The organism is Allobosea sp. P2_B12, assembly GCF_056404835.1.
In genome coordinates this window covers 1-222,388 of the sequence record NZ_JBFUDG010000001.1, presented here as the reverse complement: position 1 = coordinate 222,388, position 222,388 = coordinate 1, and the positions used below count along the sequence as shown (strand labels likewise).

Here is a 222,388-nt window from a genome sequence, read left to right as displayed (position 1 = left end):
GCCGACGTCCTGTCGACCGGCGCCAGCAACCTGGTGAATGCCGACGCCAACGAGGAAGCCGCCAACCTGCTCTCCCTGCAGACCCGCCAGCAGCTGTCGCAGACCGCTCTGTCGCTGTCCTCGCAGTCCGACCAGGCCGTCCTGCGTCTGTTCTGATCCTTCGTCCGCAGAAGCGGGCAAGCCCACAGAATGTGGGCCGAAGACAAGAAGGCGGCGGAGCGCAAGCTCCGCCGCCTTTCTCTTATTCAGACCCTGCCGTCATTCCGGACAAGCCGCGAAGCGGCGCCGATCCGGAATCCATGCCGGAGCACCAGCCCTATGAGGCTCCGGCATGGATTCCGGGTCTCCGCTACGCTGCGCCCGGAATGACGGCGGCGGGTGAAGCCGAAACGATCAATCCAGATGGACAGTGCCATAGTGATCGCCCCAGTTCGGGTTGCTTTTCTCGATCAGCGCAATCTTCCACGCTCTACGCCAGCCTTTGATCCGTGTTTCCTGATCGATCGCTTCATCTGCCCGCTCAAATGCCTCGGCATAGACAAGGCGCCCGACACCATAGCGCTTGGCGAACGCTGAGCCTCTCCCCTCGCGGTGTTCCGTCACGCGTCTGGCGAGGCTGTTGGTCACACCGATATAGAGCGTCCCGTTCTTTTGACTGGCCATGATGTACACCCACATCGACCCTCGTCCCGTCTTCCGGCCATGCCGCTGGGCCGGGGTTACTCCAAGCCATCCGCCATTAACCAATTGTTATCCTTAACAAGGGATTATCGGTCCAGATCAATCCGGACAGGCGTGCGAATCGCACTTCCAGGGGACCGAAGATGGCCAACACAATTCTCTCGAGCGGTGTCCGTAACAACCTGCTGACCTTGCAGCAGACTTCCGCTCAGCAGAGCGTGATCCAGAACCGGCTGGCGACGGGCAAGCGGGTCAATTCGGCAATCGACAACCCGGTCAATTTCTTCACCTCGCAGTCGTTGAACGACCGCTCGAGCCAGCTCACCGGCCTGCTCGACGGCATCTCGAACGGCATCCAGACCATTCAGGCCGCGTCCAAGGGCATCGACGGCATCACCAAGCTGGTGCAGTCGCTCCAGTCCACGGTGAAGCAGGCCCAGGCCGACGCCGCCCAGAACCGCCCGACCAAGGCCGGGACGGCGCTTGCCACCGCGACCGAGGCGGCGGTGACCAGCAAGAGCCTCAAGGACATCGCCCTCGACAAGCGCATTCGGGATACGGCTGGCGTCGACGTGCTCGACGACGGCATCGCAAACGCGGCGACCGCTTCCAGCCCAGGTGACTTGGGTATCGTTGAGGCCCAGACCTTCCTCGGTCTCTCGATAACGGCGGGTACGACGACCTATACCGCCTCGTTCGCCAGCGCCAACGCCACCGTTCGCGACGTCGTCAACGAGATCAACAAATCGGGCATCGCCACCGCCTTCATCGACGAGAAGGGTCAGCTCAACGTCAAGGGCACCGGCTCCGAGACGGTTGCCTTCGGCTTCGGCTCTTCCACCACTGGTCCGCTCGCGATCGCTGATGCTGGTGCTGTCGGCACCAACGACAACACCGCGCTCGGCTTTCTCGCCAATGACGGCGCCGTCGGCACCTCGGCTCTGACCTCGTCGAACGTCACTTCCGCTGTCCGCTCCAACCTCATCCAGCAGTTCAACGACATCCGCGATCAGATCGACAAGCTCGCCAAGGATTCGAGCTTCAACGGCATCAACCTGCTGCAAGGCGACCGCCTCTCGATCATCTTCAACGAGAAGACGGGCACCAACCAGACCAAGCTCGACATCCAGGGCTCGACCCTGACCTCGGACAATCTCGGCGTCGTCCAGGCGACGAACACGCAGCTCGCCGGCTTCTTCAACTTCCAGAACGATCTCGATCTGGACAAGGCGACCGCAGCGTTGACCGGCTCGCTGACCTCGCTCAAGTCCCTCGCCTCTACCCTCGGCTCGAACCTGTCGGTCGCGCAGACCCGTCAGGATTTCACCAAGGAACTGGCCAACGTCCTGACCAGCGGCGCCGACAACCTCGTGCTCGCCGATCCGAACGCCGAAGGCGCCAGCCTGCTCGCACTCAACACCCGCCAGCAGCTCTCGCAGACTGCGCTGTCGCTGGCCAACCAGGCCGATCAGGGCGTGCTCAGGCTCTTCGGCTGATCCCGCCGAAGACGACGCGCCCCCTCCCCCAGCCAGAAGGCCCAGACGAACATGGCTCTCAAGGTCGAGCTCAAGCCCAAGGAACGCATCATCATCGGCAAGGTGGTGATCCGCAACGACGAGCAGCGGACGCGCTTCTTCATCGAGGGCGACGCCCCGATCCTGCGCGAAAAGGACATCCTGACCGCCGCCACCGCCGACAGCCCGGCCAAGAAGATCTACCTCGCCATCCAGCTGATGTATCTGGCCGAAGACCCGATGCATCAGCACGAGGTCTATTTCGAGCTGGTGCGAGACTTCGTCCAGGCGGCGCCGAGCGCTCTGCCGCATATTCACGAGATTAATAACCGCATCTTAAGCAGCGATCTCTACAAAGCCCTCAAGGCAGCAAAAAAGCTGATCGCTTACGAAGCGGAACTCATCGAGAATGCAACACGGGTTTAACGCGTACGCCTCTGCCGCCAGAGCCAACCAGCAGGTCGACTCTCCCCGCGAACTCGAAGCCTCCCTGCTGATCAAGGCCGCCGTACGGCTGCAGGCGATTTGCGACGACTGGTCCCTGGCCGATCGTGGCCTGGACGAGGCGCTGAACTACAACCGCAAGCTCTGGACGCTGCTTGTCTCGGCCGTGGTCGCAGAGGACAATCCCCTGCCCGTCGGCATCAAGACCAACATGCTCAGCCTCGCCAATTTCATCTTCAACCAGACCTTCAAGATCTCCGCGAGCCCCGCTCCCGAGCCCCTGCGCGTCCTGATCGGCATCAATCGCGACATCGCGGCCGGCCTGCGCAGCCGCTGAAACCCTTCCGGTTCTCCTTCAAAACGAAAAGGGCCTCACCGTGAAACGGTGAGGCCCTTTTCGTTTCAGCGCGGCGATCTCAGAGATAGTTCGTCAGCGACAGCTTCGAGAGAATGGCGGTCGTCTGGTAGCTCGCCTGGAGCTGCGTCTGAAGCGCCAGGATCTGGACCGCGACCTCCTCTGTCGTGACGTTCTGGACGCTGTCGAGCGCCGTCGCCAGATAGTCCTTCGTGCTCTGATGGCGTTCCTTGGCGCGTGCCAAGGAGGTCTGCGACGAGCCGAACTCCGTGATGATCTCTGCCGGCTTCTGGACGCTGCCGCCGAAGCCGAGCTTCTCGCTGACGCGCGACGTCATCGCCTCGTAGCGGGTCTGCGAGTTCGGATCGGCAGCGGGAAAGGTCTCGATCGCCATCACAGCGAACTGCGCCAGACCGACGCGGAAGGCTTCCTCATTCGCCCGCGCACCGGTACCGACGAGCTGTCCCTTATCGACCTGGACGGTCGCGGTGCTTCGCGCCGGGTCGGAGTCGTCATCGCCCTGGTACCAGATCACGGTGTTGGCCGCGGTCCCGGCCGCGGGCGCGGCCGTCGCGGTGTTGTAGGGAGGCCCGGGCACGCGCAGCGGCGGGCTGCTGACGCTGCCGGCGAAAAAGTTCGCCGCCGCGACCTGCGAGGACGCCGCCGACAACGTCGTCGCCGCTCCCTTGGTCAGCGCCGCGGTGATCGAGCTGCGCAGATTGGCAGCGGTCGTGTTGACGTCCGCACCGATCTCGAAGCTGTCGCTGGCCGAACCGTTGGTATTCGGCGCGCGCGCCGTCAGGACGATCTCCTCCTGGGTGCCGTCCGGCAGGTTGAGCTTGATGCGCAGCGTGTCGCCCGCCGTCGGCAGGCTGGCCACGGTGACGGCGATGTCGGCCGGCGGGCCGGCGGTATAGACCGGCGTCATCGCGGCCGAGCTGCTGGACGCTCCGGCGAGCTTGAAACCATAGCTGTGCGCCGGCGCCTCGTCGGCGATGGTCGCCGTCGCGGCCGCACCACCCGTCGTCAGGCGGCCGAGCCCCGAGACGCCGAGATCGGCCTGCCTGCGCTCGGAGATCAGCTGCCTCAGGCCGGCACGCCCTGCCCCGTCGCCCTCGATCATCTCCGAGTAGCTGACGGTGGGCTGAACGTCCGAGGTCTTTCCCGAGAACAGGTAGCGGCCGTTGACGCTGGTGTTGAGCAGGTCGAGCGTCTGCTTGAACTTCTCCTCCGCCAGCACCTGCGGCGCGGAACGGCCCGTCGAACTCGCGACATAGCTGTTCGAGCGCGTGTCGTTGACCGTCTCGTTGGTCAGCTTGGCGAAGCTCTCCACGGCCTGGGACGAGAGCTTGAGGTTGACGTCAGCGAGAGCGATGCCGCCAAGCCAGGAATCGATGCTCGAAACCTTGGCGTTGAGGTCGAGGCTCGTGCGCCGGTCCATGCCGAGATCGCCATAGCTCTCGGCCCGCTCCTTCGTCGCCAGCTGACGCTCGAGATCGGCGAGCTGGCCGCGGGTGGAGACGAAGCTGTTGCCTGTTGCGGAACGGTAGGCTCCGGTGCCGTAGGAGGTGATGGTCATGGTGCGCTCACACTCTCATCAGAACGTCCATCATCTCTTTCACGGTCGAGATGATGCGGGCGTTGGCGGCATAGGCGGTCTGGAGCTCGATCAGCGTTGACATCTCTTGGTCGACATTGACCTGGGAGGTCTCCTGGAAGCGGCTCTGGATCGCGGCGAGAGCGACTTTCTGGCCCTCGTCGAGCCGCTGGGCGGTCGCGACCGCCTGGCCCTGCGAGGACACCACGCGTTGCACGAAGCTCGAGACGGTCGAGTTCGTCGTCGCGGTCGAGCCGTCGAGGCCCGTGCTGTTGGTGAAGGCGCGCTGGCTCTGGGTCAGCCGGTCCAGCATCAGTTTCGGCCGCGTCGCGTCGCCCTGCGCCGTCGTCGTGTCGAAGGTCACCAGCTTCGACCGGTCCGCGATCAGCGCCGAGTTGATCCCGATCCGGCCGGCAAAGCCCACAGCCTGCGAGCCGTTCTCATAGGAACCCGTGTAGAGGCTGCCGCCGTTGCCGGCGTCGACGAACAGCGGCAACTCGGCAGTGCCACCGGCCGAGGACAGGCTGGTCGCTGTCGGCCTGGCGGTCAGCGCCTTGACGTCGCGCGTACCGGCGGCGCCGTCATCGACGATCCGCAGCACCGAGCCGGTGTTGGAGACGGTAAAGCCGCCGCCGATCGCCGCCTGCATCTGCGTCGCGACCGAAGCCGGGCCGCCCGAAAAATCGATTCCGATGACGCGGTTGTTGGCATCGCCGCTGGCCGAGGCCGGCAAAGGCAGCGACGCGCCCGATTCGACGCGCACGAAGGTGAAGCGCTGCGTCGCCCCGCCGGGCGTCACGGCATAGTCGAGCGTGACACTGTTGCCGGACTGCAGCCCGGTGAGATCGACATCGAAACCCGTCGCCGCGCCCGCCGTCACGGGCGTGCCGGCAATCACCTTGTCCGACAGCGCGCTGGAGAGCTGCGCCGCGATCTCGTCGAGCTGGGCCTGCGCCTGGACGAGCGTCTTGTCGCGCATCTCGACCAGCGCTGCGATCTCGCCGGACCGGAACGTCTTGTTGGCGATGGCGTCCATCACGCCACCGGAACTGGTGGTCATGGTGATCGTGCCGACACCGCGCTGCGCGGGGTTGCTGCTCCACTGATCGTCGGGACCGAGGCTCGAATGCGCGTCGAAACCGAAGGTCACCGCGGGGCGGCCATCGAAGATCTGCGTGCCGGCACCGGTCGTGATGCTGATCGAGCCGCGCGCATCCTCGCTGGTCTTGATGTCGATGTACTGCGACAGCTCCGACAGGATCAGGTCGCGCTGGTCCTTGAGGTTGGCTGTCGCGGGGTCGTTGGGAGTCCCGACGATCCGGGCGTTCACCTTCGTCAGCGCGCCCAGCAGGTCGTTGACCTGCGTGACGGCGCTGGCGATGCCGCTTTCAGCCTGGCCCCGCAGCGCCTGTACGCCGTCGGACAGCGTGTTCAGCCGGGTCGCGAGCTGCGTCGCGGAATCGAGCACGCCCGTCCGCAGGCTGTAGGACGACGGGTCGTTCTGCAGCGCCTGCAGCGCGCTGGTGAAACCGTTATAGACCGTGTCGAGCGCGGTCGTGCTGCCCGGCGCGCCATAGAGCTTGTCGATGCTGGAGAGCATATCCGCGCGCGTCGAGGTGTAGGCGGCGCCCGAGGATTCCTGCCAGAGCTGGTGCTGGACGATCCGGTCGAGCAGGCGCTGGACCTGCGTGCTCTGCGTCCCGACCGTCTGGCCGCTGAGGCTGTCGGCGGTCGAGACGGTGCGCCGGATATAGCCCGTCGTCCCGGCATTGGCGACGTTCTGCGAGACGACGCCGATGCCGACCTGCGTGGCGTTCAGCCCCGCGATCGCGGTATTGAGGGACGTGCTGAGACCCATTGCCAGCTCCTGTCGCTACCAGCGGTCCTTCTGGACCGCGCCAAACCCGGCTTCGAAGACTGCCTCGAAGACCTGCCTCAAAGACCTCAGCGGATGATGCTGAAGACGTCGCGCAGCATCTCCTGCGCCGTGGTGATCACCTTGGTGTTGGCCGAGTAGGCCTGCTGGGTGACAATCATCTTCGAGAATTCGTCGGCGATGTCGGTGTTGGACTGCTCGATATTGCCGCCGATGAGCTGCGAGGTGCCGAGCCCGATGATCGGCGGGCCGGATTCGATCGTCTCCTCGAAAGCGCCGCCATCGAGCCGCTTCAGGGCGTTGTCGGCGTTGAAGCGGGCGACCGAGAGCTGGGCCAGCGCCACGACCTGGCCGTTGCTGAAGGTGCCGATGACCTGGCCGTCGGCCGAGACCGAGGTGCGGTCGAGCGTGCCGGCGGTGTAACCATCCTGCCGGATCGAGCGGGCGTCGATCTGCCCGCTGACGTCGCCGTTCTGGGTCAGCCCGTTGCCGCCGGTCGTGACCTGGATGCCGGTGATCGTCGTGCCGGCAATGGTCATCGTCGGCAGCGTGATGTTGCCGCTCGCCGGCGCCGTCAGCTGCCCCGTCGTTCCGAAGGTGATGCTGGTATTGGTATTGCGGTAGGCGACGGCGGCACCCGTCGCACTGGTGTTCTCGGCGACGAACAGGTTCCAGGTGTCGGCGGCGGCCGGGCCGGGAACAGGCGGGGCATAGTTCGTCGTCTTGGCCCAGCGCAGCTCGACGCTGGTCGCCTTGCCGAGCGAGTCGTAGACCGTGACAGAGCCGCCGGGGATCGACTGGTTGAGGAAGCTGGTGATCTCGCTGCCGATGACGATGCCGGTGCCGCCCTGCGTGGTCGAGAGCGGGTTGCTGGTGAAGCCGGTCGGGCTCAGCAGCTCCGAGCCGGGGGTCGCCACATTGGCATTGTTGGTGCCCGGAAAGGCGGGGATGTTGGCGCGGTACTCGATCGAGGTCGTGGCCTTCGCCGGGAACTGCTCCTTGGTGATGCGCAGCACCTCCGGCTGGGTGCCGATCAGCGAGCCCGTCACCGTGTCGATCTTCAGCCCCTTGAGGTAGTAGCCGGCACCGTTGACGAGATAGCCGTTGGCGTCGAAATCGAAATCGCCGCGGCGCGTGTAGAGATTGCTGTTGGAGAACTGCATGTTGGTGCCGACGCCGTTGAGGCGCTGGTCGACCACGAAGAAGCCGTCGCCGTTGATCGCCGCATTGGTGTCGATCCGCGTCGCGGTCAGATCACCTTGGATCGAGTTCGTGGCCTGGCTGTAGGCCGCCACCGAACCCGAGATCTGCCGGTTCAACGCCGAATCCGGCACGAGGTCGGAGAAGGTCGTATCGACCCTCTTGAAACCGGCCGTGCGGGAATTGGCGATGTTGCCGGAGATGTTCTCAAGCGCATAGGACTGCGCCTGCATCCCGGAAACCGCTGTCGTCAATGCGCTGAAGACACCCATGAAACCCTCACCTCGACCGGCGCCCCCAAAGGGCTGCCCTCAACTTCGAGGCGATAACTGCACGCGCCATGCCATGCCTGAACGCATGATATTTCAAGGGCTTGCATGGTTTCCAAGGTGTTTCGCGGCGGTTTCAGCCGGGCAGAATCCGCCAGCCTCGGCAAAATCTGCCGCGCGCTTGTCAGGGTGAACCCTGTTCGGGTGCGCCGCGCCACGAGGTCAGGTCGCCCGCGACGTCGCCCAGCGTCGGTGGCGTCGCCTCGACGAAGGGCAGCGGCCGGCACACCGCCAGCGCCGCCAGGCCGATGCGCGCCGTCAGCAGCCCGTTCAGCACGCCCTCCCCGAGTTTGGCCGAGAGACGCGCCGCCAGCCCCTGCCCGACCACCTGCTGGATCACCGCATCGCCCGCCGCAATGCCGCCGGTGACGACGAGATGGCCCAGCACCTGCCGCCCGAGCCGGATCAGCCCGAGCGTACCCGGCCTGCCGGCATAGATGCCGGCGATCGTCCGCAGCAGCCGCGCACAGGCGACCAGCACGAAGACGACGTCGATCAGCGCACGCGGGCTGACCGCCGTCACCAACGAGACGCGCCGCGCCGCCTGTGCGATCTGCGCCTGCGCCTGAGCGTCGAGCGGCGCCATCAGGCTGCGCTCGGCCACCGTCAGAACGTCGCGCGCGGCAAAGAGTTGGGGCAGGCTGTCGGCGAACAGCGCCCGCCCCTTTGCCGTATCTGCTCGTGATGCGTAGAGGCGGTTCAAGTCCTCCGCCACGGCCTGAGCCTCCGTCAGGCTGCTGCCCGCTAGAGCAGCCGTGGCGCGCAGGCGCAGCGCCTCGACCTTGCGTTCGCGCAGGATGTCTCTGAGCACGCGGACGAGCATGACGAGCAGCGCCAGGGCGGCGAGCGCAGCAAAGGCCAGCGCCGCATAGCCCAGCACCGGGCTCTCATTCATCAGCGAGACGATGGTGCGCTCGGCCCAGACACCGATCGAGAGCGTCAGGAAACCCGACAGCCCAGCGACGAAGAGACCACCCCAGGACCAGCGCCGCCGCGCGACGGCAACGACAGCAGGCTCGACGGCGTCGATCGGCTCGCTTTCCGGCAGGATCGCGACGCCGTGCTCGCGAAACGACGACCCGGCATCCGGCTCGATCCCTGCTGCATCGAGACGCACGGCGCGCGGTGCCTTGCTCATGACCTGTTCTCCCAACACCGCGCCTTCTTCTCGATGCCATTTCTTCACGACAGCCTGTCCCCGATCAGGAACTCGAGCGCGCGGTCGAGGCGGATCTGCGGCGGTGGCCGGGTGCGACCGCCCGCATCGGCCTCGACCAGCGGTGGCCGAAAGCGCGGCGCCCGGATCTGCCAATGCGATCCCGGATCGAAGATCGCAGCCGCATGTTCAGGGAGTTCGCCGGGGAAGATCGCGACCTCGCCCAGCCCGTCGAAGACTTCGCCATCGACGGTCTCTCCCGCCTCCGGCACGCCGGCAATGGCGGGCAGGTCGTCGCGGCCATGCTTCATCCGAACCTCGCGCGTCGCCCGCACCGCGGCGAGCGCCATGGACTCGACCCTCGCACCCGCCCCTTGCGCCCGCGCGGCGGCACGGGCGACGAGATGCGACATCACCGCCGCCAGCCGGTCATGGCTGGTGTGGTGGACATGGTCGGCCTTGGTCGCGGCAAAAAGCACCCGCTCGATGCGCGGCGCAAACAGGCTCGACAGCCAGGAATTGCGCCCGACCTGGAAGGCTGCCAGCGCCTGGCCGAGCGCGGTCTCGAGATCAGCCAGCGCCGGCGCCCCGGCATCGAGCGCGGCCAGCACGTCGACCAGCACGATCTGCCGGTCGAGCCGGGCAAAATGGTCGCGGAAGAACGGCGCCACCACGACGCGCTTATAGGCCTCGAAACGCCCGGCCATCAGCCCGGCGAGCGTGCCGGCCTGCGGCTCGGAATCATGGCGCAGATCGAGCGGCGCGAAAGTCAGGGCCGGCGAGCCTTCGAGATCGCCCGGCATCAGGAAGCGCCCCGGCGGCGTCACCGCCACCGCCTCTGGATCGGCTCTGAGCCTGGCGAGATAGGCCTTGAACAGATCGCTCGCGGCTTCAGCCGCCAGTTCGTCGGGCGGCCCGGCCGGATCGCGCCGCGGCAGATCGGCAAGCCAGTCGGAGGCGGCCGCCTGCCGGTGCGCCTTGCGCGCATCGCCGACCGCCTGGCGCGACCAAGTCTTGTAGTCCTGTCCGATCAGCGCGAGGTCGAGCAGCCATTCGCCGGGATAATCGACGATGTCGAGCGTCAGCGTCGCCGGCCCCTTGAACCAGCCGGCAGCGCGCTCATAGTCGATCTCGACGCGCAGCTCCGAAATCCGGCGGGTCGATTCCGGCCAGCGCCGCGCCTCGCCGGTGAGCGATGCGCGGTGCGCCTCATAGGGAAAGCGCGGAATCTCGGGGTCCGGCTGCGGCACGAGGCGCACACGCGAAATCCGCCCCTCGGTCACGGCCTTGAGCACCGGCAGCTTCGCACCCTCGATCAGGTTCTGGATCAACGCGGTGGTGAAGACGGTCTTGCCCGAGCGCGACAGGCCGGTGACACCCAGCCGCAGGCGCGGCCGCGCCATCCCGAGCAGGCTGTCACCGAACGCCAGCGCAGCATTGCGCGCCTCGTCGAGATAGGAGTTTTGGCTCACGAGGCGGCCGCCTTGCGACTTGCGGCCTTCCTCACTCGTCGGGCCCTTCGCCAAGCGTGGCTGGCGTGACGAAACGATCCAGGCGGCCGCCGCGCGGAGCAAGATCGCGCCAGTCCTCGATCGCGAAATCCAGCACGGCGAGGCCGCAGGTCGGATATTTCTGGGTCATGCGCGCCGAGGCGTAGCGGTCGCCATGGCCGGTCAGAAGCGCCGCGAGCTCCTCGAAACCGGGATTGTGGCCGATCATCAGCAGCGTCTTCACCGCCGGCTCGGTCTCGCGCAAGACATGCATCAGGCGCTCGGTCTTCGCCTCGTAGATGCGCGGCTCGACATGGCTGCCGGGCTTTTCCGGCAGCATGACCCGGACCATCTCCCAGGTCTCCGCCGTACGCCTGGCCGGCGAGATCAGCACGAGATCGGGCAGCAACAATTCGTCGGCGAGATAGCGGCCCATGACGGGCGCAGCCTCGCGGCCGCGCGCGGCGAGCGGGCGGTCCCGGTCAGCCACGCCTTCGGGCCAGTTCGATTTCGCGTGGCGGAGCAGCATGAGACGTCGCATCCGCGCAACCTAATGGTGCCGGCAGTATTTTGCGAGAGTGTCGACGAGCTTGGCCAAGCCTGAGGATACCAGTGCCGACGGATGTCAGTTGCCCCGGCTGGTGTCGACCATCGGCGGCGGCTGGATCACGGGGATATTGGTGAGTTCGTCCGGCAATGGCCGGCTGGAGCAGGCCAGGTGCAGATCCCGGCTGAACTGCCTGCGCTTGATGTTCCGCTGGTTCGTCACATTGATGGTCGCCAAGGTCCCCGATGGGCTGATCGCGTGCATCAGGAACTCCGATTTGAAGCGGTCGCTCTCCTCCTGCTCATAGCCCCCGGCCCGCTGCCTCATCGCCTTGCAGGCCGCACTCTGCCATTTCGGATCGCTCGTTCCCAGCCCTTCGGCGTAGGTCTGAGGCTGCGTGGCGCAGCCCGCACAGACCAAACCCATTGCGACTGCTGCCTGCCATTTCATTGAACCACCGCTCCGGTTTTGCGCGGCCATCGAGAATGAGGCAGCCGACACCCAACCCTGACCGGGTCGAGCGGTTCCATGGCCGTGAAGGTTCGGCTGGATGAGCGGTGCTTCGGAAGCGAGGTTGACAGGCTTGAGTGCGGCTCAGTCGAGCCGCAGGCCGCCGCGAAGGCTGCTTCCGTGAGGCATCACCGCAGCGAGGCGGGCATCGCTCTTCGACGGCGCGACGAAGGCGCGCATGGCCTTCTTGGGCAGATCGAGATCGAGCGGCCGGCCGGGCGGCAGCGGTGCCGTGATGAGCACAGCCAAAGCCGTACTTGCGGGGGCAGCGGCTGCGGGCGCGGCCGGTGCGAAGGCCAGCGGCGCGGCGGCGAAGGACGTCGGCGCCGCAGACGAGGCGGTCGTGGCCAGAGGCGCAGGCTCGGACACGGCTGCGAGCTGATAGCTCGGCTCCTCGATACGGCGACGCTCGGGCCGTTCGCCCTTCACATAGAAGGCGTTGCCGCCCGCCACCGTCACGTAATGCATGTTCGCGTAGGAGAAGCGCATCCCGGCCATGTGAAAGTGCTTGGCGTTGCCCACCGCCTCGGCGCGCTTGCCATCCAGGATCGCCTCGGCGGCCGCCTCGACCCTCGGCAGGTCGCGCGCCGCCATGGAGCGCGTCAGCACGCCCGGGGCGAACTGACGCGGCGCGCCGACGACGCCGCAGATCGTCTCGGGATAGCGCGGCGATTCCACCCGGTTCAACACGACCGTGCCGACGCTGAGCAGGCCCGTGTCGCTCGACCGATTCGATTCGAAATACATCGCGCGGACGAGGCATTCCTTCTCGCGCGGATCGGCTTTGGCCAGGGCGATAGCGCGTTTGCGAGCTTCCTGGGGCGATTTGGCGACTGGTGCGGCGGTTGTCGAAGCGGTCTCGACAGGCGACATGCTGCAGGCGCCGAGCGCCGGCGCAGCCAGTGAAATCAGCAGCGGGATCGCTTTGCGGCTGTAGCGGGTCATCCCCGAGAAACGGACAGCATCGGCAGCGATCACGGCGCGCTTCATGCGGCAGCCTCCTGATTGGGGATCTGGGCTGCCGCGGGCGGCGGGCCGTCGTCACCGGAAGGAACGCTGAAACCCTTAACAGAAAGTTAATCCCGGACGGAAGAGGCAAGAGAGCGCAGCGGCGGAGCGGCCCCGTTTGCGGGCTTTGATCCATCAGCCCTCATCCTGAGGAGCGCTCGGCACGAGCGCGTCTCGAAGGATGCTCCAGATGGTTCCGGAGCCTCATGGAGCATCCTTCGAGACGCCGCTGCGCGGCTCCTCAGGATGAGGGCTCGCGAGGGTGATGCGGTCTACCGCCCTTCCCGCCTGACCATGAAGGCCAGCTTCTCGAACAGGCTGACGTCCTGCTCGTTCTTCAGCAGCGCGCCATGCAGCGGCGGGATCAGCTTGCGCGGATCGCGCTCGCGCAGCACCTCGGGGCCTATATCCTCGGCGACGAGGAGCTTCAGCCAATCGAGCAGCTCGGAGGTCGAGGGCTTCTTCTTGATGCCCGGCACCTCGCGCACCTCGAAGAACAGCTTCAGCGCCTCCTCCATCAGCCGCTTCTTGATGCCCGGGAAATGGACCTCGACGATTCGCTGCATCGTCTCCGTGTCGGGAAAGCGGATGTAGTGGAAGAAGCAGCGCCGCAGGAAGGCGTCGGGCAGCTCCTTCTCGTTGTTGGAGGTGATGATCATCACCGGCCGGCGCGCGGCCCTGATCGTCTCGCCGGTCTCGTAGACATGGAACTCCATGCGGTCGAGTTCGAGCAGCAGGTCGTTGGGGAACTCGATATCGGCCTTGTCGATCTCGTCGATCAGCAGCACCGGGCGCTCGGCCGAGACAAAGGCGTCCCAGAGCTTGCCGCGCTTGATGTAGTTGCCGATCTCGGAGACGCGCGGGTCGCCGAGCTGGCTGTCACGCAGGCGGCTGACCGCGTCGTATTCGTAGAGCCCCTGCTGCGCCTTGGTGGTCGATTTGATGTGCCAGGTGATCAGCGGCGCGCCCAGGGCCGCCGCGATTTCCTCGGCCAGCACGGTCTTGCCGGTGCCGGGTTCGCCCTTGACCAGCAGCGGCCGCTCCAGCCGGATCGCGGCATTCACCGCAACCGTCAGATCCTCGGTGGCGACGTAGTTCTCGGTGCCGGAAAAACGCATGCAGGAAGCCTTCTGAGCGATGTCAGACAAGGCTAGCCCAGGATGCACGCGACAGGAAACCTCCGATCGATCACGCTCCGCGCAAGCTGCCTGCGCTAAGGCCAAAGGCGGAAAGGCGAATTTCGGCGGCAGCCAAGTGACGATGATGTCGCGGCGGTTGTGTTGCCACGCCCCAGACCGCACAGTTCGCGGGCTTCCTCATCGCTCGAATCGCAAGGCGCCGCCGTGGCCGGAACCGTCGATCCTTCCGTCTACAAGGACGCCATCGTCGTGCTCGCGACGGCCGGCGTGATCGTGCCTTTCGCCAAGAGCCTGAAGATCAATTCGATCGTCGCCTTCATGGCCTGCGGCGCCCTGCTCGGCCCTTTCGGGCTCGGCGGCTTTTCCGCAACGGTCCCCTTCCTCGACGCGATCACCGTCTCCAGCCCTGAGGCGCTGGCAGGTCCCGCCGAACTGGGCGTCGCCTTCCTGCTCTTCGTGATCGGGCTGGAGCTCTCCTTCGAGCGCCTGGTGACGATGCGGCGGCTGGTCTTCGGGCTGGGGCTCGGACAGGTCGCGCTATCGGCCGGCGCCATCGGCGCGGTCGCCTATGCCCTGGGCCAGCCGGCGGCGGCCTCGCTCATCATCGGATTCGGCCTCGCGCTGTCCTCGACCGCGATGGTGGTCGAACTGCTCTCGGCCAGGAAGCGCATGACCTCATCGGCCGGCCGCGCGAGCTTTGCCGTGCTGCTCTGCCAGGACATCGCCGTCATCCCGCTGCTCTTCCTCGTCAGCGTGCTCGGCGCGCAGAACGGCGGCGGCTCGCTGCTGGCGGGCCTTGCCCAGGCGCTGCTCCAGGCCTTTGCCGCCATCGCGACGATCGTGCTCGTCGGGCGGCGGGGCCTGCGCCCGCTCTTCCGCCTCGTCGCCTCGACCGATTCCTCCGAGAGCTTCATGGCAGCCACGCTGCTGGTCGCGCTCGGCACCGGAATGATCGCCGCCGCCGCCGGGCTGTCGATGGGGCTTGGCGCCTTCATCGCCGGGCTCTTGCTGGCGGAGACGGAGTATCGCCGCGCCATCGAGGTCACCATCGAGCCGTTCAAGTCGCTGCTGATCGGCGTCTTCTTCCTCACCGTCGGCATGGGCGTGAATCCGGCCGAACTCGCCGCCCATCCCCTCGCCATCCTGGGAATCGCGGTCGGCCTCTTCGCCACGAAATCGCTGCTGGTCTTCGGGCTCGCCCGTGTCTTCAAGCTGTCGAAGGCGACCGCGCTCGAAGCCGCGATCATGATCGGCCCCGGTGGCGAATTCGCCTTCGTCCTGCTCAACGGCGCGGTTGCCGCCAAGCTTCTCGGACAGGAGCCGGCGAGCCTGGTGCTGGCCGGCGTCTCCCTGACCATGATCGCGCTGCCGCTGCTGGCACGCCTCGCCCGCGCGCTGTCGCTGAAGCTCGCCGCGCCGGTCATGCTGCCCGACGAGGCCAAGGTGCTGCCGCCCGACGACCATTCCGCCCGCGCGATCGTCGTCGGTGGCGGCCGCGTCGGCCAGCTCGTCGGCAGCATGCTCGAGGAGCACCGCAAGCCCTATATCGTGATCGATTCGGACGCCTCGCTGATCGCGGCCCAGCGTCGTGCAGGGCGGCCGGCCTTCTACGGTGACGCCACCAAGCCGGACTTCCTGCGGCTCTGCGGGCTCGACGAAGCCACCGCGCTGATCGTGACGATCGACTCGCCGCGCGCCGTCGATGCCACCGTGCTGGCGGCGCGCGCATTGCGGCCCGAACTCGTCATCGTCGCCCGCGCCCGCGACGCGGCCCATGCCCGCCATCTCTACGAAATCGGCGTCAACGACGCCGTGCCGGAGACGATCGAGGCCAGCCTGCAATTGTCGGAGGCCGCGCTTGTCGGGCTGGGCGTGCCGATGGGCCTTGTCATCGCATCCGTGCATGAACGGCGCGACGACTTCCGCGCCCAGCTCAAGCCGTCAGATGCGTCGGCCCCAGCTCTTCCGCGAGACGCGCGCTCGCGAAGGCTGTAACGCCCGGGGCCGGGGCGACAGCCGCGCCATTGCGCGGAATCCGGCCAGCATGCTCGCTGACGACCTGCCGGATATGGCCGTAGAACTGCGCCGCGCTGCGCTGCCAGCTATGGCTGGCGGCGAGTTCGAGACAGGTCTCCGTCGGGATGCGCAGCGCCTGCAACGCCGCCGAGCGCAGATCCTCGTTCAGAACCGCGGCCCCGCTGCCGGCGAAGACGTCGCTCGGCCCCTGCACCGGAAAGGCGGCGACTGGCAGCCCGCTGGCCGCTGCCTCCAGCAGGACGATGCCGAAGGTGTCGGTCAGACTCGGGAAGACGAAGACGTCGCAGGAGGCGTAGATCGCCGCCAGATCCTCGCCCTCGCGCGTGCCCAGGAAGGTCGCATCCGGATAGGCACGCTGCAGGTCGGCGCGGGCCGGCCCGTCGCCGACCACGACCTTGCTGCCGGGCAGCCGCAGCGACAGGAAGGCGTCCAGGTTCTTCTCGACCGCGACGCGCCCGACGCTGAGGAAGATCGGGCGCGGCAGGTCGAGCACGCTCTGCAGGCGCGGATGGAACAGGGACAGATCGACACCTCGCCCCCAGCGCACGATCTTCTCGAAACCGTGCTGGCGCAGTTCCGTTTCCACGGATGCGGTCGAAACCATGACGGCCGCGGCCGGGCCATGAAAGCGGCGCAGGAAGCGGTAGCTCCAGCTTTCGGGGATCGGCCAGCGCGCCGCGACATATTGCGGAAAGCGGGTGTGGTAGCTCGTCGTGAACGGCCGCTTCTGCGCCATGCAGACCGCCCGCGTCAGCCAGCCGATCGGCCCCTCGGTCGCAATGTGGATATGATCGGGCGCGAAATCCTCGATCCGCTCCGCCAACGCCCGCCGCGTCGCCAGCGCGATGCGGATATCGGGATAGCTCGGCAAGCCGATCTGGCGGAAGCCCTCGGGCGTCAGCATCTTCGGCGTCACCCCGAAATCGGGTCCGGCCTCCGCCATCCGCTCCAGCGAGCGGACGACGCCATTGATCTGCGGACGCCAGGCATCCGTCGCGATCATGACGCGCATCAGGCCGCCTCGACCAGCGCCGGCACCGGTGTCGGCCGCGCCGGCACCACGACCGGCACGGGCGCCTCACCCCTGAGACGGCCTTGCGGCCAGCGGATCATCTCGAAGCGCCCGTCATGATGCTCGATGAAGGCGGTGCAGCTTTCGACCCAGTCGCCGGTGTTGATGTAGGTCAGGCCGTCGATCTCGCGGTAGGCGGCGTGGTGGATATGGCCGCAGACGACGCCGTCGGCATGATGCCGGCGCGCTTCGGCGGCCAGGCAGGTCTCGAACTCGCCGATATAATTGACCGCGTTCTTGACCTTGTTCTTGGCCCAGGCCGAGAGCGACCAGTGCGGCAGCGCAAACCAGCGCCTGATCTTGTTGACCACCGTATTGGACGCCAGCGCGATCGTGTAGGCCCAGTCGCCCAGCAGGGCGAGCCATTTGGCATTGCGCACCACGAGGTCGAACAGGTCACCATGGATGACCAGCAGGCGCTTGCCGTCGGCGGTCTCGTGGATGACCTCGTCGACGAGCGTGATGCCACCGAACTGCAAGCCGGTGAAATCCCGCAGGAAATCGTCGTGGTTGCCGGTGACGTAGATCAACTTCGAGCCCTTGCGGACCTTGCGCAAAAGCTTCTGGATCACGTCGTTATGCGACTGCGGAAAATACCAGCCGCTCTTCAGCCGCCAGCCATCGATGATGTCGCCGACCAGATAGATCTGCGGCGCGTCATAGGCACGCAGGAATTCCAGGACCAGATCGGCCTGCGCCCCGCGCGTGCCGAGGTGCAGATCCGAAATGAAGATGCTGCGAACCTGCTTCGCGTCGTCCTCGTCGCCCATGCCACCCGGCCCATCTTGTTGCGATGCGTCCGGCATGTGTCTGATTTGCATTGCGCTTTGATGACGGAACCAGCGATCCGTGGTCTGTCTGCGGTTCAGGGTACGAAGCCTTCGGAGCAATGAGATGGATCTTGGAATTTCCGGCCGCACGGCCATCGTCTGCGCCTCCAGCAAAGGTCTCGGTCGCGCCTGCGCGCAGGCACTGGCCGAAGCCGGCTGCACCATCGTCGTCAATGGCCGCGACGCGGCCACGCTCGAAGCCACCGCGAGCCAGATTCGTGCCAGCACCGGCGCGACCGTCATCGCCGTCGTCGCCGACGTTTCGAGCCGTGCCGGTCAGGACGCCCTGCTCGCGGCGGCCCCCGATCCCGACATCCTGATCAACAACAATGGCGGCCCCCCGCCGAAACCGTTTCGCGATGTGTCCCGCGAGGCGCTTCTGGAAGGCGTCGTCCAGAACATGGCGACGCCACTCGAACTGGTGCAGCGTGTCGTCGACGGCATGATCGCCAGGCGCTTCGGGCGAATCGTCAACATCACCTCGGCCAGCGTGCTGACCCCGCTGACCGGGCTCGACGTCTCCTCGGCGGCACGGGCCGGGCTCACCGCCTTCCTCGCTGGCGTCGCCCGCGAGGTCGCCCATGCCAATGTCACGATCAACAACGTCCTGCCGGGCAGCTTCGATACCGACCGGCTGAAAAGCGGGCTGACGAAGATGGCCGCGATCAAGGGCCTGAGCGTCGACGAATTCGCCGAGCAGCGCCGGAAGGACGTGCCCGCCGGGCGTTTCGGCGAGGCCGACGAATTCGGCAAGCTCTGCGCTTTCCTCGCCAGCGCCCATGCCGGCTACATCACGGGCCAGAACTTTCTGATCGACGGCGGAGCCTTCAGGGGCAGCTTCTGAGAGTTTATGGGCACCTCAGCCCTCATCCTGAGGAGCCGCGAAGCGGCGTCTCGAAGGATGATCCAGATATCTCCGGAGCCTCGGCGAGCATCCTTCGAGACGCCAATCCGATCGGAATGGCTCCTCAGGATGAGGGCTGAGGTTGGTCCGGGCGACGTCGAAATTTGCACCGATAGGCGGCAGGCTGCCCGCCCGCCGCCTATCGGGGTTGCAGGCTTAACGCTTTGAAGCCCCGGCTGCGCGTGTTCTAACGGCGCGCACCTTCGCGGCGTTCGCCGCCGCCTTGCCCTCCCACTGCGCCGGTCCGTTGTCCCCTCTCCTCGGCATCAGCCTCAAGCTCATCTCGGCATTGGCCTTCACGCTGATGTCGGCCGGCATCAAGTCGATCGCCGCGCGCTATCCGACGGGCGAACTCGTCTTCTTCCGCTCCTTCTTCGCGCTGATTCCCCTGCTGGTCTGGCTGGCCTGGCGCTCTGAACTGCCGGCCGCGCTCAAGACGAGCAATCTGCGCGGCCATATGAAGCGCGGCGTCATCGGCTCGACCGGCATGTTCTGCGGCTTCGCCGCCCTCCAGTTCCTGCCGCTCTCGGATGCGGTGGCGCTCGGCTATGCCGCCCCCCTCGCGGTGGTGGTGCTGGCCGCCGTCGTGCTCAAGGAACGCGTCCGGATCTATCGCTGGAGCGCCGTGACGATCGGCTTCGTTGGCGTCCTGATCATGCTCTCGCCGCATCTGACCGGCGGCACGCTCTCGCAGGGGCTGCAGGGCGGCCCGGCGCTGGGCGCTGCGCTTGGCCTGGCCGGCGCCTGCTGCTCGGCCTTCGCCTCGATCGAGGTGCGCCTGCTGACCAAGACCGAGCAGACCGGCGCGATCGTCTTCTACTTCATGCTGCTGACCAGCGCGCTCGGCCTTACGACCCTGGCGTTCGGCTGGCGCATGCCCGATCTCACGGATGCCGTCCTGATGGTGGCGATCGGCATCCTGGGCGGCCTCGGCCAGATCCTGCTCGTGCAGGCCTATCGCTTCGGCGACGCCTCGCTCATCGCGCCGTTCGAATATTCGACGATGATCTGGGCGGTCATCATCGGCTGGTTCCTGTTCGGCGAATGGCCGGCGGGCACGATCCTGACCGGCGCCGCGATCGTCATCGCCTCTGGCATCTACGTCATCCTGCGTGAACAGCAGCTCGGCCTGCTGAAGCGCGAGCAGCGCGAGATCGGTTCGACCCGCTCGACCTGAGCTGCGTCCAGAGGGAAACCCTCCCGAGAGGCGGCTTGCCCGCCGCGTCCGGAACGGGCATTGTCCGCTCAGACAAACGATCGTTCGCTTGCGCAAACGATCCAGCATGCGAGTCAGGCTAGGACAGGATGGGTATCGAGACGAAAGAGCGTGGCGGACGCGAGTTCGAATCCGGGGCTCATGTCATCTCGGGCCAGCTCGGCAAGACGATCCAGCGCCTCCGCAAGGCCTACAACTTCTCGCTCTCGGAGCTCGCCGAGCAATCCGGCGTGGCGAAGTCGATCATCAGCCAGATCGAGCGCAACGAAACCAATCCGACCCTGGCGACGATCTGGCGGCTCTCCCAGGCGCTCGACATCTCGATCGAGCGCGTGCTGTCCAGCGGCGAGGAAGAGCCCTTCATCGAGAAGACGGCCCGCGCCGACACGCCGATCCTGGTCTCGGAGGACGGCAAGCTCAAGCTCGCCATCATCGGCTGGATCAAGACGGTCGAATGGCTGCAATGGTATGATGTCCAGTCGGAACCGGGTGGCGAGCTCGATTCCGAAGGCCACCAGCGCGGCTCGATCGAATCCCTCTCCGTCAGCTCGGGCGAGTTCGAGGTCGAGGTCGGCGACATCATCCAGCGCGCCAAGGCGGGCGAGACCCTGCGCTACCGCTGCGACCGCCGCCACGTTGTCCGCTGCGTCGGCAGCGAGCCGGGAACGGCGATGATGGTGTGTATCCTCAAAGCGGCGGTGATGGAGTAGGCGGCACGCTGTCCAACTCCCCGTTGAGCTCTGCCGCACTGCTGCATCTGCGATCTGTCATCGCCTGCGGCTCGATCTTGAAGCGGATGCGCTTCGGGCGCATATTGATCACAGATTGATCAACCACTGCAGGATTTGCGACATGTCCGCTGCCTTCGAGCTGACGGCGACGGCCTTTAGGGAAAGCGGCCAACCCTATCTCTCGGCGCGGCGCGTCTCCGAGAAGCTCGGCCTCCCCCTTACCGAACTGGCCGCGATGATCGGCGTCGCGCGTACAACGCTGACCGCCAAATCCGGTTTGCGCAAAGTCGACAGCGCGCTGAGCCCGCTCGTGCGCATCATCGCCATGGCCGCCGAGATGGCCGGCGACGAGGGACGCGCCGCGATCTGGTTCAAGCATCAGCCCTTGCCGGGCTGGGGCGGCAAGACGGCGCTCGATCTGGTGCGGGACGGAAAAAGCGACCGGGTCCTAGACTATCTCGAATCGGTGCGCGCGGGTGTCTATTCCTGAACCCGGCCCGGGATCCGACCTGATCCTGTGGCGGGCTTATGTGCCGCGCTGGTCCTATCGTCCACTGTCTGGCGAGGGTGCGGCGCGCTATGGCGGCCGCTGGAACTCAATCGGGCAGCCATGCCTTTATGCCGCCTGCGAGCTTTCGACGGCCTGGGCCGAATACAATCAGGGTTTCGTGCAGCATCCCGCCTTGATCGCGCAGCTCCAGGTGGAGAGGGCCCGCCTCTTCGATCTGACCCGGCCTGACAATCTGGACATGGCAGGCGTGACGATGGACATCCATCATGTCGCATGGCGCGCCGAACTCGACGCGGGCGTCAAACCGGCGACCCATCTGCTGGCTGAGCGGCTTCTTTCAGCGGGCTGGAACGGTCTGCTCTACCCCTCCTTCATGTCGCGGGGCGGGGCTTGCGTTGCGCTGTGGGATTGGAACGCCGGGGATGGCGGCCCGAAGGTCACCGTGATTGATCCCGAGCAGCGCCTCCCGAGAACGAGCCGTTCCTGGTCATGACACGCGCGTTGTCCTGAGCCGAGTTTCGCGGTTTCGCAACATCACCCGCCCGGCCTGACCGGTCCCTGCACCGCCGGCAGTGACTTCAGATACTCCGCCATCGCCAGCCGGTCGGCATCGGGCAGTTGCGCGATGTTGCGCACCACCGCCGCCATCTCGCCGCCGACGCTGTCGAAGCTCGGCGTGAAGCCGGTCTTGAGCAGCTCGGCGATCTCCCCCTTCGACCATTTTCCGAGCGCGTCGGGATGCTGGGTGATATTAGGCACACGGCCCTCGCCGGTCGGGTTCGGCCCGCCGGCGAAGCGTGTCGCCTGGATGATGGCGCCGAGCGCATTGCGGCTGGAATGGCATTCGGCGCAATGGCCGGGCCCGTTCACCAGATAGGCGCCGCGATTCCACGCCTCGCTTCTGGCCGGATCGGGCTTGAACGCCGCACCCTCGAAGAACAGCAGTTTCCAGCCGCCGACGACGCGGCGGATGTTGAAGGGGAAGCGCAGGTCATGCCCCGCCGCCCGGCCCTCGACGGGCGCGAGCGTGCGGATATAGGCGAAGAGATCGGCCAGCGCCTTCGGCGGCATCAGCCGGTAGGAGGTGTAGGGGAAGGCCGGGTAATAGTGCTGCCCGGCTGGCGAGACGCCCGTCGCCATCGCGTCGACGAAGTCCTTCACCCCCCAGTTGCCGATGCCGTCGCGCGTATGCGGCGAGATGTTGGGCACATGGAAGGTTCCGAACGTCGATGCGAGGGTCAGTCCGCCCCCGAGCCGTAGCTTGTCGTCCTGGTTCGGCGTCGCATGACAGGAGGCGCAGCCACCCGCGGCGAACAAAAGCTTGCCGTTGTCCAGATCGGGCGCCGGCAGCGTGCCGATCTCCGGCGACGGCGACACGATGCGGGGATCGGTCAGGACATAGAACCCCCCGAACCCGACCGCCGCCAGCAAAACGAGCGTGACCAGCAGACGGCGCAGACGCAGCATGTCGGTTCTCTCCCAAAGCGCCGATCAGGCGCGGACACGCCGCGCGAGGATATGTCGATAACGCGAAGCGCGCCGGAAAGCTCCCCACGCGCAAGCGAGCGGACGGAGGGTCCGCTCGCCATCATGCCTGAGCGCGGCTTGCGCCACAGTCCTCACTTCTTGATGCGATAGGTCTCGTGGCAAGTGCCGCAGTTCTTGGTGACGTTGCCGAAAGCCGTGCGGAAGCCGCCGACATCGGCCACGGCAGCACCCGCCGCCGCATCCGTCTCGAACTTGGCGAATGCCGCCTTGAAGCCGGCTTGGTCCTCCCAGATCTTCGGCGACGCCGTGGTGTCGCCGCCGGTCTTGGCGCTGTCCGGGAACAGGCCGGGCATTTTCTTCGACGCATCGGCATAGACCTTGAAGACGGCCTGTGCCTTGGCAGCGTCGAACGGGACCTCGCCCTTGGCGATCGCCGCGCCGTCGCGCGTGGCGGCGCCAACACCCTTCATCGTGTTGCGGCGCTCGGTGGTGGGATCGGACTGGGCGACCACGGCGGTCAGGCCAATCCCGAACACGCCAACTCCGAGGACGGCTGCGACAAAAGCGGTACGGATCATGGAGGCTTATCCCTGAAGGCTGGCGGCACCGGAATGGCGCCGTTTGGAACCATTCCAGATCAGCCTATTAAGCCGCAGCCGCCAAGTCTCTTTCGCGTGAGCGGTTTTTGCGAAACAGCAAGACCGCTCACGCGTCAGGCGGCGTAGCCGGCCTCCTTGAGCGCATTGAACACCTTCAGCGGCGTCGCCGGCATGTCGATCGCCTTGATGCCGGCAGCCCGGTCGAGCGCATCGACCATCGCGTTCATCACCGCCGGACAGGCGCCGATCGCGCCGGCCTCACCCGCGCCCTTCACGCCCAGCGCATTGGTGACGCAGCGGACGTTGCGCGTCTCGAAATGGAAGTTCGGGATATCGACGGCGCGCGGCAGCGCGTAGTCCATGAAGGTCGCCGTCAGCATCTGCCCCGACGAGTCGAACCTGATCTCCTCCATCAGCGCCTGGCCGATGCCTTGGCCGGCGCCGCCATGGACCTGGCCCTGCAGCATGATCGGGTTCAGGGTCATGCCGAAATCATCGACCACGACATAGTTGACGATCTCGGTCGCGCCCGTCTGCGGATCGACCTCGAGCTCGCAGATATGCGTCCCGTTCGGGAAGGTCGCCGCCGGCGGCTCCCAGCTCTGATGGACCCTGAGCATGGCGGGCGTCGCTCCCGGCAGCGCCGCGATGGCTGCAAGGTCGAGCGCCTTGTCGGTACCGACGACGCGGACCGCGCCATCGACGATCTCGAGGTCGCCGACACCGGCCTCCAGCTTTTCGGAAGCGAGCTGCTTCAGATTGTCCGAGAGGATCGTGGTCGCCTTGTCGAGTGCGGCCCCTCCGACCGGGATCGAGCGCGAGCCGCCGGTGCCGGCGCCGGTCTCGACCTTGTCGGTATCGCCCTGGATCACGCGGATGCGGTCCATCGTGATGTCGAGATGCTGCGAGACGAGCTGCGAATAGGCGGTCTCATGGCCCTGCCCGTTCGACTGGGTGCCGATCAGCACGGTGACCATGCCGTCCTTTTCGAGGATCACGGTCGAGCTCTCGGGACCGCCGCCGCCGCAGGCCTCGATATAGCTCGCCATGCCGATGCCGCGAATCTTGCCGGCCTTGTTGGCGGCCTTGAGCCGGGCCTTGAAGCCCTGCCAGTCGGAGACCTCCATGGCGCGGCGCATATGTCCCTCGAACTCACCGGAATCATAGACCGGGCCGGTCTGCGTCGCGTGCGGCATCTCGCTCGGCTTGACGAAGTTCAGCGCGCGCACGGCGTCGGGCGTCTTGCCCGTCTCGCGCGCGATCGCATCGACCAGCCGCTCGATCAGATAGGCAGCCTCCGGCCGCCCGGCGCCGCGATAGGCATCGACCGCCATGGTGTTGGTCAGGATGCCGCGGAAGCGCACATGCACGGCCGGGATGTTGTAGCAGCCGGGCGTCATCGTCGTGCCGACCCAGGGGATGAAGGGCCCATATTGCGAGAGATAGGCGCCCATCTCGGCTGCGAGATCGACCTTCAGCCCGATGAACCTGCCGCGCTTGTCGAGCGCCATCGTCGCGGTCGCGAGGTTGGCGCGGCCATGGGTGTCGGCCAGGAAATGCTCGGTACGATCCGACACCCAACGCACCGGGCGCTTCAGCTTCTCGGCCGCGACCATCGTCAGCGGGTATTCGCGGTACATGAAGATCTTGGTGCCGAAGCCGCCGCCGACATCGGGCGTGACCACGCGGATGCGCGACTCCTCGACCTTGAGGATGTAGTGGGCGAGGATCTCGCGCGTGCCATGGCTGCCCTGGCTGCCGAGCGTCAGGGTCCAGCGCTTGTCGGCCTTGTCGTATTCGGCAATGCAGGCCCGCGTTTCCAGATAGTTTGAAGCAAGCCGGTTGTTGACGATGGTGACGGAGACCGTGCGATCCGCCTTGGCGAAGGCGGCATCCGCCTTGGCCTTGTCACCCTGCTCCGCCTCGAAGGCGACATTGCCCGGCCGGTCGGGCCAGACCTGGTGCGCTTTGGGATCGAGTGCCGCCTCGATGCCGGTAATGGAGGGCAGCGCCGTCCATTCGATGTCGATCGCCTCGGCGGCGTCGCGCGCTTGCGCCAACGTCTCGGCGACGATGAAGGCGACGGCCTCGCCGACATGACGCACCGTATCGGTCGGCAGCACCGGCACCGGCAGCGGCTTCACATCCTCGCCCGACACGGTCTTGATCACGCCCTTGCAAGGCAGGTCGCCGAGATGGGCGACATCCTCCCCGGTCAGGATCAGCTTGACGCCCTTCATGCCGAGCGCGGCCTGCTTGTCACGGATCTTGAAGCTCGCATGGGCATATTGCGAACGCAGCACGAAGGCGTGCAGCGCACCCTCGACGGCCGTGTCATCGGTGTAGCGGCCCGTGCCCGTGGTCAGGCGCTGGTCCTCGACCCGGCGCACCGGCTGTCCGAATCCGAATTTCATGGGGCGCATCGGCGGATATCCTTGAGATCGCTTGAGTGAAAGCAAATCGTTCAAATGAAAGACTGAGGCAGGATGCGTGCCGCGTCAGCCCCGACAGGCGGGGGTGCGGCGATGCGCGCGGCGCAGGGCTAGCGCGGCATGCGCGCAGCGCTCTCCGACAGCGTGACCATCGTATTGTAGGAGCTCACCAGCCAATTGGCGTCGCTGGCTGCGCCCTTGCGCACATCGCCCTTGCTGCGGGCAAGCTTGTCGCGGAAATCCCTGATCTTGCCGAGCCAGGAACTGGCCTGGCTTTCGATCATCGGAACGCCCTTGGCATCGCTCTCCTTGAAACGGTCCATCTCGCGGACCGCCGCGGCGTAGTCCGCCACCGCCCCGTCGAAGGCCTTGAGGTCGACGATGGGCTTCTCGTTGCTCGGCATCAGGTCCATCACGGCCCGCGCATTGATCATGATGTTGCGGATCTGCCAGCGCGCCGAGCGCCCCTCCCGCCGTTCGACCGAGGCGAGCTCACGGGTATCGAGGCTCTTCTTGTAGACCCGCATCTGGGCATCGAGCGTGGCGCGCTCGGCGAGGAAGGTCCTGGCCGCCGGCACCATCGCCGCGTGCAGCGTCCGGCCTTCGGCGGCGTTGTCGTCCCGGTAGTCCTTGCGCTCGTAATAGCGCTCCGCCCGCGTGATCAGCGGCGCCAGGTCCTGATAGGCCTTGATGTAGCGCCTGATCGTCTCGTCGATCCCCGGCAGCGCTGGAGCGCTCGCAGCGGCTTCCTCCGCCTTCCTGATCTCGCCGGCGACGTCGTAGAGGCTGTAGAGCCCGTAGGTGATGTAGCGCTCCTTGCCGGTCGGGCCCTTCGCCATATCCACCCAGCTCGCATAGCGATCCCAGGACTGGATCGCCCGCAGGGTCCGGTTCATCAGCGCGGTATAGGCATTGGACTTGGCGATGGCGGCCTGCAGATCTGCCTCGTCTGCGACGGCAATCGCGGGCGCTGCCGGCGCGGTTTGCGCCGGAACGCTCCCCGGGATCGCGACGAGAATCGTCGCCGCGCAGAGCGCGTGGCGCAGGATGGTGGGAAACGTCATCTGTGGCTCCCGTTCTGCAGTGCCCGAAGCGCGCGATGGCTCCCGGTCCAGATACTCAGTGCTCGACCGGCTCGCCCCGCATCACCCAGTCCTTGAAGCCGCCGAGATAATGGCTGTCGACGTCGAGCCCGGCCGACTGGGCGAATTCCATCGCCCGCAGCGAGCGCACGCCTGCGGCGCAGGACAGCACGATGCGCTTGCCGGGCTCATTGGGCAGGTCCGCGGGGTCGAAGCGCGACAGCGGGCGGGAGACCGAGCCCGGAATATGCCCGGCCTCGAATTCATGCGGTTCGCGGACATCGACCAGGAGGATGCTGCCATCCGCCAGCCCAGTCTTGATGGCGTCGATATCGAGATCGTTCACGGTCACAGGCCAAGGCTCCGGCGTTCTCACTCCAGGAGCTTCACCAGATAGAGCGTGAGGGCGGGAAATGCCACTACGATCCCGAGCCGGATGACGTCGGAGGCAACGAACGGCAGCACACCGCGATAGATCCGCGTCACCGGGACGTCGCGCGCCAGCGAGGCGACGACGAAGACGTTGAGCCCGATCGGCGGGCAGGTCATGCCGATGCCGACGACAATCAGCACGAGGATGCCGAACCAGATCGCGACATCGTCGGCCGGCATGCCGAAATCGAGCGCGGTCACGATCGGAAAAAACACCGGCAGCGTCAGCAGGATCATGGCGAGCTCGTCCATCACGCCGCCGAGCACGATGTAGAACAGCAGGAGCCCGATCAGCACTGTATACGGCGCCCAGCCCGAGGCCGCGATCATCTCGGCGGCCGCAGTCGGAACCTGCGTGAGAGCGAGGAAGGCGTTGAAGATCTCGGCGCCGAGCAGGATGGCGAAGATCATCGCCGAGGTCTCGGCCGTCTGCAGGATCGCCTCGCCGATGGCCGACGGCGAGAGCGTGCCGCGCAGCACGCCGATCAGCAGCATGACGAAGGCGCCGACCGAGGCGCCCTCCGTGGGCGTGAACACGCCGCCATAGATGCCGCCGACGACGATCAGCGCGACCGCCATCGCCGGCACCACGCCGAGCAGCGGCCGCAGCCGGTCTCGCCAGGCGATGCGCGGCTGCGCGGGCCCCAGCGTCGGATTGCACCGGGTCATGATCGCGATGGTGACGCAGTAGAAGGCCGCCGCCATCAGCCCTGGAATCAGCGCCGCTTTGAACAGCTTGGCGATGTTCTGCTCGGTCGAGATCGCATAGACGACGAGGATGACCGAGGGCGGGATGAGAATGCCCAAAGTCCCGCCGACCGCGACGACGCCGCAGGAGAAGCCGGGATCGTAGCGATACCGCCGCAATTCCGGCAGCGCTGCCCGCGCGAAGGTGGCGGTTGTCGCGACAGACGAACCGCAGATCGCCCCAAAGCCGGTGCAGGCTCCGATCACCGCCATGGCGAGACCGCCGCGCCGATGCCCGACGACGGCCGACGCCGCCTTGAACAGGTCGCCGGCAAGGCCGGAGCGCTCCGCGAAGGCGCCCATCAGCACGAAAAGCGGGATCACCGAGAGCGTATAATTCGCGAAGATCTGGTAGGGCGTGGTGCGGATATAGTTCAGGAACGGATCGAGCCCGTTGAGCTGAATGTAGCCGAGCCCGCCGACCAGCATCATCGCGAGCCCGATCGGCAGCCGCAGCGCCATCAGCACCAGCAGGATGCCGAACCCGGTGATGGCGAGCGAAAAGCCGCTCACGCCGGTGTCCTCAGCAGCCGCAAGGCAGTGACCACGGCCGCCGCCGCGACCAGCGCAGCCAGCGCGGAGCACAGCGCGATCGGCAGATAGCTCGGCACCTGCAGAACCATGCTGTTCTCACCCGTCGCAAAGGCCGCGCGCGCACCGACCGCCAGCCGCCAGGCGATGAGCGCCATCACCAGCGCATAGACGATGTCCCAGACCGCATCGACGCGGCGCTGCCAGCGGGCGGGCAGTTTCAGCGTGAAGGTATCGACGAAGATGTTGCCGCGCTTGAGCTGGCACCAGGGCAGGAAGCAGAAGGCGGCGATGGCGGTCGCCATCTGCACGATCTCGAAATCGCCCGGCACGCCGGCCGCGCCGACGAGACCGCTGCGCAGCGTCACGCTGACCACGACGGTCGCCGACAACGCGATCAGCAGGATGCCCCCGACCAGTGCGGTCCCCCGCACCGCCCGGTCGAAACCGGACGGCGCGATATCCTCTCCTCGCCTATCCATCAGGTCCGTCAGGCCGCCGTCGCGTGCTTGGCCAGCGCCGCGCGGGCATTGGCGAGCAGCTTCTCGCCGTCGAGGCCCTTCTCCTTGGCCGTCTTGAGCCAGCCCTCGATCACCGGTTCGGTCGTCTTGCGCCAGCGCGCGGCCTCCGCCTCCTCGATCACGGTGATGGTGTTGCCGCGCTTGCGGACCATGTCGGAGACGACGATCGCCTGCTCGTCCCAGACCTTGCCGGCCATGGCGGCCGCCGTCGCACCCGAGTTCTTGTCGATGATCGCCTTGAGGTCGGCCGGCAGCGCCGCATACTTCGCCTTGTTCATCGCCAGCACGAAGGTCGCCGAATAGAAGGTCGGCGAGCCCGGAATCTCGGTGTGATACTTGACCAGTTCCTGCACCTTGATCGACGGCACCACCTCCCAGGGCACGACGCAGCCATCAATGACGCGCTGCGCCAGCGATTCCGGCACCTGCGGCACCGGCATGCCGATGGCGTTGGCGCCGAGCGCGCGCAGCGCCTCGCCGGCAAGACGCGTCGGGAAGCGCAATTTCAGACCCTTCAGGTCCTCCATCGTCTTCACCTGCCTGTTGGCATGGATCAGGCCATGGTCATGCGCCCAAAGGCAGATCGGCTGGACGTCCTTGTACTCGTCCTGCAGGCTCTGCTGGGCGTATTCGGTCAGGGCGAGCGAGTTCGCCAGCGCCCGCTTGTTGGCGGTGAAGGGCAGTTCGAACGCCTCGGTGCCGGTGAAGCGCCCCGGCGTATAGCCCGGCAGCGTCCAGACGAGATCGGCGACGCCGTCGCGCGCCTGGTCGAAGAGCTGCGGCGGCGTGCCGCCAAGCTGCATCGACGGGAAGATGTCGATCTTGATGCGCCCGTTCGATTCCGCCGCGACGGTGTCGGCCCAGGGCTTCAGGAACTTGGAATGGGCGACCGAGACCGGCGGCAGGAAGTGATGCATCCTCAGCGTCACCTCCTGGGCGTCCGCGCGGGTCGCGCGCAGCACGGCCGGCATGGCGACGGCCGAACCGGCCGCTATCAGGAATCGGCGGCGATCGAATGTCATGGCTTCCCTCCCCAGGGATCGTGAGTAGGCGATCTTGTTTGCGCAGGCTTTTCGCGGCACGGCGCCCATCCGGACGGCCATTCCACAGCTCTTGAACGATAGCATGACCGGCAATGGATTCCCGACGCAAACGCCGCGTCCGGCCTATCTTTAGCGATCGAAGCAGATAGTTGCCGAGGCAACCAATTTCGTCAAGAGCCGGCGGACTCTGATCGCCGGCAAGGATTCGCTCGCGGGGCGGAAGCCGGGACAGAAAAAGGCCGCGCTTCCGAGGGAAACGCGGCCTTTGTCGTGATGTCGTGCCAGCGCGAGCGCTCAAGCCTTGGGCGGAATCCGCAGCACCCAGCCCGGCTGGATCAGGTCGGGGTTCTTGACCGGGGGCGTGTTGGCCTTGACGATCTCGGTGTATTTCGCGCCCTGGCCCTTGCCGTAATGCTCTTCGGCGATCTTCCAGAGCGTGTCGCCTTTCTTCACGGTGTAGAACACCGCGGCAGCGACCTCCTTGGTCACCGCGAGATCGGACTCCACCGAGGCCACGCCGATGGTGTTGCCGAGCGCCAAAATGATCTTCTCGGCCTCCTCCGTGGAGACCGCCTTGCCGGAGACCTTCACCTTGTCGCCGTCGATCGAGATCGCGACGTCGGAGGGCAGGCCGTGACCGGCCAGTTCCTTCTGCAACTCCTCGGCTGTCGCGGCCTTGGCCGAACTCGTGCCGAAGATCTTGGAACCGGCTTCCTTGATGAAACTGAACAGACCCATGGCGTTTCCTCCATCCGTTGGGGCCCCATGAAGCCCAACTGTGATGACATGATCAAGGCGGCTCTCGCAGCCGGAGCTTTTTCGCCGCTCCGCCCAAGCTGGCGGCCTCGCGAAAACGCTTTCCCAGCGAGCCAAGCGCTGTCACAAGCGGCCAAACTGCAACAGGAGCTTCCCCGATGCTGACGCTGGCTCAAGCAAAGACCATCATGTCCACCGCCCTCGCCCATGCCGGGACGGCCGGCTTCAAGCCGCTGGCCATCGCGATCCTCGATTCGCGCGGCGCCCAGAAGCTCTTCGCCGCGCAGGATGGCACCAGCCTCAAGCGCGGTGAGATCGCGCTCGGCAAGGCGCATGGCGCAGTGGCGATGGGCATCGGCTCGCGGGCCTTGCACAAGATGGCAATGGAGCGCCCCTATTTCGTCGAGGCGGCGACCCACGCGGTCGGCGGCTCGCTGGTGCCGGTTCCAGGGGGCGTCCTGATCCGCGACGCAGCGGGCGCGCTTCTCGGCGCGATCGGCATCTCCGGCGACACCTCCGACAATGACGAGGCGGCAGCCGTCGCGGGAATCGCGGCCGCGAGCCTGGTCGCCGACACCGGCGCCTGAGCGGAAGCTGAGCCGCGCAGTCTACGCAAGGACGTTGAAAGGGCGCTAACGGCGCCCTTTCACGCGATTCCGGTCGCTACTGAGCCTGGGCCGACGACATCCCGTCGCGCATCGCACTGATCTGCGGCGGGCCGAGACGCAGCGAATCCCGCGTCGCCTGCGAAGGCCCTGCCAGCATGGAGGGCAGCAGGCCATCGCTGCTCGCGCCGGCGATCAGCGGCTCGTCGCGCAGCGGCGGCAGCGGCAGCGGCGCATCCTCCTCGACAGGTGCCGGGCTGACGCGCTCGCGGAATTCGGCCAGGGCGCCCTCGATCGGATTGAAGCTGAAACGGACCTTGTGCGTACCGGCCGGCACCTGGACGGCGCGGAACAGCACATTGGCCTTGAGAATCTCGGTCTCGACGCCATCGACCTCGGCGCGCCACCACGGATGCCAGGTGTCGTTCAGCACGACGAAACCCGCGGCTGCGGTCGTGACCTCGATCTCGACCTGGGTGTTCTCGTAGCGGCTCAGCCTCAGATTGGCCTTCACCAGAGCAGGCCCCTCGGGCACGGCCAATGGCGGCTCGACCTCGAGCAGCACGGCCTGCTCCGGGTCCGCCTCCGGCCAGCGGCCTCCCTGCTTCATTCCGTCGAAATCGGCCAGTTCCCAGCCGCCGACGAACTGCACGCGCGGCAGCGCATGCGGATTCTCGTAGACATAGCCGTCTTTCGTCCGCGCGATCAGCTTGAGATCGCCCTCGCGCAGCGCGTGGTCGACCTGCTCGATCGGCACCGGCGAGGCGATGTATCGCAGCCCCAGCAGATTGGCGAGGCGGCAGCGATAGGACGGAAACAGCGGCGTGAACTTGCGCTCGGAGGGCGAGGCGATGCCGTCGCGCGTGCCGACCGCTTCCGAAAAATCGGCCAGGCGCAGCGGGTTGTAGCCGAGCGTGTGGTCGAGGCCATGCACCATCGCGGCATTGGGCCATTCGAAGCCCATGCCGAGCAGTTCGACCCGGTCGCGGCGTGGCGAGCCCGTGGGCTGCCGCGTCAACCGCTTCAGCACGGCGATGGTCTCGTTATGCGTCTCGGGGCGCAGCACGTCGTAAAGCTGCGGCGACAGCGCGGTGGATTCGTTGGGGCCGTTATTGACGCCAAGATCGGCCGCGACGACGCCGGTCACGAGCACGGCGGCGGCGACGGGACCGATCGCACCGCGCCAGCGCTGCAAGACCAGGACGATCGCTGCGGCAGCGGCAAACCAGCCGAGCGCCAGCGCGACCGGCTTCCAGGCGTCGCCGAGATGGCCCTCGCCGCGCGACACCACCAGTGCGAGCGCCGCCAGCACCAGCACCGACACGCCGCCGATAGCGAGATCGCGCCGATAGGAGATGCCAGGCGCGGCGGTCAGGAGGCGATGCAGCACATAGCCGGACAGGAGCGCGCCGAGCGCCCCGACGAGGAAGGTCGCATCGGCCGGGCGCCTGAACACCTTGACGCCGGGCAGGTAGTCATAGGCGAGGTCGAAGAGCGGCGTGTAGCGGCCGAGCGCGAACAGCACCATGACGCCGAACAGCACCGTGAGCGGCCGCACGGCCCTGTCGAAGAGCCAGCCGCGCGTCAGGCCGGGCGCGATCATCAACAGCAGCGGCAGCGCGCCGAAATAGACCTGCCCCATGTTCTGCGACAGGAACAGTTCCTTAGCCCAGTTCGGATTGTTATACGGCCCCCAGAAATCGACCTTGGGGTCCTGCGCGCCGAAGAGATCGCCGAAGAAGGCGGTCAACAGCGAGGCCGGATGCAGCGAGCCGCGGCCGGCTTCCACCAGATCGATCGCGGGGCGCGTCGTCGCCTCGGCGAAGAGCCAGGTCCAGAGCAGCGGCATGGCGATGGTGGCGGCGCCCGCGACGCTGGCCACGCCGATCGCCGGCAGGCTGGCGCGCATCGAAGCCCAGCCACCCGAGAACCAGTGCGCAACGACCATGCCGATCAGGATATAGGCGCCGAGCAGCGCGACCTGGTCGGGCTCCAGCACCATCAGCCCGGCGGCGAAACCGGCGAAAGCACCCGTCAGCAGCGAGGAGCGCTGGAGCATGCGGGCCGTCAGCCAGAAGGCGATGGCGAAGAAGGCGAGGCTGGCGATCTGGCCGACATGCTGAACGCGCCAGGCGGCCGAGGCGCCGAAGGCGAAGACGACGGCCGCCATCAGGCCGCCGGCCGGATGCCAGTTGCGGTCGCGGAAAAACATCATCAGCGCGAGCCCGCCCGCCAGCAGATGCGCCAGCACATAGGCATCGACCTCGCGGAAGCTCGGTGAGGGCGAGAGCAGCGCAAGGATGATCGCGGGCGAGAAGATCAGCGACTGCGGATCGGCGACCTGGGGCGAGCCGCCGAAGACGTTATGCGTCCAGAACGGCGACTGCCCCGAGTGCAGCGCCTGCGCCAGGAACTGGATCTGCGCCTGGAAATGCGCCTTGGCGTCGAACGGGATGGTGACCGCGCCCGACAGCCAAGGCCAGCACAGCACTGCCCAGACAACAAGAAATCCCGCGGCCGCCAGCGGATAGCCGGCGCCCTTCTTCAGAAACCTGTTCAAGCGGACCCCCCGGTCCCCTTCAGCCAATGGACGTCTCCGGTGTCGGAGGCAGCCTCCACCCTGTCGTTGACGCGACCATGCCAAGCGTCATGTGAACTGAAACTGAATGACGCGGCGCACGGGACCGCGCTTGAGGAAACAGCGTCAAGGCTTTGTTGCGGGGATCGTCGACCGGCGCGGGCTATCGCGCCTGCGCCAGCCAGGCCGCCAGCACCCGGCGCTCGTCTGCCGTCATGCCCGAGAGATTGTTGGGCGGCATCGCATGCGTCATCACCGCCTGGACCCGGATCGCGCGGGCATGGGCGGAGATCGTCTCCGGCTCGTGCAGCAGCACGCCTTTGGGCGGAATCTGGATGCCGGGCCAGGACGGCTCGGGCGCATGGCACATGGCGCAGCGCCCGGTGACGATGTTGGAGACCTCGACTGGGGGCAGGCTCATCCCCGCGAGCAGGATTGGCTTGGGTGCAGGCAATGGCGCCAGCCCCAGCCGCTCGCGACCGCCCGGCGAAGAGGCCATTGCGACCCAGAAGGCGAGCCACAGCGCCACGATCGCGACCGCCCAGGTCCACCACGGCGATTTCGCGTGATCGGCATGGCGGACATTGAAGAAGTGCCGGATCAGCGCGCCCGCCACGATGATCAGCGCCACCAGCGCCGGGATCACCGCCGAATTGGCATAGGTGACCGGATAGTGGTTCGACAGCATCAGGAACAGCACCGGCAGGGTGATGTAGTTGTTGTGCATCGACCGCTGTTTGGCGGATTTACCGTATTTCGGGTCAGGCTTTTCGCCCGCCGTCAGCGCCGCGATGACCTTCCGCTGCCCCGGCATGATGTTGAAGAAGACATTGGCGGTCATGATCGTCGCCATCAGCGCGCCGGTATGGATCAGCGCGCCGCGCCCAGAAAACACCGAGGCAAAGGCCCAGCTCGCCGCCACGACATAGGAAAAGCCGAGCAGACCCAGCACGACGTCGTTCTTGGCCAGCGGCGAGCGGCAGAGCCAGTCATAGAACAGCCAGCCGAGAACCAGCGCCGCGATGCCGATCGCGCCCGCCGCCAGCGGCGACAGCGCCATCACGGCGGGATCGATCAGATAAAGCTCCGATTGCGCATAATAGACCCAGACCAGCAGGAAGAAGCCGGAGATCCAGGTCCAGTAGGCCTGCCATTTGTGCCAGGTCAGCTCGGCCGGCATCACCGCGGGCGCGACCAGATATTTCCGCATCTCGTAGAAGCCGCCGCCATGGACCTGCCAGGCAAGATACTGGCTGGGAGCTCCGCCCTCGCCCCTCGAAATGTCGGTGGCGGGCCGCAGGCTCGCATCGAGGTGGATGAAGAAGAAGGACGAGCCGATCCAGGCGATCGCCGTGATCACATGCAGCCAGCGCAGCAGCATGCCGCCCCATTCCATCAGATAGGCGTCGAGCATCGCGGGCTCCGGTCGAGCAGGGACGACGGCGGTTGGACTTGGTCGCAAGTTTGCAAGGCAATCCTGCCGGTAGACTTCGCCGCCGGCCAAATTACGGTTGGCGTCACGGAACAGGCAAGCTCCGTTCCGCGACGATGAAAAGGACCGACATGGCGGGTCTCTCGACACATATCCTCGACACCCATGGCGGCGTGCCGGCCGGCGGCGTCACGATTACGCTGCGGCGCATCGTCGATGGCATCGGTGAGACGCTGGTCGAGACCGTGACCAACGCCGACGGGCGCACCGACGCACCGCTGCTGCTCCCGGAGGCGACAAAACCCGGCATCTACGAGATCGACTTCGCCATCGGCCCGTATTTCCGCGCACGCGGCGTCGAGCTGCCGGAGCCCGCCTTCCTCGACGTCGTCACGGTGCGCTTCGGCATCTCGGACACGGCCCGGCACTACCATATCCCGCTCAACTGCTCGCCCTATGGCTACACGACCTATCGCGGGAGTTGATCCCTCCCGTCATTGCTTCGCTCCGCTCGCAATGACGGAAGACGCCTTGCCTTTCAGTTGCTGACCACTCCTGCCTGCATCAATCTGCGAGCGCCGCACGCCATGACCGACACGACCTATCCCCGCGACCTCGCCGGCTATGGCCGCAATCCACCCCACCCGCATTGGCCGGCTAAGGCCCGCATCGCCGTCCAGTTCGTGATCAATTACGAGGAGGGCGGCGAGAACAATATCCTGCATGGCGACGCCGCCTCGGAAGCCTTCCTCTCCGAGATCGTCGGTGCCGCGCCCTGGCCCGGCCAGCGCCACATGAACATGGAGTCGATCTACGAATACGGCTCGCGCGCCGGCTACTGGCGCCTGTGGCGGATGTTCACTGAGCGCAAGATGCCGGTCACCGTCTTCGCGGTGGCGAGCGCGCTGCAGCGCTATCCCGAGATCGCCGCCTCGATGCAGGAGGCCGGCTGGGAGATCGCCAGTCACGGCCTGAAATGGATCGACTATCGCGACGTGCCCGCCGAACGCGAGGCCGCCGACATCGCCGAAGCCGTCCGCATCCAGCACGAATTGACCGGCGAGCGTCCGCTCGGCTTCTACCAGGGCCGCAGCTCCGAGCGCACCACGCCGCTGATGATGGCAGAAGGCGGCTTCCTCTACAGCGCCGACTGCTATGCCGACGAACTGCCCTATTGGCTCGCCGGGCCGAAAGGCCCGCAGCTCAGCGTCCCCTACACGCTTGACGCCAACGACATGCGCTTCGCCACGCCGCAGGGCTTCAACAGCGGCGACCAGTTCTTCGCCTATCTGCGGGACTCGTTTGACATGCTCTATGCCGAAGGCGAGACCGCACCCAAGATGATGTCGATCGGCCTGCATTGCCGCCTCGTCGGGCGCCCGGGCCGGGCGGCGGCGCTGGCGCGCTTTCTCGACCATGTCCAGGCACATGAGAATGTCTGGGTCGCGACCCGGCTCGATATCGCCCGCCACTGGATCAGGCATCATCCCCCGGCGGGCGGTTACCGCCCCTCGGCCGTGCCCAAGGGCCTCTTCGTCGAGGTCTTCGGCCGGATCTGGGAGAACGCGCCCTGGGTCGCGGAAGCGACCTATGATGCCGGGCTCACCGCCGCCCATGACGATGCCGCGACGCTTCACGCCGCCATGGTTAAGGTCATGCGCGCCAACACGCGCGAGCGCCTGCAGGCCCTGCTGCTCGGCCACCCCGATCTCGCCGGCAAGCTCGCGGCGGCGGGCGAGATGACGGAGGAATCGGTTGGCGAGCAGGCCTCGGCCGGGCTCGACCGCCTGACATCGGACGAGCGCGTCCGCTTCACTGCACTGAACGAGGCCTACAAGGCTCGCTTCGGTATCCCCTTCATCATGGCGGTGGCCGGCGCCACCAAGGAGGCGATCCTCGAGGCTTTCGAGACGCGCCTCAAGAGCACGCCGGAGGTCGAGTTCGAAACCGCCCTGGGGCAGGTCGAGACAATCTCGCTGCTGCGGCTGAAGGAGATCATGCGGTAACCCCGCCGCGTGGAACCCCTCTCCTGTAAGGAGAGGGGCAGGGGTGAGGTGTGGACCCCTGGACCAGGGAGGCAAGGACCTCACCGCGGCTGCGGTGAGGTTGCGGCTACAGCGTCAAACGGCCGACCCCTCACCCTGCCCTCTCCCTACGGGAGAGGGTTCCCCGCGCTCTTCCTACAACCCGCTGACCAGATGCCCGCCATCCACCGCCACCACCGCCCCGCTCATGAAGCGCGAGGCGTCGGCGCAGAGCAGCAGGAACGGCCCGTCGAGATCGGTCAGATCGGCCGGCCGCCGCATCGGGATGCGCGCGATCAGCGCCTTGCCGGCGTCGGTGGCGAAGAAGTCGCGGTTGAGGTCGGTGATGACATAGCCGGGCGCCAGCGCGTTGACCCGGACCTTGTGCCGCGCCCATTCCAGCGCCAACGCCTTGGTCATCTGGATCAGCCCGGCCTTGGCGACGGCATAGGGCGCGACCGAGGCAGCGACCCGTTCGCCCAGGATCGAGGCGATGTTGACGATCGTCCCGCCCCCCTCCTGCTGGCTCATGATCCGCGCCGCGCCTTGCGCCGCGAAGAAGCAGCCCTTCAGATTGACGTCGAGATGGGCGTCCCATTGCGCCTCGTCGAGATCGAGCGCACGCACCGTCTCGACAACGCCGGCATTGTTGACCAGCACGTCGAGCCCTCCGAGTGCAGCCCGCGCCTCCTCCAGGCCGGCGCCGATCGCGTCGACCGAGGCGACATCGAGCACCACCGGCGTGACCTTGCCCGGCAGCGCGGAGCAGTCCTCGGCCAGCGCCACCAGCCGATCGTATCGCCGCGCGGCAGCCGCGACATGCGCGCCATGGCCCGCCAGCAGCCGGACGAAATGCGCACCCAGCCCCGAAGACGCGCCGGTGACCAACACGCGCTTGCCTTTCAGATCCTCGAACATGATGCCCTCGCGTGCTTCCGCCGGAAGGGACACTGGCACAGCATGCAGGTCAACCGACCGGCCTGGTGATTGCCGGGACCGTCAGCCGGTGCGGAACATTCCCGTGACGGCCGGCGTTCCCAACCGATACGGATGGAGGGAATCATGTTTCGCATTCTGCTGGTGCTCGCGGTGATCGCGATCGGCTATGACGCCATCGTCCATCAAGGCCTCTACACCCGCAACGTCTGGACCAGCGTCGTCGGATTCACCGATTCCGCCGTGACCGGCGCCAAGCAGCTCGGGCAGAACGCCCGCGAGGAAACCGGGACGGTCAAGCAGTAAAGCCCTGCTGGCGCGAGCCTCGCGCTCGACGTCGCAGCCGAAATCCAGCGCATTGCCGCATTGCGGCAATTTCGTCTGGACTTGCCAAGGCGTTGCCTCGACACTCCGCGTCAGCGAAACAGCCGGGATTTTGCCGCTTGACCGAGACAGCTTCAGGAACCCAGGCCGGTGTCCATTTCGAGCCGGATGATCAGGTCGAGCTTCTCAAGGCCGAGATCGTCAGGAAGCTGACCTATTCGCTCGGCAAGAACCCCTCGGTCGCCCAGCCGCATGACTGGCTGACCGCCGGCATTCTCGCCGCGCGCGACCATATCATCGACGTCTGGCAGCGCTCGACGCGCGACAGCTATCAGACCGGCCGCAAGCGGGTTTATTACCTCTCGCTCGAATTCTTGATCGGCCGCTCGCTCGCTGATGCCCTCAGCAATCTCGGCCTCACTGGCCCGATGGCGCAGGCGATGCGCGAGCTCGGCGTCGATCTCTCCGAAATCGAGACGATCGAGCCCGATGCTGCGCTCGGCAATGGCGGCCTCGGCCGGCTCGCCGCGTGCTATCTGGAGGCGATGGCCTCGACCGGCGTTCCGGCGCTGGGCTACGGCATCCGCTACGATCACGGCCTGTTCAAGCAGCGCATCGACGGTGGCAAGCAGATCGAGGTGCCCGAAGACTGGCTCTCTTTCCGCAACCCCTGGGAGTTCGAGCGTCGCGAGGCCTCCTACAAGATCGGCTTCGGCGGCGCGGTGACCGCGACAGCCAAGCCTGGCGAGGTCTTCTGGGAGCCGGAGGAGACGGTCTTCGCCGTGGCCTACGACACGCCGATCATCGGCTGGCGGGGCCGCGACGCGACGACGCTGCGGCTCTGGCGCGCGCGCGCCATGCACCCGCTCTCGCTCGACGCCTTCAACCAGGGCGACCTCGTCGGCGCCGTTGCCGAGCGCAACCGCGCCGAGGCCATCTCCAAGGTTCTGTACCCGAACGATTCGACGCCGACGGGCCAGGAACTCCGGCTGCGGCAGGAGTTCTTCTTCACCTCCGCCTCGTTGCAGGATTTGGTGCGGCGGCATTACCGGCAGTTCGGCAAGCTCGACAACCTCGCCGACAAGGTTGCGATCCAGCTCAACGACACGCATCCCTCGCTGGCCGTCGCCGAGCTGATGCGGCTCCTGATCGACCAGCACGGTCTCGCCTGGGAAGAGGCGTGGACGATCACGAACGCCACGGTCTCCTACACCAACCACACGCTCCTGCCGGAGGCGCTCGAGACCTGGCCGGTCGCGCTGATGGAGCGGCTGCTGCCGCGCCATATGCAGATCATCTTCGGCATCAATGCCCGCTTCCTCGAAGAGGTCAGGCGCTCAAGCGGCGGCGACACCGTCGATCTCGCGCAGATCTCGCTGATCGACGAATCTCATGGCCGGCGCGTCCGCATGGCCCATCTCGCCTTCGTCGGCTCGCATACGGTCAACGGCGTCTCGGCGCTGCATTCCAAGCTGATGGAGCAGACCGTCTTCGCCCCGCTGCATGCGGTCTTCCCCGGCCGCATCACCAACGTCACCAACGGCATCACGCCGCGGCGCTGGCTGTTCGGCGCCAATCCCGGCCTCACAAAGCTGTTGCAGGAGGTCTGTGGCGACGATCTGACCGATCACATCGGGCAGATCAGCCGACTCGCCGCCCATACCGGCGACAGCGCCCTGCATGGGCGGCTCGCCGCGATCCGCCGCGAGAACAAGCTCAAGCTGGCCAAGATCATCCGGCAGGACACCGGCATCACCGTCGACCCCGACGCCCTGTTCGACGTCCAGATCAAGCGCATCCACGAATACAAGCGGCAACTGCTCAACATCCTGGAGACGATCGCCCTCTATGACGCGATCCGCTCCGAGCCCTATCGCGACTGGGCCCCGCGCGTGAAGATCTTCGCCGGCAAGGCGGCCTCGAACTACGGCACCGCGAAAGCGATCATCAACCTGATCAACGACGTCGCGGTCGTCGTGAACAACGACATCACCACCCGCGACCGGCTGAAAGTGGTGTTCCTGCCGAACTACAATGTCAGCGCCGCCGAGCTCATCATCCCGGCCGCCGACGTCTCGGAGCAGATCTCGACTGCCGGCATGGAGGCGTCGGGCACCGGCAACATGAAGTTCGCACTGAATGGCGCGATCACCATCGGCACGCTCGACGGCGCCAATATCGAGATCGGCGAGCGCGTCGGCGAGGACAATATCGTGATCTTCGGCATGACGGCCGAGGAGGTCGAGGCCGCCAAGCGCAACCCACGCCCGACGGAAGAAGTCATCGCCGCGACACCGCATCTCGAAGGCGTACTCGATGCGGTCGCAAGCGGCGCCTATTCGCCGCGCGAGCGCGACCGCTATCTCGGGCTCGTCAACAGCTTGCGGGCCAATGACTGGTTCATGGTGCTCAATGATTTCGAGAGCTACCGCCAGGCCCAGCGCCGGATCGACGGCCTCTGGGCCGACCAGGACAAATGGTGGCGCATGTCGGTGACCAACACCGCCCATTGCGGCTGGTTCAGCGCCGACCGCGCCATCGGCGAGTATGCGCAGCGCATCTGGAACATCCCGACGCGCGACGCGAAGGCCTGAACGACCTTGGCAGTGCCGCGGCTCTTGCCATGCCCGCTGCCGGCCCGCATGGGCGCGACTGTTGGCGAGGATGGCATCACCTTCGCAGTATTCTCGCGCAACGGCGAGACCGTCCATCTCTGCCTGTTCGACGAGACCGGCGAGCGCGAGACCGCGCGCATGGCCCTGCCCTGCAGAACAGGCGACATCCACCACGGCCTGCTTCCTGGCGCTGTGGCCGGCCTGCGCTATGGCCTGCGCGTCGAAGGCCCCTGGCAACCTGAGCGAGGCCACCGCTTCGACGCAACGAAGCTGCTGATCGACCCCTATGCGACGCTGGTCGATCGCCCTTTCCGCTGGGATGCGCGGATGGCAGAGCGAGGAGTGGACACTGCGGATCTGGTGCCGCGCTGCATCGTGAGCGCAGCTTCAGCTCTCAAGCACGTCACTCCTCTCAGCCCTCATCCTGAGGAGCCGCGAAGCGGCGTCTCGAAGGATGATCCAGATGGTTCAGGTGCCTCGGCGAGCACCCTTCGAGACGCCATTCCTGAGGGAATGGCTCCTCAGGATGAGGGCTCATGGAGTCGAACGCCAGCTTTCATCTACGAACTCGCTGCGAAGTCCTTCTCGATGCGCCATCCGGCGGTGCCCGAACGCCTGCGCGGAACGCTTGCGGCACTCTGCGCGCCCGCCGTGCTGGACCATATCCGCAAGCTCGGAGTCAGCCATGTCGAGCTGATGCCGGTCGCGGCCTGGATGGATGAGCGCCATCTGCCGCCGCTCGGCCTCGCCAATGCCTGGGGCTACAACCCGGTCAACTTCTTCGCGCTCGATCCACGCCTCGCACCGGGCGGCGCGGACGACCTGAGCCGGCTCTGCGCGACCTACGCGGAAGCCAGCATCGGTATCATTCTCGACATCGTGCTGAACCATACCGCCGAGAGCGACGAGCACGGCGCCACCATCAGCCTGCGCGGGCTCGACAACGCGGTCTATTACCGCCATGCGACCGACGATCCCGGCCGCCTGATCAACGACACCGGCTGCGGCCACACGCTGGCGCTCGACCGCGCACCCGTGGTGCGCATGGCGATGGATGCCATGCGGCACTGGCGCAGCCTCGGCGTCTCAGGCTTCCGCTTCGATCTCGGCACGGTGATGGGCCGCTCCGACACCGGCTATTCGCAGGATGCCCCCCTCTTCGCCGCCATCCTGCAGGACCCTGACCTGTCGCGGACGATCCTGATCGCCGAGCCCTGGGACATCGGGCCGGGCGGCTACCGCCTCGGCGAGTTTCCGGCGCCCTTCGCCGAATGGAACGGCCGCTACCGCGACGACCTCCGCCGCTTCTGGCGTGGCGATGCCGGCGCGGCCGGCGTATTGGCGACCCGGCTCGCCGGCTCCGCCGATCTCTTCGCCGGCCGCCATCGCGGTCCTCAGACGAGCATCAACTTCATCGCCGCCCATGACGGCTTCACGCTGGCGGATCTCGTCTCCTATGCCGGCAAGCACAACGAAGCCAATGGCGAGGGCAACCGCGATGGCGACAATGACAGCCATAGCTGGAACAACGGCGCGGAAGGCGAGAGCCGCGACCCGGCTGTCGTCGAAGCCCGCAGCCGCGACCTCCGCGCCATGCTGGCGACGCTGTTTCTGTCTCGGGGAAACCCTATGCTCACCGCCGGCGACGAATTCGGCCGCACGCAGCATGGCAACAACAACGCCTATTGCCAGGACAACGAGGCGTTCTGGCTGGATTGGCAGGGCGCCGACGACGATCTCGCGAGCTTCGTCGCCGAACTCTCGGCGCTACGTCGCGCCCATCCGCTGCTCTCAGCGGAGACCTTCCTGACCGGCAGGGGAACCCCGCCCGACGCGCGCTGGCTCAAGCCGGACGGCACGGCCATCGCAGAACATGAATGGGCCGGGCTCGATGCATTGTGTCTGGAGTTGAATGGGGACGGCGAGAGACTGCTCATCGCGCTCAACCGATCGCGACAGGCGGCGTCACTGACGCTGCCCGGCGATGGCTGGGAGCAGTTGTTTCCGGCAGCGGCCGACCTCACCGGCGAGTTGCCCGCCCGTGGCGTCGGGCTTTGGCGTCAGGGCTGACCATCGCTGTCATTCCGGGGCTTCGCGTAGCGAAGAACCCGGAACCCACGACTGGGTGGAATACGACTGGGTGAAAGCTGCCGCGAACCGGACCAGCCCAGTCGTGGGTTCCGAGTTCATGCCTTCGGCATGCCCCGGAATGACAGCCGTGCCCCTCACATCAAAACGATCAGCGACCTTGGCGACAGCGTCAGCTCCGTATCCGCCTTCAGCCCCTTGCGCCCCTCATCAGAGGCCGGGCCCGTTTCTGTATCCAGTACGACCGACCATGATCCGGCCTTCACCCGCGGCGGAAGCTTGAAGACAACGTCGCCATCGAAGGCATTGAAAAGAATCAGGGCTTCGTCGCCGCCCTGATCGACATCGGGCATATGCATCAGGAGGCCGATCGCCAGCACGCCCTCGTCGTCCCAATGCTCCTCCTGCTGGTCGCCGCCGGCCGGATTGACCCAGCGCAGCAGGCAGCCGTCGCGGAAGGAGGCGCGCCGGAAGATCGGGTGGTCGGCCCGCAGCTTCGTCACGCGCTGGACGAAACCGGTCAGCGCCCGGTCGCGATCGGTTAGTTCCTCCCAGCGCATCCAGGCGATCTCGCTGTCCTGGCAATAGACGTTGTTGTTGCCGTGGTTGGAATGGCCGTGCTCGTCGCCGGCCAGGATCATCGGCGTGCCGTGCGAGAGCAGCAGTGTCGCCAGCAGATTGCGCTTCTGGCGCTCGCGGGCGGCGATGATGCCGGCGTCCTCAGTCGGGCCTTCGGCGCCGAAATTGAACGACAGGTTGTGACCGTGGCCGTCCTTGTTGTCCTCGCCATTCGCCTCGTTGTGCTTCTCGTTGTAGGAAACCAGATCGTTCAGCGTGAAGCCGTCATGGGCGGTGATGAAGTTGACGCCGGCCCAGGGCCGCCGCCCGCGCAGATCGTAGATGTCGCCCGATCCGGTCATGCGCGCGGCGAGGTCGCGGATGATGCCTTGCTCGCCCTTCCAGTAGGCGCGGGTGGTGTCACGGTATTTGTCGTTCCACTCGCCCCAGCCCGGCGGAAAGCCGCCGACTTGGTAGCCGCCCGGGCCGATATCCCAGGGCTCGCCGACGAGCTTCACCTTGCGCAGCACCGGGTCCTGCCCCACCGCGTCGAAGAAGCCGCCGCGCTGGTCGAAGCCATGCGGCTCGCGGCCCAGGATCGTGCCGAGATCGAAGCGGAAGCCGTCGACCTCCATCACCTCGACCCAGTAGCGCAGTGAGTCCAGGATCATCTGCAGCACGCGCGGATGGCTGGTATTGACCGTGTTCCCGGTGCCGGTGTCGTTGATGTAGAAGCGCGGATCGTCCGGCATCGTCCGGTAATAGGCGAAGTTGTCGATGCCCTTGAAGGAGAGCGTCGGCCCCATCTCGTTGCCCTCGGCGGTGTGATTGTAGACCACGTCGAGGATGACCTCGAGCCCAGCGTCGTGGAACTTGCGGACCATGTCGCGGAAGGATTGCAGCCCCGCTTTGCCCTCGTAACGCTGCATCGGCGCGAAGAAACCGATGGTGTTGTAGCCCCAGTAGTTGCGCAGGCCCCTGGACGCGAGGTGATGGTCGTCGAGATAGGCATGCACGGGCAAGAGCTCGACCGAGGTCACGCCGAGGCTCTTGATGTAGTCGATCACGGCCTTCTCGCCGAGCCCGTCGAAGGTGCCGCGCATCTCGTCCGGCACCGCCGGGTGCAGCTTGGTGAAGCCGCGCACATGGGTCTCGTAGAAGATCGTGCGATCCCAGGGCACGCTCGGTTTGCCGGGCGCGTGCGTATCGGCTTTCCAGTCGCAGACGACGCATTTTGGCGTGAAGGGCGCGCTGTCGAGTTCGCTGAACGTCAAATCCTTGTCGCTCTCGGCCCCGACGTCATAGCCGTAATGGGCATCGTTCCAGTCGACCGCGCCGGAATACTCCCTGGCATAGGGGTCGAGCAGCAGCTTGTTGGGGTTGAAGCGATGCCCCTCTTCCGGCGCGAAGCGTCCATGGACGCGATAGCCGTAGCGCTGCCCGGGCTTCACGCCCGGCAGATAGCCGTGCCAGACCTCGTCGGTATATTCGGGCAGGACGATGCGCGCCGTCTCGATCTCGCCGCTCTCGTCGTAGAGGCAGAGTTCGATCCTGTCGGCATGGGCGGAGAAGATCGCGAAATTCGTGCCTTCGCCGTCATGAACGGCGCCAAGTTCCGTCCCCTGCCCGGCTTTGACCTCGAAGCGCATCCCGTTTCCGTCAGCCATGAACGTCCTCGCACGGTTCAGGCTGACCGAACGGGCCCGCACCGTGCGAAACCACTCCTCCGTCAAAAATGATGCCACGACCTGCCGCAGATCGTGCAACGTGAGGAGGGTCCCCGGGGTTCCTGCCGACGGCCTCCAAATTGCATCAATTGTTTCGCAGCGCAGCATGGAACCTTAACCGCGGTGCGGTGTTGTGGTTGCGCAAATGGGGGAGTTCGCCGATGGCCGAGACATCGAAGGACACGGGAACCGACACCACCCCTTCGACATCCGGCCACGCATTGACCTACGCAGCAGCAGTCAAGGACGGCGCAGCCGACGTCCTGACCAAGCTTGCAGACACCACCAAGCTCCTCTTCGTCACCTCAGAAATGGGCGAGTTCATCAAGGCCGGCGGCCTCGGCGAGGTCTCGACCGCGTTGCCGCGCCAGCTGCGCGCACTTTGCGACGTCCGCGTCCTGCTCCCCGGTTTCCGCCAGGTCCGCGCCGCCAAGCCCGCCATGGACATCGTGCGCGAGATGCCGCGTACGGCGAGCCTGCCGCCCTGGTCGCTCGGGCGCTTCAGCACCGCTGACGGGCTGACGATTTATGCCGTGCTCTGCGACGAGCTCTACGACCGCGAGGGCTCGCCCTACGGCCCCTTCGCCGGCGGCGACTTCAGCGACAACGACATCCGCTTCGCCAGGCTCTCGCTCGCGGCTGCCGAAATCGCCGCGGGCGAGGCCGATCCGAACTGGAAGCCCGACATCATCCACGTCAATGATTGGCCGTCCGCGCTGGCGCCGGGCTATCTGCGCTGGAAAGGCCTCAGCACGCCCTCGATCCTGACGATCCACAACCTCGCCTATCAGGGGCTCTACCAGCCTTCGCGCATGAGCGCGCTCGGCATTCCCGACCTCGCCTTCTCGGTCAACGGCGCCGAGTTCCACGGCAAGATCTCGTTCCTGAAGAGCGGCATTTACTACAGCTCGCATGTCACCACGGTGAGCGAGACCTATGCCCGCGAGATCACGACGCCCGAGCATGGCTGCGGGCTCGACGGCCTGCTCAAGACCCGCATGGACGAGGGCCGCCTGACCGGTATCGTCAACGGCATCGACGACAGCTGGACCTCGCCGGCCGGCGCACTGAACACGGCCGCCCAGCGCGTGCGTCAGTGGAAGCGCCAGAGCGCGACCGACATCCGCAAGACCTTCGAACTGCCACCCTCGCGCGGGCCGCTGTTCTCGATCATCTCGCGGCTCGTGCATCAGAAGGGCATCGACCTCTCGATCGAGGCAGCAGAGACGATCGTCGCCAATGGCGGCCAGCTCGTGGTCACCGGGCGCGGCGAGCCGCGTCTCGAGGATGCGATCGAGCGGCTCGCCCGCCAGCATCCCAGGGCGGTCGCCGCGCGCATCGGCTTCGACGACGCAGAGGCGCGCCGCATCTTCGCGGCCAGCGATTTCCTGCTGATGCCCTCGCGCTTCGAGCCCTGCGGCCTGAGCCAGATGTACGCCCAGCGCTTCGGCGCGCTGCCGATCGCCTATCGCACCGGCGGCCTCGTCGACACCATCGAGGACGGGCGGTCGGGCTTCCTGTTCTCGTCGCTGACGGGGGCTGGCCTGGCGTCCGCCGTGACACGTGCGCTCGACGCCTTCCGCTCCAAGGTCGCGTTCCGGCAGATGCGCGAGCATGCGATGGCCAAGCGCTTCGACTGGAGCCGGCCGACACATCGCTATGCCGATGTCTATGCCCGGTCCCTATCGGCTTGAGGCCGAGCAACGTCCAACCGGCCGTCACGATCCTCTCACGTCATTACGAGCGCAGCGAAGCAATCCAGAATCGTAGAGCGCTACGTCCACTGGATTGCTTCGCTGCGCTCGCAATGACGTCGCGGCGATCGGTGCCAGTATCAGGCCTTTTTCTTCGGAGCCGCCTTGGTGGCAGCAGCCTTCGCCGGAGGCTTGGCAGCCGGCACATCCTTGGCGCCAGGCACCGGCCGGCCCTTGGCGGGCGGCTTGGCCTTGGCCTCAACCGTCTCGGTCGCCTTGCCGTCTGCCTTTTTGGCAGCCGCTTTCTTGCTGCCTGTCGTCTTGCCGCCCGCCAGGCTTGCAGCGACGCGGGCTTCGGCCTGCTGCCAATGCGCGGCGTCGCGCCCCTGCGGCTTGCCCTCGGCTTCCCATATCGCATAGGCCACGTCGCGAACGGTCTGCTCCCGGCTCATTACCATTCTCCATCTCAAGCGCCTGCAATGCAGAGCGACAACGACGACGAAGACACTTGGTTCCAGACCGGAACCACGGCGGGCTGCGGCATCGTCACAGCGGAACGCAGGCGGCCTCCGCTGCGTTGCATCATTGTCGATTCCCCGCCATTCGTGGAGTCGGTTTCGCGATGGAGCCCGACCGGATGACGCGCCAGATGCCGCTCAGACTGCCTGCCCTTCCAGGGAGCGACATCGCCCGGTTGGAGGAGGGTCGCCACCCCGATCCGTTCGCGGTGCTCGGTCGCCACACCGTCGATGGCATCGCGCTGGTGCGGGCCTGGCTGCCCGGCGCCAATTATGTCGAGCTGGTTACCGGCGAGGGCGAGGACCGTCGCGCCACGCCGATGGTCGGCAATGGCAGCGGGCTTTATGAGGCGCCTTGCCCGGACAACGCCGCTTACCGCATCCGGACGGCCTGGCCGGGCGGCATCACGGAAACCGCCGACCCCTACAGCTTTGGCCTGCTGCTCTCCGACGACGACATCTATCTCGCCGCGGAAGGCCGGCATTTCGACCTGTCGACGCGGCTCGGAGCCAATCCGCGGAATGTCGACGGAATCGACGGCGTGCTCTTCGCGGTCTGGGCGCCCAACGCGTCGCATGTCGCCGTCGTCGGCGATTTCAACGGCTGGGACGCGCGCCGCTACCCGATGCGCCGCCGCCTCGGCCCCGGCATCTGGGAGCTGTTCATTCCCGGCATCGGCCCCGGTGCGGTCTACAAATATGCCCTGATCGCAGCCTCGGGCGAACGCCTGCCCTGGAAGGCCGATCCGCTCGCGCGCTGCACCGAGATGCCGCCGCGCACCGGATCGGTCGTGGCCGCCCCGCCGGACTTCTCCTGGAGCGATACTGAATGGCTGGCGGCCCGCGAGAAGGCGAACCCGATCGCCGAGCCGATGACGACCTATGAGGTCCATGTCGGCTCCTGGCTCAGGACCGAATGGGGCCAACTCGGCTCATGGGACGAGGCCACCGAGCGACTGATCCCCTATCTCCAGCATATGGGCTTCAGCCATGTCGAGCTCATGCCGATCACCGAGCATCCCTTCGGCGGCTCCTGGGGTTACCAGCCGCTGGCGCTGTTTGCGCCGACGGCGCGGCTCGGGCCGCCCGAGGCCTTCGCCCGCTTCGTCGACCGCTGCCACGCCGCTGGCATCGGCGTCATCCTCGACTGGGTACCGGCGCATTTCCCCTCCGACGAGCACGGTCTTGCCCGCTTCGACGGCACCGCGCTTTACGAGCACGAGGACCCGCGCCAGGGCTTCCACATCGACTGGAACACGCTGATTTACAATGTCGGGCGCCGCGAAGTCCGCGGCTTCCTGATCGCCTCGGCCCTGTTCTGGATCGAGACCTTCCATCTCGACGGGCTTCGCGTCGATGCCGTCGCCTCGATGCTCTACCGCGACTACAGCCGCAAGCCCGGCGAATGGGTGCCCAACCATCTCGGCGGCCGCGAGAACCTGGAAGCCGTCAGCTTCTTCCAGGAACTCAACACGCTGATCGGCGCGCGCGGGCGCGGCGCCGTCACGATCGCCGAGGAATCGACCGCCTGGCCCGGCGTCACCAGCCCCGTCCACCATGGCGGGCTGGGCTTCCATTTCAAATGGAACATGGGCTGGATGCACGACACGCTGCGCTTCTTCGCGCGCGACCCGATCTATCGCGCCCATCACGGCGACGACGTCACCTTCGGGCTGATCTATGCCTTCTCGGAGAATTTCGTGCTGCCGATCTCGCATGACGAGGTCGTCCACGGGAAAGGCTCTCTGCTCTCGCGCATGCCGGGCGACGACTGGCAGCGCTTTGCGAACCTGCGCCTCTATCTCGCTCTGATGTGGGCTCATCCGGGCAAGAAACTGCTCTTCATGGGCTGCGAGTTCGGAGCGGAAGACGAATGGAGCGTCGATGCGCCCTTCCCCTGGCCGCATCCCTATGACGAGCGCCGCCAGGGCGTCTCCCGCCTGGTGCGCGACCTGAACGCGCTCTACCGCGCGACGCCGGCCCTGCATCGGCTCGACCATGCGCCGGAGGGTTTCGGCTGGGTCGTGGCCGATGACGCCGCCAACGCGGTCTTCGCCTTCAGCCGCTCCAGCATGCGCGGTGCAGCGGAAATCATGGTCGTCGCCAACATGACGCCCATGCCGCGCCAGGGCTACCGCATCGGCGTGCCCAGGCCAGGCCTCTGGGGCGAGCGCCTGAACAGCGATGCCGGAATCTATGGCGGTGCCGGCATGGGCAATGGCGGCGAGGTGGCGACGCAGGCCGTGGCCGCCCACGGCCAGGCGCAGAGCCTGTCCCTGACGCTCCCGCCGCTGGGGCTGCTGGTGCTGGAACATGAACCTGAGGCCGGTTGATCCATCGTGCCACACATCCAACACCGCGCCGGCATTCCGGGCGCAGCGAAGCGAAGGCCCGGAATCCATCGTAGAATTTCGCGCCCGGCGATGGATTCCGGATCGGCGCCGCTGACGCGGCTTGTCCGGAATGACGGCGTCGGTTTCATCACCATCGCACCGCCCCTCCGGAGTCCCTCATGAGCGACGACATCCTGCGCCAGCTCGCGACGAGGGCCGGCATCGCGCCGCACTGGACCGACCAGACCGGGACGGCCCGCGAGGTCTCGCCCGACAGCCTGCGCGCCATCCTGCGCGCGCTCGGCCTGCCCGCCGACAGCGACGCGGCCCTGCGCAATTCGCTGGCGCTGGTCGAGAGCGGCTCCGACGCCACGGCAGCCTCGCGCTTCACGACCGCGCGCGTCGGCCGGCAGGTGGGCCTGCCGCTCACGGCACCGGCCGGAACCCGCGTCGAGGTCACGCTCGAAAGCGGCTCGCGCCGCATCCTCATGTCGGAGGAAGGCTTCGGCGGGACGCTGACGCTGCCGGCTTTCGACGAGCCGGGCTATCACAGCGTTCACACCGATGACGGCGATTTCACCGTCGCGACGGCGCCCGAGCGCTGCATCACCTTCGCCGATCTCAATGGCGGCGCGCCCGGCTTCGGCCTCGCCGCCCAGATCTATTCGCTGCGGACGCCGAACGATGGCGGCATCGGCAATTTCGCCGGCGTCTCCGCGCTCGCGCGCGCGGCCGCCGCGCGCGGCGCCGATGCGCTGGCGATCAGCCCCGTCCACGCGCTCTATGGTGCGGCACCCGGTCATTTCAGCCCCTACTCGCCCTCGACGCGGCTGTTCTACAACCCGCTCCACGCCGACCCAGCCGCCGTCCTGCCCGACGAGATGCTGCGGGACGTCATCGCCAAGGCGGGTCTCGGCGAGGAGATGGCCAGGCTGTCGGCGTTGCCGCAGGTGGACTGGCTTGCGGCAACGCCGCTGCGCCAGCGCCTGCTGCGCGCACTCTTCGACGCCCTGTGCGATCCGAATTCTGCGGCCGGCCCGGCCCGAGCCGATTTCGAACGGGCACTGGCCGGGGCCTCGCCGCTGCTGACGTCGCACGCGCTCTTCGAGGTGCTGCACGCCGCGCAGCTGGAGCAGAACCCCGACGCCTGGAGCTGGCGCGACTGGGACGCTGGATACCGCGACCCCGACAGCCCGCAGGTGGCGGCGTTCGCCGCCGCGCATGAGCGGGACGTCGCCTACCAGATTTTCCTGCAATGGCTGACCGGCCGCTCCTATGACGAGGCGCAGCGCGCCTGCCGCGAGGGAGGCATGAAGGTCGGCCTCATCGCCGACCTCGCGATCGGCATGGACGGCTCGGGCAGCCATGCCTGGAGCCGCCAGCACGAGGTGCTGGGCGGGCTCAGTGTCGGCGCGCCTCCCGATTACTACTCCGCCGAGGGGCAGAGCTGGGGGCTGACCACCTTCTCGCCGCGCGGTCTCGCGGCATCGGGCTTTGCGCCCTTCATCGAGACCTTGCGTGCCAGCCTGCGCCATGTCGGCGGCATGCGCATCGACCATGTCATGGGCATGAGCCGGCTCTGGCTGGTGCCGGAGGGCGCGAGCGCGCTCGACGGCGCCTATGTCACCTTCCCGTCGGAGACCCTGTTCCGGCTGGTCGCGCTCGAATCCTGGCGTCACAGGGCGATCGTCATCGGCGAGGATCTCGGCACGCTTCCCGACGGCTTCCGCGATGATCTGCGCCAGCAGGGCGTCGCCGGCCTGCGCGTCCTGCGCTTCGAGAGGACCGAGCACGGCTACATCCCGCCCGAGCACTGGGACGGCGGCGCGGCCGCGCTCACCAGCACCCACGACCTTGTCCCAACGGCCGGCTGGTGGGCCGGCAGCGACATCGAGCCTGCCTATGGCGGCATCGACCAGGAGGGCGTTCGCGCCTGGGAGCGAGGCATCCTCTGGGGGGCCTTCCAGCAGGCGGGCGTCGCGCAAGGCGAGCGCCCTGCCCCGCAGGACACCGCGCCGGTGGTGGATGCCGCGATCCGCTACATCGCGAAGACCCCTTGCACGCTGAAGCTGCTGCCCATCGAGGACGCGCTCGGCATCGAGACCCAGCCCAACGTGCCGGGCACGACGACGGAGAAGCCGAACTGGCGCCACAGGCTGGACGGCGACGCCTCGGCGCTGCTGGACGACGAGGCGGTGCGGAGACGGTTCGGCTATCTCGGCCCGCCGCGAAACGCCGGCGCTTAGTCCCGCCTGGTATGTTTCTCGGAACCATGCCGTCATCCCGGACGCAGCGAAGCGGAGATCCGGGATCCATTCCGGAACGCTGTTCGGTGAGGTTCCGGCATGGATTCCCGGGTCAAGCCCGGGATGACGGCGGTGGTTCAGGCGCGGAAGCGATCAGCCGCGCGTCAGCGCCCACCCCCCGACCGGTACGACAGGAAGCGCGGCGCCGACCACGAGTTCAGCACCCGCCTGCATCTCCGGCCCGATCACCGCCTCTGCCGGACGGAGCCCTTCGGGCAGCGGGACGCGCGTATCGGCCCACCATTCGCGATCCGGCACCAGCGCATCGCCCACACCCATGCCCTCGGCGCAGCAGCGCGCCACGATGACCAGCATGGCCGCATCGCCCTCCCGCCGCAGGAATGCGAGCACGTTCTCGGCTCGCGGGCCCCGGACCTCCAGCGGCTCGTAGCTGCCCTGCGCGAACAGCGCGGGCGCGCTCTGCCGGAAGCGCAGCAGCTTGCGCAGCACCGCCTGCTTGATCCGCCCATCGCGCCAACTTTCCGCGAGAAGATCGAGCGAGAGATGCTGTGCCAGCGCGATCTTCCGTGCAGCGAAATCGACCGGCCGGCGGTTGTCGGGATCGACCAGGCTGAAGTCCCAGAACTCGGTGCCCTGATAGCTGTCGGGCACGCCAGGCGCGGTGCAGCGCAAGGCGAGCTGCACCAGCCCGTTCAGCGCGCCCGCCCGTTCGATCCGCCCGACGAAGGCCGCGACGTCGCGCAGGACATCGCCGCCTTTGGCCGGGTTCAGGGCGTCGGCGGCGAATTGCAGAGCCTGTGCTTCGTAATCCTCGTTCGGCGCAGCCCAGCTCGAACGCAGCTTGGCCTCGCGCAACGCCTTGCGCCACCAGCCCCCGAGACGCGTGGCCAACTGGTCGAGCCCGGCCGCATCATCGGCGGCAAGCCCGAGCGGCCAGGCGCCGGCCAGCATCTGCTGGAACATGTGCTCGTCGGCCGGGTCGAGCCCATCCGGCCGGATCGCGGCCGCAAGCTCGCGCCAGCGCGTGGAGGCCTCGACCCAGGCATCCGGCATCTCGCTCAGCACCGCGAGCCGCGCACGCATATCCTCGCCGCGCTTGTGGTCATGCGTCGCCGTCGCCAGCATCGCGTGCGGCACCTGCTCCGCCCGCTGGCGCATCAGCGCGTGGAAGGTGCCCGGCTCGATCCCGAGCACAGCGGCATCGAAGCCGACATCGTTGCGCGAGAGCAGCCGGCCGTAGCGATAGAAGGCGGTGTCCTCGACCGCCTTGGCGGCGAGCGGCGCGGCAAGCTGGTTGAAGCGCCGGATCGCCGTGATGCGGGCCGGCCGAAAGACCTCCTCGCCTTCCCCCGCGATCACCGAGGCGACGAAACGCAGCGCCGGCGGATCGCTCAGCGGCAGGGCCAGCGCAGCCTGCAACGCTGCCTTGACCGGTTCGCCCGCACCGACGCCGTCGTCGCGGCCAGTCGAATAGCTGCGATAGGCCCGCAGCTGTGCGATCAGGCCGGTCACGGCCCGCCGCAGCGCCGCTCGCGTCAGCCCCTCGGCGTCGCGGCCTCTCGCGCCGGCCTCCTCCAGCGCATCGACCAGCCGCTCGCGCTGACCGTCAAAGCTGCAGGAGAGGATTTCATGGCGCGCCATCTCCTCCTCGTCATGGAAATCGCGCGGTCGCCCGCTCAGGACCGCCCAATGCGCCGACAGTGCATCCGCCGACGAGCGGTCGTGCTGGAGCGCCGAAATCTGATCCATGAAATCGTAGCCAGTCGAGCCGTCGACGTGCCATTCCCCGGGAATCTGCTCGCCGGGCGCCAGGATCTTCTCGACGACGAGCCAGGCACGCCTCTCCCGCAAACCCTCCGGCCGCTGGCGCTGGAGCGTGTCGAGATGACGCCGCAGCTCGCGGCAGTAGCCGGCCGGGTCGGAGAGCCCGTCGACATGGTCGATGCGCAGGCCGTCGATCAGCCCGTCGCGATAGAGCCGCAGCACCACGGCATGCTTGGCCGCGAAAGCGGCCGGCTCCTCCATCCGGATGGCGGCGAGCTGGGTGACGTCGAAGAAGCGACGCCAGTTGATCCGGTCGCCGGCATTGCGCCACCAGTCGAGCACAAAGTTCTGGCGCGAGAGCAGGGCATCGAGCCGGTCGGCATCGCGAAAGGCCTCGACCCCGACAGTCGCGATCTCGGCCTGATCCTCGGGGCGGATCGGGAAAAGATGTTCGCCATAGGAGACGGCGTAGCCGCCATCATGGAGGACCAGCGACAAGGCGCCCGATGCCAGCACCTCCCGATAGGGCTCTCCCAGGAAAGGCGCATGGACCTTGCCGGCAAGCTGCGGATCGGGAGATTCGAAATCGACGTCGAACCAATCAGCATAGGCGCTGTTGCCGCCATGCTTGAGCAGGTCGAGCCAGAGCCTGTTGTCGCTGCCGCCGACCGCCATATGGTTGGGCACGATGTCGAGGATGATGCCGATGCCCTGGGCCCGCAGTGCGGCCGCCATCTCCTCGAACGCAGCTTCCCCGCCGAGTTCGGGATTGATCGCATCGTAGTCGACGACGTCATAGCCGTGCATCGAGCCGGGTCGCGCGGTCAGGATGGGCGAGGCATAGACATGGCTGATGCCGAGTTCGCCGAGGTAGCCCGCGAGATCGCGCCCGGCCGAGAACGGGAAATCCTTGTGGAACTGCAGGCGGTAGGTCGCGCGCGGCACATCGGAGGTGACAGGGGTTTCGAGGCGCTGCGGCGCATCCGGCATTGGTGATCTTTCAGGCTGTCGGCCGCCAGGCGGGCCGAGAGACTGAACCGGGGATGGCAGCGCTTGTTCCCGGTCTCAGGCCGCCGCGCGCGCCTCGACGACCCCAGCGATCGCCTCGAGCATGCGGGTGTCGTCGCCCGCCAACCCCTCCATCGCCGCCATCCGCGCGATCACGGTGCCGGCGACCGCCTCCTCCACCGTGTCCTCCGCATAGGCGTAGAAGATCGTGGCGTGCTGGCCGTCGCGGTGGCAGCGGCCCTCGATCTGCTGGAGCTGGATCGCGCTGTGGCGCATATCGTGGATCACCAGCGAGCGTTCGCGCTCGCCGCCCGGCATCTCGCCGCGATGCAACGAGATCGATTCGGTGACGGTGAAGATCACCGCGTCGAGCTGCCCGGTCTGGAAGGCGACCCGCGTCTCCTCATTGACCGCGCCCGAGCGCTCGCCATTGATCTCGGCCACGCGCCAGCCACGCCCGCGCAGAGCCTCGGCCAGCATGGCGCTGGTTTCGAGGAAGGCGACGGAGACCGCGACCTGCTCGTCATTCCCCAGCAGGTCGTCGCAGAAATCGACCGTGCCGGGAATCCGCAGCAGGCTCGCCTTCTGGCGGAAGCGCAGATCGGCCGCCCAGCCCCGCGGCTTGCGCGTCGAGCCTCCGGCCAGACCGAGCTCCCTGCGGAACTCCCGCCAGGTCGCGTCGTAGAGCTTGCGCGCGGGGGCATCCAGCGCGACAGGAGCCAGCTCGCGCTGGACCTCGGGCCAGCCCGCGATCTCCTCCGGCCGCCGTCGCAACCCGATAGCCTTGGCACCGCGATAGAGCAGATCGGCCATCACCTTGCGGTCGGCCTCGTTGGGCTCCCAGCTCCAGTTCTTCCAGCGCCCCTTGGCCCGCCCGATCCTCAACTGCTTCATCAGCACGCGGAAACCGTCGAGATCGGCGCTCGGCATGCCCGCCGCCCGCGCCAGCAAGGGGCCGAGATAAGACAGCTCGTGCGGCGATTGTCCGGCGGTGGCGCTCATGTAGATCGTGAAATGCGCAGCCGCCGCCATCTGCCGGCAGACCAGACCCTGCTGCGAGTTCGGATTGCGGATGCGGTGCGCCTCGTCGATCACCACCAGGGGCCAGACCCGCTTCGGCGTGCCGAGCTTGGCCAACTCGTTGTTCTTCGCCCGAACCGAGCGCTTTTTCGAATCGGCAGGCGCCGCCAGCAGCGACTTGGTCTTCTCGAAATTCATCAGGGTGACTCGCTTGGCCGGCAGCCCCGACAGCGCCATGGTCCGTCGCCATTGCGGGATCGCGCCCTTGGGGCAGATCACCAGCACCTCCTGTTCCGGCATCGCCGACAGCGCGAGCCAGGCCGAGAGCGTCTTGCCGAGCCCTGTGAGATCGCCGAGCAGGAAGCCCGGGGCACCGGCCGCGCGCGCCGCCAGGATGGCATCGCCAGCCACGCGCTGATGCGCATGCGGCACCATGAGATGCGGATCGTCCGTCATCACGCGCGCATCCCCTGCGCGCCATATCCCGTGGCCGATCCCTGCATGCGCATGCCAGTATCAACGGCAGGCGCGATCGGCAACGATCCCGCCCTCTCCCTGACGCAGACAGATAGCGAGCTTCCATGACCCGCGCCCAGGCCATCGCGCATGCCCAGGACTATTTCGATACCGGCGCTTTGAAGCGCGACCTGGCGCGGCTCATCGCGATGCCGACCGAGAGCCAGAACCCCGAGCGTGCATCGGTGCTCGTCGATTACCTCGAGCGCGAGATGCGCCCGCTCTTCGAGGGGCTCGGCTTCGCATGCCGGATCCTGACCCATCCGAAGGCCAAGGGCCCCTTCCTTTTCGCTGAGCGAATCGAGGACGAAAGCCTGCCGACGATCTTCGGCTACGGCCATGGCGACGTCATTCGTGGGCTGGATGCGCAATGGAGCGAGGGCCTCTCGCCCTGGACCCTGACCGAGCGCGGCGACCGCTGGTATGGCCGCGGAGTGGTCGACAACAAGGGCCAGCATGTCATCAATATCAACGCCTTGCGCGCCGTACTTGAATCACGCGGAAAGCTCGGCTTCAACGCCAAATACCTGATCGAGATGGGCGAGGAATCCGGCTCGCCGGGCCTGCGCGAGCTCTGCGCGGACGAGGCGGAACTGTTCCGCTCAGACGTGCTGATCGCGTCCGACGGCCCGCGCCTCAATGCCGAACGACCGACGGTTTTCCTTGGAGCACGCGGGGTCATCACCTTCGACCTCTCGATCGTCGCCCGCGAGGGCGGGCATCACTCCGGCAACTGGGGCGGCATCCTCTCCGATCCCGCCATCCAGCTCGCCCATGCCATCGCGAGCATCACCTCGCCGACCGGCCAGATCCGCATCCATGAATGGGTGCCGCCGGAGCTGCCGCGGGCCGTGCGCGATGCGGTGGCCGATTGCATCATCGATGGCGGCACCGACGGTCCGCAGATCGATGCCGGCTGGGGCGAGCCCGGCCTGTCGCCGGCCGAACAGGTCTTCGGCTGGTGCTCCTTCGACGTGCTGGCGATGAAGTCGGGCGTTCCGGAAACGCCCGTCAACGCCGTACCGCCGAGCGCCTGGGCCCGTTGCGCGCTGCGCTTCGTCGTCGGCATCGATCCCAGGGACGTTGTCCCGGCGCTGCGCCGCCATCTCGACCGTCACGGCTTTTCCATGGTCGAGATCGTCATGCCCGGCGCCGAACGCTTCGGTGCGACCCGTCTCGATCCGGAGGATCCCTGGGTCGCCTTCACCATGGCTTCGATCGCGCGCAGCACCAACAAGAAGCCGGCCCTGCTTCCCAATCTCGGCGGCTCCCTGCCCAACGACATCTTCGCGGAAATCCTCGGCCTTCGCACGATCTGGGTGCCGCATTCCTATCCCGGCTGCTCGCAGCATGCGCCCGACGAACACCTGCCCATCGCCATCGCCCGCGAGGCGCTGGGATTGATGGCCGGGCTCTACTGGGACATCGGCTCCGGCGAGGCGCCGCCCCTGTAGAGCGCTACTCCAGAGACTGCCGCGGCCCCCTGTTCGGCGGCAGGTCGAAGGGCGTAGCCGGCGGACCCTCTGGCGGCACGTCGGGCGGAAGCTCCGGCGGCGGCCCGACCGGAACGCCCAGCGGCTCCTCGTCCGGCGGCGATTCGACCGGCGGCGCCGGCGGCACCTCCGTCGGCGTCAGCGGCGGGGCTTCCGGCGGCGGGGTCGGCATCGCCGGGGTTCCACCGGGATCGGCCGCATGGATCATGGTTGTCATCAGGCAAGGTCCTCTTTCGAGGACCAACGCGTTCACGCGCCAAAAGGTTCGCCGCACCAAAGCCGCGAGAACCGGTTCGACTGGCTGGACAGAGACAAGCACGCCGGCACGAGGCCGGCGTTCTCATTATCTTATCTCACTTGAAGGTCGGCGGCGCGTTCAGGTCGAAGCCGCCCAATCCGCCGGCGCCGCCCATGCCCGGGATCTGGATCGAGTCGAACTGCTTGTCGATCGCTTTCTGGTCGAGCTGCACGGCGGAAGCCTTGTAATGCATCACCATCTGCGGGAAGGCCACCACCAGCGCCACCATGATGCACTGGATCACCACGAAGGGCACCGCGCCCCAGTAGATCTGGGCGGTGGTCACCGGCTCCATCATGTTACCGGTCACCTTGTCGCGGTAGCGGTCCTTCGGCGCGACCGAGCGCAGGAAGAACAGCGCGAAGCCGAAGGGCGGATGCATGAAGCTGGTCTGCATGTTCACGCCCAGGATGACGCCGAACCAGATCAGGTCGATGCCGAGCTTGTCGGCGGCCGGCCCGAGCAGCGGCACGATGATGAAGGCGAGCTCGAAGAAGTCGAGGAAGAAGGCGAGCAGGAACACCATCACGTTGACGACGATCAGGAAGCCCGTCGCGCCGCCCGGCAGCCCGACCAGCAGATGCTCGACCCAGACATGGCCGTTGACGCCGTAGAAGGTCAGCGAGAACACGCGCGCGCCGACCAGGATGAACAGCACGAAGGCAGAGAGCTTGGCGGTCGACTCCGTCGCCTGCTTGAGCAGGTCGAAGGTCATGCGCTTCTTGCCATAGGCCAGCAGGATCGCGCCGGCCGCGCCCATGGCGCCGCCCTCGGTCGGCGTCGCGACGCCGATGAAAATCGTGCCAAGCACGAGGAAGATCAGCGCCAGCGGCGGCACCATCACGAACACGACCTGCTCGGCCATGCGCGAGAGCAGCTTGAGGCCGAGCACCTTGTTGGCGATGGCGATCACGAAGGAGACGCCGACAGCGATCGACATCGTCAGGATGACGAAATCCGCCCCGGCCTTCACGCTCGTGAACAGCTTCAGGCAGGCATAGGCGATCCCGAAGGAGATGATCGTGATCACCAGCAGCGAAAGCCGCCGCGTCTGGCCATCGGGATCGCGCAGTGTCTGCGCGTCCGGCGGCAGGCCCGGCGCCCGCTTCGGATAGATCATCGTCACCAGGAAGACGTAGCCGGCATACATCCCCGCCAGCACTAGGCCGGGAATGAAGGCGCCCTCATACATGTCGCCGACGGAACGGCCGAGCTGGTCGGCGAGCACGATCAGGACGAGCGAAGGCGGGATGATCTGCGCCAGCGTGCCCGAGGCCGCGATGACGCCCGATGCGAGGCGTCGGTCATAGCCGTAGCGCAGCATGATCGGCAGCGAGATCAGGCCCATCGAAATCACCGAGGCCGCGACGACGCCGGTGGTGGCCGCGAGCAGCGCGCCGACGAAGATCACAGCATAGGCAAGACCGCCGCGGACGGGGCCGAAGAGCTGGCCGATCGTATCCAGCAGGTCCTCTGCCATGCCCGAGCGCTCGAGGATGAGGCCCATGAAGGTGAAGAACGGGATCGCCAGCAGGACGTCGTTGTTCATCGTGCCGTAGATGCGCTCCGGCAGGGCCTGCAGGAAGTTCTCCTGGAACAGTCCGAGCTCGATGCCGACGATGGCGAAGAGCAGGCCGTTGGCAGCCAGCGCGAAGGCGACGGGATAGCCCAGCAGCAGGAACAGGACGAGGGCTGCAAACATCACCGGCGCCATGTTGACGCGCAGGAAGTCGCCGAAACCGGCGGCGTGGGCGTCTCCGGTATGGAACCCGAAGAAGGCGATCAGGGTCAGCGCGAGCAGGAGGCCGGCGACGCGAGGCAGGCGGGTGGCGGTCATGATGGTGGGTGTCCGGGCGTCTTTGGAGTTGCTCACGGGGCCAGTCCCTGCTGCTTGGCGACGTCGAGCAGTCGCTGTGCTTCGGCCTCGGCAGCGGCAGCATGGCCGCGCAGCGTCTCGTCATCCTCGAGATGCCCGCGCATGATCGCGATCTGCTTGATGATCTCGGAAACGCCCTGGAACGCCAGCATGATGAAGCCGATGATGACGAGGCCCTTGGCCGGCCATTGCGGCAGGCCGCCGGCCGACAGCGACTGCTCGTTGATGACATAGGAGCGGGTGAAGAACGGCCAGGAATGGTAGATCATCAGCAGGCAGAGCGGCATCAGGAACAGCGTGTGGCCGATCAGGTCGATCCAGTGCTGCACGCGCTTGGGCAGCAGGCCGTTCACGATGTCGATGCGGATATGCTCCTTCACCTTCAGCGTCCAGGCTGCGCACATCAGGAACACGGCGCCAAACAGCATCCACTGCAATTCGAGCCAGGCATTCGACGAGACGTTGAAGACCTTGCGGATGATCGCGTTCACGGTCGCGACAATCACTGCCAGCAAGATCAGCCAGGCGACCTTCTTGCCGATCTGCTCATTGATCGTGTCAATGACACGGCTGACCCCGAGTAATCCCTGCACGCCAGTGCTCCCCAAATCCCGTGCGGCGCCTTGTTCTGGAAGCAGGCCCCGTCCGCGTTTCGGTTATAGGAAGGCTATGCCGCGCACAAGCGCCCGAGCCCCTTATCCAAAAGGCGGGGTGCCGGGATTTTCGGCAGGGAGCGCGCAGCGAATGAAGTCGTCACCATGGCCGGAGCCGGGACTGCGGCAATAGCCCGCAGGAGCGGCTTCTCCGCAGGGCCATATCGACGATGTCGCTAAGAAAGATCCGTGGTGGGTGATGTAGGGCTCGAACCTACGACCCGCTGATTAAGAGTTATCGGACCTTCACAATTACTCAATGACTTACAGTCAAGCGCCGTGCGAATAGCGTCATGCGACGGCATATCGCGGAACGCGACTTCGCACGACTTGCCAGCCTTGTCGATGGGCGGCAGGTCAGGTTTTCCACTCCGTCACCGGGAGAAGGGTCGCTAGATACGCCTCGCCCGCGCTGGCGACGTGGATGCCGTCAGCCGTCATGGCCACAGGGCCAGGGAGAACCCGGAACTTGTCCGCCACAGTTTCATCCTCTGCCATCTTCGAGATGTCGATCACGCCGGCAGTCTTGAGGCTGGCGCGGATGGAGGTGTTGAGCGTGAGGCGGGTGGCGTTGCTGGCGTCGACGGTTTGGCCATCGACGGTGAGCCACGTTCCGGAAGTCACGGTTTCGAGCGTGCATTGCCAGACGCGCAGTGGCGCTGGGAAGTTGGCGTTGATCGTCTCCAGGCGGGCAAAGGCCGTGGCCGCACTCGCCGGCGAGCCACCGCGGATGTCGTTGATGCCGTACCCGTTGATGATGTCCGTGGCGTAAAGGGCAGCCAGCGCGGTGCGGCGGGATCCCGCGGTAATGTAGTCTGCCGCCTTCTCGGAGGCTCTGCCGAAGTTCGTGAACGGGATGCCCGCGTCCATCAGCGCCCGCTCGTAGCGGCCATAGGGCTCGCGGTAATCCACCCTGCTGTAGATGTCGCCCTGGTCCCCCGAGATGCGGCTGTCCCCGATCAGGGCGAGGCCGCGCTGGCGGGTCGGAGCGACGATGGCGGCAGGCCAGAAACCAAGGTGCGGCGAAGAACCATCGCCCGAGTAGGCGCCGCCGGCCGTGTTGTCCGAGAGAACCGTGCTCTTGTAATCGAAGGTATCGTTCCTGGGCGTTCCAGTGGGGGCGCCAAACGCGGGATGGCAGATGCGATAGACCATGCCGCTGGCGAAATGCGCCCAATAGCGAAGCGCGTACCAAGTGCCGCGCTTGTAGCTGCCGGGGATGGTGATGCTGAGGTTGGCGCCCGCAGCGCACGAGCCGGCCACACTTGAAGTGATGACGCCGGCGGCCGTCTCGATGGCCGCCGTCATGTCCAAGGCCCCAGAGCCAGCGACCTCGCCGCCCGTCGTGGGGACGTACCAGTTGCCCCAAATGAAGGTCGGGTTGATCACGTCGGCGGTGAACTGGAACCACATGCGGCCCCGGCACCATTGCTCGGCCACCAGCACGCGATCAGCCATGCGGCCCCGATTGGCGACGAGGCCGGTTCGGATGGGCAAAAGCCCGGCGGGTGCGGTCGTGACATCGCGGACAGCCATCAGATCGGCTCCATCAGGTATGCGCCATCGGCGTCGGTGAGATAGGCCCCGTCGCTGTCGACGAGGAAGACGAAGCCGGCGGGCGGGAACAAGCCACCCGGGCTATGGGTGCCAAGCACGCCGATCGAGCCGAGGCTTGAGATATTGTTCACGACTTGATCCAGAGCTTGTCGGTTGCGGCGAAGCCGACCGTGCGCTCGACGCCGGCGAGGATCTGCGCCCCGACCTCGCCGCCGCCCGGCTCGGCCGGGGCCACGGCGTAGCGCAGCGCCACATCGGTCGAGATGTGCAGCACCCGCTCACGCGTCTGGTTGGCGTTGCTGTTCTCGGGGATCGTGAAGGGCACCTCGACCCACGCACCCGTCGGGGCCTGGTCGACGACGTCGAGCCAGGCGCCGGCCATGATCGGCACGGAGCCGCGCGAGACGGTGTTGATCATGAAGTTGGCGGCCATGCGAGGATCCTTTTCAGGGCTTGCGAAAGAGTTTCAGCAGGAGGTCGAAGCGCTCGAAGGCCCAGAGCAGCGCGACGACGATCGGCGTGCCCCAGAGTGCGAGCCGGCGCAGAATGCGGGCGAAGCCCATGCCGTCGCGGATGATCTTGGTGTCGGCCTTGAGGGCGACGACGCTGCCCTGCAGCGCCGTCATCGACTGCTGGACATTGGCGACCGCGTGCGACCGCTCATTGGCGAGATCGAGCAGGCGATCGAGCTTGACCTGCATCTGCGTGATGTCGACCTGCATTGTGTCCATGCGATCCTCGACCACAGCCAAACGCTCGGGAGGCGAGATCGCCCGCCTACGCGGCGTCATCGCGACGGCCTCGCCCAGCAGCCGGCGGCGACGCCGCCCTCGAAGATTTCATCGACGGCCGCGCCGGTCGCGGTCGCCAGCTCATTGCCGAGTGACCGGCACTGCGGCGCCACATTGGCCGGTCGCACGGTTCCACACCCGGCCAGACTCAGCGCAAGCACGCACGCGCTGGCGAGCTTCGGCAATCGCATCGGCGGCATCGCGCCCCTCCTGGTTGATGGATTCGACAGCCTTGACGACGCGCGCGGCCGAGACGAGATCGACGACTTTCCAGATGGCAAAGCCGCCGCCGGCGAGCGCGGCGAGGATCAGCGCCAGGCGCAGGTTCGCGGTCATGCCGCGGCCTTGCTGCGGTTGATGGTGAGGCGACCGCTGACGACGAGCCAGCCGCCGATGCCGCCCGCGATCAGCAGGAACAGCAGCAGCAGGGCGAAGGCGGCGAGCGCCCATTGATTGGAGATGCCGGTCACGGCGGCCGTGGCGACGCCGCCAGCGGCCGTGGCGACGCCGCCCGCCGTGACGACCGCGATCGTGCCGGCGCTGCCGCTGGCGGCCACCGGGACGTCGTCGGGCTCGGCATCGGCGGCGACGACGTCGGTCGGCTGCGGCGTCGCCAGATCGGCCGCCTCCAGCGCGTCCAGGAAGGCGCGCCAGTGGCCGGCGATCAGCTTGGCCTTGTCGCGGCCGCCATTGACGATCGCGCGGGCCTCCTGCGGCAGGGCGAACTGCGGCGTGAAGTAATCCGCCAAGCGCTCCGGCCGCCTCTGGGCGGCGCTGTAGCGGAACAGCCCGTCACGCATGCCCACGACGGCGATGCGGGCGCTCGTCGCCGGATCGAGCGCCAGCGCCGGATTGGCGACCAGGTCGACGCCGATGGCGTTGCCGAGCTTGCGATAATTGGCCTCATGCGTGATCTGGATATCGCCGCGGCCGAACCAGCCCTTGCGCCAATAGGGCTCCTTCACCTTGCCGAGCTTGCCGGCCTTCCACGCCTTGTCGAGTGCCGCGATCGCGCCGGCGTCGCCGCTCGCGAAAGCCTCGCGCACCGGCTGCATCCGCGCGCCGGTCTCGTGAAACACGCTGGCGAGGACATAGGCGACCTGCCTGAGATCGAGCACGCGCTCGGCCCGGCAGGTCGCGAGAATGCGCTTGCAGCCCTCGACCTGCGCCGTCGAGAGCGAGCCGCCGAAAGGCGCCCGGCGGGCATAGGCGAAGAAGGTTTGCAGGTTGAGCGTCATGACGGCCTCAGGGTTGCGGAATCCAGAGGCCGAGCGTCGCGTCGTACCCCATGGTGATGGCGCCAAATTGCGGGATCGCGACATTGGCGCCGGCCGGCAGGCCGAAACGGTTGCCGATGACCGAGCCCTGGTTGTGCAGCAGCGTGACGGTGTTCGCGGCGATGTTCTGCAGCGTCACCTCCTGGCCGTCCTCGCAGCCGTCATGGAACAGGCCGGACAGGTTGGCCGGGCCGAGCGCCGACATGCGCACGCGGTTGCTCTCGCGCATGATCCGGCCGCCGGTCGCGGCATCGACCGGGTGCCAGTCATGGGTGGTGGCGAGCGACAGCGCGACCGGCGTGATCGCGGCGCCACGCCGGCGCGGCGACAGGCCATTCGTGATGCCGGCGACGCCGACGAAGGTGCCGAACAGGTCGCCCGGGTTTGGGTCCTGCAGGCCATAGCACTGGGTTTCGGACATCGCGCCGTCGCGCCGCCACGCCTTGCCGGTGACGCTGGCGCCGCCGCCGAGCTGGAAGGCGCCGCCGATAGGCGGGCCGCCCGGATCATTGGTCAGGACGAAGCTGCCGTTGAGCACATAAGCCGTCGCGATCGCGTAGACGATCGCGCCGGAGGCGGTGAAGGTGACATCGGTGGCGTTGGCCGTGTTGCGGTACTGCCCGCCATGCGACGCCTGGATCAGCGCGCCGCCGCCGCCGGTGACGACGTTACGGCCGAAGGAGGTCATCTGCCCGCCCCGCGTCGCCCAGATCTGCGAGCCGTTGACCGGACCGACCGCGCCGAAGTCGATCGAGGAGAAGTTGAGCACGGCGCCCTGCTGCCAGGCGACGAGGCCATTGCCGGCGGTGTTCTTGACCTTGAAGCCGCGCGCATGCAGGCGCGCCCCGCCATCGGCAATCAGCGCCTGCGAGGACAGGGCCGGGTCGACATCGACATCGTCCCAGGTCGAGGGCGTGTTGAGGTCGACGCCGTAGCCCTGCACATAGGCTTGCGTGAAACCGGTCAGGCCGCCGAAACACACGCCCGGCTTGTTGTTGAGGCCGACCCAGTTGAAGCGCACCTGCTGGCCGCGCCCGTCGAGCCGGTCGCGCACGGCGGCCCAGGCGGCGTCGATCGTCTGGAAGGGCTGGCCCAGCGACGTTCCGGGATTGGCGTCGCTGCCGGCAGCGGCAACGAACAGGTCAAGCGCCGCATAGATCGGCGTGCGGATCACGTCGACGGCGACCTTGTCGAGCGTGACGCTGCCCGGCGCCAGCGAGGCCGAGACGACGCTGCCCGGCGCCGGCACGTTGATGACGAGCGGCGTCGGGTCGATGAAGGTCAGGCCGCCATCGCCATTGCCGATCGGCACCTTGCCCAGGCGCTCGGCGGCCGAGGGGAAATCGAAGCCGGCTTCCGGCTCCGGCGCCAGCAGCACGCGCGTCTGCAGGTCGGACATGTCGCGGCGCAGCTCCTGCAGCACCGTCGACATCTTGTCGAGCTCGCGCTCCATCGCCGGCGTCACCAGAGCACTGCCGCGCGTTACGTCGGTGATGCGCGCATGGGTCCGCGCGCCCTCGATGCGGATGTGCCGGCCGGCAACCTGGCCCACAGCGAAGGTGGCGGATGCGAAGCCGGCCGGCGAGGCCGAGAGCGAGACCGTGAAGCCGCTCGTCAGCGTAACCCAGCGCTGGCCGACGCCGGAGCGCGCCCGCACGCGGACATCGTCGAGGTCGAAGGCGAGCCACGGGACCGGGCCGAAGACGCTTTGACCATCGGTCGCGACGAAGTCGGTCTGACGGATCGAGCGCGGCAGAGGATACTGGACGGACATGGGCGGCCCTCGCGAGAGAGGCCACCATGGCGGCTGCGCGGATGCGTCAACCGGTCAGCGCAGAAAGCTTTCAAACCCGGGCATGCGCGACGGCGCGGCCTCGCCCGGCTGCCACCAGAAGCTTGCCCCGGTCTCGCGCTCATAGCGCCGGCGCTGCTCGCCGAAGCTCTTATGCGCGTCGGGATCGGTCAGATACTGCAGCTGGTCGAGCAGGACGCGGTTATAGGAGGCGCGCACCGGCCAGAGTGAGGACAGGACCGGCGTGTTCCGGCGCAGGAGCTGCGTCGCCTCGCGGCCGAAATGCGTCTCCTTGCCGAGCGCCAGCTCCTGCAGGTTGCCGGCCGTCAGCTTGATGCCGGCCCCGATCAGCGAGAGGGTCGGGCCGGCGATCGTCTCGGTGAAGCCGCCACCATGGCGGTTGACGTCGGAGAACATGAAATCGCCGAACAGGCCGAAGCCGCCGCCGCGCTGAATCGCGGCGAGGATGAACTTCGGATCGTTCACCGGCTGGGCATCCCGCCCTTGCGTGATGTTGCCGAGCTGGATCGCCATGCCGCCGCCGAGCGTCAGCCCGATCGCCAGCGCCGAGGCATAGGCCGCCCCGCTCCATTTGCCCTGCGCCAGCTCGCCCTGCAGGGCCTGCAGCTGCAGCGTCGTGAAGGACAGGCCGAAGGACTTGAACTGCAGCATGCTCTCCAGCACCTCGCCGGCGACCGAGCCGCGATCGCGACCGGCGAGCACGAGCGACCGCGAGCGCAGCGTGCCGGCCGGCACCGCCCGCTCGGTCTCGCCATAGATCAGGCCGAGCAGCTTCTCGGCGAGCTGCGGTTCGGTCGCGGCGACGTCGCTCGGCCGCAGCAGCCCGGCCGAGCCCTCGCCGGGCGCATGCGCCGCGATCTTGCCGAGACGCTGCCAGTCGGACGCCGAGACGCCATAGGCCTCCAGCCGCGCCCGCAGGCGATCCGGGACCTGGTCGAAGGGCAGGTCTTTATGGTCGGCGAGCGCCCCCATCCATTCCAGCGCGAAGACATGCTTGCGCGCCTGCGTCATCGGCGACAGTCCGGACCAGGTCATCGTGCGGTCGGCCAGCCATTTCGACCATTCGGCCGCCCCCGTCGAGATCGTGGTGTAGCGGGCCTCGTCGCGGGTGATGTGCAGGAAGTCGTCGAGGATGATGCCGGCGCGCACCGCCTGCTCGCGCGGCACCGACCGGAAGGTGTCGATGATCGCGGTGAAGGCCGGCCAGATCGGCAGGCCGGCGACATGGCGCGACAGCGCGTCGATGAACGGATCGGTCACGGCGGCCGTCAGCGAGGCGGCGCCGAGATAGGCCGAGGTCAGCCCGTTGCGCACCGTACCGAAGCCGGCGGCGACGCCGGGCGAGACGGTCTCGCGGCCGCGCGAATATTGCCAGACGCTGTCGATCCGGCTGGCGAGATAGGCCGGATTGCCGAACAGCTCCTGCGCCTTGTTGCCCTCGCGGTAGAGCGAGGGCTTGCCGGCGATATGCTTGCCGACCTCGTTCATGTTGACCTGTTTCAGCCACTCGACCATGGCGCCCGGGTTCGGCCCGAGCAATTCCATCGCGGCGATGTCGCGGGCCATGCCGTTGATGTGGTTGAACACCGACACGATCGGGTCGCCGGTGCCGAACTGCTTGTCATAGGTGAGCCAGGAATCGGCATCCTTGAAGACGAGGAAGCGATGCTCCTGGCGCTGGCTCGCCAGCTTGCCCTGGCCGAAGCGCTGCATCGCCGGCTCGCGATTGGCCCAGCCACCAGACACGATATTGGCATAGGCGCCCGCAAGCACCTGGTCGAGCCGCGCCGGCGACAGCGCCTCTCCGGTCAACGGGTCCTTCATCCGGGCGGGATCGAGCAGCGGCTTGATGAAGGCCGCCCAGGCCGGCTGCTTGGCCTTGAGCACGGCCGCGCCGTCATGGCTGTGGGGCAGGCCCCAGCCGTCGAGCTTCTGCACGGCGCCGCCGGCGGCGTTGAAGCGCTGGCGCAGGCTCTCGAAGACGTCGTCGATCGCGCGGGCCATGGTGAAGGCCTCGGCCGAGCCGGTGCCCTCGCCTTTCAGCTCTCGCACGATGTCGTCGGCCATCGGCCGATTCATCCGCCGGCCTGAGATCGCCGTGCGCCGAAAGGTCTGCAGCGTGTCGGTCAACTGACTGTGCGCCAAGCCGACGATACTCTCGACGCGCCCGCGCAGGCCGACCGTGCCGCCGCCGAAATTCTCGAACAGGTTGAGCGTCGCCTCGAAGATGTCGGCCTTGCCGTCGGGCGTGCGAAAGCCGGTGATGTAGGAGGCGACGTTCTGCTTCGCGGCGGCCGTCAGCAGCACCTGGCGCTTCTGCTCGGCCGCCTCGATCCGCAGCGTCTTCTCCAGCGCTTCCTTGGCGGCGGCGTCGGCCGGACCATCGCCCAGCTCGAGTCGCTTCTGCGCGCGGATTTCCTCGAAGCGCCGGCCGAGATCGCCGGCCTCGTCTTTCGAGATGGCGCCCTGCTCGACAGCCGAGGCGAGGCATTCGTTGAATGTCGGCATCGCCCTAAGCTCCCGCCTTGCAGGCCGCGACCAGGTCGGCATGGAATCCGGTCTGGTCGGCTTCCGCAAGGGCTTCCTCGCGCGTGATCATGCGCGTCCCCATCGGATCGTCGCGCGACGCAACCGGCACGGTGTCGCCGAACATGTCGATCGTCGCATCGTCGCGCAGCTCGACGCGCTCGGCCACTGCGAGCGCCTGCGGCGTCCCGGGCTCGACCGCGTCGACCGGGCGCAGGGCCGGCTCCGACATCAGGCGCGGCAGCCCGTCCCGGTCGATCGTGGCGGCGACCTGGTCGAGGAAGCCGCGCGCCGCATCGGTCGCCCGGCCGCCCTCCTTCACGCCGCGCGCGGCCTCCGTCAGCAGATCCGAGATCGGCCCCATGCGTTGCGCCAGCTTGACCACGAGCTGCTGCATCTCGGCCGAGGCCGCCGCGCGCTCGGCATTGGTCGCGACCAGGACGTTGCCGCCGGCCTCGATCCGGCCGGCCTCGCGGCCGAGCATGCCGAAGACGCGCTTGTCGGTGGCGAGCTGGCGCACAGCCTGGTCGAGCACCTTGACCCGCTCGACCATCAGCGAGACCGTCTTGTCGAGCGCCCCGAACATGTCCTCCTGGCGCTCGCTGACGAAGCCGGCGCGCATCGACTCGCCGATCAGGATCGAAGCCTCGCGCTCGCTCTCCGGCTTGAACCGGAACAGGTCGCCGAGCACCGCGACATGCTGCAGCGGGTCGGCCACCATCGCGCCGACGCGGGCGCCATAAGCCTCCGGGATCAGCCCGGCATTGATCATGCCGAAAGCCTCCTCGGAGAGCCGCGCCAGCTGCACCGCCTGGCGCATCATCGGGCCGGACACGGGCAGGGCGCCGTCGGCCATGTCGGGCCGGTCGCGCAGCACGCGGGCGGCGTCGAGCGCCGTGCCGGACCCTTCCTGCATGTTCTTCTTCGCCGCCATCGCCCGGACGTCTGCGGCGGTCCAGCCATCGGCGGCGCGGAACAGATGCCCGACCAGCTCGGCGGGCTCGCTATCGGTCGAGAGGCGCTTCGCCAGGCCGAGGCGCTGATGCCCGTCGGCGATGACGCGCGAGCCGTCCGCGCGCTCGAACACGAAGACGCGGCCGCCGGCGAGCGGGTCCCAGCGCGAGACGCTGCGCAGGCGATCGGTGACGCCGGCGACGTCGGCGCCGCCCTTGTACTGCATCGCCGCCGCATCGGTGCCGATCGTCGCCGGGTCGAAGCGCTCGAAGGCGACCGGCTTGCCGTCGACCATGGTGACGTCGCCGGGCTTCGCCGGCAGCAGCTCGTCGGTGACAGTGGCGCGATCAGCCCGGGCTTGCGGCAGCGCGATCGGCAGATCGGCAGGCGGTTCGTTGACCGGGTCCTCGGCATGACGCAGCGCCTGGCGCATCACCTCGACCGCCTCGTCGCGCGAGACGCCGGGCGGCACCTCGCGCATCACGACGGCGTCGTCGGCAGCGGCGCGCTCGGCCGCGCGTAGCGCGCCGGCCTCCTCCTCCGGCAGGCGCAGGCCGGCGGCATCGAGCGCCTGGCGCAGCTCGCCGGGCGCGACCTTGCCGCCGGCGACCAGGCCGACGAGATCGCGCACGCCTTGCGCGCCGGCGCCGAACGCGCCGCCGACGCCGGCGGCCATGGCGATGTTCTGGATCGCCTCCGTCAAGCCCGATGCGAGCCCGGCCTCCTGCCGCCAATCCTGCGTGAAGGGCTGCTGCGCTGCCGTGATGCCCGCATTGATCAGGGCTTCGCGCGCCGCGACGATGGCGATGCGCCCGGCGACGCTGGTCGCCGCAGACGGCCCGCCGCCGGCGAACAGGCCGGCCGCGTTGATCGGGTCGCGGAAGGAGGGCACGACGCCGCCGCCGATCGCCGCACCGACGGCGCCGATCATCGAGCCCGCCTCGCCCGTCGCAACCTGCATGTCCTGCTCGGCCCGGCGCGCGATCATCGTCGGGGAAAAGTCGATCCTGGCGGTGGCGATCGCGTCGGCGATCTTCGGGTCGCTCTCGGCGAGCTGCGCCAGGCGCGCATCGAAGGCCTGCATGCGGAACGGTTCCAGCACGCGCGGCCCCTGTGCCCGGGCGGCGCCATAGCCGTCGCCGAGGCGGTCGCGCGCCAGCCGGTCGCCTTCGTCCTCGAAGCCGCCCTCGCGCGGATTGTCGAGCTTGATGCCGGACGCCGAGCGCACCGCGCTGATGATCCGCGACAGGCTCTCATTCTCGGCCCATGAGCGGGCGTTCGAGTTTTCGACATAGGTCTGTGCCTGCCAGCTCGCGTCGAAAATCCGCTTGTAGACCTGCGGCCGCTCGACGACGTCGCCGAGATTGGTCACGGCCTCACGCGCGATCGCCGCATAGCTCTTGCCGTCATCGGGCTTGGCGAAGGTCAGGGCGCGGTCGGCGGGATCGTCGAACAGCAGCATCACTTGCCCCCGATGAAGGCGCCCGGCGCGCGCTCGCGCAAGCGGCCCTTGACCTCGTCCCAGGGCAGCACGAAGGAATTGCCGTCCTGCCCCTGAATGAATTTCGGGTCCTGGCTGTTGAGGTCGCCGAGCGCAAAGCGGTAGCCGCCGGGCACCGCCACCGGCCGGGCATTGCGGATCTGGGCGGCGCGCGTGCCCGGGACGGGCGGAACCGGCAGCGTCGCGAGATCGTCGTCGCGGAGCGCGCCGAGCGCGTCGCTGAACCGATCGGAGCGCACCTCCGGCGGCAGCGGCACCGGCGCCGAGGAAAACCAGCCGGTCTTGACCCGGCCGATGCCGCCGACCGCCTTGCCGTCGATCATCTGGCCGCCGAAGGCCTCCTCGATGGCGCGGCCATAGATTTCCTTGGCCTCGCCGCTCTTGGCATTGCCGAGGTTCTGGATGCGGGCCGAGGCGATGGCGCGCGCCGCCTTCTCGATGCGCTGCTGATCCTGGCTGTTGAAGACAAGCGAGGTGCCGACCTTGTCGACCCAGATTTGCCGGAACGAACCATTGTCGACCTCGACCGGCTTTTGCCCGCCCGGCAGGCTGCGCGCCGCGACCGAGGCGATGATGTCGCGCGCCGCCTGCTTCGAGCCGCCAGACGCCAGCAGCAGCCCGGCCTGCGCCAGCTCCGGCGCCGAGCCCCCGATCTCGCGCATCAGGCGCGGCGCGTCGCGGCCGGCGCCGTCGACCAGCGCCTGAACCGTGTCGAGCGCGCCCTGCCCGCCCATGGCGATCTTGCGTTCGAGCGCCTTGACGTCTTCCGGCTGCAGCATCTTGCCGTTCGGGTTCAGCTCGGGCGGCAGTGCCCGCGCCAGCGCGGCGCGATCGCGAATGCCGGCGCGCAGCGCGGCGGGGTCGTCCATCACGATCGCCGCGACCGGCGCGATGCGCTGCTTCGCGGCGAGCCCGATCGGGTCCTCGACCGTGGCGGTGCGGAACTTGGCCGAGACATCCTCGAGAAACTGCAGATCCTGCGCCTGCTCTTTCGTCGGCGTCGGACCATAAGCCTTGCGCAGCTCGCGCGTCTTGGCGTCGACCCCGTCCGGCCCGGCCGTCGTCGCCGTCCTGATCCAGCCCATGCGCCGATCGAACTGCTCGACCTGCATCGGGCCGTTCGGCGCAGCCGCCGCGATCGCCCGGAAGCGCGAGACCTCCTCGACCGGCGGCATCGCGCCCTGCTGCGCGCGAGACAACATGTCCTCGGCCTGCTTCTCGACCGTCAATCCGGCCTGTTTGCCGACCGTGGTCAGCTGCGTCCGCTTGCGGGACAAGCCGGCCTCGACCTCATCCATGATCTTGGCATCTTCGCCGACCCGGCCGAGGCGCCCCTCGGCCTTGCGGGCCTTGTAGTCCGCCTCGCGCTTGTCCAGCTCCTCGACGGTCTTGATCTCGTCGACGGCGGCGATCGCCTCGCGCGTTGTGGCGCTGCGCTCGCGGGCGATCTTGTTCTGCGTTGCCTGGACCGCCGTCAACGCGCCCTTGGCGACGAGGTCCTGATCGCGGGCGCTGGCAGCGTCCAGCTCCTGGCGCACCACCGCCTGCGCCTTCGGGCTATACGGCGCCGTCTCGACGGTGGCGGCGACGATAGCCTCGCCGCGCATATTCGCTTCGATCGTCGAGGCCTTGGCCTGGTCCTGCTGCCGACCCTCGGCCGATTCCTGCGCCTTGTTCTCGAACGCGGTCCGCAGACGCACCATCGAATTCTTGACCTGCCCGGCGATCTCCGGGAAGACGTTGGCGCTCAGGACGTCCTGCTGCAGCGTCTCGAAGCTGGCCTTGAGCGCCGTCGGATTGTCTTTGTTGACCTGGTAGATTTCCAGCATCTGCTGGCGCATCGTCGCGTCGAGCGTGTCGAGATAGCTCGACGTGCCGGCATCGTCATAGGCCTTGCCGCGCAGCGAGACCGATCCGCCCGGCCGGAAGTTCGGATCGTTGCCGGCGATCGCGCCGGCGCGCTTGCCCTCGATCGTCGCCTCGCGATCGGCCTGGCGGCCGAACACGCCGGCCAGCTCGGAGCCAACCTGAAACAGCGCTTCGCTGTCGGCGCCGGCGCCCCTCTCGACGGCCGGAAGGCCCTCGATCCGGGCGCCCTTGGGATCGAACTCAGGAGTGGCGCCGACGGCGCGGCCGAACTTGTTGGCGGCCATATCAGGCGTACCTGTTTGCGAGGGCGGCGCCGCCCTGGATGCCGGCGCCGTAAGCCTTGATCCGGCCGGCCTTGCGGGCCGAGGCCGCCGAGCGCAGGAACTCGCTCTCGCGCTCCTTCAACCGGCCGACCCGGAAATCTTCCGTGCTCTGGTCGATCGTCAGCGCGCTTTCGGCGTCGCGCTCGGCCTCGTCGCGCGCCAGCGCCGCCGTGCCATAGGACAGGTCGATGCCCGATGCGGCGGCGGCGACGTCGCGCTCGCCCAGCGTCTTGAGCAGGGATTGCCGCAGCGAGTTGCGCCGGTCGGTGCCGCGCAGCCCCTCGATGTCCTGCTCGGTGCGCGCGTCCATCGCCTGGGCGGTCAGCGTGCGGGCCTTCTCGTCGCCGGCGCCGACCGCGCCCATCATCCCGGCGACGGTCGCCGTGCCCGACAGGATCGAGGTGAACAGCGAGCCGGCGCCGCCGAGCGACGGCAGGCCGAGGGACAAGGCGCCCATGCCCTCGCCGGCGGCGAGCAGCGAGGCGGCGGTTCCCGCGCCGGCGGTGCCGCCGATGCCGAGCGCGCTTCCGACGGTGCTGGCGGTGGCAGAGATCGCGGTGGCGACCGTGCCCATCGCGGCGGCGGCGAATTCCATGGCCTAGATCCTCGCTTCCACTGTGAGATTGCGAACATGCGCGCGGCCGGGCCGAACTTGCGTGAAGCGGACGATGCCGTCATCGCTCCAGCCCATCAGCCCCTGCGCCGAAAACGGCCCCGATGTCGGCTGGATCGGCTGGTCGCTGGCCTGGCCGCCGCGCAGCAACGCGACGTCGCGGGGCGGACGGCCATTGGCGCCGATCGCGATCGAGGTTGTGCCGAGCAGATGCACCCGCACCGTATGCACGCGCACCGGCCGCTGCAGCACGACGCGCTCGCCGATCAGCCGCGGTATCGGCAGGGTATCGGCGATGAACGGCGTCCAGCGCCCGACGATGACCGTGGTCGCCGGCTCGGGCAAAGTGATGGCCCCGGCCGCGACCACGAAAGGCCCGGTCGCATAGCCGTCGGCGAAGGCCCAGACGGCGGCGCCTTCCATGCTGCCGAGCCCGGTCACGATCGCGGTCGGCGCGCCGAAGACGAAGTTGCGCTCCTGATGCAGGATCGCGTCGGGCGAGACGCGCTCGCGGATGATCTGGCGGGAAACGCCGACCTGCCGCTCGATCAGGAGCCAGGTCACATTGCCGCCGTCGACGCAGACGTCGCGCACCTGGCCGTCGGTGACGAAGCGCACGAAGGCGGTGACGTCCTGGTTGCGGATCATCACGCCGACGGTCATCTGCCCATCGTCGCGCACGATCCAAAACCGCGACGCGTCGGTCGAGAGCGAGGAGCGCTGCAGCGCCGTGCTCTTGATCTGGGTGTTGAGATGCGAGGCCAGAAGCGAGATTGGATCGCTCTCATAGCTTTGGCTGACGTCGGAATAAGCCGCCGTATAGATGATCGAGCGCGACTTGCCGACATAGAGGATGCCGCCGTCGCTCTCGACCGGCCGGACGCCGGGCGCGCTGCCGTTGCGCGACGACTGCGGCGTGTTCGGCGGCGTGCCGCGCACGATCGCGCGGTCGGAGACGAAGTATTCCGCCTCGTTGGTGAAAATCATCAGATGCTTCGAGCGGGCAAGATGCTGCACGCGCTCGGCGCCGTTGCTGTCGAGCCGGAACAGCAGCGCGCCGGCCGGATTCTCGATCAGGGTGTTGAGGTCGTAGATCTCGCCCGAGACCGAGGCCAGCACCGCGCCGGGCTCGGATTTGAAGCCGGCCAGGTCCAGCCGGCCCTGATAGAGGTTGCCGGTCGCGGGCCAGCCGCGCGTCACGCTCATGATCTCCTCGCCGCCGGGATCGCCGAGCGTGAGATGGCTCGCGATCGACGCCGCCGTGGTGATGTTGGAGATGCGCGGCACCAGCGCGAAGCGCTTGCCGGCATTGCCGTCGCCGAAGCTGAGGTCGATCGTCGCCGTGGAGCCGCCAGGCAAGGCGAAGGTGACGTCGACGCCGGGCGCGACGGAGGGCAGCGCCTCGATCGCCGCCTTGAGGTTGATCGCGAAATTGGTCCAGTCCGGCCCGGTCGCCAGCTCGACGCCCTGGGCCTGCTCGCCATTGATGTCGAGTTCGAGGATCAGCCCGGCCGGGCCGGCGCTCCAGGTGATGGTGATGCGCCAGGCATCCTCGACGATGTTGCCATAGGTCGCGCCATAATCGACCAGCGGCAGATTGACGAAGGGCGCGCTGTCGCCGGACCAGTCATAATCGTTGTCGCGGCGCAGGATGCGGAACGGCATCAGGTCGACATGCCAGAGCAGCATCGTGTTGAGGCTCTGCTCGCGCGTCAGCGTCGGCAGGATCGCGGCCGAGACCGGCGTCGCCACCGAGGTCTGGAAAACATCGCCTTTCCAGATGTCGGCATGGCCCGGCGTCAGCACGATCGTGAAGGCGTCCTCGACCGAATAGGTGTGCTCGAAGATGCGCGCGACCTCGGGCTTGTAGCCGATCTCGGCGAGCGGCTGGAACCCGGCCAGGCCGAAGGTCACGGCCCCGGATGGCACGCCGAACAGCCGCAGGCGCGCCGCGATCGCGACCACGCCCTGCCCCGGCGGCAGCGCCACGCGCCGGTTGCGCGGCGTCGTCGTCGCGCTGAACGGCTGGCCGAAGGGGAACCAGGTCACGCCGTCGGTGCTGAACTCGACGCGCAGCAGCCCCGGCGTCGGGATCGTCGAGGTCAGGCCGAGCACATCGACGCAATCAAGCTTGATCGCCGCGAAACTGGCCTGGAAGATCGTCGCCGGCGCCACATGCGGGCCGACGGCCGAGAACACCCCGGTCGGCGGGATCAGCGCCAGCGGCCCGCGCGCCCGGCCGGCCTCGATCGTGCCCGGCATCGTGGCGAAGCCGCCCTGCGGCACCGGCTCGACATTCAGCATCAGCGAGGCGCCGGAGTAGAACTGCTTGATGTCGGAGCGCCCCCACACCGAGGGCGACAGCTCGCCGGCGTTCAGGCTCGCCTGGTACTGGCCGGGCCGGGCTACCATCTGGCGTCCGTCAGCGGGTTGTCGCTGTAGAGGTCGACCTGCGGCGGCGCGTTCGCCACCTCACGGGCGATCGCCCGGCCGAGCAGGCCGCCGGTGCCGCCCTCGCGGGGATCGCCGAAAGCCTCGCGCGACAAGGCGGCGGCAAGCGCGGTGTCGTGGCTGATCGGCACGCAAAGCGCCGAGGCGATGCCGACGATGATCGCCTTGCGGAATTCCGGCGGCCAGAAGGTCGGCTGCACCATGACGACGCCGCGCGCCCAGAGCTTGTCCTGCTGGCAATGGACCTCGCCGGCGTTGACCTCGAATTCGCGCAGCACGCTCTCGGGATTGCGGGGGTTGGTCAGGTATTTTTCGGGCAGGCCGAGCAGGCCGCCCGGCAGGCTGTAGGCATAGCGCCAGCCGGTGCCGGGATCACCGGCGAGCTGCGACAGCGCGAAGGTTTTCGAGGCGAAGCGCCAGGGCATCTTGCCGAGCGCGGCCTCGACCTCGGTCAGGTAGATCAGCTGCGCCGCCTGGGCGAGATCGCTCTCGTCGTCGAGGGTTTTGATCGGCGTGGCGGCAAAGCGCGCCAAAGCGCGGTTGACGATATCGACCGGTTCGAGATTGGCGTCTGGCGTGTCGGACATTGCAGGCCTTCAAACAAGAACCGCCCCGGGGACGGCGAAAGGGCAAGATGCAAATTTGCATCTTGCCCGGTGTCGAAAAGCAGCGCCGGCGGATCAGCCGGCGGTCGCGGTCTGCAGCGCAATGGTGACGTTGCCGGTCAGCGGGACAGCGGTGACGACATAGGTCTTCACGACGGGCGTGCCGCCGTTGGCCATCGAGGCGATGATCACGTCGCCCTTGCGCACGAAGGCGCGGCTGTCGTTGAAGAAACCAGCGGTCTCGACGGTCGCTGCCGCCTTGTCCGTGGCGAAGAAGAACAGGCCACACTGCTGCGCTTGCGACGCCCCTGCGGCAGAGTCGACGGGGACTTGAATGGCGACGCGAGCGATCGAACGCGGAGAATAAGCCATGGCAGGCTCCAGTTTGTGAGGAACGGCGAAAACCGCCGCGCCGTGGCGCGACGGCGCGGATCAGAGCGAGGCGGTGAGCGCCGCGTTGGTCGAGACGCGCAGGCGCTTGCAGCCCTTGGGCAGGATGACCTTGCCGACGGCGGACATGGTATTGCCGGCGAAATAGGCCTTCTTGGTCGCGACATAGTCGATGCGGGTCGCCGCCGCGATCTTGCCGCGCTCGTCGGTCGGCGTCGCGAAGCCGACGCAGTCCTTGGCCCACATGTAGCCGTCGGCCTGGTTCGCGGCCGGGATCGCGAACATCTTCTTCGGCAGCGGGACGAACAGCATGTTGAGATAGCGGCGGGCGCCGATCGCCTTGAGCAAGGGCGTATCGGTCACATATTCGGCCGACGACCAGCCCTTGCGCAGCAGGAGCGCGCCGAGCTGCCTGACGGGGAGCGCGACCGTGTATTGCATTTCCATGCTGTCGCCCTCGTCGCCGATCTGGGTATTGGCTTCGAGGATGTCGGGCAGGTCGATATTGGCCGCACCGCTGCCGATCGTCTCGATATCGGTCGCGGCATCGTCCATGGCGCCGAGGATGATGCGGTCGAACTTGCGGCCGAGCGCCATGCCGCAGGTCGCCTGGGCAATCTGCTGCTCGTTCTCCGACATCTTCTCGATGTCGGTGGTCTTGATCCACTCGTTGGCTTCCCAATCGCGCATGGTCGCCTTGACGGTGGTCCGGTCAGCGTTGAGGGTCGGACGATCCTCGATCGCATCCGACATTTCGGTGGCTTCGCCGTCGCCGGCGACTTTCCACGTTACCTCGTTGCCTTTTTGGCTGGTGGCGGTCGCGGTGGTGCCCTGCAGCGCGTAGCCCTTCGCCTGAAGGACATGGATGGCGCCGGCGATGTATTTCTGTTCGAACCAGGCTGGAGCGCGTGAAGTCATGATGAACGGTCCTGATGATGAGGGTTGCCGACCCTCGGGCCGATTGCCACGGCGCCCGCCAGGTCACCCATCAGGGCGATAGCCGGCAGCGCCGCAGGTCCATCCCGCGATCGCCGCCAAACTGCGCCGTGCGCGGCCCCATCAACCGGGATAGTGTTGCTTGAACAGCCGGTCGGTCTCGCGCGCGAAATCGGCGTCGTAACTGGCCTCTCCGACGCGCCCGCGCGGGTCCGCCATCCGCTTGTCGAGATCGGACTTGCTGACGCCCTGGCCGCTGCCGCCGCCGAGCGCTGGGCCGTCGCCGCCTGCCCCGCCGCGCACGAACTCGACCAGCTGGTTGAGCGCCGGGAAGGCCGCCAGCTCGGCCGAGAGATCGGTCGCGGCCTGGGCGTCGAAGCCCTTGGCCTTGAGCGAGTCGACGAAGGCGACATTGGTCGCGACACGGCGCTGAATCGCGGCGTCGCGCTCGGGCGCCGGCAGGTCCTTTGCATCGGCCGGGGCAAGCTTGGCTTTCTCGGCCTCGATGTCGACCGGCTCATGCACAAGCCCGCCGTCGATCCAACGCGCGAGCGTCTTGTCGATCAGCTTGCTCGCCGCCTTGGTGCCGATGCCGGCTTCGAGCAGATCGTCGCGCAGCCCCTTGAAGGCCGGATCGGTGTCGAAGGTCTCCGTGTAGGGCTTGACCTTGTCCGACCATTCGAAGGCGTAGCCGGCGGCATCGGCCGGCGGCGGCTCGTATTTCGCCTGGCCGTCGCGGAAACCCTTGGTCGCAGTCCAGAGCTTGTCGATCGTCTCTTTCTCGTTGGCGCCGAGAAGATGGTCGGGCAGGCCGTCGGGACGATAGACGGTTGAGCCACCGCCTTCAGCCCCGGCGGCCTGCCCTGCCCCCGCCGCAGCCCCGCCAGCTGCAGCAGCGGCATCTCCTGTTCCAGCGGCCGCCGCGCCGGCGCCACCGGCTGCTGCGCCGCCATCGCCGGCGGCAGCGCCAGCCCCGGCAGCGCCAGCCCCGGCCGCGCCGGCACCGGCAGCGGCCGCGCCGCCAGCGCCACCGCCATCATCGAGGGCGAGCATGATGCGCGGGCCGAAACCCGACATGAGAAACGCGGCCGAGCCGCTACGGAGGAGAAGACGGTTCATGAGCTTGCCTGATCGCGGGTGTCAGCGGGGTCCTCGCGCGCCGCCGCGATCAGCGCCAGGAGGGTGAAAAAGGCGTCGCACAGGCCCTGCCGGCGCTGGGCCATGGCCCAGCCGCGCGCAGGATCGACGGTCGGATCAGCGACGAAGGGCTGCCGCACGGTGTTGTCGGCGAACCATTCCAGCAGCACGGCGCCTTCCGGCGTCGAGAAGATCACGTTCGCCGCCTGCATCGCGTCCATCTCGGACTGGCTGGGCTCGAAGGCCTGCTGCTTCTGCTCTCCGAAGGCGTTGATGTGCGCCATCCGCGCGTCGAGGTCCTGAAACAGGCTCTGGACGGGCTGGGCGTCTCGGGCGGTCATGCGTGACGGGATGGCGGGTCCGGTCATCAGATGGGTTTCCTCATGCGGGAACAGGTTGCGGTTGCGGCGGGCCGGCGGCTTGCTCGGCCTGGGCGGCAGCGAGTTGGGCTGCGGCGTCGGCAAGCTTCCGCTCAAGCGCCTTCTGCTCGTCCTCGGACATGATGAACTCGGCCGGGACGTTCATGCGGCTGGCGAACTCGCGCAGCAGGTCGTCGAGCTTGATCAAAAGCTCGACAGCCTGCGGGCCTTTCAGCGCCGCGACGAGCTGCAGATACTCGACGATCTGCGAGAGCCCCTGCGCCTTGATCATCGCCGCCATCGGCGACTGCACGTCGATCTTGACGAGCAGCATGTCGACGGTGAGCTGCCGGCGGCGCAGCAGGCCGAAGCCGTCGAGGATTTCGGCGACGCGCTTGACCAGCGGCGGGATCGTCTCATTGACCAGGCGGCCGAAGGCGCCGAGGTAATTCTGCGAAACCCGCTTCATCCGCGCCATGATCTCGGTCGCCGAGACCGGCGTCGCGCCCTTGTCGGGCAGCTTGTCGTCGTTCATCGCCGCCTGCAGCTGCATGCGCAGTTCCTGCGTCACGAGCTGGGCGACATCCATGCGCGCCGTCGCCGTATCCATCCGCGTCACGTCGGCGCCGAGAACGCCGCCGGTCGAGGACATCGGCCACCAGGCGCCCGGCGCGATCCGGGCCGTGTTGGGGTTGAACGCCCCGCCCGGCCGATAGGCCCAGATGCCGAGCATCTGGATCGCGGCGGATTTGAGCAGCAGCTCGACGGCCTTGTTGAGCGTCTTGACCGTCGGCAGCGCCAGCATCGCGGGGCCGCGCCCATAGACCTCGCCGGGCACGCGGTGATAGCGCGGCGTCGCCATCGGCGGCGCGCGATGCGTCGCCGTCACGACCGGCACGTCGTCCTTGTCGCTGCCTTCGATCCAGACGGTGAAGGTCCAGCGCTTGCGCTTGTAATCGAACGTCCAGCTTTGATGCAGGTCGATCTCGTCGAAGGCGCCGGAATTGCTTTTCAGCGCTTCGGTGAATGCTTCGGGAAACTTGCCGCGCGGAAACGCATCACGGATGGCCGAGCGCGCCATCTTGGTTTTCCAGTGGATGCCGGCGATATCGCCATAAGGCCCGGCGTCGAGCGCGACCTCGTCCATCGGCAGGCAGACGAAGCGCACCGGGTTGTCGTCGTCGCCCTTCACCGGCATCAGGAAGCCCTGCCCGGCGAACAGATCGGTACACATTTCATTGCAGGCGTTGTCGAACTCGCCCGACATGAAAAACGCGTGGATGTCGGCGCTGACCTCCTCCAGCTCGCGCTTGGCGACGGTCTCGTCGACGCCCGCGCGCTTCAAAGCGCGGCGCGCGACCGGGCCGAGGCCGTATTTGAAGAACGCCTCGCCCGGCGGAAACAGGTCATGCTGCAGCCGGCCGGCGCCGGCGAAGGCCGACACCGGCGCCGTATTGTCGTAGATCTTCTCGATGCGCGAGGTCGGCGTGCCGACGTTCTTCGTCGTCGGCTTGCGATAGGGAATCACATAATCGAACACGTCCTGGTAGAGCGTGTCCCAGGGCGCGCGCGCCGACCAGGCGCGTTCGGCGCGGATCTTGACCGGAGCCAGGCTCATCCGAGGGTCGAGCCCTGATCGGCAACGAGCACGCGGCGGCCGCGCGGCGTGCGCCTGGCCCGCCCGAGCGAGGCTTCCGTGCTGGCGCCGGCGGCGGCCTGTTCCTGCTGCTGGCGCGTCATCGCCACCGCCTGCTCTTGCTTCGCCCGGGCCGTGTCGACATCGGCCTTGACGCGCGCCTTGCGGTCGCTGCCGAACGCCTGCTTGACCATCTGACCCATTTCAGGCGCTCCATTCCCAGCATTCGTGACCGTCGCGGACGCCGACGAAGGACATGCCGAGCAGCCGGCACATCCGCGCACCTGGCCGGTGGCTCTCGCGAACCAGCGCCCGGATGCGGACAGGTCCAGACTCGGCGACGCGCGCCAGCATCAACCGGGCGAGACGGCGCAAGGTCGGCAGATGCGGCAAGGCGCGCCGGTCGATCTGCAGCCACAGCTCGAACAGGCGCTCGCCGGCATGCAGCGGGGCGAGCTGCCAGAGCCCGACGATCACGACGACGGCGCCCGATGCATCGGCGAAGGCCATCGTCTCCGAGCGCACCGACTGCAGCAGCATGACCTGCAGATGCCGCGCCGGCGCCCGCCCGCTCGGAAAGGCCAGCTTCGAGACCTCATGGAACGGCGCCGGCGAGATGATCGAGAGGCCGGACATCAGTGGAACACGTTGAAGTCGGTGTTGCCGATCGGCGCGGCGTGATCGTGCATCTGGCCCGGGCGCCCTGCCCGGCCGGCCTCGGCGATCACGCCGGCGCGACCGCGCAGGCCGAGGATGCCGTATTGCAGGGCGTCGTGTGGGTTTGAGACGAGGTTCTTGACCGGCCCGTCACCATGAGTGCCGTCCGGCTTCTTCGGAAATTTGAACTCGGCCTCGAAGCCCTCGACCAGCTGCGGGCAGCCGATCGGGTCGATGATGATGCCGGGTCGATCGGTGTCGATCATGCGCAGGGCGAGCTTGACCGCCTCGAAGCGCAGGCCGGGCTCGTTTGTCGGCGCCGGCAGGATATGCACGCCGATCGCCGCGCCGACAGCTTCCGCCCAGGCCAGCTCGCCCGCCTGGCGATCGGCGCCGAGGAAGCCGGCCGGATCGCCGGAGTAGACGCCCAGCGGCAGGCCGCGAAAGCGCCCGTGCAGCCACGGCATGACCTGCGCCACGAAACGCGAGATGCCCGTGCCATGTCCCGGCGAGACCTCCTGCAGGATGCGCAGCTGGCCGTAGCTGTCCTCCTGAAACCAGACGATCGCGGGCGTGAGCCCCTGGTCGACGCCGGCATGCAGCGGCACGCCTGGCAGCACCGCGAGCGGGCCGGGCGCGACATGGATGCGGCCGCGGTACTCCCGGGCATAGACCGGCTTGCCATCGCGAGCGTAGCCCGGCAGCCCGTGAACGAAGCGCCGCACGTCCTCCTCGGTCAGCGTGCGGCTTTCCTCCTCGTACTGCTCGAACGTCTTGCCCGAACGGTTCTCGGCCTCAGGCGACAGCCCCGACGGCTGATGGAAGAAATTCAGCGTCGCATCCTCGACCTTGACCGGCGCACGCGGCGCGCCGGTTTCGTCGGTCTCATCTTCGCCAGCGCCGAAGCCGCGACGCTGGCAGGCGAGCCAGAGCGGATGCTTCGGCGCAGGCGGGTTGAAATCGACCGCGACGACGCGCGGCAGCCTTGCGCCCTCCGGCAGCCGAGCGCGCGGCGGGTAGCGGCCGGTGCGGCTGTAGGCGAAGGGGATGACGCGCTCGTGCAGCAGGTCGCCTTCGTTGACCCAGAAGAACGAGCACTCGTAGCCCTTGAGCAGTTCCTCGATCGCGATGTCGCCGACCGCGAAGAAATCGACCGTCAGCTCGACCGGGACCTCGCGCAGCACGCCGCCGACGCTGCGCACCGTCGCGAGCTTGAGGATGTGCTGCGCCGGCCGGTCCTGGCCGCCGGTGAAGTGCGCGCCGCCATAGTCGGGCGGGAAGAACTCGAACCACGATCGCAGCGTCGTCCGGTAGAGCGCCCGGAAGTTGTCGCGCAGCACCGCGCCGCGCACGCGCACGATGCCGTCGGTGCAGACCGGCATGGAGCCGATCGCGAAGCGGATCACCTTGAAGATCGAGCCGACCGTCTTGCCCGAGCCGGCCGGCCCCGTGATGCAGTCGATCGGCCCCTGAGAGCGGATATAGGCCGCGCAGACCGGCCCCGGCGGCACATAGGCCGTCTGCGAGAACAGCGGCGAGGCCGGGATCTCCTCGACCTTGCAGCCGCAGAGATCGGCCACCTGGGAGCGCGTCAGCGATTTGCTCAACGCGCCAGCCCCCCCGACCCGATCGCGAACGAACCACCCCCCAGCCCCCCAGGAGCCAAACTTGTTCGGCCGTGAGTGTGAGATGCGAGACCCCGGCAGGGGGTGCGGGCGCGCGGTTTCGAGGGCGCGGGCGCAGGCGCGGGCGCGCGCAGACCCCCCCGGGGGGGCATGCACGCCCAGGCGCGCGCGGCGGCCGAGGCTGGCGCCCCTCGCACGCGCGAGGATCGGACCCGCTGATTTCCAATCATCAGGTCAACGCATGCTAAGTGCTTGGTATCATTCATCATTCTGCTCATCGTGCGAATGCTCGCCGTGCGAACCCGTTGGCGCAGGCCCGCTAAGCCCTTGATCTTGCTGCACTTCGTGCACGGACATCGCCCGCGCGTCGATCGTCGCCCCGATCCGCGTCACCTCGCCGTCGCGGATGATGATCAGCGGCCGCGCGCCGTCGCCCGTGTGCTCGACCGCGATCGGCATTTTCTGATGGAAGTAGGGCATCAGCTCCTTGGCGGCCGTGATCTGGAGCTTGAGCGCGTCACCGACGCTGGTCGCGAGCACCGTGACGTCGCCGAGCTTCGTGAAATCGGCCAGCACCTTCGCCAGGGCGTGCACGTCCATACTCACGATCGAGGCCAGGAACTCGGCCGGGTCGCGCGCGCCACGCGCCATGAGCAGCTTCTGCAGCTGCAGCGTCGTCCGGTTCACGGACCCGACAGGCCGGCCCGGCCCACGCCTGGCCGGCGGCGCAATCGCCTGGTCCTCGAACAGCGCCAGCTCCTGGTCGAATCCGAGCAGGTCCGCCTGGGCGCCATCCGCAGGCGCCAGCGTGTGCGACACCGAACGCCCCTGATCCGGGCCGGCCTGCGCCGCGACGTCCGCCACCGCTGATGATTTGCCTGCCACGTCGCGCCCTGGTCGATTTCGCCCCTATTTCCAATAGCCGCAGCGCGGCAGCGGCATCGGCCGGTTACAGCGACGATCGGCAACCGGCAATCTGTAACCCGGCTGTAACCGGCAATTCGCGCGTCTTTTCAATGACTTATACACCCACGGTTACAGGGTTACAGAGTTACAATTCATCGCGCATATGCGCGTGCGGTTGATCGCGCGTCACGCGCGAGGGCCGCTGTAACCCCGTAACCGACGCTCTAAGCCGTTGAAATGCCGAGGGAAACGCGGTTACGGATTTGTAACCCGAGGCGTAACCTGTAACCGCCCCGAACCCGCTCGGCAGGGCTCAGGTTCGGCCCGGAGCGACCGCAGGAACATCCGACTGCCCGGTCTTCCCGCCCGGCGCTCGACATCGCGACGAGCCTCAGACCATGCCGGGCCGGGCGGTCCATCTTTGCTGCCATCGGGCCGGGGTGCGGAGCGTTCCGGATTGGAGCGGGTCGGGGTGCGGGATGCATGGGGGTTGATTTCGGACATGTCCGGGCGACGCGAATCACTTGACGATGGCGCGGCTGCGCAGGAGGCTCGCCGGCGGCCGAGGAGCGCGCTGCGATGGCAAGACGCATGAAGATGGCGATGGTGGCCCTGGTCGGCGCCCTGACGGCCGAGGGCGCGGCAGCGCAGGCCGGCGGTGCGAGCGCGCAGCAGGCCAAGGCGCGCATGCATCAGTGCTTCACCGATGCGGCGCGCGATCTCGACGATCAGGTCTCGGATGCGCGCACGATCGCGGGCGCCGCGCTGGCGTCGTGTCGCCAGGAGGAGCTGGCCTCGGCGGCCTTCGTGCTCAGGGAGAGGCCGGGATCAGGCTGGACGCCCGACCAGCTGCTGCAGAACAGCCGGACACAGCAGACCGATGCCGTGACGGCGATCGTGCTCAAGCAGCGCGCTGCCCGGCGCCGCGCGCCCTGACGGCTTGACTCGCGCGCCGCATCGCTTCCTATGTTCCGCTTTCGTTCCTATCGGGAGAGGCGGACATGGTGGACATGCGGGATCTGGCGCTCGCCATCGACATGTGGGACGAGCGCGGCGTGCCGACTGCGGTCGGGCGCGTCCGCAACATCGTCATCGGCCACGCGGTCTATGACGCGGCCGTCGCGCTGTATCCCGCCCACAAGATCACTCTGTCCTGGGGCTGCAGCCTGATCAAGACGTCGCGGCGCGACCCGCCGCTCGACTATCGCGGCCCTAGCCGCCCATGATGAACTGCAGCTCGGGCAGCGTCACGACGATCTCGGGGCTGCCGCTGATCTCGATATGCCGCCCCGCCACCAGCTCGGCATAGTAGCGGCCGCTGGCGGTCAAGCGGGCGCGGGTCTGGCGGGCCTGGCTGCGCATCTCGACCAGGCCGAGATGGGACAGGCGCTTGAACGTGCTCGGCCGGCGCCTGGTGATGTCGAGGAAGCCGGCGCCACCGACGTCCCACAGCGCCGCAAGCGCCCGCTCCTCCGGCTCGGAGAACGGCCGCATGATCATCGAAAGAACCCGCCCCAGTTGAGGAGGGCGAGGAGGATCGCGAAAGCCGCAAAATCCGCCACGCAGTTATGGCGCGACGATGGGACCATTTGACCATGGCAAACCGACGAGACGGCCATGCAGGCGGCGAGCAGGGCGAGGAGTATCGTCTGAGGCAGGCCCATCACAGCCCGTCCCTTTCCGCGATCGCCCTCTCGGCCTCGTTTGCCAGGCGCGTCATCTCGCCGGCGAGCCAGCGCGCGCCCTCGATCGAGAGCGGCGCCCGCACGAACTCATGCCCGCGCTGGTCGAGGCCGAGCACGCCGATCGAGAAGTCGGTGCACATCACGCCGGCGATCGCCGAGGCTTTCAGCATGCCGTCGGGCTCGCGCTGGACGGCATCGAGGTCGCGGGCCTTGTGCAGCTCCTGGACGCGTAGCTCCTTCATGGCGTCGACTCCGGCTTCGAGGCGGACAACCGACGCACATGCGCGTAGACGTCGGGATGGCATTGGATGACGATGGTCGCCTTGGGCACGAACTCATGCGGCATCACCGATGCCGCTCCGGCCGCCTTGATCATCGCGAGGATCGCATGCGCGGTCGCTTCGCTCATGTCGTCGCGGCTCATTTTCAGGCGCTCGATGTCGGAGAGCGCGAGAGGCGCCGGCGCGATATGCGCAAGCGTCGACGTTACGGCGGCCTTCCGGGTTGGGGATGGCTCGAAACAGTTCCGGCAGCTTGCGCGGAAGTCGAGATTGGCCCAGCCGCATTTGGTGCAGGTCCAGTCTGCCCCATAGCTCATGGCGCCCTCCCCGCTTCCATCTCCGCATAGACGAGGTCGGATCGGTAGCTCGTATCCAAATCGAGCCACAGCCTCGCTCCGCGCGCTTGGGACTCGGCGTTAGGGTGGAAGAATTCGCGCACCCAACGCTCACGCGCTATTGGTTCTGCGAGCGTGTAGCGCCGCATTTCATCTTCCATGGCGCTGATCTCGGCCGCGTCGTCTGCGGTGAACGTCTCGTCAGCTTCGACTTGATCTGCCGCGCGACGTGTGCGCCAGCCATCAGGGTCGGTGCCGCAGGCTCGCGCGTGACGGTCGATGGCCTTTCGCAACGAATCTTCAGTTTCGACCAGGATCACGGCAGGCGCCTGAAGTTTGGCGAGCCTGATCACGCGCCCTGCACGCGCGACGATGCGCAGCAGATCATCCGGCAATTCGGCCATTGGTCATCCTCCCTCTGAGTGCTTCGCAAACTTCGCCATGTCGATCAGCACGCAGCGCTGCGACTGCCCTGCGATCTTCACGACGAATCCCTTGTCCTCGACGCCGGCGCCGCGCAGCACGATGTCGGCCGGCCCCTGTTTCAGCGCGTGCATCCAGACGCCGCCCTGCCAGACCTGGCCGGCGAAGATCTTCTCGATCTGCACACCGCGTGGCGGAATCGCGAGATGCACGGCCGTGCGGCCGGGGTCCGGGCGTTTGATGCCGAGCCCGGCCTGCATCAGGATGTCGCGCGCCTTCTCGATCGACATGTCGCCGGTGCCGCTGGCGACCTTCTCCAGCACGTCGCCGACGATCGGCCGCTCGCCGCCGCGATAATTGTCGACCGTCCAGGACAACACCCGTTCAAGGCAGCCGCGCCAGTTGTCGGTCTGCTCGGCCCGCTCCGAGGCGGTCGCGTCGGCGAGCATGCGGCCGAGCCTTTCGATCTCGGTGATCGGCAGCCCGGCTTCCTCGAGTCCCGCATTGCCGAGCGCCAGCTGCGCGCAGGTCAGGAGCACGCCATAGGTGTCGCAGCCGCGCCCGTCGAAGCCGGCCTCGCCGAGCACGTCCTGCCAGTGTCCGAAGCTCGCCTCGAATTGCGGCCACTGCTCCATCATCCGGCGCAGCATCTGCCGGCCGAGCGCGGCCGGGTTTCCCGGCTTGTGGGCCTTGGTCGCGACCTTGTCCTCGCCCTCGCGCTTGACGCGCTTGCGCATGTTGAGCTGGGCGATGCGCGAGCGGTCCTGCGGCGCCAGCGGCGGCGGGTTGATCGAGGAGAAGAAGAAGGCGTTGCGCGCCCGAAACGTCACGCCCTCGTGCTCGGCGCCACCTCTAAACATCTCGGCACCGGATGCGGCGAGCCGCGCCAGCTTGACCACGGCCATGACCTTGCGGTTGTCGGCGTCCGCCTCCAGCTCGTCAACCGCGACCGGCAGCGAATCCTGCTTGACGCGCTGGTAGATGCCGGCGGCCGTCGTGTCGGCCGAGGCGTGCAGGATCGGGCCGAGCACATCCTTGAACAGGCCCTGCAGCGTCGACTTGCCGTGGCCGCGATCGCCGGTGACGAACAGCGTCGGGCGCCAGTGCAGCGCCGCGCCATAGAGCGCCGAGGCCATCCAGCCCAGCGCGAGAACCGGGTCGAGCGTCGGCCGCTCCCATTCCCAGCTCTGCAGCGCCAGCAGCAAATCATGGCCGGGGCTCTCGGCCTCGTCGATCGATTCAGACCAGGGCGTGGTGATCGGCGGGCGGCGGGCATAGAACACGCCGGCGACGTCGCCGGGCGGCGCCTCCTGCAGCTGGCCCTTCTCGACCAGGTAGAGCGCTTCGCCGGAATGCCAGATGAAGCGGCCGCGCTCGTCGGTCCAGCCGCCGCGCCCTCTGACCTTGTCGCCGGGGTCGAACAGGCCGCGCTCGCCGCAGGCCTTCATCAGGCAGGCGCAGGCGGCGTCGGCGTCGAAGCCGTTGATCTTGGCGACGCGCTCGCCATCGCTGCCGGGCTTGGAGCCGCCCCAGCGCGGCCAGGCCCAATAGGGATAGTTCGGTGTCAGCGAGAACAGCGCCGCCAGCGTCTTCTTGTTCCATTCGGCGGTCGAGACCGCGATCAGCTGGCCGAGCGTGTCGACCAAGTAGCAGGTCTTGCCGTCGACGCCGAGCGGGATCACCGGGCAGCCCGGCGGGATCTGCTCGACCGGGAAGCCCGGCCATGTCCCGGGGAATATGCCCTCGCGCAGCTCCTCCGGCGCCGGGTCGAGCAGGGCCGGCCGGCGCCCCTGCTTCTCGGCATCCTTGAACTGGGCGCGAACCGCTTTTTTGCCGACCTGCATGGACGTCTCGAAAAGGGCCGGCGCGCGTCACTGGCGCACGCCGGCCAAGGCAAGGGGAGGAAACGACGCAACAGACGCAACGCAACGAACGGGAGGTCAGAACGGCAGGTCGCCGCTGCGCTCGCCGCGATCGGTCGCGGCGTCGTAGAGCTGCAGGCACTCGCCGGGCACATCGAGCTGTTCGACCACGCCCTTGCGGCTGTAGATCAGGGCGTGGCAGCCGCAGCAGTCCAAGCCCTCGACCACCATGGCGTGGCCGCCCGACTTGAACTGGACGACATCGCCGAGCTTGAACGTGGGATGCGCCGCCGGCCCCTCCGCGTTGCCGCAGGCGACATCTGCGCTATCCGGCGCCCGGGCAAACTCCGGGAAATCCGGCCCGGCCTCGACGCGATCGAACACGACCTCCGTCTCGATGATCCCGAGATTGCCGGCCGCCGTCCGCAGCAGCATCCGATCCAAACGCAACAGGCGCTGGATGTCCCGCAGGCGGTCGATATCCGCTGGCGGCACATCGACGAAGGCCATCAGATTGTTCGGCCAGTTGTGCCGAACCATGATGGCGCGCTGCTCCTGTTCGAGCTTGGCGACCTCGTGCTTGACACGCTTCACGCCCATCACTCCACCGCCTTCGCCGGCGGCCGCGAAAACTCGCTCGGCGCCATCGGGTCGTCATGCTCCTCCAGCGGCGTGCCCTCATGGTCGGGCTTCACCTTCGGCCGCGCCGCGATCTCGGCGGCGCGTTCCTTGGCCGCTATCCGCGCCGCCTCGACGCGGTCGGCCTCGTCGAGCGCGTTCGACACATCGCGGAAGACCGCGTGAAACGTGATGAAGGCCAGGCTGATCATCGGCGGCAGCACCGCGAACGGCATCTTGCCGTCATGCAGGCCGAGCGCGCCCGCCCTGATCCACAGCGCCTCGGCCGGCGCCCGGTCGTTCTCACGGGCGAAGTGCAGGAACGCCCCGCGCTTCATGCCCCAGGCCCTCTGCGCCTTCTTGCTTGGCTCACCACCGCCCAGGAACCAGGCCTCGTCCTCCGAGACGGCGAAGGCGGCGTTCATCGCCGCCCCTATGGCCTTGTCGTGCATCTTCATGGGTCACATCCTCAAAAGGTCGTTGAAGTCTTTGCCGGCGATCGCCGCCATCTGCGTGATCGGCTTGCCGTGCGCTTCGAGCAGCTGGATTGCGTGCTCGAACTGGTTGACCGCCTGCTGCGACTGCCAGTCATTGTCGCGGGCGACGATCGCGTCGCCGACGCAGGGATGGTCGAGATAGACATTGCCGAGATTGCCGAGCGAGGTCGCGGCCCAGACGCGCGCCTCCGGCGCCGCCTGCCCGAAGGTGGCGCAATCCTCGAGTCCCTCGGCATTGATCGTCACGGGCAGATCGGCGAGATGGGCCTGTTGCGTCACCTGTTCGGGCGAGAGGTTGCCCCGGCCATGGCAGACGCGGATCACGCTGCCGGCGACGAGACCGAACATCATTTTGGCCTTCGGCACATCGGCCTTGTCGCTGCCGTCGGGTTGGAGCCAGGTGCAATGCACCGCCGTAATCGCGCCGACCCGGTTGCGCAGGGCGCAGACGATCGCCGGGAAGCACGGGCCGGGCTTGACCTTGATCCGGCGGCCGCCGACCTCGTCAAAGCTGGCGCCGGCAAAGTATTCGAGCGCCGGATGGAAGCGGATGTCCTGGTAATTGAAGCTCGGAATGTCCAGAAGCTCGATGCCGCGCATCAGGAAATAGGTCGAAGCCGGCGTGCCGGTCAAACCGACCTTGGCCGACATGAACAATTCGCAGGCGCGGCGCATCCGCCGCTCGATCTCGCCGGTCTCGGCCCTGGCGGCGCGCAGCTTGCGTTCATGCGCCAGGCGCTGCAGCCGCTCGCGCTCGGCCTGGCCGAGCGTGGCGATGCCGAGCCAGTCCTTGGCCCAGCCGATCGCCTTCTTGCGGTCGTCGACGCGGTTGCCGCCGGCGCAGACTAGATAGGCGATCAGGTCGATGATGTCGCCGCGATCGCCGCCGGCGATGAAGGGCGCGTTGACGCCGGCATAGTCGACCCATTTCCCGGCCGTCGCCCCGCGCAGATAGATCTTGAACGAGCCGGCCGTGCGGTCGCCCCGCGTCGGGTTCGGCGCCTCGTACAGCCCATTGATCACGCGCCCGCCGGGCACGAGCTGCTGCACGAGCGCATCGACCCGCCCCTGCAGCATCGACCGGATGGTGGCGATCGAGACGTCGGACATTACAGGCCGCCCGGCATGGCGTTGTGCTCGACGCCGTCGAGCAACCGGCCGGCGGCTTTCTTGCCGAGCTTCACCAGTCGTTCTTCCGGGTCGCTGATCGGCCCGAATTCAGCCAGACGCTGCGGGGCCTGACCATCGGGCCACCACTCGCCCCACTGCTTGAAGAAAAAGGCGACGCCTGCGGTCTGGCACTGGCGCAGGATCGAGCGCACCCAGTCGGGATGCATTGGTCGGGCGTTGGGCCCGCTCTCGCCGCCGACGATGACGAGATGGATGCCCGTCAAGTCGATCTCGCCAAGATCCTCAAGCAGCGGCTCGACCGACAGGAAGCGCACGGCCGCAGGCACGGCGCGCAGATGGTCAGCGTTGACCAGGCGCTTGCGGTCCTCGATCGTGGTGCCGAGCCAGACATGCGACCAACCTTCGCCCCACTCCGGCGCGCCGATCGCCGGCGTCGGCAGCATCTTCGCGTAGTTCTGCGGCCGCTTCGACAGCAGCAGCCAGTCCAGCGCTCGGCACTGGTCGATGATGTGCCAGGCGTCGTCGCGCCATCGGCTAGGCACCTGGTTGTCGGCGATGTCCATCAGCGAGCCGCAGAAGACGCGGTGCCGCTCGCCGGCGGCGATCGCCTCGCGGTTCCAGCGCAGCGGCCTGTGGCGCGTCTCGGCGCTGGTCTGCCGGCGCTCGCCCTGCCAGAGATGGGCCTGCCCGTAGCGCTTCGCCCAATCGGCCGCATAGCAGAAATCGCAGGCCGGAGAGAGCCGCGTGCAGCCGATCCACGGGTTATAGGTGTGGCGCGCCCATTCGATTTTCGTATCAGCCCCCATCACGCGCCCTCCCCACGGTTCAGCGCCGCCACGACCAGCTCGCAGAACTCGCCCCGGATCAGGCTGCAGCGCGGGCCGTAGAACACGCCCTGGCCGCGCGGCGGCATCACCGCCCGGGCGGCCTCGCAGGCATGCTGCAGCGTCACCATCAGCGGCCGGACATCGGCCGAGGATTGCACCCGCGTGATCCGGCCATGCCGGTCGGGCGAGCAATTGGCCCAGGAGCCGCGCCCGCGATCACCGGCGATGATGCGCCAGCCATCCGAGGCCAGAACGGAGCGCCATTTCATCACGCGCCCTCCCCCAGCATGTCGGCCTCTCGGATGGCGCGGCGCATGTCATCGAGCTGGGAGCGCTCGTCGACCGACTTGCGTTTCAGGAAGGCCGGGATGCTGTCTTCGGCGAGGTCCGCCGTCGCCGGCATCGGCGCGACGTCATGGAACCCGGCCTCGTCGACATAAGACCAGCCCTCGACGCGCACGCCGTCGATCCATTTGAAGGCCGTGACGACATAGGCGCCACTGGTCGGATACTCCGCGACCGGCGTCAGCATCTGGCCGCTGACGGCGATGATCTTGTTGTTGGCGTGAAGACTGACGGGGCAGCTGCGCTTGCCCTTGCGCTTCTCGCCTGAGTACTGCGCTCGGTCTTCGTCCTGCCATCGCGTCCGGATGACGCCGAGGCCTTCGATCAGGCCGAGATCGAGGCCGAGCGGCGGCGCCTCCATATCAACCCACACGCCGCGTTCACGGCCGACGGGACGACCGCCCTCGCCGAGCTGCAGGCGATAAACCCTCTCCGGCAGCACCAGAGCCCTAGTCTTGCCACGCGACGTCTCAGAATAGGCGATCGACGCATCAATCAGGCGGCGGCCGAAAGCCTCCATCGCCTCACCAGGCTCGCGGCGCTCGCCGAGCAGACTGTGAAACCCCGTCTCGGACGGGAACGGCCGGTTGAAGTCGAGCGCATAAATCGCAGTTCCGCCGAAGGCGCCATGGTCGATCTCGACGATCGCGCGGATGTCACGATGCTCGACGATGAAGTGCCCCGCCTCGCCCCAGCGAGGAATCTGGCCCAGCGCCGCGATGCCGGCGGCGCGGACCGCCATCGGGCGGGCGTTGCAGGCGCTGCCGAAATGCTCGCCGCCATTGGCTTTGAGGATGCACGCTTCCATCATCTCGCGCGGGAAACGGGACGCCTCGACGTCGCCAGCGCTCATGAATTTGTCGAGCTGGTCGATCTGCGCGCGATAGATCTGTTTCAGCTCGTCGAGATCGTCGGAGAGGTCCGGAAGATATGACCGGATGCGGATTTCGCGCGCGTGTTGCGTATCAACATAGGCCCGCCCCTTCTTGCCCTTGGCGGGCTTAGCGGGCAGCGCGACCGGCTCGGCCTCGCCCTCCTCCGGCGCCTCATTGCCCCACACATCCCAGGCCTCGGACGCCGCGACGCGCGCGAACAGCTCGATCTTCGGCAGGGTCGGGAAATACTGCTCGATCATCTCGCGGACGATCGCCGGCTTTTCGGAGTGCCGCCCCTTCGGTGCCCGGATCACGCTGCTGCGTTGCGTCCCGGGCGCCGGGCAAGGCGGGTTGCCGCGCGTGCCGATCAACAGCAGCTCATGGTCGACGCGCGACCAGTAGCCCAGCCCTGGCGCCCCGCCTTCCTTGTCCCAGCAATATTGCGAGACGTAGACGAAGCCCCAGCTTTTGAGCATCGCATGGGCGTCGAGCTCCATCGGGACGGTCGCCCACAGGAACAGCACGCTATCGTCGGCGGCGATGTCCTGGACCGGCAGCGCGCACAGCTCCGCCGTCGACATGGTCGGGTAATGGTTGTCCGGCGAGCGATCCATGCCGGTGTCGCGCGAGCGCGAGGCGAAGGACACGGCTGGATCTGCGTAGATCACGCCGTATTTCTTGGCTGGCAGCGCCCGCTGCTTCGCGCCGAGCGCGACCTCGCGCGCTGCCCGCTTGACCTTCTTCTGCGCCGTCAGCGCGTCCTTCTGCGCCTTGATCACGCCATAGAGCGCCGACGGGCTTGCCGTCTTGATCAGCCGGGTCTGCTCCTCCTTCGGCAGATGCGCCAGCGTCTCGGCCGCCGAGACCGCGACGGTGCCGGCATCGACCGCGGCGACCAGCTCGGGCGCGCCCTGCTCGGCCACGGCCCGGGCCGACGCGACCGAGCGCGGCGAGACGTTGAGCGCCTTCGCCGCCGCCGCGATCGTCATGGCGGGCACTAGGGCCGGATCAAGCTGCAAATTTGCATCTTGATCGACCCTGAGCCTGACCCCGCCATGCGAGCCCTTGGCGAGGCGCCCTGCGACCATGGCGCGCTGGCCCTCGTCGAGGTGCCGGCGGTGCAGGTTCTTGTCGATGACATAGGCCAGCGCATCACGGCCGATCACGCCGCCGAGGCAAAAGTCGATCGACAGATGCGCCGTCGCCGGCTTGCCCCGCAGCTTGGCGAACTCCTCCTCCGTCAGCATGCGGCAGGCGATCGCCGCTTCGACCACCCAATCGGGCGTCGGGCTCAACGGATAGCCGAACACCTCGAAGCGCAGCTTGACGCCCTCCTGGCGGCAGGCGCGGTAGCGGTTGCGGCCGTCGAGGATCTGACCCTGATGCAGCACGACCGCCTCGCGCAGCCCGTTTTTGCGCACGCTCTCCCGCAATTCGAGAAAAGCGTCGCCCTCGATCAGCGGGAACAGATTGGCGAAGTGGTGGAAGGAGATGTCTTTCATGCCGCCCCCCTTTGAACGAAGGCGCTCGCGTCGCGGTCGAGCAGGGCGCCCAGCGCCATCAGCTGCAAATCGAGCGCGCAGCCGTCGTCGCGGCGGGCCTCGATGCGCTGCACCACCATGTTGATGCGGTTGCCGGAGACCCCGTAGAGCCGGGCGAGCGCCTTCTGCGGCAGCCCCAGCTCGACATGGGCGAGATAGATCGCAAGGTTGCGGGCGCCCCTGGGATCGACCGCCTGGGCCATCGCTTCGAGATGGCGCGCGGCGAGTGCCAGCAGCAGCGCCGCCTCGCGCGGCCGTTGCGCCTCGCGGCTGGCGAGCGCCCGGGCGAGCCGGCGCAATTCCGAGCCGCCGGGCTGGCGCTCGCCGGCGGCGTAGCGCAGATAACTGGAACGCGAGAGCCCGGCGAGCCCGGCCAGGGCCTCGCAGGAGAGCCCGGCTTCGCGGCGCCCGGCCTCGATCGCCGCCATCATGGCGCGGGCGTCGCGCAGCGGGATCGCGCGGGCATCGGGCAGCTTGGTCGCAGCCAGGATGACGCCTTGCAGGCTCATGCGCCTGATCCCGCATCGCCCGTGACAACGTGAAAGAACGCGACGGGCAGGCCGGCGGCCTCGACATCGACGGCCGAGATCGCCTCGCCCCGCCCCAGCTTGCGGGCCAGCGCCTGCTTCGCCTCCTCCAGGAAGACCGGATCGAACAGCCAGACGGGTATGACGCCATAGCGTTCGAGCTGCGCCAGCGCGGCGCGCGCCCGCTCCTCCCACACCGTGGGCGAGGCCTTGAAGTCGCTGGAGAAGTACAGCGCCAGCGCGCAGACCGCGCGCTCCCGGTGCAGCGCGGGGTCGATGCCGGCGAGCACCGCCGGTTTCGGCAGCTCCCGGCCCATCAGCGTGGCGCGTCCAGATCGTCGCGGCGCGGCTCGCCGCGCGCGATGCACCAGGCCGCGACGCCGAACAGGAAGGCGAGGCCGCAAGGCGTGATCGCATCGCCCCAGGCCTGCATCGCCAGCGGCCACAGGCCGATCAGCCCGAAGACGCAGGCGAAGGCAAGATAGAGGCGCGCGAACGGATCACGCGGCACGACATGGCGCGACATCAGGCTTGCTCCGGTGAGGACGGGGGTGAAGACGGCGCCGCGCCGATCGCGGCGAGCAGAGCGAGGAAGCCGCAGGCGAGCGCGTAGGGCGTCTGCTCATGGCGGACGGCGGCGGGATTGTCGGAGGCGACCTGCAGCGCGAGCTTGCGCAGCTCCTCCAGCGTCAGGAATTTGCCCAGCGCCTCGAAGGCGGTGCCGCCCTCGACGATCCGGCGCACGAAGCCGATCGCCTTGTCGCGCTCGCGCTCGCCGATCGCGCCGACCTCCATGCCGCGATGGTCGAACAGCATCGCCTTGATCAGCAAGGCTGACTCCGTCGCCGGCTCGGCGAAGCGCGAGCGCGACTCCACCGTGTCGAGCAGGTCGGCCTTGGCCAGCGCCTCAGCCATTGCTGCCGGCCTTCTGCTTGGCCTCGACCAGCGCGGTCGCCGCCCTGTCGAGCTTGGCCAGCGTGTCGGCCCGGCCGGAGCCCGGGATCTTCTCCAGCCGGCGATAGGTGGTGCGGTCGATGCCGGCCATGCGGCAGAGGTCGCCCTTGCCGATCTTGTTCGCCTTCCGGCGCATCTCGATGGTCGCGATGTCGGACAAGCCGGCCTCCTGCGAATCACTCTTGATGCTGAAATAGCTATGTGAAATATTTCATCATCGCAAGTGGAGCTAATCAGCGTGGCGTTCATCGAACTGGGGGGCAGTATGCAGCGCATCATGCGCCCCCAGGACACCACCCGGGCGTGGCTGCGATACGTGATCGAACACTCGGGCAACCCGTCGATCCGCCAGCTCGCCATCCGCTCCAAGGTCGATCCGTCGACCCTGTCGCGCTTTCTCAATGACGAGGACGTGGACCACGATCTGTCGCGGGCGACCGTCGACAAGATTGGGAAGTCGACCGGCATCCCCTTCGGCGCCCATGTCGACGGCCGCAAGCCAATGGCATTCGAGGAGGAGGCGGCCGCCTATCAGATCGACAGAAAGAGCAACGATCCTCGCATAAACGACGCGATCCGCTATCTTCTGCAGGGCCAGCCCGGCCTTGATCCATGGGTACTCAAGACACGCGCGCTTGAACTCGCCGGCTATCTGCCGGGCGATGTCGTCCTGGTCGACCTCAACGCCGAGCCCGAGGATGGCGATGCCGTCGTGGCGCAGCATTACGACCTGCGCACCGAGACGGTGTTCCGCATCTACCAGAAGCCATACCTCGTCGCCGCCGCCGTCGATCGCGTCACGCGCCCACCGCTCGTCGTGGACGACCGCCGCGTGATGATCCGGGGCGTGATCATCGCGACCTTTCGCCAACGCAAAGGCCATCTCGCATCAGCCGCCTGATGAAGGCGTGTTGAATTATTTCAGCATGCGTGCATTATTGCCGCATGCCAGACTTGACGCTGTCGCTCGAAGAGACCGCCACACTATGCAAGCGCAAGCCGCAGGGCTTCCGCCGCACCTGGCGTCGGCTGCGCCAGGAGACCGGCTTTCCCGCGCCGCTGCCGGGCCTCGGCCTGGTCTGGTCGCGCAAGCTGGTCGAGGCGTGGATCGAGGGCATCGCGGTCGCAAGGCCGCCGGCGAATGACGATGCGCCGGTCGATCTCACTGGGGTGATCGCGGCGCAGAACGCCATGCTGCGTGAGGAGATGGCGCGGCGATGACGGGGCGGGAAAGGGCGGCGATGGGCAAGGTTCTGGTCAAGCTGCCGAACGTCACATGGCGCGACGGCCGCCCGCGCTTCAATCCCGGCAAGCCGATCGTCGCCATGGGCTACAAGAGCCAGGTCCTGCAGCATGCCGACGGCCGCTGGTTCTCTTTCGAGGAGGCCCATGCCTGGGCGCTCAAGCGCGCCGCCGAGATCGAGGCGCGCCGGACCGCCAAGGCCGACACCGGCCGCATGCCGGCCCGGCCGAAGGAGCGCCTGCTGACGGTCGAGGGCCTGTTCGACCTCTGGACGCGCCACCCGACGATGCAGGGCAAGACGGTCGAGGAGGGCAAGCACGTCTTCAAGGCCAAGAGCCAGGCGACCGTGACGAGCTACAAGCAGAAGGCCCGCGTCATCGAGCAGGAGGCGCCGGAGTTGTGGGGCGCGGCGGTGGCGGCGCTCGACAAGGTCATCCTGTTCAACCTCTACGAGCGCATCGCGGTCCGGCGCGGGCTGGCGACGGCGGTCGGCTGCATGCGCACCCTCTCGGCCGCGCTGTCCTTCGGCATGCGCCGGGGGCTGGCGCCGTTCTCCAGCAACCCGGCCGAGATGATGGGCATGGAGACGCCGGCGCCGCGCCTGCGCGTCGGCGAGCGCGAGGAGATGGATCATCTCATCGCCACGGCCGACCAGCTCGGCCGGCCCGAGATCGCCGATTGCATCATGCTCGGCCTGTGGACAGGGCAGCGCCAGAGCGAGCGCATCGACCTGATTGACGAGGGCCTGCTCAACAACCGCAGGATCTTCCGCCAGCGCAAGACGGGCGCGATCGTCGCCATCCCCGAGGCACCGCGCCTCGCCGCCCGCCTGGTCGCGGCTAAGGCCAGGCGCAAGGCGATCTATGACGCACCGCGCGAGGACCGGAAGCCCGCGCCGATCAGGCGGATGGAACTCGTCATCGACGAGAAGGCCAACACCCCCTTCAAGCCGGACTATTACCGCCACGTCTTCGCGGCGATCCGCGAGGTCGCGGTGCACGGCCTGGTCGAGACGGCGGCCGGCATCTGCATCGTGCTGGTCGACGACAGCGAGGCCCGCGCCATCAGACACTACCTGCCGGGCCTGCGCGGCCTGCTGGCGGGCGAGGCCGAGAAGGTCGCTACCCTGCCGAGGCTCATCGCCCCGATGCCGGCGCTGGCCGGCTTCCGCGACCAGGACCTGCGCGACACGGCCGTGACCTGGCTGGCGCTCGCCGGCGCCACCATCCCCGAGATCGCGGCCGTCACCGGCCACAGCCTGCAGTCGATCACCAGCGTGCTCGAACACTACCTCGCGAGGCATCCCGAGCTGGCGGACCATGCCATCGCCAAACTGGTGACATGGCATGGATAACGTGATGCGGGTTCTGACGGAGCTGCGCTCCGCGTTTGAAGCGGAGGGCTTCGCGGCGCCGGCGATCGTGCTGGGCGATCAACGGGATCTCGATCTGATGCTGAGGAAGATCGAATCGCATCTGGCACCGAGGTTCGACCGACGCCTCGACGGCTCCAGGAGCCTGTGCGGCGTCACGATTTATGAGCCGAGCGACATCAGGCCGCGTCAGACCACGACGCTGTCGCGCAGCCGCTTGCTGGACTGACCGGCATGGCTAGGGCGCGATGCCCGCACGCCGACATCCGCTTCTGCCCACTCTATGTCGCAGCCCATGGCATAAGCGAGATGGGCTGCGACGACGGCCATCTCGACAGCGGCGAATGCGCCGTCTCTCGCAAGCTCAACTATGCCTCAGCGGTCGCGCGTCTGGCCGTGGACCCCGAAGGCTTCGAGGTGGTGGCAAGGTGTGAAGCTGCCGAGCGCATGGAGCAGGCCCGACAGCAGCGCGCCCGCAATTTGCGAGCCGCCGGCATTCACTAAATCAGCGGGTCAGAACACCGTGCGAACGTGCGAACCGTGCGAAGGCCAAAACGCCTCGCATGTTCCGGTTCCGTACCGGAGCCCCCGAAGGGCAATGTCAAAGATTTCAAGAGGTTCCGTGGTGGGTGATGTAGGGCTCGAACCTACGACCCGCTGATTAAGAGTCAGCTGCTCTACCAACTGAGCTAATCACCCATACGCCACGAAGCGCAAAGCCGTTCGGCGGCCGAAGCCGCGTCAGGCAGGCCGGCGATGTAGCAAAGCCCCCCGGCCCTGTCCACCCACCCAAGACAGAAATATGTAAGGCAAAGAAATATGTGAGGCCCGCCGAACGAAACCCGGCGGGCCGTCCTCGATCAGGCCGCTTTGCGGTTCAGCAGGTGATAGAGCGCGATCGCCCCGAAGGTCGCCGTGCCGATGCCGCCGAGCTCGAAACCGAAGATCGGCAGCTTGAGGTCGCCGGCGCCGAGGATCAGCGCGGTCGCGACCGTCAGCAGGTTCTTCGGATCGGAGAAGTCGACCCGGTTTTCGACCCAGATCCGCCCGGCCGTCGCGGCGATCAGCCCGAACACCACGACGGCGAGCCCGCCGAGCACGGCGACGGGAATCGTACCGATCAGCGCGCCGAATTTCGGCGAGAAGCCAAGCACCAGCGCGATGATACCAGCAGCGACGAAGACCAGCGTCGAATAGACCCGCGTCACCGCCATCACGCCCATGTTCTCGGCATAGGTGGTGACGCCGGTGCCGCCGCCGGAGCCCGCGATCATGGTTGCGACGCCGTCGGCGAGGAAGCCGCGCCCGATCAGATGATCGAGATTACGACCGGTCATCACGGCGATGCCCTTGATATGCCCAAGATTCTCCGCGACCAGGATGATCGCGACCGGCGCGATCAGGGCCATCGCCTTGGCGTCGAATACCGGCGCGACGAAGTTCGGTAGCCCGAACCAGGCAGCGGCGCCGATGCGCCCCAGATCGACCGGAGGCGCCCCGAAGCTCGGCGCCGTCGCGGCATAGACGACATAGGCCACAAGCCCGCCGATGAGGATCGGCAGCCGCTGCGCCAGCCCGCGTCCGTAGACGGCGACCAGCGCCACCGCAACCACGGTGAACAGCGCGATCCATTTGGTGTAGGCGCTGGCCGAGATCATGCCCATCGCCACTGCAGTCAGGTTGAGACCGATCGCGGCGACGACCGCGCCGGTCACGACCGGGGGCAGCAGCTTCTCGATCCAGGCCGTACCGACCGCCTGCACCAAGAGGCCGATCGCAGCATAGAGCGCGCCGCAGGCGATGATGCCGCCGAGCGCGACCCCGATATTGGCGTTGGGTCCCGATCCCGCGTAGCCCGTCGCCGCGATCACCACGCCGATGAAGGCGAAGGACGAGCCAAGATAGCTCGGCAATTGCCCACGCGTGACGATGAAGAACAGCAGCGTCGCCACGCCCGAGAAGAAGATCGCCACATTGGGGTCGAACCCCATCAGGATCGGCGCCAGCGCGGTCGCGCCGAACATGGCGACGACGTGCTGGAGGCCGGCGATGAAGGTCTGCGCCACCGGCAGCCGCTCGTCGGGCATGACCGCGCCGGAGGTCTTCAGGGTCCAGTTCGGAAAATAGGTCATTCGCGCTTCGCCTCCAGCCGTGCGCCTCCTCATAGACGCTTTGCGGCTGACGATTACAGGCGTGGAACGGCGCTTCGCCAAGCGGATTTCGCTACGTCAACGCAATTGCCGGGGGAAAAGCGCCCCTCAGCCATCGAGAGGCGATCCATGCGACATTGGGATGGCTGCATCGCCACACCGCGCGAGACGGTCGCGTGCCAACGCCTTCACCGGGTCAGGCGGGGCAAGAGCGATCGGTCTCAGGCGACCAGGCGCTTGGCGACGGAGGCGACGAACTGATCGAGGCTTCGCGCCAGGTCATCCGCGACGGTGCCGACAGCCGTCGATCGCTGATTCATCTCATTGACGGAGGCGCCGACCCGCTCGATCGCGCTGGACGTCTGGGCGACGAGTTCGAGCGTCTTCTCGACCTCGCTGGAGGTCTCCTGCGCATCGCGCGCCATACCATGCGTCACTGTCAGTTGCTCCCGCAGAGCGGACGCAATCGCGGTGGAGACGTCGGCCATGCCGGCAACGGAGGCGTCAATCCGATGAATCGAGCCGACACAACGCTCCGTCGCCTCGCGAATGGCGGAGATCCGGGCCGCAATGGCCTCCGTCGCCTGGGTCGTCTGCGTCGATAGGCTTTTCACTTCATTGGCGACGACGGAAAAGCCTCGACCGGCCTCACCTGCCCGTGCCGCCTCGATGGTCGCGTTGAGTGCCAGCAAGTTGGTCTGCTGGGCGATGCTGGAAATCAGGCTGACGACGGAGCCGATCTCGGCGACGAGTCCCGCCAGGCGCTCAATGGTATCCTGAGCTTCGCCAGCCGCGGCGACAGCCTCGGAGGCAATCGTGGCTCCGTCATGGGTTCGGCGGTCAATCTCTCCGATCGACTGGCGCAGTTGCTCGGTCGAAACCGCGGTCTGCGCCACCACGTTCCGAACCCGGCCGAGGCTCTCTCGGCTCGCAGCCATGCTCTGCCCGGCGCTCCGCGAGACATGGGCGCAGTTGACCGCGACTTTGCTCAACGTGCCCGAGGCTTCTCCTGCAGTGACCGAGACGCCGGTGATGGCTGCCTTGAACTCGCTGGCCACACTGGCGACATCGGCCTCACACTGCGCGATGCGCGCCGCACGATTGGCAGCGACATTGCCAATCCCGCCGACCAGATCGAGCGTCAGCATCTCCGCCAGACGCGCGCATTCGCGCGCCGTGCGTCGTCCGGAGTAGCTGTGACGCTTGCCAATTTCGCGAAACGCGGAGCGCATCACGACCAGGCTCATCACAGCGTGTGCGCGCGCGCCGAACGGGGTTTCGGCCAGGATTTGCGAAGAAGTCCGCAGCGACCTGACATAGGCGTCGTCGAACCCTGCCTCGAACAGAACCCTGGTGTGCTCGCCGAGCGTCCGTCCCAGCTCGGCGCCATGCTCCAGCGCCGCCTCCCGCATCAAGGGATGGTCGAGAAGTCTTTCGCAATGCAAGGCGTAGCCGGCGGCGAAATCACGCTGGATGGCCGGCGCAAGCCACCGCGCCAGCCCCAACGTCTGATCATCGACGCCAAAGATCGGGAACCGCGACTGTGGCGAATCCGGATCAGGCGGCATGGCTGGGTCCACCATGAAGGGAGCGCTCGCTTTAGAACCCCAGCAAGATGTTCGCTATTGGTTAAGGGTTCGTTTGGCGCGCGCCCAAGGCGATCGTATCGGGCGCGCGTCGCTCTACTCCGCCGCGGCCTGCGCGTGCAGGCGCACGCCCTTGGCCATCAGCTTGTTGAGCGCCACCAGATAGGCCTTGGCCGAGGAGACCAGCGTGTCGGGGTCGGCACCGCGTCCGGTGACGGAGAAGCCCTCATGCGTCAGCCGGACCGTGACCTCGGCCTGGGCGTCGGTGCCCTCTGTCACGGCATGGACATCGTAGAGTTCCAGCTGCGCCTCATGCGGCACGATCGTCTTGATCGCGTTGAAGATGGCGTCGATCGGCCCATTGCCCTCGACCTCCTCGGTGACGATGCGGCCTTCGACGTCGAGCTTCATGGTCGCGCGCTGCGGACCGCGCGTGCCGGCGATCACGGTCAGCGAGACCAGCTTCACCCGGTCATGGGCGGTGGCGATGTTGTCGTCGACCAGCGCCTCGATATCCTCGTCATAGACATGCTTCTTGCGGTCGGCGAGCGCCTTGAACCGGGTGAAGGCGTCTTCCAGCTGGTTGTCGCCGAGATCGTAGCCCATCTCCTTCAGCTTGGAGCGGAAGGCGGCGCGGCCGGAATGCTTGCCCATCACCAGCGAGGTCTTGGTCACGCCGACCGAGGCCGGCGTCATGATCTCGTAGGTCGACTGGTTCTTCAGCATGCCGTCCTGGTGGATGCCGCTCTCATGCGCGAAGGCGTTCCGGCCGACGATCGCCTTGTTGTACTGCACCGGGAAGGAGCACGCGTTCGAGACCGTCTTGGAAGCGCGCATCAGCATGGTCGCGTCGATGCCGGTATCGTAGGGCAGCACGTCGCCGCGGACCCGCAGCGCCATCACCACCTCTTCCAGCGCGGCATTGCCGGCACGCTCGCCGATGCCGTTCAGCGTGCATTCGACTTGGCGCGCGCCGCCCGCGATGCCCGCCAGCGAATTCGCCACCGCCAGCCCCAGGTCATTGTGACAATGCACCGAGAAGATCGCCTTGTCGGCATTGGGCACGCGCTCGCGGACCGAGGCGAACATCGTCCGGTATTCGTCGGGCGTGGCATAGCCGACGGTGTCGGGCAGGTTGATCGTCGTCGCCCCGGCCTTGATCGCGGCGTCGACGGCGCGGCACAGATACTCGATCGGCGTGCGGGTCGCATCCATCGCCGACCATTCGACGTCCTCGACCAGGTTGCGGGCCTGGGCCACGGTGCGGGTGATGATCTCCAGTACCTCGTCCTCGCTCTTGCGCATCTGGTGCTCCAGATGGATCGGCGAGGTCGAGACGAAGGTGTGGATACGCGGCTTCCCGGCATGGCGCACGGCTTCGCCGGCCCGGGCGATGTCGCCGGAGATGGCGCGGGCCAGTCCGGCGATGGTCGAGCGCTTGCTGCGCCGCGCGATCTCGGACACCGCCTCGAAATCGCCTTCGGAGGCGATCGGGAAACCGGCCTCGATGATGTCGACGCCCATGGTGTCCAGCAACTCGGCGATCTCGAGCTTTTCCTCGAAGGTCATCGTCGCGCCGGGGCATTGCTCGCCGTCGCGCAGCGTCGTGTCGAAGATCAGCACGCGGTCTTTGGTGGAAGTGGGAGTCGAGGAGCCGTTGGCCTGTGTCGATTCGGTCATGGTCGTGTTCCTGAAAGCGCTGGCGCTGCTCTCTTGGGATGCAGGCGCCTCATGTCTGGGGTGTCGTTCTCGTCACTCCCCTGAGCGCCCAGGCATGCATGCCCGGCCGGCCCTCAGGGGCGGCTAAGGAGAAGAAGCAGACCAAGGAGCGGGGTCGAGCAGGCGCGCATGCGGAGCGTCCGCGCGGCGGCGCGGGCATTCATCCGGACATGGGCGGCGGTCGAGACCACGGGCGTTCCTCTACAGACTCGTCACGATGTAACCGAAAGGGCGATGCTTGCGCAAGCATATGTCTCATGCCGTGTCGCTCGTGACAGGGGACGCGCCGACGGCGCTATGATGGCGCCAGCGCGAATCGGCGGGGGCGCGGATGGCGGACAGGCCCGCCACAGGCCTCGGCGTGCGGCCGGAGATGCCACGGATGATGCTCTATAACCGCTGGGCGATCGGACTCGCCTTCTGCCTGTCGGGCCTTGCGGGCTATATCGATACGATCGGCTTCATCAGCCTCGGCGGCTTCTTCGTCTCCTTCATGAGCGGAAACACCACGCGGCTCGGCATCGAGTTAGCTGGGCTGAAAGGCGGAGGCATCGCCACCGCCGCCACGATTCTGGTCCTCTTTGTCTGCGGCGTGATCAGCGGTTCGCTGGCTGGTCATTTCGGCCGGCGCAGGAGCAAATCCGCCGTGCTCGCGGTCGTCGCGCTGGCGCTGGCGGCGGCGGCCGGCCTGGACACGGTCGGGTTGAGCTTCGCGGGCGCACTCTTCCTCGCCTTCGCGATGGGGGCTGAGAACAGCGTCTTCCAGCGCGATGGCGAGGTCACGATCGCGCTGACCTATATGACCGGAACCCTGGTGAAGATGGGCCAACGCATCGCGTCAGCGCTGCTGGGAGGGCCGAAATTCGCCTGGGTGCGCCATTTCGTGCTCTGGATCGGCCTGCTGACGGGCTGCATCAACGGCGCCATCGCGCATTACCTCGTCGGCCTCGGCGCGGTCTGGCTGGCGGCGCTCGCAGCGGCGATCTTCGCGATCGTGCTGCTCTTCCTGCCGCTGGAGGAGTGAGCCGCACGCACAAGCCGGCCGCGATTGACCCCCGATGGGAATCGGTCATCTTCACTGCACCACCCGCCGGAGCCTGCCATGCGCGCCATCGCCTTGCCCTTTACCGTCCTCGCCTTCGCTTTGGCCGGCTGCCAGACGCCGTCCGGCGGCCCCCCGCCCGCCCCCTCTCCCGAACAGGCCGCGACCGGCGTCACGCCCAACACCTTCCGAATGCCGACAGGATCGGGCTGCTCCGGCGAGGTCGAGCGCTTCCAGGCCGTCATGGACAATGATCTCGCCACCGGCCACACCACAAAGGGCGTCCACGGCCGTGTCTCGGCGGAGATCGCGACCGCCCGTTCGAGCTGCGCCGCCGGCAACGAGGGCGGCGCGATCGGCCAAATCCGGGCGACGAAGGCGCGGTTCGGCTATCCGGGGTGACGTTGGCTGCGGAATCGCGTCTCCCAGACAAGCCGCAAAGCGGCGCTGCTCCGGCATCCATCGCAGCGTTGGACATGGCCCCATGATAGCATGATAGATCGTGGGATGACCTGCGGTCACGTGGGATAAAGGTGTGTTTCTTCACGCACCTCGGACGAAGCGACGATCTGAATTCCAGAGCCGCCGATTTGGCGTGTCAATTTCGACTGATGCAATTTGGATAGTTGCACGCGCCGATTTTCACATGGCGGTTGCGCCAAAATGATAACACCTCATTCGTCGATCATATGCGATTGTGAGTTCGGTCGATTCCTGGGTCTACCGGAACGACCTATTGGGAGCATCCTATGACAAACGATCTTCAGCGGCTAATCGAAGCCGCCAAATTGGTGCGCCCGTCTGCTGAGCATCGCGAAGAGCAGCGTCGCAGCTTTGCGTTCGGCAATACCGCCTTCGAAAATAGCCGCATTACGAGAGAGATGGTGAACGTTCAGGCCGAAAAGCTTGCAGAGCGGTCTCGTGGAAGCAAATGATCCGCCGGCACAGCGACACAGCAAAGCGATCGAAGCTGAGCTAATCGTCGATCCGATTTTGAAAGCCGAAGCGGAGGCCCTTAACGGCCTCCGCCAGTACGACGCGGGTATGGCCGCGATCCACGACGCGATTGAACGTCAGCCATTTCGGCTACGTCCATCTCTGATCCTCGCACTGCACCGTGAGGCTCTAAGCGGCATCAGCATGTACGCCGGAAACTTCCGGCCCGCAGGTGTAGAGATTCAAGGGAGCAAGCACGAACCTCCCGGCGCCCACCAAGTCCCCGAGTTGATCGAAGACCTCTGCGACTACGTCAATACAAACTGGAACGCATCGACCCCCATCCACCTCGCGGCCTACGTGATGTGGAGGCTGAATTGGATTCATCCGTTCGCCGACGGGAACGGCCGGACATCGCGGATCACATCCTATGTGGTTCTCTGCATAAAGCTCGGTGCCGCGCTCGCGGGCCTACCCACGATTCCAGATCAGATAGTGGACAACCGCGTTCCCTATTTCGACGCGCTCGACGCAGCAGATGCAGCATTGCGCGCGGGTGCGCTCGACCTGTCTGCAATGGAAGAATTGCTATCGACGCTACTGGCTCGGCAGCTCATGAGTGTCTACGATTTGGCGGGCGGGCGCGGTCAAAACGCCGCTGAATTGCCCGCCCCTTGAGCAGATCAATTCCGCAAAACTTTGCGGATTCGGGCGCCTCCGACACAATAATTGCTTTCTTTGCCGCGTCGTCTGAGGTCGTATTTCACCCACTTTTAGATTTGGCTTGGTGGCGGACGGCCAAATAATGGCTGACCCGAAGCTCTACGCCGCGAGCCCGCGCTTCTCCAGCAGCGCATCCGGCGTCGGCAGCCGGCCGCGGAACAGCGTGTAGGCCTCCGCCGCGTCGCGCGTGTCGCCGGCCGAATAGATGTAGCGCTTCAGCTTGCCCGCCAGTTCCGGCGCGAACACGTCTCCGGCTTCGAGGAAGGCGTTGAAGGCGTCGGCATCCATTACCTCGGACCAGAGATAGCTGTAATAGCCGGCCGAATAGCCGTCGCCGGCGAAGACATGGGTGAAATGCGGCGTGCGGTGGCGCATCACCATCCCTTCGGGCATGCCGAGCCGCGAAAGCTCCGCCTTCTCGAAGGCGAGCGCGTCGATCTCGCCGGGCTCCTCCAGCGAATGGAAGGCGAGATCGACCAGCGCCGAAGAGGTGTATTCAACGGTGGCGCAGCCCTGGTTGAAGGTCTGCGCGCGCTTGATCGTCTCGATCAGCGCATCGGGGATCGGTTCGCCGGTCTCGGCATGCAGGCAATAGACCTGCATCACCTCCTTGGTCAGGAACCAGTGCTCGTAGAGCTGCGAGGGCAGTTCGACGAAGTCGCGCGAGACCGAGGTGCCGGCGAGCGAGCCATAGGTCACGTCCGAGAGCAGCCCGTGCAACGCATGGCCGAACTCGTGGAACAGCGTGCGAGCATCGTCGATCGAGAGCAGCGCGGGCTTCCCCTCGGCCGGCTTGGCGAAATTGCAGACATTGACGATGATCGGCCGGACCTCGCCGCCGAAATTGCGCTGGCCGCGATAAGCGCTCATCCAGGCGCCCGAGCGCTTCGAGGCACGCGCGAAATAATCGCCGATGAACAGGCCGATATGGCGGCCGGTCGCCGCCTCGGTGACCTCGAAGATGCGGACATCCGGGTGGTAACCCTTGAGCCCGGGCTTCTCCGCGAAGGCCAATCCAAACAGCTTGCCGGCGACGTCGAAGGCAGCAGCGATGATACGGTCGAGCTGGAGATAGGGCTTCAGCACGGCCTCATCAAGCGCATAGGTCTGTTGGCGCACCTTCTCGGCATAATGGCGCCAGTCCGAGGGGCGGATCGGGCCGTTCTCGCCTTCGGATTGCGCCAGCGCCGCGAGATCGGCTGCTTCCTCGGCGGCGCGGAGCTTGGCGGGCGCCCAGACCAGTTCGAGCAGGTCGCGCACGTTCTGCGGCGTCTTGGCCATCGAATCGTCGAGCTTGAAATGCGCGAAGGTCGCGAAGCCCAACAGCTTGGCCTTCTCCGCCCGCAGCTTCACCATCTCGGCGACGATGGCGCGGTTGTCGCTCTCGCCACCGTTTTCGCCACGCAACCCCCAGGCGGTGAAGGCCTCCTCGCGCAGATCGCGGCGCGTCGAGAAGGTCAGGAAGGGCTCGATGACCGAGCGCGACAGCGTCACCGCATGCTTGCCCGAATGGCCGCGATCCGTGGCGGAGCGGGCCATCGCCGCGAGCAGGAAGGGCGGCAGTCCGGCAAGACCCGCCTCGTCCTCGATAAGCAAGGCGTAGGAGGATTCGTCCTTGAGCACGTTCTGGCTGAACTGCGTGCCGAGCCCTGCAAGGCGTTCGTTGATCGCGGCGAGCCTCGCCTTGTCCTCGGGGCCGAGCTGCGCGCCCGAGCGGATGAAGCCGCGATGCGTCCGCTCCAGCAGCCGTAGCTGCTCGCTGTCCAGGCCGAGCGCGTCGCGCCTGGCGAACACCGCATCGACGCGGGCAAAGAGCGCCGGATCCATCATGATCGCCGACCAGTGCCGCGAGGTGATCGGCGAAAGCTCGCGCTCGATCGCCTGCAGCGCCTCGTTCGTGTCGGCCCCGGACAGGTTGTAGAAAACGCCGCCGACGCGCGAGAGCGCCCGGCCCGCCCGCTCCAGCGCCTCGACCGTATTGCCGAAATCGGGCGCGGCCGGATCGGCCACGATAGCTGCCATCTCGTCCTTGTGCTTGGCCAGCGCCGCCTCGAAGGCCGGGCGGATATGCTCGGGCTTGATCGCGGCGAAGGGCGGCAGGCCGAACGGCGTCGTCCAGGCGGCGGCGAAGGGATTCTCGGCGGGAAGCGGCAGCGCTTCGGGCGGAAACGTCTCGGAGGCGGTCATGACATCGCTTTCGGCTGGCGGACGGCAGGGCAATCGCGGGAGCGATCAACCCTGCCCGTAGATATGGGCGAGATAGGGCTTCATGAAAGGCGCCATCTTGTGGCCGTCGCAATCGGCGGCGCTGCGCAGGATGACGATATCATCGAGTTCCTGCTCCTCCAGCGTCGCGATCCGCGAGAGCATCAGCGCGCGGGCCTCGTCGGCCGACATCGGCACCGTGACCGGCCGCATGAAAGCGATGCGCCCGGCGGTGAACACGGCATCCCAGCCCTCACCGACGGTGATCTCGGCCTCCGTCAGCCCGGTCTCCTCCCAGAGTTCGCGCACGACGCTGCCGGCGAGATCGACCGTGCCGTCGTCGCGGATGTCGCTGCGGTCGGGCGTGCCGGCGGCGAAATAGACCATGCCGGCATTGGCAGTGTGGCCGCCCATGCGCCCGCACAGGAAGGCGCCATCGGCGGCCCGCAACGCCCCCATCGCGAACCCGTTGCGGATGGTGGGGCCCGGCAGGCCGAAATCGCGCCAGGCCATGAAGGCGGCATAGTCGGTCTCGAAATAGCCCGCCTCGAACACGCCGTCCGCGATGATGGCCCGGTGCTGCAGCAGGATGCGCCCATTGAACATCGCGGGCTTGCCGTCGCTGACCCTGGCCCAATGCGCGGCGATGGCGTCCCCGTTTTCGCGGGCGAAGACCCAGTCATAGGGTTCAATCCGCGCCGCGATAGCCCGCAGCGGCACGATATGGCCGTCGGCAAAGTCCTTCACAGCAGCACGCCTTCGCTGATCATCACGGCCGAGCCGCCAATCCGGGCCGAGACGAGCGCGCCACCCGAGACAGCCAGTTCTAGGGTGATCTGCGAGGGCCGGCCCATCTCGTAGCCCTGCTCGATCGTGAAACGGTGCTCGCCATCGCCGGGCTGCTCGAAGCGCATGATCACATCCGCGAAGGCAGCAACGGCCGCGCCTGTCGCGGGGTCTTCCCGAACGCCCATCGCAGGCGCGAACATGCGGGCATGGAAATCATGTCCGGCATCCTGCGTCCGGCGGCAATAGACATAGGCATTGGGCTGGTCCGCCGGCCTGATCGCCTGCGCCCAGAGCGTGGTGTCGAGCCGCACGCGTGCGAGCGCCTCGAGGCTCGACACCGGCACGAAGGTAAAGGCGACGCCGGCGGAGACGACGCTCGGCACATGACGATCGAAGCCGATCTCGCGCCGGTCGAGTCCGAGCGCCCCTGCGATCAGGGGCAGCGCCGCGGGCGGCTCCAGTTGCTGCGGCAGGCGCGGCAGCGTGAAGACGGCGTGCCCCACGCGCGGGCCCGTCGCGGAGACCGCACAGGGCACGAGGCCGACCTGCTCCTCCAGCACGATGAGATCGGCCCCCCTGCCCTCCGCGGCGTCGCGCAGGGCCAGCAGCACGGCGGTGCCGACGGTCGGATGCCCGGCGAAGGGGAGTTCACGGCTGGGCGTGAAGATGCGCAGTGCCGCACGATGGGCGGGAGCGGCCGGAGCCGAGACGAAGACGGTCTCGGACAGGTTGAACTCGCTTGCGATCGCCTGCATCGCGGCGGTGTCGAGCCCTTCGCTGTCGAGCACGACGGCCAGCGGATTGCCGGCATGGGGCGTCGTGGTGAAGACGTCCAGCGTCACGAAGCGGCGGGTCATAGCGGTGATTCCCTGGATATCATCAGATCGCCTGCGGTATCGTCAGATCGATGGTCAGCGGGCAGTGGTCGGAGGCTTTCGGCCGGTCCCAGCCGACGCGCGGATAGCGGTCGGCGCAGGTCGCAAGCCGCGCCATCGAGCGGTCCGGCTCGCGCGGATCGAGCGGCACGCGATAGGGCAGCCCGCGCCGGATCATCTGCATGGCAGGCGCCGGGTTGGCAGCCGCAAGTGCCGGCGAGAGCAGGATATGGTCGAGCGGCATATGCGTCTCGACCAGTTGCTGGCGCGATTCAGACCAGAACCGGCGGAAATGCGTCCAGCGCTCGTGTTGCGGCAGGGTCTCCATCGGATCGACGGCGAAGTCCTCCAGCAGCGGCTCAATGCCGCTTTCGCCCTCGTCCACTCGTTCGGCAAGCGGGCCGAGGCCGAAGCGATAGGCGTTGAGGTCGCCCAGCACGATCCAGTTGGCCTCGCGCCAGCCCTCGCCGAAATGCCGCTTGACGAGATACTTGACCGCCCTCGCCTCGGCGCGACGCACGGGCAGCGTCGCCTGGCGGCCATCCTCGCGCCCGTTGTTCATCGATTTGAGGTGGCAGCCGAACAGGGTCAGGCTGCGATCGCCGAAATCGAGCGTGACCTGCAGGCAGTCGCGCGCGAAGATCTTGGCCCCGGCCGGGATGCCCAGCGCCGCGAGGTCCCGGTCATGGGCGCCGGCCTCGGCAAAACTGAGATCCTTATGCGAGCGGATCGCGACCTGCTGCGGCGCGAGCATATCCCGCCGAGCGGCGAAGCCGATATCAATGTCGCGGCGGTCATTGCCGTCGATCAGGGTGAAATGGCCGTAGCGGTGATCGGCACTGCGATGGACATAGTTGGCGAAGAAGGCCTGCAGGCTCGCCAGCGAATCGACCTCCTGCAGCATCCAGACATCAGCCCTGGCTTCGGCGATGGCGAGCGCAGTCATCTGGCGCTTGTCGTCCTCCAGCGCCACCGCCAGCGAGCGCTCGACGGCATCGCGCTCGTCGGTGCGCGGAAAATGGAACAGCGACATGGCAGCCGCCGTGTCGCCGCGCTCGCCCGAGGAAAAACGGTGCCGTGTCAGCAGATTCTCGACATTGAAGGTGCCGACGCGCAGCTTCATCGCGTCAGAGCGCCTCGGGCACGAACTGGTGCGTCGGGGTCACGAATTCGTCCTGCGCCGCGACCGTCAGGATCTCACGCGAACCGGCCTCCTTGGTGCGCTTCAGCAGGCCGTAGATCGAGGCGGATGCCTTGGCGAGCGCCGCGGCAGCCGATTCCTCGCGCAGATAATGCACGAAGAACAAGGCCGCAATCGCATCGCCCGCGCCATTGACGCTGACGTCGAGCTTGGGCGTGCGGACCCGGAAGGCACCCTTCGCATCGGCCGCCATCATGTCGATGGCGTCGTCGGGTGTTTCGTCGGTCGTGAGCGAGGTCACCAGCACGACCTTCGGCCCGGCATCGCGCAGCGCCTCGACCGCGCGATGCGCGTCGGCGATCGTCCTCACCTCGATATCGGTCAGCAATTCCAGCTCGAACTGGTTGGGCGTCACGATGTCGGCGGCTGGCACCGCCTGCTCGCGCATGAATTCGGGGATGCCGGGCCGCACAAAGACGCCGCGTCCGACATCGCCGATCACCGGATCGCAGCAATAGACCGCCTTGGGATTGGCGGAGCGCACGCGCTCGACCGCCGAGAGGATGCCATGGCCGACATCGGCCGAGCCCATATAGCCCGACAGCACGCCGTCGCAGGACGGCAGCACGCCGCGCTCGGCAATGCCCTCCATTACCTCGTCGATCATGCCACCATCGAAGACGCGGCCCTTCCAGGCGCCATAGCCGGTGTGATTCGAGAACTGCACCGTATGGATCGGCCAGACCTCGACGCCGAGGCGCTGCATCGGAAACACGGCGGAGGCATTGCCGACATGCCCGTAGGCGACATGCGACTGGATCGAGAGGATGTTCATGCGGGTCTCACGCTGCGGCCACGATCTCGATCTCGACGAGCCAGTCATCCTGCAGCAGCCCGGCGACCATCGTCGTCACGGCAGGTTTATGGTGGCCGAGCACCGCTTGTCGATAGTCCGTGGCCGGGCCGCGCAGGGAACGGTCGGCCAGGAACGTCGTCACCTTGACGATATGGCCGATATTCATGCCGGCCTCGGCCAGGATCGCCTTGAGATTGTTCCAGGCGGTTTCCAGCTGCGCCTCGATGCCATCCGGCGCGATGCCCTTCTTGTCGAGGCCCATCGTGCCGCTGCTGAACAGGAAGCGCGTCGGCTGGACGACCTCGATGCCGTGGCAATAGGGGCCGACCGGCGTGAACATGGTGGCGGGATTGTGAGCTTTGAGCATGGCAGCCTCGCAGATCAAGAAAAGGGCGCCGCAGCCTAGGCCGGGCGCCCCGTCGGGACCAATCGATAGCGGTGAAGGGATCGATCAGACCCCGCCACTACATTCTTGCGGCGAAGCCAGCCGCTCAAGCCGCGGTCAGCCTCAAGATGCTGGTGGTATCGGTGAACTCCTCGACCGTCTTGATCTTGCCGTCCGCGGTGGTGACGAGGTCGAGGATCTCGACGACCTCGCTGCGGCCATTGGGCGTGAACGTCACCTTGCTGCGCCAGTGATAGGCCGCGCGTTCGCCATCGACGACCAGGCTGAGCGGCTCCACCTCCGTGAAGACGAAGGTATCGATCAACCCGGCCATCTGCTTGCGCATGGCGTCGTGCCCGCAGGTCTCCATGCACATCTCGACGGTCTGCTCGGCTCCGATCAGGCGATAGCTGCCGTCCGGGTGGATATGGCTCATCAAGCCTTCGAGGTCGCCGCGGCAGCGGGCGGCGTAGGTATCCTTGATCAGGGTCTCGATCGCGGCGCGCTCGGTCATGCCATCCTCCCCTAAGGTCAGGAGAGGAGTTTGACCGGCGCGCTCGCTGATGTCGAGCGGTCTTACGATCCGGCAGCAGCCTTCTTGGCAAAGCTCTCGATGAAGGTCGTCTTCAGATCGACATTCGACGAGGCGAGCTCCGGATCGAGCAGCTTGAGCGCGTCATACATGCTCTTCATCGCCTCGGGCGTCGAAATGCCGGTGCGCGAATAGCTCTCCTGCGAGTTCTTCACCGCCGACAGATAGAGCGGCTTGTCGCCGAGATGGTATTCCGCCGGGACGAGATCGGCGACATCCTCCGGCTTGGCCGTCTCCAGCCATTTCAGCGCCTTGACGAAGGCGTTGACCAGCTTCTGCGTGGTCACCGGGTTTTTCTCGGCGAAGTCGTTCTTGAGATAGAGCACGGCCGCCGGATTCGAGCCGCCGAACAGCGCCTTGGTGCCGGCCTCGGTGCGGGTGTCGATCAGTGCGACGATATCGCCGTCCTGCTCCAGCTTCGAGGTCACCGGGTCGAGATGCGAGATGATGTCGACCTGCTTCTGCTTGATCGCGGCGACAGCGCTGGCGCCCGCTCCGACGCCGATGATCGGCGCATCGGTCGCCTTCAGCCCGGCCTTGACCATGGCATATTGCGCGGTCAGCGCAGTCGACGAGCCCGGCGCGGTGACGCCGATCTTCAGGCCCTTGAAGTCAGCCGCCGACTTGACCTTGTCGGCGAGGTCCTTGCGCACGGCGATGGTGATCGCCGGGAAGCGTCCGAGCTCGACCACGGCGCGGATGTCCTGCCCCTTGGCCTGCATGCGGATGGTGTGCTCATAGGCGCCTGTGACGACATCGACCGAGCCGCCGACCAGCGCCTGCAGCGACTTGGCGCCACCGCCGAAATCATTGATCTCGACCTCGAGCCCCTGCTCCTTGAAGAAGCCCTTCTTCTCGGCGACGGTCAGCGGGAGATAATACAGAAGCTGCTTGCCGCCGACGCCGAGCGTCAGCTTGGGCTTTTCGGCGTTCTGGGCGAGCGCCGGTGCGGTCCAGGCCGCCAGCATGAGGCCGGCCGCCACCATCATATGTCTGCGGTTCATCGGGTTTCCTTCCCTGCGGATGCTTTGCTTTGAAAGCGTTCTTGGGGCGCAGTTCTAAAGCAGTCGCGCAGCCCGCGCCAACCCCGCCTTGCGTCGAAAGACCGGGGGTGAACGCCGGCCGACCTCAGCGGAAGATGCGGCTCGCATAGAGCGCCACGCCGAAGCAGGCGATCGCGATCCCGAACAGGAGCCAGCTCAGGCCGGTCGGGTTCTCCAGTGCCGCTTCGGACGGATTGGCCGGGTCGTAATGCACCTCGACCGTGGCCCCGACCGGGTAGCGGGCGACGACCTTATCGGCAGCGCTGCGCGAGCCGGAGGTGGTCAGGCCGAGCGCGACCTGACGAGAGCTGAAGTGGAGATCGCCAACCCCGTAGCGGAATTCGACGACCGCGGCATAGCTCCTGCGGGACGAGCCGTCGCCGGTGGCCGCGCGCTCCTCGACGCGGCTCACCGTCACCTGCCCCGGCACGACCGGCCAGGCATTCGCGCGCATGAGACGGCGGCGATAGCCGATGAAGAACAGCAGCGTCACCAGGCCGAAGCCGATCGCGCACAGCATCACCGGCACCTCGGCGCGCGGCATCGCCGCCTGCAGCTCCTGCACGCCGCCCGTCGCCAGCCAGTAGCCGCCCGCGCCGAGCACGGCGAGCACCGCAAGCCCGGGCACACAGCCGCCAAGCGCCGCCTTCTGCGCGGCCGGCGTCGCTGCCGACGTGACACCCGCCGCCGGGTGGGAGCCGGCTACCGCCGGCGCACCGACCACGAGACCACGCTCCAGCACGCAATCCGTCGGATCGTTGGGATCGTAAAACACCGCCACGGTGGCCCCTACGGGATAGCGCCGCACCGCCTCCTCCGCGAAGCGGCCACTGATGTCGCCGAGACTGACCCGCTTGCCCTGATAGCTTTGTCCCCTGACGGAGAACGTATAGGCCACGTCCGGCACATTGACCGCCGTTCCGATCTCGTTGCCCTCGGGCGGACGCCGCACGGCGAGTTTCGAGCGGGTGATCCGACCCTGGACCTGCAACCAGTTCTTGGCCCGATGTATCTTGATCGCGACATTGGCGATCATGGCGCCGATCATCACGACCACTGGCAGCGCGAACAGCGCGATCGTGCCTACCGTAGTGTCGAGAAAGGGCAGCCAGTCGCGCGACAGATTGGCGAGCACCACGGCAAGAACGACAGACGCGACCACGGCCGCAACGGCCCATGCCGGCGGCTGGCCTGAAGCCGCGGCGGTTTTCGACGGCGACGGCGCACGCACCCAGTCATGGTTCTTGCGCCAATGCTTTTCGCCGCGCAGGCAGGCCAGCAGGAGCGCTTTCAGCGTCTCGGCATCGACAGGCTCGGCCGCGTCGAATTTGGTGGTCCCGTCGTGGCGGGTCAGCCCAAACGAGCCGTCGTCGCGTCGGAGGGCCTCGACATAGCCGTCATCGTCGACAAGGGTGATGCAGCCTTCAGGATCGGAGCCGACCTCGGCGACGGCGCGAGCGACGTCATCTGGCTTTGGTTCGTCGACGACACGACCGTTGATCTCGAGTTCCATGGCACGCCCCGCCGCCGCAGAGCCAACAATGATCCTCCTGCAGGCGACGATCAAGCGCCGTTGACCTTAGGTCGTCGTCGAACTCTGTCCCGGCCGCCAGACCAAGAGCTTCCTCTCGACCATCGTCACCAGTGAATCGATCATGATCACGAAGATCGCCAGGATCAGCATGCCCGAGAACACGCCGGTGACGTCGAAGACGCTCTCGGCTTCGTGGATCTTGTAGCCGAGCCCGGCCGAGGAGCCGAGATATTCGCCCACCACCGCGCCGACCAGCGCAAAGCCGACCGAGGTGTGCAGGCTGGAGAACATCCAGGTCAGCGCCGAGGGCCAGTAGACATGGCGGAAGAGCTGGCGCTCGTTCATGCCGAGCATGCGGGCATTGGCCAGCACCGTCGGCGAAACCTCGCGCACGCCCTGATAGACGTTGAAGAAGACGATGAAGAACACCAGCGTGAAGCCGAGCGCCACCTTCGACCAGATGCCGAGCCCGAACCAGAGCGCGAAGATCGGCGCCAGCACGACGCGCGGCAGGGCGTTCGAGGCCTTGATATAGGGATCGAACACCGCCGCGAGCAGGTCGTTGCGGGCGAAGACGAAGCCGAACAGAATGCCGGCAGCCGAGCCGATGACGAAGGCCAGCACCGTCTCGGTCAGGGTGATGCCGAGATGCCAGTAGATCTCGCTGCCGGTGAGCTGCGCCCAGGTCCGCGACAGCACCGCGATCGGCGTCGAGAAGAAGAACTGCGTCGTCTTGACCTCGCCGAACAGGCTCGTCGTGGTGACGACATGCCAGAGCGCCAGGAAAACGACCATGACCAGCGCCTGCAGCGCGAGCAGCTTGACGCGGTTCATGAGGCTGCTCCGTCAACCAGATCCTTGTTCTCAACCAGATCCTTGCCCTCCCCCATCGCATAAGCCTTCTGCACCTCGACCCGGAGCGAGGCCCAAATATCGCGGTGGATCTCGTGGAAGGCCTTCTCCAGCCGGATCTCGGCAATGTCGCGCGGTCGCGGCAGCGGCACGCGGTAATCCGCGACGATGCCCGCTGCCGGCCCCGCCGACATCACCACGACCCGGTCCGACAGCGCGATCGCTTCCTCCAGGTCATGCGTCACGAAGATCAGGGCCTTGCGGTCGCGCGACCAGAGATCGAGCAGGAGGTTGCCCATGATCTGCCGGGTCTGGGCGTCGAGCGGCCCGAAGGGCTCGTCCATCAGCAGGATTTCGGGATCGCGGATCAGCATCTGCGCCAGCGCGACGCGCTTGCGCTGGCCGCCCGAGAGCATGTGCGGATAGCGGTCGACGAAGGCACGCAAGCCGACGCGGGCGAGCCATTCGCGGGCCCGTCTGTCCGCTTCGGCATCGGACACGCCCATCGGCTCCAACGCGACCTTGACGTTGTCGAGCGCGGTCTTCCACGGCATCAGCGCATCGGCCTGGAACAGGTATCCGGCACGCCGGTTCAACCCCGACAGCGGCTTGCCGAAGATCGAGACGGTGCCTGCCGACGGCGTCAGGAGGCCTGCCGCGGCATTGAGCAGGGTCGACTTGCCGCAACCGGTCGGGCCGACGACCGAGACGAACTCGCCCGCCGCCACGGCAAGATCGATGCCCGTAACGGCCTTGTAGCGATGGCCGCCATCGAGATGGAAGGTGATGTCGAGCCCTGTAAGCGCGACGGCGGAATCGAGCCGGGGCGAGGAACCTTGCGACGGCACATCCATCGCGCCCGCAGCGCCATGCGGGGGCTGTTGCAACTCCATGAAATCCGTTTCCCCATCGGCGTCAGGCGCTCTTGATGGCGCCGGCCGAGCCTTGCGTTCGTCGTGGAGGGCGAGATTAAGCCATCGACAGGAGAAGGCAAAGGCATCCTTGGACGCAGGCGCCCCTTCGCTTAGGCCAACTGATCGTCAGCACCAGCGCGATTGCGTTGGCGCAGCGGGGCGGCGATAAGCCCTCTGCCCCCGCTCGAGCGACCAGGACAGACATGGCCCAACTCGAACTCTGGATGCAGGCGCTGGTCGAGTTCATGCGCGCCAATCAGGAATGGGCGATCCCGATCGTCTTCCTGATCGCGTTCTGCGAATGCGTGGCGATCCTCTCATGGATCGTGCCGGCGACCGTGTTCTTCACGGCCTTCGGCGCGGCCGCAGGCGCCTCGGGGCTCAATCTTGTGCCATTGGCGATCGCGGCGTCGGCCGGCGCCGGCATCGGCTTCTGGGTGTCGTATTGGGCTGGGCTGATCCTGGGGCCGCGTGTCGATCACCACTGGCCCTTCAGCAAGAACCCCCAGCTCCTGGCTCGCGGCCACGCCTTCTTCGAGAAATGGGGCGTCGCCAGCATCCTGATCGGGCACTTCTTCGGACCGCTGCGGGCGGTCATCGCCATTGTGGCCGGCATCGTCCAGATGCCGTTCTGGCCCTTCCAGATTGCCAACTGGATTGCCTCGACGGTCTGGGGTTTCGCCCTGCTATACGGCGCCGGCCGGCTCGCCGAGATGGCGACACAGGGCGGCATGCTGCCCCGCTAGGCCACACGTCCTTGCGCAAACGGCGCCAGCCCGAAGCGGCGCCTCAGGCAAGCCCCAGGATCACGGCCAGCATCAGCGCCAGCGACAGCGCCAGACCCATCCCGGCGGCGACCGGGCCTTCGATCATTTTCAGCATCTGCATCGCGACCTCCCATTGCTGGCTGGCAATCCGAATGCACTCGTTGGCAGTCTCAATAGGCGAACAACTCCACGGCGATCCATGCAACGACGGCAAGCGAGAGCCCGCCGAGCAGAACCATCAGCACCGGCGCGCCGAGAAATCCCTGGCGTGCTTCCACTGGAGTTTCCTCGGCGGGGTTGGCATCGCTGTGGTCGTCGGCCCGCATCGACGGCAGCTTCCTGCCACCTTCGGGCCCTTCCGTTTGCGCCTTGGCGCGGTCTTCCGCCTCGATGCTCATATCGATGCCTCCGCTGATGGCTTGGCCGACTAGCCCGGGATCAGGCCGATGAAGGTGTTGACGAGAAGAGCCAGCGCGAGACCGCCCAACAATGCGCTCAGCAACGGCCAGTCCTCACCAGCCTCATGCTGCGCCACCCGGATGCGTTCACCCTCGGAGGGGTTGCCCCCGAAACGACCGTGTTTCGCGTTCTGGCGATCCCTTGCCATGGCCCTGCTCCGCTTCGTCCCTGCCTTGCACCCGAGAACGCGCCGCCATGTCGTCGGTTCCCGGCAGGGTTAATGGCGGCGGCCGGGCCGAACGCAAGGAGGCGGGCGCATTGCTGCGCCCGCCTCCTTGGCATCTCGTAATATCATTACAGAACAAAGGCTTGCGACGCGAACCTGAATCAAGGCCGCAAGCCGTTGATTCAGGCTGCGAAGCGCCGCCTCTGTGCCGAACTCAGTTCTTGGTCTTGTCGACCAGCGCCTTGGCCTTGATCCAGGGCATCATGTCGCGCAGCTTGGCGCCGACTTCCTCGATCGGGTGGGCGGCCATGCGGGCGCGGGTCGCCTTGAACGAGGTCTGGTTGACCTTGTTCTCCAGCATCCAGTCGCGGGTGAACTTGCCCGACTGGATGTCGGTCAGCACGCGCTTCATCTCGGCCTTGGTCTCGGGCGTGATGATGCGCGGGCCGGTGACGTACTCGCCATACTCGGCCGTGTTGGAGATCGAGTAGTTCATGTTGGCGATGCCGCCCTCATAGATCAGGTCGACGATCAGCTTCACCTCGTGGAGGCACTCGAAATAGGCCATCTCGGGAGCATAGCCGGCCTCGGTCAGCGTCTCGTAGCCGGCCTTGATCAACTCGACCAGGCCGCCGCAGAGCACGACCTGCTCGCCGAACAGATCGGTCTCGCACTCTTCCTTGAAGGTCGTCTCGATGATGCCGGCGCGACCGCCGCCATTGGCCGAGGCGTAGGACAGGCCGAGATCATGGGCGTTGCCGGTCGCATCCTGATGGATCGCGATCAGCGTAGGGACCCCGCCGCCACGCTGGTATTCGGAGCGCACGGTGTGGCCAGGGCCCTTGGGGGCGACCATCAGCACGTCGAGATCCTTGCGCGGCTCGATCAGGTTGAAATGGACGTTGAGGCCATGCGCGAACAGAAGCGCGGCGCCCTGCTTCATGTTGGCGTGCAGTTCGTCGCGATAGATGTCGCCCTGCAGTTCGTCGGGGGTCAGCATCATCATGATGTCGGAGACCTTGGCGGCCTCGGTCGGGGTCATCACCGCAAAGCCCGCTTCTTCGGCCTTCTTGCGGGTGGCCGAGCCGGCCTTCAGCGCAATGACGATGTCCTTGACGCCGGAATCGCGCAGGTTGAGCGCATGGGCGTGACCCTGCGAGCCGTAGCCCACGATGCAGACCTTCTTGCCCTTGATCAGGTTGATGTCGGCATCACGATCGTAATAAACGCGCATGTCAAAAAGTCCTTCCTTGGTGTCCTTGGGGTGGTTTCTTCAGGCTTCCGGTGCGGGCAAGGCCTTCGTAGAGGAATCCTTCGTCGAAGGATCTGCCCGCCCGTAAAGTGCGAGGAACTGGTCGGTGGCCCGGGCGGCGTCGCGCTCGATCCCGTCGGGCGCCAGCGTGAGCGCATCACCCAGCAGGAGCCGGATCTGCACGTCGCGGCCGACCAGGCCGAAAAAAGTCCGGAAAGCTGTCTCGGATTCGTCGAAGGCGAGCAGTCCCGCCTCGCGTCCCGCTTCCAGCACCGGCCGGAGCCGTTCGGCGATGGCGAAGCGGCCGTTCTCCAGCACGATGCCGCCGAGATTGCTCTTGCGCGAGGCGGCATGGCCGATGGCGAGGCGGTTCAGCGCGATCGAAGTGGGGCTGGAGATCACGGTTAGCCAGGTCGCGGCAAAACCCTTCAGGCTGTCGCGCAATGTCGCGATGTCGAGCGAGGGCCGGTCATAGCGGCCGGCGCGGACGCGCGCGGCCTGCCAGCGCACGGTCGCGGTCAACAGCCCGTCACGGTCCCCGAACCATTTGTACAGCGTCTCCTTGGAGCAACTCGCCCGGCGCGCCACGGCGGTCATGGTGAGCTGGTCGCCCTCCTCCACCATTAAAGATAGCACGGCATCGAGCACGGCCTGTTGGCGGGCCGTGGGCTCTTCCGTGTCCGCTGTGTTGGGTGTCGCAGCCATATGCGTCTGGAACCTGGAAATGCCGTACCGTACGTTACGGTTCGGCTCTCTAGCGCAGGCCGAGGTCCCTCGCAAGAGGCTTGTACCATGCTCGTAGAATGGCTCTGCGCAAAGAGGCGCTCGCCCTGCAGTCTATGACCCAGCGGCCTGCTGGGCCGCAATCCGCTGCAGGAAGATCGCCGCTGCGGTCAACACGAACCCCGCCCACCACAGCGGCGAGCGCAAGCTCTTACCGCTGCCGGGCTCATCCGACGGTGCCTTGCCGTTCAGCCGCTGCAGGATCGGCCAGGCAAAGCAGCCGAAGCCGACAATGCCGAGCCCAAGGGCGATGTGTTCGAGGCTTGGCGGTGTCATTTTGAAGCGGGTTCCACCTGCACTCCCACATAAGCTGCAAGCCTGTGCGCGACGCGTGAGACAAGTTCGTCGGAGAGAGATCCGATCCGACGCCGGAGCCGTTCGCGATCGACCATTCGGACTTGATCGGTCAACAGCGCTCCGGAAACAATGGCACTGGCCGGAATAACGACTCTGGTTGGCCAGTTTCCGGGATTTGACGTGATGGGACAGACCAGGATCCGTCGCGATATCGCATGCAATGTCTCGTTCGATATAATCAGAGCCGGACGTCGCCCACCTTGCTCAGAACCGATGACAGGATCGAGATCGACCCAGTAGACATCCCCGGACCGGCAATCAGCGACGGGGGTTGTAGTCGTCATAGATGATCTCCGACCCTCTGTCGGGCCCCCAATCCCAGTCGTCTAAAGGTGCATTGGCCAGCCCACCGAGCCTTTCAGCCTCGGCCAGAAGCCATTCGGCGGTCACGGGATAGGGTTCAGGCGTCGGGAGGAGATCATTGCTCGCCTTGTCCGATGTGACGCGCTTAAGCCTGACCTCTTCGCCCTCCACACTGACGTCGAGCGTAGTGCCGCTGATGAGGCCCAGCTGCTTCACCACCGCCTTGGGCAACCGCACGGCGGGCTGTTGCCCCATTTCGCCACCTGAACCTTCATGGCTTCGCTCCTTGCCGGATATCCATAACATCCGGCGCGGATATCCGCCAATCACATCGCGTCAGGCCCGCGGCTCATCGCGGCGATGCCGGTGCGGGAGACCTCGGTCAGCCCCACCGCGGTCATCAGCTTGATGAAGCGCTCGATCTCTTCGGTGGAACCGGTCAGCTCGAAGACAAAGGAGGTCAGCGAGGCGTCGAGCGTGCGTGCGCCGAAGGCCGAGGCCAGCCGCATCGCCTCGACCCGATGCTCGCCCTTGCCGACGACCTTGACCAGCGCCAGTTCGCGCTCCAGCGCCTCGCCCTGCAGCGTCAGGTCGACGACGCGATGCACCGGCACCAGCCGGTCGAGATGCGCCTTGATCTGGTCGATCACGTTGGCCGTGCCCGAGGTCACGACCGTGATCCGCGAGATATGCGCGTCATGCTCCGTCTCGGAGACGGTCAGGCTCTCGATGTTGTAGCCACGGCCAGAGAACAGACCGGCGATGCGCGCCAGCACGCCCGGCTCGTTGTCGACGATCACCGCCAGCGTGTGGCGGGCGACGGGCTGGGCGACGGGGGCGTTCGGGTAATGCGACGAGGTGTTCATGATGTGGCTCGGCTTGCAGAGAGATGCGGGCGGAAATCGGTGAGGATGGGCTCGTCGACCTCGTCTTCGGCGACGATCCAGGGCTCGGCCAGGGCGGCATCGCGCCAGGCCTGGTAGCCCTTTGTTGCCGTGACGGCGGATACGTAATCGGCACAGACCGGGTCGAGGGGGATCGAATAGCCTGAGAGGCGAGCCACGACCGGCGCAAACATCGCGTCGGCCGCGCTGAAGGCCCCGAACAGGAACGATCCCGCCGCACCGAAGCGCTCACGCGCCTCGCACCAGATCGCCGAAATCCGGGCCACGTCGGCGGCAACCTTGGGGCCACGGTCGCGCTCAGGGTGCACCCAGGCGAGGTTCATCGGGCAGGCGCCGCGCAGGGCCGAGAAGCCGGCATGCATCTCGCTGGAAACAGAGCGCGCCATCGCCCGCGCGGCCGGATCACGCGGCCAGATCGGCAGGTCAGGGCGAGTGTCGGCAATGTATTCCATGATCGCCAGCGACTCCCAGACCTGGATCGCGCCATCGATCAGCACCGGCACCTTGCCGGCGGGCGAGTAGTCCGCGATGACGCGCTTCCAGGCGGGATCGTCGAAGGTCGGGCCGAAGGGGACAACGACCTCCTCGAACGCAATCCCGAATTCGGTCATGAGCAGCCAGGGCCGCAGCGACCAGGACGAATAGTTCCTGTTGGCGATGACGAGTTTCATGGTGCGACAGGGCTCATGGGACGATGACGTTGATCATTGGGAAAGCCTGAGCGGCACCAGCGACAAGTGCCGCATCGAAAGTGCCAAATCCGGCAACATCGCCACATCCTGCAAGATGGATCGCATCGGCAAAATCCATTCCGCTGCGATAGGCGTCGAGGGAGAGAGCAAATCTGTCGGCGTCCTCGACGTATAGCCTGTCCGTCGCGCCGAGGAGCGAGAAGGCGACAGCGATCTGGGCGCGCGAAAACCCGTAGACGGAACGAAGGACCCACTCTGTCTCCATGGCGACCGTCATCTGTACCAGCCCGCCGCGTGCCAGGATCAGAGCGCGTGCACGAGCCGCTTGCCGAGGGTTATCCTCGGTAATCAATCGCACGACGATATTGGTATCGAGCGCGATCATCCCTTCTTGCGCTCCCATCGCGCGCGCATCGCGTCATCAATGCCTTTCTGCATCTCCTCGAGTGTCTTGGCTGGTCCCTCATAGGGCAGGCAGCCGATCAGATCGTCGATCGTATAGCGCTTCCTCGCCGTCTTGGGCTGCAGGAACACTCCCCCGTCGCGTGGAATCACCTCGAACTCGGTCCCCGGCAGCCAGGCACCGGCATCGCGCACGCTCTTGGGCAGGATGACCTGCCCTTTGGTCGACAGCTTGGTTGTCGTCATGACGCGCCCTCACGGTAAGACGGCCAGTAAGATAACAATATAGCGCGCCTGATGCCAGCCATCCGGGTCATGCCGCACGGCTTTCGGCCGGTGCGGCAAAGTCGAGCGCTGCCTCGACATGCAGGGCCGTCGTATCGAAGGCCGGCAGCGTGGTGTCGGCCTGCGAGATCAGCAGGCCGATCTCGGTGCAGCCTAGGATGACGCCGTCGGCGCCCCGCGCGGCGGCATCGGCGATGATCGCCAGATAGCGCGCTTTCGAGGCAAGCTCGATCCGGCCGCGGCAGAGCTCCTCATAGATGATGCGATGGACGTCATCGCGCTCGGCGTCGCCCGGGACCATCGCCTCGATGCCAAAGGCCGAGAGGCGGTCGCGGTAGAAGCGCTGCTCCATGGTGAAGCGCGTCGCCAGCAGCAGCGGGCGCCGCGAGGCACTGCGCTTGATCGCCTTGGCGGTGACATCGGCGAGGTGCAGGAACGGCACCTTGGTGGCCGAGGTGATCCTGTCCGCGAGCTTGTGCATCGTGTTGGTGCACAGCACGATGCAACCCGCACCCGCGCGCTCGAGGCGCCTGGCACTGTCGGCCAGGACATCGCCCGCGGCCTCCCAGTCGCCCTTCGCCTGCATCTCAGCGATCAGCGAAAAGTCGAGCGAGTGCAGCAGGACATCAGCCGAATGCAGCCCGCCCTGGCGCGCTCGCACGCCCTCGTTCAGCAGGCGGTAATACACTGCCGTCGATTCCCAGCTCATCCCGCCGATCAGGCCGATGGTCGTCATGATGTCCCTCCCCTGCCGCGCAACCTCGTCATTCTCGGGCTTGGCCCGAGAATCTCGCGCAGGATGAGGTAGCCCACCCGGCCTGAGATGCTCGGGTCAAGCCCGAGCATGACGGCGCCTTGTCAAACCAGTTGCTTGCCCTTGGCGTCGATGATCTCGCCGGTGTCGCCTTCGAAATCGGGCAGGATCATTTCGTTATGGGCCTTGCCCGACGGGATCATCGGGAAGCAGTTTTCCTGCTTGGCGACGAGGCAGTCGAAGATCACCGGCTTGGGCGTCTCGATCATCTCCATGATCGCATCATCCAGCGAGTCAGGATCCGAGCAGCGGATGCCGTGGCCGCCATAGGCCTCGGCCAGCTTCACGAAGTCGGGCAGCGACTGCGAATAGCTCTCCGAATAGCGCCCGCCATGCAGCAGTTCCTGCCACTGCCTGACCATGCCCATATACTCGTTGTTCAGGATGAAGATCTTGACCGGCAGACGGTACTGCACCGCCGTCGACATCTCCTGCATGTTCATCAGGATCGAGGCCTCGCCGGCGATGTCGACGACGAGCGCCTTGGGATGCTTCATCTGCACGCCGATGGCGGCGGGCAGGCCATAGCCCATGGTGCCCAGGCCACCGGAGGTCATCCAGCGATTGGGCTCCTCGAAGCGGAAATACTGCGCCGCCCACATCTGGTGCTGGCCGACCTCGGTGGTGATGTAGGTGTCGCGGTTCTTGGTCAGCTCGTAGAGCCGCTCGATCGCGTATTGCGGCTTGATGATCGAGCCCGACTGCTTGTAGGCGAGGCTCTTTCGGGCCCGCCAGCCGTCGATCTGCGTCCACCAGGCGGTCAGCGCGGTCTTGTCGATCTGCGGCGAGGTTTCGCGCCAGATCCGGACCATGTCCTCGAGCACATGGGCGCAGTCGCCGATGATGCCGATATCGACCTTGACCGTCTTGTTGATCGAGGACGGATCGATGTCGATATGGATCTTCTTCGAGCGCGGCGAGAAGCCGTCGAGCCTCCCCGTGATGCGGTCGTCGAAGCGTGCGCCGATATTGATCATGACGTCGCAGTCATGCATCGCGAGATTGGCCTCGTAGGTGCCGTGCATGCCGAGCATGCCGAGCCACTGCTTGTCGGCGGCCGGAAAGGCGCCGAGCCCCATCAGCGTCGAGGTCACCGGGAAGCCGGTCAGCCGCGCCAGTTCGCGCAGCAGTGCCGAGGCGTGCGGGCCGGCATTGATGACGCCGCCGCCGGTGTAGAACACCGGCTTCTTGGCATTCGCGATCAGTTCGACCGCAGCCTTGATCTTGTTCAGATCGCCCTTGACCGTCGGGCGGTAGGTCTTGTGCTGGTTGTCGCGCGGCCGGCTGTAGACGCCGGTGGCGAACTGGATGTCCTTGGGGATGTCGATGACGACCGGGCCGGGTCGACCATTGGCGGCGACGAAGAAGGCCTCGTGCAGGACGCGCGGCAGGTCGGCGATGCTCTTCACCAGGTAGTTGTGCTTGGTGCAGGAGCGCGTGATGCCGACCGTGTCGCATTCCTGGAAGGCGTCCGAGCCGATCAGATGCGTCGGGACCTGGCCGGTGATGACGACGAGCGGGATCGAATCCAGCAGCGCGTCGGTCAGCCCCGTGACGGCGTTGGTCGCGCCCGGGCCGGAGGTGACGAGCACGCAGCCGACCTTGCCGGCCGTCGAGCGGGCATAGCCCTCGGCCGCATGGACAGCGCCCTGCTCGTGCCGGACGAGGACGTGCTTGACCTTGTCCTGCTGGAACAGAGCGTCATAGATCGGCAGCACGGCACCGCCCGGATAGCCGAACAGATGTTCGACGCCCTGGTCCTGCAGCGCGCGGACGACCATCTCGGCACCGGTCATCATCTCGCTCATTACGTCCTCCTGCGGCTTGTTTTTGGTCTGTGGGAGATTTGGGCAATAAAAAAGGCCCTCGAGGGGCCTGGACATGCGCTGGCGTCGGGACGACGCGGTTCAATCAAGAACCGGCCCCTACCAGCGCACCCGTACGATAATAAGCTTGCGCATCGCGCTTCGACCCTTTGCAGATATTGCGGGACGCTAATCGACACGCGCCGCCCGGTCAAGCGCTAACCGTCACAACCGCAACGATCGCGATGCGCCCGAATGCAGCGCTATGGCGAATCCGCTACCGTAACGGAACACTTTTTCAACGAGGCGTCATTAGTCTCGCGCCACTCGCTACGGGACGGCCATGTATCAGGAAATTCATACGGAGAACATCGCCGCCCGGGCCCATGCGCCTGAAGTGGCCGAGCTCTTGCGCCGCTTCACATCGAGCGCCGAAGGACAGACCGGCGTTCCCTACGAGGCCTTCCGCGACGAGGTGATGCCGGTCTTCGGCTCAGACCTGATGGTGCTCGCGCCCACGGGCGACGGTGACTATGCCTATGTCCATTACGGGCGCGAGATCATCCGTTATGTCGGCGGCGATCGCCTCGGCGAGAGCGTCTCGACGATGACGCCGCAGCTCGCGCGCTTCACCATCGCCTGCTGCGACCGGGCTCTCGCCGACGGTGTGCCGCGCTATACGGTCCATCGCTCGCTGAAGACGGTCCGCGTCTGTCTCTGGGAAAGGCTGATCATGCCGGCGACGGCCCGGGACGGCAGCCGCTTCCTGATCGTCTTCAGCCAGCCGCTGCAGTTCCGCGAGGAGTTGCTGACCACCGTTCTCGACACCTCGCCCTCGGGCATCGTCGCGTTGCGGGCGATCCGCGACGACGCGGGCAATATCGAGCGCACGGTGATCATCACTGCCAACCGCCGTGCCGCGGCCATCGCGGGCCGGGAGGGCGAGGACCTTCTCGACGGTGACCCACAGGAAAGTCTGCCCTTCCTGGCCGATGCGATGGTCTGGCGTCGCTGCCTCTATGCCATCGAACTGCGCCGCGCCGATATGATCGAGACCTCCTTTGCCTCCGGCACCCGGACGGTCTGGCTGCAGATCGCGGTCGCGCCGCTCGGCGATGGGTTGGTCCTGACGATCACCGACGTCTCCGACCTGACCGCCGCCAACCAGACCCTGCAGAGCCGCGCCGCAACGCTCGCGCTGGAGATCGGCCGCGAACGCGCCACCCGCCGCGCCCTCTCGCAAGAGATCGGCCAGCGCGAGGAGCGCGAGCAGGAATTGCGCCGTCTGGCTGAGACCGACCCGCTGACGGCGCTGCTCAACCGCCGCTCCTTCACGGAGAAGGCCAATACCGCGATTGCGGCCTGCCAGGAGAGCCAGGCCGAGATGTCCCTGATCGTGGTCGATCTCGACCATTTCAAATCCGTCAATGACAGCCATGGCCATCCGGCCGGCGACGCCGTCATCCGGGCCTTTGCCGACCTGCTGCTGGGACTGGTCCGGACGGACCGCGATCTCGTTGGCCGCTTCGGTGGCGAGGAGTTTGCCATCTTCCTGCCGCGCGCCGATCTCGCCATCGCCCAACGCACCGCCGAGCGCATTCAGGAGATGCTGTCGGCGCGCCGCCTGCCGGTGTCGGAGACGCTGTCGCTCCAGGTCTCGGCCAGCTTCGGCATCGCCACCCACCTGAGCGGAGAATCGCTTCCCGCCTTCATAGAGCGCGCCGACCGCGCGCTGTACCGCGCCAAGAACGACGGCCGCGGCTGCATTCGCGTCGCGGAAGGCCGCATCTCGGCCGCAGCCTGAGGTCAGGTTCCGGGATCGAGCGCACGCAGCGCCGTGTCGAGCGCGGCATCGGGCGCCACCGCCTGCCACCCCGCCATCTGGTGACGGAACCAGGTGACCTGCCGCTTGGCATAGGCGCGCGTATCGGCCTGGCCGCGTGCGATCGCCTCATTGAGCCCGATCGTCCCGTCGAGATGGGCGATCAAGCCCGGCACGCCATGGGCGCGCATCACCGGCAGCAGCGGATCGAGCCGGCGTTCACGCAGCGCCACGACCTCATTCAGCGCGCCCTGCGTCATCATCGTCTCGAAACGCCGATCGATGCGCGCACGCACCTCCTCGCGCTCCGGACTGACGAAGAGCTTCAACAGCGGCAAGCCATCCAGCGGCCCGGGATGGCGCTCGCCCTGAAAGCTCGCGATCGAGCGCCCGGTCGCCTCGAAGACTTCGAGCGCCCGCATGATCCGCATCCGGTCGCCGGGCTTCAGCCGCTCCGCCATGGCCGGGTCGAGACGGCCGAGTTCGGCATGGAGCAGTCCCGTTTCCTGCTCCGCGACGCGAGCACGGAAGGCGGTCCGCACCGCCTCCGGCACAGGCGGAATCGCCGAAAACCCCTCGGTCAGCGCCTTGAAATACAGCCCCGTGCCACCGACCAGGACCGGCAGCGAACCGGCCCGGCCAAGCTCCGCCAGCACGCCCGCGACATCGGCCGCGTAGCGCATCGCCGAATAGTTGATCGCCCCGTCGACATGGCCGTAGAGGCGGTGCGGAACGCTCGCCTCCTCGGCCTCCGTTGGTCGCGCCGTGATGATCCTGAGATCGGCATAGACCTGCATGGAATCGGCGTTGACGACGGTGCCGCCGCAGCGCCGCGCGATCTCGACCGCCAGTGCGGACTTGCCGCTCGCGGTCGGACCTGCGATGAGCACCGCCCTGATCCTGCCCGCCTCCATCGTCACCTGACCCGGTCCTCCCATGCTCGTCGCGACACTGGTTTCCGCTCATGGACAGGCCCTGCTCGATGATGCCTTGTTGAGGCATCTCGAAAGCGCCCTGCCCGGCGCCATCAGCACGCAGCGCCTTGATGGCGAGATCGCCGCCGACCTCTTCGCGGAAGCCGGCGATGCGCGCAAGCTCGAAGCCGATCTTCGCCCCCTGCTTGGCGATGCCGCGGTCGACATCATCGTCCAGCCGGCCGCGACCCGGCGCAAGGCGCTGCTCCTCGCCGACATGGATTCGACCATGATCGGCCAGGAGTGCATCGATGAACTCGCGGCTTATGTCGGGCTGAAGGATCTGGTCTCAGGCATCACCGAGCGCGCCATGCGCGGCGAGATCGCCTTCGAGCCGGCGCTGCGCGAGCGCGTCGCCCTGCTGAAGGGTGTTCCGCTCTCCGTCGTCGGCGAGATCATCGCGGAGCGCATCACGCTGACGCCGGGCGGGCGCGAACTGGTCATGACCATGCGTAGCCATGGCGGCTATACCGCGCTGGTCTCGGGCGGCTTCACGGTCTTCACCGGGCCGATCAGCGCGACGATCGGCTTCGACGAGCACCGCTCCAACGTCCTGATCGCCGATGGCGGCATCCTGAACGGCAAGGTCACCGACCCGATCCTGGGGAAGCAGGCCAAGCTCGACGCGCTGCTGGAGCTGCGCGCGCGTTTCGCCCTGGCGCCCGATGCGACGCTGGCGATCGGCGACGGCGCCAACGATCTCGCCATGCTGGGCGAGGCCGGGCTCGGCGTCGCCTTCCGCGCCAAGCCGGCGGTCGCAGCTATGGCGGATGCGCGGCTCGACCATGCCGATCTCACCGCGCTGCTCTATGCGCAGGGCTATACGGGCGCCGAGATCACCCGGAACTAGAGCCTGATGATTTCACTCCGAAACACGGCCGTCATCCCGGGCGACCGCAGGTCGTCCCGGGATCCATCACAGGACACCGACGGAGCCCTATAATGGATCCCGGAGCTGCGCCGCTTCGCGGCTTGTCCGGGATGACACCGTGTTTCCACGCAAAATCATCAAGCTCTAATCCACGATGAACAGCTTCGCGCCCGTCGCGGTGCTGGAGCGGTGGGCCTCGGCGCCGTCGGCAACCTGATAGGTCATGCCGGCCGTCAGCGGCATCACGCGGCCATCCTCCAGCGTCGTCTCCATCGCGCCTTCAAGGCACAGGATGATGTGCCCCTTGGAGCACCAGTGATCGGCGACATAGCCGGGCGAATATTCGACCATCCGCACCCGGATGCGGTTTTCCGCCGGCCCGAAATGCTGCGTGCGCCAGATCGCCTCGCCGACGTCGCCCGCGTGCCGCTCGGCCGGCACCGTGGACCAGTCCGTGGTGACGAAGGGAATGTCGCTCAGTTTCATCGCGGGTCTCCGATCGACGCATGAAAAAGGGCGGCCACGACGGGCCGCCCTTGGTAGACAACAGGGTCTTCGCTCAGTTCATCGACACCGCGACGAAGCGGACCTCGCCCTGGGCGTTCGAGACCAGAAGCAGGGCCGACTTCTTGCCCTCCTTCTTCAGCGCGTCGAGGCGCTTGGTCACGTCCTCGGGCGAGTTGACCGGCTCCTGACCGATCTCGACCACCAGTTCGCCAACCAGGACACGCTTGTCGGAAGCGTTGGAGTTGGGATCGACCTTGGTGATGACGACGCCCTTGAGGCCGTCCTTGATCGAATAGCGCTTCCGGAGTTCCTCGGTCTGCGGCGAGAATTCGAGGCCGAGCGCGGTCGTAACGGCGGCCTTGGGCGGTTCCGCCGGGGTACGCGCCGAGGCTGGCTGCACCTTTTCGCCATCCTCGAGACGGCCGAGCTTGACCGTCTTCACCTCTTCCTTGCCCTTGCGCATGACCGTGATCGGCACGTCCTTGCCGACCGGCGTCGCTGCGACGATGCGCGGCAGGTCGCGGGAATCCCTGACCTCCTTGCCGTCAAACTTGGTGACGACGTCGCCGATCTCGAGGCCAGCCGGTTTGGCCGGGCCCTTGTCGTCGATGCCGGCGACGAGCGCGCCGCGCGCCGTCCCGAGCCCGAGCGCCTCGGCGGTCGCGTCATCGACGCTCTGGATGCGGACGCCGAGCCAGCCGCGGCGAGTTTCGCCGAATTCGCGCAGTTGCTCGACGATGTTGCTCGCGAGCGAGGACGGCACGGCAAAGCCGATGCCGACCGAGCCGCCCGTCGGCGACAGGATCGCGGTGTTGATGCCGATCACCTCGCCGTTCATGTTGAACAGCGGTCCGCCCGAATTGCCCTTGTTGATGGCCGCATCGGTCTGGAGATAGGTGTCGTAGGGGCCCTGCTGGATGTCGCGGTTGCGCGCCGAGACGATACCCGACGAGACCGAACCGCCTAGGCCGAACGGGTTGCCGATCGCCATCACCGGGTCGCCGATCCGCATCTTGTCGGAATCGCCGAACTTCACCGCTGGCAGCGGCTTGTCGTGCTTCACCCGCAGGACGGCGAGATCGACCTTGGCGTCCTTGCCGATCACCTCGGCCTTGAGGCGCAGGCCGCTGTTGAAGATCACGGTGATCTCGTTGGCGTCGCCGATGACGTGGTTGTTGGTGACCACGATGCCCGACGCATCGATCACGAAGCCGGAGCCGGCCGACTGCGAGCGGCGCTGCTGAGGCGCCTGGTTCTCGCCCTGCTGGCCCTGGCCGGGTTGGCCCGGACGGCCCTGCTGACCTTGGCCGCGACGGTTGAAGAATTCCTCGAACAGGTCGCCGAAGGGTGTGTCGGGTCCGAGCTGCGGAACCTGCGGCAGCGTGCGGCCGCGTGTGTCGCTCGTGGTCACCGCCGCGATGTTGACCACGGCCGGCATCACCCGCTCGGCGAGATCGGCGAGCGAGACCTGCCCCTGCAGCACCGGCGAGGCCGCCGTCTGTGCCGGGGCGAGGATGGGGGACGCCAGCAGCGACAGAACTCCGACGCTGGCCACGAGAGCGACCTGCCGTGCGCGGGAGGTCAGGAATCCGGAAGCCGAGACGGGTTTCGTTGCCATCAGTGTCCTCGTGAAGAAAATTCGCACCGAGCCGTTCGGCGCAAAACGCTGACCTCAATTGAACCGCAAATTGCGGCGGAAGGTCGACACACGATCCTGCTATCGAACACGATCATGCGCCGCCTGCCTGGGCCGCTGCTGTCAGCCTCGTGCCAGCCAGACCAGCAGGACACCGAGCACCGCCGAGCCGAGGCCGATCAGCCTCATGCGTTCCGGTGGCGTCTCGGCGGCGCTGCGAAGGGCATCCTTTGCGAGGTTGGGAACCGCCGCGAACAGGATGCCCTCGATGGCGAAAACGAGGCCCAGCGCCGCGATGAAATCGAACATGCGCGACGCCTATGCGTGGAGAATCAGGGCCGCGCCGGCGCGGGCGGTGCCGCCGGCACTGGTTGGACCGTGTCGCGCCGGGGCGCATTGGGTCCGTTGAAGAACCGGAAGAACTGCGAATCGGGAGACAGCACCATCCGGGTATCGCCGGGCTTGATGCTGGCCTCATAGGCCTGCATCGACCGGTAGAAGGTGAAGAACTCCTCGTCCTGGCCGAAAGCTTCGGCGAAGACGCGGTTGCGCTCACCTTCGCCCTCGCCGCGCACCACGTCCGAATTCCGCTGCGCCTCGGCAACGATCACGGTGGCCTGCCTGTCGGCGTCGGCCCTGACCTCCTGCGCCTGCTGCCCGCCGAGCGCGCGCGCTTCGGCCGCCTCGCGCTGACGTTCAGTCTGCATGCGCTGGAACACCGCCTGCGAGTTGGCAGCCGGCAGATCGACGCGCCGCAGGCGAACATCGACGACCGTCATGCCGAAGCGGGCCGCCTCGCGGTTCACCTCGTCACGGATGCGGTTCATCAGCCGCGAGCGGTCGTTGCGGACCATCGAGGTGAAGCTCGCATCAGCCAGGACCGAGCGAACGTTGCCGTTCACGATCGAGGCGAGCTGCGAATTCGCGCGCGGGATGTTGTTGACCGCCTGGTAGAAGCGCAGCGGATCGGAGATGCGGTAACGCGTGAAGGCATCGACGACGAGACGCTTCTGGTCGGAGGCGATGATTTCCTGCGCCGGCAGGTCGAGATCGAGGATGCGGTTGTCGAGCAGGGTGACCTGTTCGAACGGCGCCGGCAACTTGAAATAGAGACCGGGCGCGGTGACGACGCTGCGCACCGCGCCGAAGCGCAGCACGAGAGCCGATTGGGTCTGCTGCACCACGAAGGTCATGGCGTAGAAGACGATGGCCGCGATGCCGAGAACGACGAGCAGGCCGATGCGGATGATGCCGCCGTTCATCGGACAGCTCCCGTCTGGGGGGCGCCCGGAGCCGGGCGCCTCTGCTGCAACTGGTCGAGCGGCAGATAGGGCACGACGCCCTGTCCGTTGGCAGAACCGTCGATGATGATCTTGTCGGTGCCGCCCATGACACGCTCCATCGTCTCGAGGAAGAGACGTTCGCGCGTGACGTTCGGCGCCCGCTTGTACTGCTCATAGACCGAGTTGAAACGGCTCACCTGACCCAGGGCTTCGGCCACCGTCTGCTGCTTGAAGGCCTCGGCGGCCTGGACGAGTTGCGCCGCGCGACCACGCGATTCCGGGATGACGCGGTTGGCATAGGTCTGCGCCTCGTTGCGCAGGCGCTCCTGGTCGGCGCGCGCCGCCTGGACGTCGCGGAAGGCGTCGATGACCTGCTGCGGCGGATCGACCTTCTGCAGCTGCACGAGGCGGATCTGCACGCCGGCATTGTAGCCGTTGAGCGTCTCCTGCATCAGCTGGCGCACCTCGGTCTCGATCGCGGCGCGGTCGGTCGTCAGCACGGGCTGGATGTTGCGCCGGCCGATGATCTCGCGCATCGCGCTCTCGGCGACGGCCTTCACGGTGCCCGGCGGGTCCTGGATGTTGAAGACGTAGTTCTCGGGCGCGGCCGGATCGATCTGCCACTGCACGATCACGTCGATGTCGACGATGTTCTCGTCGCCGGTGAGCATCAGGCTTTCCTCGATCACGTCGGACTGGCGCGTGGTACGCACGGATTCGACGGTCCGGAAACCGACCTCGGTGGTGATGACGTTGGTCACCTGCGGCTTGATCACGCTGCCGATCGGATAGGGCCAGTTGATCTGCAACCCCTCGCCAGTCTTGCCGACAAATTTGCCGAAGACAAGATTCAGACCAACCTCGTTGGGCCGGACGATATAGACGCCGGTCATCAGCCACACCAGGATCAGCACGACGAGACCGATAACCAGCCCGCGGCCGCCGAGATTGCCGCCCGGCAGCATCGATTTCAGCCGGTCCTGGCTGCGACGCAGGATGTCCTCCAGATCGGGTGGGCCGCCACTGCCGCCGCCGGAGCCACCGCCCCAGGGGCCGCCGCCACCGCCGCCGCCGCTTCCCCCGCGCTGGCCCCAGGGTCCGCCCCCGTTATTGCCACCGCCGCTCTGGTTGCTCCAAGGCATACTCGCGCCGTTCCCTTTTCTACCGACCTGCCGTGCAAATAGGCGAACAGCGGTCGTTTGTCAGCGCCCCCCTGCTGGGGAACGCTGCGCTGACTTGGGCATGGGCCATGGATTCGTCAACGACGCAAGGCATTCATCGTCAAAGGAAAGCCGTTCAGGCCCGGCGGCGAAACGTCGCGAAGGTGAAGGGATGCTCGTCATCCAGGCTGCGCGGGTGGCTTTCGCGCCCGTCCGCGACGAAGGCCGACCGATCCCATTCAGGGAAAACGGCATCGCCATCGGGCGTCGCATGGACCAGCGTCAGTTCCAGCCGATCGGACAGCGGCAGCGCCTGCCGGTAGACGTCCGCACCGCCCGCCACCGTCACGGAATCGGCTCCCATGCCGACGCCGATGCGTTGCCCGGTCGCCAGTGCCTCCTCCAGCGAATGCGCTACATGGACCCCTTCCGGGCGAAAACCCGGATCGCGCGTCAGCACGATCGTCTCCCGGCCCGGCAGCGGCTTGCCAATCGACAGGAAGGTCTTGCGCCCCATCACGACGGGACGCCCGAGCGTCAGGCTCCTGAACCGGCGCAGATCGGTCTTGAGCCGCCAGATCAGGCGGTTGTCGTCGCCGATGACGCCATTATCGGCGATCGCAGCAACCAGGACGATGGGAAGGCCCGCCATCTCAGCCCTCCCCCGCCAGCCGCAGCAGCGCCTCGCCGTCGAGCCGCTTCACGGTCCACTCGTCCTGGGCCTTCGCACCGATCGAGCGGTAGAACACGCGCGACGGCTCGTTCCAGTTCAGCACCCACCAGGCCAGGCGCGGCAGCCCTTCCACGACGCAGCGCTTCGCCAGCGCCGCGATCAACGCCTTGCCGATGCCGCGCCCGCGCAGATGCGGATGCACGAACAGGTCTTCCAGCCAGATGCCGTGCCGGCCGCTGAAGGTCGAGTAGGTGTAGAACCAGACCGAAAACCCGGCCGGCTCACCATCCCATTCGGCGATGTCGCAGAAGACGCGCGGATTCTCGCCGAAGATCGCCTGCGCGATCTCCGCTTCGGTCGCGACGACATGGTCGGCCAGCCGCTCATAATCGGCGAGCGCCTTGATGAAATCGAGCACGAGGCCGGCCTCATCGGGCCTGGCGGGGCGGATCGTGAGGCTCATACCGCGATCGGCGCCTTGATCGCCGGCTGCGGGCCGCAGCCCTCGGTCGTCACGTCGGCGAGGCTGAAATCCCCGAGCCCCGTCACCTGCGCCATCATATGGCTCAGCAGCGCGTCGCTCGTAATGTCGAACGGTTTTCCGGTCACCCTGTTTTGCTCCAGCTCGCCATGACGGCCGCAACTCTCCCTGACTGCGAATGATTCGGAAGCGGTGCCGACGACAGGGCGTCGTTTACATGACGGCTGGCGCTTGTGCACATGGCTTGCCCCGGCACGCGCACTCAGCGCTCTGGAACGCGGCAATGCGCGGATCGCCGCGTCCTGGGGCTCTGTTGCTGGCGCCCGCAATCGCATCCGCGGCATGACAGACATATCAGGCCAAAAAGGCCGGCATGCTCGCGGCGCGCCCTTGCAGGCATCGCGATTGCATCCATGATGGACGGATGCACCGCCAATCCATGGCAGCGCCCGGGAGGACGAACCCAATGACACGCAGTTATCGCCTTGCAGCGACAGCGTTTGCGACGACGGTCCTGATGCTGGCCGGCCCGGCGATCGCGCAGACATTGCCCCCCGGGCCGACCGTCAATATCACCATGGTGACGCAGCTCTCGCCGACCATCCCGCAATATACCAAGGTCGACATCCCGATGCTGCGCGAGGGCATCCCGGAGAAGAGCGGCGGGCGCATCAAGGTCACGCTGGCGAGCTGGCCCGAGCGGGCACTGACAGGTCCCGAACTGCTGCGCGTCATTCGTTCGGGCCAGATCGACATCGGCGCGCCGGCGCTGCCGACGGTGGCGGGCGACGTACCGATGCTGGAGATGTCCGACCTTGCCGGCATGAACCCCTCGCATGCCCAGTCGCGCAAGGTGATCGACGCGGTGCTGCCCGAGGTCAACAAGGAGCTGGAACGCTTCGGGGTGCGCATCATCGCGACCTTCCCCTATCCGGCGCAGGTGTTCTATTGCCGCGAGCCGGTGACCAGCCTGGCCGACCTCAAGGGCCGGCGCATCCGCACCGCCGGCGGCTCCTCCAATGATTTCGTCCAGTCGATCGGCGCACAGCCAACGGCGATCGGCTTTCCCGAAGTCTATGGCGCACTGGAGCGCGGCGTCGTCGACTGCGCGATCACGGGTACTGCGACCGGCAATGGCGCGCGCTGGTATGAGGTGACCAAGCACATGTATGCGCTGCCCGTCTCCTGGGGCAATTCGGCCTATGTCGCCAACCTCGCCTGGTGGAACAAGCTCGATCCGGCCGTGCGCGAATTCATGCAGGCGACCTTCAAGCAGGTCGAGGACCAGCAATGGGCGCTGGGGCTGGAGGCGACCGAGGACGGCATCGCCTGCAATTCCGGCCGTAAGGAAGGCTGCAAGATCGGCCATGTCGTCGAGAACAAGCCGATGACAGTGACCCGGCCGACCGAGGCCGATATGGCGACCCTGCGCGCCAGCCTGAGCACCGCGGTGCTGCCGGCCTGGGTCAAGCGCTGCGGCGAGCGATGCGGCGAGACCTACAACCGGCTCGTCGCCCCGATCACCGGCGTCCGTTACGAAGCCAAATGAACGGCGCCAAGTAAGCGAACCTAAATAGACAACGCCGGGCAAGGAACCACGCCGCGATGCTCTCGACCTCGATCGTCGCGGCGTCCTTCTGTCGAAGGATGATCGCCAAACTCGGCACCGTCATGGGCTATGCCGCCGGCTGGGGCTTCATCCTCTGCGCCGCCTTCATAACCTTCGACGTGCTGGCGCGCCGCTTCCTCGGCTTCTCCTCGCAAGCGACGACGGAACTGACCGGATACTCGCTCGCCTTCGGCATTTCCTGGGCCCTGGCGCATACGCTGAGCACCCGGGCGCATGTGCGCATCGACGTGCTGATCAATTTCCTGCCCGCCACGGTCCGCTACCCGATGCACCTTCTCAGCCTGGCGGCGCTGGCGGTGTTCATGGCCTTCCTGGCCAAGGGCGCCTGGGAACTCGTCGATGAATCGCTGCTCTTCGGCGCGACCGACATCAGCCTGCTGCGAACACCGCTCTGGATTCCGCAGGGGCTGTGGACCTTCGGCATCATCGTCTTCCTCGTGCTCATCCTGCTGATGCTGGCCGAGAGCACGCTGCTGGTGATCGCCGGACGCGGGGCGGAAGCCGAGGCGCTGCTGCACGCCCGGACTTATGACGAAGAGGCCGCCGAGGCGCTCGAGGCGGTTGGCGCGCTCGAGGCCCAGGGATATTCGGCCAAGGAGCCCAGGCCGTGATCGCGATCGTCTTCCTGCTCACGCTCGTCGGCCTGATGGTCGGCATGAGCGCCCTCGGCGTCGGCCCCAACACCAACCTGATCGGCGAGGTGCTGCTGCTGGTCGGGCTGTTCCTGCTGTTCTTCGGGGCCGGCATCTATGTCGGCGCGGCGCTCGGCGTGCTTGGCCTGATCGTCGGCTTTGCCTTCTCCGACCGCCCGTTCTGGACCTTCATCGGCCAGACCGTCTGGAGCCCGTCCTCCAGCTTCGTGCTCGTGGCGGTGCCGCTTTTCCTGCTGATGGGCGAGATCCTGCTGCGCTCGGGTCTGTCCGAGCGGCTCTACCGCTCACTCAATGTCTGGCTCGACCGGATGCCCGGCGGGCTGCTGCACACCAACATCGCGGCATCGGGCGTGTTCTCGGCGATCTCGGGTTCGTCGGTTGCGACCGCCGCGACGATGGGATCGGTCGCGCTGCCGTTCTTCCAGGGCTCGCGCTACGACCCCAAAATGGTGCTCGGTTCGCTGGCAGCGGGTGGCGCGCTCGGCAACCTGATCCCACCCGGCATCACCTTCATCATCTACGGCCTGATCACCGAGACCTCCGTCGGCGCGCTCTATCTCGCCGCGGTGGGGCCGAGCATTCTGGTCGTCGTCCTGTTCGTGCTGGTGATCCTGTGGAAGGCGCGCACGGCAGCCCCGCTGATCGACAAGGACGCCCCGCGCCTGCCCTTCAGAGACAAGCTGCGCAGCCTCGTCGATCTGCTGCCGACCGCGCTTTTGATCCTGATCGTGCTCGGCACCATCTATGGCGGGCTCGCAACCGCAACCGAATCGGCCGCGCTCGGCGTCATCGGGTCGATGGTCTTCGCCGCTATCGAAGGCCGGCTGAACCTCAAGATGCTGAACGCCTCCGCCGAGGCGACCGCGCGCAACACGGCACTGATCGGGCTGATCCTGTTTGGCGCCTATGTGCTGAACTACGTCTTCGTCGGCCTTGGCGTGCCGCAGGCGCTGGCCAAGCTCGTCAGCGAGATGCCGCTGCCGCCCTGGGCCATCATGCTGCTGATCATCGGCTTCTATCTGGCGCTGGGCACCTTCATGGAGGGCTTCTCCATGGTGGTGACGACGATCCCGGTGGTGTTCCCGGTCGTCGTCGCGCTCGGTTACGACCCGATCTGGTTCGGCGTCATCGTCACCATGCTGGTCGAGATCGCGCTGGTCTCGCCACCGGACGGCACGGTGCTCTACGTCCTGCAGGGCATGCGCCGCGACGGCGGGCCGATCACCGACGTCTTCTCCGGCGTGATGCCCTTCGTCTTCGTCTACATCCTGGCGGTCATCATCCTGATGTGGTTCCCCGAACTCGCGTTGTGGCTGCCCAAAGCGGTGCAGTAGCCGGATGCTGCCATGGGGTGCTCGACCTGATGATTGCGACGTCGATGAGAGGCATGTGGCGCTGGCGCGTTGGATTGATTGGGCGCCATAGTCGGCGACGGTCCATCGCGCGATGGACCTCGGCTTACGCCGCGCGGCCTTCTCTGGCTCGTCGCGCACCTTCGCCCCGTCTGGCATCGTTGGAAGTGAGGTGAGGTCTCGTCCCGATCAGCGACGACTGGACTCGGCGCGGGCGACGACCGACGCGATCCGTGAGTTAAAACCGGTGGAGGTTGGATATGACTTCAACCGAATGCCGCAGCCCGCAGGATCGTCGCCATGAACAGCCGACAGATAGAGGTCTTTGCCGCTGTCATGAAGGCGGGGACCGTCTCGCGCGCGGCCGAAATCCTCGGCGTTACCCAGCCCGGGCTCAGCCGCCTGATTGCGGAGTTGGAGCGGTCGCTCGGCTTCGCGCTGTTTGACAGGGTGCGAAACCGTGTCGTGCCGACCCCGGAGGGACGGACCTTCTTTGCAGAGGTCGAGGCCAATTTCCGCGGGATGGATCGGCTGCGCGCAAGCGCCGCCCGCATCCGCGACTATGGCGGGGGGCAGTTGCGCGTCGCAACGCTATCCGCATTGAGTTCCTCGATCGTCCCCAATGCGATCCGACGATTCCGCGACCTGCGTCCGGATGCGACGGTCACACTGATGGTGCTGCCGTCGCGCGATGTCCGGGACGGGATCGCATCCGGCATCTTCGACATCGGGCTGGCAGCAGACGAGATCGACGTCACCGGCGTGCTGCATCAGGTCTTTGTCCAGCCTCGCGCCCTGTGCGCCATCCCGATCGGCCATCCCTTGGCGGAACGCGAGACGATCGGCCCGCATGACCTCTCCGGCGTCGACTTCGTCGCCTATGTCCCGGAGGACCGGGCCCGCCAGCGCTTCGACATGATCATGTCCGAGGCTGGGGCGGCGCCTCCGCGCGCCGTGGTCGAAACAATCTATGCAGCCACGGTCTGCGCGCTGGTCTCGGAAGGTGTCGGCGTCGGCCTGGTCAGCCCCTATGCCATTGCCGGCCATGATCAAAGCCGGCTCGTCTTGCGCCCGTTCGAGCCGGCTGTTCACAGCCGCAGCTTCCTGATCCTGCCGCCCGACCGGCAAAAGTCCCAACTCGTGCGCGATTTTATCGACTGCCTCATGGAAGCGCGCTGACCGACATAACATTTCAGCATCGAGCTATGCCTCGCTACGAATTGTAAGTGCTCCTCCCGCGGCTATCCTTCCACGAACGCGCCTCAGACGTTTCTTCAAGGATTGCCGATGAATTTGGATTTGGAGCTGGCCATTCGGCCGGCGAGCGATGACGCGCGCCCGGCCGCTTTGAAGCAGACCTCGCTGAATGCGGCAACGGCCGTCGAGATGGTCCGCGTCAGCAAATGGCATGGCGAATTCCATGTGCAGAGCGACCTCAACCTGAAGGTCTCGCGCCGCTTCCGCTCCTGACGATCACCGACCTTCGAAGAGAAAACGCCATGCATGACGCGACGCTCTGTGTTCATCATCCCACCGTCAACGAGGACGGCTATGCCAGCCTCGCCGTGCCAACACACCGGGCTTCGACCATCGTCTATCCCGACGGGGCGAGCTTCATGGCGCGCAAGCATCGCGGTTTCGATGGTTACACCTACGGGCTCCACGGCACTCCGACGACCCGCACGCTGGAAGCGCAACTGACGGCGCTGCATGGCGGCCTGCGGACGGTGCTGGTGCCCTCGGGCCAGGCCGCTGTCACCATCGTGATGCTGTCGGTCCTGATGCCCGGCGACAAGGTGCTGATCCCCGACAGCGCCTACCCGCCGGTGCGCAGCTTCTGCGAGGACTATCTGGCGCCGCGCGGCATCGCCCACGGGGTCTACGACCCGATGATCGGCGGGGAGATCGCCGGGCTGATCGATCCCACCGTCAAGCTGATCTGGGTCGAGTCGCCCGGCTCCAACACCATGGAAGTCCAGGACGTACCGGCTATCGTGGCGGCCGCCAAAGCCAGGGGCGTCCTCGTCGGCTGCGACAACACCTGGGCGACGCCGCTGATCTTCAAGCCGCTGGCGCACGGCGCCGATTTCGCCTGCGAGGCGCTGACCAAATATGTCGGCGGCCATTCTGATCTGCTGCTCGGCTCCGTCACCGTCAAGGACATGGCGCTGCGCCAGAAGCTGAAGGAAATCCTCCGCGGCTTCGGCATCGGCGTCTCGCCGGACGAATGCCAACTCGCGCTGCGCGGCATCGAGACCATGAGTCTGCGCATCGCCCACATGGGCAAGGTCTCGGAGGATTTCGCACGCCGGCTCGTCGACCATCCCCTGGTCGAACGCGTGCTGCATCCGGCGCTGCCGTCCTGCCCGGGCCACGCGATCTGGAAGCGCGACATGGGCCGTTCATCGGGCCTCTTCAGCCTCGTCTTGAAGCCCGTCGCCGACGACGCCATGAGCACGGCGCTGAGCGCGTTGCGCCTCTTCGCGATCGGCGCCTCCTGGGGCGGCACGCGCAGCCTCGTCGCGCCGCAGGCGGTCGCTCAGGACCGGACCGCGACGGCTTGGACCGCGAAAGGTCCGCTGCTGCGCATCAGCATCGGCCTCGAGGATATCGACGACCTCTGGAACGACCTCGACGCGCTGCTGGTCGCGCTGGAGCAGAAGCCGGCCGCCAAGGTCGCCTGAGCCAAGAAGAGCGGGAGAAAACCAACGCGGCGGAACGTGTCCGCTGCTCGAGAAGAGCTGTGCCTGACGATGACCGAAACAAAAAGGGGAATCACGATGAAGCGATGGGTTTTTGGACTGGCCACGCTGGCGGCAGCGATCACACCCGCGATGGCACAGACGAGCGGCACGCTCGGCAAGATCAAGGAGCGCGGCCACGTCATCTGCGGCACCAGTCCCGGTGTCGCCGGCTTCTCGATCCAGGACGCGGCCGGTCGCTGGAACGGCTTCGATATCGACATCTGCCGGGCGCTGGCGGTGGCGATCTTCAACGATCAGGACAAGGCCAAGTTCGTCCCCCTGACCTCGAAGGACCGGCTGATCGCGCTGCAGGGCGGCGAGATCGACGTCCTGCCACGTACCACCACCTGGACGCTGTCGCGCAATCTCGGCCAGGGCGTCACCTTCACGGCCGTGAACTATTATGACGGCCAGGGCTTCATGGTGGCGAAAAAGCTCGGCGTCGATAGCGCGACCAAGCTCGGCGGCGCCTCGGTCTGCGTCGCGCAGGGCACGACGAGCGAACTCAACCTCGCCGACTATTTCCGCAAGCTCGGCATGACATACGAGGCAGCAGCATTCGGAACTTCGGAGGAGGCGCTGAAGGCTTATGAGTCCGGCCGCTGCGATGCCTACACCACCGACATCTCGGCTCTGGCGGCGGTCAAGCTGAAGCTTCAGGACCCCGAAGCCTATGCCATCCTGCCGGAGGTCATTTCCAAGGAGCCGCTCGGCCCCTGGGTCCGCACCGGCGACGAGGGCTGGTTCAACCTCGTGCGCTGGACGGTCGCGGCTCTCGTCAATGCCGAAGAACTCGGCGTGACTCAGGCGAATGTGCGCGAGATGGTGAAATCGACCAATCCGGAGATCAAGCGCTTCCTCGGACAGGACGGCAAGTTCGGCGAAGCGATGGGCGTCAGCAACGACTGGGTCGTGCGGATCATCGCGACGGTGGGCAACTATGGCGAATCCTTCGACCGCTATCTCGGCGGCCAATCGCGCCTGAAGCTCCAGCGCGGCCCCAATGCGCTGTGGACGCAAGGCGGTCTGCAGTACTCGCCACCGTTCCGATAAGCGCGGTCACCGCTCTGCGGAGATGCAGAGCCGTCCGTCGCTCAATCGCAAGCTCGGCTGCGACGCCGAACGACTTGGCAATCGGTCGCGGCTCTGCTGCTGGCCCCTGGCAGCCCACTCAAACCGCGACGTCTGCCTTGATCGCAGGGTGAGGATCGTACCCTTCCACGATGAAGTCTTCGATCTGGTACTCATCGATGGACGGCGGACGCCGCGCAAGCCGCATCATGGGCGCCGCCCGCGGCTGACGCGCCATCTGTTCATGAAGTTGCTCCAGATGATTGGCGTAAACGTGCACGTCGCCACCGACCCAGATCAGCTCGCCCGGTGTCAAATCGGCCTGCTGCGCAAGCATGAGCAGCAAGGCGGCTGCGCCCGTCCAGTTGAAAGGGATTCCGGTCAGGACGTCTGCGCTGCGCTGGAAAAGCAAGCAGTTGAGCTGCTTTTTTGAGATATTGACGTGAAATTGATAGACCATATGGCATGGAGGCAAAGCCATCTGGTCGATTTCACCCACATTCCAGCCGTGGAACAGCATTCTTCGACTGGTGGGGTTGTTTCGCAGGGCATGGATGAGAGTGGCGATCTGATCGTGTTGCTGGCCGTTCGAATCCAGCCATCGCCGCCACTGCTTGCCGTAGACCGGGCCGAGCTCTCCCCACTCCGCGGCGAAGGCGTCGTCGGCGAGCACCCTGTCTTCAAAATCGGCTTGGGAGATCGAAGAGCCCGTCGCCTTGCGATAGTGGGCAAGCGGCCAATCGGACCAGATCCTGACATTCGCTTGGAGAAGCTGCTGGATGTTTGTCCCGCCCGTCAGGAACCAGAGCATCTCCTTGATCGCGGTTTTCCAATAGATTCGTTTGGTCGTCAGAAACGGCATCTCACCGCCCGAGAGATCGAACCGAATCATCTCGCCGAAGGCGGAACGGGTTCCGACCCCTGTCCGGTCCATTCGGTCGTCACCCGCATCGAGCACGCGCCGAACCATATTGAGATACTGGACGTCCGCGTAACTCACAGAAAACCCCCAATCGCCGCCAACCGACCGAATCTCGACAAAAGCGGCGCCACCATAGCGCAGCTCGCAGCGATGGCGCGCCCCGGAGAGCCGGCCTTCCCCTGCTTTCTCGCCCGTTCTCTATCACCGGACGGTCGGCTCCTGTCAGCAGCCGGAACCTGGCTCCTGCTGGGCGGTTGTTCCACCGAGCCCATTCGTGCCCGGAACAGACGGAGGTATCGTCATGACCGTTCGCATCGCCCTTCAAACGCTGGTTCTGTCTATCCTGCTCGCCCTGTCGGCGACCGTGGCCCATGGGCAGGCGCCGGCTCCGATCCAGCCGTCCGAACCCGGGATCTCGATGGATGATGCGCGTCGCATCGCCAACGACCATGGCCTCGTGCGTGTCGAGCAGATCAAGCTCGATGACGGCAAATGGGAGATCGAGGGCCGCGACAGCACCGGCGCCGCGATCGAGATCAAATTGCGCGCCAATGACGGCACGGTGATCAAGATGGAGCGTGACCGCCCGGCTTCCGCCTCCGCCAAGCCCTGACTGCTTAAAAAAGCCCTGACACCGGCCCGATCACGCGATCGCGAGAGGAGTTGACCGATAGGGGCAGTCTCCGCCCGTCGCCCGGCCACAATCATTGCGCCTCCTGAACCCGTCGAAAACGGCAGGAGGGAATGATGATGCAGATTGGTTGCATGGCCGCCGCAGCCTGGCTGACGGCGGGCCTGGCTGGCACGGGCACGGTCTTGGCCGGGATGTCCGAGGCGCCGAACCAAAAGACCCACATCCACGACAAGCTTATCGCGAAGCAGGCGAACGCTCCGCATGCAAGGGCTCCGCATGCAAAGGCACCTAAGGTATCGGAGGAATCCGCGCGCCGCATCGCCTGGCGCTCGGGCGTCGACCATATCGAGGAGATCGTGCTCTCGGGCGAGCGCTGGGAGGTGGCCGGGCGGGACCGGACCGGCAATGAAAAAGCGCTCGATATCCACGCCTATGACGGCAGCGTCCTCTACTGAAAAGGGCACCCCGGCGGATCGCTTCGGAAATAAGCCGGGGAGGCGCCCTTCTTCTCTTTCCCCGCGGCGATGCAGCCCCTATATTGGGCTTGCCGTTCGCAAGATCGGCTATGGCGATAAACGAGCGTCGGAATAAGCTTTTCGGACCCGGGGGCGGTACCCGGCGCCTCCACCACAGCCCTGCGGCGAAAGCCTCTAGGGCGGCCTGCGGGATCTTGGACCGCGGGCTGGCCAGGCCACTATCGGCAGGGTTGCGGCGGGGGCGAAATAGGATCGACGAGAGTGTAAAGGCCGTTCTTTTGCCCGGTATGGTTCCGCCGTTATAGGGCTAACGCATAGTTGCCAATGACAACAATGCTCGGGTCGCTGTCGCCGCGTAAGCGGTGCTGGTTCCCAAACCTAAGTCCTTCCGTTTAGCGACGTAAGGCGGGGCCCGGAGGCGCCTGGCAACAGAAGCCTCCACTTCTTTTTCGATGGCCTGCCGGCGTCCTGCCGGGTCTGAAGCGGAAATCTCGGCACGATGTCAAAGGATGTTCTTCGCTACGATCTGATGGTGCAGGAGGCACTGAAGGGGGTCGTGCGCAAGATTTTGACGGAAGCGGGACGCGACGGCCTGCCCGGCGACCATCATTTCTACGTCACCTTCCGCACCACGGCGCCGGGTGTGCGGGTCTCCACCCGCCTGCGCGAGAAGCATCCCGAAGAGATGACGATCGTGCTCCAGCACCAGTTCTGGGACCTCAGCGTCAGCGAGCACGCTTTCGAGGTCGGCCTGTCCTTCTCGGGCGTGCCGGAGCGTTTGCTGATCCCCTTCGACGCGATCACCACCTTCTTCGATCCGTCGGTCCAGTTCGGGCTGAAATTCGAGACGCAGGAGAGCGCCGACAGCGCCTCCGCGAATGACCAGGCTCCGAGCCCCAAGCCGCGCGGCGCCGGCTCAGAGCCGAGCGAGGCGCCTCCGGCTCCCGTCGCCCTGCCCGTCAAGGCCAAGCCGGCCGGCGTGCCCGCCATCAAGGGCAAGGTCGAGCGTGATGCCGCGGCTGCCGCCAAGGCTGGTGCGAAGGCTGCCAAGGCGAGCCCGGACGAGCCCGATGATGCCGCCGAGGCCGATGACAACGGCGGAGCCCAGGTCGTCAGCCTCGATTCCTTCCGCAAGAAAACCTGACACGTCGGACGTCCCTGCCGGCGTCCACGACGCCGGCCAGGCGTCGGCGGACAGCCCCAACCAGCAGGCCCTCCATGACCGAGACCCGTACCGAAACCGACTCCTTCGGCCCGATCGCCGTGGCTGCGGATCGCTACTGGGGCGCGCAGACGCAGCGCTCGCTGCAGAACTTCAGGATCGGCAGCGAGCGCGAGCGGATGCCGCTGCCGCTCGTCCATGCCCTGGTCATGGTCAAGAAGGCCGCGGCGCGGGTGAACAGCGGGCTCGGCCAGCTCGACTCGAAAGTCGCCGGCGCCATCGACCAGGCCGCCGATGAGGCTCTCGCCGGCAAGTTCGACGACCATTTCCCGCTGGTGATCTGGCAGACCGGCTCGGGTACGCAGTCGAACATGAACGCCAACGAGGTGCTGGCGAACCGCGCCAACGAGATCCTCGGCGTCGGCCTCGGCGCCAAGAGCCCGGTCCATCCCAACGACCACGTCAATCGCGGCCAGTCCTCGAACGATTCGTTCCCGACCGCGATCCACATCGCCGCCGCCACCGAACTGACGAAGCGGCTGCTGCCGGCCGTGACAAACCTGAAGCAGGCGCTCGCCGACAAGGCCGAGGCCTTCAAGGATCTGGTCAAGATCGGCCGGACCCATCTGCAGGACGCGACGCCGGTGACGCTGGGCCAGGAATTCTCCGGCTATGTCGCCCAGCTCGAACTCGGCATCGGCCGCATCGAAGCCTCGCTGGAAGGTCTCTACGCGCTGGCGCAGGGCGGCACCGCCGTCGGCACCGGGCTGAATGCCCATCCCGACTTCGCCGAACTCTTCGCCAAGCAGGCTGCCACGCTGACCGGCCTGCCCTTCCGCAGCGCTCCCAACAAGTTCGAGGCGCTGGCGAGCCATGGCGCCATGACCTTCGCCCATGGCGCGCTGACGGCGCTTGCCATGGACCTGTTCAAGATCGCCAACGACATCCGCCTGATGGGCTCCGGCCCGCGCTCGGGCCTCGGCGAGATCAGCCTGCCGGAGAACGAGCCCGGCTCCTCGATCATGCCCGGCAAGGTCAACCCGACCCAGGCCGAGGCGATGACCATGGTCGCGACCCAGGTCCACGGCAACCAGGCCACGATCGGCTTTGCCGCGAGCCAGGGCCATTTCGAGCTCAACGTCTTCAAGCCGGTGATCGCGGCCGCCTTCCTGCAATCGGTCCGCCTGCTTGGCGACGCCTGCGACTCATTCCGCGAGAACTGCGTCGTCGGCATCGTCGCCAACGAGGCTCAGCTCAAGGATCTGCTCTCGCGCTCGCTGATGCTGGTGACGGCGCTTGCCCCGGTGATCGGCTACGACAAGGCCGCCGCTATCGCCAAGAACGCGCATCACAACGGCACCACGCTGCGCGACGAGGCGCTCAAGGCCGGCGTCGAGCCGGATGTCTTCGACGCGACCGTGAAGCCCGAGCTGATGCTCGGTCCCTCGGTCTAAAGCCCGCGATGACGGCCGAGATCGTCAATCTCCGCCGCGCCCGCAAGCAGCGCGCGCGGCAGGATGCCGAGACGCAGGCGCAGCAGAACCGCATCAGCTTCGGCCGCACCAAGGCCGAGCGCGAACTCACCGAGGCCGAGCGCGACAAGGCCGCGCGCACGCTCGAAGGCCACCGCCTGCCCGGCGAGGACCACGAGTCCAAGCCGTGAGCGCCGAGCGCAAGCGTTCGCTGACGATCGCCGGCCACCGCACCAGTGTCTCGCTCGAGGAGCCGTTCTGGGATGCGCTGAAGGAGATCGCCACAGCCGAAGGGGTCACCGTGGCGGCACTGATCGCGACGATCGATACCGGGCGCGAGGCGGTAAACCTGTCCTCCGCGCTGCGGCTGCATGTGCTGGCGCATTACCGGCGCCTGGCAGGCGCGTAAGTCGCGACGCGACCGAACCTCCGCGTCATCCCGGACGCAGCGAAGCGGAGTTCCGGGATCCATCCTAGAGCCCTGTCCTGGACAGGGATGCGCCCTCGGATGGATCCCGGGGCAAGCCCGGGATGACGGTGCGATTGTTGCGGTAGGCGTGCGCCTCTATCGCCTGAAACTGTTTTGTATCAGCCGCTTAGGCTTGCCGCCTGAATCAACACCGCAACCAGTTGAATCAGACTGCGAACGCGCCCGGTCAGTTCGGCTGCGGGCTGCGCGACAGCGGGCGCGGCACGGACTGGATATCGACTGGCGGGGCCAATGGCTGGATTCCATCGGGGAAAGCGTCCCGCGGTGCGCCGGGCAGGATCAACGGTCCCGGCTGCTGTTGCTGCGTCGCAGCCCGTTCCGCCGCGGCTCGCTCGGCTGCGGCACGCAGGCGCTCGGCCCGTTCCTCGGTCTCGATGCGGCGGCGCATTTCCTGCTCCATCCGCACCTGCTCGATCCGCCTTTGCTCCTCGGCCCGTTTTTCCTCGACGAGCCGGCGCGCCTCCTCGGCCCGCCTGAGGTCCTCGGCCCGTCGCTCTTCGGCCAGACGTCGCACCTCTTCCAGCCGCCTCGCCTCCTCGGCCCGCTTCTCCTCGGCGATCCGGCGCTCCTCTTCGGCCTTGACGAATTCGGCGAGCTTGCGCTCGTTCTCGCGGGTCTCGCGCTCGGCCCGCAGCCGGCGCGAATGGGCGGCGCGCTCGCGGGCATCGGCCTCGAAAGCCTCGACGCGCTCGATCTCGCGCGCCAGCGCCCGCGCCGCGACCATGTTGGACAGCGCGTTCACATCCGCCTCGCGCCGCAGCGAGGCCAGGGCACCGCGCCAGGCGACGCCGACCTGCGGCGCATCGCCCGGCCAGCCCTTCGGCAAGGCCCCGAGCGGCTTCAGCCCGAGCCGGAGATCGGCCGTCAGCGCCCTGAGATCGACGATGCCGCTGGCCTCGGCCCGCAGGCCGGCGCTGTCGAAGCTCAACTGCTGCAGCCGGACCAGCCCGCCCGCCAATGTGAACGGCACGGTGACGTCGCCCAGCGCCCAGGAATCGCGATCCAGCGCTTCGCCGAGCCGCTGCTGCAGCCGCGACGTGTCGCTCTCGGACGCATCCTCGCCCGTCGCGGCGATGACGCGCGCATAGGCCGCCGGATCGAAACGGCTCAGCCTCGCGCCGATGAAGCTCAGGCTTCCGGCCCCGCTCAAGCCGGCGATCAGCCGCGCCGGGCTCTCGCCGGAGCCACCTGTCTCGAACTGCCCGGAGACCTTGCCGCCGAGCGCACCGCCCGTCAGTGGAGCGAGATCGACGCGATCGAGGCTGAGCCGGCCGGACAACTGCGCCAGCCCGCCCTCGCGCCGCGTCGCGAAGCGCCCGCCGACCCGGCCGCCGCCATAGGCCGCCGTCAGATCGTCGAGCCGCAGGCCCTCCTGGTCGGCGCGCAGGCTGAAGCGTGCGTCGCGCAAGGTGACGGTCTCTCCCGCGATCAGCGTCGCGGCCTCGATGGCGAGCCGGAAATCCGGCAGGGCCGCCGCCGCGCCGAAACGGGTGGTCGACCAGGTCGCGGCTCCCGAGGGACCGGCGCCCAGCGCCGAGCCCAGAAGCGTGCGCAGATCGACGCCGGGCACGGCCAGCCGCCCGGTCAGGCCGCCCTCGCGCGCAAAGGCGACATTGCCGCGCGCGCTGGCGCCACCAAGATTGAGCACGAGATCGTCGAGCGAGACCGTCTCGGGCGCAAAACCGACCCGCGCATGGGCGTCGACAAGGCCCTCTGGCAGCAGCCGGGAAGCGCCCTCGGGCAGGATCTGGCCAAGCCCGTCCGCCTGGATCGTCAGCTTCGGCTGTGCCGACGCCTCGTTCTCCAGCACGATCGAGAGACCGGGCCCCGCCAGCGTGCCGACCAGACGGCCCGGCGTCTGCTCCATCACGAGTTCGCCCGGTCCCGCCTGTCGCGGCACGGGCAAGCCCAGCGCCTGGAAGACCTGGCGTCGGTCACTGAGCGTGAAGCGCAAGGTCGCGCCGGTCCAGCGTCCGCCACCGTCGATCCGGCCATTGAGCGCAAGTCGCCCGGCCTGTGCAGAGCCATCCATCGCAACGCCGGTGTCCCCGGCCGGTGCCCGCGTCAGGCGGAAATTGGCATCGAGCCGCGACAGCCCGTCGCCGACGCGGCCGAGAACCTGCCGTGCCGCCTCGGGCAGAAGCGGCCCGGCCAGCGCGGCGACGGTCTCGAAGCGCGGCGCCCGGATGCGGCCCGAAATCTCGCCGCCTTCGGCCAGCAGCGCGCCCGAGCCGGAGACGTTGACGCCGCCGAAGCCGTCGATCGCGAGCCGGCTCAGCCGCCAGATCGCGCCCTCGCGGCGCAGATCGAGGCTCGCCGAGCCGGGGGGCGCATTTCGGAAGCGCGCATTGGTCAGGTTGAGGTCGAGCGCGAGGTCGCGCCGCCCGATCAGCCCGCCGAAGCTCTCGGCCGGCGGAAGGGTGTTGAGATCGAAACCCTGCAGCGAAGCCTTCGCGACCAGCCGCTCGGCGGTGACGTCGCCCGACAGATCGAGCCTCACGCCCGATGCACCGGTGACAAGCAAGCGCTGCAGCGCCACCCGGCCGCCATCCCAGGCGCCGATCGCCTCGCCATCGATCTGCCCGAGCCCGGCGACGAGATCGGCCAGTGCCGGGTCGAGCCCTGCCCGCGCCGCGACGAGCGCGATGCGCCGCGAATCCTCGGCCTTCACATTGACTTTGCCCGCGACGCCATTGGCATCGACCGCACCGCTCGCGCCGATCAGGGCGCCTGCGACCCGCATCGAGGCCGTGGCATCGGACAGCCCGTTATCCGCGAGCCGGCCGCGCAATCCGAAGGCGGAAAAATCCTCACCGCGCCAGATCAGCTGGTCGAGATCGAGCGAGATGTCGAAATGGCCCGGCAGCGTCTGCAAGGCGCGCTCGAACCCGGCCCGCTCGCCCAGCGCCGCAGCCAGCGCATCGGCATCGAGCCGGCGCGCCCGCAGCGCCAGCGAGCCGGAGCCGGTCCCGGGCAGGAACTGCCCCTCGCCTTCCAGCCGTGCCGCCCCGCCAGCGATGTCGAGCACGATGCCGGCGAGATCGAGCTTGCGACTGCCGCCCGTGACCTTGCCGGAGACGGCGAGCGCGCCGCCCGGCGACAGCGTGAAGGCGCCGTCGAGACCCAGGCCCATGCCACCAGCCGCGCCGGGCAAGAGGAAGTTGCCGTCGAAGCCGAGTTGGATGTCCTCGCCCGTGACGAAGGCCTTGGCCCGCAGCCGGCCGTCCGGCTCGATGGCACCGGTCGTGACGCGCAGCGAGGAGCCCGCGACCTCGCCTTCGATCCGCCATGGACCGGCGAGGCTGATGGCGGAGATCTCGGCCGAGATCGGCGCGAGCGTCACCGGCTCCTTGCCGGGTTCGCGCCAGATCAGGGCCGAGCGGCCGATGGCGAGGCGGTCGAGGCTGGTCTGCGCCGGCAGGCCCGAGCCGGTGCGGGACGGCAGGCGGATCACCCCGGCCTCGTCGAGAACGACCGAGACGGTCGCACCCTCGGCCTTCGCGTCGGCAATGCGGAACTCGCCCCGCGCCAGGGCCGAGAGCCCGAGCTCGACCGTCAGCAGTTCGACGGCTGCCGTGCTGGCCTCCTGCGTCCGGCCGCCGAAACGGACATCCTGCAGCGTCAGCCGCGGCGACGGCAGAAGCCGCAGCCCGATGCCGCCACCGATGCTGGTCTCGACGCCGAGCGCGCCGGCAAGCCGCGCCTCGATCTGAGGCCGGTAGCCCCGCCAGTCGACAAAGCCCGGCCCGATCAGCGCGGCAAGCAGTGCCAGCACCAGCAGGCCGGCCAGGACTGTCAGGGTCTCACGCAACGTCCAGCTTCATCCTCGTCTCAGGGCACCACGATGTCAGGGGGCGCCACGATCATGCAGTCAAACCGACCATGCAGCCAAGTCGCGGCAATATCACGACATCTTCGAAAGACCCGATGCGATCTACAAGATCAGGATCTCGAAGATCGTCGACGCGGAGATCGCCCGGGTTCTTTCCGTCAGAGCACGAGGATCTTGCCGGGATTGAGGATGTTCTGCGGATCGAGCGCGCGCTTGAGCTGGCGCATGACCGCCAGCGCCGGCGCACCATGCTCGGCTTCGAGATATTTGATCTTCTTCTGGCCGACGCCGTGCTCGCCGGTGCAGGTGCCGCCCATGGCGAGCGCCCGCTTGACCAGCCGCTCGATGAAGGCCTCGGCCCGCGCGACCTCCTCGGGGTCGGAGAGGTCGACCAGCGGCTGAGTGTGGAAATTGCCGTCGCCGACATGGCCGGCGATGGGCGCGATCAGCCCGCTCGCCTCGATGTCGCGCTTGGTCTCCTCGACGCAATCCGCCAATTGCGAGATCGGCACGCAGACATCGGTCGCAACCGATTCCACGCCCGGACGCAGGGCGCGCGCCGCCCAATAGGCGTCGTGGCGGGCCTGCCAGAGCTTGCTGCGGTCCTCGGCCTTGGTTGCCCAGTCGAACGGTCCGCCACCGAACTCGGCCGCGATCTCGCCGAAGCGCTCGGACTGCTCCTTCACGCCCGCATCGGTGCCGTGGAACTCGACGAAGAGCATCACCGTCTCGGGCAGGCCGAGCTTGGAATGGATGTTGACGCCGCGGATCATCACCTCGTCCATCAGTTCGATGCGCGCCACCGGCAAGCCGGACTGGATGGTGATGATCGTCGCGTCGCAGGCAGCCTTGACCGACGGGAACGGGCAGATGCCGGCCGAGATCGCCTCAGGAATGCCGTGCAGCTTCAGCGTGATTTCGGTGATGATGCCCAGCGTCCCTTCCGAGCCGATAAGCAGGCGCGTCAGGTCGTAGCCTGCCGAGGTCTTGCGGGCCCGCGTCGAGGTCTTCACGATCGCGCCATCGGCCATCACGGCGGTCAGCGCCAGGACATTGTCCTTCATCGTGCCGTAACGCACCGCGTTGGTGCCCGAGGCCCGCGTCGCCGCCATGCCGCCGATCGAGGCGTCGGCACCGGGATCGATCGGGAACATCAGGCCCTGGTCGCGCAGATGCTCGTTGAGTTCCTTGCGGGTGACGCCGGCCTCGACCACGCAGTCGAGATCCTCGGCATGCACCGCGATGACCGCCTTCATCTGGCTCATATCGATGCAGACGCCCCCGAAAGGCGCATTCACATGGCCTTCCAGCGAGGTGCCCGTGCCGAATGCGATCACCGGCACGCCATGGGCCGCGCAGAGCGTCACGATGTCGGAGACCTCCTGCGTGCTGTGCGGAAACACCACCGCATCCGGCGGCTGGTTGGGGATCCAGGTCAGCGTGTGGCCGTGCTGCTGGCGCACCGCCAGGCTCGTCACCAGCCGGTTGCCGAAGGAGGCCGCGAGCGCGCGTGTCACGGCGGCGATCGACGCCGGCGACGGCGGCAGCTTTGCGGCAGATGCGGGGGTCTCATGCAGGGCGGCGGCAGGCAAATTCATTGTCAACATCCGGTTCTGGCGCTTAGACTTGGAACAGTCCGGTTTCGCCAACAGTTACGATACGGACAGTAGCCGGGTCCAAGGGTGCGCGATCGCCCCCGGGCCGGGCTGACGGCGAGCGGGATCGCAGTATGATAGACCATGCCGGAAGACAAAGGGCAGCGGCAATGATGCGGTTTCGTATCGTCCATCATGCCGCCATCGCAGGGAGCATGCCCGCAATGGCGCAGCGCTGAACCAGGGAGGCTGCCATGAAAGATGACATCCGCGCCCCGGCGCTGTTCTTCGCCCCGTTTGTCTCGTCCCCGATGCGGGTCGAGCCGCAATGGATCGACCATAACGGCCATCTCAACATGGCCTATTATCACGTCCTGTTCGACCGCGCGGCCGACGAGGTCTTCTCGCTGGTCGGGTTCAACCAGGATTATGTCGACACGCGGCACGCTTCCACCTTCGCGGCCGAATGTCACATCCTCTACAAGCGCGAGCTGACTGAGAGCGATCAGGTCCGCATCACCGCCCAGCTCATCGCCTTCGACGAGAAGCGGCTGCACTACTATCTCGAAATGCGCCATGCGAGCGAAGGCTGGCTCGCCGCCACCAGCGAGAACCTCTCGCTGCATGTCGATCTGACGAGTCGCAAGGTTACCCCCTTCCCGGCCGACCTCCTCGCCAATCTCGCTTTGATGAAGGCCGCGCACAGCATGATGCCGCTGCCGGTGACGATCGGCCGGATCATCGGCATGCCGCAGAAGACCGCGATCACCGTCGAGAACATGACCGGCGAGCGCGAGACCGAGACGCGGCACTAAATCAGCCGCACCGACCGGCCGCTCAGTCCGGATCTGGAATACGCAATTTGTGACCGCAGGCCTTGCAATGGACCGCATCGGGTTCATGGCGCTGCAGCGCGCATTCCGGGCAGGGAAACGTCACCTTCGCCGGCCGGAACACGGCCTGCACCAGACGCACGAACAGCGAGATGCCGACGATCATGATGGCGATGGAGGTCAGCTTGCCTGCGATCCCCGGCAGGACGATGTCGCCGAAGCCGGTCGTCGTCATCGTCGCGACGGTGAAATAGAAGGCATCGACATAGCCTTCCAGCCCCGGCCGCCCGGCGAAGAAGAAGGTGTAGATGAAGCCCGTGACGACGAAGAGGAACGTCACGAGATTGATCACCGCCTTGGCGGCATCCTCCCATTGGCGGAAACCTGTCGCGCGCACCTGCGCCCAGATCAGGCCGCGCTGCGACAACGTCCACAGCCGCAAAATCCGCAGGAAGCCGAAATTCTCGAGTGATTCCGGCGCCAGCAAGGTCGCCAGGATGAAGAGATCAAGCAGCATGGTCGGCTGCCGCAGCAAACGCAGCACATTCGAGGAGGCCAGCATCCGAGCCGTGATCTCGATCATCACGATGGCCGCGATCGTATAGTCGATCCACAGGAAGTCCGGCCGGTCGCGGATCATCGGCGTCGCGATGAAGAAGGCGATGATCAGGAGATCGACGATCGCAGCCGCCATCTGGAAGCGCAGCGCGGCGGGCGAGCGCCCGTGATAGAGCTGGCGCAGGCGGTTACAAGCCCGTCCGAAGCCAGCCTGCGCGTTCGTTTCGGCCTGTTCGCTCATGTCATCGGCGCTAGCACGGAGCCGTGCGAAGCGTCCAGCGCGCCCCCCGACGGACCATCGCGCCTCTGGCAAAACGGAGACCGTCTCCCCAACTCCATGGCATCGATTCCCCGCCATCCGGAGCCTGCCATGGTCAAAGCCATCTGGAACGACACGGTCCTCGCCGAGTCGAACGACACCGTCATCGTGGAGGGAAACCACTACTTCCCGGCCGACGCCATCAAGGCCGAGCTGTTCAGGCCGAGCGACACGACCACTGTCTGCGGCTGGAAAGGCACCGCCAACTACCATTCCGTCGTCGTTGGCGGGAAGGAGAACACCGATGCCGCCTGGTATTACGCCGACCCGAAAGCGGCCGCCGCCAACATCAAGGGCCGGATCGCCTTCTGGAAGGGCGTCGAGGTCGGCTGAGCCCGGCGCTCAGGCCGTGCGGCGCAGCGTCGCCAGCGCGGCATAGCCGCCATAGAGCGCCTGCGTGCGAGCGGTGGTTCCGGCCGCGCGCGCGACGTCGTCGAGCACCGCTGCGAGATCGCGGCGCGGCGTGACACGGAACAGCGCGAGCCAGCGGTTCAGCGCGACCTGGAACGGCACGGGCAGCGCCTTCTGGTCGCCGAAATCTACGATATGCAGTTCGCCGCCCGGCGACAGCCGGCGCAGCGCCTCCTCGACGACAGCCTGCCAGGGCGGGATCATCGACAGGGCATAGGAGATCACGATCCGGTCGAAGCCCGCGCTGCCGAATAGCGCCACCGGCTCGAACGCGGTCGCATCCGCCTGCGCCAGCATGATCGCGTCGGACAGCCCCGCTCGCCTGACCGACTGACGCGCCGTAGCCAGCATCGCGGCCGACACGTCGAGGCCGAAGCAGGGCCGGCCGGGATAGGCCTGCGCGATCTTGATCAGGTTGCGGCCGGTTCCGCAGCCGATCTCCAGGATGGTCCCGCCCGGCGGCGGATCGAGGCCGGCGATCAACCGATCGCGGCCGAGCAGGTAGAACTTCCGGCTGGCGTCGTAGATGTGGCGCTGATGGCGATACATCGCATCCATCAGCCCGGCCGCGCCGTTCTCGCCGGCCGTGCTGTTCTCGCGCCCAGCGGCGCTCACGCTGCGGGCTCCAGCCGCACATCGTCGGGCAGCACATAGAGATGGAAGCCGCCATAGATCGAAGAGCGGTCGCGCGCACAGAGCGCCCGGCTCGTCGCCTCCTCATAGCGCCACTGGTCGAGAATTGGGGCCGGCACGCGGCCCGGCAGCAGGCGTTCGTCGGCGGCGGTGCGGAAGATCACCCGCGCACCGGGCCTCGCCGTGCGGGTGATCTGCGTCCAGAGCGCCGTCAGATCGGCATCGTTCATCCAGTCCTGCGCATCGAGCAGCACATAGGCATCGCAGCTCTTGGCGGGCTGGGCCTCAAGGAAGGCTGTGATGGCGTTCTGGTGATAGGACACGCGGCCGGCGCGCGCCTTCACCGTCTCGAAGTTCTCGCGCTGGAGATAAGGCGGCAGTGCCGCGTCCGTGCTTTGCTCGTAGCCGCGCCCGAAAGCCTGACGCGCGAAATAGTTCGTCTTGAGGTCGAAGCCGCAGGCGAGCCGCTCCATCCGGTCGTAGAGCGCGCCACGGATGCCGTCGGAGCCGTCGGCGGCGAGCGCCTTATACTGCGCCGGCGGGATGCCGAGGCCGTAGAGCGAGGCCGGCTGGCGGATCAGCCAACGCACGAAGCCCTTGTCGAAGACCGGCGCGAGATGCCGCTCGAACAGGACGCGCTGCTCGGCCATGTCGCGCGCCTCCAGCATCCGGCGCGGATCGCAGCCGAGCATGCGGCCGAGCAGGTGGCCGGCGCCGATGAAGCGCCCGAGCAGCCCGTAGCGATAGACATTGCGCGCGAACATGCCGATGCGCCGCCGCCCGTCGAGCCCCCGGCCCTCCCAATAGCTGCGCGAGGTCGCGTCGAGATGCGGGGCGATCTCGCGCTCGTAATAGGCAACATTCGCCTGCGACTGGGCCTGACCGAAGAAGCGCAGGAAGTCGCCATGGCGGGTCATGCGCGCCAGCGCCGCGAGCTTCAACTTGCCCAGAGCGATATGGGCGCCGTTGAGGTCGATGGCGCTGATCTTCGCCGGATCAGCGGTGAGATAGGACAGCACGTTGCAGGAGCCGGAGGCGATCGCCACGACATGGTCGTCGGATGTGAGGCGCAGCGCCTCCATGTCGACGACCGGGTCTTCCCAGATCTGCGGATAGACCAGCCCCGAAAAAGCCAGCGTGAACATCCGTTCCAGCAGGCCCGCCTTGGACAGGGGCTTGCTGCGATGGACCGCTGTCGTCAGTCCCATGGTGGTCGTGCGCCGAACCGTGCGTGCCGTCTGCGTCACCTGACCCTCGCCCGCCATCAATCGATGGCGAGCCGACTAGTGGAGTCGCGTGACGGTTGGGTGACGAGCCGTTACTGCGCCGTGACGCCGGCCGCCTTGATCACCGGCGTCCATTTGTCGACCTCGGCGCGGACATGGGCCCCGAGCGCCGCCGAACTCTGGCCGGCATCGTCGGGAATGACGCAGCCGAGTTCGAGCAGCCGGGCGCGGACCCCGGCATCTGCGAGCGCGGCGCGGCCGGCCGCGTTGAGCTTGTCGACGATCTCTTTCGGCGTGTCCTTTGGCGCGAAGATCGCATTCCAGCCGACGGCCTGGAACTCGGGCAGACCGCCCTCTGCGCTGGTCGGCACATCCTTGGCGACGTCGAGCCGCTTGGGCGTGGCGACGACATAGGTCTTGAGGCTGCCCAATTGCGGCACGATGCCCACGGTCTGGTCGCAGACATAGTCGAGCTGCTTGGCCAGCAGCGCGTTCATGGCTGGCCCCGAGCCCCGGAACGGCACCTGCTGCACCGGCGCCTTGATCAGATAGTGGAAGAACACGCAGGTCAGGTGCGAGGTCGAGCCGATGCCGCCATGGCCGTAATTGTATTTGGACGGATCGGCCTTCAGCAGGGCGACGAACTCCTGCAGCGTGTTGGCCGGAAAGTCCTTATGCGCCGAGATCAGCATCGGCGTGCCCGCCGTGTTGATGACGGGTGCGAAATCGGTACGCGGGTCGTAGGCCAGATTCGGATAAAGCCCGACCGAGGCCGAATGCGTGCCGAGATTGCCCATGATCACGGTGTAGCCATCGGCCGTCGCGCGCGCGACGCGCAGCGAGCCGGTCGTGCCGCCGGCGCCGGCGACGTTCTCGACGATGATCGACTGGCCAAGCGTGCGGCCCATATGGTCGGAGACGATGCGCGCGATCACATCGGTCGGCCCGCCCGCAGCGAAGGGCACGATCATGGTGATCGAACGCAAGGGATAGCTCTGCGCCAAAGCGGGCGCGGCAGCCATGGCCAATGGAAATATGGCAAAGGCGGCCCTGAGGGCCAGGGTCAGGCGACGCATTGGTGTTTCCTCCCGTTTGATTTTTGCCGCGTTTGCCGCGGTCTTCGGCGGTTAAATTCTCTTACATGTGCCGCAATCCGACGCTCTCGATCAGCGGCAGCAATTCGTCGCGCGCCCGGATGCGATGCCGCCGGGCCGCCTCGCGGGCGAGCCCCGACAGCCCGTGCCGGATGGCATCGCTGGTGGCGCGATGTTCCAGTTCCGAGGATGGCAGGCGTGGCCGCAGCCGCAGCGTCAGCATGCGCGCCCGATGCGATTGGTCGTTAACCGTCTGGATGATGCGTGCGAAGCGACCGTTGCCGCAGCGTTCGACCAGCAGCCGGTGAAACGCCTCGTCGGCCCGTCCCCACGCCGCAAGATCTCCGGCGGCGAGCGCGCGCGCCATCCCGTCCGTCTCGCGATCGAGATCGTCGGCGAGCGCGATGCGGGCAGGCTCGGACAGCTTCGCCGAAAGCTCGGCAGCCCCCGCCTCGATCGCGATCAGAACCTCGTAGATCTCGGCGATGTCGTGCGGCGCCAGCGCGCAGATCAGGATGCCGCGCTTGGGCAGGATGCGGACCAGCCCCTCCTCCTGCAGGCGCAGCGCCGCCTCATGCACCGGCGTCCGGCTGACGCCCAGCCGCAGCGCCAGTTCTCCGGCCGAGGCCTGATAGCCTGGCGCGAAGACGCTGTCGCGGATGGCCTGCTTCAACGCAGCATAGGCGCTGTCGACGAGGCTCGGGCCCCGCTCGTTCGCCTGCTCGATCAGCTTGCCGCGTACCGCCATTCCGCTCTCCCTGAAACGACGTTAGCATCTTCCATGGAAGCTGCAATGGATTCTTGACTTGCAGCTCAGTCGCTCTCAGAAAGGGCGCGCCGTCATCCCGGACAAGCCGCGAAGCGGCGTCGATCCGGGATCCATGCCGGAACGGTTCAGGCATGGATCCCGGGTCTCCGCTGCGCTGCGCCCGGGATGACGGCGAGAGTCTGCATTGGCGGCAGACTTATAATGAAGGAACGGACCATGAAGACCCATCGCATCGCGGCCATTCCGGGCGACGGCATCGGCGTCGAGGTCATCGCAGCCGGCATCGAGGTGCTGCAGGCACTGGCGCAGCGCGATGGCGCGTTCAGCTTCGCGTTCGACCATTTCGACTGGGGTTCGGACTACTACAAGCGCACCGGGCTGATGATGCCGGTCGATGGCCGCGAGCAGATCAAGGACCATGACGCGATCTTCTTCGGCGCCGTCGGGGCGCCCGACGTGCCCGACCACGTCTCGCTCTGGGGCCTCAGGCTGGCGATCTGCCAGCCCTTCGACCAATACGCCAATGTCCGCCCGACCCGCGTCCTGCCCGGCATCACCTCGCCTCTGCGCGCCGTCTCCGGGCCGGAGCTCGACTGGGTGATCGTGCGCGAGAACTCGGAGGGCGAATATGCCGGCGTCGGCGGCCGCGTCCACAAGGGCTTCCCCGAGGAGGTCGCCACCGACGTCTCGATGATGACGCGCAGCGGCGTCGCCCGCATCATCCGCTTCGCCTTCCGGCTGGCGCAGTCGCGGCCCCGCAAGCTGCTGACGGTCGTGACCAAGTCCAACGCCCAGCGCCACGCCATGGTGATGTGGGACGAGATCGCCGCCGAGATCGCGGCCGAATTCCCCGATGTGACCTGGGACAAGATGCTGGTCGATGCCATGACCATGCGCATGGTGATCAAGCCGGGCAGCATCGACACCATCGTCGCGACCAATCTCCATGCCGACATCCTCTCGGACCTCGCCGCCGCGCTGGCGGGTTCGCTCGGCATCGCGCCGACGGCCAACCTCAACCCCGAGCGCGCCTTCCCCTCGATGTTCGAGCCGATCCATGGCTCGGCCTTCGACATCGCAGGCAAGGGCATTGCCAACCCGATCGGCACCTTCTGGACGGCGACGATGATGCTCGACCATCTCGGTGAGCCGGCGGCCTCCGCCCGGCTGATGCGCGCGATCGAGCGGGTCACGGCAGACCCGGCCTTCCACACGCCCGATCTCGGCGGCAAGGCCACGACCCGGCAGGTAACGGACGCCGTCATCGCGGCGATCGCCGGCGACAACGCCTGAGCAGGAGGCTCCAACAGGATCGTGAAGCCTTTCGGCGGCGGCCCTGCTGAAATTCGGCCGATCAATCGCCATATTGGCTTCCGACGAGCGCGGCTGATGTCAGCGACACCCCGCGCAGCGGAAAGGAGAGCACGATGGGACTGATGAGCATGTTCGGCGGCGAAAAGGCACCCGAGGAGCACTTCCCCTATGAGCTGACCGATGCCGAGTGGCGGGCGAAGCTCACGCCTGAGCAGTACGGCGTGCTGCGCGGCCATGGCACCGAGCGGCCTGGCTCCTGCGCCCTGAACTACGAAAAGCGCGCCGGCACCTTCTCCTGCGTCGGCTGCGGCCAGCCCCTGTTCAAATCCGGCAAGAAATTCGAGAGCGGCACCGGCTGGCCGAGCTTCGACCAGCCGCTGGAAGACGCCGTCGGCGTCACCGAGGATCGCAAGTTCGGCATGGTCCGCACCGAGGTCCACTGTGCCAATTGCGGCGGCCATCTCGGCCACGTCTTCCCGGACGGCCCGCCCCCGACCGGCCTGCGCTACTGCATCAACGGCGTGGCGATGGATTTCGTGCCGGCGGAAGCCTGAGCGGCGGGTCCAGAAAGCGCGGGGAACCCCTCTCCTGTAAGGAGAGGGGCAGGGGTGAGGTGCTGGTCCCTGGACCAGTTGAGCCCCAACCTCACAGCGAGCCAGCGGTCAGGCCACGGCCAAACGTCCAACGGCCGACCCCTCACCCTACCCTCTCCCTACGGGAGAGGGTTCCCCGCGCTATCCCCGCCTCAACCGATCACCGGCACCGCCCTTCGCGCCAACGCCGCCACATCCACCGACGCCGGCAGATCGCCGAAATGACCGGACCAGCCGCCTTCCAGACGGCTCGCGACGAAGGCGTCGGCGACGACCGTCGATGCGTGGCGCAGCAGCAGGCAGGCCTGCAGCATCAGCGCCAGCCGCTCGACCAGCCGCCGTGCCTGCCCTTCGTGACGGGTGAGTTCCGGTAGCGCGGCCTCAAGCGCAACCAGCGCCGCATCGTAGCGGCGATCGGCCCCTCTGGCCTGGCGCAACTCGCTCAGCAGCGCCTCGAGAGCCCCCGGCTCACGCTCCAGCGAGCGCAGCACGTCGAGGCAGATCACATTGCCCGAGCCTTCCCAGACCGAGTTCAGTGGCGCCTCGCGATAGTGCCTCGCCAGCGGGTGTTCCTCGATGAAGCCGTTGCCGCCGATGCATTCCAGCGCCTCGACGACCACGGCCGGCGTGCGCTTGGCGACCCAGTATTTCGCGACGGGCGCGCCGATCCGCGCCAGCAGCCGCTCACTCTCCGACGTCTCCTGCCGGTCCACCGCCGCAAAAAGGCGGAAGGCGAGCCAGGCCGCGGCCTCCGCCTCAAGGCTGAGATCGGCCAGCACATTCTGCATGATCGGCTGGTCGATCAGTGCCCGCTGGAAGGCGCGCCGATGCGTGGCGTGATGCGCCGCCTGCGCCACCGCCTGCCGCATCAGCCCGGCGGAAGCCGCCGCGATGTCGAGCCGCGTATTGTGGTTCATGCTGAGGCCCGTACGCAGCCCGCGCCCCGGCTCGCCCAGCATATGGCCGAGCGCGCCGCGAAACTCGACCTCGGACGAGGCGTTCGAGCGGTTGCCGCATTTGTCCTTGAGCCGCTGGATCGCGACGCCGTTGCGCGAACCGTCAGGCAGCCAGCCCGGCACGACGAAGCAGGAGACGCCCTCCTGCGTCCGCGCCAGCGTCAGGAAGACATCCGAATGCGGCACGGAGAAGAACCATTTCTGCCCGCTGATCGACCAGGTGCCGTCGCGGTTGTCGCTTGCGACGGTCTGCGTCTGCCGCAGATCCGAGCCGCCCTGCGTCTCGGTCATCGCCATGCCGACCGTCGCTCCGATCTTGGCCGCAGCCGGGCCCTGCCGCTTGTCATAGCTGGCGGAGGTGATGAGCGCGCCCCATTCCGCCCAACGCGCCGCATCCTGCTTCAGCACCGGAATCGCCGAATAGGTCATGCTGATCGGGCAGCAGATGCCACTCTCGGCACCGTACCAGAGATATTGCAGACCGGCGCGCGCCACCTGTGCGCCGGGTCCCGGCCGATTCCAGCACAGCGCATGGGTCTCCTGCCCGATCGCCAGCGACATCAGCTCGTGCCAGGCCGGGTGGAAGGCGATCTCGTCGATGCGATGGCCAAAGCGGTCATGCGTGCGCAGTTCCGGCGTGAAGCGGTTGGCCAGCCGGGCCAGTTCCTGGACCTCGGCCGAGCCGACGCTGCGCCCGGCCTCGTGCAGGCGCTCGCCCGCCCAATCGGCCTCGAAAGCCGCCATCGCGGCCGGCAGCACCGGATCGGCGGCATAGGCGTCGTAATCGGCAAGCGGCAGAACCTGGTTGGTGACCTCCCAGGCCGGCATGGGATCAATGCGGCTCGCCATGCTGAATCTCCTCCCGTGAAAGGGCGCAATCGTCGACCGAAGCCCCTATATTGACGTGAGAACGAATCACGATCGAGTACGCTGCCCCTTGTCCGACCCGAGCACCACCTCAGCCCCCCTGCCCCGCCCCGGCGGCCTTGCCGCGCGCGCCGCCGCCGCGCCCGCCGCGAGCTATCTGTCCGGGCTGAACCCCGAGCAGCGCCAGGCGGTCGAGGCAACGGACGGCCCTGTGCTGGTGCTCGCCGGCGCCGGCACCGGCAAGACCCGCGTGCTCACCACCCGCATCGCCCATCTGATCGCGACCAACCGCGCCTACCCCTCGCAGATCCTCTCCGTCACCTTCACCAACAAGGCGGCGCGCGAGATGAAGGAGCGCGTCGCCCATCTCGTCGGCCCGGTCGCCGAGGGCATGCCCTGGCTCGGCACCTTCCACTCGATCTCGGCCAAGATTCTGCGCCGCCACGCCGAACTGCTCGATCTGCGCTCGGACTTCACCATCCTCGATACCGACGACCAGATCCGGCTGATGAAGCAGGTGATCGCGGCCGAGGGCATCGACGAGAAGCGCTGGCCCGGCCGCATGCTGGCGGGCTTCATCGATAGCTGGAAGAATCGCGGGCTGGCACCCAAGGACGTCGCGCCGGGCGAGGCTGCCGTCTTCGCCAATGGCAAGGGCGGCAAGCTCTATGCCGCCTATCAGGATCGGCTGAAGAGCCTGAACGCCGTCGATTTCGGCGATCTGCTGCTGCATTGCCTGACGTTGTTCCGCGACCACGCGGACGTGCTCGCAACCTATCACGAGCGCTTCCGCTACATCCTCGTCGACGAGTACCAGGACACCAACACGGCCCAGTATCTCTGGCTCAGGCTGCTCGCCCAGGGCCGGCGCAACATCGCCTGCGTCGGCGATGACGACCAATCGATCTATGGCTGGCGTGGCGCCGAGGTCGACAACATCCTGCGCTTCGAGCACGATTTTCCCGGTGCCGTGGTGGTCCGGCTGGAGCGCAACTACCGCTCCACCGGGCATATCCTTGCCACCGCCTCGAAGCTGATCGCCCGCAACGAGACCCGTCTCGGCAAGACCCTGCGCACGGAGGACGAGGCCGGTGAGAAGGTCACCATCACCGGCGCCTGGGACAGCCAGGAAGAAGCCCGGCTGATCACCGACGAGATCGAGGCGATGCAGTCGAAGGGCGACAACCTCTCGCAGATCGCCGTGCTGGTGCGCATCTCCGCCCAGATGCGCGAACTGGAAGAACGCTTCGTCCAGACCGGCGTGCCCTATCGCGTCATCGGCGGCCCGCGCTTCTATGAGCGCGCCGAAATCCGCGACGCCATGGCCTATCTGCGCTGCGTCGTCTCGCCCACCGACGACCTCGCCTTCGAGCGCATCGTCAACGTGCCCAAGCGCGGGCTGGGCGACGCCACCATCCAGATCCTGCACAACCACGCCCGCGCCACCGGTTTCTCGCTGCTGCAATCGGCCCGCGCCATCGTCGAGAGCGACGAGCTCAAGCCCAAGGCCCGCACCGCCCTGCGCGAACTCGTCGAGGCCTTTGGCCGCTGGTCAGGCAGAGCCGAGCACATGCCGCAGGGCGAGCTCGCCGAGCTCGTACTGGAGGAGAGCGGCTACACCGAGATGTGGCAGAAGGACCGCTCGGCCGATGCCGCCGGGCGTCTGGAAAACCTCAAGGAACTGGTGCGCTCGCTCGACGAGTTCCCCGACCTGCCGGCCTTCCTCGAACATGTCTCGCTGGTGATGGATGCCGACAACGGCGATGTCACCGAGCGCGTCTCGATCATGACCCTTCACGGCGCCAAGGGGCTGGAGTTCGACACCGTCTTCCTGCCCGGCTGGGAGGAAGGCCTATTCCCCAACCAGCGCGCGCTCGACGAGAGCGGCCGCGCCGGGCTGGAGGAGGAACGCCGCCTCGCCCATGTCGGCCTGACGCGCGCGCGCAAGCGACTGAAGCTCTACTTCGCCTCAAACCGCCGGATTCATGGGCTCTGGCAGTCGAACCTGCCGTCGCGCTTCATCGACGAACTGCCCGAGGAGCATGTCGAGGTCGTCCAGGCGGCTTCCAACTACAGCCAGAGCGGCTACGGCGCCTCGCGCTTCGACCGCATGGAAAGCTTCGGCTCCAGCTACAACACGCCCGGCTGGCAGCGCGCGCAGGAGAATAAGGCCAGAGGCGGCGGCTCGGGCTTTTCCGAAAGCGGCAGCGGCTTCGGCGGCAGCAATTTTGGAGGCGCCCGCCAGCGCGGCCCGTTGCTGATCGAGGGCGAACTGACCGCGAAATCGTCGGGCTCATCGGCCTACGACGCCGGCGCCCGCGTCTTCCACATCAAGTTCGGCAACGGCTCGGTTGCATCAGTCGACGGCAACAAGCTGACGGTGGATTTCGACAAGGCCGGGCGCAAGATGGTGCTGGATAGTTTCGTGCAGAAGGCGGGGTGAAGGGCGTATCAATCTCCATTGGCACTCCCGAGCAACGATCTGGCCGCATCGCGGCTTGCCTCTGCCACGGTCGGGGCGCGCGTCGATTGTGCGATCACGATCGAGCCCTGGATGAGGGACAGGATCTGGAGCACGGCCTGTTCAGGCCTGCTCAATGCCAAAGGCACGACCAGCGACGCCACGAACTCATGCAAGCCCTTGAAATAGGCGGCGATGAGCGCCTGCACGTCGGGAGAATTGGCGTCCGGTCCGAACTCGGCCAGTCCTTTCACGAACGGACAGCCGCGGAACGACGGGGATCGAAACGACTCCTCCAGCGCGTCGAAGATGGCCAGAACGCGCTCCAGCGGCGACAGGCCGGCTTTCTCGGTCGCGGTTGCAAGCATCTGGAACCAGACGGCGCTCTTGAGCCGCAGATACGTAGCGATCAGGTCGGCCTTTGACGGGAAGTGCTTGTAGAACGTCATCTTGGCCACGCCGCTTTCGGCGATGATGCGATCCACTCCGACGGTATGGATGCTGAACCGATAGAACAAGTCCGACGCCGTCTTCAGGATTCGGTCTCGTGGGGCGAGCGCGTGAAGCGGCTGCGCCTCCACACTCGCGAAATCCAGCACCTCTTGCATCGTCGTCCCTCATGGATCCGAACGGCCCATCAACGCATAGACAGACTAATCTGTCTATTTTTCGATTGCAATGGACATACAGGTCTGTCTATTAGGCGGCAATGCCCTCCAAAATGATTATGAAGGACCCTAAGATGGACAAGAAAATTGTTGTCGTGACCGGCGCGAGCAGTGGCTTCGGGAAGCTGACCGTGCTGGAGCTCGCCAGACGCGGACATACCGTCATCGCGACCATGCGCGATGTCGATGGGCGAAATAGTCAGGTCCGGAGCGAGTTGATCGAAGCTGCCAAAGCGGAAGGCAAGGCGCTGCAGGTCCTGGAAATGGATGTCGTCGATGAGGCATCGGTCAAGTCGGCGATCGACCATGTCGTCAAGCAGCATGGAAAGATCGATGTCCTGATCAACAATGCGGGAACGATGTTCATCGGCATCACGGAAGCCTATACGGTCGCTGATATCGAGCGGCAGTTCGCGGTCAACTTCTTCGGCGCCGTGCGAGCCGACCGCGCCGTTCTGCCGCATATGCGCGCCGCCGGCAGCGGACTTCTCGTCCATGTCTCGTCGTTGATGGGCCGACTGATCTTCCCCTTCTTCGGTGTCTATTCCGCGAGCAAATTTGCGCTTGAGGCGCTCGCCGAGTCCTATCGCTACGAACTGTCGAGCTTCGGCGTCGACTCGGTGATCGTCGAGCCGGGGCCGTTCCCCAGCAACCTGCTGTCATCCAGTCCAGAGCCGTCAGACGAAGGCGTGCTGGCGTCCTATGGGGCGGTCGCGGCGATCCCGGGGCAGATCAAAGCGGACTCCGCCCGCTCGCATGATCCTGCCAATCCGCCGCGCCCTCAATTGGTCGCCGACGCCATCGCGCGGCTGGTCGAAGCTACGGAACGGCGCCCGTTGCGCACGGTCGTCATGCCCGAGGGCATGGATCTCGGCGTGGAACGGCTGAACGAGGGCGTCTCCTCTGTTCAAAATGACATGCTCCGCGCACTCGGCATGTCGGCCATGATCTGATCGGACCGAAACCATGGCTGCGCTTTACAGCGCCAGTCACTGCGGTCGGCGGCCGCAGCGGCACCGTGCGCAGCGATGGCGGCCTTCTGGATCTTCCGCTCGGGCTGCCCAAGCCGATAGGCGGCAAGGGCGGCGCGACCAATCCGGAGCTGTTTGCCGCAGGCTATGCGGCCTGCTTCGAGAATGCGATGATCCACGCCACCCGCAACAGGACGGCCAAGGTGAAGGACGACGACATCGTCGTGATCGCCGAGGTCGCCTTGTCGCCGAATGGCAGCGGCGGTTTCGTGCTTTCGGTGACGCTCGACGTCGCGATCATCGGACTCGATCAGGCGACTGCCGAGGAGGTCGTGCAGGCGGCGCATGCGAGGTGCCCCGTTATTCGAACGCGGTGAAGGGCAACATCGACGTGGCCATCGCCGTCACGACGAACCGCCCGAGGAGCATGTCGAGGTCGTGCAGGCGGCGTCCAACTATAGCCAGGGCGGCTACGGCGCCTCGCGCTTCAACCGCATGGAACTTCGGCTCCAGCTACAACACGCCCGGCTGGCAGCGCGCCCAGGAGACGCCTGACGCCAGGGCATCCGATCCGGGCTGTACAGGCGCTTTACCACCAGCGACCCCGGCGGCGTTTCGGCCGGCCTTTTCGCTGTCAGGCTACCGTTGTCGTGACGACCGTCAGCTCGGCTACATCGAGAACCATCGCCTCCCCCAATTGGCCGTTCGCCAGCAGAGGATAGATAGCGCGTCCCTTGCGATCGATCGGGGCGATCACGATGCCGATCGTATAGACGAGGCCCGTTTCGCCGACGGTACTCGCAGAGGTCACCGTCTCAACCGGACCAGGGAGCGCAAGCCGTGTCTCGGTGCCGCCGCTAACCCAGATCGCCGCGCCATCATCGCCGCTGACCAACAGCCCCGACATCCGGCTGCCGACCGAAACGGCCAGAACCGGCCTCCGCTCGCTAGCATGGCACGTCAACTTGAACGCGGCGCCATCGACGGTCACGGTATGGAGCGTACCGGCGGCCCGGTCATGCTCGGCATAGAGCGGGCCACCATCGTCCGCACCGAAAACGGGAGCAAACACCCGCGTGCTAGCGCCCTGCTGCGCAACCCAGGTCAGCGTGGCGGGATCGCTGAAACGGCCGACGGAGATCAGATGGCCGTCACCCTGCTTGTGCCGGGTGATGATCGTGCTCGCATCCTTGCCCTCGACGATCCCGAGTACCTCTTCAGGATGGATCTCCGGCCCGGGCGTTAGCTGGGCGGTGTCCCAGCTCGACCCTTGTGCTCGGGTCAGCACATAACGCGTCTGGCCGTTGAAGCCGGTGCGTGGCGTCACGTCCTTGAAATAGCTGCGAAGCCCGGTGTTCTTCGGCTCGGCACCGCGGGTCAAGGAAAGCTGCGGAACCTCATGCCCCGAAAGACTGCCGACATCCTCGGCGGGAATGGCATAGAGCAGCGTTTCGAACCGGCTATAGCCGTATTGACGCACGTAGAACCGGTAGTTCTCCAACTCGTCGATGAGGTAGATCGGGAAGTCCCAGAAATGCTCCGCCTCGTGATAGATCGTGACCGCGATCATCGGGCGGCAGGCCTTGATCGCCTCGATGCCCCCCTTGAGAATGTCGAGTTCGGCGCCTTCGACATCCATCTTCAGGTAGTCGAAGCGCGGAATCGCACCTTCGCGGAACAGCGTATCGATGCGGCTTGTGCGGAACTGAATGTCGTCCGCCTTGTTCAGCCCGGGCCCGGTATAGACCATCCCCCACATGCCGATGCCGGCACTGACCTCCCCGTCCGTGTTGCCCAGCAGAAAATGATTATTCGAGAAGAAATTATAATAAACCTGATAGGCATGAGTGAACGCGTTCTGATCCAGGGAGGTCATGGGATCGAAATTGAAGATCCGCCCTTGCCCTTTCATCTTGGCGAGGAAGTACCAGACCTCATTTCCAGAACCGACGCCCACATTAATGATGTTCATCCCGGGACGGATATGAACGATCTCGTTGTACTGCTGAAAGCCGAAGACCTTTTTGACGAAAGCATCGATATACTGCTCGTTGGTTCCGTAGAGGACCCTGGCATAGTCGGACCGTGATTCGTCGTCGGCAAGAACGGAGAAAACCTTGCTGATCTTCGCGGTATTGGCCGCGATCAAACCGGCATAATCCTTGACGTGATAATAGGTGTAGGGCAGCACGCGCCCCGCGACAGACCGGCTCATGACCCAGTTCTCAAGGTAAGGCGTCAAGGCGCGCGCCGCGTCGGCCGTCAGTCGTCCTTTGTGGATGAGATCGCCGAGTGCCGGTCCGCAGGCCTTTGCAAAATCGAAATAGGCAGTCGGATCGTCCGCGAAATACATCAGCACGCGCAGGCGCGCACCCTCGACATAGAGGCTGTCAGAACTGGAAAGCCATGTGACGGGATCGACGAAAATGTCGACCGCAGGATCACCAACCTCCGAAGGGTGAGTAATCTTGCCCAAAAATTGCCCAGGAGCGCGGGCAATCTTCAGAAAATCAATGATAAATTCATCGCCGCTGGCGTTGACAATAACATAGAACGGCTCTGGAGAAACAACATTCCTGGGCTCGAAGATAAATTCGACATCGAACGCATGCGTCCCGCTCATAGAAAAACAATCCTATTCTTTGCAATAGCCGATTGCGTCCCTGTAGAGTCGGTCATCGCTTTTTCGAAGTCAATTGCAAGTGAGCCATCAGGCCGAAGCATCGCCAGGGAGGGTCAAGGTCTTCGACTGCGCTCTGTCGCGCAGGAGGCCACGAGGCTGAATGCGCGCGCGCAAGGCGGCATGATCGTTCGCTATCCCCCTCACCGCCCCTCCCGCGCCTTGAACGCAGCCCGCGCCGCCTCGACCTGCGCGTGATAGGTCTCGGCCCAGACCCAGACCCCGCAGAACGCCGCCGTGAGTTCGCCGCCGATCTCCGTCATCGTGTAATCGACATGCGGGGGGATCACCGGATGCACCTTGCGGGTGATCAGCCCGTCGCACTCCATCTGCCGCAGCGTCTTGGTCAGCATCTTCTGGCTGATGCCGCCGACGATGCGGCCAACCTGCGTGAATCGCAGCGTGCCGTGCTCCTCCAGCGCCTCCAGGATCAGCATGGTCCATTTGTCGGCGATCTGGCCGATGACGTCGCGCACCAGCGCATCGACCTCCGGGCTGACCTCGATATGCATCAGCCCGCCCTGCGTCTGCATGGCCGCAACGGCTTCACGGATCGTCGGCATCGGACACTCTCCTTCTGGTGCGTATAGAACTTTCTAGTGCCTTCTTTCGTTCGGAGAGCATCGGTCCTAGCTGTGTCCAGCGCAACCACGAAAGCGCGATCGCGAAAGGACACAAGCGATGAACATCACAGGCAACACCATCCTGATCACCGGCGGCGGCTCTGGCATCGGCCGCGGGCTCGCCGAAGCCCTGCATGCCAAGGGCAACACCGTCATCATTGCCGGCCGCCGCGAGCGCGTTCTGGACGAGGTCACCGAGGCCAATCCCGGAATGCAGTCGATGCTGCTCGACATCCAGGACAAGGCCGATATCGCCGCCTTCGCCAAGCAGGCGGTCGAGCGCTTTCCGGTGCTCAACGTCGTGATCAACAATGCCGGCATCATGCGGCCGGAGACGCAAGTCGACCTCGCCGTCGCCGAGGAGACCATCGCCACCAATCTGCTCGGCCCCATCCGGCTGACCGCGGCGCTGCTGCCGCATCTGTTGGCGCAGCCGCGCGCTTCGGTCGTCACCGTCTCGTCGGGCCTCGCCTTCGTGCCGCTGGCCGCAACCCCGACCTACTCCGCCACCAAGGCCGCGATCCATTCTTGGTCGATGTCCCTGCGCCACCAGCTCAAGGACAGCTCGGTCGAGGTGATCGAGATCGCGCCGCCTTACGTGCAGACAGAATTGCTTGGCCCGCAGCAGGCGACCGATCCCGATGCCATGCCGCTCGCCGACTTCATCGACGAGGTGATGACGATCCTCGAGGCCGCCCCCGCCTCGGGCGAGGTCATCGTCGAGCGCTGCAAGCCGCTGCGCTTCGCGGCGAAGAACGGACAACTCGAGACCCTGTTCGAAGCCTTGGCCTCGCGTGAATACTGAGAACCCGTGATGGTCGATCGAGCCCGACCATCACAGCCCTCCCCGCCGGCGGATCATGACAACCGCCGGCGGGCCTGCTAAGCGCAGCCCATGCGTGAAGGTCTTCTGCCATCGACGGTCGCGACCGTCCTCGAACTCTCCACCTCGGGCGAGAAGGCGCGCGCGCTGACCGAGCTTCTGGGCGAGGTCTTCGACCCTACGGAAACCGCGATCTCGGCCTTCGAGATCGAGACGGGCGTCACGACGCTCTCACTGAACGCGCCCTGGAAGGTCGAGATCTATTTCGCCACGCATCCCGACGAGGAGGCCGTGCGCGACATGCTCCGCCCGATCGTCGGCGATGTCATCGACACCACGCCCTTCACCACGGTGAACCAGCAGGACTGGGTCGCCGCCAGCCTCGACGGACTGAAGCCGGTGCGCGCCGGCCGCGTCCTCGTCCATGGCGAGCATGATCGCACTGCCGTGCGGGTCAACGATATCGGGATCGAGATTCCAGCCGCGCTGGCCTTCGGCACCGGGCATCACGGCACCACCGCAGGCTGCCTGCTGGCGCTCGACGCCGAGCTGAAGCGCCGCCGCCCGCGCCGCGCCATCGATGTCGGCACCGGCACCGGTATCCTCGCCTTGGCGCTCGCCAAGCAGATCAAGCGCAAGGTCGTCGCCGGCGATATCGATGCGATCGCGGTCGAGGTCGCGGCGCACAATGCCCGCGTCAATCATGCGCCCCACGGGCTCGATCTCTATGTCGCGCCGGGCCTGCGTCACGCCAAGGCCAACCGCCCCGGTCATTTCGACCTGATCTTCGCCAATATCCTGGCCGGCCCCTTGAGACGCCTCGCGCCGTCGATCGCGCGGGCGCTATCGTCCAACGGCACGGTGATCCTGTCGGGCCTGCTGGCGATGGACGTCGCCGGCGTCGTCTCGACCTACCGGCATCAGGGGCTCTATCTCGCCCGCCAGTCGCTGCGCGAGGGCTGGGCGACGCTGGTCATGAAAAAAGGCGGCGCAGCCCCAAGGCCACGCCACCTCCAATAATCAGCGCGAAGAACTAGCTCCGCGATAGCCAGACCGCTCCGATCCTTCGCCAGGCTGAGACGTATGGCGCGGCGTTCGAGAACCGGAGCGGAGCGGACTTTCGTCCGTGAGCACCGGAAGCGCAGAACGTCGCGTCAGGCGGCCAGCATCGCGAAGGAGCGCGATCAGAAGCCGAGATGGCCGTACTTGGCTTCGGCCTCAGCCTGCATGGAGCGGGCATCGTGCCAGACGGCGGAGGCGAAGGCGGCGGCGTCGAAAACGGTTTCAACGATATGCTTGATGATGGCGATCATGATGGTTGTCCAGTTTGTGCCGCGCGGCTCAAGCCTGCGGCGGATTTCGGAAGAGAACCCTGCGCGTTTCGTCGCGCAGGTCAGGCAGGCGAAGGCTCAGCGCAAAGCTCAGCGATTGAACGGCAGCGCGCGGTCGTTCGAGACGGTCGAGACCGGAATGCCTCCCAGCAGCATCCCCGATTCGTTGATCAGGAAATTGTGGGCGCGCAGCTCTCGCAGGGCGGAGCGGCGGCGGCTCTCGATCATCGCAGCATAGAGGCGCTGCCAGAAACCCGGGCCGTTGGCGGTCGCGGCAGTCTTGGTCACCTCAGTCGCAGACAGGACGGAGGCATCGTTCAGCACATAGGTCATGGGGATCCATCTCCTCAATCGAAACGAAGGACAGTCCCGGTCGCTTCCTCGTTCTCTTATGCTACCAAAGTGGGGCTCTTTCGCACTTGCGAGAAGAGGCCTTCGCAGATGCGTGATATGCACAGAGAGCATGCATTCGGCCATATTTCGTTAACGATCGCTAAATTCGCATAGCAAAGCGGCACGCCGCCTCATTTCGCAGCGCCTGACGCCGCCAGGAAAAGCACCGCGAAATCCGCTTTCGGACTAGCGTTTCGAAGCGGCAGCCGCGACCATGGCCCAAATCGCCCAGAACCGGACCTTTCGATGCCGCAATCGCCTGTCGCCACCCGCCCTGCCTGCCGCTTCCAGTCCTTCTCCGAACCGAGTGATCCGGCCGAGGTCGCGCCCCGCATCGCCGCGTTGCGACAAGCCCTCGCCAAGCTGGGGCTGGCGGGCTTCATCGTGCCACGCGCCGATGAGCACCAGGGCGAGTATGTGCCAGGCCATATGGCGCGCCTCGCCTGGCTCACAGGCTTCACCGGCTCGGCCGGCAACGCCATCGTACTGGCGGATAAGGCCGCGCTGATCGTCGACGGCCGCTACACCATCCAGTCGGCCGAGCAGACCGACACGGCCGTCGTCACGCCGACGCGCATGGAGGAGACGCCGCTCGACCGCTGGATCGAGGCCAACCTGCCCTCCGGCGGACGCCTCGGCTACGATCCCTGGCTGCACACGGCCGATGGCGTCGCGAAGCTCGAAAAGGCGGCAGCGGCTGCCGGCGGCTCGCTCGTCGCGATCAGCCAAAACCCGATCGACGCGCTCTGGACCGATCGCCCGGCGCCCCCGACCGCTCCGGTCAAGGCACATCGCGCCGATTTCGCCGGCGAGGATACGCAGAGCAAGCTCGCCCGCATCCAGGAAGCGCTCGCCAAGGCGAAGGTCGACGCGCTGGTGGTTTCGGACCCGCATGCGCTGGCCTGGACCTTCAACATCCGTGGCGGCGATGTCGAGCACACGCCGCTGCCGCTGGGCTATGCCATCGTGCCGCGCGAGGGCCGGCCGACCGTCTTCCTGGCGCCGGAGAAAATCACCAACGAGGCAGGCGACGCCATCGGCGCGGTCGGCGAGATCGCGCCGCCCGCCGCGCTGGAAGCGCAGCTCGCCGCCCTGGGCGCGGCCGGCGCCAAGGTCCGCCTCGATGCGACCACCGCCGCAGCCGCGCTCGCCACCTTGATCCGCGAGGCCGGCGGCACGCCCGATCCCGGCACCGACCCGATCGCGCTGATGAAGGCGCGCAAGAACGAGGCGGAGCTGGCTGGCACGCGTGCCGCCCATCTGCGCGACGGCGCTGCGATGGTGCGTTTCCTGACCTGGTTGGCGCGCGAGGCGCCGGGCGGGCGGCTCACCGAGATCGACACCGTCGCGGCGCTTGAAGCCGAGCGGGCCAAGACCGGGCTGCTGAAGGACGTCTCCTTCACCACCATCGCCGGCGCCGGCCCCAACGCGGCGCTGCCGCATTACCGCGTTACCGAGGCCAGCAACCGCAGGGTCGAGCCCGGCATCTTCCTGGTCGATTCCGGTGGCCAGTACGAGGACGGCACCACCGACATCACCCGCACCATGGCGATCGGCGAGCCCAGCGACGAGATGCGCGACCGCTACACCCGCGTGCTCAAGGGCCATATCGCAATCTCGCGCGCGCTTTTCGTCAAGGGCACTTCGGGAGCGCAGCTCGATGCCTTCGCCCGATTGCCGCTCTGGCAGGCAGGCCTCGATTTCGACCACGGCACCGGCCACGGCGTCGGCAGCTATCTCTCAGTGCATGAGGGGCCGCATCGCATCTCCAAGCTCGGCACCACGCCGCTCGAACCCGGCATGATCCTCTCCAACGAGCCGGGCTACTACAAGGAAGGCGAATACGGCATCCGCATCGAGAACCTGATCGTGGTCGAGGAGCGCGCCATCCCCGGCGGCGACCGCACCATCTACGGCTTCGAAACGATCACCTGGTGCCCCTATGAGCGCGCTTTGATCGAGCTGAAGCTGCTCGACGAGGGTGAGATCGCCTGGATCAACGCCTATCACGCCCAAGTCTGGGGCAATCTCGCATCGCTGGTCGAGGGCGAGGCGAAGGACTGGCTGGAGAAGGCCTGTCTGCCGCTTTGAGCCCTCGCCGTCCGCACGGGCTTGTCATGCCAAGAATGAATGCCTGACCTGACATCAAGCGCTTGTCGCGCGCCCGTCACATGGCAACGATTATGCAACGGCTCCGACAAGGAGATGCCGTATGCAGGACATGCCCCGCGATGCCCGTATGTTTTTCGCCGCTTTTGCCATCGCGGCGGCGTCCTTGTGGTGCTGGCTCGGTGGCATGATCTGACGCAAGGCGCCGCTCCCGCACCTTACATCAGCGCCCTGAACCCGACCACCGCCGCGACTCCGACCGCCACCACGCCCAGCAGTGGCAGCCGCGTCGCGGCCAGCGCCGCCAGCAGCGCAGCAGCCGTCTCGGGCCAGCCGGTCGCGAGCGCGCTCGGCGCGATCACCGCGACCAGGACGGCCGGCGGGATCGCGTCGAAGGCGGCCTGTTCGCGCGGCGACAGATCGAGCCGGCCGGCCAGTGCCAACCCGGCAATTCGGGTCGCATAGGTCGCGATGGCCATGCCGAGAATGGCGAGCAGGGTCTGGGGATCGAGTGTCATGGCTGGGCAGGCTCCGGCTTCGAGGGCTCCGGCGTGGCATCGCCTGCCGCGATCCAGGCAGCGGCCAGCCCGCAGAGCGCGCCGGCCAGCACATGCCAGGGCGGCCCGGCAAAGCGATAGGTCAGCGCCGAGGCGATGCCGGCAGCTGCCACCGTCCAGAACGTCACGCGCCCCTTCCAGAACGCCGCGACGAGCGCGATGAACAGGGCGGTGAAGGCGAAATCGGCACCAAAGCGGCGGGGGTCGCCGAGCGCCGCGCCGACCACCGCGCCCAGCGTCGAGGTCGCGATCCAGCAGGCCACGAAGGGGCTCAGCATCCCGAACCAGTAGGCCGGCGTGAGCCGATGCGTGCGCGCGCGCTTTTCCGCCAGCGCCCAGTTCTCGTCGGCCATGTAGTAGAGACCCAGCAGCTTCTGCCAGCGTGAAAAGCCCTGCAGCTTCGGCACCAGCGAAGCGCTCATCAGGATGTGCCGCGCATTGATCAAAAGCGTCGAGAACACGAGCGCGCCGATCGGCGCCGGCGTCGTCCAAAGCTCGACGGCCGCGAACTGCGCCCCGCCGGCGAAGACGAACACGCTCATGACCATGGTTTCGAGCGGCGAGAGCCCCTTGCCTGCCGCAAGCGCACCGAACAGCAGGCCGATCGGAATGGCCGCCAGCATCGCCGGCCAGATATCGCCAAGCCCGCGCCGGGCGTCCTCGCTCAGGGTGGACATGGCAGGTCGGCCTTCAGGCGAGATGGGCGGCGCGGAAGGCGCCGGGCGTGACACCGAGCCGCGCCTTGAAGGTGCGCGTCAGATGCGCCTGGTCGCAGAAGCCGGTGGCGGCCGCGACCGCGCCCGGCGCTTCTCCGCGCCGCAGCCGGTCGCGCGCCCGCCGCACCCGCACATCGACGAGCCAGGCATGCGGCGTCAGCCCCGTTTCATGCCGGAAGGCGCGGATCAGGTGATGGCGCGGCAGGCCGCAGGCGCGCGAGAGATCGGCCAGAGAGAGGTCCTCGTCATGGCGCGCCTCGAGCATCGCCTTGGCCAGTGCCACCGGCCCCTGTTCGCGCCCGACATCCCGCACCGTGAGATCGGCATGCTTCGCCAGGCAGGAACCATAGGCGCGCAGCAGCGCCTCCTCGCCGGCCAGCAGATCGCTGCCCTCGTCGAGCAGTCGATGGGCGGCGGCGAACAGCGCCGACACATCCGGGTCCCGCACCATCGGCTCGTGGAAGAACGGCGTCCCGACATCGTCGCGCTGCATCAGCGAGGCTGCGATCTCGCGCATCAGTTCGATCGTCGGATAGCTCATCCGGTAGCGGTAGCCGCCCTCATGCGGCAGGCCGTCATGAACGTCGAAGGGATGGTTGAAGACCACATCGCCCGCCCCGGCATACATCCGCCTGCCGCGCGCATGCCAGATCTCGCAGCCGGCCTCGATCGTCCCGACCGCATAGGTCTCGTGGACATGGGGCGCATAGGCATGGGTCGAGAACTGCGCCGACAGGAATTCGAGCCCGTCGAAACGTGCGGCTGTGAAGATGCGCGCATGCTCGCCCGGCAGCAGTGGCGTCTGGGCGAGCGCTTCGCCTTGGCTGATCAGATCCATGACCGCAGGATACAGCGGAACGCCTGGGGGCTGTCTTGAAGAAAAGTGATCGGGCGCATTCATGCGCCCGATCATCCGGCGGTCGTGCTTCGGGCACGATATCCGTGGTCAGTGCGTCGCGGCGACCTTGCCTGTCGCGATCCGCTCGGCACTCTTCGAGCCCAGTGCCAGCACGCCGATACCGCCAATCAGCGTCGCCGCGGTCGCATAGCCGATGACGCCGAGCGTCCCGAAACCATCGACCAGAAGCCCGCCAAAGACGGCACCGCTGGCGATAGCGATCTGGAACGCGGCAACGAGCAGTCCGCCGGCCGACTCGGCCTCTTCTTCCGGCGTCACGCGCACCAGCCAGGTCTGAAAGCCGACCGGCAGGGCCCCGAAGGCGAAGCCCCAGACGCCGACGGCGATGGCGGAGCCAAGCGGCGAAGAACCGACCAGCAACAACACGATCCCCATCGCCGCGACCAGGAACGCACCGAAGATCACCGAGGCCTTGGCGCTGCGCGCCGTGATGGCGCCGCCGGCCAAATTGCCGAAGAATCCGCCGATGCCATAGGCGAGCAGGACGAGCGAGATGGCCTCGACCGACAGCCGCGGAATCTGCTCCAGGAACGGCCGGATATAGGTGAAGCCAGCGAAATGGCCGGAGATCACCACCACGATCCCGGCAAGCACGAGCGCGATGCTGGGGCGGCCGAGCAGCCGAAACAGCGTGCCCACATCCGGCGAACCCTGCGCCGGTAGTCGCGGCATCGTCGCGATCTGCACGGCCAGCGCCACGACACCGGTCACGGCCGAGAACACGAACACGACCCGCCAGCCGAGAAGCTCGCCGAGATAGGCGCCGATCGGCGCGGCGCTGACGGTCGCAACCGAAACGCCGGTGAAGACCAGTGCCATGGCGCGCGGCAAGGCGCTCGGCGGAACCAGCCGCATCGCGGTCGCCGCGACCATCGACCAGAACCCGCCGAGCCCGATGCCGAGCAGGACGCGCGCCGCGAGCAGCGTCGTCAGGTTGGTCGAGGCTGCGGCGAGCAGGCTCGACAGGATCAGCGAGCCGGTCAGCGCCCAGATCACGATGCGCCGGTCGATGCCCCGCGTCACGATCGCGGTGGCGAGCCCAGCGATGGCACCGACGACGGCGGTTGCCGTCACCGCCTGCCCGGCAACGCCGACCGAGACGCCGACATCGGTCGCCATCGGCGTCAGCAGGCTGGCGGGCAGGAATTCGGCGGTGACCAGGCCGAACACGCCGAGCGTGAGCGAGAAGACCGCCGCCCAGGCGGGATCGCTGCGATCATGGGCGGCTGAGGGCGGATCGAGCAGCGGTGCTGCGATGGATGCTGAATCGGACATGGGCATCTCCAGGGGTTGGCCGGCAAGATGGGCGTGACCGCTTGGAGCTTCCATGCTATATCCGCCACAATGCGTGACCATTCGTCCAAAAATGCTGCAATGCATTCAAACGACCCGCTGACCGTGATGCTGCGGGGCTTGCGGCTGGACGGGGTCGATTACGGCCGCTGCGAGATGTCGGCGCCGTGGAGCATCGCCTTTCCGGCGCAGACGGCGGCGCGGTTCTATTTCGTCTCGCAGCGCAGCTGCTGGCTGCTGACGCCTGCGCAGGAATGGGTGAAGCTCAACGACGGCGATGCGGTGCTGCTGCCGCGGGGTGCGGCCCATGTCCTGGCGAGCTCGCCCGATGCCGAGGCCGTCGCGCCCGGCAGCTGTCAGGTCGAGAAGCTCTGCGGCAACATCTTCGAACTCAAGGGCGGTGGAAGCGGCGAGCGGACGCTGCTCTTCAGCGGCAGCATGGTCTTCAACATCGATGCGTCGCATCCGCTGCTGCGGATGATGCCGGATTTGATGCGCAGTTTTGAGCTGACCACCATAGAGCCCGGCATACCCCATCTGCTCGAGGCGATGGCGCGCGAGGTCGCGATGGACCGCGTCGGCGCCGGCGGCATCCTCGCCCGGCTGGCCGACGTGCTGGCCGCGACGATCATCAGGTCATGGGTCGAGAGCGGCTGCGGCGACGCCACCGGCTGGATCGCGGCGGCGCGCTGCCCCGATATCGGGCGGGTGCTGGCCGCCATCCATGTCGAGCCTGACAAGGATTGGACCGTTGCCGCGCTCGCCCGGATGATGGGCGCGTCCCGCTCCGGCTTCGCCGAGCGCTTCGCCTCGGTCGTCGGCGAGACCCCGGCGCGCTATGTCGCGCAGATCCGGATGCATCAGGCCCGGCAGTGGCTGGTCCAGGACAAGCTCAGGATCGCCGTCGTGGCGCGGCGGCTGGGCTATGAATCGGAGGCCTCCTTCAGCCGGGCCTTCAAGCGTATCACCGGCGCGGCTCCAAGCCAGGTCCGGGCCGGCGATGGGCGCAGCCCTGCCCTGTTCGGCAGCGTCTCGGCGTTGAATTCTCCGCCGGAGGCTTGAGCGCTCCGCAGGCCACTGACACCGCTGAGTGGTCGCAGTCGCCACGTCAGCCGCTGAACCAGCGGAATTCAGCTGAAAAGCCGCTGATCCAGACCGGCGGCGTTTTATGTGGCGACGAGGTCGAACCAGCCGGCCTCGTCGATCACCTCGACGCCGTGCTTGGCCGCATCCTTCAGCTTCGAGCCGGCGCCGGGTCCGGCCACCAGCAGATCGGTTTTCGATGAGACCGATCCGGCAACCTTGGCGCCGAGCCGTTCGGCCATCGCCTTGGCCTCGTCGCGCGTCATCCGCTCGAGCGCGCCTGTGAAGACGACGATCTTGCCGGCGACGGGGCTGGCCGAGGCGACGGCCTCCAGCGGCTGAGGCGTGACCTGCGCCAGCAGCCGGTCGAGCAGCTCTTGATTATGCGGCTCGCCGAAGAACTGCGTCAGCGCCTCGACCACGGTCGGCCCGACGCCGTCTATGGAATCGAGTTCCTGTCGCTCGGGCGAGGCCTCGTCGGCCGCCGCGACGCCGGCGCTGCGAATGGCCTCGAACGAGCCGTAGTGCCGCGCCAGCAGTCGCGCATTGGTCTCCCCGATATGGCGGATGCCGAGCCCGAAGATGAAGCGGTTGAGCGGCGGCGCCCGCCTGTCTTCGATCGCCGCGAACAGCTTCGCCACGCTCTGCGCGCCAAAGCCCTCCTTATCCTTGAGCTTCTTCAGGTTCGCGGCGTCGCGCGCCGCCAGCGTGAAGATGTCGGCCGGCTCCTTCACGGGCAGGTCCGGGTCCGCATGGAAGAACTCGATCTGCTTGTCGCCGAGCCCGTCGATGTCGAGCGCGTCGCGCGAGACGAAATGCTTCAGCCGCTCGACCGCCTGCGCCGGGCAGATCAGCCCGCCGGTGCAGCGGCGCACCGCATCCTCCTTGCCCGAGCGCGGGTTCATCTCCCGTGTCGCATGGCTCTGGCAGGCCGGGCACAGCGTCGGAAAGACATATGGCTTGGCATCGACCGGCCGCTTGCCGAGATCGACCGCCGCGACGCGCGGGATCACGTCTCCGGCGCGCTTCACCGTTACCGTGTCGCCGACGCGGATATCGGGCGGCTCGCCGTCGCGGATGCGCTCGCCCTTCGAATCGAAGCCTCGGATATAGTCCTCGTTGTGCAGCGTCGCATTAGTCACGACGACGCCGCCGACCGTCACCGGCCGCAGGCGGGCGACGGGCGACAAGGCGCCGGTGCGCCCGACCTGGATCTCGATCGCCTCCAGCACGGTCGTCGCCAGCTCGGCCGGGAATTTATGCGCGATCGCCCAGCGCGGCGCACGCGAGACGAAGCCCAGTCTGGCCTGCAGCGCGAGGTCATCGACCTTGTATACCACGCCGTCGATGTCGTAGCCGAGCGAGGCCCGCCGGCTCTCGATCAAACGGTAGCGCTCCAGCAGGGCCTCGACGGTCTCGCAGCGCGCCATCAGCGGATTGGTGCGGAAACCCCAGCGCCCGAAGGCCTCGACCACGCCGGACTGCGTCTGTGCCGGCAGCACCGGCATCTCGCCCCAGGCATAGGCGAAGAAGCGCAGCGGCCGCGAGGCGGTGATCGAGGCGTCGAGCTGGCGCAGCGAGCCCGCCGCCGCATTGCGCGGATTGGCGAATTCGGGAAGTCCCTTTTCGCGCTGGCGCTCGTTGATCCCCGCGAAATCGGCATGGCCGAGATAGACCTCGCCGCGGACTTCGGCGACATCGGGGACATCCGCGCCCGCCAGCGTCTTCGGGATCTCCGCGATGGTGCGGGCATTGACCGTGACGTCCTCGCCCTCCTCACCATCGCCGCGCGTCGCGGCGTGGGCGAGCGCGCCCTTCTCGTAGCGCAACGACAGCGACAGGCCGTCGATCTTGGGCTCGGCGGTGAAGGCGATCGGCTCGTCGTCCTTGCGGCCGAGGAAGCGATGCACGCGCTGCACGAACTCGGCCACGGCCTCGTCGGAAAAGGCATTGTCGAGCGAGAGCATCGGCACGCGATGCCGGATCTTGGCGAACTTGCCCGCAGGCCGGGCGCCGACCTTGCCGCTGACCGACCCCGCCTTCAGCTCCGGGAACGCCTCCTCCAGCGCCACCAGCCGGCGCCGCAGCACGTCATAGGACGCGTCATCCAGCGTCGGCGCGTCGTTCTGATGATAGGCGATGTCGGCCGCCTCGACCTGCGCCGCCAGACGCTTGTGCTCGGCCTTGGCCTGGCGGGGAGTCAGGTCGGCGATGGGATTGGGCTCGGACTCGCTCATGGCCTTTTCATAAGCGACGGCGCGCTGTCGCGGAAGGTCAGGATCAACCTGCCGATCCGGTCGCGCATTCGCTTTCGGACCCGGCGACAAGGTTTGGATTCTGGCGTATGATGACCGTGCTGCAAATTGGAAGCTCGACGCCTTTAGGCCGTTGACCCAAGGATAGCGTCAAGGGCGAAGGCGAACCGGGCCAGAACCGGGAGATACGCCATGGCCAACCTCGACAGCCATTTCGACGAGCACGCGGCAGCGCCGGCGCTGCCGCGCATCCACACCATCACGACGTGGGATCTGCGCGACGCGCTCGCGCGCGGCTGGAACGACTTCAAGGAGCAGCCGAGCCATCTCGCCTTCATCGCGCTGATCTATCCGATCGCCGGCGTGCTGCTGGCGCATCTGACGGTGAGCTACAACATCTTCCCGCTGCTGTTTCCGCTGCTCGGCGGTTTCGCGCTGCTCGGCCCCTTCGCAGCGATCGGCCTCTACGAAATCAGCCGCCGGCGCGAACGCGGGCTCGATTCCGGCTGGGAGCATGCCTTTGCCCTGGCGCGCTCGCCGGCGATCAGCCAGATCCTGCTGCTCGGCGCCATGCTGACCGGGCTGTTCCTCGCCTGGCTGTTCTCGGCCTGGCTGATCTATCGCGGCATGCTCGGCCTGCCGGCCGACGTCTCGACTGCCGACTTCCTGCGCGCCGTCTTCACCACCTGGGACGGCTGGCTCATGGTCGTGGTCGGCAATTCCGTCGGCCTGCTCTTCGCGATCCTGGCCTTCTCGATCTCGGTCGTGGCCTTCCCGCATATCATCGACCGGCGCGTGGATGTCGCCACCGCCGTGCGCACCTCGATCGCCGCCGTCGAGCAGAACCCTCGCGTGATGATGATCTGGGGCTTGATGGTGACGGGGCTGCTGGTGCTGGGCTGCCTGCCGATGCTGGTCGGGCTGATTGTCGTCATGCCGGTGCTGGGCCATGCGACCTGGCATCTCTACCGCAAGGTCGTCGACGGCTGAGCGATCGACGATCCAGACAAGGGAACATTCCCCGCCAAGTCCGGTTCACTCCCCGTCAGGGATTTCCCTGGCGTCACGCCGCTCAAGCGTGACCGGGCTTGATCATTTGCCAGCGGGCCTTCAGGCCCGCCCACATTGCGGGGGCTGTTCCATGAACAACATCATTTACATCATCGGCCTGATCGTCGTCGTCCTGGCCATCCTGTCCTTCCTCGGCCTGCGCTGAGAGAGGCCGAGCAAGAGCACGCCGGAACCAGGCCGAGACGATGAAGCCGCGCTTGTCTCAGCGCGGCTTCTTGCCCTTGAAGGGCGGCTTGCCGGCCGGGCGCGCATCGCCGTCGCGCGAAGCGGGTTTGCCGCCGAAGGGCTTGCCCGCGAAAGGCTTGCCACCACCTGATTTGCCCGCGCCGAAAGGCTTGGCCACATAGGGCTTCTTGTCCCCATAGGGCTTGTCGGCAGAGGGCTTGTCGAATCTGGGCTTGGGACCCGAACGGAATGAGACGTTCGGATCGGACAGCGCATCGCGGTCGCTGCGGACGGGATCATAGGCTTTCGCCGCGCCAAAGGGCTTCGACTTGCCTTCGTAGGCCTTCTTCTTGCCCTCGTACGGTGTCTTCTCGCCGCCTTCGTAAGGCTTCGGCTCGTAGGGCTTCTTCATATAGGGCTTCTTCTCACCGCCCTCGTACGGCTTCTTCTCATAAGGCTTTTTTTCATAAGCCCTGGCCGGGCGATCGTCATCGCGGCGCTCGGGCTTGGCATAGGCTGCCGGCGCGTGGCTCGCCTTCTCGGCAAAGGGCTTGGCCGGGCGGCGCTCATCCTCGCCGGTCACCGGCTCGATCACGATCTTGTCGCGGTCGACTGCCTTGGCGAGCTCGTAGAAGCGCTCGGCGACATCGGCGTCGATCTCGACCTTGGTCTCCTTGTCGAAGATGCGGATCGCGCCGACCTCGTCGCGCGTGATCTTGCCGCGGCGGCAGATCATCGGCAGGAGTTGGCGCGGATCGGCGCCGTCCTTGCGGCCGATGTTCAGGCGGAACCAGACCGTGTCGCCACGCGGACCGGATTTGTGGCGCGGACCATCCGAGCGCGGGCTATCCTCGCGGTTCTCGCCGAAGCGCGCGCCCTCGCGCGGGGCGTAGTCGTCGCGGCTGCGGGTGGGGCGGCTGTCGCGCGCGAAGTTGGGATCACCGACCTCCTCGGCCGCAGGCAGACGCGCGCGGTAGACCCGCACCAGCGCAGCGGCGATCTCGTTGACCGTGCGCCCGGCCAGCAGGGCCTCGACCATCGCCGCATCGACCTCGCCCGGCTCGCCGGTCAGGATCGGGTCGTTCAGCAGCCGGTCCTTGTCGAGCGCGCGAATCTCGTCCTGCGTCGGCGGTCCGGCCCAGACGGCCTCGACCTTGGCCTCGGCCAACAGCATCTCCGCCTTGCGGCGGCGCGACGGCGGCACCAGCAGCACGCTCGTGCCCTTGTTGCCGGCGCGGCCGGTGCGGCCGGAGCGATGCTGCATCACCTCGGGGTCATTGGGCAGCTCGGCATGGATGACCAGCGTCAGCCCCGGCAGGTCGATGCCGCGCGCGGCGACGTCGGTGGCGACGCAGACCTTGGCCCGGCCGTCGCGCAGCGCCTGCAGCGCCGAATTGCGCTCGCTCTGACTGAGCTCGCCCGACAGCGCCACGGCCGAGAAGCCGCGCTCCAGCAGGATCGCTTCCAGATGACGCACCGAATTGCGGGTGTTGCAGAACACCAGCGCAGTCGGCGAATCGTGGAAGCGCAGCAGATTGACGACGGCGAGCTCCGCTTCCTTCGGATAGCACCGGATGGCGCGGTACTCGATATCGGCATGGCCGCCCGGCGTACCCGCGACCTCGATGCGCAGCGCATTGCGCTGGTAATTGGTCGCGAGCTGGATGATCGCCTTGGGCAACGTTGCCGAGAACAGCAGGCTCTGGCGCTCCGCCGGCGTCGTCTTGAGGATGAATTCGAGATCGTCGCGGAAGCCGAGATCGAGCATCTCGTCGGCCTCGTCGAGCACCACGGCGCGCAACGCCGAAACGTCGAGGCGATGCCGCTCGATATGGTCGCGCAGGCGGCCGGGCGTGCCGACAACGATATGGGCGCCCTCGTCGAGCAGGGCCGCCTCGCGACGCGGATCCATGCCGCCGACGCAGGCGATGATGCGGGCATTGGCGTGCTTGTAGAGCCAGGCGAGCTCGCGCTGGACCTGAAGCGCCAGTTCGCGCGTCGGCGCGATGATCAGGGCGAGCGGCTGGCCGGCGCGGCCGAAGGCCTCGGCGTCACCCAGCAGCGTCGAGCCGATGGCCAAGCCATAGGCGACGGTCTTGCCGGAGCCAGTCTGCGATGAGACGAGCAGATCGCGGCCGGCGGCCGTCTCCTCCAGCACAGCGTTCTGCACCGGCGTCGGATCGGAATAATTGCGTTCGGCGAGCGCGCGCGCGAGCGGCGGGCTCGTAGGAAGAAAGGACATGGGGGTCTCGGGCCTGGGGTTTTAAGGCGCTGGAAAAAGATCGGCGCAGGACGTCGCGGGCGATAGCGGACACGGGCGCAAAAAGACGCGCAGCCGGTTCGCAGCCATCGGTTGAATGCGGCTCATAGAGCAGATTGACGCAAAAGGGAATGGAGGCGGCGTTCCGCCACGTCAGGGCGCCTCTGCAACCTTGCGTACCCTTGACGACTCGCAGCCTTCGCGGCATCCCGGCGCCCCTCGGATGGAGAGGCAGATGCGGGCAGCGATCGTTGCGTTGGTGATGGGGACGGGTCTGGCTACTCAGGTCCCGCTGGCGGCTCAGGCGCAGGACGGCGCGCATATGATGACGCTGGCCGAGGTCAGGCAGCGCCGGGCCGAACTGGCCGGATCATTCATCCGCGTCGAGAACGTCACGATTTCCGGCTTCTCGATGTCGCGCGGCGGCACGGCCAGCGATTCCAGCGGCGGCGTCCATCTCGACGATGGCGGCATGCCGATGGATACGATCACCTATCTGGAGCGGCATTGCGCAAAGCCCGGCGCCTCGGCGCCCGCAGGGTGCCGCGGTGCGCTGGAGTTCACGGTCGCGGCAGCGCATGGCGCCTTCACTATCAGCGACGCCCAGTTCATCCCGCAGCGCTGATGGCGCATGGCGGCGCAGCGGCAGGAGGGCATTGCTGCGAACGGTTCCTCGCGATCTTATGGCTCTCGCCTCGAGGACATTCGCATGACCCAGCCTGCGCGCCGCTTCGGCCGATACGACGTCACCATCCTGCATGACGGCGTCTTCGAGGCTCCGATCGAGGTGCTCACCCATGCAGCCGGGGAGGCCGCGCGCCAGGCAGCTCTGACGCAATGGGGCCAGCCGACGTTGCGCATACCGGTCAAATGTTTCCTGCTGCGCGACGCCGATGGCCTGGTCCTCGTCGATGCCGGCACCGGAACCTCCTGGGGCGACGCCTATGGCCATGCCCGCGCCGCCCTTGCCGCCCTCGGCATCGCGCGCGACGAGATCGGGCGCATCCTGATCACCCATCTTCACGGTGATCACGCGCTCGGCCTCTTCGACGGTGACCGACCCTATTTTCCCAAGGCGCGCGTGTTGGTTCCGCAAGCCGATCTGAGCTTCTTCAGCGACGAAGCGAAACGGACCGAGACTCCGGACAACCGACGGGGCGGCTTCGCCATCGCGGCAACGCTGCAGCGTCTCTATGATGGCCGGGTCGAGGCCGTCTCGGGCCTCCAGGAGATCCTGCCGGGTATCGACCGGGTTCCGCTGCCGGGTCATACCCACGGCCAGAGCGGCTACCTGGTCAGGGATGCGGCCCGCAGCCTGCTGCTCTGGGGCGACGCCCTGCATCTCGAGACCTTGCAGGCGAGCGATCCCGACATCGGCCTCGTCTACGATCTCGACGGGGCGACGGCCGTTCGCAGCCGCCGCGACATCCTAAACCGCGCGAGCCGCGAAGGCTGGCTGGTTTCGGGCGGGCATATCGAGGGCTTCAGGACCGTAGGACGCCGGGGCGACGGCTTCATGCTGAGCGCGGCCTGAGACAGATCAGCCGCGTATTCCGGCCGCCTCCAGCAGTCGGCCGGCGGCCGCCCTCGCCTCTTCGGTGATACTCGCCCCCGCCAGCATCCGCGCGATCTCCTCGCGGCGGGCCTGATCCTCCAGCCCGGTCACCCGCGTCACGGTGCGCGAGGCCGCGTCGCCCTCCAGCGCCGATTTCGCGATCAGGAAGTGCTGCGCCGCCTTGGCCGCGACCTGCGGGGCATGGGTCACCGAGATCACCTGGACTTTGCCGGCGAGCCTTGCCAGCCGCTCGCCGATGGCGTCCGCCACCGCGCCGCCGACGCCCGTGTCGATCTCGTCGAAGACCAGCGTCGGCGCCGAGCCGCGCTCAGCCAGCACGACTTTCAGCGCCAGCATGAAGCGCGAGAGCTCGCCGCCGGAGGCGACCTTCATCATCGGGCCGGGCCGCGTGCCCGGATTGGTCTCGACCCAGAACTCGACACGGTCGAAGCCCTCGGGGCCGCGCGCCGTGCCGTCGCTGTCGATCTTGGTGATGAAGCGCGCCCGCTCCAGCTTCAGCGGTGGCAGCTCAGCCTTGACCGCGCCGTCGAGCTTCGTTGCTGCCTGATGGCGTGCAACCGAGAGCTTGGTCGCCAGCGACACGAAGGCGGTCTCAGCCTGCTTCAGCTCGTCTTCCAACCGGCCGAGCGAGGTCTCGCTCTCGTCGAGCGCCGCGAGATCGCCCGCCATGCTCTGCGCCAGCAAATCGAGCCCGTCGACCGGCACGTCGTATTTCCGCGCCGCCCCGCGCAGGGCAAACAGCCGCTCCTCGACGCGCTCCTGCTCGCGCGGATCATACTCGGCGGCACGCATCCCGGCCGACAGCGTCTCACCCGCCTCCTCCAGCGCGACGATCGCGGTGTTGAGGGCAGCGAGCGAGGGATCGATCAGTTCCGGCGCCTGCCCGGCTCGGCGTTCGAGCCGGCGCAGCACGGCAGACAGCGCCGCAATCGGCGAGCCCTGCCCGCCGACGGCCTCATAGGCGTCGATCAGGTCGCGGGCGACCTTCTCCGCCTGCATCATGCCCTGGCGCGCGGAGGCCAGGGCCTCCTCCTCGCCGGGCTTGGGCGCGAGCTTGCCGAGTTCGACCACGGCATGGCGCAGGAAATCGGCCTCCTTGCGCGCGGCCTCGACACGCATCCGCTGCGCCTGCAGGACCTGCCGCGATCGCTTCAGCGTCTCGCTCGCGGCCGCGACCGCCTCGGCCTGGGCTTCGAGCCCACCGAATCCGTCGAGGATCATGCGGTGCTGGGCCGGGTCAGTCAGCGCCCTGTCGTCATGCTGGCCATGGATCTCGACGATCGCCGCCCCGATCATCCTGAGTATCTGGACGCTGACGGGCTGGTCGTTGACGAAGGCGCGCGTGCGCCCGTCGGCATACTGCACCCGGCGCAGAATCAGATCGCCGTCAGTGTCGATCTCCTGCGCCTGGGCAAGTTTGCGCGCGGCATGGTCGCGGGAGAGGTCGAAGACGGCGCTGACCTGGCCTTGCGCCTCGCCATGACGCACCAGCCCGCCATCGCCGCGACCGCCGAGCGCCAGCGCAAAACCGTCGAGCAGGATCGATTTGCCGGCCCCCGTCTCGCCGGTGAGCACGCTCAGCCCGTCGCGAAACGTCAGGTCGAGACGGTCGATCAGGACGATGTCGCGTATCGACAGTTGGACCAGCATGGCACTCAGCGCAGACTCAGGAAGCGGGGCATGCGCGAGCGACCCTCATCAAGGGCGGCCTAGATCCGGCCGCCGAACCCGACAATTCCCGTGACCGCGCGCGAGAAGCCCTGGAAGGCGCGGCTGATATAGGAGCCACGATCCTCGCGCGGCTCGAGACCACCGCTCTGCAGCAGGACATAGGCGTCCTTGTACCACGGGCTGTCGGGGAAGTTGTGCCCGAGCACGGCCGCTGCCGTCTGCGCCTCGCCGGTGATGCCCAGCGCCATATAGGCTTCGGTCAGGCGCATCAGCGCCTCCTCGACATGGCGCGTGGTCTGATACTTGATGATGACGTCGCGGAAGCGGTTCACCGCGCCGGTATAGTTGCGCTTCTCGAGATAGAAGCGCCCGACATTCATCTCCTTGCCGGCGAGCTGGTCGCGCGCCACCAAGAGCTTCTCCTTGGCGTCAAGCACATATTCCGACTTCGGATATTTCTGAATCAGCTGTTCGAAGGCGGCGATGGCGAGCTGGGTGCGCTCCTGGTCGCGGGTCGCGTCGGGGATCTGGTTGAAATACGACATCGCCATCAGATACTGCGCGTAGGCCGCATCGGGGCTTGCCGGATTCTGCGCGATGAAGCGCTTGGAGGCGGTGATCGTCTCCTCCCACTTCGACGCCTGATAGTTCGTGTAGGCCGCGAGGATCAGGCCGCGCTTGGCGTAGGGCGAGAACGGCGCGCTCTTGTCGATCTCGTCGAACTTCTTCGACGCGCCTTCGCTGTCGCCGTTCTGGAGGCGCGCAAGGCCTTCATTGTAGAGCTTGTCGGCCGGAATCTCTTCCTTGACCTCGGGCTTGTAGACCTCAGGCCGGTCGAAGGGGTTCAGCGCCGAGACGGTGTCGCAGCCGCCAAGCAACAAGGCAGCGCCGAGGGCCAGGGCCGTGCCCTTCCAGATCGATTCGGTGCGCTTGGATGTCGGGATGTTCAGCCGCATGACGCTCACGTCGTCCGTCCTCTTGTCATTGTCCCCGCTTCGTGGGGATGCATGCCTTACCTCAGACGCCTCGGGCGCGCCACTGCCGAAAGCGCAAGCCCACGGCGGCAGCGTCGTCTATTCGACAAAAACCCGGCAATAGGAAGGCGCGCGCGGCAGGATGATGTGCGCGGCGGGGCGGCGAGCGAAACCCGCGCTCAGTGCACGTCCGGCGCGAAGGCGGCCGGCGCGGCCGCAGCCATCTGCACGGCGCGCGGCGCGGCATAGACCGGCTGCGCCTCGACGATCGCGTAATTGGCGCGGTCGGCGAAGAGGGCCTCCAGGATTCGCACGTTCAGGCGATGCCCGCCGCAATAGGAGCGGAACTCGCCCTGGATCGGATAACCGGCCAGCGCGAGATCGCCGATCGCATCGAGAACCTTGTGGCGCACGAACTCGTCGCCATAGCGCAGGCCCTCGGGGTTGATCACCTTGTCGTCGCCGATGGCCACCGTGTTGTCGAGCGAGGCGCCGAGCGCGAAGCCGGCCTTCCAGAGCTGCTCGACATCGCGCATGAAGCCGAAGGTGCGGGCGCGCGAAATCTCGCTCGCATAGGCCGAAGGCTCCAGATCGAAGACCTTGCGCTGGCGGCCGATCACCGTCGTGTCGAAATCGATCTCGACATCGAGGCGGAAGCCGGCCTCGGCCGGAACCAGCTCGGCGAAGGCGCGGCCGTTCTCGACGCGCACCGGCTGCAGAATCTTGAGATAGCGCCGTGTGGCGGACAGGGCGACGATGCCCGTTGCCTCGATCGCGGTAACGAACTCGGCGGCGCTGCCGTCCATGATCGGCATCTCGGGTCCGTCGATCTCGACGAGTGCATTGTCGAGGCCGAGACCGGCGCAGGCCGACATCAGATGCTCGATGGTGGCGACGGAGGCCGAGGCCTTATCGCCGATCACGGTGCAGAGCTCGGTCGCGCTGACCTTGGTATGCTTGGCGTGAATCAGTTGGGCCGGGCCGTCTTCGAGCCCCTTGCGGAGGAAGACGATGCCGGAGTTGGCGCTGGAAGGCTTCAGGCAGATCGTCGCGGGAGCCCCGGAGTGAACGCCGATCCCAGTCAGGGTCAGGGCAGCGCGCAGGGTCGTCTGACGATCGAAGCTCATTCCGGTATCCAATCCTGATCGCGAACGGCGCCGTTTCATGTGCTCAAACACCAGAGCGGCTGGGCGTCGGCGATAAATCTGAAGCGTGGAACTAGGCCTGACCCGGCTCCGGTATCCCGTGGTGCAACTGCAACATAAGCTTTTGAAGCACACTCACAAAATCACGCTTTCTTTCGCTCTGTTACAGCCGCGCAGGCCCCTGAGAATGCCAGCCAAATAATTGGTATTGCTAGGCTTCTCGACACAGAAAAACCCCGACGCGCCACCGCGCGCCGGGGAATGTTACGAGGGCCGTGAGGGGGCTTTCCGCCTCAGGTTGCCTGCCGGCGCAGGAATGCCGGGATCTCGAGATGATCCTCCTCGCTCGCCCGATTCGGAGCGGCACGACCAAGCTGGTCGAGCTGACCCTGCGGCGGGCGGGCAGCCGGCGGAGCCGCCGGGCGGCGCATATATTCGGCATGGGCCGCGCTCGGAGCCTGGGGCATCGCAGGTGCAGGCGGAGCCTGACGCAAGGGCATCGGCTGCGGCTCCTGCATCTCCTCGTCCTTGCGGCCGAAGCCGACGGAGGCGAGGCGCTGCATCAGCGACATGCGCTTCTGGTCGGCGGCATTCGGCGCGGCAGGCGCACCCGGGGCGACCCGGCTGGCGGCGATCTGGTTCTGCGCCGGCATCGGCAGGTCCTCGATCCGCGGCATGCGCGTCGGGCGCACCACGGAACGCTCCGGCATCGGCGGGATGAAGTTGTCCTCCAGCATCGGCGCGGGCTCGGGCTGCATCATCGGCGCGGGCGCGGCGGTCATCACCGGGCGCGGCTGGGCCGGCTCGATGCGGATGTCCTCGGACAGGCTGGCGCGGCCCTGGGTGTCGATCGAGATCGGCATCCGCGCCACCATCGGTTCCTCGACCGGGGCCGGAGCAGGCGCCGCCTGGCGGGCTGGCGAAGCGGTGCGCAGGCGAGCCTCGGCCTTGAGGCGCTCGGCGACCTGGGCGATGCGTGCCTCGGTATCGTCCATCTCGGCCTGCGTGGTCTGCGGCTTGTCGATGCCGGTGGCCACGACCGAGACGCGCACGATGCCTTCCAGCCCTTCGTCGAAGGTCGCGCCGACGATGATGTTGGCCTCGGAATCGACCTCCTCGCGGATGCGGGTCGCGGCTTCGTCGACCTCGTAGAGCTTCATGTCGCGACCGCCGGTGATCGAGATCAGCAGGCCCCGGGCGCCCTTCATCGAGACGTCGTCGAGCAGCGGGTTGTTGATCGCGGCCTGGGCGGCGGTCAGCGCGCGCTTCTCGCCCTGCGCCTCGCCGGTGCCCATCATCGCCTTGCCCATGCCACGCATCACGGCGCGCACGTCGGCGAAGTCGAGGTTGATCAGGCCGGGACGGACCATCAGGTCGGTGATGCAGGCGACGCCTGAATAGAGCACCTGGTCGGCCATGCCGAAGGCGTCGGCGAAGCCGGTCGTCTCATTGGCGACGCGGAAGAGGTTCTGGTTGGGGATGACGATCAGCGTATCGACCGCCTCGTTCAGCTCGCTGATGCCGGCTTCCGCCATGCGCATGCGGCGATGGCCCTCGAACTGGAACGGCTTGGTGACGACGCCGACGGTCAGGATGCCCATGTCGCGGGCGACGCGGGCGATCGCAGGCGCTGCGCCGGTGCCGGTGCCGCCGCCCATGCCGGCGGTGATGAAGACCATGTGGGCGCCCGCCAGATGGTCACGGATCTCGTCGATGACCTCCTCGGCCGCCGCGCGGCCGACTTCCGGCTGCGAGCCGGCGCCGAGACCCTCGGTGACCTGCAGGCCCATCTGGACGATGCGCGAGGCGCGGGAGAGCGCCAGCGCCTGGGCGTCCGTGTTGGCGACCACGAAATCGACGCCGTCAAGACCGGCCTCGATCATGTTGTTGACCGCGTTGCCGCCGGCGCCACCGACGCCGAACACCGTGATCCGGGGCTTCAGTTCCCGGATGTCCGGGGCTTGCAGATTCATCGCCATGGTTGCCTCTTTTGATCCTCTTGTCCGGCGCCTGGCGGGAGCCGTCCCGATTGCTACGTTTGACGCCGTGGCCCGCCGCGAAGCGACGGACCGCTACTCACTAGAAACTTTCCTTCAGCCACCGGCCGACACGGGAGAAATACCCGTCCGTGCCCGTGGCGAAATACGCTGCCCCCGCGCGGGGCTCGAAATGCTCGACATGCGCCACCTGCGGATAGACCAGCAGGCCGACCGCCGCCGCGAAGGCAGGTCCCTTGCCCGCCTCGGGCAAACCCTTGATCCCGAGCGGCCGGCCGGTGCGGACCTGGCCGCCGAGGATGCGCCGCGCCACTTCCGGCAGGCCGGTGAGCTGGCAGGCGCCACCCGTCAGCACGACCCGGCGCCCGGCCTGGGCCGAGAAGCCCGCCTGGGTCAGCCGGTCGCGCACCAGTTCGAGGATTTCCTCGACACGCGGCTTGATGATCCGCACCAGATGCGACTTGGCAAGGTGGTTGGGCGTGTCGCGCTCGTCGTCATCGACCTGCGGCACCGAGATCATGTCGCGCTCGTCGGAGGCCGAAGAAATGCAGGAGCCATGCAGCGTCTTCAGCCGCTCGGCCGCCGAGACCCGGGTCGAGAGACCGCGCGCCACGTCCATGGTGATGTGGTTGCCGCCGACCGCGATGGCGTCGGCATGCATCAGATGCCCGCCCGAGAACACGCCGAGCGAGGTGGTGCCGCCGCCCATGTCGACGACAACGACGCCCATCTCGGCCTCGTCGTCGACCAGCACGGAGAGGCCCGAGGCATAGGGCGTCGCCACCACCGCCTCGACCTCGAGATGGCAGCGCTCGACCGCCAGCATGACATTGCGCGCGGCAGAGGCTTCGCTGGCGACGACATGCATGTCGACCGAGAGCTTGCCGCCGATCAGCCCGCGCGGATCGAGCACACCAGGCACGCCATCGAGCGCATAGCCCGTCGGCAGGGCGTGGAGCACGGCCTTGCCGGGCCGGATCGCATGGGTCGCGGCATGAGCCAGCACGCGCTTGACGTCGTTTCCGCCAACGGAGCCAGCCCGCAGATCGACGCTCGCCGCATAATGCTGCGAGGCGATGCGCCCACCAGTCAGGTTGACGATGACCGACTGCACCTCGACCTTCGCCATCCGCTCGGCAGCATCGACGGCCGCCCGAATCGCGCGCTCGGCGCTTTCGAGATCGATGATCGCGCCGCCCTTGAGGCCGAGGGAGCGCTGATGGCCGATGCCGATGATGCGCGCGACATGGGTGCGGCCGCGCAGCCGCTCATTGGCCTCGGCCGGGTTCAGTTCGGCGATCAGGCAGACGACCTTGCTGGTGCCGATGTCCAGAATCGACAAGGTCGCGCTCTTGCGCGACGAGAGCGGCCGCATCCGCGGCGTCAGGCCCTGGGAGGTGACGTGGTTCACGCCTCGCCCCCCTTCTTCTTGGTCTTGCTCTTGAGCTGATCGGCGCGGGCGGCAGCGCCCTCTTCCGTCAGTCGCATCACGACACGGTCGGTCTGGCGCAGATCGATGGCCAGCAGGTCCTTGTCCATGATGCGATAATCGGCCTGGAGCGAGGCGAGCCGCTTCACGGCCGCAGCCGGAGCGGTTTCGGGCAGGCGCACATCCATGCCGTTGTCGAGCTTGAGCGTCCAGCGCCGGCCCGAGACCAGCGTCGCGGCGCGGATATGGGACGCCATCGCACCGGCTTCGCCGCGCAACGCGATATATTCGCCCGCCCGATGATTGGCATCGGGGCCGACGACCAGGGGCAGGTGGGCGAAACGTCCGTCATCCATCTTGTCGATCACGGTCCCGTCCGCTGCGATGACGAAAAGCTCGCCCTTGACCTGCCAGAGCGCGAAGGGCGCACGTTCCACGAGCGTGATCGAAACCTCGCCCGGATAGAGCTTGCGCACGGCCGCCTCGCGGATCAGCGGAGCGGCCTCCAGACGCTTGCGAGCCTGGTCGGCATCGAAAAACACCAGCGAGGTCTTCGAATCGATCCCCGCCGCAACCAGCACCTCGACCTCCGAAAGCTCGGCGATGCCCGAAATGGTCACCCGATCGATCCCAAAGCCGACGAGGCGGGCCAGCATGTGATGCGGCTCGCCGTAATTTTCCCGCAGCGTCTCCAGATGGCCGCCGAGCACCGTGCCGCAGCCGAGGCTGAGGCCGAGGAATCCCAAGGCCAGCCAGGTGCCCAGCCGCTGCGGCAGCCGCCGTGCCAGCGGCACCGCGATCGCGCTGCGGCGCGAGCGGCGCAGCCAGCGTCCGGTCCGCTCGCCAACGAGCAGTTGCGGCCCGGAAGCCGGGACCGGCAGACGCGAGGCGGAAACCGCCACCGCTGTCTTCACCGATCGAGGGAGGCGTCCTCCACCATCCATGTGACGAGCTCACCGAAGTTCAGGCCCGCGTGGGCAGCCAATTCGGGCACCAGGCTAGTTTCGGTCATGCCGGGCTGCGTGTTGACCTCCAGCCAGACGAGAGTGTCGGTCTCGTCGTCGTATCGGAAGTCTGACCTGCTGACGCCCCGGCACCCGATTGCTTGATGCGCCGTTAACGCACACTCTTCGATCTGCTGGTAAATTTTTGGTAAAATTTGAGCCGGGCAGATGTGGATCGAACCACCTTTCGTGTATTTCGCATCGTAGTCGTAGAACTCCCCCGTGGCGGCCCGGATCTCCGTCACGCCGAGCGATTTGCCGTCCATCACGGCGCAGGTCAGTTCCCGCCCGGAAATAAAGCTTTCCGCCAGCATGGTCTCGCCGCAGGGCCAGTCCGGACGCGCGATTTCCTGAGGCGGATGCTCGCGCCCCTTCTTCACGATCACAACGCCGACCGACGAGCCCTCGTCCACCGGCTTGAGCACATAGGGCGGCGCCAGCGCATGGCGCTTGGCCGCCTCGAATCGCGAGACCAGGACGCCATGCGCAACGGGAACGCCGGCCGCCGCCGCGACGATCTTCGCCTTGTCCTTGCGGATCGCCAGCGCCGAGGCCAGCACGCCGGAATGGGTGTAGGGGATACGGAGAATCTCGAGCACGCCCTGGATCGTGCCATCCTCGCCGAAGCGGCCATGCAGCCCGTTGAAGGCGACATCCGGCTTCAGCTTCGCCAGGACCGCCGCCACGTCGCGTCCAACGTCGACGCGCGTGACGCGATAGCCGACGCTTTCCAGCGCCGCCGCGCAAGCCGTGCCGCTGCTGAGGCTGACCTCCCGCTCGACGGACCAGCCGCCCATCAGAACTGCGACATGTTTGGTCATCGAGATTGCCGCTCCATTCATGGGGCAAACTCGGCCGGGTATGGTTAACGGGACGTTAAGATGTCGGGACCGAGCGGTGGCCGAACGCTGCTCCGGCTCGACATCGACCTTGTGCGGAAGCTGTGCGCCTTGGGGCCGGGCTGGCAGTCGCGCGTCAACGAGGCACTGCGGGAATGGATCGACAAATCGGTGGCGTGAGCCTCAGGCCGCCACGCCGATCCGCTTGATCTCCCAGTGTAGGTCGAAGCCGGAGTGGTCCTTGACCCGCCGGCGGACCTCCTCGCCGAGCCCTTCAACATCGGCGGCCGTCGCGCCACCGGTGTTGATCAGGAAGTTGCAGTGCATTTCGGAGACCTGCGCCCCGCCGACGCGCAGGCCCCGGCAGCCGGCCGCATCGATCAATTGCCAGGCCTTGCCGCCCTCAGGGTTCTTGAAGGTCGAGCCGCCGGTGCGCTCCTTGATCGGCTGCGCCGCCTCGCGGGCTGCCGTGACCCGGTCCATCTCGGCCTGGATCTCGGCCTTGTCGCCAGGCCGACCCTGGAACAGGGCCGAGGTGAAGATGATCTCCTGCGTCGAAGCCGCGCTGCTGCGATAGCTGAAGCCCATCTGCGCATGGGAGAGCGTCACGATCTCGCCGCCCCGCGTCACGCCGCGCGCCTCGATCAGGACATCCGTCGTTTCGCCGCCATGGGCGCCGGCATTCATCCGCAGCGCGCCGCCGATACAGCCGGGAATGCCGCGATAGAAGGCAAGCCCATCGAGCGACGCATCGGCTGCCGCGCGCGCCACCTTCACATCCGGCACTGCCGTGCCGGAACGCAGGCGATCGCCCTCCTCGATCGTGATCTCGCCGAAAGCCCTGCCGCCGAGTCGGATCGCCAGACCGGGAATGCCACCGTCGCGCACAATCAGGTTCGAGCCGAGCCCGACCACGGTCAGCGGAATGTCCGCCGGCAGATGGGCCAGCAGATAGGCGAGATCGGCTTCGTCGGCCGGCGTGAACAGGGTCTGCGCCGGCCCGCCGACCCGGAACCAGGTCAGCGGCGCCATCTCGGCATTGGCGAGCAGCCGCCCGCGCAGCTCGGGCGCAGCACTGCGAAGGTCGGGGGAGATGTCGGGGAAGGTCATGGCGCTCGCTTTAGCCGATCTCGCCCGAAGGGAGAAGGATCAAGCGGTGAGGTTCAGCCCTTCAGCGCCGCGAGCTCGCCCGGCAGCGCATAAGCCCATTGCGTGATGTTGCCCGCCCCCAGGAACACCACATAATCTCCCGGTCCAGCGACCTCGGCGACCATGCCGGCGAGGCTTGCAGGCGCGTCCAGTGGCAGCGCGTGGCGATGGCCGCGTGCCTTGATGCCAGACACCAGCGAATCGCGGTCCGCGCCGGCGAGCGGCGCCTCGCCGGCCGCATAGGTGTCGGCCACGATCACCGTATCGGCATCGTTGAAGCAGGCGGCGAAATCATCGAACAAGCTGGCGAGCCGTGTATAGCGATGCGGCTGCACGATCGCGATGACCTTGCCCTTGGTCGAGGCCCGCGCCGCCTTGAGCACGGCTGCGATCTCGACCGGGTGGTGGCCGTAATCGTCGAAGATCAGTGCGCCGTTCCATTCGCCGGTCTTGGTGAAGCGGCGCTTCACCCCGCCGAAGCCGGCCAGCGCCGCCCGGATGCTTTCCACCGGGATACCAAGATCATAGGCCACCGCGATCGCAGCCGTGGCGTTGAGAGCGTTGTGGTGGCCGGGCATGGGCATGATCAGGTCGCGCACGACCTCGTCGCGGCCGCGCTTGCGGTCGCGGATCAGCAGCGTGAACTTGGCCTGCCCGCCCGAGAGGTCGATGTCGATCAGCCGGAAATCGGCCTGGGGGTTCTCGCCATAGGTGACGACGCGGCGATCCTCGATCTGCCCGACGAGCCCCTGCACGGTGGGATGGTCGATGCACATCACGGCAAAGCCGTAGAAGGGCAGGTTCTCGACGAAGGTCCGGAACGCCGCTTTAATCGCGTCAAACGTGCCGAAATGGTCGAGATGCTCGGGGTCGATATTGGTGACGATCGCGACGTCGGCCGGCAGCTTCAGGAAGGTGCCGTCCGATTCGTCGGCCTCGACCACCATCCAGTCGCTCTCGCCCATGCGGGCATTGGTGCCATAGGCGTTGATGATGCCGCCATTGATCACGGTCGGGTCGAGCCCGCCCTTTTCCAGCAGCGTCGCAACGAGCGAGGTCGTCGTGGTCTTGCCATGAGTGCCGGCGATGGCGACGCAGCTCTTCAGCCGCATCAGCTCAGCCAGCATCTCGGCCCGGCGCACCACCGGCAGGCGCTTTTCGCGGGCGGCGACGAGTTCGGGATTGTCGCGCTTGATCGCGGTCGAGACCACGACGACTTCCGCCTCGCCGAGATTCTCCGCCTTGTGGCCGACAAAGGTCTTGATGCCCTTCTCGGCGAGGCGCTTGACGTTGGCGCCGTCGGCGGCGTCCGAGCCCTGCACCTTGTAGCCGAGATTGTGCAGCACCTCGGCGATGCCGGACATGCCGATGCCGCCGATGCCGACGAAATGGATGGAGCCGAGTTCGACCGGCAGCTTCATGGTTCGGGGATCCTTGGTGGGCCTAGGGCGCTTTCAAGCGAAGCGGGGCAACCGGTTCGCGTGAAGAAACGCGTGACGACAAAATGCTCTAGAAGCCGGCGACCTCGATGACGAGGCGGGCGAGTCGGTCGGCGGCATCGGGAATCCCGGCGCTCTTGGCGCTCTCGGCCATGACCGTCAAGTGCGCCGGCTGCTTGAGCAGCTCGGAGAGTTGGCTGGCGAGCCGGCGCGGCGTGAACTCCGGCTGCAGGATGCGGACGGCGCCGCCGGCATTTTCGAGCACGGCCGCATTGGCGGCCTGGTCCTGGTCGAGCGCCCCCGGCAGCGGCACCAGGATCGACGGCCGGCCGATCACGGTCAGCTCCGCGATGGTCGAGGCCCCCGAGCGTCCGATGACGAGATGCGCCTTGGCCATCCTGGCCGGCAAATCCTTGAAGAACGGCGCGATCTCGGATTTCACGCCGAGCTGCGCGTAGATGCCGCTGACCCGGTCGAAATCCTCGGTCCGCGCCTGCTGCGTGATGAAGAGCCGGGTTCGCTCCTGCGGGGTCAGAAGCTGGATCGCCGGCGGCACGATGTCGGCCATGATGCGCGCGCCCTGGCTGCCGCCGAACACCAGCAGACGGAAGGTCCCCTCGCCCGGCCAGCCATAGGGCGATGCCGCCGCGACAACGGCCGGGCGCACCGGATTGCCGACATGGCTGCATTTGGCGCTGGCTGTCGGCGACAGGCCGCCAACCTCGGAAAAGCCGGTCCCGATCGCATCGACCCAGCGGGACAGAAAACGGTTCGCCCGTCCGACGACGGCATTCTGCTCATGGATCATCGTCTTGACGCCGGCGAGCGCGGCGCCGAGGACCGGCGGAACGGTCGGATAACCGCCGAAGCCGACGAGCAAGGCAGGCTTGGTCTCCTTCACCGCGTGCCGCGCTGCCCACACGCCCTTGGCCAGTTCGAACGCCACCTTGGCCTGACCGGACATCGACCGCCCCGACGGCGTCGCCGACGGCACCGGGATCACCGCATCGGCTGGAAAATCGCCGGCGAACTCGGCACCGCGCGGATCGGTCATCAGCACCACCCGGATGCCCTGCGCCCGCAGCACATGGCTCAACGCCTCGGCGGGAAACAGATGGCCGCCGGTGCCTCCGGCCGCGAGCATGACGAGCTTGCCCTGTGCCATGGCGTCAGGTCCTGAAGCGGCCGAAATCGACGGCGCGCGGCCGCTTGCGGGTCAGGGCGAGCAGGAAGCCGGTGCCGATGGCGAGCGAGATCAAAGACGAGCCGCCATAGGAGATGAAGGGCAGCGTCATGCCCTTGGCCGGCATCATGTGCAGGTTGACCATCATGTTGATCGCGGCCTGGATGCCGAACAGCAATGCGAGACCCGTGACGGCGAGCCGGATGAACGGGTCCTCGGCCTTCTGCGCCACCGCGAGCGAACGCAACACGATCAGCGCAAACAGCATCACGAGCAGGATGCAGACGACGATGCCGAACTCCTCGGCCGTGACGGCGAAGATGAAGTCGGTATGGGCGTCGGGCAGGATGCGCTTGACGGTGCCCTCGCCGGGCCCCTTACCCAACCAACCACCCTGGGCGAAGCTTTCCAGCGCCGTGTCGATCTGGAAGGTGTCTCCCGAGCCCTTGTCCATGAAGCGCTCGATGCGGGCGCGCACATGCGGCACGAGCTGATAGGCGATCAGGATGCCGAAGGCCCCTGCGCCGCCCAGCCCCAGCACCCAGAACCAGTGCAGCCCGGCGACGAAGAACAGGCCGGCCCAGACCAGCGTAACCAGCATGGTCTGGCCGAAATCGGGCTGCAGCACGAGCGGCGCGATCGTCGCCGGCAGCAACAGCAAGGCAAGCCATGTGCCCGGCAGGTCGGGACGCCGTCCGCCTTCGGCGAAAGCCCAGGCGGCCAGCACGACGAAGGCCGGCTTGATGAATTCGGAAGGCTGGACCGAGCCGAGCGGGCCCAGCGTCAGCCAGCGCCGCGCGCCTTTCACTTCGATGCCGAGATACAGCGTCGCCACCACCATGGCGAGCGAGACGGTGAAGATCAGCAGCGCCGACCGGCGAACCTGGCGCGGCGTCATGAAGGAGACGCCGATAAAGATCGTCATCGCGATGACGAGATAGGCCGCCTGCCGGTTGACGAAGTGGAAGGTCGAGAGCCCGAGCCGCTCCGCCACCGGCGGACCGCCCGCCATCAGCAGCACGACGCCCGACACCATCAGCGCCACCAGGCCGCTCAGGATGACGCGGTCGATCGACCACCACCAGCGGCCGCTGAGAGAGGGTTCGGCGCGCGAGACCATGCTTGGCTTCCCTTCAGGCGCGGCGCGAGAGATGCGCCATCGTGACGAATCACTCTGTCAATGAAGGGTTAACGGAATGATTCCGAAGCGCGCGATCGCTATTGCAGATCGGCGAAGGCCTGCTTCAGCCGCGCCACCGATTCCGCCACGACCGCACGCGGCGTCGCGAGGTTGAAGCGCAGGAACGTACCGCCCCCGGCGCCGAAACTCGGACCATGATTGGCTGCGATCAGCGCCTGCTTTTCGACGCGGGCGGTGAATTCGGCCGGCGCCATGCCGGTCCCGGCGAAATCGATCCAGGCGAGATAGGTCGCCTCGAGCGCCATCGGGTGAAGGCCCGGAATTGTAGCGAGACCCTCCTCGAAAAGCCGCCGGTTGCCGTCGAGATAGGCGACCAGCGCATCGACCCAGGCCGCGCCGTCGGGGCTGTAGGCCGCCGTCGCCATGACCATGCCGAAGGTGTTGGGCGAGACGCCCTGCGCATTGATACTGGCCTGGAAGCGGGCCCGCAACGCCGTGTCGGGGATGATGACATTGCCGACATGGCAACCGGCGATGTTGAAGGTCTTGGTGGTGGCGGTCATCATCACCAGCCGGTCTTGGATCTCCGGCGCTGCAAGCGCCATGACCGTATGCTTGTGGCCGGGCATGACCAGGTCGTGGTGGATCTCGTCCGAGACCAGGATCAGGTCGTGGCGCGTGCAGAACGCCGCGATCTCGCGCAACTCGTCGCCGGTCCAGACACGGCCACCGGGATTATGGGGCGAGCACAGCACCAGCATCCGCTCACTGCCGGTCATCTGCGCATCCCAGCCGGCGGTGTCGAGGACGTAGCGGCCATCCTCGATCGCGAGTTCGCACTCGACCACACGTCGGCCGGCCGCCGCGATGACGCGGGCGAAGGCATGATAGACCGGCGTCATCAGGACGACGCCGTCACCGGGCTTGGTGTAGGCGTCGACGCAAAGCGCGGTGCCGTTGACGAGCCCGTTCGTGGTGAAGATCGCGGCGGCCTCGACCTCCCAACCATGGCGGTTCTTCATCCACCAGCGGATGGCGTCGTGATTGGCCCTAATATCGCCGAAATAGCCGTAGAGGCCATGCGCCACCATGCCTTCAGCCGCTGCCTGCACGCAGGCCGGCGGCCGGAAGTCCATGTCGGCCACCCACATCGCGATGCCGCTGGAGGCCGGCACGCCATAGATCGGCTCCATCATGTCCCATTTGGCCGAATGGGTGCCACGGCGGTCGATCTGCTCGTCGAAATTCGGGGCGGTGCTCATCCTGGTCCTCACTCGGTCGGCGCCCGAACGAGCCGGGTCACCCTGCAGCCATGTCGTGTTTGACGCTCGAGGGCCAGCGACAGGGCGAATGGCCGCCATACCTCCGCGGCCTGCCGGACCAGGCGCGGGTCACTACTTCGCCCCAAACGCCTCGAAACCCGGCAGCGCCGCCACCAGCGCCCTGAACGCTTCGCCGCGTACCTCGAAATTCGGATACTGGTCGAAGGAGGCGCAGGCCGGCGAGAGCAGCACGGCGATCTCGCCCTCACCCGCTTTGGCGAGCGCATCGCGCGTCGCAGCGGCCACCGCCATGTCCAGCGTGCCGCTGCGCTCGTAAGTGACGCGGCCGTCATCGTCGAAGGTCGCGGCGAAGAGATCGCTCGCGGCGCCAATCAGATAGGCCTTGGCGATGTTGGGGAAATAGCGCCGTAGGGACTCGATGCCGCCGTCCTTGGCCTTGCCGCCGAGGATCCAGAAGATGTCGCGGAAGGAGGTCAGCGCCTTCTCGGTCGAATCCGCATTGGTCGCCTTGGAATCGTTGATGAAGACAACCCGGCCGATCCGGCCGATCTCCTCCATGCGGTGGGCAAGGCCGGGATAGCTCCGAAAGCCGGCCGCGATCTCGTCTGCACTCAGGCCCAGCGCGAAGCAGGCGGCGAAGGCGGCCGCCGCGTTCTGCGCATTGTGCGAGCCGCGCAAGCTGCCGATGCCGGAGATATTGGCGACGATGCGCGGCTTGCCGTCCAGCACCTGGACGATCCGTGTTTCCAGCGTGCCGGCATTGGCGGTGACGCCTGCGAAGACGCCATCGTCGAGCGGCTGCTCGCCGCTGATCTTGACCAGCTTTCGCCCGGAGGCGGCGCGCCGCCGCGCCATCTGCTTGGAGGCCTCGTCATCGACGCCGATCACCGCGACATCGGCGCTGGCGACGAGGCGCTCCTTGATCGCACCATAGGCCTCGAAGGTGCCATGCCGGTCGAGATGGTCCGGCGTCAGGTTCATCTGGATACCGACCGTAGGCTCCATCGAAGGCGCGAGATCGATCTGGTAGCTCGAACATTCGATGACGTGGATGCGCCCCTCGGCCGGCGGCTCCAGCGCCAGCACGGCCGTGCCGATATTGCCGCCCATCTGCACGTCGCGACCCGCAGAGCGCAGCACATGGGCGATCAGCGCCGTCGTCGTCGATTTGCCGTTGGTGCCGGTGATGCAGACCACGGCGGCGGCGGGCGCGATCGTCGCCCGCTCGCGGAAGAACAGCTCGATATCGCCGATGACCTCGATGCCGGCGGCCTTCGCCTTCACCACCGTCCAATGCGGCACCGGATGGGTCAGCGGCACGCCCGGCGCCAAGATGAGGCTGTGGAAGCCCGACCAGTCGGCGCCCATGAGATCGACAACCGGAATGCTCTGCGCCGCAGCCTTGTCGCGGCTGGCCTGGCTGTCATCCCAGGCGGCCACGTCGGCACCGCCGGCCTGCAGCGCGCGCGCCGTGGCAAGCCCCGAACCGCCGAGCCCGAACAGCGCGACGCGCGTTCCCTTGAAACAGGTAACCGGAGTCATGATCAGCGCAGCTTCAGGGTCGACAGGCCGATCAGCGCCAGCACGACGGAAATGATCCAGAACCGGATCACGACCTGCGGCTCGGTCCAACCCAGCTTCTCGAAATGGTGGTGGATCGGCGCCATCAAAAACACGCGCTTGCCGGTCCGCTTGTAGACGAAGACCTGGATGATCACCGAGAGCGCCTCGATCACGAAGAGCCCGCCGACGATGGCCAGAACGATCTCGTGCTTGGTCGCCACCGCGACGACGCCGAGCAGGCCGCCCAGGCCCAGCGAGCCGGTATCGCCCATGAAGATCTGGGCCGGTGGCGCGTTGAACCAGAGGAAGCCGATGCCGGCGCCGATCACCGCGCCGCAGACCACGGAGAGCTCGCCCGCGCCCGGCACATGGTGGATCTGGAGATAGTTGGCGAAGATCGCGTTGCCGGTCAGGTAGGCGATGAAGCCGAAGGTCGCCGCCGCGATCATCACCGGCACGATCGCGAGACCGTCGAGACCATCGGTGAGGTTCACCGCATTGCCGGCACCCACGACGACGAAGGCCGTCACCAGCGGGAACGCGATGCCGAGCGGGATCACCAGCTCCTTGAGGAAGGGCATGGCAAAGCCGGAAGCGATGCCCGGCGGCCCGAGCTGCATCACGATCCAGCAGGCAACGAGCGCGATCACCATCTCCAAGCCGAGCCGGGCTTTGCCTGAGAAGCCCTTGTGGGACTGCTTCGTCACCTTCAGGAAGTCGTCATAGAAGCCGATCGCGCCATAGCTCACCGTCACGCCCAGCACGACCCAGACATAGGGGTTGCGCAGATTGCCCCAGAGCAGAGTCGCGACCAGCAATCCGCCGAGAATCATCAGCCCGCCCATGGTCGGCGTGCCGCGCTTGGCGAGGTGGGTTTCCGGCCCATCCGTGCGGATCGGCTGGCCCTTGCCCTGCTTCAGCCGCAGCCAGGAGATCGCCGCCGGCCCGAAGAAGAACACGACCAGCAGCGCGGTCGCGGTCGCACCACCGGCGCGGAAGGTGATGTAGCGGAACACGTTCAGGATCGGGAACGTGCCGGAAAAATCGGCGAGCCAGACGAGCATCTGATTTTACGTCTCTTGTTCTAGTCTTGCGCCGGCACGGCGGGAAAGCGCGCCACGATCGCCTTGACAATCGGCCCCATGCGCGTGCCCAGCGAACCCTTGACCGTGACGACGTCACCGGCCCGGATCGCATCCAGCACGAGGGGTTCGAGCCCGCTCGCCTGCGCGGCATAAGCCCCCCGCAGGGTCGATGGCAAGCCGTCATAGAGTCCGCGCATCAGCGGCCCGCAGGCAAAAACCGTATCGACGCCATTGGCGATGATCGCTTCAGTGAGACCCTTGTGCAGCTCCGGTCCTGTCGGTCCAAGCTCCAGCATGTCGCCGAGCACGGCGATCCGGCGACCCCGGCCCGCGACCGGAATCCGGCCCAGATTCTCGATCGCCGCCCGCATCGAGGCCGGATTGCCGTTATAGCTTTCGTCAATCAGGGTGAAGGTGCCGCCCGGCGCTTCGAGCCTCTGCTGCGCCCCGCGCCCCGCCGGGGGCTTGAGGTCGCCCAGAGCCAGCGCAGCCAGCGCGAGATCGGCGCCAAGCGCGGTCACGGCGGCGAGCACGGCCAGCGAATTCAGCACGATATGCTTGCCCGGGCTGCCGAGCCGATAGGTCACGGGCTGGCCCATCACCATGGCATCGACGGTCGAGACATCGGATTTGAGCGCACAGGAGATCAGCCGGACATCGGCACCGGGGCTTTCACCGAAGCGGATCACGCGGCCGGCCGGTCCCGATCTGGCGATCCGTTCGAGCAGATCGGCCTGCGGGATATCAGCGTTGACGATCGCCGTGCCGCCCGGTTCGAGCTCCCAGAAGACGCCAGCCTTTTCCTCGGCGATACCTTCCAGCGACTCGAATGCCGCCAGATGCACCGGCTGGATCGTCGTGATGATCGCGACCTGCGGACGGACCAGCCTCGCCAGTGGCAGGATTTCGCCGGGATGGTTCATCCCGATCTCGTAGACCCCGTATGCGATGTCGCTGGGAGTCCGACATAAAGTCAGCGGCACGCCCCAATGGTTGTTGTAGGAGGCGACGGGCGCATGGGTCTTGCCCTGCCGCGACAGCACCAGCCGCAGCGCGTCCTTGGTGCCGGTCTTGCCGACCGAACCGGTGACGGCGACCACACCCGCCTTGAGCTCGGCACGTCGCGCGCTGCCAGCCTGCTCCATGGCCTTGAGCACGTCGGGCACCACCGCGAGCGCGCCCTTGCCGGCGAATTGCGCCGCATGCGCCTCATCGACGACGGCGAGCGCCGCGCCCTTCTCCAGGGCGCCCGCCACGAAATCATGCCCGTTGCGGGCCTCGCCGGTGATCGCGAAGAAGGCGTCGCCGGGCTCCAATGTGCGGGTGTCGATCGAGACGCCGGTGACGGCCGCGGGCACAGCCCCCTCGACCCGCGCGCTCATGGCCGCGACCAGATCGTCTCCGCTCCAGAGGGGCGCGCTCATCCTGCGATCTCCGCAATAGCTGTCCGCACCACGTCCTGGTCGGAAAAAGGATAGGTTCGGTCGCCGATGATCTGGCCGGTTTCATGGCCCTTTCCGGCCACGACCAGAACATCGCCGGTTCCAAGCATGCGCACAGCCGCCCTGATCGCCTCGGCGCGGTCGCCGATTTCGCGCAGCTTCGGCGAGGCAGCCAGCACCTGAGCCCGGATCGCGGCCGGGTCCTCGCTGCGCGGGTTGTCGTCGGTGACGATGGCGATGTCAGCCTTCTGCGCCGCGATCGCGCCCATCAGCGGGCGCTTGCCGGTGTCGCGGTCGCCGCCGCAGCCGAAGACGCAGATCAGCCGCCCCGAGGCATAGCCCCGTAGCGTCGAGAGCACGGCGGACAGCGCATCGGGCTTGTGGGCGTAATCGACCACGACAAGCCCGCCACGAGCCTCGCCAACGCGTTCCAGTCGGCCAACGACGCCGGTCAGCCCGGAGATCGCCCGCAGAGCCGCGACCGGTTCGTCCCCGGTCGCCATCGCGAGCGCGGCAGCCACCAGCGCATTGCCCGCCATGAAATCACCGACCAGCGGCAACGACACGGCAAGCTCGCGCCCCTCCACCGCCAACGTCAGCCGCTGCGAGAACCCCTCGCGCACACTCTCGACGAGCCTGACCGTCTCGCCCTTGCGGCCGATGCCGATCAGCGGATGCCCCGCCGCGGTCGCCGCCTGCGCGGCTTCCTCCGCATAAGGCTCGTCGCGGTTGATCACGACCGGCGCGCCCTTTGGCAGCAGCGCCCAGAGCCGCATCTTGGCGGCGAGATAGTCTGCGACGGTCAGATGGTAGTCGAGGTGGTCGCGACCCAGATTGAGGAACGCACCGGCCTTCAGCCTGACTCCGTCGAGCCGACGCTGGTCGAGGCCGTGCGAGGAGGCCTCCATCGCCAGATGCGTCACGCCGTCGCCTGCCAGCCTGTCGAGCGAGGCGTGCAACGAGAGCGGGTCCGGCGTCGTCAGCGAGCCGTAATCGGCACCCTTCGAGGTCACGACGCCGATCGTGCCGAGGCTGGCGGCCTCATGCCCGAGCGCCTGGAAGATCTGGCGGGTGAAATCGGCGACCGAGGATTTGCCGCTCGTGCCGGTGACCGCGACGATCGTGCCGGGCTGGCGCGGATGCACCACGGCCGCGGCCAGCGACAAGGCAAGCCGCGGGTCCCCGACCTGAGCGAAGGCCACGGAGCCATCGAGGTCGGCCGGCCGCGCCTGACCCGAGACGACCGCAACGGCGCCCTTTGCGACCGCGTCCGCGATGAAGCGCGCGCCATCGGCCTTGGCGCCAGCCAGCGCGACGAAGACCTGACCGGGCTGGACCTTGCGGCTGTCGAAGGCGACGCCGGAGACCACCTGCGATGCGTCGGTGGCGAAGGCCCCTGGAAATAGGCGGCCGAGGCTCAGGGGCTGTGTCATCGTCGCTCGTATCGTGCCGGCGTACTGGCGGCAAGCCTCAGCGCGTGCCCCAGGCCCCGAGTCGCGCCATCAGCGGGAAGGGCGCAACCGGTGGCTCGAAGCGCGGCGGCAGGCCAAGGATCGGCGCCGTGCGCTCGATCACCCTGCCCGTGGTGATGCCGGCATTCCAGGCGGCCGTCGAATAGCCGCCGCTCTCGGCATAGCCCTTCGGCTCGTCATACATCACCAGGAACAGGTATTTTGGCTTGTCGGAGGGCGCGATCGCCGTGAAGGTCGTGAAGTTCTTGTTCTTGGCATAGCGGCCGTTGATGACCTTTTCGGCGGTGCCGGTCTTGCCGCCGACGAAGTAGCCTTCGACATTGGCTTTGCGGGCCGAGCCCTTCTCGCCATTGAGACGCATGATGTAGCGCATCGCCTCGGAGGTCTCGGGTTTGATCACGCGGACGCCGCCCTTCTTGGCCTCGTCCTCGGAGCGCTTCAGGAAGGTCGGCGTGATCAGCGTGCCGCCATTGACCAGCGCCGCCACCGCCGCCATCGCCTGGATCGGCGCGACCGCGAGGCCGTGGCCGAAGGCGATCGTCGCCGTGTTGATCTCGCCCCAGCGTCCCGGCACGATCGGAGCCGCGCTCTCGGGCAGCTCAGTCGGCATCCGATCGAGCTGCATCATCTTGCGCAGGAAGGCCTTGTGGCCCTCGACGCCGACCGACAGCGCCATCTTGATCGAGCCCATGTTCGACGAATGCAGGAAGACCTCCGGCACCGTCAGCGTGCGGCCGGTGCCATGGTATTCCTTGATGACCTGCCGGCCGAAATGCATCGCGCCGCCGGCGGTCGAGTAGCTCGAATTGATGTTGGCCTTGCCCGAATCCAGCGCCATCGCGACGGTCAGCGCCTTGAAGGTCGAGCCCATCTCGTAGACGCCGACGCTCATCCGGTTGATGCGGTCCTTCTCGAGCGCGTCGACAGGATTGCCGGGATCGAAATCCGGGAGCGAGACCAGCGCGATCATCTCGCCGGTGTTGACGTCCATGATCGCGCCGGCCGCCGCGATCGCCTTGTATTTCTCCATGCCTTTCGACAATTCGTCGCGCAGCGCATGCTGGACGCGCAGGTCGACCGACAAAGCCATCGGCTTCAGATCGGAAGCCTGGGTCGCGAGCCCCGCCCCGTTCAGGTCCTGGAGCCCTTGCGAGTCGATGTATTTTTCAATGCCGGCGATGCCGACATTGTCGACATTGGCGAACCCCAGCACATGCGCCGCGGCCGTGCCGTTGGGATAGACGCGCTTGTTCTCCGGCACGAAGCCGACACCGGGGATGCCGAGACGATGGACCTCGACCTGCTGGCGCGGCGTGATCTCGCGCTTGACCCAGACGAAGCCCTTCTTGGTGTTGAGCTTGTCACGCAGATCCTTGGCGTCGAGTTCGGGCAGGACGGCGGTGAGCAGTTCCGTCGCCTCGTCCTTGTCGACGATCTTGCGCGGCTCGGCGAAGACCGAGACGGTGCGGATGTCGGTGGCGAGCACGTCGCCATTGCGGTCGACGATGTCGGGCCGTGCCGCCGAGATCGCGGTCGTGGTGGCGCGGCGCAGACCGACCTGCTCGTTGGGCAACGCCCCCAGCATGACGAGGCGGCCGGTGATGGCCAGGAAGAGCGCCGAGAAGCCGAGGATCACCAGGCCGACGCGCGGCTGGCTCTTCTCGCCGCTCATCCGGAAGACGTCGCGCAGCATCGAGAAGCGGCGGGCGGGAGCGGGTTCGCCTTCGGGGCCGCCAGCCTGGGCTGTTGCCTCGCTCCGGGTCTTTGCTTCGCTCATGGACGGCCTCCCGGCGTGGTGGCGCTAGCCTTGCGATCCTTCGGGGTCTCGGTCGGCATGCCGAGCCCGAGGTCTTCGAGCTTGCGGCCGATCGCATCGACCTTCGGCCCGCGATTGGGAATGTCGGAGGCGCGCACGACCTGCGTCACCGAGAAGGCTTGCAGGTCGAGATGGCGGTCGGCCAAGGCCTGCAGCCGGTCGGGGCGGTTGAGATACTGCCATTCGGCCTTCAGCACGGCGATGGCGTCGCGCTCGCGTTGGGCCTTCATCCGGATCTTCTGGAGCTGCTCGGCCTCGAGCGTGGTCTCGTATTTGATCCCGTAGGCATAGAAGGCCGATGAGACCAGCGCGCCGATGGCGATGACATGGAGCAGCTTGATCATGCTCTAGGTCCTCCGGCGAGGCTGCGGCGCAGGAATGCCGGCAAGCGCGACGAGATCGGGCTCAGGCTCCCGAGCCGGCGCGGCGTTGCGCTCGGCTGCCCTGAGCTTCGCCGACCGCGCCCGCGAGTTGATCCGCATCTCGGCCTCGGACGCCGCGACCGGCCCACGACTGACCAGGCTGAAGGTCGGCCGCGCCACGTCGACCACGGGCGCATGGCGCGAGCCGGCCGGCGCACGCCCGGAACGCTCGGTCAGGAACTGCTTGACGATCCGGTCTTCCAGCGAATGGAAGGTCACGACGACGAGCCGTCCGCCCGGCGCCAGCACGGCCTCGGCCGCATGCAGCGCCGAAACCAGTTCGCCAAGTTCGTCATTGACCGCGATACGCAGCGCCTGGAACACCCGCGTTGCCGCATGCGGACCGCCGGGCTCCGCCCAGACGATGCTGGCGACAAGATCGGCGAGTTGCTTGGTCGTCGTCAGCGGGGCCTTGCGGCGGGCCTCGACGACGGCGCGGGCCACGGCGCGCGAGCGCCGCTCCTCGCCGTAATGATAGAAGATATTGGCGAGCAGCCCCTCCTCCGCCTCATTGACGAGGTCGGCGGCGCTCTGGCCCGTGCTGCTCATCCGCATGTCGAGCGGGCCGTCGAAGCGGAACGAGAACCCGCGCTCCGCCTGGTCGATCTGCATCGAGGAGACGCCGATATCGAGCACGACGCCGTCGAGCGGCGCCATCCCGACGCGCTCGGCCTCTTCCGCCAGTTCGCCGAAGCGCGCCTGCGACAGCGTCAGGCGGCCGGCCATCGCCGCGACGAGGTCGGCACCGCCGGCGATCGCCGTCGGGTCGCGATCGAGCGCGAGCAAAGTGGCGTCCGGTGCGGCTTCGAGAATGGCACGTGCATAGCCGCCTGCCCCGAAGGTGCCGTCGAGATAGTGCCCACCGGCCTTGGGCGCGAGCGCCGTCAGAACCTCGGCCAGAAGCACGGGCACATGCAGCCCGGGTGCAGGATGGCCCGGGCCGGCCGCGGCCGTGTCGTCGCGGCTCGTCATGCGCCCGCGACTCCGCCCGGCGAGAGAGCTTGCGAACTGAGCGCACGCTTCACGTCGCGCAGCTTCGCCTTCGCCGCATCGAGATGCGCCTGGAACCGCTGCGGCTCCCAGATCTGGAACTTGTGGCCGTGCCCGACGAAGGTCACCGTATCGACGATCCCCGTATGAGCCTTGAGCGCCTCGCTCAGCATGATGCGCCCTTCCGGATCGATTTTCAGCACCTCCGAGGTGCCGTTCAGCGCGGTCGACAACGATTCCCACTCCTCCGAGAAGGGCGAGAAGCGCGCGAGGATGTCGTCGATGGTTTTGCGCAGCGCATGGCCGCCGGCATCGAAGGCGGCGAGATCGAGCGCCGGGTGGACGTAGAGACCCTCGTAGCCGTCCTTCGCCAAGACGGCGCGGAAGCTCGAGGGTATCGAGACCCGCCCCTTGGCATCCAGCCGGTTGGTGAAATTCGAGACGAAGCGGTCCGTCAACGCCGCCCCCCGGCCTGTTCTCGACGCACGAGCCTCGCCGCGGAACTGGCGAGGCCGAAGCCTCCCGTCGAAGCAGGCAAAGCGAGAGGGTCGACCGGAATCCGCGCGGCACACGGACCCTGATCTGACTGTCGCCTGCCGGCTTCGACGGGATGATTTGGGATAGCATGGGTCTTTATGGGCGTCAATGGAATCGAGCGTGAGAAGGCATGGCTCCGGGAGCCTCGAAGCATCACAGCCCGTTAAGGTTAAGTATCCGTAACCGCGCAGGATTTCCTGCCGGACCGGCATGCGAACTCCCTCGCGAGGCCGCTGGCGGCGGCAGCGCAGCACTAAAGTTTTTTCGCGCGGTCAGTCCTGGTCGGCGGCTTTAAGCAGCGCATCGCGAAGGCGCTTGAGATCGCCGAGCAAACGCCCATCGGGATGCACGGCATCGCCGATGGCCCGGCCCATCGTCATGGGCACGCAGCCGCCCTTCTCGCGCAGCGCCTCGCCTGCCTCCGTCAGATGCAGCAGGACCTGCCGCTCATCCTCGCGGCTGCGCTCGCGCCGGATCAGGCCGGCGACCTCCAGCCGCTTCAGCAGCGGCGTCAGCGTGCCGGAATCCAACGAGAGCCGTTCGCCCAGAGCCTTGACCGTCACGCCATCGCCATCCCAGAGCGCCAGCATGACCAGATATTGCGGATAGGTCAGGCCGAGTTCGGCCAGGGCCGACCGGTACATCCGGGTGAAGGCATGGCCGGCCTGATAGACGGCGAAGCAAAGCTGTTCCTCCAACCTCGCCGTGCGCCGTTCGGGAACCTTCGTCTCTGTCATGGCTTCCCTGTTCGGTTGCAGACGCCGCGGACCAGCCTAGCCGATGCCGGCCAAGTCCGCCCTCGCGATCAACTGGACGTGATCGACGTCGATTTGATCGTTGACAATTCAATTGTGCACGATCTAAATCACTCACGCAAGCTCGCTGATCGTCGCTCCCGCCGTCAAGGGCGGGCAAGCCCGGTCCCCAGACCGATCCCAAGCCAAGGAGAGACCCGATGAAGATCCTCTACACCGCTCACGGCTCCGCCACCGGCGGCCGCGAAGGCAAGGCCGCGACCGACACCGGCAACATCAGCGTCGTGCTCAACACGCCCAAGGAACTGGGCGGCGGCGGTGGCGACGGCACCAATCCCGAGCAGCTCTTCTCGATGGGCTATTCGGCCTGTTTCCTCGGCGCGCTGAAGTTCGTCGCCGGCAAGGAGAAGGTGAAGATTCCCGATGACGCCAAGGTCAGCGCCGATGTCGGCATCGGCCCGCGCGACGATGGCGGCGGCTTCGGCCTCGAGGTCAAGCTCACGATCTCGGTTCCGGGCGTCGACAAGGCCGTCGTCGAGGACCTCGTCCAGAAGGCCCACATCGTCTGCCCGTATTCCAACGCGACGAGGGGCAATATCCCGGTCGACCTGCAGGTCGCCTGATCGCCGCTTAAGCCGAACAGTACGCTTTCGGGTTGCGCTGCGGGCAGTTCGCTCGGGCGAGCCGGATGGAGTGATGTGTGAGAACCGGAGCGGAGCGGACTTTCGTCCGTGAGCACCGGAAGCGCAGCACGTCGCTTCAGCCGGCCGCCCGAGTAGAACTGCCAGTCGGCCTGTAAGCCGGGTTCTGGATGGCTGCAGGATTGCTCCCGCAACGTGACGGCCATTCCTCTGGGACGCGCATTGCTGCGTGCCTCGAGCAACCAACCCGGACGACAAGGCCCAGAAACAGGCCCCTCCCCGCTTGCGCGGAAAGCATCGTCCCTATTCGGTTTTGCTCCCGGTGGGGCTTGCCATGCCGTCCCCGTTGCCGGGTCCGCGGTGCGCTCTTACCGCACCTTTTCACCCTTACCTGCGGAAGGAAGCCGAAACTTTCGGCCGCAGGCGGTTCGATCTCTGTGGCGCTTTCCCTGGGGTCGCCCCCGCCGGACGTTATCCGGCACCGTGTTTCCGTGGAGCCCGGACTTTCCTCCCTCGCGAACGAGAGCGGCCGTCCGGCCGACTGGCGGGAGGGCTAGTGCGCGTTCGCGGCGCCAGCGTCAAGGCCGCGGCCAAAAGACCGTTCAGCTATGCGCCGTGATCGTACGGACCTTGGCGCAATAGGTCCGGTTGGCGCCGCTCATGCGCTCGGCCATGTGACCGCTCTGATATTTCATGATGGTCCGGCAGGTGTCGCCACCGGCAGCCCGGTAGGCCATCGCCAGATACTTCATGGCATAGCGCGCGTTCGTCTCCGCATCGAGCAGGCCGCCAGCCCCGCCGGAATAGCCCATGCCGCGTGCGGTCTGGTGGCGGATCTGCATCAGCCCGTAGTTGCCGGCATTGGAGGCGCGGGGGTTGTAGCGGCTCTCCACCCGCACGATGGCGTCGGCCAGCGAGAACGGCACGCCGTTTGCGGCGGCATGACGCGCGACCAGCGCCTTGAGACCGTCCGATCCGGCCGGCGCCGCGAGCGCCTTCGAGCCTCCCGCGAGCCGGCCGGCTTTTCCGGCTGCGGCGGCGGCCTTCGATTCGCTGTTTGCCTGCACCGTTTCCCCGGTCTTGCCGGAGCCGCGGCCGGCCTCGGCCTCCGCCTTCTCGCGGCGCAGTTCTCCCTCTCTCACGGCGAAGGCACGCGCGTCGCTTTCGTCATTCACCACGGACTGCGCCGAAGCTTGCATCGGCTGGAGAGCCGCGAGGCAAATCGCGAAAGCGGCGGCAGCGCCGCTGGAGATATACCGCATGATCGACTGACCCTTCCGTCATGGACATCGCTGAAGGGCGCAGTCTAGTGATCAGTAAATGTGACGAGAATCTGTCACAACGATCGGGAATTCGATCGAGAATTATTACATGGCCGCGGCTATACGATAACTTGCTTGCAAGTATTCAACCTGTAATGCGCGAATCACCGCACGAGGCCGAGCCGACGATCTGCGGTATTGACGCCGGCTTACGACTTTCGCCCCATTGAGGCCGCAATTGCCCCCGCAAACGCATAAAGCGGATGGCAGCGGCCGCGCCGGGCTGTCCGGGCCTGTCGTTGGCCGCTATCGTGCAGCAGCACAGGACCGGGAGACGCCTGAATCATGGTTTCGTCATTCTGGGGTGTGCTGGGCGGTGGCGGTCTGGGTCTCGCGCTCGGCGGCCCGCTCGGCGCGCTCGTCGGCGCGCTCGCCGGCCATATCCTGGTCGACCGCGAAGGTGCACCGTTCGGCCCCGCTCCGCGCGAGCTGGTCTTCACCACCGGGCTCGTCGCGCTCGCCGCCAAGATGGCGCGGTCGGACGGCGTCGTGACGCGCGACGAGGTCGCCGCTTTCAACCGCATCGTCACGGTGCCGCCGGAGCAGCGCCAGCGCATCGAGATGCTGTTCGACCTCGCCAAGCAGACCAGCGCCGGTTTCGAGGCCTATGCCGGCCAGCTCACTGATGCCTTCCGCGACGAGCCTGCCCTGCTCGAGGACGTGCTGGACGGGCTCTTCCTGATCGCCGCCGCCGATGGCGCGATCCACCAGGATGAGCACGCCTATCTGCGCGAGGTGGCGGCGATCTTCGGCACCTCGGACGCCGATTTCGCCCGCATCGAATCCCGCCATGTCCGCCGGCCCGACGATCCCTATCTCGTGCTCGGCGCAACCCGCGAGATGAGCGACGGCGACCTCAAGCGGCACTACCGCCAGCTTGTGGCGCAGACCCACCCCGACCGCGAGATCGCGCGCGGCCTGCCGCAGGAGGCGGTGGCGATCGCAACGCGCCGGCTCGCCGCGATCAACGCCGCCTGGGACCGGATCGAGCGCGAACGCGGGCTGTCGGCACGGCTGGCGAACGAGCCCGCATGAGCGTGCCCGCATGAGCCTCGCGACCGCGCCCGACAGCCGCTTCGCGGCGAAGATCTTCCCCTCCCCCAATCACGGCGAGCGCAAAAGCGGTGCTGCCGAAAGCGAAGGCGCACCCGGCCGGCGGCCGGACATGCTGATCCTGCACTACACCGGCATGCCGGATGCCGGCGAAGCGCTGCAATGGCTCTGCAATCCGGTGTCGCAGGTCTCGTCGCATTATTTCGTCTTCGAGAACGGCCACACGCTCCAGCTCGTGCCGGAAGGCCGCCGCGCCTGGCATGCCGGTACCTCGCATTGGGCCGGCGAGAGCGACATCAACTCCTGCTCGATCGGCATCGAGATCGCCAATCCCGGCCATCCCGGCGGCCTGCCCGATTTCCCCCCCGAGCAGATCGCAGCGGCGCTCAACCTCTGCCGCGACATCTGCGAGCGCTGGGCCATTCCCCCTGAGCGCGTGCTCGCCCATTCCGACATCGCCCCTGGCCGCAAGATCGACCCCGGCGAAAAATTTCCCTGGCGGCATTTTGCCGAAGGCGGCGTCGGCCTCTGGAGCGAACCGCCCCCGATCCGCGGCGGCCGCTTCTTCGCGCGCGGCGACTCAGGCCAGCCGGTCGAGGCGCTGCAGGCGATGTTCGCGATGCTCGGCTACGGCGTCGCGGTCGACGGCCTCTACGACGAGAAGCTGGAGGCCGTGGTCTCCGCCTTCCAGCGCCACTGGCGCCAGGACAAGGTCGACGGCGTCGCCGACGCCTCGACCATCACAACCCTGCGGGATTTGCTGGCGGCGACGCAGGGGGCAAGGACGGGTTGACTAGGAACGATACCTAGAGCGTGCTCAGGTTGATATCCGCTAGCGACCCGAAGCGGACCTAGCTCGATTTCTATCATGACTACGGCACGAGCGTTCTGGGGACGTAAACCTGCCCCAGCTGCCGATAACCAACCTCTACCGCAACAATACAGAAAATGCCGAATACCACGGCCAAGAAGATGGCTGTTGCAGACTAGGCCTATATCGTCGCTGCATAGGTCGTGTGTAGGGGGCGTCCTAAGTCGTTGGCGTCACGCATCGCTCTTGCGACTCTGGGACCTCCGTCCTGACTGCGTCAGCAGCGGTCCTACCGGACTAACGATTTTTTACGGCAGTGCGATAGGAGTAGTCATATCCATTCAGGCTGATGGCTGTTGGCAAGCGATTAGACCTCCGTAGAGTAAGGGTGACAGACTGTAGGAAAATTGCTAGAAACGCATGCAGAAAAATAGATCAGCTCGACCGCTTGGCATCGACCAAATGCAATAAATGGGGCAGAATAATTCTATCGATACTTATCCCGCTCGGAGTGGATTTTATAACAAATATGGCCTGATCGCTTCAGTAATAAAAAATGAAGGGAGGTCAATATGAGCGATATAGCTGAGGCTCGAAAGAAACTTGATAGCGCCCTATTCTATGCGCAAAGCAAATGGGAATCACAAGTATCTTATATCGTAGAAGCCTACTATAAGGCATACAACAATCAAAAATTGACGCTTGAGCAAGTCGAACAACTCAAAAACACTCCTTCGAGTTATGCCGAATTTCTAGTTCCTATAGTCCTACCGGCTTTGCTTGGAGGATTTGCGGGGGCAATGGTTGCAGCGTCTGCCAAGGGCGTGATCGACGCAACCGTAGGCGCAGTCAAAGTGGGAGCCACCATAGCGGCTGAAACGACAAAAACGGTCGTCGCCGATACCTATAAGGCAGAGGTAAAGCTTGTTTACGAAAGCCTGATCGAAACGAGCGGGTTCAAACCGACCAGCACGCAGCCGGGCGAGTTTGCGGAACAAGCGAAGCGGAAAATCAGCCTCTTCGTGGCCGCAGCGGCAGACGCTCTCAACGATTCATACCGAAACGATCAACAAAAAACAGGAAAAAAGCCGAGCTATTTTGATGTCGTAATGGGTTTATATAATAGTCCGTTCATCTGGAACGCGCCGCGCGTCGATGAAATGTGGACAGTCGATGAACTTGCGCCTGTTTTAGAACTATTTCTATGGGCCGATTGGTCGAGACATCGTGACGTGCCATGGTGGACGGTGAGGATAATGACACTAACATCATCCATGACCGATGTCAGTCGAGAGGGGCAGGTTGCATATGCAAATTATATCGAAGCGAGTAAATCGGTCAAAATGCTAAATCCCATTCTAGAACGGATGGATAAATGTAAAGTGAATCGGGCTTACGTAACGCAGGGAATTTTTTTCGAGAATGGATATCGCTTTCTCAACCCACTTTGGATAAAGAATCTTGGAAATCATTATAAAAACAGTCTGCTAGCGGATTTGATCAACGGCCTTGATCCCAAGAAAAAAGGCTTTTCGATTGAGAAGAGGCCTCATACATATAAATTGATGTAGCTTTTATTTATTTTCGAGATCTGCATTTCTGCTTATGTCCTCATGATCTTATTCCGATAACATCTCTTATAGAACAGGTGGCGCTGGCCGATGAAATGGCGACTAAGCCATCGCCCTGGCTAGGGGCCCGATCCCGGTTGGTCCGCTATCGACCCATTGCAGCCTTTGCCATGGAACCTAACGTGGCTCCCTCCAGGCCTGGGGATTGCAATGGTTGACAGTACGCATCCCTTTGACACGACGCATCTGGCCCGGATCGAGCCCCATGAACGCCTTGTCGTTCTCGCTCGCACCTTGCAGGCGCATAGCTCCGGGTCGGAAACGGCGTTGAAGGACGCCGCGGTCAACTGGGCGCGATACGGCGAAACGTGTCTCGGGCAAGCGCTCTATCGCCATCGCTCGGTGTTTCAGAATGCTTCGGACGCGCCCGTCTGGAGTCATCTCGAGCTGAGCTATTTCCGCCATATCGTTCCTGCCGACGCCATCCATGATCTCGTCGTCAGGCAGCAGCCGGCCGACATCCAGTTGCTGCGAGCCGAGATCCTTTTGACGACCCCCTCGGCCTTCGTGATGCCGCGCGCTTGGACAGGCTCGGCCGATCGCCCCGAACGGCAGGTGTCGCTGGAATATATCGACGTGCGTCCGGCGTGCCTGGACGAATACCGTGAGATCATGCGGAGCTATATCGGTCCTGCGGCCGCAAGACTCGTGGCGGCCGACAGGATCGGCACCTTCAGGACGATGGAGACGGCGGCGGTGATCTACCGCGACCCGGCGCTGACGATCGACTGGAACCAGATCCATCTCTGCGAGGTGGAAGCCGACGGCTTCAAAGGGTTTGGCCAGGCATTCGATGCGGTGCTCCGCGAGATATCTCCCGATGGCGGCTTTGCGGGTGTTTTCGCCGGCCTCGACCGCATGCGCACCATCCCGAGATGGACGTTCAACGATCCCGTGGCGGTCGCAGACGCTGCGCTCGGGCAGCTCGGGTAGCGCGACGGCTTCATTGTTGACGGATGCCTCGGGCTTCCAACCCCTAATCGCCTCGCACCAACCTCTCCGCCACATTGCGGTAAGTTAACTCGCTGTTCGCCGCCGATTCTGGCATGATCCAAGGGCTGGACGCAGGTTGGATATCCTGCGCGACGATGGGGACGCACCTTGCGCAAGTGGCTGATCGGATCGGGACTGGCGGTGCTGGCTGTGGCGGCCGGCTACTGGACGCTGCGCCCCGCCGGCGGCTCGGCGAATGAGGCGGCCTATCGCACCACGGCGGTCGATCGGGGCCAGATCACGGCCGCCGTGCGCGCAACCGGCACGCTGACGCCGATGACGACCGTGCTGGTCGGCTCGCAGCTCTCGGGCCAGATCGTCGAGATCTTGGCCGACTACAATTCGCAGGTGAAGGCCGGCCAGATCGTTGCGCGGCTCAACAGCGACCAGATCAGGACGCGCCGCGACGCCGCCCAGGCCGATGTCGCCCAGGCCAGGGCCGATCTACTGGTCAAGCGCGCCCAGCTCGACCGGGCCCGCTCGACAAGGCTCAAGGCCAACTCCACCGTCAAGGATCTCGAAGCCCAGCGCGACCGCACGGCCGCTCAGCTCGCCGACGCCAGGCGCACCTTCGAGCGCCAGAACGAGCTCTTCAACCGCAACACCGGCTCGCAGCAGGCCCTCGACACGGCGCGCACGCAGGTCGAGGTCCAGGTCGCGACGCTGGCCTCCAGCGAGGCGCAGATCGCCTCGGCCAAGGCCGAACTCAACGGGCTCGACGCCGATATCCTTTTGGCCGAGGGGCAGGTCCAGTCCGGCGAGGCGCTGATCTCGCAGCGCGACGCCAAGCTCAAGGACATCCTGATCGACCTCGAGCGCACCGATATCCGCTCGCCGGTCGATGGCGTCGTCGTGCAGCGTCAGGTCGATCTCGGCCAGACGGTCGCGGCGTCGCTCTCGACGCCGACGCTGTTCCAGATCGCGCAGGACCTGCGCACCATCGACATCTACGCCAATGTCGACGAGGCCGATGTCGGCCGGCTGAAGCGCGGCCAGCCCGTCACCTTCACGGTCAACGCCTATCCGAGCCGCACCTTCGAGGGCCGCGTCGAGATGGTCCGGCTCGGCGCGCAGACGATCCAGAACGTCGTCACCTATACCGGCGTCATCCGCGTCGCCAACGCCGACATGGCGCTGCTGCCCGGCATGACCGCCAATCTCCAGGTCGTCACCGAGGACCGCCGCGACGTGCTGCGCATCCCCAACGCGGCGCTGCGCTTCCGCCCGGCCGGAACCGCAGTGGCGACTGCGCCCGTGGTTGCGCGCGGCGGCGGTGAGGATCAGGGTGCCGGCCCAGGAGCCGGCGGCCGTGGCGGGGCGCAGGGCGCGGCGCTGCGCGAGCGCATCGAGACCGAATTGCAGCCGACACCGGAGCAGAAGCAGGCGATCGCCGCCGTGATGCAGGAGCGCCGCACGGGCGGCCGCGAAGCCATGGCGGGCCTCTCCGACGAGGAGCGCCGCGCCGCCTTCCGCAAGGCCCGCACCGAGATGGTGACGAAGGTCGGAGCCGTGCTCGATCCGGAGCGCAAGGCGAAGTTCGAGGCCATGATGCAGGAGGGCCGGCCAGGCCGCGCCGCGCCCCAGCAGGGCATGCCGGGCCGGGTCTATGTGCTCGGCGAGGACGGCCAGGCCAAACCCGTGCCGGTGATGCTCGGGCCGACGGACGGCGCCTATACCGAACTGGTCTCCGGCGACCTCAAGGACGCGCAAGCCGTCATCATCGGCGGCGGCCCGCGCGCAGCCGCAGCGCCCGCG

General features: G+C 66.8%; 216 protein-coding genes, 1 tRNA gene and 2 other RNA genes (1 of these 219 cut by a window edge). 70 read left to right on the top strand and 149 right to left on the bottom strand.

From position 1 onward, the window contains the following. A protein-coding gene (locus AC1DYU_RS01095) for a flagellin N-terminal helical domain-containing protein (RefSeq protein WP_476790051.1) crosses the window boundary here: on the top strand, window positions 1-156 show its final stretch. 1,185 nt of this gene lie to the left of the window's left edge; the window shows 156 of its 1,341 coding nt (coding positions 1,186-1,341); its start codon lies beyond the left edge, outside the window; its stop codon occupies window positions 154-156. Window positions 157-393: 237 nt separating this feature from the next. Here AC1DYU_RS01095 and AC1DYU_RS01090 read toward each other — a convergent pair whose 3' ends face one another. Next, on the bottom strand, window positions 394-678 hold the full coding sequence (locus tag AC1DYU_RS01090; protein WP_158486500.1) for a GIY-YIG nuclease family protein: 285 nt from the start codon (window positions 676-678) through the stop codon (window positions 394-396). 146 nt (window positions 679-824) lie between these two features. Between AC1DYU_RS01090 and AC1DYU_RS01085 the strand changes: the two genes are divergently transcribed. The 3 genes from AC1DYU_RS01085 to flaF are packed head-to-tail and all read left to right on the top strand — an operon-like array spanning window position 825 to window position 2,976. Further along, complete coding sequence (locus AC1DYU_RS01085) at window positions 825-2,177, top strand: flagellin N-terminal helical domain-containing protein (protein ID WP_476790050.1); 1,353 nt, start codon at window positions 825-827, stop codon at window positions 2,175-2,177. A 51-nt stretch (window positions 2,178-2,228) separates the two neighbouring features. Continuing rightward, on the top strand, window positions 2,229-2,621 hold the full coding sequence (gene flbT / locus AC1DYU_RS01080; protein WP_476790049.1) for a flagellar biosynthesis repressor FlbT: 393 nt from the start codon (window positions 2,229-2,231) through the stop codon (window positions 2,619-2,621). Next, complete coding sequence (flaF, locus tag AC1DYU_RS01075; protein ID WP_476790048.1) at window positions 2,605-2,976, top strand: flagellar biosynthesis regulator FlaF; 372 nt, start codon at window positions 2,605-2,607, stop codon at window positions 2,974-2,976. The genes flbT and flaF overlap by 17 nt, the downstream gene beginning before the upstream one ends. Before the next feature lie 79 nt (window positions 2,977-3,055). Here flaF and AC1DYU_RS01070 read toward each other — a convergent pair whose 3' ends face one another. From AC1DYU_RS01070 to AC1DYU_RS01030, 9 genes are all read right to left on the bottom strand, one after another. Beyond that, a complete protein-coding gene (locus tag AC1DYU_RS01070; RefSeq protein ID WP_476790047.1) occupies window positions 3,056-4,573 on the bottom strand; it encodes a hypothetical protein in 1,518 nt (505 codons plus the stop codon). A gap of 7 nt (window positions 4,574-4,580) precedes the next feature. Continuing rightward, window positions 4,581-6,449: a flagellar hook-associated protein FlgK gene (flgK, locus tag AC1DYU_RS01065; RefSeq protein WP_476790046.1), complete on the bottom strand. Its 1,869-nt coding sequence runs from the start codon at window positions 6,447-6,449 to the stop codon at window positions 4,581-4,583. Window positions 6,450-6,535: 86 nt separating this feature from the next. Beyond that, on the bottom strand, window positions 6,536-7,939 hold the full coding sequence (locus AC1DYU_RS01060; protein ID WP_476790045.1) for a flagellar hook protein FlgE: 1,404 nt from the start codon (window positions 7,937-7,939) through the stop codon (window positions 6,536-6,538). A 181-nt stretch (window positions 7,940-8,120) separates the two neighbouring features. After that, on the bottom strand, window positions 8,121-9,134 hold the full coding sequence (locus AC1DYU_RS01055) for a YcjF family protein (protein ID WP_476790044.1): 1,014 nt from the start codon (window positions 9,132-9,134) through the stop codon (window positions 8,121-8,123). Between the two features lie 44 nt (window positions 9,135-9,178). Next, window positions 9,179-10,624: a YcjX family GTP-binding protein gene (locus tag AC1DYU_RS01050; protein ID WP_476790043.1), complete on the bottom strand. Its 1,446-nt coding sequence runs from the start codon at window positions 10,622-10,624 to the stop codon at window positions 9,179-9,181. A 31-nt stretch (window positions 10,625-10,655) separates the two neighbouring features. Then, window positions 10,656-11,171: a SixA phosphatase family protein gene (locus tag AC1DYU_RS01045; protein WP_476790042.1), complete on the bottom strand. Its 516-nt coding sequence runs from the start codon at window positions 11,169-11,171 to the stop codon at window positions 10,656-10,658. 96 nt (window positions 11,172-11,267) lie between these two features. After that, window positions 11,268-11,639, bottom strand: a complete 372-nt coding sequence (locus tag AC1DYU_RS01040; protein ID WP_476790041.1) for a hypothetical protein — start codon at window positions 11,637-11,639, stop codon at window positions 11,268-11,270. 144 nt (window positions 11,640-11,783) lie between these two features. Next, on the bottom strand, window positions 11,784-12,689 hold the full coding sequence (locus AC1DYU_RS01035) for a cell wall hydrolase (protein ID WP_476790040.1): 906 nt from the start codon (window positions 12,687-12,689) through the stop codon (window positions 11,784-11,786). 290 nt (window positions 12,690-12,979) lie between these two features. Further along, on the bottom strand, window positions 12,980-13,825 hold the full coding sequence (locus AC1DYU_RS01030; RefSeq protein ID WP_476790039.1) for an AAA family ATPase: 846 nt from the start codon (window positions 13,823-13,825) through the stop codon (window positions 12,980-12,982). A gap of 225 nt (window positions 13,826-14,050) precedes the next feature. Here AC1DYU_RS01030 and AC1DYU_RS01025 point away from each other — a divergent pair, with 225 nt between their 5' ends. Beyond that, a complete protein-coding gene (locus AC1DYU_RS01025; RefSeq protein WP_476790038.1) occupies window positions 14,051-15,841 on the top strand; it encodes a cation:proton antiporter domain-containing protein in 1,791 nt (596 codons plus the stop codon). Here AC1DYU_RS01025 and AC1DYU_RS01020 read toward each other — a convergent pair. After that, complete coding sequence (locus AC1DYU_RS01020) at window positions 15,780-16,895, bottom strand: glycosyltransferase family 4 protein (protein ID WP_476790037.1); 1,116 nt, start codon at window positions 16,893-16,895, stop codon at window positions 15,780-15,782. The genes AC1DYU_RS01025 and AC1DYU_RS01020 overlap by 62 nt on opposite strands. Continuing rightward, window positions 16,895-17,725: a UDP-2,3-diacylglucosamine diphosphatase gene (locus tag AC1DYU_RS01015; RefSeq protein WP_476790036.1), complete on the bottom strand. Its 831-nt coding sequence runs from the start codon at window positions 17,723-17,725 to the stop codon at window positions 16,895-16,897. The genes AC1DYU_RS01020 and AC1DYU_RS01015 overlap by 1 nt, the downstream gene beginning before the upstream one ends. A 124-nt stretch (window positions 17,726-17,849) precedes the next feature. On the opposite strand from AC1DYU_RS01015, the gene AC1DYU_RS01010 reads away from it, so the two are divergent. The 5 genes from AC1DYU_RS01010 (at window position 17,850) to AC1DYU_RS00990 (ending at window position 21,640) form a co-directional block, all read left to right on the top strand. Next, complete coding sequence (locus AC1DYU_RS01010; RefSeq protein ID WP_476790035.1) at window positions 17,850-18,629, top strand: SDR family oxidoreductase; 780 nt, start codon at window positions 17,850-17,852, stop codon at window positions 18,627-18,629. A gap of 307 nt (window positions 18,630-18,936) precedes the next feature. After that, window positions 18,937-19,866: a DMT family transporter gene (locus AC1DYU_RS01005; protein WP_476790034.1), complete on the top strand. Its 930-nt coding sequence runs from the start codon at window positions 18,937-18,939 to the stop codon at window positions 19,864-19,866. 128 nt (window positions 19,867-19,994) lie between these two features. After that, on the top strand, window positions 19,995-20,615 hold the full coding sequence (locus AC1DYU_RS01000; RefSeq protein WP_158486518.1) for an XRE family transcriptional regulator: 621 nt from the start codon (window positions 19,995-19,997) through the stop codon (window positions 20,613-20,615). A gap of 142 nt (window positions 20,616-20,757) precedes the next feature. Next, window positions 20,758-21,126, top strand: coding sequence for an antitoxin Xre/MbcA/ParS toxin-binding domain-containing protein (locus AC1DYU_RS00995; RefSeq protein ID WP_476790033.1), 369 nt, complete (start codon window positions 20,758-20,760; stop codon window positions 21,124-21,126). Further along, the gene (locus AC1DYU_RS00990; protein WP_476790693.1) at window positions 21,119-21,640 is read left to right on the top strand and encodes an RES family NAD+ phosphorylase; all 522 of its coding nucleotides are present in this window, start codon (window positions 21,119-21,121) and stop codon (window positions 21,638-21,640) included. The genes AC1DYU_RS00995 and AC1DYU_RS00990 overlap by 8 nt, the downstream gene beginning before the upstream one ends. 41 nt (window positions 21,641-21,681) lie before the next feature. Here the strand turns inward: AC1DYU_RS00990 and AC1DYU_RS00985 are convergent, their stop codons facing one another. The 9 genes from AC1DYU_RS00985 to lysM form a co-directional block, all read right to left on the bottom strand. After that, complete coding sequence (locus tag AC1DYU_RS00985) at window positions 21,682-22,614, bottom strand: c-type cytochrome (protein ID WP_476790032.1); 933 nt, start codon at window positions 22,612-22,614, stop codon at window positions 21,682-21,684. Window positions 22,615-22,766: 152 nt separating this feature from the next. Then, complete coding sequence (locus AC1DYU_RS00980) at window positions 22,767-23,213, bottom strand: cytochrome c (RefSeq protein ID WP_158486522.1); 447 nt, start codon at window positions 23,211-23,213, stop codon at window positions 22,767-22,769. Between the two features lie 134 nt (window positions 23,214-23,347). Further along, window positions 23,348-25,657 carry a xanthine dehydrogenase family protein molybdopterin-binding subunit gene (locus AC1DYU_RS00975; protein WP_476790031.1) on the bottom strand — a complete coding sequence of 770 codons (2,310 nt, stop codon included), beginning with the start codon at window positions 25,655-25,657 and terminating at the stop codon, window positions 23,348-23,350. A gap of 119 nt (window positions 25,658-25,776) precedes the next feature. Further along, window positions 25,777-26,730 carry a DUF3829 domain-containing protein gene (locus AC1DYU_RS00970; RefSeq protein WP_476790030.1) on the bottom strand — a complete coding sequence of 318 codons (954 nt, stop codon included), beginning with the start codon at window positions 26,728-26,730 and terminating at the stop codon, window positions 25,777-25,779. A gap of 55 nt (window positions 26,731-26,785) precedes the next feature. After that, window positions 26,786-27,100, bottom strand: coding sequence for a rhodanese-like domain-containing protein (locus tag AC1DYU_RS00965; protein ID WP_158486525.1), 315 nt, complete (start codon window positions 27,098-27,100; stop codon window positions 26,786-26,788). A gap of 20 nt (window positions 27,101-27,120) precedes the next feature. Beyond that, window positions 27,121-28,440 carry a TRAP transporter large permease gene (locus tag AC1DYU_RS00960; RefSeq protein WP_476790029.1) on the bottom strand — a complete coding sequence of 440 codons (1,320 nt, stop codon included), beginning with the start codon at window positions 28,438-28,440 and terminating at the stop codon, window positions 27,121-27,123. After that, complete coding sequence (locus AC1DYU_RS00955) at window positions 28,437-28,940, bottom strand: TRAP transporter small permease (RefSeq protein ID WP_476790028.1); 504 nt, start codon at window positions 28,938-28,940, stop codon at window positions 28,437-28,439. Before AC1DYU_RS00955 ends, AC1DYU_RS00960 begins: the two co-directional genes overlap by 4 nt. 8 nt (window positions 28,941-28,948) lie before the next feature. Next, window positions 28,949-30,001, bottom strand: coding sequence for a TRAP transporter substrate-binding protein (locus tag AC1DYU_RS00950; RefSeq protein WP_476790027.1), 1,053 nt, complete (start codon window positions 29,999-30,001; stop codon window positions 28,949-28,951). A gap of 315 nt (window positions 30,002-30,316) precedes the next feature. After that, on the bottom strand, window positions 30,317-30,760 hold the full coding sequence (gene lysM, locus AC1DYU_RS00945; RefSeq protein WP_158486529.1) for a peptidoglycan-binding protein LysM: 444 nt from the start codon (window positions 30,758-30,760) through the stop codon (window positions 30,317-30,319). Between the two features lie 176 nt (window positions 30,761-30,936). Here lysM and AC1DYU_RS00940 point away from each other — a divergent pair, with 176 nt between their 5' ends. Then, complete coding sequence (locus AC1DYU_RS00940; RefSeq protein ID WP_158486530.1) at window positions 30,937-31,365, top strand: heme-binding protein; 429 nt, start codon at window positions 30,937-30,939, stop codon at window positions 31,363-31,365. Between the two features lie 76 nt (window positions 31,366-31,441). Here AC1DYU_RS00940 and AC1DYU_RS00935 read toward each other — a convergent pair whose 3' ends face one another. Together AC1DYU_RS00935 and AC1DYU_RS00930 are read right to left on the bottom strand one after the other, a co-directional pair. Further along, a complete protein-coding gene (locus AC1DYU_RS00935) occupies window positions 31,442-33,943 on the bottom strand; it encodes a hypothetical protein (protein WP_476790026.1) in 2,502 nt (833 codons plus the stop codon). Between the two features lie 181 nt (window positions 33,944-34,124). Then, entirely contained in the window at window positions 34,125-35,375 is a 1,251-nt protein-coding gene (locus AC1DYU_RS00930) for a urate hydroxylase PuuD (protein WP_476790025.1), read from the bottom strand. Window positions 35,376-35,524: 149 nt separating this feature from the next. Between AC1DYU_RS00930 and uraH the strand changes: the two genes are divergently transcribed. Further along, window positions 35,525-35,878 carry a hydroxyisourate hydrolase gene (gene uraH, locus AC1DYU_RS00925; protein WP_476790024.1) on the top strand — a complete coding sequence of 118 codons (354 nt, stop codon included), beginning with the start codon at window positions 35,525-35,527 and terminating at the stop codon, window positions 35,876-35,878. 102 nt (window positions 35,879-35,980) lie between these two features. After that, complete coding sequence (puuE, locus tag AC1DYU_RS00920) at window positions 35,981-37,399, top strand: allantoinase PuuE (RefSeq protein WP_476790023.1); 1,419 nt, start codon at window positions 35,981-35,983, stop codon at window positions 37,397-37,399. A 174-nt stretch (window positions 37,400-37,573) separates the two neighbouring features. Here puuE and AC1DYU_RS00915 read toward each other — a convergent pair whose 3' ends face one another. Beyond that, a complete protein-coding gene (locus AC1DYU_RS00915; protein ID WP_476790022.1) occupies window positions 37,574-38,335 on the bottom strand; it encodes an SDR family NAD(P)-dependent oxidoreductase in 762 nt (253 codons plus the stop codon). Between the two features lie 144 nt (window positions 38,336-38,479). Between AC1DYU_RS00915 and AC1DYU_RS00910 the strand changes: the two genes are divergently transcribed. From AC1DYU_RS00910 to glgX (AC1DYU_RS00900), 3 genes are all read left to right on the top strand, one after another. Continuing rightward, window positions 38,480-38,659, top strand: a complete 180-nt coding sequence (locus AC1DYU_RS00910) for a hypothetical protein (protein WP_158486536.1) — start codon at window positions 38,480-38,482, stop codon at window positions 38,657-38,659. Between the two features lie 137 nt (window positions 38,660-38,796). Further along, on the top strand, window positions 38,797-41,271 hold the full coding sequence (locus AC1DYU_RS00905) for a glycogen/starch/alpha-glucan phosphorylase (RefSeq protein ID WP_476790021.1): 2,475 nt from the start codon (window positions 38,797-38,799) through the stop codon (window positions 41,269-41,271). A gap of 48 nt (window positions 41,272-41,319) precedes the next feature. Continuing rightward, window positions 41,320-43,362 carry a glycogen debranching protein GlgX gene (glgX, locus tag AC1DYU_RS00900; RefSeq protein ID WP_476790020.1) on the top strand — a complete coding sequence of 681 codons (2,043 nt, stop codon included), beginning with the start codon at window positions 41,320-41,322 and terminating at the stop codon, window positions 43,360-43,362. Between the two features lie 155 nt (window positions 43,363-43,517). Here the strand turns inward: glgX (AC1DYU_RS00900) and glgX (AC1DYU_RS00895) are convergent, their stop codons facing one another. Next, window positions 43,518-45,605, bottom strand: coding sequence for a glycogen debranching protein GlgX (gene glgX / locus AC1DYU_RS00895; RefSeq protein ID WP_476790019.1), 2,088 nt, complete (start codon window positions 45,603-45,605; stop codon window positions 43,518-43,520). Between the two features lie 221 nt (window positions 45,606-45,826). On the opposite strand from glgX (AC1DYU_RS00895), the gene glgA reads away from it, so the two are divergent. Continuing rightward, a complete protein-coding gene (glgA, locus tag AC1DYU_RS00890) occupies window positions 45,827-47,359 on the top strand; it encodes a glycogen synthase GlgA (protein ID WP_476790018.1) in 1,533 nt (510 codons plus the stop codon). A gap of 140 nt (window positions 47,360-47,499) precedes the next feature. On the opposite strand, the gene AC1DYU_RS00885 is transcribed toward glgA, so the two are convergent. Continuing rightward, the gene (locus AC1DYU_RS00885; protein ID WP_476790017.1) at window positions 47,500-47,811 is read right to left on the bottom strand and encodes a DUF2934 domain-containing protein; all 312 of its coding nucleotides are present in this window, start codon (window positions 47,809-47,811) and stop codon (window positions 47,500-47,502) included. Window positions 47,812-48,008: 197 nt separating this feature from the next. Here AC1DYU_RS00885 and glgB point away from each other — a divergent pair, with 197 nt between their 5' ends. Together glgB and malQ are read left to right on the top strand one after the other, a co-directional pair. After that, window positions 48,009-50,210 carry a 1,4-alpha-glucan branching protein GlgB gene (gene glgB, locus AC1DYU_RS00880; RefSeq protein WP_476790016.1) on the top strand — a complete coding sequence of 734 codons (2,202 nt, stop codon included), beginning with the start codon at window positions 48,009-48,011 and terminating at the stop codon, window positions 50,208-50,210. A 179-nt stretch (window positions 50,211-50,389) separates the two neighbouring features. Further along, the gene (malQ, locus tag AC1DYU_RS00875) at window positions 50,390-52,456 is read left to right on the top strand and encodes a 4-alpha-glucanotransferase (RefSeq protein ID WP_476790015.1); all 2,067 of its coding nucleotides are present in this window, start codon (window positions 50,390-50,392) and stop codon (window positions 52,454-52,456) included. 153 nt (window positions 52,457-52,609) lie between these two features. Here the strand turns inward: malQ and treY are convergent, their stop codons facing one another. Both treY and AC1DYU_RS00865 read right to left on the bottom strand, forming a co-directional pair. Then, a complete protein-coding gene (gene treY / locus AC1DYU_RS00870; protein ID WP_476790014.1) occupies window positions 52,610-55,231 on the bottom strand; it encodes a malto-oligosyltrehalose synthase in 2,622 nt (873 codons plus the stop codon). 75 nt (window positions 55,232-55,306) lie between these two features. Next, on the bottom strand, window positions 55,307-56,725 hold the full coding sequence (locus AC1DYU_RS00865) for an SNF2-related protein (protein WP_476790013.1): 1,419 nt from the start codon (window positions 56,723-56,725) through the stop codon (window positions 55,307-55,309). A 125-nt stretch (window positions 56,726-56,850) separates the two neighbouring features. On the opposite strand from AC1DYU_RS00865, the gene AC1DYU_RS00860 reads away from it, so the two are divergent. Then, window positions 56,851-58,239, top strand: a complete 1,389-nt coding sequence (locus AC1DYU_RS00860) for a M20 family metallopeptidase (RefSeq protein ID WP_476790012.1) — start codon at window positions 56,851-56,853, stop codon at window positions 58,237-58,239. A 4-nt stretch (window positions 58,240-58,243) separates the two neighbouring features. Here the strand turns inward: AC1DYU_RS00860 and AC1DYU_RS00855 are convergent, their stop codons facing one another. From AC1DYU_RS00855 to AC1DYU_RS00735, 25 genes are all read right to left on the bottom strand, one after another. After that, entirely contained in the window at window positions 58,244-58,495 is a 252-nt protein-coding gene (locus tag AC1DYU_RS00855) for a hypothetical protein (RefSeq protein WP_476790011.1), read from the bottom strand. Window positions 58,496-58,631: 136 nt separating this feature from the next. Next, window positions 58,632-60,290: a TRAP transporter large permease gene (locus tag AC1DYU_RS00850; RefSeq protein ID WP_158486586.1), complete on the bottom strand. Its 1,659-nt coding sequence runs from the start codon at window positions 60,288-60,290 to the stop codon at window positions 58,632-58,634. Window positions 60,291-60,445: 155 nt separating this feature from the next. Further along, entirely contained in the window at window positions 60,446-61,045 is a 600-nt protein-coding gene (locus AC1DYU_RS00845; RefSeq protein WP_158486546.1) for a TRAP transporter small permease subunit, read from the bottom strand. Between the two features lie 417 nt (window positions 61,046-61,462). Then, window positions 61,463-62,641: a hypothetical protein gene (locus tag AC1DYU_RS00840; RefSeq protein WP_476790010.1), complete on the bottom strand. Its 1,179-nt coding sequence runs from the start codon at window positions 62,639-62,641 to the stop codon at window positions 61,463-61,465. Next, the gene (locus tag AC1DYU_RS00835) at window positions 62,641-62,793 is read right to left on the bottom strand and encodes a hypothetical protein (RefSeq protein WP_476790009.1); all 153 of its coding nucleotides are present in this window, start codon (window positions 62,791-62,793) and stop codon (window positions 62,641-62,643) included. Before AC1DYU_RS00835 ends, AC1DYU_RS00840 begins: the two co-directional genes overlap by 1 nt. Next, window positions 62,790-63,095: a hypothetical protein gene (locus AC1DYU_RS00830; protein WP_476790008.1), complete on the bottom strand. Its 306-nt coding sequence runs from the start codon at window positions 63,093-63,095 to the stop codon at window positions 62,790-62,792. Before AC1DYU_RS00830 ends, AC1DYU_RS00835 begins: the two co-directional genes overlap by 4 nt. A gap of 13 nt (window positions 63,096-63,108) precedes the next feature. Continuing rightward, entirely contained in the window at window positions 63,109-63,393 is a 285-nt protein-coding gene (locus AC1DYU_RS00825; protein ID WP_476790007.1) for a hypothetical protein, read from the bottom strand. Between the two features lie 141 nt (window positions 63,394-63,534). Continuing rightward, window positions 63,535-63,789, bottom strand: a complete 255-nt coding sequence (locus tag AC1DYU_RS00820; RefSeq protein ID WP_476790006.1) for a hypothetical protein — start codon at window positions 63,787-63,789, stop codon at window positions 63,535-63,537. After that, the gene (locus AC1DYU_RS00815) at window positions 63,786-64,691 is read right to left on the bottom strand and encodes a glycoside hydrolase family 19 protein (protein WP_476790005.1); all 906 of its coding nucleotides are present in this window, start codon (window positions 64,689-64,691) and stop codon (window positions 63,786-63,788) included. Before AC1DYU_RS00815 ends, AC1DYU_RS00820 begins: the two co-directional genes overlap by 4 nt. Window positions 64,692-64,698: 7 nt before the next feature. Further along, entirely contained in the window at window positions 64,699-66,504 is a 1,806-nt protein-coding gene (locus AC1DYU_RS00810; protein ID WP_476790004.1) for a hypothetical protein, read from the bottom strand. A gap of 54 nt (window positions 66,505-66,558) precedes the next feature. Then, window positions 66,559-69,051, bottom strand: a complete 2,493-nt coding sequence (locus AC1DYU_RS00805) for a hypothetical protein (protein WP_476790003.1) — start codon at window positions 69,049-69,051, stop codon at window positions 66,559-66,561. Between the two features lie 4 nt (window positions 69,052-69,055). Further along, complete coding sequence (locus AC1DYU_RS00800; protein ID WP_476790002.1) at window positions 69,056-71,485, bottom strand: hypothetical protein; 2,430 nt, start codon at window positions 71,483-71,485, stop codon at window positions 69,056-69,058. After that, on the bottom strand, window positions 71,485-73,677 hold the full coding sequence (locus tag AC1DYU_RS00795) for a hypothetical protein (RefSeq protein WP_476790001.1): 2,193 nt from the start codon (window positions 73,675-73,677) through the stop codon (window positions 71,485-71,487). Before AC1DYU_RS00795 ends, AC1DYU_RS00800 begins: the two co-directional genes overlap by 1 nt. Before the next feature lies 1 nt (window position 73,678). Further along, a complete protein-coding gene (locus AC1DYU_RS00790; protein ID WP_476790000.1) occupies window positions 73,679-74,311 on the bottom strand; it encodes a hypothetical protein in 633 nt (210 codons plus the stop codon). Window positions 74,312-74,314: 3 nt separating this feature from the next. After that, the gene (locus tag AC1DYU_RS00785) at window positions 74,315-76,741 is read right to left on the bottom strand and encodes a phage tail protein (protein ID WP_476789999.1); all 2,427 of its coding nucleotides are present in this window, start codon (window positions 76,739-76,741) and stop codon (window positions 74,315-74,317) included. Further along, window positions 76,735-77,367 carry a phage connector family protein gene (locus tag AC1DYU_RS00780; protein ID WP_476789998.1) on the bottom strand — a complete coding sequence of 211 codons (633 nt, stop codon included), beginning with the start codon at window positions 77,365-77,367 and terminating at the stop codon, window positions 76,735-76,737. The genes AC1DYU_RS00785 and AC1DYU_RS00780 overlap by 7 nt, the downstream gene beginning before the upstream one ends. Before the next feature lie 93 nt (window positions 77,368-77,460). After that, window positions 77,461-77,757 carry a hypothetical protein gene (locus tag AC1DYU_RS00775; protein ID WP_476789997.1) on the bottom strand — a complete coding sequence of 99 codons (297 nt, stop codon included), beginning with the start codon at window positions 77,755-77,757 and terminating at the stop codon, window positions 77,461-77,463. 60 nt (window positions 77,758-77,817) lie between these two features. Continuing rightward, window positions 77,818-78,693, bottom strand: coding sequence for a phage capsid protein (locus AC1DYU_RS00770; protein ID WP_476789996.1), 876 nt, complete (start codon window positions 78,691-78,693; stop codon window positions 77,818-77,820). A 141-nt stretch (window positions 78,694-78,834) separates the two neighbouring features. Continuing rightward, window positions 78,835-79,830, bottom strand: a complete 996-nt coding sequence (locus AC1DYU_RS00765) for a hypothetical protein (RefSeq protein WP_476789995.1) — start codon at window positions 79,828-79,830, stop codon at window positions 78,835-78,837. Further along, a complete protein-coding gene (locus tag AC1DYU_RS00760; RefSeq protein WP_476789994.1) occupies window positions 79,827-80,216 on the bottom strand; it encodes a hypothetical protein in 390 nt (129 codons plus the stop codon). Before AC1DYU_RS00760 ends, AC1DYU_RS00765 begins: the two co-directional genes overlap by 4 nt. Window positions 80,217-80,229: 13 nt before the next feature. Further along, window positions 80,230-81,825 carry a portal protein gene (locus tag AC1DYU_RS00755; RefSeq protein ID WP_476789993.1) on the bottom strand — a complete coding sequence of 532 codons (1,596 nt, stop codon included), beginning with the start codon at window positions 81,823-81,825 and terminating at the stop codon, window positions 80,230-80,232. Next, window positions 81,822-82,046 (bottom strand): hypothetical protein, encoded by a 225-nt coding sequence (locus AC1DYU_RS00750; RefSeq protein ID WP_476789992.1) that lies wholly within the window; start codon window positions 82,044-82,046, stop codon window positions 81,822-81,824. Before AC1DYU_RS00750 ends, AC1DYU_RS00755 begins: the two co-directional genes overlap by 4 nt. A gap of 1 nt (window position 82,047) precedes the next feature. Beyond that, window positions 82,048-82,479: a hypothetical protein gene (locus AC1DYU_RS00745; RefSeq protein WP_476789991.1), complete on the bottom strand. Its 432-nt coding sequence runs from the start codon at window positions 82,477-82,479 to the stop codon at window positions 82,048-82,050. Beyond that, window positions 82,479-84,107 carry a hypothetical protein gene (locus tag AC1DYU_RS00740; RefSeq protein WP_476789990.1) on the bottom strand — a complete coding sequence of 543 codons (1,629 nt, stop codon included), beginning with the start codon at window positions 84,105-84,107 and terminating at the stop codon, window positions 82,479-82,481. Before AC1DYU_RS00740 ends, AC1DYU_RS00745 begins: the two co-directional genes overlap by 1 nt. Before the next feature lie 276 nt (window positions 84,108-84,383). Next, on the bottom strand, window positions 84,384-84,989 hold the full coding sequence (locus AC1DYU_RS00735) for a hypothetical protein (protein ID WP_476789989.1): 606 nt from the start codon (window positions 84,987-84,989) through the stop codon (window positions 84,384-84,386). A 621-nt stretch (window positions 84,990-85,610) separates the two neighbouring features. Here AC1DYU_RS00735 and AC1DYU_RS00730 point away from each other — a divergent pair. Together AC1DYU_RS00730 and AC1DYU_RS00725 are read left to right on the top strand one after the other, a co-directional pair. After that, window positions 85,611-85,967, top strand: coding sequence for a hypothetical protein (locus tag AC1DYU_RS00730; protein WP_476789988.1), 357 nt, complete (start codon window positions 85,611-85,613; stop codon window positions 85,965-85,967). A gap of 65 nt (window positions 85,968-86,032) precedes the next feature. Then, window positions 86,033-86,257: a hypothetical protein gene (locus AC1DYU_RS00725; RefSeq protein WP_476789987.1), complete on the top strand. Its 225-nt coding sequence runs from the start codon at window positions 86,033-86,035 to the stop codon at window positions 86,255-86,257. Here AC1DYU_RS00725 and AC1DYU_RS00720 read toward each other — a convergent pair. From AC1DYU_RS00720 to AC1DYU_RS00645, 16 genes are all read right to left on the bottom strand, one after another. After that, complete coding sequence (locus AC1DYU_RS00720; protein WP_476789986.1) at window positions 86,244-86,531, bottom strand: hypothetical protein; 288 nt, start codon at window positions 86,529-86,531, stop codon at window positions 86,244-86,246. The two genes, AC1DYU_RS00725 and AC1DYU_RS00720, sit on opposite strands and share 14 nt — an antisense overlap. A gap of 163 nt (window positions 86,532-86,694) precedes the next feature. Beyond that, window positions 86,695-86,958 (bottom strand): hypothetical protein, encoded by a 264-nt coding sequence (locus AC1DYU_RS00715; protein ID WP_476789985.1) that lies wholly within the window; start codon window positions 86,956-86,958, stop codon window positions 86,695-86,697. After that, window positions 86,955-87,314, bottom strand: a complete 360-nt coding sequence (locus AC1DYU_RS00710) for a hypothetical protein (RefSeq protein WP_476789984.1) — start codon at window positions 87,312-87,314, stop codon at window positions 86,955-86,957. The genes AC1DYU_RS00715 and AC1DYU_RS00710 overlap by 4 nt, the downstream gene beginning before the upstream one ends. Next, window positions 87,311-87,736, bottom strand: a complete 426-nt coding sequence (locus AC1DYU_RS00705; RefSeq protein WP_476789983.1) for a hypothetical protein — start codon at window positions 87,734-87,736, stop codon at window positions 87,311-87,313. The genes AC1DYU_RS00710 and AC1DYU_RS00705 overlap by 4 nt, the downstream gene beginning before the upstream one ends. 3 nt (window positions 87,737-87,739) lie before the next feature. Next, on the bottom strand, window positions 87,740-89,599 hold the full coding sequence (locus AC1DYU_RS00700; protein WP_476789982.1) for a hypothetical protein: 1,860 nt from the start codon (window positions 89,597-89,599) through the stop codon (window positions 87,740-87,742). 96 nt (window positions 89,600-89,695) lie between these two features. Beyond that, window positions 89,696-90,211, bottom strand: a complete 516-nt coding sequence (locus tag AC1DYU_RS00695) for a YodC family protein (protein ID WP_476789981.1) — start codon at window positions 90,209-90,211, stop codon at window positions 89,696-89,698. 5 nt (window positions 90,212-90,216) lie between these two features. Next, window positions 90,217-90,693, bottom strand: a complete 477-nt coding sequence (locus AC1DYU_RS00690; protein WP_476789980.1) for a hypothetical protein — start codon at window positions 90,691-90,693, stop codon at window positions 90,217-90,219. 3 nt (window positions 90,694-90,696) lie between these two features. Then, entirely contained in the window at window positions 90,697-91,842 is a 1,146-nt protein-coding gene (locus AC1DYU_RS00685; RefSeq protein ID WP_476789979.1) for a DUF7146 domain-containing protein, read from the bottom strand. Then, complete coding sequence (locus tag AC1DYU_RS00680; protein ID WP_476789978.1) at window positions 91,842-92,669, bottom strand: phage Gp37/Gp68 family protein; 828 nt, start codon at window positions 92,667-92,669, stop codon at window positions 91,842-91,844. Before AC1DYU_RS00680 ends, AC1DYU_RS00685 begins: the two co-directional genes overlap by 1 nt. Continuing rightward, on the bottom strand, window positions 92,669-92,959 hold the full coding sequence (locus AC1DYU_RS00675) for a hypothetical protein (RefSeq protein ID WP_476789977.1): 291 nt from the start codon (window positions 92,957-92,959) through the stop codon (window positions 92,669-92,671). Before AC1DYU_RS00675 ends, AC1DYU_RS00680 begins: the two co-directional genes overlap by 1 nt. Then, window positions 92,959-95,412, bottom strand: a complete 2,454-nt coding sequence (locus AC1DYU_RS00670; protein ID WP_476789976.1) for an MT-A70 family methyltransferase — start codon at window positions 95,410-95,412, stop codon at window positions 92,959-92,961. Before AC1DYU_RS00670 ends, AC1DYU_RS00675 begins: the two co-directional genes overlap by 1 nt. Continuing rightward, complete coding sequence (locus AC1DYU_RS00665; protein ID WP_476789975.1) at window positions 95,409-95,960, bottom strand: helix-turn-helix domain-containing protein; 552 nt, start codon at window positions 95,958-95,960, stop codon at window positions 95,409-95,411. Before AC1DYU_RS00665 ends, AC1DYU_RS00670 begins: the two co-directional genes overlap by 4 nt. Next, on the bottom strand, window positions 95,957-96,295 hold the full coding sequence (locus AC1DYU_RS00660) for a hypothetical protein (RefSeq protein ID WP_476789974.1): 339 nt from the start codon (window positions 96,293-96,295) through the stop codon (window positions 95,957-95,959). Before AC1DYU_RS00660 ends, AC1DYU_RS00665 begins: the two co-directional genes overlap by 4 nt. Beyond that, window positions 96,295-96,504 carry a hypothetical protein gene (locus AC1DYU_RS00655; RefSeq protein ID WP_476789973.1) on the bottom strand — a complete coding sequence of 70 codons (210 nt, stop codon included), beginning with the start codon at window positions 96,502-96,504 and terminating at the stop codon, window positions 96,295-96,297. The genes AC1DYU_RS00660 and AC1DYU_RS00655 overlap by 1 nt, the downstream gene beginning before the upstream one ends. After that, complete coding sequence (locus AC1DYU_RS00650) at window positions 96,504-96,893, bottom strand: hypothetical protein (RefSeq protein WP_476789972.1); 390 nt, start codon at window positions 96,891-96,893, stop codon at window positions 96,504-96,506. Before AC1DYU_RS00650 ends, AC1DYU_RS00655 begins: the two co-directional genes overlap by 1 nt. Continuing rightward, entirely contained in the window at window positions 96,886-97,092 is a 207-nt protein-coding gene (locus AC1DYU_RS00645) for a hypothetical protein (protein ID WP_476789971.1), read from the bottom strand. The genes AC1DYU_RS00650 and AC1DYU_RS00645 overlap by 8 nt, the downstream gene beginning before the upstream one ends. Window positions 97,093-97,170: 78 nt before the next feature. Here AC1DYU_RS00645 and AC1DYU_RS00640 point away from each other — a divergent pair, with 78 nt between their 5' ends. Genes AC1DYU_RS00640 through AC1DYU_RS00620 form a run of 5 tightly spaced genes read left to right on the top strand, consistent with a single transcriptional unit; the run spans window position 97,171 to window position 100,051 of the window. Beyond that, the gene (locus AC1DYU_RS00640; RefSeq protein WP_476789970.1) at window positions 97,171-97,833 is read left to right on the top strand and encodes a LexA family protein; all 663 of its coding nucleotides are present in this window, start codon (window positions 97,171-97,173) and stop codon (window positions 97,831-97,833) included. A gap of 44 nt (window positions 97,834-97,877) precedes the next feature. Further along, on the top strand, window positions 97,878-98,153 hold the full coding sequence (locus AC1DYU_RS00635) for a hypothetical protein (protein ID WP_476789969.1): 276 nt from the start codon (window positions 97,878-97,880) through the stop codon (window positions 98,151-98,153). Continuing rightward, window positions 98,150-99,529 (top strand): hypothetical protein, encoded by a 1,380-nt coding sequence (locus AC1DYU_RS00630; RefSeq protein WP_476789968.1) that lies wholly within the window; start codon window positions 98,150-98,152, stop codon window positions 99,527-99,529. Before AC1DYU_RS00635 ends, AC1DYU_RS00630 begins: the two co-directional genes overlap by 4 nt. 4 nt (window positions 99,530-99,533) lie before the next feature. After that, entirely contained in the window at window positions 99,534-99,776 is a 243-nt protein-coding gene (locus AC1DYU_RS00625) for a hypothetical protein (protein ID WP_476789967.1), read from the top strand. A gap of 5 nt (window positions 99,777-99,781) precedes the next feature. Beyond that, window positions 99,782-100,051 carry a hypothetical protein gene (locus tag AC1DYU_RS00620; RefSeq protein ID WP_476789966.1) on the top strand — a complete coding sequence of 90 codons (270 nt, stop codon included), beginning with the start codon at window positions 99,782-99,784 and terminating at the stop codon, window positions 100,049-100,051. A gap of 119 nt (window positions 100,052-100,170) precedes the next feature. Here AC1DYU_RS00620 and AC1DYU_RS00615 read toward each other — a convergent pair. From AC1DYU_RS00615 to AC1DYU_RS00600, 4 genes are all read right to left on the bottom strand, one after another. Continuing rightward, window positions 100,171-100,246 (bottom strand) — tRNA-Lys (locus tag AC1DYU_RS00615). A gap of 161 nt (window positions 100,247-100,407) precedes the next feature. Further along, entirely contained in the window at window positions 100,408-101,679 is a 1,272-nt protein-coding gene (locus AC1DYU_RS00610; protein WP_476789965.1) for a solute carrier family 23 protein, read from the bottom strand. 239 nt (window positions 101,680-101,918) lie between these two features. Continuing rightward, complete coding sequence (locus AC1DYU_RS00605; RefSeq protein WP_476789964.1) at window positions 101,919-103,265, bottom strand: methyl-accepting chemotaxis protein; 1,347 nt, start codon at window positions 103,263-103,265, stop codon at window positions 101,919-101,921. Window positions 103,266-103,379: 114 nt separating this feature from the next. Further along, entirely contained in the window at window positions 103,380-104,963 is a 1,584-nt protein-coding gene (locus tag AC1DYU_RS00600) for a 2-isopropylmalate synthase (RefSeq protein ID WP_476789963.1), read from the bottom strand. Between the two features lie 421 nt (window positions 104,964-105,384). On the opposite strand from AC1DYU_RS00600, the gene AC1DYU_RS00595 reads away from it, so the two are divergent. The 4 genes from AC1DYU_RS00595 to AC1DYU_RS00580 all read left to right on the top strand — a co-directional run bounded on the left by AC1DYU_RS00595 (window position 105,385) and on the right by AC1DYU_RS00580 (window position 107,658). After that, window positions 105,385-106,026: a YoaK family protein gene (locus AC1DYU_RS00595; protein ID WP_476789962.1), complete on the top strand. Its 642-nt coding sequence runs from the start codon at window positions 105,385-105,387 to the stop codon at window positions 106,024-106,026. A 78-nt stretch (window positions 106,027-106,104) separates the two neighbouring features. After that, window positions 106,105-106,446 (top strand): hypothetical protein, encoded by a 342-nt coding sequence (locus AC1DYU_RS00590; RefSeq protein WP_158486551.1) that lies wholly within the window; start codon window positions 106,105-106,107, stop codon window positions 106,444-106,446. Between the two features lie 347 nt (window positions 106,447-106,793). Next, window positions 106,794-106,979 (top strand): hypothetical protein, encoded by a 186-nt coding sequence (locus AC1DYU_RS00585; RefSeq protein WP_476789961.1) that lies wholly within the window; start codon window positions 106,794-106,796, stop codon window positions 106,977-106,979. Next, on the top strand, window positions 106,966-107,658 hold the full coding sequence (locus AC1DYU_RS00580; RefSeq protein WP_476789960.1) for a Fic family protein: 693 nt from the start codon (window positions 106,966-106,968) through the stop codon (window positions 107,656-107,658). The genes AC1DYU_RS00585 and AC1DYU_RS00580 overlap by 14 nt, the downstream gene beginning before the upstream one ends. Before the next feature lie 144 nt (window positions 107,659-107,802). On the opposite strand, the gene AC1DYU_RS00575 is transcribed toward AC1DYU_RS00580, so the two are convergent. From AC1DYU_RS00575 to AC1DYU_RS00525, 11 genes are all read right to left on the bottom strand, one after another. Further along, complete coding sequence (locus AC1DYU_RS00575) at window positions 107,803-109,890, bottom strand: M3 family metallopeptidase (protein ID WP_476789959.1); 2,088 nt, start codon at window positions 109,888-109,890, stop codon at window positions 107,803-107,805. 45 nt (window positions 109,891-109,935) lie between these two features. Then, on the bottom strand, window positions 109,936-110,655 hold the full coding sequence (locus tag AC1DYU_RS00570) for an NUDIX hydrolase (protein ID WP_158486554.1): 720 nt from the start codon (window positions 110,653-110,655) through the stop codon (window positions 109,936-109,938). Next, complete coding sequence (locus AC1DYU_RS00565; protein WP_158486555.1) at window positions 110,652-111,554, bottom strand: PhzF family phenazine biosynthesis protein; 903 nt, start codon at window positions 111,552-111,554, stop codon at window positions 110,652-110,654. The genes AC1DYU_RS00570 and AC1DYU_RS00565 overlap by 4 nt, the downstream gene beginning before the upstream one ends. Window positions 111,555-111,576: 22 nt before the next feature. After that, window positions 111,577-112,695 (bottom strand): endonuclease/exonuclease/phosphatase family protein, encoded by a 1,119-nt coding sequence (locus AC1DYU_RS00560; protein ID WP_158486556.1) that lies wholly within the window; start codon window positions 112,693-112,695, stop codon window positions 111,577-111,579. 4 nt (window positions 112,696-112,699) lie between these two features. Then, entirely contained in the window at window positions 112,700-113,548 is an 849-nt protein-coding gene (gene pdxY, locus AC1DYU_RS00555) for a pyridoxal kinase PdxY (RefSeq protein WP_476789958.1), read from the bottom strand. A 7-nt stretch (window positions 113,549-113,555) separates the two neighbouring features. Then, entirely contained in the window at window positions 113,556-113,936 is a 381-nt protein-coding gene (locus AC1DYU_RS00550) for a RidA family protein (protein WP_476789957.1), read from the bottom strand. Between the two features lie 124 nt (window positions 113,937-114,060). Beyond that, window positions 114,061-114,468 carry a nuclear transport factor 2 family protein gene (locus tag AC1DYU_RS00545; protein ID WP_476789956.1) on the bottom strand — a complete coding sequence of 136 codons (408 nt, stop codon included), beginning with the start codon at window positions 114,466-114,468 and terminating at the stop codon, window positions 114,061-114,063. A 62-nt stretch (window positions 114,469-114,530) separates the two neighbouring features. Continuing rightward, window positions 114,531-115,550 carry an ABC transporter substrate-binding protein gene (locus AC1DYU_RS00540; protein WP_158486560.1) on the bottom strand — a complete coding sequence of 340 codons (1,020 nt, stop codon included), beginning with the start codon at window positions 115,548-115,550 and terminating at the stop codon, window positions 114,531-114,533. Window positions 115,551-115,674: 124 nt separating this feature from the next. Then, window positions 115,675-117,102 carry a DUF3592 domain-containing protein gene (locus AC1DYU_RS00535; protein ID WP_476789955.1) on the bottom strand — a complete coding sequence of 476 codons (1,428 nt, stop codon included), beginning with the start codon at window positions 117,100-117,102 and terminating at the stop codon, window positions 115,675-115,677. 66 nt (window positions 117,103-117,168) lie between these two features. Then, window positions 117,169-117,957, bottom strand: coding sequence for an ABC transporter permease (locus AC1DYU_RS00530; RefSeq protein WP_158486562.1), 789 nt, complete (start codon window positions 117,955-117,957; stop codon window positions 117,169-117,171). Beyond that, on the bottom strand, window positions 117,954-118,829 hold the full coding sequence (locus tag AC1DYU_RS00525) for an ABC transporter ATP-binding protein (RefSeq protein ID WP_476790692.1): 876 nt from the start codon (window positions 118,827-118,829) through the stop codon (window positions 117,954-117,956). The genes AC1DYU_RS00530 and AC1DYU_RS00525 overlap by 4 nt, the downstream gene beginning before the upstream one ends. A 263-nt stretch (window positions 118,830-119,092) precedes the next feature. On the opposite strand from AC1DYU_RS00525, the gene AC1DYU_RS00520 reads away from it, so the two are divergent. Further along, a complete protein-coding gene (locus AC1DYU_RS00520) occupies window positions 119,093-119,635 on the top strand; it encodes a DedA family protein (RefSeq protein ID WP_476789954.1) in 543 nt (180 codons plus the stop codon). 191 nt (window positions 119,636-119,826) lie between these two features. Here the strand turns inward: AC1DYU_RS00520 and AC1DYU_RS00515 are convergent, their stop codons facing one another. The 13 genes from AC1DYU_RS00515 to AC1DYU_RS00455 all read right to left on the bottom strand — a co-directional run bounded on the left by AC1DYU_RS00515 (window position 119,827) and on the right by AC1DYU_RS00455 (window position 127,882). Then, window positions 119,827-120,054: a hypothetical protein gene (locus AC1DYU_RS00515; RefSeq protein ID WP_476789953.1), complete on the bottom strand. Its 228-nt coding sequence runs from the start codon at window positions 120,052-120,054 to the stop codon at window positions 119,827-119,829. Window positions 120,055-120,083: 29 nt separating this feature from the next. Beyond that, window positions 120,084-120,263: a hypothetical protein gene (locus tag AC1DYU_RS00510; protein WP_476789952.1), complete on the bottom strand. Its 180-nt coding sequence runs from the start codon at window positions 120,261-120,263 to the stop codon at window positions 120,084-120,086. A 232-nt stretch (window positions 120,264-120,495) separates the two neighbouring features. After that, window positions 120,496-121,515: a ketol-acid reductoisomerase gene (ilvC, locus tag AC1DYU_RS00505; protein WP_476789951.1), complete on the bottom strand. Its 1,020-nt coding sequence runs from the start codon at window positions 121,513-121,515 to the stop codon at window positions 120,496-120,498. A 39-nt stretch (window positions 121,516-121,554) separates the two neighbouring features. Continuing rightward, window positions 121,555-122,238 carry a TetR/AcrR family transcriptional regulator gene (locus tag AC1DYU_RS00500; RefSeq protein ID WP_476789950.1) on the bottom strand — a complete coding sequence of 228 codons (684 nt, stop codon included), beginning with the start codon at window positions 122,236-122,238 and terminating at the stop codon, window positions 121,555-121,557. 132 nt (window positions 122,239-122,370) lie between these two features. Then, window positions 122,371-122,592, bottom strand: coding sequence for a hypothetical protein (locus AC1DYU_RS00495; RefSeq protein WP_158486568.1), 222 nt, complete (start codon window positions 122,590-122,592; stop codon window positions 122,371-122,373). Next, window positions 122,589-122,957: a type II toxin-antitoxin system PemK/MazF family toxin gene (locus tag AC1DYU_RS00490; RefSeq protein WP_476789949.1), complete on the bottom strand. Its 369-nt coding sequence runs from the start codon at window positions 122,955-122,957 to the stop codon at window positions 122,589-122,591. The genes AC1DYU_RS00495 and AC1DYU_RS00490 overlap by 4 nt, the downstream gene beginning before the upstream one ends. Beyond that, a complete protein-coding gene (locus AC1DYU_RS00485) occupies window positions 122,932-123,282 on the bottom strand; it encodes an AbrB/MazE/SpoVT family DNA-binding domain-containing protein (protein WP_476789948.1) in 351 nt (116 codons plus the stop codon). Before AC1DYU_RS00485 ends, AC1DYU_RS00490 begins: the two co-directional genes overlap by 26 nt. Before the next feature lie 20 nt (window positions 123,283-123,302). Next, on the bottom strand, window positions 123,303-123,842 hold the full coding sequence (gene ilvN / locus AC1DYU_RS00480) for an acetolactate synthase small subunit (RefSeq protein ID WP_158486571.1): 540 nt from the start codon (window positions 123,840-123,842) through the stop codon (window positions 123,303-123,305). Further along, complete coding sequence (locus tag AC1DYU_RS00475) at window positions 123,839-124,552, bottom strand: glutathione S-transferase family protein (RefSeq protein ID WP_476789947.1); 714 nt, start codon at window positions 124,550-124,552, stop codon at window positions 123,839-123,841. The genes ilvN and AC1DYU_RS00475 overlap by 4 nt, the downstream gene beginning before the upstream one ends. A 13-nt stretch (window positions 124,553-124,565) precedes the next feature. After that, on the bottom strand, window positions 124,566-124,958 hold the full coding sequence (locus tag AC1DYU_RS00470) for a type II toxin-antitoxin system VapC family toxin (RefSeq protein ID WP_476789946.1): 393 nt from the start codon (window positions 124,956-124,958) through the stop codon (window positions 124,566-124,568). Next, window positions 124,955-125,221, bottom strand: a complete 267-nt coding sequence (locus AC1DYU_RS00465; RefSeq protein ID WP_476789945.1) for an AbrB/MazE/SpoVT family DNA-binding domain-containing protein — start codon at window positions 125,219-125,221, stop codon at window positions 124,955-124,957. Before AC1DYU_RS00465 ends, AC1DYU_RS00470 begins: the two co-directional genes overlap by 4 nt. A gap of 67 nt (window positions 125,222-125,288) precedes the next feature. Next, window positions 125,289-125,996, bottom strand: coding sequence for an aspartate/glutamate racemase family protein (locus tag AC1DYU_RS00460; RefSeq protein WP_476789944.1), 708 nt, complete (start codon window positions 125,994-125,996; stop codon window positions 125,289-125,291). A gap of 122 nt (window positions 125,997-126,118) precedes the next feature. Continuing rightward, the gene (locus AC1DYU_RS00455) at window positions 126,119-127,882 is read right to left on the bottom strand and encodes an acetolactate synthase 3 large subunit (protein WP_158486574.1); all 1,764 of its coding nucleotides are present in this window, start codon (window positions 127,880-127,882) and stop codon (window positions 126,119-126,121) included. Window positions 127,883-128,222: 340 nt separating this feature from the next. Here AC1DYU_RS00455 and AC1DYU_RS00450 point away from each other — a divergent pair, with 340 nt between their 5' ends. Continuing rightward, on the top strand, window positions 128,223-129,683 hold the full coding sequence (locus AC1DYU_RS00450; RefSeq protein WP_476789943.1) for a GGDEF domain-containing protein: 1,461 nt from the start codon (window positions 128,223-128,225) through the stop codon (window positions 129,681-129,683). A 2-nt stretch (window positions 129,684-129,685) separates the two neighbouring features. Here AC1DYU_RS00450 and miaA read toward each other — a convergent pair whose 3' ends face one another. Further along, window positions 129,686-130,615, bottom strand: a complete 930-nt coding sequence (gene miaA, locus AC1DYU_RS00445) for a tRNA (adenosine(37)-N6)-dimethylallyltransferase MiaA (protein WP_476790691.1) — start codon at window positions 130,613-130,615, stop codon at window positions 129,686-129,688. Between the two features lie 22 nt (window positions 130,616-130,637). Here miaA and serB point away from each other — a divergent pair, with 22 nt between their 5' ends. Continuing rightward, window positions 130,638-131,525, top strand: a complete 888-nt coding sequence (gene serB / locus AC1DYU_RS00440) for a phosphoserine phosphatase SerB (RefSeq protein WP_476789942.1) — start codon at window positions 130,638-130,640, stop codon at window positions 131,523-131,525. Window positions 131,526-131,690: 165 nt separating this feature from the next. On the opposite strand, the gene AC1DYU_RS00435 is transcribed toward serB, so the two are convergent. The 8 genes from AC1DYU_RS00435 to AC1DYU_RS00400 form a co-directional block, all read right to left on the bottom strand. Continuing rightward, entirely contained in the window at window positions 131,691-132,032 is a 342-nt protein-coding gene (locus tag AC1DYU_RS00435; protein ID WP_476789941.1) for a DHCW motif cupin fold protein, read from the bottom strand. A 73-nt stretch (window positions 132,033-132,105) separates the two neighbouring features. Continuing rightward, window positions 132,106-133,671 (bottom strand): Do family serine endopeptidase, encoded by a 1,566-nt coding sequence (locus tag AC1DYU_RS00430; RefSeq protein WP_158486579.1) that lies wholly within the window; start codon window positions 133,669-133,671, stop codon window positions 132,106-132,108. Window positions 133,672-133,812: 141 nt separating this feature from the next. Further along, entirely contained in the window at window positions 133,813-133,998 is a 186-nt protein-coding gene (locus AC1DYU_RS00425) for a DUF2065 domain-containing protein (RefSeq protein WP_158486580.1), read from the bottom strand. Between the two features lie 23 nt (window positions 133,999-134,021). Next, on the bottom strand, window positions 134,022-134,951 hold the full coding sequence (gene hflC / locus AC1DYU_RS00420) for a protease modulator HflC (RefSeq protein ID WP_476789940.1): 930 nt from the start codon (window positions 134,949-134,951) through the stop codon (window positions 134,022-134,024). After that, window positions 134,948-136,114, bottom strand: a complete 1,167-nt coding sequence (gene hflK, locus AC1DYU_RS00415; protein ID WP_476789939.1) for an FtsH protease activity modulator HflK — start codon at window positions 136,112-136,114, stop codon at window positions 134,948-134,950. Before hflK ends, hflC begins: the two co-directional genes overlap by 4 nt. A gap of 154 nt (window positions 136,115-136,268) precedes the next feature. Further along, window positions 136,269-136,784, bottom strand: coding sequence for a dihydrofolate reductase (locus AC1DYU_RS00410; RefSeq protein WP_476789938.1), 516 nt, complete (start codon window positions 136,782-136,784; stop codon window positions 136,269-136,271). Window position 136,785: 1 nt separating this feature from the next. Next, window positions 136,786-137,268 carry an N-acetyltransferase family protein gene (locus tag AC1DYU_RS00405; protein WP_476789937.1) on the bottom strand — a complete coding sequence of 161 codons (483 nt, stop codon included), beginning with the start codon at window positions 137,266-137,268 and terminating at the stop codon, window positions 136,786-136,788. After that, the gene (locus AC1DYU_RS00400; protein ID WP_476789936.1) at window positions 137,265-137,414 is read right to left on the bottom strand and encodes a hypothetical protein; all 150 of its coding nucleotides are present in this window, start codon (window positions 137,412-137,414) and stop codon (window positions 137,265-137,267) included. The genes AC1DYU_RS00405 and AC1DYU_RS00400 overlap by 4 nt, the downstream gene beginning before the upstream one ends. Window positions 137,415-137,752: 338 nt before the next feature. Between AC1DYU_RS00400 and AC1DYU_RS00395 the strand changes: the two genes are divergently transcribed. From AC1DYU_RS00395 to AC1DYU_RS00365, 7 genes are all read left to right on the top strand, one after another. Beyond that, window positions 137,753-138,835 carry a TRAP transporter substrate-binding protein gene (locus AC1DYU_RS00395; RefSeq protein WP_476789935.1) on the top strand — a complete coding sequence of 361 codons (1,083 nt, stop codon included), beginning with the start codon at window positions 137,753-137,755 and terminating at the stop codon, window positions 138,833-138,835. Between the two features lie 56 nt (window positions 138,836-138,891). Further along, a complete protein-coding gene (locus AC1DYU_RS00390; RefSeq protein WP_476789934.1) occupies window positions 138,892-139,527 on the top strand; it encodes a TRAP transporter small permease subunit in 636 nt (211 codons plus the stop codon). Continuing rightward, on the top strand, window positions 139,524-140,903 hold the full coding sequence (locus AC1DYU_RS00385; RefSeq protein WP_476789933.1) for a TRAP transporter large permease: 1,380 nt from the start codon (window positions 139,524-139,526) through the stop codon (window positions 140,901-140,903). Before AC1DYU_RS00390 ends, AC1DYU_RS00385 begins: the two co-directional genes overlap by 4 nt. Before the next feature lie 318 nt (window positions 140,904-141,221). Then, window positions 141,222-142,100, top strand: coding sequence for a LysR substrate-binding domain-containing protein (locus AC1DYU_RS00380; protein WP_476789932.1), 879 nt, complete (start codon window positions 141,222-141,224; stop codon window positions 142,098-142,100). A gap of 108 nt (window positions 142,101-142,208) precedes the next feature. Continuing rightward, window positions 142,209-142,391 carry a hypothetical protein gene (locus AC1DYU_RS00375; protein ID WP_476789931.1) on the top strand — a complete coding sequence of 61 codons (183 nt, stop codon included), beginning with the start codon at window positions 142,209-142,211 and terminating at the stop codon, window positions 142,389-142,391. A gap of 29 nt (window positions 142,392-142,420) precedes the next feature. Next, entirely contained in the window at window positions 142,421-143,605 is a 1,185-nt protein-coding gene (gene metC / locus AC1DYU_RS00370) for a cystathionine beta-lyase (protein WP_476789930.1), read from the top strand. A gap of 96 nt (window positions 143,606-143,701) precedes the next feature. Continuing rightward, window positions 143,702-144,718 (top strand): amino acid ABC transporter substrate-binding protein, encoded by a 1,017-nt coding sequence (locus AC1DYU_RS00365; RefSeq protein ID WP_476789929.1) that lies wholly within the window; start codon window positions 143,702-143,704, stop codon window positions 144,716-144,718. 118 nt (window positions 144,719-144,836) lie between these two features. On the opposite strand, the gene thyA is transcribed toward AC1DYU_RS00365, so the two are convergent. After that, window positions 144,837-145,706, bottom strand: a complete 870-nt coding sequence (gene thyA / locus AC1DYU_RS00360) for a thymidylate synthase (RefSeq protein ID WP_476790690.1) — start codon at window positions 145,704-145,706, stop codon at window positions 144,837-144,839. Window positions 145,707-145,959: 253 nt separating this feature from the next. Between thyA and AC1DYU_RS00355 the strand changes: the two genes are divergently transcribed. The 7 genes from AC1DYU_RS00355 to AC1DYU_RS00325 all read left to right on the top strand — a co-directional run bounded on the left by AC1DYU_RS00355 (window position 145,960) and on the right by AC1DYU_RS00325 (window position 149,811). Then, window positions 145,960-146,271 carry a PepSY domain-containing protein gene (locus AC1DYU_RS00355; protein WP_476789928.1) on the top strand — a complete coding sequence of 104 codons (312 nt, stop codon included), beginning with the start codon at window positions 145,960-145,962 and terminating at the stop codon, window positions 146,269-146,271. Between the two features lie 131 nt (window positions 146,272-146,402). After that, window positions 146,403-146,747: a hypothetical protein gene (locus AC1DYU_RS00350; protein WP_476789927.1), complete on the top strand. Its 345-nt coding sequence runs from the start codon at window positions 146,403-146,405 to the stop codon at window positions 146,745-146,747. 52 nt (window positions 146,748-146,799) lie between these two features. Further along, window positions 146,800-147,211, top strand: a transfer-messenger RNA (tmRNA) gene (gene ssrA / locus AC1DYU_RS00345). A 56-nt stretch (window positions 147,212-147,267) separates the two neighbouring features. Next, a complete protein-coding gene (locus tag AC1DYU_RS00340; RefSeq protein ID WP_158486741.1) occupies window positions 147,268-147,912 on the top strand; it encodes a ClpXP protease specificity-enhancing factor SspB in 645 nt (214 codons plus the stop codon). A 74-nt stretch (window positions 147,913-147,986) separates the two neighbouring features. Beyond that, window positions 147,987-149,384, top strand: a complete 1,398-nt coding sequence (fumC, locus tag AC1DYU_RS00335; RefSeq protein ID WP_476789926.1) for a class II fumarate hydratase — start codon at window positions 147,987-147,989, stop codon at window positions 149,382-149,384. Between the two features lie 8 nt (window positions 149,385-149,392). Continuing rightward, window positions 149,393-149,593: a DUF4169 family protein gene (locus AC1DYU_RS00330; RefSeq protein WP_476789925.1), complete on the top strand. Its 201-nt coding sequence runs from the start codon at window positions 149,393-149,395 to the stop codon at window positions 149,591-149,593. Then, complete coding sequence (locus AC1DYU_RS00325; RefSeq protein WP_158486744.1) at window positions 149,590-149,811, top strand: ribbon-helix-helix domain-containing protein; 222 nt, start codon at window positions 149,590-149,592, stop codon at window positions 149,809-149,811. The genes AC1DYU_RS00330 and AC1DYU_RS00325 overlap by 4 nt, the downstream gene beginning before the upstream one ends. A 247-nt stretch (window positions 149,812-150,058) precedes the next feature. Here AC1DYU_RS00325 and AC1DYU_RS00320 read toward each other — a convergent pair whose 3' ends face one another. Both AC1DYU_RS00320 and AC1DYU_RS00315 read right to left on the bottom strand, forming a co-directional pair. Beyond that, the gene (locus tag AC1DYU_RS00320; protein ID WP_476789924.1) at window positions 150,059-153,703 is read right to left on the bottom strand and encodes an AsmA family protein; all 3,645 of its coding nucleotides are present in this window, start codon (window positions 153,701-153,703) and stop codon (window positions 150,059-150,061) included. Window positions 153,704-153,882: 179 nt separating this feature from the next. After that, on the bottom strand, window positions 153,883-155,322 hold the full coding sequence (locus tag AC1DYU_RS00315) for an FAD-binding oxidoreductase (RefSeq protein ID WP_476789923.1): 1,440 nt from the start codon (window positions 155,320-155,322) through the stop codon (window positions 153,883-153,885). 251 nt (window positions 155,323-155,573) lie between these two features. Here AC1DYU_RS00315 and AC1DYU_RS00310 point away from each other — a divergent pair, with 251 nt between their 5' ends. Then, complete coding sequence (locus AC1DYU_RS00310) at window positions 155,574-156,134, top strand: thioesterase family protein (RefSeq protein ID WP_476789922.1); 561 nt, start codon at window positions 155,574-155,576, stop codon at window positions 156,132-156,134. Between the two features lie 22 nt (window positions 156,135-156,156). Here AC1DYU_RS00310 and AC1DYU_RS00305 read toward each other — a convergent pair whose 3' ends face one another. Further along, complete coding sequence (locus AC1DYU_RS00305) at window positions 156,157-156,951, bottom strand: potassium channel family protein (protein ID WP_476789921.1); 795 nt, start codon at window positions 156,949-156,951, stop codon at window positions 156,157-156,159. A 129-nt stretch (window positions 156,952-157,080) separates the two neighbouring features. Here AC1DYU_RS00305 and AC1DYU_RS00300 point away from each other — a divergent pair, with 129 nt between their 5' ends. After that, on the top strand, window positions 157,081-157,362 hold the full coding sequence (locus AC1DYU_RS00300) for a DUF427 domain-containing protein (protein ID WP_476789920.1): 282 nt from the start codon (window positions 157,081-157,083) through the stop codon (window positions 157,360-157,362). 9 nt (window positions 157,363-157,371) lie between these two features. On the opposite strand, the gene AC1DYU_RS00295 is transcribed toward AC1DYU_RS00300, so the two are convergent. The 4 genes from AC1DYU_RS00295 to AC1DYU_RS00280 all read right to left on the bottom strand — a co-directional run bounded on the left by AC1DYU_RS00295 (window position 157,372) and on the right by AC1DYU_RS00280 (window position 161,141). Continuing rightward, window positions 157,372-157,989, bottom strand: a complete 618-nt coding sequence (locus AC1DYU_RS00295; protein ID WP_476790689.1) for a class I SAM-dependent methyltransferase — start codon at window positions 157,987-157,989, stop codon at window positions 157,372-157,374. Window positions 157,990-158,051: 62 nt separating this feature from the next. Further along, window positions 158,052-159,320 (bottom strand): BtaA family protein, encoded by a 1,269-nt coding sequence (locus AC1DYU_RS00290; RefSeq protein WP_476789919.1) that lies wholly within the window; start codon window positions 159,318-159,320, stop codon window positions 158,052-158,054. A gap of 71 nt (window positions 159,321-159,391) precedes the next feature. Next, on the bottom strand, window positions 159,392-160,375 hold the full coding sequence (locus AC1DYU_RS00285; RefSeq protein WP_476789918.1) for a tripartite tricarboxylate transporter substrate-binding protein: 984 nt from the start codon (window positions 160,373-160,375) through the stop codon (window positions 159,392-159,394). Between the two features lie 61 nt (window positions 160,376-160,436). Continuing rightward, on the bottom strand, window positions 160,437-161,141 hold the full coding sequence (locus AC1DYU_RS00280; protein ID WP_476789917.1) for a GntR family transcriptional regulator: 705 nt from the start codon (window positions 161,139-161,141) through the stop codon (window positions 160,437-160,439). Between the two features lie 237 nt (window positions 161,142-161,378). On the opposite strand from AC1DYU_RS00280, the gene AC1DYU_RS00275 reads away from it, so the two are divergent. Further along, entirely contained in the window at window positions 161,379-162,455 is a 1,077-nt protein-coding gene (locus AC1DYU_RS00275) for a tartrate dehydrogenase (RefSeq protein ID WP_476789916.1), read from the top strand. A 143-nt stretch (window positions 162,456-162,598) separates the two neighbouring features. Further along, window positions 162,599-163,030, top strand: coding sequence for a peptide-methionine (R)-S-oxide reductase MsrB (gene msrB / locus AC1DYU_RS00270; protein ID WP_476790688.1), 432 nt, complete (start codon window positions 162,599-162,601; stop codon window positions 163,028-163,030). 191 nt (window positions 163,031-163,221) lie between these two features. Here msrB and AC1DYU_RS00265 read toward each other — a convergent pair whose 3' ends face one another. Beyond that, window positions 163,222-164,874, bottom strand: a complete 1,653-nt coding sequence (locus AC1DYU_RS00265) for an acyl-CoA dehydrogenase family protein (RefSeq protein WP_476789915.1) — start codon at window positions 164,872-164,874, stop codon at window positions 163,222-163,224. Between the two features lie 88 nt (window positions 164,875-164,962). Here AC1DYU_RS00265 and AC1DYU_RS00260 point away from each other — a divergent pair, with 88 nt between their 5' ends. Next, complete coding sequence (locus AC1DYU_RS00260) at window positions 164,963-167,335, top strand: ATP-dependent helicase (RefSeq protein ID WP_476789914.1); 2,373 nt, start codon at window positions 164,963-164,965, stop codon at window positions 167,333-167,335. Window positions 167,336-167,343: 8 nt separating this feature from the next. On the opposite strand, the gene AC1DYU_RS00255 is transcribed toward AC1DYU_RS00260, so the two are convergent. Further along, on the bottom strand, window positions 167,344-167,961 hold the full coding sequence (locus AC1DYU_RS00255) for a TetR/AcrR family transcriptional regulator (protein ID WP_476789913.1): 618 nt from the start codon (window positions 167,959-167,961) through the stop codon (window positions 167,344-167,346). A 134-nt stretch (window positions 167,962-168,095) separates the two neighbouring features. Here AC1DYU_RS00255 and AC1DYU_RS00250 point away from each other — a divergent pair, with 134 nt between their 5' ends. Continuing rightward, entirely contained in the window at window positions 168,096-168,974 is an 879-nt protein-coding gene (locus AC1DYU_RS00250; RefSeq protein ID WP_476789912.1) for an SDR family oxidoreductase, read from the top strand. Window positions 168,975-169,039: 65 nt separating this feature from the next. After that, window positions 169,040-169,369 (top strand): Ohr family peroxiredoxin, encoded by a 330-nt coding sequence (locus tag AC1DYU_RS00245; protein WP_476789911.1) that lies wholly within the window; start codon window positions 169,040-169,042, stop codon window positions 169,367-169,369. Between the two features lie 257 nt (window positions 169,370-169,626). Here AC1DYU_RS00245 and AC1DYU_RS00240 read toward each other — a convergent pair whose 3' ends face one another. Further along, window positions 169,627-171,615: an FkbM family methyltransferase gene (locus AC1DYU_RS00240; protein WP_476789910.1), complete on the bottom strand. Its 1,989-nt coding sequence runs from the start codon at window positions 171,613-171,615 to the stop codon at window positions 169,627-169,629. A gap of 200 nt (window positions 171,616-171,815) precedes the next feature. Next, window positions 171,816-172,235: a winged helix-turn-helix transcriptional regulator gene (locus tag AC1DYU_RS00235; protein WP_158486440.1), complete on the bottom strand. Its 420-nt coding sequence runs from the start codon at window positions 172,233-172,235 to the stop codon at window positions 171,816-171,818. A 118-nt stretch (window positions 172,236-172,353) separates the two neighbouring features. Between AC1DYU_RS00235 and AC1DYU_RS00230 the strand changes: the two genes are divergently transcribed. Together AC1DYU_RS00230 and AC1DYU_RS00225 are read left to right on the top strand one after the other, a co-directional pair. Continuing rightward, window positions 172,354-173,100, top strand: a complete 747-nt coding sequence (locus tag AC1DYU_RS00230) for an SDR family oxidoreductase (protein WP_476789909.1) — start codon at window positions 172,354-172,356, stop codon at window positions 173,098-173,100. Window positions 173,101-173,190: 90 nt separating this feature from the next. Beyond that, window positions 173,191-174,138 carry a 50S ribosomal protein L11 methyltransferase gene (locus AC1DYU_RS00225; RefSeq protein WP_476789908.1) on the top strand — a complete coding sequence of 316 codons (948 nt, stop codon included), beginning with the start codon at window positions 173,191-173,193 and terminating at the stop codon, window positions 174,136-174,138. A 164-nt stretch (window positions 174,139-174,302) separates the two neighbouring features. Here the strand turns inward: AC1DYU_RS00225 and AC1DYU_RS00220 are convergent, their stop codons facing one another. Both AC1DYU_RS00220 and AC1DYU_RS00215 read right to left on the bottom strand, forming a co-directional pair. After that, entirely contained in the window at window positions 174,303-174,431 is a 129-nt protein-coding gene (locus tag AC1DYU_RS00220) for a hypothetical protein (protein ID WP_476789907.1), read from the bottom strand. A gap of 108 nt (window positions 174,432-174,539) precedes the next feature. Then, window positions 174,540-174,782 carry a hypothetical protein gene (locus AC1DYU_RS00215; protein WP_158486443.1) on the bottom strand — a complete coding sequence of 81 codons (243 nt, stop codon included), beginning with the start codon at window positions 174,780-174,782 and terminating at the stop codon, window positions 174,540-174,542. Between the two features lie 306 nt (window positions 174,783-175,088). Here AC1DYU_RS00215 and AC1DYU_RS00210 point away from each other — a divergent pair, with 306 nt between their 5' ends. Then, a complete protein-coding gene (locus tag AC1DYU_RS00210; protein ID WP_476789906.1) occupies window positions 175,089-176,933 on the top strand; it encodes an aminopeptidase P family protein in 1,845 nt (614 codons plus the stop codon). Between the two features lie 236 nt (window positions 176,934-177,169). Here AC1DYU_RS00210 and AC1DYU_RS00205 read toward each other — a convergent pair whose 3' ends face one another. The 4 genes from AC1DYU_RS00205 to AC1DYU_RS00190 all read right to left on the bottom strand — a co-directional run bounded on the left by AC1DYU_RS00205 (window position 177,170) and on the right by AC1DYU_RS00190 (window position 180,418). Further along, window positions 177,170-177,469: an AzlD family protein gene (locus AC1DYU_RS00205; RefSeq protein ID WP_476789905.1), complete on the bottom strand. Its 300-nt coding sequence runs from the start codon at window positions 177,467-177,469 to the stop codon at window positions 177,170-177,172. Then, the gene (locus AC1DYU_RS00200; RefSeq protein ID WP_476789904.1) at window positions 177,466-178,185 is read right to left on the bottom strand and encodes an AzlC family ABC transporter permease; all 720 of its coding nucleotides are present in this window, start codon (window positions 178,183-178,185) and stop codon (window positions 177,466-177,468) included. The genes AC1DYU_RS00205 and AC1DYU_RS00200 overlap by 4 nt, the downstream gene beginning before the upstream one ends. A gap of 13 nt (window positions 178,186-178,198) precedes the next feature. Beyond that, window positions 178,199-179,062, bottom strand: a complete 864-nt coding sequence (locus tag AC1DYU_RS00195; protein ID WP_476789903.1) for an AraC family transcriptional regulator — start codon at window positions 179,060-179,062, stop codon at window positions 178,199-178,201. Window positions 179,063-179,170: 108 nt separating this feature from the next. Beyond that, window positions 179,171-180,418 (bottom strand): MFS transporter, encoded by a 1,248-nt coding sequence (locus AC1DYU_RS00190; RefSeq protein WP_476789902.1) that lies wholly within the window; start codon window positions 180,416-180,418, stop codon window positions 179,171-179,173. Between the two features lie 69 nt (window positions 180,419-180,487). Between AC1DYU_RS00190 and AC1DYU_RS00185 the strand changes: the two genes are divergently transcribed. Then, the gene (locus AC1DYU_RS00185; protein ID WP_476789901.1) at window positions 180,488-181,498 is read left to right on the top strand and encodes an AraC family transcriptional regulator; all 1,011 of its coding nucleotides are present in this window, start codon (window positions 180,488-180,490) and stop codon (window positions 181,496-181,498) included. A 104-nt stretch (window positions 181,499-181,602) separates the two neighbouring features. Here AC1DYU_RS00185 and ligA read toward each other — a convergent pair whose 3' ends face one another. Beyond that, on the bottom strand, window positions 181,603-183,756 hold the full coding sequence (gene ligA / locus AC1DYU_RS00180; protein WP_476789900.1) for an NAD-dependent DNA ligase LigA: 2,154 nt from the start codon (window positions 183,754-183,756) through the stop codon (window positions 181,603-181,605). A 210-nt stretch (window positions 183,757-183,966) separates the two neighbouring features. Between ligA and AC1DYU_RS00175 the strand changes: the two genes are divergently transcribed. Continuing rightward, complete coding sequence (locus tag AC1DYU_RS00175; RefSeq protein ID WP_158485929.1) at window positions 183,967-184,764, top strand: DUF2189 domain-containing protein; 798 nt, start codon at window positions 183,967-183,969, stop codon at window positions 184,762-184,764. Between the two features lie 88 nt (window positions 184,765-184,852). Then, window positions 184,853-184,990 carry a hypothetical protein gene (locus AC1DYU_RS00170; RefSeq protein WP_476789899.1) on the top strand — a complete coding sequence of 46 codons (138 nt, stop codon included), beginning with the start codon at window positions 184,853-184,855 and terminating at the stop codon, window positions 184,988-184,990. A 57-nt stretch (window positions 184,991-185,047) separates the two neighbouring features. Here the strand turns inward: AC1DYU_RS00170 and AC1DYU_RS00165 are convergent, their stop codons facing one another. Then, window positions 185,048-187,252 (bottom strand): DEAD/DEAH box helicase, encoded by a 2,205-nt coding sequence (locus tag AC1DYU_RS00165; protein ID WP_476789898.1) that lies wholly within the window; start codon window positions 187,250-187,252, stop codon window positions 185,048-185,050. Between the two features lie 253 nt (window positions 187,253-187,505). On the opposite strand from AC1DYU_RS00165, the gene AC1DYU_RS00160 reads away from it, so the two are divergent. Next, window positions 187,506-187,895: a hypothetical protein gene (locus AC1DYU_RS00160; RefSeq protein ID WP_476789897.1), complete on the top strand. Its 390-nt coding sequence runs from the start codon at window positions 187,506-187,508 to the stop codon at window positions 187,893-187,895. An 84-nt stretch (window positions 187,896-187,979) separates the two neighbouring features. After that, complete coding sequence (gene aidB / locus AC1DYU_RS00155) at window positions 187,980-188,804, top strand: AidB family quorum-quenching N-acyl homoserine lactonase (protein WP_476789896.1); 825 nt, start codon at window positions 187,980-187,982, stop codon at window positions 188,802-188,804. A gap of 6 nt (window positions 188,805-188,810) precedes the next feature. On the opposite strand, the gene recN is transcribed toward aidB, so the two are convergent. From recN to AC1DYU_RS00120, 7 genes are all read right to left on the bottom strand, one after another. Beyond that, window positions 188,811-190,496 (bottom strand): DNA repair protein RecN, encoded by a 1,686-nt coding sequence (recN, locus tag AC1DYU_RS00150; protein WP_158485933.1) that lies wholly within the window; start codon window positions 190,494-190,496, stop codon window positions 188,811-188,813. Between the two features lie 59 nt (window positions 190,497-190,555). Next, on the bottom strand, window positions 190,556-191,473 hold the full coding sequence (locus tag AC1DYU_RS00145) for an outer membrane protein assembly factor BamD (RefSeq protein ID WP_158485960.1): 918 nt from the start codon (window positions 191,471-191,473) through the stop codon (window positions 190,556-190,558). Between the two features lie 197 nt (window positions 191,474-191,670). Beyond that, complete coding sequence (gene lpxC, locus AC1DYU_RS00140; RefSeq protein ID WP_476789895.1) at window positions 191,671-192,618, bottom strand: UDP-3-O-acyl-N-acetylglucosamine deacetylase; 948 nt, start codon at window positions 192,616-192,618, stop codon at window positions 191,671-191,673. Window positions 192,619-192,929: 311 nt separating this feature from the next. Next, the gene (gene ftsZ / locus AC1DYU_RS00135; protein WP_476789894.1) at window positions 192,930-194,615 is read right to left on the bottom strand and encodes a cell division protein FtsZ; all 1,686 of its coding nucleotides are present in this window, start codon (window positions 194,613-194,615) and stop codon (window positions 192,930-192,932) included. A gap of 100 nt (window positions 194,616-194,715) precedes the next feature. Continuing rightward, entirely contained in the window at window positions 194,716-196,008 is a 1,293-nt protein-coding gene (ftsA, locus tag AC1DYU_RS00130; RefSeq protein WP_158485961.1) for a cell division protein FtsA, read from the bottom strand. A 32-nt stretch (window positions 196,009-196,040) separates the two neighbouring features. Then, window positions 196,041-196,964, bottom strand: coding sequence for a cell division protein FtsQ/DivIB (locus AC1DYU_RS00125; protein WP_476789893.1), 924 nt, complete (start codon window positions 196,962-196,964; stop codon window positions 196,041-196,043). Between the two features lie 8 nt (window positions 196,965-196,972). Continuing rightward, complete coding sequence (locus AC1DYU_RS00120; protein ID WP_158485937.1) at window positions 196,973-197,887, bottom strand: D-alanine--D-alanine ligase; 915 nt, start codon at window positions 197,885-197,887, stop codon at window positions 196,973-196,975. A 60-nt stretch (window positions 197,888-197,947) separates the two neighbouring features. On the opposite strand from AC1DYU_RS00120, the gene AC1DYU_RS00115 reads away from it, so the two are divergent. After that, window positions 197,948-198,085: a BrnA antitoxin family protein gene (locus AC1DYU_RS00115; RefSeq protein WP_476789892.1), complete on the top strand. Its 138-nt coding sequence runs from the start codon at window positions 197,948-197,950 to the stop codon at window positions 198,083-198,085. Between the two features lie 3 nt (window positions 198,086-198,088). Here the strand turns inward: AC1DYU_RS00115 and murB are convergent, their stop codons facing one another. From murB to AC1DYU_RS00045, 14 genes are all read right to left on the bottom strand, one after another. Continuing rightward, window positions 198,089-199,015 (bottom strand): UDP-N-acetylmuramate dehydrogenase, encoded by a 927-nt coding sequence (gene murB, locus AC1DYU_RS00110; RefSeq protein ID WP_476789891.1) that lies wholly within the window; start codon window positions 199,013-199,015, stop codon window positions 198,089-198,091. A gap of 53 nt (window positions 199,016-199,068) precedes the next feature. Next, entirely contained in the window at window positions 199,069-200,475 is a 1,407-nt protein-coding gene (murC, locus tag AC1DYU_RS00105; protein WP_476789890.1) for a UDP-N-acetylmuramate--L-alanine ligase, read from the bottom strand. A gap of 88 nt (window positions 200,476-200,563) precedes the next feature. Then, the gene (gene murG / locus AC1DYU_RS00100) at window positions 200,564-201,658 is read right to left on the bottom strand and encodes an undecaprenyldiphospho-muramoylpentapeptide beta-N-acetylglucosaminyltransferase (protein ID WP_476789889.1); all 1,095 of its coding nucleotides are present in this window, start codon (window positions 201,656-201,658) and stop codon (window positions 200,564-200,566) included. Between the two features lie 4 nt (window positions 201,659-201,662). Continuing rightward, window positions 201,663-202,796, bottom strand: coding sequence for a peptidoglycan glycosyltransferase FtsW (locus tag AC1DYU_RS00095; protein ID WP_158485942.1), 1,134 nt, complete (start codon window positions 202,794-202,796; stop codon window positions 201,663-201,665). 98 nt (window positions 202,797-202,894) lie between these two features. Then, window positions 202,895-204,079: a MalY/PatB family protein gene (locus tag AC1DYU_RS00090; RefSeq protein ID WP_476789888.1), complete on the bottom strand. Its 1,185-nt coding sequence runs from the start codon at window positions 204,077-204,079 to the stop codon at window positions 202,895-202,897. A gap of 132 nt (window positions 204,080-204,211) precedes the next feature. Further along, on the bottom strand, window positions 204,212-205,642 hold the full coding sequence (gene murD, locus AC1DYU_RS00085) for a UDP-N-acetylmuramoyl-L-alanine--D-glutamate ligase (protein WP_476789887.1): 1,431 nt from the start codon (window positions 205,640-205,642) through the stop codon (window positions 204,212-204,214). 2 nt (window positions 205,643-205,644) lie between these two features. Further along, window positions 205,645-206,727 (bottom strand): phospho-N-acetylmuramoyl-pentapeptide-transferase, encoded by a 1,083-nt coding sequence (gene mraY, locus AC1DYU_RS00080; RefSeq protein ID WP_158485946.1) that lies wholly within the window; start codon window positions 206,725-206,727, stop codon window positions 205,645-205,647. A gap of 20 nt (window positions 206,728-206,747) precedes the next feature. Then, window positions 206,748-208,172 carry a UDP-N-acetylmuramoylalanyl-D-glutamyl-2,6-diaminopimelate--D-alanyl-D-alanine ligase gene (locus AC1DYU_RS00075; protein WP_476789886.1) on the bottom strand — a complete coding sequence of 475 codons (1,425 nt, stop codon included), beginning with the start codon at window positions 208,170-208,172 and terminating at the stop codon, window positions 206,748-206,750. Beyond that, window positions 208,169-209,623, bottom strand: a complete 1,455-nt coding sequence (locus AC1DYU_RS00070; protein WP_476789885.1) for a UDP-N-acetylmuramoyl-L-alanyl-D-glutamate--2,6-diaminopimelate ligase — start codon at window positions 209,621-209,623, stop codon at window positions 208,169-208,171. Before AC1DYU_RS00070 ends, AC1DYU_RS00075 begins: the two co-directional genes overlap by 4 nt. Before the next feature lie 37 nt (window positions 209,624-209,660). Continuing rightward, window positions 209,661-211,439 carry a peptidoglycan D,D-transpeptidase FtsI family protein gene (locus tag AC1DYU_RS00065; RefSeq protein ID WP_476789884.1) on the bottom strand — a complete coding sequence of 593 codons (1,779 nt, stop codon included), beginning with the start codon at window positions 211,437-211,439 and terminating at the stop codon, window positions 209,661-209,663. Further along, complete coding sequence (gene ftsL, locus AC1DYU_RS00060) at window positions 211,436-211,822, bottom strand: cell division protein FtsL (protein ID WP_158485950.1); 387 nt, start codon at window positions 211,820-211,822, stop codon at window positions 211,436-211,438. The genes AC1DYU_RS00065 and ftsL overlap by 4 nt, the downstream gene beginning before the upstream one ends. Window positions 211,823-211,825: 3 nt before the next feature. Beyond that, complete coding sequence (rsmH, locus tag AC1DYU_RS00055; RefSeq protein ID WP_476789883.1) at window positions 211,826-212,872, bottom strand: 16S rRNA (cytosine(1402)-N(4))-methyltransferase RsmH; 1,047 nt, start codon at window positions 212,870-212,872, stop codon at window positions 211,826-211,828. Further along, window positions 212,869-213,348, bottom strand: a complete 480-nt coding sequence (locus AC1DYU_RS00050) for a division/cell wall cluster transcriptional repressor MraZ (protein ID WP_476789882.1) — start codon at window positions 213,346-213,348, stop codon at window positions 212,869-212,871. The genes rsmH and AC1DYU_RS00050 overlap by 4 nt, the downstream gene beginning before the upstream one ends. A 351-nt stretch (window positions 213,349-213,699) precedes the next feature. Further along, window positions 213,700-214,164: a MarR family winged helix-turn-helix transcriptional regulator gene (locus AC1DYU_RS00045; RefSeq protein WP_476789881.1), complete on the bottom strand. Its 465-nt coding sequence runs from the start codon at window positions 214,162-214,164 to the stop codon at window positions 213,700-213,702. A gap of 218 nt (window positions 214,165-214,382) precedes the next feature. Here AC1DYU_RS00045 and AC1DYU_RS00040 point away from each other — a divergent pair, with 218 nt between their 5' ends. Then, window positions 214,383-214,805, top strand: a complete 423-nt coding sequence (locus AC1DYU_RS00040) for an organic hydroperoxide resistance protein (protein ID WP_158485954.1) — start codon at window positions 214,383-214,385, stop codon at window positions 214,803-214,805. A gap of 157 nt (window positions 214,806-214,962) precedes the next feature. On the opposite strand, the gene rnpB is transcribed toward AC1DYU_RS00040, so the two are convergent. Together rnpB and AC1DYU_RS00030 are read right to left on the bottom strand one after the other, a co-directional pair. After that, window positions 214,963-215,368: RNase P RNA component class A (gene rnpB, locus AC1DYU_RS00035), an RNA gene on the bottom strand. Window positions 215,369-215,425: 57 nt separating this feature from the next. Next, window positions 215,426-216,085, bottom strand: a complete 660-nt coding sequence (locus AC1DYU_RS00030; protein WP_476789880.1) for a transglycosylase SLT domain-containing protein — start codon at window positions 216,083-216,085, stop codon at window positions 215,426-215,428. Between the two features lie 345 nt (window positions 216,086-216,430). Between AC1DYU_RS00030 and AC1DYU_RS00025 the strand changes: the two genes are divergently transcribed. The 5 genes from AC1DYU_RS00025 to AC1DYU_RS00005 all read left to right on the top strand — a co-directional run. Continuing rightward, a complete protein-coding gene (locus AC1DYU_RS00025) occupies window positions 216,431-217,180 on the top strand; it encodes a TerB family tellurite resistance protein (RefSeq protein ID WP_476789879.1) in 750 nt (249 codons plus the stop codon). A gap of 10 nt (window positions 217,181-217,190) precedes the next feature. Further along, complete coding sequence (locus AC1DYU_RS00020) at window positions 217,191-217,991, top strand: peptidoglycan recognition protein family protein (protein ID WP_476789878.1); 801 nt, start codon at window positions 217,191-217,193, stop codon at window positions 217,989-217,991. Between the two features lie 590 nt (window positions 217,992-218,581). Next, window positions 218,582-219,580, top strand: coding sequence for a hypothetical protein (locus AC1DYU_RS00015; protein ID WP_476789877.1), 999 nt, complete (start codon window positions 218,582-218,584; stop codon window positions 219,578-219,580). 327 nt (window positions 219,581-219,907) lie between these two features. Further along, window positions 219,908-220,573 (top strand): hypothetical protein, encoded by a 666-nt coding sequence (locus AC1DYU_RS00010; protein ID WP_476789876.1) that lies wholly within the window; start codon window positions 219,908-219,910, stop codon window positions 220,571-220,573. 168 nt (window positions 220,574-220,741) lie between these two features. Then, window positions 220,742-222,388, top strand: a 1,647-nt coding sequence (locus AC1DYU_RS00005) for a hypothetical protein (RefSeq protein ID WP_476789875.1), incomplete at its 3' end; no start/stop codon positions are given.

What these genes read in the sequence shown, in the direction of transcription:
- hflC (WP_476789940.1), bottom strand. Translation starts at nt 134,951, where the DNA reads ATGAACGGCGGCATCATCCGCATCGGCCTGCTCGTCGTTCTCGGCATC.
- miaA (WP_476790691.1), bottom strand. Translation starts at nt 130,615, where the DNA reads ATGGAGGCGGGCAGGATCAGGGCGGTGCTCATCGCAGGTCCGACCGCG.
- AC1DYU_RS00625 (WP_476789967.1), top strand. Translation starts at nt 99,534, where the DNA reads ATGCGGGTTCTGACGGAGCTGCGCTCCGCGTTTGAAGCGGAGGGCTTC.
- AC1DYU_RS00700 (WP_476789982.1), bottom strand. Translation starts at nt 89,599, where the DNA reads ATGCAGGTCGGCAAAAAAGCGGTTCGCGCCCAGTTCAAGGATGCCGAG.
- AC1DYU_RS00915 (WP_476790022.1), bottom strand. Translation starts at nt 38,335, where the DNA reads ATGTTCGAGGATCTGAAAGGCAAGCGCGTGTTGGTCACCGGCGCGTCT.
- flgK (WP_476790046.1), bottom strand. Translation starts at nt 6,449, where the DNA reads ATGGGTCTCAGCACGTCCCTCAATACCGCGATCGCGGGGCTGAACGCC.
- AC1DYU_RS00165 (WP_476789898.1), bottom strand. Translation starts at nt 187,252, where the DNA reads ATGTCCTTTCTTCCTACGAGCCCGCCGCTCGCGCGCGCGCTCGCCGAA.
- AC1DYU_RS01055 (WP_476790044.1), bottom strand. Translation starts at nt 9,134, where the DNA reads ATGAGCAAGGCACCGCGCGCCGTGCGTCTCGATGCAGCAGGGATCGAG.
- rsmH (WP_476789883.1), bottom strand. Translation starts at nt 212,872, where the DNA reads ATGACGAGCCGCGACGACACGGCCGCGGCCGGCCCGGGCCATCCTGCA.
- AC1DYU_RS00775 (WP_476789997.1), bottom strand. Translation starts at nt 77,757, where the DNA reads ATGGCTTATTCTCCGCGTTCGATCGCTCGCGTCGCCATTCAAGTCCCC.
- AC1DYU_RS00985 (WP_476790032.1), bottom strand. Translation starts at nt 22,614, where the DNA reads ATGCTGCGTCTGCGCCGTCTGCTGGTCACGCTCGTTTTGCTGGCGGCG.
- AC1DYU_RS00040 (WP_158485954.1), top strand. Translation starts at nt 214,383, where the DNA reads ATGAAGATCCTCTACACCGCTCACGGCTCCGCCACCGGCGGCCGCGAA.
- AC1DYU_RS00725 (WP_476789987.1), top strand. Translation starts at nt 86,033, where the DNA reads ATGGTGGACATGCGGGATCTGGCGCTCGCCATCGACATGTGGGACGAG.
- AC1DYU_RS00665 (WP_476789975.1), bottom strand. Translation starts at nt 95,960, where the DNA reads ATGAGCCTGCAAGGCGTCATCCTGGCTGCGACCAAGCTGCCCGATGCC.
- AC1DYU_RS00635 (WP_476789969.1), top strand. Translation starts at nt 97,878, where the DNA reads ATGCCAGACTTGACGCTGTCGCTCGAAGAGACCGCCACACTATGCAAG.
- AC1DYU_RS00160 (WP_476789897.1), top strand. Translation starts at nt 187,506, where the DNA reads ATGCGGGCAGCGATCGTTGCGTTGGTGATGGGGACGGGTCTGGCTACT.
- AC1DYU_RS00330 (WP_476789925.1), top strand. Translation starts at nt 149,393, where the DNA reads ATGACGGCCGAGATCGTCAATCTCCGCCGCGCCCGCAAGCAGCGCGCG.
- AC1DYU_RS00120 (WP_158485937.1), bottom strand. Translation starts at nt 197,887, where the DNA reads ATGACCAAACATGTCGCAGTTCTGATGGGCGGCTGGTCCGTCGAGCGG.
- AC1DYU_RS00350 (WP_476789927.1), top strand. Translation starts at nt 146,403, where the DNA reads ATGATGATGCAGATTGGTTGCATGGCCGCCGCAGCCTGGCTGACGGCG.
- AC1DYU_RS00430 (WP_158486579.1), bottom strand. Translation starts at nt 133,671, where the DNA reads ATGGCAACGAAACCCGTCTCGGCTTCCGGATTCCTGACCTCCCGCGCA.
- AC1DYU_RS00830 (WP_476790008.1), bottom strand. Translation starts at nt 63,095, where the DNA reads ATGGCCGCCAACTTCATGATCAACACCGTCTCGCGCGGCTCCGTGCCG.
- AC1DYU_RS00215 (WP_158486443.1), bottom strand. Translation starts at nt 174,782, where the DNA reads ATGACCTATGTGCTGAACGATGCCTCCGTCCTGTCTGCGACTGAGGTG.
- AC1DYU_RS01015 (WP_476790036.1), bottom strand. Translation starts at nt 17,725, where the DNA reads ATGGGCGACGAGGACGACGCGAAGCAGGTTCGCAGCATCTTCATTTCG.
- AC1DYU_RS00975 (WP_476790031.1), bottom strand. Translation starts at nt 25,657, where the DNA reads ATGCGCCCCATGAAATTCGGATTCGGACAGCCGGTGCGCCGGGTCGAG.
- AC1DYU_RS00200 (WP_476789904.1), bottom strand. Translation starts at nt 178,185, where the DNA reads ATGTCCACCCTGAGCGAGGACGCCCGGCGCGGGCTTGGCGATATCTGG.
- AC1DYU_RS00365 (WP_476789929.1), top strand. Translation starts at nt 143,702, where the DNA reads ATGAAGCGATGGGTTTTTGGACTGGCCACGCTGGCGGCAGCGATCACA.
- glgB (WP_476790016.1), top strand. Translation starts at nt 48,009, where the DNA reads ATGCCGCTCAGACTGCCTGCCCTTCCAGGGAGCGACATCGCCCGGTTG.
- AC1DYU_RS00300 (WP_476789920.1), top strand. Translation starts at nt 157,081, where the DNA reads ATGGTCAAAGCCATCTGGAACGACACGGTCCTCGCCGAGTCGAACGAC.
- metC (WP_476789930.1), top strand. Translation starts at nt 142,421, where the DNA reads ATGCATGACGCGACGCTCTGTGTTCATCATCCCACCGTCAACGAGGAC.
- AC1DYU_RS00730 (WP_476789988.1), top strand. Translation starts at nt 85,611, where the DNA reads ATGGCAAGACGCATGAAGATGGCGATGGTGGCCCTGGTCGGCGCCCTG.
- AC1DYU_RS00855 (WP_476790011.1), bottom strand. Translation starts at nt 58,495, where the DNA reads ATGACAACCATGATCCATGCGGCCGATCCCGGTGGAACCCCGGCGATG.
- AC1DYU_RS00930 (WP_476790025.1), bottom strand. Translation starts at nt 35,375, where the DNA reads ATGCTCGACGCCTATCTGATGGAATGGGGCGGCATGCTGCTGCGCTGG.
- glgX (WP_476790019.1), bottom strand. Translation starts at nt 45,605, where the DNA reads ATGGCTGACGGAAACGGGATGCGCTTCGAGGTCAAAGCCGGGCAGGGG.
- AC1DYU_RS00805 (WP_476790003.1), bottom strand. Translation starts at nt 69,051, where the DNA reads ATGCCGACATTCAACGAATGCCTCGCCTCGGCTGTCGAGCAGGGCGCC.
- AC1DYU_RS00510 (WP_476789952.1), bottom strand. Translation starts at nt 120,263, where the DNA reads ATGGCAAGGGATCGCCAGAACGCGAAACACGGTCGTTTCGGGGGCAAC.
- AC1DYU_RS00380 (WP_476789932.1), top strand. Translation starts at nt 141,222, where the DNA reads ATGAACAGCCGACAGATAGAGGTCTTTGCCGCTGTCATGAAGGCGGGG.
- AC1DYU_RS00795 (WP_476790001.1), bottom strand. Translation starts at nt 73,677, where the DNA reads ATGGCCGCCAACAAGTTCGGCCGCGCCGTCGGCGCCACTCCTGAGTTC.
- murG (WP_476789889.1), bottom strand. Translation starts at nt 201,658, where the DNA reads ATGGCACAGGGCAAGCTCGTCATGCTCGCGGCCGGAGGCACCGGCGGC.
- AC1DYU_RS00075 (WP_476789886.1), bottom strand. Translation starts at nt 208,172, where the DNA reads ATGAGCGCGCCCCTCTGGAGCGGAGACGATCTGGTCGCGGCCATGAGC.
- AC1DYU_RS00230 (WP_476789909.1), top strand. Translation starts at nt 172,354, where the DNA reads ATGAACATCACAGGCAACACCATCCTGATCACCGGCGGCGGCTCTGGC.
- AC1DYU_RS00030 (WP_476789880.1), bottom strand. Translation starts at nt 216,085, where the DNA reads ATGCGGTATATCTCCAGCGGCGCTGCCGCCGCTTTCGCGATTTGCCTC.
- AC1DYU_RS00940 (WP_158486530.1), top strand. Translation starts at nt 30,937, where the DNA reads ATGCTGACGCTGGCTCAAGCAAAGACCATCATGTCCACCGCCCTCGCC.
- AC1DYU_RS00560 (WP_158486556.1), bottom strand. Translation starts at nt 112,695, where the DNA reads ATGAAGCTGCGCGTCGGCACCTTCAATGTCGAGAATCTGCTGACACGG.
- AC1DYU_RS00710 (WP_476789984.1), bottom strand. Translation starts at nt 87,314, where the DNA reads ATGAGCTATGGGGCAGACTGGACCTGCACCAAATGCGGCTGGGCCAAT.
- AC1DYU_RS00885 (WP_476790017.1), bottom strand. Translation starts at nt 47,811, where the DNA reads ATGAGCCGGGAGCAGACCGTTCGCGACGTGGCCTATGCGATATGGGAA.
- AC1DYU_RS00020 (WP_476789878.1), top strand. Translation starts at nt 217,191, where the DNA reads ATGAGCCTCGCGACCGCGCCCGACAGCCGCTTCGCGGCGAAGATCTTC.
- AC1DYU_RS00825 (WP_476790007.1), bottom strand. Translation starts at nt 63,393, where the DNA reads ATGGACACAATGCAGGTCGACATCACGCAGATGCAGGTCAAGCTCGAT.
- aidB (WP_476789896.1), top strand. Translation starts at nt 187,980, where the DNA reads ATGACCCAGCCTGCGCGCCGCTTCGGCCGATACGACGTCACCATCCTG.
- AC1DYU_RS00095 (WP_158485942.1), bottom strand. Translation starts at nt 202,796, where the DNA reads ATGGTCTCGCGCGCCGAACCCTCTCTCAGCGGCCGCTGGTGGTGGTCG.
- AC1DYU_RS00435 (WP_476789941.1), bottom strand. Translation starts at nt 132,032, where the DNA reads ATGAAACTGAGCGACATTCCCTTCGTCACCACGGACTGGTCCACGGTG.
- AC1DYU_RS00690 (WP_476789980.1), bottom strand. Translation starts at nt 90,693, where the DNA reads ATGAAGATGCACGACAAGGCCATAGGGGCGGCGATGAACGCCGCCTTC.
- AC1DYU_RS00175 (WP_158485929.1), top strand. Translation starts at nt 183,967, where the DNA reads ATGGCCAACCTCGACAGCCATTTCGACGAGCACGCGGCAGCGCCGGCG.
- AC1DYU_RS00955 (WP_476790028.1), bottom strand. Translation starts at nt 28,940, where the DNA reads ATGGATAGGCGAGGAGAGGATATCGCGCCGTCCGGTTTCGACCGGGCG.
- AC1DYU_RS01010 (WP_476790035.1), top strand. Translation starts at nt 17,850, where the DNA reads ATGGATCTTGGAATTTCCGGCCGCACGGCCATCGTCTGCGCCTCCAGC.
- AC1DYU_RS00610 (WP_476789965.1), bottom strand. Translation starts at nt 101,679, where the DNA reads ATGACCTATTTTCCGAACTGGACCCTGAAGACCTCCGGCGCGGTCATG.
- AC1DYU_RS00405 (WP_476789937.1), bottom strand. Translation starts at nt 137,268, where the DNA reads ATGAGCCTCACGATCCGCCCCGCCAGGCCCGATGAGGCCGGCCTCGTG.
- AC1DYU_RS00355 (WP_476789928.1), top strand. Translation starts at nt 145,960, where the DNA reads ATGACCGTTCGCATCGCCCTTCAAACGCTGGTTCTGTCTATCCTGCTC.
- AC1DYU_RS00305 (WP_476789921.1), bottom strand. Translation starts at nt 156,951, where the DNA reads ATGAGCGAACAGGCCGAAACGAACGCGCAGGCTGGCTTCGGACGGGCT.
- AC1DYU_RS00065 (WP_476789884.1), bottom strand. Translation starts at nt 211,439, where the DNA reads ATGAGCGAAGCAAAGACCCGGAGCGAGGCAACAGCCCAGGCTGGCGGC.
- AC1DYU_RS00500 (WP_476789950.1), bottom strand. Translation starts at nt 122,238, where the DNA reads ATGGCTGCGACACCCAACACAGCGGACACGGAAGAGCCCACGGCCCGC.
- AC1DYU_RS01000 (WP_158486518.1), top strand. Translation starts at nt 19,995, where the DNA reads ATGGGTATCGAGACGAAAGAGCGTGGCGGACGCGAGTTCGAATCCGGG.
- AC1DYU_RS00540 (WP_158486560.1), bottom strand. Translation starts at nt 115,550, where the DNA reads ATGAACCGCAGACATATGATGGTGGCGGCCGGCCTCATGCTGGCGGCC.
- lysM (WP_158486529.1), bottom strand. Translation starts at nt 30,760, where the DNA reads ATGGGTCTGTTCAGTTTCATCAAGGAAGCCGGTTCCAAGATCTTCGGC.
- AC1DYU_RS00045 (WP_476789881.1), bottom strand. Translation starts at nt 214,164, where the DNA reads ATGACAGAGACGAAGGTTCCCGAACGGCGCACGGCGAGGTTGGAGGAA.
- AC1DYU_RS01085 (WP_476790050.1), top strand. Translation starts at nt 825, where the DNA reads ATGGCCAACACAATTCTCTCGAGCGGTGTCCGTAACAACCTGCTGACC.
- ftsL (WP_158485950.1), bottom strand. Translation starts at nt 211,822, where the DNA reads ATGATCAAGCTGCTCCATGTCATCGCCATCGGCGCGCTGGTCTCATCG.
- AC1DYU_RS00595 (WP_476789962.1), top strand. Translation starts at nt 105,385, where the DNA reads ATGATGCTCTATAACCGCTGGGCGATCGGACTCGCCTTCTGCCTGTCG.
- pdxY (WP_476789958.1), bottom strand. Translation starts at nt 113,548, where the DNA reads ATGAACATCCTCTCGATCCAGTCGCATGTCGCCTACGGGCATGTCGGC.
- AC1DYU_RS00340 (WP_158486741.1), top strand. Translation starts at nt 147,268, where the DNA reads ATGTCAAAGGATGTTCTTCGCTACGATCTGATGGTGCAGGAGGCACTG.
- AC1DYU_RS00800 (WP_476790002.1), bottom strand. Translation starts at nt 71,485, where the DNA reads ATGCTGCTGTTCGACGATCCCGCCGACCGCGCCCTGACCTTCGCCAAG.
- AC1DYU_RS00265 (WP_476789915.1), bottom strand. Translation starts at nt 164,874, where the DNA reads ATGGCGAGCCGCATTGATCCCATGCCGGCCTGGGAGGTCACCAACCAG.
- AC1DYU_RS00475 (WP_476789947.1), bottom strand. Translation starts at nt 124,552, where the DNA reads ATGAAACTCGTCATCGCCAACAGGAACTATTCGTCCTGGTCGCTGCGG.
- treY (WP_476790014.1), bottom strand. Translation starts at nt 55,231, where the DNA reads ATGCCGGATGCGCCGCAGCGCCTCGAAACCCCTGTCACCTCCGATGTG.
- AC1DYU_RS00820 (WP_476790006.1), bottom strand. Translation starts at nt 63,789, where the DNA reads ATGACCGCGAACCTGCGCCTGGCGCTGATCCTCGCCGCGCTCGCCGGC.
- ftsZ (WP_476789894.1), bottom strand. Translation starts at nt 194,615, where the DNA reads ATGGCGATGAATCTGCAAGCCCCGGACATCCGGGAACTGAAGCCCCGG.
- AC1DYU_RS00315 (WP_476789923.1), bottom strand. Translation starts at nt 155,322, where the DNA reads ATGAATTTGCCTGCCGCCGCCCTGCATGAGACCCCCGCATCTGCCGCA.
- AC1DYU_RS01040 (WP_476790041.1), bottom strand. Translation starts at nt 11,639, where the DNA reads ATGAAATGGCAGGCAGCAGTCGCAATGGGTTTGGTCTGTGCGGGCTGC.
- murC (WP_476789890.1), bottom strand. Translation starts at nt 200,475, where the DNA reads ATGAAGCTGCCGGTCGAACTCGGCTCCATCCATTTCGTCGGCATCGGC.
- AC1DYU_RS00655 (WP_476789973.1), bottom strand. Translation starts at nt 96,504, where the DNA reads ATGTCGCGCCATGTCGTGCCGCGTGATCCGTTCGCGCGCCTCTATCTT.
- AC1DYU_RS00015 (WP_476789877.1), top strand. Translation starts at nt 218,582, where the DNA reads ATGAGCGATATAGCTGAGGCTCGAAAGAAACTTGATAGCGCCCTATTC.
- AC1DYU_RS00980 (WP_158486522.1), bottom strand. Translation starts at nt 23,213, where the DNA reads ATGATCCGTACCGCTTTTGTCGCAGCCGTCCTCGGAGTTGGCGTGTTC.
- AC1DYU_RS01020 (WP_476790037.1), bottom strand. Translation starts at nt 16,895, where the DNA reads ATGCGCGTCATGATCGCGACGGATGCCTGGCGTCCGCAGATCAATGGC.
- AC1DYU_RS00515 (WP_476789953.1), bottom strand. Translation starts at nt 120,054, where the DNA reads ATGAGCATCGAGGCGGAAGACCGCGCCAAGGCGCAAACGGAAGGGCCC.
- AC1DYU_RS00525 (WP_476790692.1), bottom strand. Translation starts at nt 118,829, where the DNA reads ATGGATGTGCCGTCGCAAGGTTCCTCGCCCCGGCTCGATTCCGCCGTC.
- AC1DYU_RS01035 (WP_476790040.1), bottom strand. Translation starts at nt 12,689, where the DNA reads ATGAAGCGCGCCGTGATCGCTGCCGATGCTGTCCGTTTCTCGGGGATG.
- AC1DYU_RS00865 (WP_476790013.1), bottom strand. Translation starts at nt 56,725, where the DNA reads ATGACGGACGATCCGCATCTCATGGTGCCGCATGCGCATCAGCGCGTG.
- AC1DYU_RS00455 (WP_158486574.1), bottom strand. Translation starts at nt 127,882, where the DNA reads ATGAGCGAGATGATGACCGGTGCCGAGATGGTCGTCCGCGCGCTGCAG.
- AC1DYU_RS00950 (WP_476790027.1), bottom strand. Translation starts at nt 30,001, where the DNA reads ATGACATTCGATCGCCGCCGATTCCTGATAGCGGCCGGTTCGGCCGTC.
- AC1DYU_RS00395 (WP_476789935.1), top strand. Translation starts at nt 137,753, where the DNA reads ATGACACGCAGTTATCGCCTTGCAGCGACAGCGTTTGCGACGACGGTC.
- AC1DYU_RS00565 (WP_158486555.1), bottom strand. Translation starts at nt 111,554, where the DNA reads ATGACCCGCCGCTTCGTGACGCTGGACGTCTTCACCACGACGCCCCAT.
- AC1DYU_RS00770 (WP_476789996.1), bottom strand. Translation starts at nt 78,693, where the DNA reads ATGACTTCACGCGCTCCAGCCTGGTTCGAACAGAAATACATCGCCGGC.
- AC1DYU_RS00675 (WP_476789977.1), bottom strand. Translation starts at nt 92,959, where the DNA reads ATGAAATGGCGCTCCGTTCTGGCCTCGGATGGCTGGCGCATCATCGCC.
- AC1DYU_RS00310 (WP_476789922.1), top strand. Translation starts at nt 155,574, where the DNA reads ATGAAAGATGACATCCGCGCCCCGGCGCTGTTCTTCGCCCCGTTTGTC.
- murB (WP_476789891.1), bottom strand. Translation starts at nt 199,015, where the DNA reads ATGACCTTCCCCGACATCTCCCCCGACCTTCGCAGTGCTGCGCCCGAG.
- AC1DYU_RS00780 (WP_476789998.1), bottom strand. Translation starts at nt 77,367, where the DNA reads ATGTCCGACACGCCAGACGCCAATCTCGAACCGGTCGATATCGTCAAC.
- ligA (WP_476789900.1), bottom strand. Translation starts at nt 183,756, where the DNA reads ATGAGCGAGTCCGAGCCCAATCCCATCGCCGACCTGACTCCCCGCCAG.
- AC1DYU_RS00705 (WP_476789983.1), bottom strand. Translation starts at nt 87,736, where the DNA reads ATGGCCGAATTGCCGGATGATCTGCTGCGCATCGTCGCGCGTGCAGGG.
- AC1DYU_RS00535 (WP_476789955.1), bottom strand. Translation starts at nt 117,102, where the DNA reads ATGGAACTCGAGATCAACGGTCGTGTCGTCGACGAACCAAAGCCAGAT.
- serB (WP_476789942.1), top strand. Translation starts at nt 130,638, where the DNA reads ATGCTCGTCGCGACACTGGTTTCCGCTCATGGACAGGCCCTGCTCGAT.
- AC1DYU_RS00585 (WP_476789961.1), top strand. Translation starts at nt 106,794, where the DNA reads ATGACAAACGATCTTCAGCGGCTAATCGAAGCCGCCAAATTGGTGCGC.
- ftsA (WP_158485961.1), bottom strand. Translation starts at nt 196,008, where the DNA reads ATGCGGCCGCTCTCGTCGCGCAAGAGCGCGACCTTGTCGATTCTGGAC.
- AC1DYU_RS00550 (WP_476789957.1), bottom strand. Translation starts at nt 113,936, where the DNA reads ATGCTCAAAGCTCACAATCCCGCCACCATGTTCACGCCGGTCGGCCCC.
- AC1DYU_RS00375 (WP_476789931.1), top strand. Translation starts at nt 142,209, where the DNA reads ATGAATTTGGATTTGGAGCTGGCCATTCGGCCGGCGAGCGATGACGCG.
- AC1DYU_RS00520 (WP_476789954.1), top strand. Translation starts at nt 119,093, where the DNA reads ATGGCCCAACTCGAACTCTGGATGCAGGCGCTGGTCGAGTTCATGCGC.
- AC1DYU_RS00460 (WP_476789944.1), bottom strand. Translation starts at nt 125,996, where the DNA reads ATGACGACCATCGGCCTGATCGGCGGGATGAGCTGGGAATCGACGGCA.
- AC1DYU_RS00600 (WP_476789963.1), bottom strand. Translation starts at nt 104,963, where the DNA reads ATGACCGAATCGACACAGGCCAACGGCTCCTCGACTCCCACTTCCACC.
- AC1DYU_RS01090 (WP_158486500.1), bottom strand. Translation starts at nt 678, where the DNA reads ATGTGGGTGTACATCATGGCCAGTCAAAAGAACGGGACGCTCTATATC.
- AC1DYU_RS00790 (WP_476790000.1), bottom strand. Translation starts at nt 74,311, where the DNA reads ATGGAATTCGCCGCCGCCGCGATGGGCACGGTCGCCACCGCGATCTCT.
- mraY (WP_158485946.1), bottom strand. Translation starts at nt 206,727, where the DNA reads ATGCTCGTCTGGCTCGCCGATTTTTCCGGCACGTTCCCGATCCTGAAC.
- ilvC (WP_476789951.1), bottom strand. Translation starts at nt 121,515, where the DNA reads ATGCGCGTTTATTACGATCGTGATGCCGACATCAACCTGATCAAGGGC.
- AC1DYU_RS00240 (WP_476789910.1), bottom strand. Translation starts at nt 171,615, where the DNA reads ATGAGCGGGACGCATGCGTTCGATGTCGAATTTATCTTCGAGCCCAGG.
- glgX (WP_476790020.1), top strand. Translation starts at nt 41,320, where the DNA reads ATGGGCGCGACTGTTGGCGAGGATGGCATCACCTTCGCAGTATTCTCG.
- AC1DYU_RS00815 (WP_476790005.1), bottom strand. Translation starts at nt 64,691, where the DNA reads ATGACGCTCAACCTGCAAACCTTCTTCGCCTATGCCCGCCGGGCGCCT.
- AC1DYU_RS00225 (WP_476789908.1), top strand. Translation starts at nt 173,191, where the DNA reads ATGCGTGAAGGTCTTCTGCCATCGACGGTCGCGACCGTCCTCGAACTC.
- ilvN (WP_158486571.1), bottom strand. Translation starts at nt 123,842, where the DNA reads ATGAACACCTCGTCGCATTACCCGAACGCCCCCGTCGCCCAGCCCGTC.
- AC1DYU_RS01070 (WP_476790047.1), bottom strand. Translation starts at nt 4,573, where the DNA reads ATGACCATCACCTCCTACGGCACCGGAGCCTACCGTTCCGCAACAGGC.
- AC1DYU_RS00670 (WP_476789976.1), bottom strand. Translation starts at nt 95,412, where the DNA reads ATGAAAGACATCTCCTTCCACCACTTCGCCAATCTGTTCCCGCTGATC.
- AC1DYU_RS00490 (WP_476789949.1), bottom strand. Translation starts at nt 122,957, where the DNA reads ATGACGACTACAACCCCCGTCGCTGATTGCCGGTCCGGGGATGTCTAC.
- AC1DYU_RS00850 (WP_158486586.1), bottom strand. Translation starts at nt 60,290, where the DNA reads ATGGCGCCGGTGATGTTTGCAGCCCTCGTCCTGTTCCTGCTGCTGGGC.
- puuE (WP_476790023.1), top strand. Translation starts at nt 35,981, where the DNA reads ATGACCGACACGACCTATCCCCGCGACCTCGCCGGCTATGGCCGCAAT.
- AC1DYU_RS00545 (WP_476789956.1), bottom strand. Translation starts at nt 114,468, where the DNA reads ATGACCGAGCGCGCCGCGATCGAGACCCTGATCAAGGATACCTACGCC.
- AC1DYU_RS00765 (WP_476789995.1), bottom strand. Translation starts at nt 79,830, where the DNA reads ATGAACCGTCTTCTCCTCCGTAGCGGCTCGGCCGCGTTTCTCATGTCG.
- thyA (WP_476790690.1), bottom strand. Translation starts at nt 145,706, where the DNA reads ATGGTTCGGCGCGTGCTCGATGCGGGTGACGACCGAATGGACCGGACA.
- AC1DYU_RS00275 (WP_476789916.1), top strand. Translation starts at nt 161,379, where the DNA reads ATGAAGACCCATCGCATCGCGGCCATTCCGGGCGACGGCATCGGCGTC.
- AC1DYU_RS00205 (WP_476789905.1), bottom strand. Translation starts at nt 177,469, where the DNA reads ATGACACTCGATCCCCAGACCCTGCTCGCCATTCTCGGCATGGCCATC.
- AC1DYU_RS00495 (WP_158486568.1), bottom strand. Translation starts at nt 122,592, where the DNA reads ATGACACCGCCAAGCCTCGAACACATCGCCCTTGGGCTCGGCATTGTC.
- AC1DYU_RS00590 (WP_158486551.1), top strand. Translation starts at nt 106,105, where the DNA reads ATGCGCGCCATCGCCTTGCCCTTTACCGTCCTCGCCTTCGCTTTGGCC.
- glgA (WP_476790018.1), top strand. Translation starts at nt 45,827, where the DNA reads ATGGCCGAGACATCGAAGGACACGGGAACCGACACCACCCCTTCGACA.
- flaF (WP_476790048.1), top strand. Translation starts at nt 2,605, where the DNA reads ATGCAACACGGGTTTAACGCGTACGCCTCTGCCGCCAGAGCCAACCAG.
- AC1DYU_RS00470 (WP_476789946.1), bottom strand. Translation starts at nt 124,958, where the DNA reads ATGATCGCGCTCGATACCAATATCGTCGTGCGATTGATTACCGAGGAT.
- AC1DYU_RS00285 (WP_476789918.1), bottom strand. Translation starts at nt 160,375, where the DNA reads ATGCGTCGCCTGACCCTGGCCCTCAGGGCCGCCTTTGCCATATTTCCA.
- AC1DYU_RS00605 (WP_476789964.1), bottom strand. Translation starts at nt 103,265, where the DNA reads ATGCCGCCTGATCCGGATTCGCCACAGTCGCGGTTCCCGATCTTTGGC.
- AC1DYU_RS00465 (WP_476789945.1), bottom strand. Translation starts at nt 125,221, where the DNA reads ATGACGACAACCAAGCTGTCGACCAAAGGGCAGGTCATCCTGCCCAAG.
- flbT (WP_476790049.1), top strand. Translation starts at nt 2,229, where the DNA reads ATGGCTCTCAAGGTCGAGCTCAAGCCCAAGGAACGCATCATCATCGGC.
- AC1DYU_RS00745 (WP_476789991.1), bottom strand. Translation starts at nt 82,479, where the DNA reads ATGTCCGGCCTCTCGATCATCTCGCCGGCGCCGTTCCATGAGGTCTCG.
- AC1DYU_RS00715 (WP_476789985.1), bottom strand. Translation starts at nt 86,958, where the DNA reads ATGAAGGAGCTACGCGTCCAGGAGCTGCACAAGGCCCGCGACCTCGAT.
- AC1DYU_RS00280 (WP_476789917.1), bottom strand. Translation starts at nt 161,141, where the DNA reads ATGGCGGTACGCGGCAAGCTGATCGAGCAGGCGAACGAGCGGGGCCCG.
- hflK (WP_476789939.1), bottom strand. Translation starts at nt 136,114, where the DNA reads ATGCCTTGGAGCAACCAGAGCGGCGGTGGCAATAACGGGGGCGGACCC.
- AC1DYU_RS00390 (WP_476789934.1), top strand. Translation starts at nt 138,892, where the DNA reads ATGCTCTCGACCTCGATCGTCGCGGCGTCCTTCTGTCGAAGGATGATC.
- AC1DYU_RS00190 (WP_476789902.1), bottom strand. Translation starts at nt 180,418, where the DNA reads ATGTCCGATTCAGCATCCATCGCAGCACCGCTGCTCGATCCGCCCTCA.
- uraH (WP_476790024.1), top strand. Translation starts at nt 35,525, where the DNA reads ATGGCGGGTCTCTCGACACATATCCTCGACACCCATGGCGGCGTGCCG.
- AC1DYU_RS00410 (WP_476789938.1), bottom strand. Translation starts at nt 136,784, where the DNA reads ATGGCGGGCCTTCCCATCGTCCTGGTTGCTGCGATCGCCGATAATGGC.
- AC1DYU_RS00250 (WP_476789912.1), top strand. Translation starts at nt 168,096, where the DNA reads ATGGACAAGAAAATTGTTGTCGTGACCGGCGCGAGCAGTGGCTTCGGG.
- AC1DYU_RS00220 (WP_476789907.1), bottom strand. Translation starts at nt 174,431, where the DNA reads ATGATCGCCATCATCAAGCATATCGTTGAAACCGTTTTCGACGCCGCC.
- recN (WP_158485933.1), bottom strand. Translation starts at nt 190,496, where the DNA reads ATGCTGGTCCAACTGTCGATACGCGACATCGTCCTGATCGACCGTCTC.
- AC1DYU_RS01045 (WP_476790042.1), bottom strand. Translation starts at nt 11,171, where the DNA reads ATGCTGCTCCGCCACGCGAAATCGAACTGGCCCGAAGGCGTGGCTGAC.
- fumC (WP_476789926.1), top strand. Translation starts at nt 147,987, where the DNA reads ATGACCGAGACCCGTACCGAAACCGACTCCTTCGGCCCGATCGCCGTG.
- AC1DYU_RS00680 (WP_476789978.1), bottom strand. Translation starts at nt 92,669, where the DNA reads ATGGGGGCTGATACGAAAATCGAATGGGCGCGCCACACCTATAACCCG.
- AC1DYU_RS00660 (WP_476789974.1), bottom strand. Translation starts at nt 96,295, where the DNA reads ATGGGCCGGGAGCTGCCGAAACCGGCGGTGCTCGCCGGCATCGACCCC.
- AC1DYU_RS00620 (WP_476789966.1), top strand. Translation starts at nt 99,782, where the DNA reads ATGGCTAGGGCGCGATGCCCGCACGCCGACATCCGCTTCTGCCCACTC.
- AC1DYU_RS00485 (WP_476789948.1), bottom strand. Translation starts at nt 123,282, where the DNA reads ATGTTATGGATATCCGGCAAGGAGCGAAGCCATGAAGGTTCAGGTGGC.
- malQ (WP_476790015.1), top strand. Translation starts at nt 50,390, where the DNA reads ATGAGCGACGACATCCTGCGCCAGCTCGCGACGAGGGCCGGCATCGCG.
- AC1DYU_RS00750 (WP_476789992.1), bottom strand. Translation starts at nt 82,046, where the DNA reads ATGGGTCAGATGGTCAAGCAGGCGTTCGGCAGCGACCGCAAGGCGCGC.
- lpxC (WP_476789895.1), bottom strand. Translation starts at nt 192,618, where the DNA reads ATGAGCTTCGATCGTCAGACGACCCTGCGCGCTGCCCTGACCCTGACT.
- AC1DYU_RS00090 (WP_476789888.1), bottom strand. Translation starts at nt 204,079, where the DNA reads ATGAGCACCGCCCCGAATTTCGACGAGCAGATCGACCGCCGTGGCACC.
- AC1DYU_RS00840 (WP_476790010.1), bottom strand. Translation starts at nt 62,641, where the DNA reads ATGGCTGTCCGCGATGTCACGACCGCACCCGCCGGGCTTTTGCCCATC.
- msrB (WP_476790688.1), top strand. Translation starts at nt 162,599, where the DNA reads ATGAGCATGTTCGGCGGCGAAAAGGCACCCGAGGAGCACTTCCCCTAT.
- AC1DYU_RS00425 (WP_158486580.1), bottom strand. Translation starts at nt 133,998, where the DNA reads ATGTTCGATTTCATCGCGGCGCTGGGCCTCGTTTTCGCCATCGAGGGC.
- AC1DYU_RS00785 (WP_476789999.1), bottom strand. Translation starts at nt 76,741, where the DNA reads ATGGTAGCCCGGCCCGGCCAGTACCAGGCGAGCCTGAACGCCGGCGAG.
- AC1DYU_RS00720 (WP_476789986.1), bottom strand. Translation starts at nt 86,531, where the DNA reads ATGATCATGCGGCCGTTCTCCGAGCCGGAGGAGCGGGCGCTTGCGGCG.
- AC1DYU_RS00295 (WP_476790689.1), bottom strand. Translation starts at nt 157,989, where the DNA reads ATGTATCGCCATCAGCGCCACATCTACGACGCCAGCCGGAAGTTCTAC.
- AC1DYU_RS00995 (WP_476790033.1), top strand. Translation starts at nt 20,758, where the DNA reads ATGTCCGCTGCCTTCGAGCTGACGGCGACGGCCTTTAGGGAAAGCGGC.
- AC1DYU_RS01060 (WP_476790045.1), bottom strand. Translation starts at nt 7,939, where the DNA reads ATGGGTGTCTTCAGCGCATTGACGACAGCGGTTTCCGGGATGCAGGCG.
- AC1DYU_RS00755 (WP_476789993.1), bottom strand. Translation starts at nt 81,825, where the DNA reads ATGAGCCTGGCTCCGGTCAAGATCCGCGCCGAACGCGCCTGGTCGGCG.
- AC1DYU_RS00185 (WP_476789901.1), top strand. Translation starts at nt 180,488, where the DNA reads ATGCGTGACCATTCGTCCAAAAATGCTGCAATGCATTCAAACGACCCG.
- AC1DYU_RS00115 (WP_476789892.1), top strand. Translation starts at nt 197,948, where the DNA reads ATGTCGGGACCGAGCGGTGGCCGAACGCTGCTCCGGCTCGACATCGAC.
- murD (WP_476789887.1), bottom strand. Translation starts at nt 205,642, where the DNA reads ATGACTCCGGTTACCTGTTTCAAGGGAACGCGCGTCGCGCTGTTCGGG.
- AC1DYU_RS00810 (WP_476790004.1), bottom strand. Translation starts at nt 66,504, where the DNA reads ATGTCCGTCCAGTATCCTCTGCCGCGCTCGATCCGTCAGACCGACTTC.
- AC1DYU_RS00685 (WP_476789979.1), bottom strand. Translation starts at nt 91,842, where the DNA reads ATGTCCGACGTCTCGATCGCCACCATCCGGTCGATGCTGCAGGGGCGG.
- AC1DYU_RS00760 (WP_476789994.1), bottom strand. Translation starts at nt 80,216, where the DNA reads ATGACCGGACCCGCCATCCCGTCACGCATGACCGCCCGAGACGCCCAG.
- AC1DYU_RS00070 (WP_476789885.1), bottom strand. Translation starts at nt 209,623, where the DNA reads ATGACACAGCCCCTGAGCCTCGGCCGCCTATTTCCAGGGGCCTTCGCC.
- AC1DYU_RS00530 (WP_158486562.1), bottom strand. Translation starts at nt 117,957, where the DNA reads ATGAACCGCGTCAAGCTGCTCGCGCTGCAGGCGCTGGTCATGGTCGTT.
- AC1DYU_RS00650 (WP_476789972.1), bottom strand. Translation starts at nt 96,893, where the DNA reads ATGGCTGAGGCGCTGGCCAAGGCCGACCTGCTCGACACGGTGGAGTCG.
- AC1DYU_RS01030 (WP_476790039.1), bottom strand. Translation starts at nt 13,825, where the DNA reads ATGCGTTTTTCCGGCACCGAGAACTACGTCGCCACCGAGGATCTGACG.
- AC1DYU_RS00255 (WP_476789913.1), bottom strand. Translation starts at nt 167,961, where the DNA reads ATGCAAGAGGTGCTGGATTTCGCGAGTGTGGAGGCGCAGCCGCTTCAC.
- AC1DYU_RS00195 (WP_476789903.1), bottom strand. Translation starts at nt 179,062, where the DNA reads ATGGATCTGATCAGCCAAGGCGAAGCGCTCGCCCAGACGCCACTGCTG.
- AC1DYU_RS00025 (WP_476789879.1), top strand. Translation starts at nt 216,431, where the DNA reads ATGGTTTCGTCATTCTGGGGTGTGCTGGGCGGTGGCGGTCTGGGTCTC.
- AC1DYU_RS00630 (WP_476789968.1), top strand. Translation starts at nt 98,150, where the DNA reads ATGACGGGGCGGGAAAGGGCGGCGATGGGCAAGGTTCTGGTCAAGCTG.
- AC1DYU_RS00145 (WP_158485960.1), bottom strand. Translation starts at nt 191,473, where the DNA reads ATGCGGCTGAACATCCCGACATCCAAGCGCACCGAATCGATCTGGAAG.
- AC1DYU_RS00860 (WP_476790012.1), top strand. Translation starts at nt 56,851, where the DNA reads ATGACCCGCGCCCAGGCCATCGCGCATGCCCAGGACTATTTCGATACC.
- AC1DYU_RS00450 (WP_476789943.1), top strand. Translation starts at nt 128,223, where the DNA reads ATGTATCAGGAAATTCATACGGAGAACATCGCCGCCCGGGCCCATGCG.
- AC1DYU_RS00575 (WP_476789959.1), bottom strand. Translation starts at nt 109,890, where the DNA reads ATGACCGCCTCCGAGACGTTTCCGCCCGAAGCGCTGCCGCTTCCCGCC.
- AC1DYU_RS00910 (WP_158486536.1), top strand. Translation starts at nt 38,480, where the DNA reads ATGTTTCGCATTCTGCTGGTGCTCGCGGTGATCGCGATCGGCTATGAC.
- AC1DYU_RS00970 (WP_476790030.1), bottom strand. Translation starts at nt 26,730, where the DNA reads ATGACGTTTCCCACCATCCTGCGCCACGCGCTCTGCGCGGCGACGATT.
- AC1DYU_RS00235 (WP_158486440.1), bottom strand. Translation starts at nt 172,235, where the DNA reads ATGCCGACGATCCGTGAAGCCGTTGCGGCCATGCAGACGCAGGGCGGG.
- AC1DYU_RS00210 (WP_476789906.1), top strand. Translation starts at nt 175,089, where the DNA reads ATGCCGCAATCGCCTGTCGCCACCCGCCCTGCCTGCCGCTTCCAGTCC.